178 protein-coding genes, 2 tRNA genes, 1 pseudogene and 1 riboswitch are annotated in these 205,406 nt (G+C 73.0%); of the genes and pseudogenes, 71 read left to right on the top strand and 110 right to left on the bottom strand.

Annotated features, from left to right (window positions below; all coding sequences use genetic code 11):
* The first annotated feature begins 649 nt into the window (after positions 1–649).
* Positions 650–1,657, top strand: a complete 1,008-nt coding sequence (trpS, locus tag ABT026_RS09385; protein WP_351113533.1) for a tryptophan--tRNA ligase — start codon at positions 650–652, stop codon at positions 1,655–1,657.
* 64 nt (positions 1,658–1,721) lie between these two features.
* On the opposite strand, the gene proC is transcribed toward trpS, so the two are convergent.
* From proC to ABT026_RS09410, 5 genes are all read right to left on the bottom strand, one after another.
* On the bottom strand, positions 1,722–2,534 hold the full coding sequence (gene proC, locus ABT026_RS09390; RefSeq protein ID WP_351113534.1) for a pyrroline-5-carboxylate reductase: 813 nt from the start codon (positions 2,532–2,534) through the stop codon (positions 1,722–1,724).
* A gap of 125 nt (positions 2,535–2,659) precedes the next feature.
* Positions 2,660–3,412, bottom strand: coding sequence for an ABC transporter permease (locus ABT026_RS09395; RefSeq protein WP_351113535.1), 753 nt, complete (start codon positions 3,410–3,412; stop codon positions 2,660–2,662).
* Between the two features lie 53 nt (positions 3,413–3,465).
* Positions 3,466–4,206: an ABC transporter ATP-binding protein gene (locus ABT026_RS09400; protein ID WP_351113537.1), complete on the bottom strand. Its 741-nt coding sequence runs from the start codon at positions 4,204–4,206 to the stop codon at positions 3,466–3,468.
* Between the two features lie 173 nt (positions 4,207–4,379).
* On the bottom strand, positions 4,380–5,207 hold the full coding sequence (locus tag ABT026_RS09405; RefSeq protein WP_351113538.1) for a class I SAM-dependent methyltransferase: 828 nt from the start codon (positions 5,205–5,207) through the stop codon (positions 4,380–4,382).
* A gap of 249 nt (positions 5,208–5,456) precedes the next feature.
* Complete coding sequence (locus ABT026_RS09410; RefSeq protein ID WP_351113540.1) at positions 5,457–7,871, bottom strand: hypothetical protein; 2,415 nt, start codon at positions 7,869–7,871, stop codon at positions 5,457–5,459.
* A gap of 160 nt (positions 7,872–8,031) precedes the next feature.
* Here ABT026_RS09410 and ABT026_RS09415 point away from each other — a divergent pair, with 160 nt between their 5' ends.
* Positions 8,032–8,496: a GNAT family N-acetyltransferase gene (locus tag ABT026_RS09415; RefSeq protein ID WP_351113541.1), complete on the top strand. Its 465-nt coding sequence runs from the start codon at positions 8,032–8,034 to the stop codon at positions 8,494–8,496.
* Positions 8,497–8,716: 220 nt separating this feature from the next.
* Here ABT026_RS09415 and ilvD read toward each other — a convergent pair whose 3' ends face one another.
* From ilvD to ABT026_RS09435, 4 genes are all read right to left on the bottom strand, one after another.
* A complete protein-coding gene (gene ilvD, locus ABT026_RS09420; RefSeq protein WP_351113542.1) occupies positions 8,717–10,570 on the bottom strand; it encodes a dihydroxy-acid dehydratase in 1,854 nt (617 codons plus the stop codon).
* A 141-nt stretch (positions 10,571–10,711) separates the two neighbouring features.
* A complete protein-coding gene (locus ABT026_RS09425) occupies positions 10,712–11,356 on the bottom strand; it encodes a TetR/AcrR family transcriptional regulator (protein ID WP_351113543.1) in 645 nt (214 codons plus the stop codon).
* Positions 11,353–12,177 carry a sugar phosphate isomerase/epimerase family protein gene (locus tag ABT026_RS09430; RefSeq protein WP_351113544.1) on the bottom strand — a complete coding sequence of 275 codons (825 nt, stop codon included), beginning with the start codon at positions 12,175–12,177 and terminating at the stop codon, positions 11,353–11,355. The genes ABT026_RS09425 and ABT026_RS09430 overlap by 4 nt, the downstream gene beginning before the upstream one ends.
* Positions 12,178–12,662: 485 nt before the next feature.
* On the bottom strand, positions 12,663–13,601 hold the full coding sequence (locus tag ABT026_RS09435; RefSeq protein WP_351113545.1) for a Ppx/GppA family phosphatase: 939 nt from the start codon (positions 13,599–13,601) through the stop codon (positions 12,663–12,665).
* A 129-nt stretch (positions 13,602–13,730) separates the two neighbouring features.
* On the opposite strand from ABT026_RS09435, the gene ABT026_RS09440 reads away from it, so the two are divergent.
* Positions 13,731–14,570: a DUF3109 family protein gene (locus tag ABT026_RS09440; protein ID WP_502967934.1), complete on the top strand. Its 840-nt coding sequence runs from the start codon at positions 13,731–13,733 to the stop codon at positions 14,568–14,570.
* Between the two features lie 54 nt (positions 14,571–14,624).
* Here the strand turns inward: ABT026_RS09440 and ABT026_RS09445 are convergent, their stop codons facing one another.
* Positions 14,625–16,484 carry an RNA polymerase sigma factor gene (locus tag ABT026_RS09445; RefSeq protein ID WP_351113546.1) on the bottom strand — a complete coding sequence of 620 codons (1,860 nt, stop codon included), beginning with the start codon at positions 16,482–16,484 and terminating at the stop codon, positions 14,625–14,627.
* Between the two features lie 196 nt (positions 16,485–16,680).
* Here ABT026_RS09445 and radA point away from each other — a divergent pair, with 196 nt between their 5' ends.
* From radA to ABT026_RS09465, 4 genes are all read left to right on the top strand, one after another.
* Positions 16,681–18,093: a DNA repair protein RadA gene (radA, locus tag ABT026_RS09450; RefSeq protein WP_351113547.1), complete on the top strand. Its 1,413-nt coding sequence runs from the start codon at positions 16,681–16,683 to the stop codon at positions 18,091–18,093.
* Positions 18,094–18,174: 81 nt separating this feature from the next.
* Positions 18,175–19,299 carry a DNA integrity scanning diadenylate cyclase DisA gene (disA, locus tag ABT026_RS09455; RefSeq protein WP_351113548.1) on the top strand — a complete coding sequence of 375 codons (1,125 nt, stop codon included), beginning with the start codon at positions 18,175–18,177 and terminating at the stop codon, positions 19,297–19,299.
* A gap of 411 nt (positions 19,300–19,710) precedes the next feature.
* On the top strand, positions 19,711–20,523 hold the full coding sequence (locus ABT026_RS09460; protein ID WP_351113549.1) for a MerR family transcriptional regulator: 813 nt from the start codon (positions 19,711–19,713) through the stop codon (positions 20,521–20,523).
* On the top strand, positions 20,520–21,734 hold the full coding sequence (locus ABT026_RS09465) for a glycosyltransferase (RefSeq protein WP_351113550.1): 1,215 nt from the start codon (positions 20,520–20,522) through the stop codon (positions 21,732–21,734). Before ABT026_RS09460 ends, ABT026_RS09465 begins: the two co-directional genes overlap by 4 nt.
* A gap of 85 nt (positions 21,735–21,819) precedes the next feature.
* Here ABT026_RS09465 and ABT026_RS09470 read toward each other — a convergent pair whose 3' ends face one another.
* Positions 21,820–22,695 carry a hypothetical protein gene (locus tag ABT026_RS09470; RefSeq protein WP_351113551.1) on the bottom strand — a complete coding sequence of 292 codons (876 nt, stop codon included), beginning with the start codon at positions 22,693–22,695 and terminating at the stop codon, positions 21,820–21,822.
* Positions 22,696–22,867: 172 nt separating this feature from the next.
* Between ABT026_RS09470 and ABT026_RS09475 the strand changes: the two genes are divergently transcribed.
* Entirely contained in the window at positions 22,868–23,815 is a 948-nt protein-coding gene (locus ABT026_RS09475) for an iron-sulfur binding domain-containing protein (RefSeq protein WP_351113552.1), read from the top strand.
* Positions 23,816–23,923: 108 nt separating this feature from the next.
* Here ABT026_RS09475 and ABT026_RS09480 read toward each other — a convergent pair whose 3' ends face one another.
* The 12 genes from ABT026_RS09480 to ABT026_RS09535 all read right to left on the bottom strand — a co-directional run bounded on the left by ABT026_RS09480 (position 23,924) and on the right by ABT026_RS09535 (position 36,575).
* Positions 23,924–24,526 carry a M23 family metallopeptidase gene (locus tag ABT026_RS09480; protein WP_351113553.1) on the bottom strand — a complete coding sequence of 201 codons (603 nt, stop codon included), beginning with the start codon at positions 24,524–24,526 and terminating at the stop codon, positions 23,924–23,926.
* A 424-nt stretch (positions 24,527–24,950) separates the two neighbouring features.
* Entirely contained in the window at positions 24,951–27,476 is a 2,526-nt protein-coding gene (locus ABT026_RS09485; protein ID WP_351113555.1) for an ATP-dependent Clp protease ATP-binding subunit, read from the bottom strand.
* A gap of 524 nt (positions 27,477–28,000) precedes the next feature.
* Positions 28,001–28,336: a histone-like nucleoid-structuring protein Lsr2 gene (locus tag ABT026_RS09490; RefSeq protein WP_351113556.1), complete on the bottom strand. Its 336-nt coding sequence runs from the start codon at positions 28,334–28,336 to the stop codon at positions 28,001–28,003.
* 345 nt (positions 28,337–28,681) lie between these two features.
* Positions 28,682–29,227, bottom strand: a complete 546-nt coding sequence (locus ABT026_RS09495; RefSeq protein ID WP_351113557.1) for an amino-acid N-acetyltransferase — start codon at positions 29,225–29,227, stop codon at positions 28,682–28,684.
* A gap of 9 nt (positions 29,228–29,236) precedes the next feature.
* A complete protein-coding gene (locus ABT026_RS09500; RefSeq protein WP_351113558.1) occupies positions 29,237–29,656 on the bottom strand; it encodes a BlaI/MecI/CopY family transcriptional regulator in 420 nt (139 codons plus the stop codon).
* Between the two features lie 37 nt (positions 29,657–29,693).
* Complete coding sequence (locus tag ABT026_RS09505; RefSeq protein ID WP_351113559.1) at positions 29,694–29,864, bottom strand: hypothetical protein; 171 nt, start codon at positions 29,862–29,864, stop codon at positions 29,694–29,696.
* Between the two features lie 26 nt (positions 29,865–29,890).
* On the bottom strand, positions 29,891–30,691 hold the full coding sequence (locus ABT026_RS09510; protein WP_351113560.1) for a serine/threonine-protein kinase: 801 nt from the start codon (positions 30,689–30,691) through the stop codon (positions 29,891–29,893).
* Between the two features lie 311 nt (positions 30,692–31,002).
* Entirely contained in the window at positions 31,003–31,800 is a 798-nt protein-coding gene (locus ABT026_RS09515) for a type III pantothenate kinase (RefSeq protein WP_351113561.1), read from the bottom strand.
* 11 nt (positions 31,801–31,811) lie between these two features.
* Positions 31,812–32,861, bottom strand: a complete 1,050-nt coding sequence (gene nadC, locus ABT026_RS09520; RefSeq protein ID WP_351113562.1) for a carboxylating nicotinate-nucleotide diphosphorylase — start codon at positions 32,859–32,861, stop codon at positions 31,812–31,814.
* Positions 32,858–34,561: an L-aspartate oxidase gene (locus tag ABT026_RS09525; RefSeq protein WP_351113563.1), complete on the bottom strand. Its 1,704-nt coding sequence runs from the start codon at positions 34,559–34,561 to the stop codon at positions 32,858–32,860. The genes nadC and ABT026_RS09525 overlap by 4 nt, the downstream gene beginning before the upstream one ends.
* Positions 34,558–35,604 carry a pantoate--beta-alanine ligase gene (panC, locus tag ABT026_RS09530; RefSeq protein WP_351113564.1) on the bottom strand — a complete coding sequence of 349 codons (1,047 nt, stop codon included), beginning with the start codon at positions 35,602–35,604 and terminating at the stop codon, positions 34,558–34,560. Before panC ends, ABT026_RS09525 begins: the two co-directional genes overlap by 4 nt.
* Positions 35,601–36,575, bottom strand: a complete 975-nt coding sequence (locus ABT026_RS09535) for a Rossmann-like and DUF2520 domain-containing protein (protein ID WP_351113565.1) — start codon at positions 36,573–36,575, stop codon at positions 35,601–35,603. The genes panC and ABT026_RS09535 overlap by 4 nt, the downstream gene beginning before the upstream one ends.
* A gap of 179 nt (positions 36,576–36,754) precedes the next feature.
* Here ABT026_RS09535 and ABT026_RS09540 point away from each other — a divergent pair, with 179 nt between their 5' ends.
* A complete protein-coding gene (locus ABT026_RS09540) occupies positions 36,755–37,918 on the top strand; it encodes a threonine aldolase family protein (RefSeq protein WP_351113566.1) in 1,164 nt (387 codons plus the stop codon).
* Positions 37,919–37,980: 62 nt separating this feature from the next.
* On the opposite strand, the gene ABT026_RS09545 is transcribed toward ABT026_RS09540, so the two are convergent.
* From ABT026_RS09545 to ABT026_RS09555, 3 genes are all read right to left on the bottom strand, one after another.
* Complete coding sequence (locus ABT026_RS09545) at positions 37,981–38,613, bottom strand: AAA family ATPase (RefSeq protein ID WP_351113567.1); 633 nt, start codon at positions 38,611–38,613, stop codon at positions 37,981–37,983.
* Positions 38,614–38,694: 81 nt separating this feature from the next.
* Positions 38,695–39,375: a response regulator gene (locus ABT026_RS09550; protein WP_351113568.1), complete on the bottom strand. Its 681-nt coding sequence runs from the start codon at positions 39,373–39,375 to the stop codon at positions 38,695–38,697.
* A gap of 39 nt (positions 39,376–39,414) precedes the next feature.
* Positions 39,415–40,614 (bottom strand): sensor histidine kinase, encoded by a 1,200-nt coding sequence (locus ABT026_RS09555; protein WP_351113570.1) that lies wholly within the window; start codon positions 40,612–40,614, stop codon positions 39,415–39,417.
* Between the two features lie 145 nt (positions 40,615–40,759).
* On the opposite strand from ABT026_RS09555, the gene ABT026_RS09560 reads away from it, so the two are divergent.
* Positions 40,760–41,770, top strand: a complete 1,011-nt coding sequence (locus ABT026_RS09560) for an SAM-dependent methyltransferase (protein WP_351113571.1) — start codon at positions 40,760–40,762, stop codon at positions 41,768–41,770.
* Position 41,771: 1 nt separating this feature from the next.
* On the opposite strand, the gene ABT026_RS09565 is transcribed toward ABT026_RS09560, so the two are convergent.
* Positions 41,772–42,923: an NADH-quinone oxidoreductase subunit D gene (locus tag ABT026_RS09565; RefSeq protein ID WP_351113572.1), complete on the bottom strand. Its 1,152-nt coding sequence runs from the start codon at positions 42,921–42,923 to the stop codon at positions 41,772–41,774.
* A gap of 82 nt (positions 42,924–43,005) precedes the next feature.
* Positions 43,006–44,622 carry a hypothetical protein gene (locus tag ABT026_RS09570; protein WP_351113574.1) on the bottom strand — a complete coding sequence of 539 codons (1,617 nt, stop codon included), beginning with the start codon at positions 44,620–44,622 and terminating at the stop codon, positions 43,006–43,008.
* A 264-nt stretch (positions 44,623–44,886) separates the two neighbouring features.
* Between ABT026_RS09570 and folP the strand changes: the two genes are divergently transcribed.
* The 5 genes from folP (at position 44,887) to ABT026_RS09595 (ending at position 47,916) form a co-directional block, all read left to right on the top strand.
* On the top strand, positions 44,887–45,747 hold the full coding sequence (gene folP / locus ABT026_RS09575) for a dihydropteroate synthase (RefSeq protein WP_351113575.1): 861 nt from the start codon (positions 44,887–44,889) through the stop codon (positions 45,745–45,747).
* Between the two features lie 4 nt (positions 45,748–45,751).
* Complete coding sequence (locus ABT026_RS09580) at positions 45,752–46,270, top strand: nuclear transport factor 2 family protein (protein WP_351113576.1); 519 nt, start codon at positions 45,752–45,754, stop codon at positions 46,268–46,270.
* A 175-nt stretch (positions 46,271–46,445) separates the two neighbouring features.
* On the top strand, positions 46,446–46,805 hold the full coding sequence (folB, locus tag ABT026_RS09585) for a dihydroneopterin aldolase (protein ID WP_351113577.1): 360 nt from the start codon (positions 46,446–46,448) through the stop codon (positions 46,803–46,805).
* A complete protein-coding gene (gene folK, locus ABT026_RS09590) occupies positions 46,802–47,413 on the top strand; it encodes a 2-amino-4-hydroxy-6-hydroxymethyldihydropteridine diphosphokinase (protein WP_351113578.1) in 612 nt (203 codons plus the stop codon). Before folB ends, folK begins: the two co-directional genes overlap by 4 nt.
* 14 nt (positions 47,414–47,427) lie before the next feature.
* The gene (locus ABT026_RS09595; RefSeq protein WP_351113579.1) at positions 47,428–47,916 is read left to right on the top strand and encodes a DUF3180 domain-containing protein; all 489 of its coding nucleotides are present in this window, start codon (positions 47,428–47,430) and stop codon (positions 47,914–47,916) included.
* Between the two features lie 22 nt (positions 47,917–47,938).
* On the opposite strand, the gene folE is transcribed toward ABT026_RS09595, so the two are convergent.
* From folE to dacB, 6 genes are all read right to left on the bottom strand, one after another.
* Positions 47,939–48,547: a GTP cyclohydrolase I FolE gene (gene folE, locus ABT026_RS09600; protein ID WP_351113580.1), complete on the bottom strand. Its 609-nt coding sequence runs from the start codon at positions 48,545–48,547 to the stop codon at positions 47,939–47,941.
* A gap of 102 nt (positions 48,548–48,649) precedes the next feature.
* Entirely contained in the window at positions 48,650–50,701 is a 2,052-nt protein-coding gene (gene ftsH, locus ABT026_RS09605) for an ATP-dependent zinc metalloprotease FtsH (RefSeq protein WP_351113581.1), read from the bottom strand.
* A gap of 227 nt (positions 50,702–50,928) precedes the next feature.
* Positions 50,929–51,489, bottom strand: coding sequence for a hypoxanthine phosphoribosyltransferase (hpt, locus tag ABT026_RS09610; protein WP_166022099.1), 561 nt, complete (start codon positions 51,487–51,489; stop codon positions 50,929–50,931).
* A gap of 110 nt (positions 51,490–51,599) precedes the next feature.
* Positions 51,600–52,694, bottom strand: coding sequence for a tRNA lysidine(34) synthetase TilS (gene tilS, locus ABT026_RS09615; protein WP_351113582.1), 1,095 nt, complete (start codon positions 52,692–52,694; stop codon positions 51,600–51,602).
* Positions 52,695–52,902: 208 nt separating this feature from the next.
* Complete coding sequence (locus tag ABT026_RS09620; protein ID WP_351113583.1) at positions 52,903–54,030, bottom strand: Rv3626c family coenzyme F420 biosynthesis-associated protein; 1,128 nt, start codon at positions 54,028–54,030, stop codon at positions 52,903–52,905.
* Positions 54,031–54,139: 109 nt separating this feature from the next.
* A complete protein-coding gene (dacB, locus tag ABT026_RS09625; protein WP_502967935.1) occupies positions 54,140–55,690 on the bottom strand; it encodes a D-alanyl-D-alanine carboxypeptidase/D-alanyl-D-alanine endopeptidase in 1,551 nt (516 codons plus the stop codon).
* Between the two features lie 111 nt (positions 55,691–55,801).
* On the opposite strand from dacB, the gene ABT026_RS09630 reads away from it, so the two are divergent.
* Both ABT026_RS09630 and ABT026_RS09635 read left to right on the top strand, forming a co-directional pair.
* Positions 55,802–56,293: an inorganic diphosphatase gene (locus tag ABT026_RS09630; RefSeq protein ID WP_351113718.1), complete on the top strand. Its 492-nt coding sequence runs from the start codon at positions 55,802–55,804 to the stop codon at positions 56,291–56,293.
* Between the two features lie 130 nt (positions 56,294–56,423).
* A complete protein-coding gene (locus ABT026_RS09635) occupies positions 56,424–58,088 on the top strand; it encodes a threonine/serine exporter family protein (protein WP_351113585.1) in 1,665 nt (554 codons plus the stop codon).
* Between the two features lie 43 nt (positions 58,089–58,131).
* Here ABT026_RS09635 and ABT026_RS09640 read toward each other — a convergent pair whose 3' ends face one another.
* Both ABT026_RS09640 and ABT026_RS09645 read right to left on the bottom strand, forming a co-directional pair.
* Positions 58,132–59,370: a DedA family protein gene (locus ABT026_RS09640; RefSeq protein WP_351113586.1), complete on the bottom strand. Its 1,239-nt coding sequence runs from the start codon at positions 59,368–59,370 to the stop codon at positions 58,132–58,134.
* A gap of 187 nt (positions 59,371–59,557) precedes the next feature.
* Positions 59,558–60,415, bottom strand: a complete 858-nt coding sequence (locus tag ABT026_RS09645) for a Sco1979 family transcriptional regulator (protein WP_351113587.1) — start codon at positions 60,413–60,415, stop codon at positions 59,558–59,560.
* Positions 60,416–60,755: 340 nt separating this feature from the next.
* Here ABT026_RS09645 and ABT026_RS09650 point away from each other — a divergent pair, with 340 nt between their 5' ends.
* Entirely contained in the window at positions 60,756–61,262 is a 507-nt protein-coding gene (locus ABT026_RS09650) for an ATP-binding protein (RefSeq protein WP_351113589.1), read from the top strand.
* A 95-nt stretch (positions 61,263–61,357) separates the two neighbouring features.
* On the opposite strand, the gene ABT026_RS09655 is transcribed toward ABT026_RS09650, so the two are convergent.
* Together ABT026_RS09655 and ABT026_RS09660 are read right to left on the bottom strand one after the other, a co-directional pair.
* Entirely contained in the window at positions 61,358–61,672 is a 315-nt protein-coding gene (locus tag ABT026_RS09655) for a DUF397 domain-containing protein (RefSeq protein WP_502967936.1), read from the bottom strand.
* A 282-nt stretch (positions 61,673–61,954) separates the two neighbouring features.
* Positions 61,955–63,166 carry a DUF2786 domain-containing protein gene (locus tag ABT026_RS09660; protein WP_351113591.1) on the bottom strand — a complete coding sequence of 404 codons (1,212 nt, stop codon included), beginning with the start codon at positions 63,164–63,166 and terminating at the stop codon, positions 61,955–61,957.
* 98 nt (positions 63,167–63,264) lie between these two features.
* On the opposite strand from ABT026_RS09660, the gene ABT026_RS09665 reads away from it, so the two are divergent.
* The gene (locus ABT026_RS09665; RefSeq protein ID WP_351113592.1) at positions 63,265–64,935 is read left to right on the top strand and encodes a bifunctional 3'-5' exonuclease/DNA polymerase; all 1,671 of its coding nucleotides are present in this window, start codon (positions 63,265–63,267) and stop codon (positions 64,933–64,935) included.
* Between the two features lie 88 nt (positions 64,936–65,023).
* Here ABT026_RS09665 and ABT026_RS09670 read toward each other — a convergent pair.
* The 10 genes from ABT026_RS09670 to bldG form a co-directional block, all read right to left on the bottom strand.
* Positions 65,024–65,097 (bottom strand) — tRNA-Thr (locus ABT026_RS09670).
* 98 nt (positions 65,098–65,195) lie between these two features.
* Complete coding sequence (locus ABT026_RS09675; protein WP_502967940.1) at positions 65,196–66,836, bottom strand: alpha/beta hydrolase; 1,641 nt, start codon at positions 66,834–66,836, stop codon at positions 65,196–65,198.
* A gap of 18 nt (positions 66,837–66,854) precedes the next feature.
* Positions 66,855–68,060 (bottom strand): DNA polymerase III subunit delta', encoded by a 1,206-nt coding sequence (locus tag ABT026_RS09680; RefSeq protein ID WP_351113720.1) that lies wholly within the window; start codon positions 68,058–68,060, stop codon positions 66,855–66,857.
* 277 nt (positions 68,061–68,337) lie between these two features.
* A complete protein-coding gene (tmk, locus tag ABT026_RS09685) occupies positions 68,338–71,448 on the bottom strand; it encodes a dTMP kinase (protein ID WP_351113593.1) in 3,111 nt (1,036 codons plus the stop codon).
* 190 nt (positions 71,449–71,638) lie between these two features.
* A complete protein-coding gene (gene topA, locus ABT026_RS09690; protein ID WP_351113594.1) occupies positions 71,639–74,521 on the bottom strand; it encodes a type I DNA topoisomerase in 2,883 nt (960 codons plus the stop codon).
* A 315-nt stretch (positions 74,522–74,836) separates the two neighbouring features.
* Positions 74,837–76,399 (bottom strand): DUF7059 domain-containing protein, encoded by a 1,563-nt coding sequence (locus tag ABT026_RS09695; protein ID WP_351113595.1) that lies wholly within the window; start codon positions 76,397–76,399, stop codon positions 74,837–74,839.
* Positions 76,400–76,610: 211 nt separating this feature from the next.
* Positions 76,611–77,180: a small secreted protein gene (locus ABT026_RS09700; protein WP_351113596.1), complete on the bottom strand. Its 570-nt coding sequence runs from the start codon at positions 77,178–77,180 to the stop codon at positions 76,611–76,613.
* A gap of 235 nt (positions 77,181–77,415) precedes the next feature.
* Positions 77,416–79,773, bottom strand: a complete 2,358-nt coding sequence (locus ABT026_RS09705; RefSeq protein WP_351113597.1) for a sodium-translocating pyrophosphatase — start codon at positions 79,771–79,773, stop codon at positions 77,416–77,418.
* Between the two features lie 191 nt (positions 79,774–79,964).
* Positions 79,965–80,390, bottom strand: coding sequence for an ATP-binding protein (locus ABT026_RS09710; protein WP_351113598.1), 426 nt, complete (start codon positions 80,388–80,390; stop codon positions 79,965–79,967).
* Positions 80,391–80,497: 107 nt separating this feature from the next.
* Positions 80,498–80,839, bottom strand: a complete 342-nt coding sequence (bldG, locus tag ABT026_RS09715) for an anti-sigma factor antagonist BldG (RefSeq protein ID WP_003975386.1) — start codon at positions 80,837–80,839, stop codon at positions 80,498–80,500.
* 79 nt (positions 80,840–80,918) lie between these two features.
* Between bldG and ABT026_RS09720 the strand changes: the two genes are divergently transcribed.
* Complete coding sequence (locus ABT026_RS09720; RefSeq protein ID WP_351113600.1) at positions 80,919–83,558, top strand: DEAD/DEAH box helicase; 2,640 nt, start codon at positions 80,919–80,921, stop codon at positions 83,556–83,558.
* 93 nt (positions 83,559–83,651) lie between these two features.
* On the opposite strand, the gene ABT026_RS09725 is transcribed toward ABT026_RS09720, so the two are convergent.
* The 7 genes from ABT026_RS09725 to ssd all read right to left on the bottom strand — a co-directional run bounded on the left by ABT026_RS09725 (position 83,652) and on the right by ssd (position 88,997).
* Complete coding sequence (locus ABT026_RS09725; protein ID WP_351113602.1) at positions 83,652–84,143, bottom strand: Rv3654c family TadE-like protein; 492 nt, start codon at positions 84,141–84,143, stop codon at positions 83,652–83,654.
* On the bottom strand, positions 84,140–84,520 hold the full coding sequence (locus ABT026_RS09730; protein ID WP_351113603.1) for a TadE family type IV pilus minor pilin: 381 nt from the start codon (positions 84,518–84,520) through the stop codon (positions 84,140–84,142). The genes ABT026_RS09725 and ABT026_RS09730 overlap by 4 nt, the downstream gene beginning before the upstream one ends.
* Complete coding sequence (locus ABT026_RS09735) at positions 84,507–84,734, bottom strand: DUF4244 domain-containing protein (RefSeq protein WP_351113604.1); 228 nt, start codon at positions 84,732–84,734, stop codon at positions 84,507–84,509. Before ABT026_RS09735 ends, ABT026_RS09730 begins: the two co-directional genes overlap by 14 nt.
* A 102-nt stretch (positions 84,735–84,836) precedes the next feature.
* Positions 84,837–85,619 carry a type II secretion system F family protein gene (locus tag ABT026_RS09740; RefSeq protein ID WP_351113605.1) on the bottom strand — a complete coding sequence of 261 codons (783 nt, stop codon included), beginning with the start codon at positions 85,617–85,619 and terminating at the stop codon, positions 84,837–84,839.
* Positions 85,616–86,197, bottom strand: a complete 582-nt coding sequence (locus ABT026_RS32145; protein WP_502967937.1) for a type II secretion system F family protein — start codon at positions 86,195–86,197, stop codon at positions 85,616–85,618. Before ABT026_RS32145 ends, ABT026_RS09740 begins: the two co-directional genes overlap by 4 nt.
* A gap of 401 nt (positions 86,198–86,598) precedes the next feature.
* Entirely contained in the window at positions 86,599–87,867 is a 1,269-nt protein-coding gene (locus ABT026_RS09750; RefSeq protein ID WP_351113606.1) for a TadA family conjugal transfer-associated ATPase, read from the bottom strand.
* Positions 87,868–87,884: 17 nt separating this feature from the next.
* The gene (ssd, locus tag ABT026_RS09755) at positions 87,885–88,997 is read right to left on the bottom strand and encodes a septum site-determining protein Ssd (protein WP_351113607.1); all 1,113 of its coding nucleotides are present in this window, start codon (positions 88,995–88,997) and stop codon (positions 87,885–87,887) included.
* Positions 88,998–89,559: 562 nt separating this feature from the next.
* On the opposite strand from ssd, the gene ABT026_RS09760 reads away from it, so the two are divergent.
* Positions 89,560–90,405 (top strand): HAD family hydrolase, encoded by an 846-nt coding sequence (locus ABT026_RS09760; RefSeq protein WP_351113608.1) that lies wholly within the window; start codon positions 89,560–89,562, stop codon positions 90,403–90,405.
* Positions 90,406–90,880: 475 nt separating this feature from the next.
* On the opposite strand, the gene ABT026_RS09765 is transcribed toward ABT026_RS09760, so the two are convergent.
* The gene (locus ABT026_RS09765) at positions 90,881–91,705 is read right to left on the bottom strand and encodes a Fic family protein (protein ID WP_351113609.1); all 825 of its coding nucleotides are present in this window, start codon (positions 91,703–91,705) and stop codon (positions 90,881–90,883) included.
* Between the two features lie 196 nt (positions 91,706–91,901).
* On the opposite strand from ABT026_RS09765, the gene ABT026_RS09770 reads away from it, so the two are divergent.
* Entirely contained in the window at positions 91,902–92,882 is a 981-nt protein-coding gene (locus ABT026_RS09770; protein ID WP_351113610.1) for an ATP-binding protein, read from the top strand.
* Between the two features lie 112 nt (positions 92,883–92,994).
* Here ABT026_RS09770 and ABT026_RS09775 read toward each other — a convergent pair whose 3' ends face one another.
* On the bottom strand, positions 92,995–94,302 hold the full coding sequence (locus ABT026_RS09775; RefSeq protein ID WP_351113611.1) for a polysaccharide deacetylase family protein: 1,308 nt from the start codon (positions 94,300–94,302) through the stop codon (positions 92,995–92,997).
* A gap of 344 nt (positions 94,303–94,646) precedes the next feature.
* Between ABT026_RS09775 and ABT026_RS09780 the strand changes: the two genes are divergently transcribed.
* From ABT026_RS09780 to ABT026_RS09805, 6 genes are all read left to right on the top strand, one after another.
* Positions 94,647–96,941 (top strand): SulP family inorganic anion transporter, encoded by a 2,295-nt coding sequence (locus ABT026_RS09780; RefSeq protein ID WP_351113612.1) that lies wholly within the window; start codon positions 94,647–94,649, stop codon positions 96,939–96,941.
* Between the two features lie 729 nt (positions 96,942–97,670).
* The gene (gene acs, locus ABT026_RS09785) at positions 97,671–99,671 is read left to right on the top strand and encodes an acetate--CoA ligase (RefSeq protein WP_351113613.1); all 2,001 of its coding nucleotides are present in this window, start codon (positions 97,671–97,673) and stop codon (positions 99,669–99,671) included.
* 250 nt (positions 99,672–99,921) lie between these two features.
* Positions 99,922–101,319, top strand: a complete 1,398-nt coding sequence (gene nhaA, locus ABT026_RS09790) for a Na+/H+ antiporter NhaA (RefSeq protein WP_351113614.1) — start codon at positions 99,922–99,924, stop codon at positions 101,317–101,319.
* Between the two features lie 184 nt (positions 101,320–101,503).
* Positions 101,504–102,004 carry a phage holin family protein gene (locus tag ABT026_RS09795; protein ID WP_351113615.1) on the top strand — a complete coding sequence of 167 codons (501 nt, stop codon included), beginning with the start codon at positions 101,504–101,506 and terminating at the stop codon, positions 102,002–102,004.
* The gene (locus ABT026_RS09800; RefSeq protein WP_351113617.1) at positions 102,001–102,954 is read left to right on the top strand and encodes an alpha/beta fold hydrolase; all 954 of its coding nucleotides are present in this window, start codon (positions 102,001–102,003) and stop codon (positions 102,952–102,954) included. The genes ABT026_RS09795 and ABT026_RS09800 overlap by 4 nt, the downstream gene beginning before the upstream one ends.
* Before the next feature lie 256 nt (positions 102,955–103,210).
* The gene (locus ABT026_RS09805) at positions 103,211–103,390 is read left to right on the top strand and encodes a hypothetical protein (protein WP_351113618.1); all 180 of its coding nucleotides are present in this window, start codon (positions 103,211–103,213) and stop codon (positions 103,388–103,390) included.
* 168 nt (positions 103,391–103,558) lie between these two features.
* Here ABT026_RS09805 and ABT026_RS09810 read toward each other — a convergent pair whose 3' ends face one another.
* From ABT026_RS09810 to nth, 3 genes are all read right to left on the bottom strand, one after another.
* Positions 103,559–104,758: a MarP family serine protease gene (locus ABT026_RS09810; protein WP_351113619.1), complete on the bottom strand. Its 1,200-nt coding sequence runs from the start codon at positions 104,756–104,758 to the stop codon at positions 103,559–103,561.
* Between the two features lie 85 nt (positions 104,759–104,843).
* The gene (locus ABT026_RS09815; RefSeq protein WP_351113620.1) at positions 104,844–105,557 is read right to left on the bottom strand and encodes an NUDIX hydrolase; all 714 of its coding nucleotides are present in this window, start codon (positions 105,555–105,557) and stop codon (positions 104,844–104,846) included.
* Positions 105,558–105,647: 90 nt separating this feature from the next.
* Entirely contained in the window at positions 105,648–106,637 is a 990-nt protein-coding gene (gene nth / locus ABT026_RS09820; RefSeq protein ID WP_502967941.1) for an endonuclease III, read from the bottom strand.
* 274 nt (positions 106,638–106,911) lie between these two features.
* Here nth and ABT026_RS09825 point away from each other — a divergent pair, with 274 nt between their 5' ends.
* Entirely contained in the window at positions 106,912–107,586 is a 675-nt protein-coding gene (locus ABT026_RS09825; RefSeq protein WP_108956964.1) for a Crp/Fnr family transcriptional regulator, read from the top strand.
* A gap of 74 nt (positions 107,587–107,660) precedes the next feature.
* On the opposite strand, the gene ABT026_RS09830 is transcribed toward ABT026_RS09825, so the two are convergent.
* The 4 genes from ABT026_RS09830 to sp36 form a co-directional block, all read right to left on the bottom strand.
* Entirely contained in the window at positions 107,661–108,491 is an 831-nt protein-coding gene (locus ABT026_RS09830) for an MBL fold metallo-hydrolase (RefSeq protein WP_351113623.1), read from the bottom strand.
* Positions 108,488–109,366, bottom strand: coding sequence for an NUDIX hydrolase (locus ABT026_RS09835; RefSeq protein ID WP_351113624.1), 879 nt, complete (start codon positions 109,364–109,366; stop codon positions 108,488–108,490). The genes ABT026_RS09830 and ABT026_RS09835 overlap by 4 nt, the downstream gene beginning before the upstream one ends.
* Positions 109,367–109,675: 309 nt before the next feature.
* Complete coding sequence (locus ABT026_RS09840; RefSeq protein WP_351113625.1) at positions 109,676–110,140, bottom strand: RidA family protein; 465 nt, start codon at positions 110,138–110,140, stop codon at positions 109,676–109,678.
* The gene (gene sp36, locus ABT026_RS09845) at positions 110,137–110,295 is read right to left on the bottom strand and encodes a Sp36 family protein (RefSeq protein WP_107473408.1); all 159 of its coding nucleotides are present in this window, start codon (positions 110,293–110,295) and stop codon (positions 110,137–110,139) included. Before sp36 ends, ABT026_RS09840 begins: the two co-directional genes overlap by 4 nt.
* Before the next feature lie 113 nt (positions 110,296–110,408).
* Between sp36 and bagA the strand changes: the two genes are divergently transcribed.
* Positions 110,409–111,386 carry an ATPase BagA gene (bagA, locus tag ABT026_RS09850; protein WP_351113626.1) on the top strand — a complete coding sequence of 326 codons (978 nt, stop codon included), beginning with the start codon at positions 110,409–110,411 and terminating at the stop codon, positions 111,384–111,386.
* Positions 111,383–112,942, top strand: coding sequence for an ATPase BagB (gene bagB, locus ABT026_RS09855; RefSeq protein ID WP_351113627.1), 1,560 nt, complete (start codon positions 111,383–111,385; stop codon positions 112,940–112,942). The genes bagA and bagB overlap by 4 nt, the downstream gene beginning before the upstream one ends.
* A 209-nt stretch (positions 112,943–113,151) precedes the next feature.
* On the opposite strand, the gene ABT026_RS09860 is transcribed toward bagB, so the two are convergent.
* The gene (locus tag ABT026_RS09860) at positions 113,152–113,493 is read right to left on the bottom strand and encodes a WhiB family transcriptional regulator (protein ID WP_351113722.1); all 342 of its coding nucleotides are present in this window, start codon (positions 113,491–113,493) and stop codon (positions 113,152–113,154) included.
* Between the two features lie 417 nt (positions 113,494–113,910).
* Here ABT026_RS09860 and ABT026_RS09865 point away from each other — a divergent pair, with 417 nt between their 5' ends.
* Positions 113,911–116,232, top strand: coding sequence for a transglycosylase domain-containing protein (locus tag ABT026_RS09865; RefSeq protein ID WP_351113628.1), 2,322 nt, complete (start codon positions 113,911–113,913; stop codon positions 116,230–116,232).
* Positions 116,233–116,487: 255 nt separating this feature from the next.
* Here ABT026_RS09865 and ABT026_RS09870 read toward each other — a convergent pair whose 3' ends face one another.
* On the bottom strand, positions 116,488–116,952 hold the full coding sequence (locus ABT026_RS09870) for a GatB/YqeY domain-containing protein (RefSeq protein WP_351113629.1): 465 nt from the start codon (positions 116,950–116,952) through the stop codon (positions 116,488–116,490).
* Between the two features lie 78 nt (positions 116,953–117,030).
* On the opposite strand from ABT026_RS09870, the gene ABT026_RS09875 reads away from it, so the two are divergent.
* The 15 genes from ABT026_RS09875 (at position 117,031) to ABT026_RS09945 (ending at position 128,978) form a co-directional block, all read left to right on the top strand.
* Positions 117,031–117,966: a metallophosphoesterase gene (locus ABT026_RS09875; protein ID WP_351113724.1), complete on the top strand. Its 936-nt coding sequence runs from the start codon at positions 117,031–117,033 to the stop codon at positions 117,964–117,966.
* A 217-nt stretch (positions 117,967–118,183) separates the two neighbouring features.
* Complete coding sequence (locus tag ABT026_RS09880) at positions 118,184–118,957, top strand: Pr6Pr family membrane protein (RefSeq protein ID WP_351113630.1); 774 nt, start codon at positions 118,184–118,186, stop codon at positions 118,955–118,957.
* A gap of 35 nt (positions 118,958–118,992) precedes the next feature.
* Positions 118,993–119,066 (top strand) — tRNA-Pro (locus ABT026_RS09885).
* A 210-nt stretch (positions 119,067–119,276) separates the two neighbouring features.
* Complete coding sequence (locus ABT026_RS09890) at positions 119,277–119,798, top strand: pyridoxamine 5'-phosphate oxidase family protein (RefSeq protein WP_351113632.1); 522 nt, start codon at positions 119,277–119,279, stop codon at positions 119,796–119,798.
* Between the two features lie 90 nt (positions 119,799–119,888).
* Positions 119,889–120,332 carry an SCO4402 family protein gene (locus ABT026_RS09895; protein ID WP_351113633.1) on the top strand — a complete coding sequence of 148 codons (444 nt, stop codon included), beginning with the start codon at positions 119,889–119,891 and terminating at the stop codon, positions 120,330–120,332.
* Positions 120,333–120,687: 355 nt separating this feature from the next.
* The gene (locus tag ABT026_RS09900) at positions 120,688–120,972 is read left to right on the top strand and encodes a hypothetical protein (protein ID WP_351113634.1); all 285 of its coding nucleotides are present in this window, start codon (positions 120,688–120,690) and stop codon (positions 120,970–120,972) included.
* A 334-nt stretch (positions 120,973–121,306) separates the two neighbouring features.
* Entirely contained in the window at positions 121,307–121,801 is a 495-nt protein-coding gene (locus ABT026_RS09905) for a hypothetical protein (RefSeq protein ID WP_351113635.1), read from the top strand.
* A gap of 96 nt (positions 121,802–121,897) precedes the next feature.
* Entirely contained in the window at positions 121,898–122,554 is a 657-nt protein-coding gene (locus tag ABT026_RS09910; protein WP_351113636.1) for a hypothetical protein, read from the top strand.
* Positions 122,555–122,867: 313 nt separating this feature from the next.
* Positions 122,868–124,313, top strand: a complete 1,446-nt coding sequence (locus ABT026_RS09915) for a TrkH family potassium uptake protein (RefSeq protein WP_351113638.1) — start codon at positions 122,868–122,870, stop codon at positions 124,311–124,313.
* A complete protein-coding gene (locus ABT026_RS09920; RefSeq protein ID WP_351113639.1) occupies positions 124,306–125,013 on the top strand; it encodes a potassium channel family protein in 708 nt (235 codons plus the stop codon). The genes ABT026_RS09915 and ABT026_RS09920 overlap by 8 nt, the downstream gene beginning before the upstream one ends.
* 186 nt (positions 125,014–125,199) lie before the next feature.
* Positions 125,200–125,748 (top strand): GNAT family N-acetyltransferase, encoded by a 549-nt coding sequence (locus tag ABT026_RS09925; RefSeq protein ID WP_351113640.1) that lies wholly within the window; start codon positions 125,200–125,202, stop codon positions 125,746–125,748.
* Between the two features lie 104 nt (positions 125,749–125,852).
* Positions 125,853–126,038: riboswitch (cobalamin riboswitch) on the top strand.
* Between the two features lie 30 nt (positions 126,039–126,068).
* Positions 126,069–126,785, top strand: coding sequence for an energy-coupling factor ABC transporter permease (locus ABT026_RS09930; RefSeq protein ID WP_351113641.1), 717 nt, complete (start codon positions 126,069–126,071; stop codon positions 126,783–126,785).
* Entirely contained in the window at positions 126,782–127,231 is a 450-nt protein-coding gene (locus ABT026_RS09935; RefSeq protein WP_351113642.1) for an energy-coupling factor ABC transporter substrate-binding protein, read from the top strand. Before ABT026_RS09930 ends, ABT026_RS09935 begins: the two co-directional genes overlap by 4 nt.
* Positions 127,232–127,236: 5 nt before the next feature.
* Positions 127,237–127,989 (top strand): cobalt ECF transporter T component CbiQ, encoded by a 753-nt coding sequence (cbiQ, locus tag ABT026_RS09940; protein ID WP_351113725.1) that lies wholly within the window; start codon positions 127,237–127,239, stop codon positions 127,987–127,989.
* A gap of 158 nt (positions 127,990–128,147) precedes the next feature.
* A complete protein-coding gene (locus ABT026_RS09945; RefSeq protein ID WP_351113726.1) occupies positions 128,148–128,978 on the top strand; it encodes an energy-coupling factor ABC transporter ATP-binding protein in 831 nt (276 codons plus the stop codon).
* 57 nt (positions 128,979–129,035) lie between these two features.
* Here ABT026_RS09945 and ABT026_RS09950 read toward each other — a convergent pair whose 3' ends face one another.
* Positions 129,036–129,434: an ATP-binding protein gene (locus tag ABT026_RS09950; protein WP_351113643.1), complete on the bottom strand. Its 399-nt coding sequence runs from the start codon at positions 129,432–129,434 to the stop codon at positions 129,036–129,038.
* A 240-nt stretch (positions 129,435–129,674) separates the two neighbouring features.
* Complete coding sequence (locus tag ABT026_RS09955) at positions 129,675–131,531, bottom strand: S9 family peptidase (protein WP_351113644.1); 1,857 nt, start codon at positions 131,529–131,531, stop codon at positions 129,675–129,677.
* A 307-nt stretch (positions 131,532–131,838) separates the two neighbouring features.
* Here ABT026_RS09955 and ABT026_RS09960 point away from each other — a divergent pair, with 307 nt between their 5' ends.
* Positions 131,839–132,717, top strand: a complete 879-nt coding sequence (locus ABT026_RS09960; protein WP_351113645.1) for an SURF1 family protein — start codon at positions 131,839–131,841, stop codon at positions 132,715–132,717.
* Positions 132,718–132,738: 21 nt separating this feature from the next.
* Here the strand turns inward: ABT026_RS09960 and ABT026_RS09965 are convergent, their stop codons facing one another.
* From ABT026_RS09965 to ABT026_RS09990, 6 genes are all read right to left on the bottom strand, one after another.
* Complete coding sequence (locus tag ABT026_RS09965) at positions 132,739–133,794, bottom strand: hypothetical protein (protein ID WP_351113646.1); 1,056 nt, start codon at positions 133,792–133,794, stop codon at positions 132,739–132,741.
* A gap of 185 nt (positions 133,795–133,979) precedes the next feature.
* Positions 133,980–134,678 carry a SigE family RNA polymerase sigma factor gene (locus ABT026_RS09970; protein WP_502967938.1) on the bottom strand — a complete coding sequence of 233 codons (699 nt, stop codon included), beginning with the start codon at positions 134,676–134,678 and terminating at the stop codon, positions 133,980–133,982.
* A 324-nt stretch (positions 134,679–135,002) separates the two neighbouring features.
* Entirely contained in the window at positions 135,003–136,280 is a 1,278-nt protein-coding gene (locus tag ABT026_RS09975; RefSeq protein ID WP_351113649.1) for an aspartate kinase, read from the bottom strand.
* 222 nt (positions 136,281–136,502) lie between these two features.
* On the bottom strand, positions 136,503–137,162 hold the full coding sequence (locus ABT026_RS09980; RefSeq protein WP_351113650.1) for a DUF5063 domain-containing protein: 660 nt from the start codon (positions 137,160–137,162) through the stop codon (positions 136,503–136,505).
* Entirely contained in the window at positions 137,155–137,754 is a 600-nt protein-coding gene (gene recR / locus ABT026_RS09985) for a recombination mediator RecR (protein ID WP_351113651.1), read from the bottom strand. The genes ABT026_RS09980 and recR overlap by 8 nt, the downstream gene beginning before the upstream one ends.
* Positions 137,755–137,824: 70 nt before the next feature.
* Complete coding sequence (locus ABT026_RS09990; protein WP_108956940.1) at positions 137,825–138,169, bottom strand: YbaB/EbfC family nucleoid-associated protein; 345 nt, start codon at positions 138,167–138,169, stop codon at positions 137,825–137,827.
* Positions 138,170–138,624: 455 nt separating this feature from the next.
* On the opposite strand from ABT026_RS09990, the gene ABT026_RS09995 reads away from it, so the two are divergent.
* The gene (locus ABT026_RS09995) at positions 138,625–139,530 is read left to right on the top strand and encodes an SLATT domain-containing protein (protein WP_351113652.1); all 906 of its coding nucleotides are present in this window, start codon (positions 138,625–138,627) and stop codon (positions 139,528–139,530) included.
* Between the two features lie 162 nt (positions 139,531–139,692).
* Here ABT026_RS09995 and ABT026_RS10000 read toward each other — a convergent pair whose 3' ends face one another.
* Entirely contained in the window at positions 139,693–140,343 is a 651-nt protein-coding gene (locus ABT026_RS10000) for a putative DNA-mimic protein (RefSeq protein ID WP_351113653.1), read from the bottom strand.
* 110 nt (positions 140,344–140,453) lie between these two features.
* Positions 140,454–141,203, bottom strand: coding sequence for a GntR family transcriptional regulator (locus ABT026_RS10005; RefSeq protein ID WP_351113654.1), 750 nt, complete (start codon positions 141,201–141,203; stop codon positions 140,454–140,456).
* 233 nt (positions 141,204–141,436) lie between these two features.
* Here ABT026_RS10005 and ABT026_RS10010 point away from each other — a divergent pair, with 233 nt between their 5' ends.
* Positions 141,437–143,296, top strand: a complete 1,860-nt coding sequence (locus tag ABT026_RS10010) for a serine/threonine-protein kinase (RefSeq protein WP_351113655.1) — start codon at positions 141,437–141,439, stop codon at positions 143,294–143,296.
* A 104-nt stretch (positions 143,297–143,400) separates the two neighbouring features.
* On the opposite strand, the gene kynU is transcribed toward ABT026_RS10010, so the two are convergent.
* On the bottom strand, positions 143,401–144,603 hold the full coding sequence (gene kynU, locus ABT026_RS10015; protein WP_351113657.1) for a kynureninase: 1,203 nt from the start codon (positions 144,601–144,603) through the stop codon (positions 143,401–143,403).
* Positions 144,596–145,435, bottom strand: coding sequence for a tryptophan 2,3-dioxygenase family protein (locus ABT026_RS10020; RefSeq protein WP_351113658.1), 840 nt, complete (start codon positions 145,433–145,435; stop codon positions 144,596–144,598). Before ABT026_RS10020 ends, kynU begins: the two co-directional genes overlap by 8 nt.
* 206 nt (positions 145,436–145,641) lie before the next feature.
* Here ABT026_RS10020 and ABT026_RS10025 point away from each other — a divergent pair, with 206 nt between their 5' ends.
* On the top strand, positions 145,642–146,517 hold the full coding sequence (locus tag ABT026_RS10025) for an alpha/beta hydrolase family protein (protein ID WP_351113659.1): 876 nt from the start codon (positions 145,642–145,644) through the stop codon (positions 146,515–146,517).
* A 4-nt stretch (positions 146,518–146,521) separates the two neighbouring features.
* The gene (locus ABT026_RS10030; RefSeq protein WP_351113661.1) at positions 146,522–147,745 is read left to right on the top strand and encodes a cytochrome P450; all 1,224 of its coding nucleotides are present in this window, start codon (positions 146,522–146,524) and stop codon (positions 147,743–147,745) included.
* Between the two features lie 37 nt (positions 147,746–147,782).
* Here ABT026_RS10030 and ABT026_RS10035 read toward each other — a convergent pair whose 3' ends face one another.
* From ABT026_RS10035 to ABT026_RS10050, 4 genes are all read right to left on the bottom strand, one after another.
* On the bottom strand, positions 147,783–148,166 hold the full coding sequence (locus ABT026_RS10035) for an STAS domain-containing protein (RefSeq protein WP_351113662.1): 384 nt from the start codon (positions 148,164–148,166) through the stop codon (positions 147,783–147,785).
* 5 nt (positions 148,167–148,171) lie between these two features.
* A complete protein-coding gene (locus ABT026_RS10040; RefSeq protein ID WP_351113664.1) occupies positions 148,172–149,614 on the bottom strand; it encodes a PP2C family protein-serine/threonine phosphatase in 1,443 nt (480 codons plus the stop codon).
* A 197-nt stretch (positions 149,615–149,811) separates the two neighbouring features.
* On the bottom strand, positions 149,812–151,473 hold the full coding sequence (locus ABT026_RS10045) for an ABC transporter permease (RefSeq protein WP_351113665.1): 1,662 nt from the start codon (positions 151,471–151,473) through the stop codon (positions 149,812–149,814).
* The gene (locus ABT026_RS10050) at positions 151,470–152,525 is read right to left on the bottom strand and encodes an ABC transporter ATP-binding protein (RefSeq protein ID WP_351113666.1); all 1,056 of its coding nucleotides are present in this window, start codon (positions 152,523–152,525) and stop codon (positions 151,470–151,472) included. Before ABT026_RS10050 ends, ABT026_RS10045 begins: the two co-directional genes overlap by 4 nt.
* A gap of 100 nt (positions 152,526–152,625) precedes the next feature.
* On the opposite strand from ABT026_RS10050, the gene ABT026_RS10055 reads away from it, so the two are divergent.
* Positions 152,626–153,129 carry a GbsR/MarR family transcriptional regulator gene (locus ABT026_RS10055; RefSeq protein ID WP_351113667.1) on the top strand — a complete coding sequence of 168 codons (504 nt, stop codon included), beginning with the start codon at positions 152,626–152,628 and terminating at the stop codon, positions 153,127–153,129.
* Positions 153,130–153,162: 33 nt separating this feature from the next.
* On the opposite strand, the gene ABT026_RS10060 is transcribed toward ABT026_RS10055, so the two are convergent.
* The 3 genes from ABT026_RS10060 to ABT026_RS10070 form a co-directional block, all read right to left on the bottom strand.
* Positions 153,163–154,980: a hypothetical protein gene (locus ABT026_RS10060; RefSeq protein ID WP_351113668.1), complete on the bottom strand. Its 1,818-nt coding sequence runs from the start codon at positions 154,978–154,980 to the stop codon at positions 153,163–153,165.
* A gap of 99 nt (positions 154,981–155,079) precedes the next feature.
* Positions 155,080–156,450, bottom strand: coding sequence for a hypothetical protein (locus ABT026_RS10065; RefSeq protein WP_351113669.1), 1,371 nt, complete (start codon positions 156,448–156,450; stop codon positions 155,080–155,082).
* A gap of 4 nt (positions 156,451–156,454) precedes the next feature.
* Positions 156,455–157,294 (bottom strand): diacylglycerol kinase family protein, encoded by an 840-nt coding sequence (locus ABT026_RS10070; protein ID WP_351113670.1) that lies wholly within the window; start codon positions 157,292–157,294, stop codon positions 156,455–156,457.
* A 202-nt stretch (positions 157,295–157,496) separates the two neighbouring features.
* On the opposite strand from ABT026_RS10070, the gene ABT026_RS10075 reads away from it, so the two are divergent.
* A complete protein-coding gene (locus ABT026_RS10075; RefSeq protein WP_351113671.1) occupies positions 157,497–158,783 on the top strand; it encodes an adenylosuccinate synthase in 1,287 nt (428 codons plus the stop codon).
* A 33-nt stretch (positions 158,784–158,816) separates the two neighbouring features.
* Here ABT026_RS10075 and ABT026_RS10080 read toward each other — a convergent pair whose 3' ends face one another.
* Both ABT026_RS10080 and ABT026_RS10085 read right to left on the bottom strand, forming a co-directional pair.
* Positions 158,817–160,376, bottom strand: coding sequence for a sensor histidine kinase (locus ABT026_RS10080; RefSeq protein ID WP_351113673.1), 1,560 nt, complete (start codon positions 160,374–160,376; stop codon positions 158,817–158,819).
* A 38-nt stretch (positions 160,377–160,414) separates the two neighbouring features.
* Complete coding sequence (locus tag ABT026_RS10085; protein WP_351113674.1) at positions 160,415–161,098, bottom strand: response regulator; 684 nt, start codon at positions 161,096–161,098, stop codon at positions 160,415–160,417.
* A gap of 122 nt (positions 161,099–161,220) precedes the next feature.
* On the opposite strand from ABT026_RS10085, the gene ABT026_RS10090 reads away from it, so the two are divergent.
* The 3 genes from ABT026_RS10090 to ABT026_RS10100 all read left to right on the top strand — a co-directional run bounded on the left by ABT026_RS10090 (position 161,221) and on the right by ABT026_RS10100 (position 163,026).
* Positions 161,221–161,895: a PepSY domain-containing protein gene (locus ABT026_RS10090; RefSeq protein WP_351113675.1), complete on the top strand. Its 675-nt coding sequence runs from the start codon at positions 161,221–161,223 to the stop codon at positions 161,893–161,895.
* Positions 161,896–162,287: 392 nt separating this feature from the next.
* Positions 162,288–162,602, top strand: coding sequence for a DUF6191 domain-containing protein (locus ABT026_RS10095; protein ID WP_351113676.1), 315 nt, complete (start codon positions 162,288–162,290; stop codon positions 162,600–162,602).
* Between the two features lie 4 nt (positions 162,603–162,606).
* Entirely contained in the window at positions 162,607–163,026 is a 420-nt protein-coding gene (locus tag ABT026_RS10100; RefSeq protein ID WP_351113678.1) for a DUF3151 domain-containing protein, read from the top strand.
* 72 nt (positions 163,027–163,098) lie between these two features.
* Here ABT026_RS10100 and ABT026_RS10105 read toward each other — a convergent pair whose 3' ends face one another.
* The 3 genes from ABT026_RS10105 to ABT026_RS10115 all read right to left on the bottom strand — a co-directional run bounded on the left by ABT026_RS10105 (position 163,099) and on the right by ABT026_RS10115 (position 165,076).
* The gene (locus tag ABT026_RS10105; protein ID WP_351113679.1) at positions 163,099–163,278 is read right to left on the bottom strand and encodes a hypothetical protein; all 180 of its coding nucleotides are present in this window, start codon (positions 163,276–163,278) and stop codon (positions 163,099–163,101) included.
* 71 nt (positions 163,279–163,349) lie between these two features.
* Entirely contained in the window at positions 163,350–164,453 is a 1,104-nt protein-coding gene (locus ABT026_RS10110; protein ID WP_351113680.1) for a cell wall protein, read from the bottom strand.
* Between the two features lie 68 nt (positions 164,454–164,521).
* Positions 164,522–165,076, bottom strand: coding sequence for an ATP-binding protein (locus ABT026_RS10115; RefSeq protein ID WP_351113682.1), 555 nt, complete (start codon positions 165,074–165,076; stop codon positions 164,522–164,524).
* 158 nt (positions 165,077–165,234) lie between these two features.
* Here ABT026_RS10115 and ABT026_RS10120 point away from each other — a divergent pair, with 158 nt between their 5' ends.
* Together ABT026_RS10120 and ABT026_RS10125 are read left to right on the top strand one after the other, a co-directional pair.
* Positions 165,235–165,975, top strand: a complete 741-nt coding sequence (locus ABT026_RS10120) for a GntR family transcriptional regulator (RefSeq protein WP_351113683.1) — start codon at positions 165,235–165,237, stop codon at positions 165,973–165,975.
* Positions 165,976–166,187: 212 nt separating this feature from the next.
* Complete coding sequence (locus ABT026_RS10125; protein WP_351113684.1) at positions 166,188–167,168, top strand: HNH endonuclease; 981 nt, start codon at positions 166,188–166,190, stop codon at positions 167,166–167,168.
* Positions 167,169–167,208: 40 nt separating this feature from the next.
* Here the strand turns inward: ABT026_RS10125 and ABT026_RS10130 are convergent, their stop codons facing one another.
* The 9 genes from ABT026_RS10130 to ABT026_RS10170 form a co-directional block, all read right to left on the bottom strand.
* A complete protein-coding gene (locus ABT026_RS10130) occupies positions 167,209–167,916 on the bottom strand; it encodes a DUF4241 domain-containing protein (protein ID WP_351113685.1) in 708 nt (235 codons plus the stop codon).
* Positions 167,917–168,037: 121 nt separating this feature from the next.
* Positions 168,038–168,301, bottom strand: coding sequence for a TM2 domain-containing protein (locus ABT026_RS10135; RefSeq protein WP_351113686.1), 264 nt, complete (start codon positions 168,299–168,301; stop codon positions 168,038–168,040).
* Between the two features lie 233 nt (positions 168,302–168,534).
* Positions 168,535–168,951, bottom strand: a complete 417-nt coding sequence (locus ABT026_RS10140) for a DUF2752 domain-containing protein (protein WP_351113687.1) — start codon at positions 168,949–168,951, stop codon at positions 168,535–168,537.
* Between the two features lie 34 nt (positions 168,952–168,985).
* Complete coding sequence (gene fbaA / locus ABT026_RS10145; protein WP_351113688.1) at positions 168,986–170,008, bottom strand: class II fructose-bisphosphate aldolase; 1,023 nt, start codon at positions 170,006–170,008, stop codon at positions 168,986–168,988.
* A 206-nt stretch (positions 170,009–170,214) separates the two neighbouring features.
* Positions 170,215–170,763, bottom strand: a complete 549-nt coding sequence (gene pyrE, locus ABT026_RS10150; protein WP_108956631.1) for an orotate phosphoribosyltransferase — start codon at positions 170,761–170,763, stop codon at positions 170,215–170,217.
* A 75-nt stretch (positions 170,764–170,838) separates the two neighbouring features.
* The gene (locus tag ABT026_RS10155; protein WP_351113689.1) at positions 170,839–171,648 is read right to left on the bottom strand and encodes an aldose epimerase family protein; all 810 of its coding nucleotides are present in this window, start codon (positions 171,646–171,648) and stop codon (positions 170,839–170,841) included.
* A 39-nt stretch (positions 171,649–171,687) separates the two neighbouring features.
* The gene (locus ABT026_RS10160; RefSeq protein ID WP_351113690.1) at positions 171,688–173,124 is read right to left on the bottom strand and encodes an SRPBCC domain-containing protein; all 1,437 of its coding nucleotides are present in this window, start codon (positions 173,122–173,124) and stop codon (positions 171,688–171,690) included.
* Between the two features lie 103 nt (positions 173,125–173,227).
* Positions 173,228–174,901 (bottom strand): polyamine aminopropyltransferase, encoded by a 1,674-nt coding sequence (locus tag ABT026_RS10165; protein WP_502967939.1) that lies wholly within the window; start codon positions 174,899–174,901, stop codon positions 173,228–173,230.
* A gap of 118 nt (positions 174,902–175,019) precedes the next feature.
* Positions 175,020–175,577: a DUF2617 family protein gene (locus ABT026_RS10170; protein ID WP_351113691.1), complete on the bottom strand. Its 558-nt coding sequence runs from the start codon at positions 175,575–175,577 to the stop codon at positions 175,020–175,022.
* A 253-nt stretch (positions 175,578–175,830) separates the two neighbouring features.
* On the opposite strand from ABT026_RS10170, the gene ABT026_RS10175 reads away from it, so the two are divergent.
* From ABT026_RS10175 to ABT026_RS10190, 4 genes are all read left to right on the top strand, one after another.
* Positions 175,831–176,382 (top strand): hypothetical protein, encoded by a 552-nt coding sequence (locus ABT026_RS10175; protein ID WP_351113692.1) that lies wholly within the window; start codon positions 175,831–175,833, stop codon positions 176,380–176,382.
* Positions 176,383–176,406: 24 nt separating this feature from the next.
* Complete coding sequence (locus ABT026_RS10180; protein WP_351113693.1) at positions 176,407–177,612, top strand: pyridoxal phosphate-dependent aminotransferase; 1,206 nt, start codon at positions 176,407–176,409, stop codon at positions 177,610–177,612.
* Between the two features lie 104 nt (positions 177,613–177,716).
* Positions 177,717–179,669, top strand: coding sequence for a serine/threonine-protein kinase (locus tag ABT026_RS10185; RefSeq protein WP_351113695.1), 1,953 nt, complete (start codon positions 177,717–177,719; stop codon positions 179,667–179,669).
* 89 nt (positions 179,670–179,758) lie between these two features.
* Positions 179,759–181,009 carry a hypothetical protein gene (locus ABT026_RS10190; RefSeq protein WP_351113728.1) on the top strand — a complete coding sequence of 417 codons (1,251 nt, stop codon included), beginning with the start codon at positions 179,759–179,761 and terminating at the stop codon, positions 181,007–181,009.
* Between the two features lie 64 nt (positions 181,010–181,073).
* Here ABT026_RS10190 and ABT026_RS10195 read toward each other — a convergent pair whose 3' ends face one another.
* Positions 181,074–181,604 (bottom strand): type III secretion system chaperone family protein, encoded by a 531-nt coding sequence (locus ABT026_RS10195; RefSeq protein WP_351113696.1) that lies wholly within the window; start codon positions 181,602–181,604, stop codon positions 181,074–181,076.
* Positions 181,605–181,745: 141 nt separating this feature from the next.
* Between ABT026_RS10195 and ABT026_RS10200 the strand changes: the two genes are divergently transcribed.
* Complete coding sequence (locus tag ABT026_RS10200; RefSeq protein WP_351113697.1) at positions 181,746–182,189, top strand: hypothetical protein; 444 nt, start codon at positions 181,746–181,748, stop codon at positions 182,187–182,189.
* 53 nt (positions 182,190–182,242) lie between these two features.
* Here the strand turns inward: ABT026_RS10200 and clpB are convergent, their stop codons facing one another.
* The 3 genes from clpB to ABT026_RS10215 all read right to left on the bottom strand — a co-directional run bounded on the left by clpB (position 182,243) and on the right by ABT026_RS10215 (position 185,575).
* Complete coding sequence (gene clpB / locus ABT026_RS10205) at positions 182,243–184,837, bottom strand: ATP-dependent chaperone ClpB (RefSeq protein ID WP_351113698.1); 2,595 nt, start codon at positions 184,835–184,837, stop codon at positions 182,243–182,245.
* Positions 184,838–185,063: 226 nt separating this feature from the next.
* Positions 185,064–185,396, bottom strand: coding sequence for a hypothetical protein (locus ABT026_RS10210; RefSeq protein WP_351113699.1), 333 nt, complete (start codon positions 185,394–185,396; stop codon positions 185,064–185,066).
* Complete coding sequence (locus ABT026_RS10215) at positions 185,393–185,575, bottom strand: hypothetical protein (protein ID WP_351113700.1); 183 nt, start codon at positions 185,573–185,575, stop codon at positions 185,393–185,395. Before ABT026_RS10215 ends, ABT026_RS10210 begins: the two co-directional genes overlap by 4 nt.
* Before the next feature lie 166 nt (positions 185,576–185,741).
* On the opposite strand from ABT026_RS10215, the gene ABT026_RS10220 reads away from it, so the two are divergent.
* The gene (locus ABT026_RS10220; protein ID WP_351113701.1) at positions 185,742–186,758 is read left to right on the top strand and encodes a helix-turn-helix transcriptional regulator; all 1,017 of its coding nucleotides are present in this window, start codon (positions 185,742–185,744) and stop codon (positions 186,756–186,758) included.
* On the opposite strand, the gene ABT026_RS10225 is transcribed toward ABT026_RS10220, so the two are convergent.
* Positions 186,755–187,792, bottom strand: coding sequence for a helix-turn-helix transcriptional regulator (locus ABT026_RS10225; RefSeq protein ID WP_351113703.1), 1,038 nt, complete (start codon positions 187,790–187,792; stop codon positions 186,755–186,757). The genes ABT026_RS10220 and ABT026_RS10225 overlap by 4 nt on opposite strands.
* Before the next feature lie 120 nt (positions 187,793–187,912).
* Positions 187,913–188,977 (bottom strand): sugar ABC transporter substrate-binding protein, encoded by a 1,065-nt coding sequence (locus ABT026_RS10230; protein WP_351113704.1) that lies wholly within the window; start codon positions 188,975–188,977, stop codon positions 187,913–187,915.
* Positions 188,978–189,331: 354 nt separating this feature from the next.
* On the opposite strand from ABT026_RS10230, the gene ABT026_RS10235 reads away from it, so the two are divergent.
* Positions 189,332–191,320, top strand: coding sequence for a fibronectin type III domain-containing protein (locus ABT026_RS10235; RefSeq protein ID WP_502967942.1), 1,989 nt, complete (start codon positions 189,332–189,334; stop codon positions 191,318–191,320).
* Positions 191,321–191,408: 88 nt separating this feature from the next.
* Here the strand turns inward: ABT026_RS10235 and ABT026_RS10240 are convergent, their stop codons facing one another.
* Genes ABT026_RS10240 through dnaK form a run of 4 tightly spaced genes read right to left on the bottom strand, consistent with a single transcriptional unit; the run spans position 191,409 to position 195,686 of the window.
* On the bottom strand, positions 191,409–191,855 hold the full coding sequence (locus ABT026_RS10240) for a heat shock protein transcriptional repressor HspR (protein WP_351113706.1): 447 nt from the start codon (positions 191,853–191,855) through the stop codon (positions 191,409–191,411).
* Positions 191,856–191,859: 4 nt separating this feature from the next.
* Positions 191,860–193,056 (bottom strand): molecular chaperone DnaJ, encoded by a 1,197-nt coding sequence (gene dnaJ / locus ABT026_RS10245; protein WP_351113707.1) that lies wholly within the window; start codon positions 193,054–193,056, stop codon positions 191,860–191,862.
* A gap of 60 nt (positions 193,057–193,116) precedes the next feature.
* A complete protein-coding gene (grpE, locus tag ABT026_RS10250; protein ID WP_351113708.1) occupies positions 193,117–193,827 on the bottom strand; it encodes a nucleotide exchange factor GrpE in 711 nt (236 codons plus the stop codon).
* Entirely contained in the window at positions 193,824–195,686 is a 1,863-nt protein-coding gene (dnaK, locus tag ABT026_RS10255) for a molecular chaperone DnaK (protein ID WP_351113710.1), read from the bottom strand. Before dnaK ends, grpE begins: the two co-directional genes overlap by 4 nt.
* 391 nt (positions 195,687–196,077) lie before the next feature.
* Between dnaK and ABT026_RS10260 the strand changes: the two genes are divergently transcribed.
* From ABT026_RS10260 to ABT026_RS10280, 5 genes are all read left to right on the top strand, one after another.
* Complete coding sequence (locus ABT026_RS10260; protein ID WP_351113711.1) at positions 196,078–198,360, top strand: (Fe-S)-binding protein; 2,283 nt, start codon at positions 196,078–196,080, stop codon at positions 198,358–198,360.
* 361 nt (positions 198,361–198,721) lie between these two features.
* Complete coding sequence (locus ABT026_RS10265; RefSeq protein ID WP_351113712.1) at positions 198,722–200,194, top strand: FG-GAP and VCBS repeat-containing protein; 1,473 nt, start codon at positions 198,722–198,724, stop codon at positions 200,192–200,194.
* A gap of 207 nt (positions 200,195–200,401) precedes the next feature.
* Positions 200,402–201,865, top strand: coding sequence for an FG-GAP and VCBS repeat-containing protein (locus ABT026_RS10270; RefSeq protein ID WP_351113713.1), 1,464 nt, complete (start codon positions 200,402–200,404; stop codon positions 201,863–201,865).
* Positions 201,866–202,139: 274 nt separating this feature from the next.
* Positions 202,140–203,615, top strand: coding sequence for a VCBS repeat-containing protein (locus tag ABT026_RS10275; RefSeq protein WP_351113714.1), 1,476 nt, complete (start codon positions 202,140–202,142; stop codon positions 203,613–203,615).
* A gap of 216 nt (positions 203,616–203,831) precedes the next feature.
* Complete coding sequence (locus tag ABT026_RS10280) at positions 203,832–205,301, top strand: FG-GAP-like repeat-containing protein (RefSeq protein ID WP_351113715.1); 1,470 nt, start codon at positions 203,832–203,834, stop codon at positions 205,299–205,301.
* Between the two features lie 23 nt (positions 205,302–205,324).
* On the opposite strand, the pseudogene ABT026_RS10285 reads toward ABT026_RS10280, so the two are convergent.
* Positions 205,325–205,406: pseudogene (locus ABT026_RS10285) on the bottom strand (TrmH family RNA methyltransferase); the annotation flags it as partial.

The raw sequence follows: 205,406 nt of genomic DNA on the forward strand, positions 1-205,406 counted from the left end.
CGGACGCTTCCTTTGTACTGACCCTCTCGGGCTTTCCTCCGGGCGCTTCCTTCGTTTCCGACTCTATCAGACCGTTTCCGTTCCGATTTCCTCGGCGCTTTCCAGGTCCTTCGCCTTTCGGCGTTTTCCCTTTCCGGCGGTTCCGACTCTATCAGAACCTTTCGGCGTCTGATTTCCAGTCAGAGGAGGTTGTCTTCCGGGCTGTTCGCCCTTCCGACCGGTGAGACATTAGCGGATTCGTGGCCCCCGAAGCCAATCGGGGGTCTCGCTCTCACGAGCGAGCGGTGAATCCTGCAATCCGCAATGCACGCGCCGGCACGCACGACAGTGAAAAGCCGTGTGTGGCTGGTTGGTGCTTGTGGAGTGGCTGTCCGGGGCCGACCGGGGTCGGTGCTCACGTCGGACAACTCGGAGAACCTTACGGATCACGTCCGGTGGTGTCAAACCGGCTGCGCAGAGGCCCCTGGGGGACCTAGCCTGTCCTCGTGACCACAGCGCATGCGTGCACCCAGAGCTGGTGGGCCGCCTGACGGCGGCCCGTCCTCACGCATGCGATCAGCAGCGGCCGCCGGATCCCGGCGGCCGTTTCTTGTTTCTCCTCCCGAGACGGTCACCGGGTCCGCGGCCCGGACGACCGGGAGGTCGAGCGATGAAGCGAGTGTTCAGCGGGGTCCAGCCGTCGGGGCATCTGACCCTGGGCAACTACCTCGGGGCGGTGCGCCGGTGGGCCGCTGTCGACCAGCACCGGGCGGACGCCCTGTTCTGCGTGGTCGATCTGCACGCCCTGACCGTGGAGCACGATCCGGCGCGGCTGCGTCGGCTGACCCGGCAGACGGCGACCCTGCTGCTGGCGTCCGGCCTCGACCCGGACGTCTGCACGCTCTTCGTGCAGAGCCACGTGGACGAGCACGCACGACTCTCGTACCTGCTGGAGTGCGTGGCCACGGACGGCGAGATGCGGCGGATGATCCAGTACAAGGAGAAGGCCCGGCGCCAGGAGGAGAGAGGGGCCGGCGTCCGGCTGTCCCTGCTCACCTATCCGGTGCTGATGGCGGCGGACATCCTGGCCTACGCCACCGACGAGGTGCCGGTGGGCGAGGACCAGAGACAGCACGTCGAGTTGGCGCGCACGCTCGCGGAGCGGTTCAACCAGCGGTACGGCCACACCTTCGTCGTCCCGAAGGTCACGCTCCCCCGGGTGGGGGCGCGGGTGATGAACCTCCAGGAGCCCGGTTCCAAGATGGGGAAGTCCGACCTGTCCGGGCAGGGTGTGGTGCGGCTGCTGGACGAGCCGGAGGTGGTGCGGCAGAAGGTGATGCGCGCGGTCACCGACAGCGGGCCCGGCGGGCGGCCGGTCGAGTACGACCGGGCGCAGCGGCCCGGGGTGGCCAATCTGCTGGACGTCCTCGCCGCCTGTACCGGGGAGGAGCCGGCCGCGCTGGCCGGGAAGTACACCGGATACGGGCAGTTGAAGAAGGACGTCGCCGACGCCGTGGTGGAGGCGCTGCGGCCGGTGCGGGAGCGGCACGCGGAGCTGTGCGCGGACCCGGCGTACGTGGACGGCGTCCTGCGGGCCGGGGCCGGGCGGGCCCGGGCGATGGCGCGGCCCGTGGTGGACACGGCGTACCGGGCGATCGGGCTGCTGCCGCCGGTCTGACGTGCGCGGACGTCCGGGGGTGGACAGGCCGTCCGCCCCCGGACACCCCTGCGGGGTGCGTGCGTCAGTTGCCGTTGCCGGAGGCGAGTTCGCGGCTGCGGTCCCGGGCGGCCTCCAGAGCGGCGATCAGGGCGGCGCGGACGCCGTGGTTCTCCAGTTCGCGGATGGCGCTGATGGTGGTGCCCGCGGGGGAGGTGACGTTCTCGCGGAGCTTGACCGGGTGTTCGCCGCTGTCCCGCAGCATGACGGCGGCGCCGATGGCCGACTGGACGATCAGGTCGTGCGCCTTGTCGCGGGGCAGGCCGAGCAGGATGCCGGCGTCGGTCATGGCCTCGACGAGGTAATAGAAGTACGCGGGGCCGGAGCCGGACAGGGCCGTGCAGGCGTCCTGCTGCGACTCGGGGACGCGGAGCGTCTTGCCCACGGAGCCGAAGATCTGCTCGGCGGTCTCGATGTGCGCCGCGGTGGCGTGGCTGCCGGCGGAGATCACGGACATGGCCTCGTCGACCAGCGCGGGCGTGTTGGGCATGACGCGGACCACCGGGACGCCGGCCGGGAGGCGCTCCTCCAGGAAGGCGGTGGTGATGCCGGCGGCGCCGCTGACGACCAGGCGGTCGGCGGGGACGTGCGGGGCGAGTTCCTCGACCAGGGTGCCCATGTCCTGCGGCTTGACCGTCAGGATGAGGGTGTCGACCGACTTGGCGGCCTCGGGGTTGCCGACCGGGGTGACGCCGTAGCGGGTGCGGAGCTCCTCCGCGCGCTCGGGGCGGCGGGCGGTGACCAGCAGGTCGGCAGGGTTCCAGCCGCCCCGGATCATTCCGCTGAGCAGGGCTTCGCCGATCTTGCCGGTGCCGAGGACTGCGACTTTCTGGCTCATGTGGGTGGTGCCCTCCGGGGAGTTGCGCGTCGTCCCTGGCCATCCTCGCACCGGGGCCGGGGGAACACCGCGCACGTCCGCCAGGCGGAACGGCCGGGCGGCCGCCCTCCCCGGAGGGGTGGGCGTCAGGCCGTGCGGCGTCGGAGGGTCGCGGCGCCGACGGCGAGGACCAGGAGCGCGCAGCCCACCATGACGAGGACGTCGCGGACGAAGTCCCCGGTGATCCCGGCGTGCTGCTGGACCTCGTTCATGCCGTCGACCGCGTAGGACATGGGCAGCACGTTGGAGACGGCCTCCAGGACGGGCTGCATCTGGTCGCGCGGGGTGAACAGGCCGCACAGCAGGAGCTGGGGGAAGATCACGGCCGGCATGAACTGGACGGCCTGGAACTCCGAGGCGGCGAAGGCGGAGACGAAGAGGCCGAGGGCGGTGCCCAGGATCGCGTCGAGCAGGGCCACCAGGAGCAGCAGCCAGGGCGAGCCGGTGACGTCGAGGCCCAGGCCCCAGACGGCGAGGCCGGTGGTGAGCAGCGACTGGACGACGGCCAGGGTGCCGAAGGCGAGGGCGTAGCCGGCGATGAAGTCGGCCTTGCCGAGCGGCATGGCGAGGAGCCGTTCCAGGGTGCCGGAGGTGCGTTCGCGCAGCGTGGCGATGCTGGTGACCAGGAACATCGTGATGAGCGGGAAGATGCCGAGCAGCGAGGCGCCGATGTCGTCGAAGGTCTGCGGGCTGCCGTCGAAGACGTAGCGGAGCAGGAGCAGCAGGAGGCAGGGCACCAGGAGCAGCAGGGCGATGGTGCGGGGGTCGTTGCGCAGCTGGCGCAGGACGCGGGCGGCGGTGGCGACGGTCCTGGCGGGGCTGAGGGGCGGGGTGCTCATCGGGACGTCTCCTGGCTGTGGGACCGGGTGGCCGCGGGGGCGGCGTCGGCGGCCTAGTCGATCAGGGTGAGGAAGGCCGCCTCGACGGTGTCGGCGCCGGTGCGGGCCCTCAGCGCGTCGGGGCTGTCCTGGGCGAGGATCTCGCCCTCGCGCATGAGCAGGAGCCCGTGGCAGCGCTCGGCCTCGTCCATGACGTGGGAGGAGACCAGCAGGCTTGCGCCGCGGTCGGCCGCGAGGGCGTGGAAGAGGTCCCAGAGGTCGCGGCGCAGCACCGGGTCGAGGCCGACGGTGGGTTCGTCGAGGACCAGGAGCTCGGGGGACCCGAGGAGGGCGACGGCGAGGGAGACGCGGCTGCGCTGGCCCCCGGAGAGGTTGGCGGCCAGGGCGTCGACGTGGCTGGTGAGGTCCACGTCGCCGATGGCGCGGGTGACGTTCTCCTCGCGGCGGGCGGCGGCGCGGCGGCCGGGGTCGAGGACGGCGGCGAAGTACTCCAGGTTCTGCCGGACGGACAGGTCGTCGAAGACGGCGGGGGCCTGGGTGACGTATCCGATGCGGGCCCGCAGGGAGGGGTGTCCGGCCGGCCGGCCGAGGACCTGGAGGTCTCCGGAGACCTTGGCCTGGGTGCCCATGACGGCGCGCATCAGGGTGGACTTCCCGCAGCCCGAGGGGCCGAGGAGGCCGGTGATGCGGCCGGCGGGCACGGTGAAGTCGAGGGCGCGCAGCACGGTGCGGGGGCCCCGGACGGCGGTGAGGCCGGTGGCCCGGATCGCCGGACCGGGCTCTTTATTCATCATGTGATGAATACTTCTCCCCCGGTCCGGACACGTCAAGGCCGCCGCGCGGATTCGCGCGGCGGCCTGGGGGTCGGGCGGTGCCGGGCAGGCCTTCGTGGGCCGGCCGGATTTCAAAGGGCTCCGGCCCCGTCCGGTGCTCGGGACGCTCGGGGTGCTCGGCGTGCTCGGGGCGCTCAGGACGCGGTGACGACCAGGAGCAGCACGTCGTAGATCTCCTCGACGACGCCGTCCGGGAAGACCTCGTGGAGGCAGATCCGCTCCTGGTCGAGGAAGGCCCGGGTGGATTCCTCGCCGTGCAGGATGAAGAGGGAGTGGCTGGCGATGTTGGTCAGGTGGGTGTCGACGGGCACCCGGCGGCTCCACCGCACGACGCGGCGGCCGATCCGGTCGGGAGCGGGCGGGAACGGGGCGCCGGCGAAATGCTGGTCCTTCTCGAGGGTGCGGGTGCCGCCGCCGGACTTGTTGGCGCGGGCGTCGCCGAAGTGCAGCCGGATGCGCTCGGCCTGCTCGGCGATCCACGGGACGTCCTGGGCGTCGGTGTTCCACCAGAGGGCGAGCGCGCCGCCGGGGCGCAGGACGCGCATGGCCTCCGGGAAGGAGTGCGCGGGGTCGGTCCAGTGCCAGGACTGGGCGTAGGTGATCAGGTCCGCGGAACCGGAGGCCAGCGGGAGGTGGTTGCCGTCCCCCCTGACCAGTGACGCGTCCGGGAGGGCGCGACGGAACTGGGCGGCCATGCCGTCTCCCGGCTCCACGGCCACGACATGGGCGCCGCGGGCGCGCAGGAGCGCGGTGGAGATGCCGGTGCCGGCCCCGACGTCGGCCACCCGGGCGCCCTCGACGGGGCGGCCCGTCAGTTCTTCGACGGCGTCCAGCAGGGCGGGCGGGTAGGACGGGCGCGCGGCGGCGTAGACGGCGGCCGCGCCGTTGAAGGAACGGGCCCGCTCGGCGTGGGCCTGGACCAGGGACTCGTACGGCACGGAGCGCGCGGTGGGCGAGGTCATGTGCCCATGGTGGGGACGCCGGGTGGGGGCCGTGGCGGTTTTTCAGGGGTTGGGATTCCTGGGGCGGAAGTCTCGCAATTCCTGCGCGGGAATTCCTCATTCCGGCGTACGCGCATGGTCCTGGAGCACTCCCGGCCCGGTCGGCAGGTCGCCGGCCGGGCCCGGAGGTGACCCCGGATCAGCAGCGGATCAGTGGCTGCCGGGGTGCGGCCGCGCCGCTGCTCGGCCGCGCCGCTGCTCGGCCGGGGCTCAGTCGCAGAGCCAGGACATCAGCTCCATGTCCTCGAAGAGGGGAAGCCTCCGGCAGACGTCGTCCTCGCCGCCCTGATGGCCCGGCCCGTGGTGCCCGGGGCCGCCGTGGCCGTCGTGGTGGCCGTGGCCGTGGCCGCCGTGGCCCGACTTCTGCTTGTTGGTGATGGTGCAGGTCACCGAGGCGCCCGCGGGCAGCGTCACCCGGTCTGCGCGGACGGGCAGTTCGTCTCCGTCGTCGGTGACGCAGTCCCACCCGAGCGGTCGGTAGCCGTCGGGGCCGTCGGACTCGCCGAGCGTGTAGGTGCCCGACGGCACCGTCACGTCGGTCACCTCCCGGCTCCCGCTGACGCCCGACAGGTCGGCGGGACCGTCCGCGGTCAGGGTCCAGTCCTGCGGCCGCGCGGTGCCCTTCTTGCCGATCACCCGCTTCACCAGGGTGAGCCGGGTCTCCTCGTCGTCGTCGCAGGTGACCGTGTTGCGCACCGTGTAGGTGTTGGCCTCCAGTGCCAGCACGTCCCGGTAGGGCAAGGCCGCGTCGATCGCGTCGCCGTTGGCCCTGACCACTCTGCTGCCGGTCAGCCGGCAGTCCTCGGGAACCTGCGTGGTCTCGGCGAGGGTCACCGAGTCGCCGACCGTGTAGCCCTCGCGGGTGACGCCCCAGTCCTGGGGCGTGGCTCCGGCGGAACCGGGGCCGGTGAGCGTGAGTGCGGCGTCGAAGCCGTCGGGGCGGTCCGCGTGCTCGTAGGCGATCCCGTCGATCGACCATTCCTTGTCGACGGTGACGTCCGCCTCGGCGTCCTCCTGGGGCCTGTTGTAGACCACGCAGCTGACGGCGGAGCTCCGGGGAAGGTCCACGGTGAAGCCGGGGCCGCCGGAGGAGCCGGTGTTGGTGACCCCGACCGGCGAGCCGTCATCGAGGTCGACGCACACCGCGTTGCGGCCGCCCTGGGTGACCACGGTCCAGCCGTCCTGCTGGGACTCGGCGACGTTCACCGCGGCGGAGTCCACGGTGGCCGGGTAGGTGGGCTGGAAGATCACCGTGCCGGTGCCGTCGTCGGTCGTCTCCTGGGTGTCGGGCAGTCCGCCGATGCCGGGAGTGGTGGTCGTGGCGGTGAACTCCCAGCCGCTGCCGGCGACGGTGGCGCCGGTGACGTCCTCCCCCGTGTTCTGCGCCGGCACCAGCTGCTTGACGACGGTGAGGGACCCGTCACACTGGTCGAGGGCCAGGTCGCGCAGCGCCTCGCCCGCGCCCGCGAAGTCCTGGGTCTGGAAGTAGTCGGCGGTGGTCGGGTTGGTGCCGTCGTAGGCCTCCGGGCCGGAGATGGCCCGCAGGTTGAGGCCGGAGATTCCTTCGACGCCCTTGCCGACGCCCAGGGCGATGACCCGGGTGCCTTCCGCCTTCACCGCGTTGGCGGCGAAGATGCCGCCCTCCACGTCGGCGAAGTGGGTGTGCGAGCCGTCGCCGGTGGCCGGGTTGTTCCAGTACGTGGGGTTGCCGTCGGTGAGCACCACGACGGCGTCGTAGTGCGGTGCGGCCTTGGCCGCCGCGTACAGGCCCTGGTCCCAGTTGGTGCCTCGGCCCAGCGTCCAGTCGGCGTAGAGGTCCTTGAACTCCTCCGCGCCGGCCTCGGTGGACACCGGTACGAGTTCGGGGTGGTTGGCCGTTCCGGTGCTCGGCGAGTTGCGGTCGAAGGAGAACAGCGCCAGCCGGGACGGGGTGCCGGTCAGAGCGTCGGTGAATCCGTCCGCGGCGGCCTTGAGGCTGGGCAGCGCGCTGCCCACCGAGGCCGACAGGTCGAGGATCAGCGCGATGTCCAGTCCGCAGCCCTCGGGCAGTTCCGGGTTCACCCGGGACTGCTGCCAGATCCCGCCGGACGCCACGTAGGGGGTGCTCGCGTAGTCCGTGCTGTACATGAAGTCGCGGGTGGACGAGTACGTCTCGCCGTCCTCCAGCGCCGGGGTCCGGAACTGGTACCGGGAGGCGACCGAGCCGGAGCCGCTGCCCGCGCCGGTCCGCAGCGTGGGGTTGGTGTACCAGCCGTCCGGCGCCCCGATCTGGCGGACCCAGAAGCGCGCGCCCTCGTTCGCGCCGCCGTCGCCGGTGCCGGGCACCACGAAGTTGCAGTCGCCGTCGGCGTCGGAGGTGCACACGGCCCAGGTGGTGTTCACCGGGGTGGTGGCGTCCTCGCTCGCGAACAGGGCGAGCCGGACGCCGGCCAGGGGGCCGACGACCGAGTCGGCGATCCGGTCGCCACCGGTCCTCACCGTCACCACGGAGGTGCCGGGCTCGGCCGGTGGTACCTCCGGAGGTGCGGCGCCCAGGAGGGTGACGAGGGCCGCGGCCCCCGCGACGACTCGGCCGAGACGTCCCAGGCGGCTCCGTACGGGGCGTGTGGGGTGTTGCGTAGGCATGCGGGCCTTCCGGCTCGAAGGGGGACGGCGATCGGAGCGTGATCGCCGCATGCCCATGCTGTTCGCGCGGCCCTCGCCGTACCGATCGGTGTTGCTCCGTACGGAAGAGGGGATCGGCCGTCCAGGTGCCGGAGGGGATGCCCGGTCCTAGCGTGGGGCCATGCCCGAGTCGCCCGACACCGCCCGGATCACCGTGGCGCCCATGACGGTCGAGCACGCCGCGGGGGTTCTGGCCCTCGGCCGCCGCGTGTACGACACCACCGTCAAGCCCTACACGTCCTGGTCGCTGTCGGCCGTCGCCCGGCACCTCGACGGCGACGGATCGACCTGCCGGATCGCGCTCGACGAGGGGCGCCTCGCCGGGTTCGTGCTCGGTTCCCTGGGGTTCGACCGGCGCACCGACTGGGGTCTGCTGGAGTGGATCGCGGTCGACCCCGGTCACCAGGGCCGGGGGATCGCCCGTCGGCTGGTGGAGGAGTGCTGCGCGGGTCTCTTCGCGGCGGGAGCGGCCGCCGTGGTGACGGAGGTGGAGTCTCAGAACACCGCCTCGGCCGCGCTGATGCGGCGGAGCGGGTTCGCCGAGGGGGCGGTGGTGACGCTCTTCGTCCGGGAGCCGGAGGAGTAGGCGGCCCGGCCACCGGTCCACCGCGGAGGGCACCGGAGCCGCACCTCACGCTGCCGGGCGCCGCACCGGGCCCCGTCAGGGGCGCGGGGAACTTCGCGGACACCCGCCGCGCGGGGCATGCAGGCTCACGGCGGCCGTAACGGACGCACGCAAGGCCGGGGAGACGAACGGGTCCGGCGGCGCGACCGCCCGCGAAGGGGGTCGCGCCGCCGGGACGGTGTCAGCCGAGGAGGGTGACGTCGCGGACCGCGCCCTTGTCGGCGCTGGTCGCCATCGCCGCGTAGGCACGGAGCGCCGCGGACACCTTGCGGTCGCGGGCACGCGGCGCGTACCGCCCGCCCAGCGCCTCCTCGCGGCGCGCCAGCTCCTCGTCGGAGACCAGCAGCTCGATGGAGCGGCCCGGGATGTCGATGCGGATCCGGTCACCGTTCTCGACCAGCGCGATCGTGCCGCCGGACGCCGCCTCCGGGGAGGCGTGCCCGATGGACAGTCCGGAGGTGCCGCCGGAGAAGCGCCCGTCGGTGATCAGCGCGCAGGTCTTGCCCAGGCCGCGGCCCTTGAGGAAGGACGTCGGGTAGAGCATCTCCTGCATGCCGGGACCGCCCTTGGGGCCCTCGTAGCGGATGACGACCACGTCGCCGTCGGTGATCTGCTTGTTCAGGATCTTCTCGACGGCCTCCTCCTGCGAGTCGCAGACCACCGCGGGACCCTCGAAGGTCCAGATGGACTCGTCGACGCCTGCCGTCTTGACCACGCAGCCGTCGACCGCGAGGTTGCCGCGCAGCACGGCGAGGCCGCCGTCCTTGGAGTAGGCGTGGGCCGCCGAGCGGATGCAGCCGCCCTCCGCGTCGACGTCCAGCGCCTCCCAGCGCTCGGACTGGGAGAACGCCTCGGCGGAGCGGACGCAGCCGGGGGCGGCGTGCCAGAGCTCGACGGCCTCGGCGGACGGGGAGCCGCCGCGCACGTCCCAGGTCTTCAGCCAGTCGTCCAGCGACGAGCTGTGCACGGAGTGGACGTCCTCGTTGAGCAGACCGGCCCGGTGCAGCTCGCCGAGCAGCGCGGGGATGCCGCCGGCGCGGTGCACGTCCTCCATGTAGTACGTGCGGTCCTTCGCCACGTTCGGCGCAACCTTGGCGAGGCAGGGGACGCGGCGCGAGACGGCGTCGATCTGCTCGAGCCCGAACGGGACGCCGGCCTCGTGGGCGGCGGCGAGCAGGTGGAGGATCGTGTTGGTGGACCCGCCCATGGCGATGTCGAGCGCCATCGCGTTCTCGAAGGCGGAGAAGGAGGCGATGGTGCGCGGCAGGGCCGTCTCGTCGTCCTGGCCGTAGTACCGCTCGACCAGGTCCATCACCGTGCTCGCGGCCCTCTCGTAGAGGGCGCGGCGGGCGGTGTGGGTGGCGAGGACGGAGCCGTTGCCCGGCAGGGAGAGGCCGATGGCCTCGGTGAGGCAGTTCATCGAGTTGGCCGTGAACATGCCGGAGCAGCTGCCGCAGGTGGGGCAGGCGGACTCCTCGATGCGCAGGATGTCCTCGTCGGAGACCTTGTCGTTGACCGCCTCGGAGATGGCGTCGACCAGGTCCAGGGTGCGGACGGTGCCGTCGACCAGGGTGGCCCGGCCGGACTCCATCGGGCCGCCGGAGACGAAGACGGTGGGGATGTTCAGCCGCAGGGCGGCCATCAGCATGCCCGGCGTGATCTTGTCGCAGTTGGAGACGCAGATCATCGCGTCGGCGCAGTGCGCCTCGACCATGTACTCCACGCTGTCCGCGATCAGGTCGCGGGAGGGCAGGGAGTACAGCATGCCGCCGTGGCCCATGGCGATGCCGTCGTCGACGGCGATCGTGTTGAACTCGCGCGGGATGCCGCCGGCCGCCTTGACGGCCTCGCTGATGATGCGGCCGACCGGCTGCAGGTGGGTGTGACCAGGCACGAACTCCGTGAAGGAGTTGGCAATGGCGATGATCGGCTTCCGGCCGATGTCCGCACCCGGTACACCGGAGGCCCGCATCAGGGCGCGGGCGCCCGCCATGTTGCGGCCGTGGGTGACTGTGCGGGACCTCAGCTCGGGCATCGTCGCTCGCTCCTTAAGGAAGTACTGGCCCTGTCGAGAGTACGCCGGGCATCCACCGGTCGGACGCGGTTGTCCGGAATGCGGGACGTGAGATGCGCCCCGTCGCGCCCGTCCGGGCGTCGGCCGGCCCCTCGCTCCGGCTCAGCCGGCGGCGGGGGCGCCGGGTGAACCGGTGAGGTGGTGCTGGAGGACGGGGGCGAGGCGGGCGATCAGTTCCTCCGGATCGGCGGAGGCGATCGGCTCGACCTTGATCACGTAGCGCAGCATCACCACACCCACCACCTGGGCGGCGGCCAGCTCGGCGCGCAGCTCCGCGTCGGGGGCATCGAGTTCCTTGGCGACCTTGCTGAGCACCAGCCCGGCGACCAGGCGACGGAAGATCGCGGCGGCGGCCTCGTTGCTGACCGCGGAACGGATGATGGCGAGCAGCGGGGCCCGGGTCGCCGGGTTCTCCCAGATGCCGAGGAACATGCGGACGAACTGCTCCCCGGCGCGGTCCGGACGCAGGTCGGTCAGGGGCTGGGTGCGCAGCACGGGGGCGAAGGCGCCCTCCACGGCCGACTCGAAGACCTGCTCCTTGGTGCCGAAGTAGTGGTGCACCAGCGCGGGGTCCACGTCGGCCGCCTTGGCGATGCCGCGCACGCTGGCCTTCTCGTAGCCGCGCTCGGCGAACACCTCGCGGGCGGCGGTCAGGATGCGGTCGCGGGCCGCCGGGGTCTCGGCGGAGGCGGCGGTGCGGGGCGGTCGGCCACGGCCACGGCGTGGCCCGGTCGGCTGTGCGGTCACTGGCCCTTGACCCGCAGCGGGGAGGCCAGGTGGAGGCGGGTGAAGGCCAGCGCCTCGGCGAGGTCGGCCTCGCGCTCCGCGTTGGACATGGCGCGGCGGGTGTTGACCTCGATGACGACGTGGCCGTCGAAGCCGGAGCCGGCGAGGCCTTCGAGGAGTTCGGCGCAGGGCTGGTCGCCGCGGCCGGGGACCAGGTGCTCGTCCTTGGCCGAGCCCTTCCCGTCGGCGAGGTGCACGTGGCCCAGGCGGTCACCCATCCGGCCGATCATCGCCATGGTGTCCGTGCGGGCCGTGGCGGTGTGGCTGAGATCGATCGTGAAGTGGCGGTAGTCCTCGTCGGTGGGGTCCCAGCCGGGGGCGTAGGCGAGCATCTCCCGGTCGCGGTAGCGCCAGGGGTACATGTTCTCCACGGCGAACCGGACGTCCGTCTCGTCGGCCATCCGCCAGATGCCGGACACGAAGTCACGCGCGTACTGGCGCTGCCAGCGGAACGGCGGGTGCACCACGACCGTGGAGGCGCCCAGCCGCTCGGCGGCGGAGCGGGCGCGCTGGAGACGGACCCAGGGGTCGCTGGACCAGACCCGCTGCGTGATCAGCAGGCAGGGGGCGTGCACGGCGAGGATCGGGATCCCGTGGTGGTCGCTGAGGCGGCGCAGGGCCTCTATGTCCTGGCTGATCGGGTCGTTCCACACCATGACCTCGACGCCGTCGTAACCCAGGCGCGCGGCGATCTCGAAGGCCGTCGCGGTGGACTCCGGATAGACGGAGGCGGTGGACAGCGCGACCTTCGCGTCGGGGATGCGGACGACTGGTTCTGCCACGGCAGCAAGAGTACGGGAGGCGCGCGGAAGCGGCGGGGGCTCGGGGTCGGTTCCCGGCCGCGACGGTGCCGCTTCCCGTGCCCGTCCACGGGCCTCGCCCCCGGTGGGGGCGGGTCCTGTTCGGCGGCGGGGTCCCGGGCCGGGGGCGGGTGCGCGCCGCTGCCGGGTGCCGCCCGTGCGGGGGAGCTTCGAACGCGAGGGCCAGGGTTCCGCTCGGCCGGGGGCGACCCCGGCGGGGGCTGTCCTGTCCCGAAGAGGGGCCCGGCCGTGTGGGCCGCCCTGGCCCGGGGTTCCGGCCGGGGGGGCGGGTCCGAAGCCTGGCCGGGGCAGAAGCGTGAGCAGGTCCGAAGCCTGGGCGGGTCCGGAACCTGGGCAGGTCCGAAGCCTGGCCGGGTCCGAAGCCTGGCCGGGTCCGAAGCCTGGGCGGGTCACGGAACCGGGAAGTGGTCGCGGAACCGGGAAGTGGTCGCGGAACCGGGGGCGGGTCAGCGGTCCAGGGGGTCGAGGTGGTCGAGGCGGCGGAGGATGACGCCCTCGCGCAGGGCCCAGGGGCAGATCTCGACCCGTTCGACACCGAAGAGGTCCATGGCCGCCTCGGCGACCAGCGCTCCGGCGACCAGCTGACCGGCCCGTCCCTCGGCGACGCCGGGCAACTCGGCACGTTCCTGCTCGGTCATGGCCGCCAGCTTCGGCACCCACGCCTCCAGCGCGTCCCGGGTCAGTTCCCGCTGTACGTACAGGCCCTCGGCGGAGCGCGCGGCGCCCGCGAGGCGGGCCAGCTGGCGGAAGGTCTTGGAGGTGGCGACCACGTGGTCGGGGCTGCCGAGACGGGTGAACTCGCCCACGGTGCGGGCTATCTCGGTGCGGACGTGACGCCGCAGCGCCCGTATCTCCTCGGGTCCCGGCGGGTCGCTCGGCAGCCAGGCGCCGGTGAGCCGGCCCGCGCCGAGGGGCAGCGAGACGGCGGCGTCGGGCTCCTCGTCGATGCCGTAGGCGATCTCCAGCGAGCCGCCGCCGATGTCCAGCATCAGCAGGCGCCCGGCCGACCAGCCGAACCAGCGGCGGGCGGCGAGGAAGGTGAGCTTCGCCTCGTCCTCCCCGGACAGCACCCGCAGGGCCACGCCGGTTTCCCGGTGCACGCGTTCCAGCACCTCGTCGGCGTTGCGGGCGTCGCGCACGGCGGAGGTGGCGAAGGGCAGCAGCGCCTCGACGCCCTTGTCCTCGGCCGCGCGGGCCGCGTCCCGCACCACCCGGATCAGCCGGTCGACGCCCGCGGGGCCTATCCCCCCGTCGCCGTCGAGGAGTTGGGCGAGCCGGAGCTCGTCCTTCACCGAGTGGGCGGGGAGCGGGCACGCGCCGGGATGGGCGTCCACCACCAGCAGGTGGACCGTGTTGGAGCCCACGTCGAGCACACCAAGTCGCATACCGGGAAACGTAACCGGCGCCCGCTCCGGCAATCGTCCGAACTGTGGAGGAGGCGACTGTGAGGAACCCGACGTTTCGCGCAGCGCGGAGCCCGTGCGGTCCTGACCACTCCACTTACCCTTGGACGCGTGCCCAAGACGAAGAAGGCGAAGGACCAGAAGGCGGCCACGGCCAAGGCCTCGAAGCGGACGGCCCTGCCGCTGATCGAGGTGCCCGTCGCCGAGGACGACGAGAAGGGGCTCGACTTCCCGCGCGCGTGGGTGGAGTTCCCCGACCCGGCGGACGAGGAACAGGTCTTCCGCTGCGACCTGACGTGGCTGACCTCGCGCTGGAACTGCGTCTTCGGCAGCGGCTGCCACGGCATCCAGGCCGGCCGTGCCGCGGACGGCTGCTGCTCGCTGGGCGCGCACTTCTCCGACGAGGAGGACGAGCAGCGGGTCGCCGGCTTCGTGGAGCGGCTCACCCCGGACATCTGGCAGCACCACGCGGAGGGCGTCCTCGGCGGCTGGGTGGCCGAGGACGACGAGGGCTCCCGGCAGACCCGGCCCTACCAGGGCTCCTGCATCTTCCAGAACCGCCCCGGCTTCGAGGGCGGCGCGGGCTGCTCGCTGCACATCCTGGCGCTGCGCGAGGGGCGCGAGCCGCTGGAGACCAAGCCCGACGTGTGCTGGCAGCTGCCGGTGCGGCGGACCTTCGAGTGGATCGACCGGCCCGACGACACGCGGGTGCTTCAGGTCTCCATCGGTGAGTACGACCGGCGGGGCTGGGGACCGGGCGGGCACGACCTGCACTGGTGGTGCACGTCGGCGACGTCGGCGCACGGAGCGGGGGAGCCGGTGTACGTCTCCTACCGGGCGGAGCTCACGGAGTTGATGGGCAAGGCGGGGTACGACCGCCTGGTCGAGCTCTGCGAGGCCCGTCTCGCCGCCCCCCTCTTCGCCCCCCACCCGGCGGACCCGGCGGTCTGACCCGGCGGCCCGGCCACCCGGCGCCGGTCGGCCGCGAGCCGGCCCGCACGCCGGTCAGCCGGTGGACGGCGGGGCCGTCGGGGCCTGGTCGGACGGGACCGGTGCCGACGGGGGCGGGGACGAGGTGTCTCCGGGGGACGGATCGCCCGGGGACGGGGACGGGGACGGGTCGGAGGAGGACGGCGGAGGGGTCGAGGGGTCGGGGGGAGACGGCGTCGGGTCCGGGTCGACCGGAGGCGGCGACGTCGGCCCCGGCGAGGACGGCGGCGGCTCCTCCGGCGGCCGCCCGGGCCCCGGCTCCCCCGGCCCGGGCCCAGGTCCCGGTCCCGGCGACATCGCCCCCGCTCCCCGGATCACGACCACCGCACCCCCCGGTTCCACCCCCACCGTGGCCCGCCACGCGCCGGCCGGCTCCCGCAGCGCGTCCACGTGGACCCGGACCGTCACCGACTCCCCCGGGCGCAGCACGCCCGAGGAGCGGCTCAGGTACAGCCAGGACACTCCCGTGGACATCCGCCACCGCACGGAGGCGGCCTCCCGTCCGCCGCGCTCCGGCGCCGTCAGCGTGACGTACGTGACGTCGCCGGCGCCGAAGGCGGAGACCCGCAGTCCGTCCGCCGCACCGCCCACCCCCGCGCCGCCGCCCGGTCCGCCCGGCGGCGGCGAGCCGATCACCTCGACCGAGACGTCCGGCCCCCTTTCCGGCGTGGCCGCCCCGCTCCCCGGCACCGCGTTGGCGGTGTTCGCGTAGCCGCCGTCGTCGGTCGCGCCGATGTCGTCGGGGCCGGTGTCCGCCGCCGTGGCCGCCCGGTCCTCGGGGCTGCCGAAACCTTCCTCCACCCCTGTCGGGGCGCCTCTGCCGGCCACCCACATCGCGAGAACGGGTGCCGCCACCACCGTGGCGACCACCGTCGTGGTCACCGCCCGGCCCCGCATCCGGTGCCGCCGCGCCTCGTGGTCGGGAGGCGCGAGCGGGAACCCGCGCCGGTCGAAGCGGGGACCCCCGGCCGCCCCTCGCCGCCCCCGCGCTGCCTGTGCCGCCGCCTCCACGGCACCCCGTGGCGCCCGGAGCACCGGCAGCCGCTCGGGGGTGACCGAGGTCCCCGGCCAGCGCCCCGGCACCGCTCGCTCGGCGGCCCGGCGGCACCGCGGACAGTCGTCGACGTGACGGACCAGCTCGGTACGCATCGCCTCGCTCAGCACCCACCCGTCGTCCTGCCCGGTCAGCCGGACCACGCCCGGGCACCGCCCGGACTCCGCGGCCCCCACCGCGGCGCGGGTGCGCTCCACCTCGCAGGCGGCCGAGGCCAGCAGGTCCTGCGCGGCCGCCGGGGCGAGGCCCAGCACGGTGGCGACCTCATCGGCGGCCAGTCCGTGCCGCACCGCCAGCTCCAGCGCCTCGCGCTGCTCCGCGGAGGCGCCGGCCGCCTCGGGCCAGGCCAGCCGGGCCAGTTCGGAGCGGCGGCGCTCGCGCTCCTCGGGCGACGGCTCGACCGCCGGCGTCTCGGCGACGGGTACCGCGCCCCGCCGCGACCCGCGGTGCCGGTGCTGGTGTCGCCGCCGTCGCTTCTCGGCCAGTTCGCGCAGACAGGCCCAGCGGGCCAGCGCGTAGAGCCATGCCCGCCTGTCCCCCTCGGGCGCCCGGCCGCCGCGCCGCTCGGCGACGGCGAGGACCGCGCCGACGGCACAGGCCGCGGCGTCCTGGTCGCAGAGCACCGAGAGGCTGTACGTGTACAGCCCGTCGAGATGCGGCTCGCACTCCTGCGGGACGGAGGCGTCCGCGCGGCGCGCGGGGATACGTGGAGCGCTCGCACGGGCGTCCGCCGCGGAGGGGACGGTCCGGTCGCACTCCTCACCGTGCGCCGGGTGCGCGCCGGTGGTGCGGGTGGGGGTCTCCGGCCTGCTGCTCATCACCCGTGCGACCGTAGGGGCCCGCGGACGACCGTTCCTGCGGCCTTGAGCACTTTTAATCCATTCGGGTGAAACGATCCCTCATAAGGGGACGTGCGTTTACGTTTCTTCGCACTCTGCCCGACCGTTCCTGCCCCTTCGTGAACGCGGGCGCACGCTGTTGTCGGCGTTGTCGGTGCCGCCGGTTACGGTGTGCGGCATGGCTGCGCGCACCAAGTCGACCAAGGACCGTCCGTCCTACCGCTGCACGGAATGCGGCTGGCAGACGGCCAAATGGCTGGGCCGTTGCCCCGAATGCCAGGCGTGGGGGACGGTCGAGGAGTACGGCAACGCGCCCGCGGTCCGCACCACCGCCCCCGGCCGGGTCACCACCTCCGCCGTTCCCATCGGCCAGGTGGACGGCCGGCAGGCCACGGCCCGCACCACCGGCGTCCCGGAGCTGGACCGGGTGCTCGGCGGCGGCCTGGTCCCCGGAGCCGTGGTGCTGGTGGCGGGCGAGCCGGGCGTCGGCAAGTCCACGCTGCTGCTGGACGTCGCGGCCAAGTCGGCGAGCTCCGAGCACCGCACCCTCTACGTGACGGGCGAGGAGTCCGCCAGCCAGGTCCGGCTGCGCGCCGACCGCATCCACGCCATCCACGACGACCTCTACCTGGCCGCCGAGACGGACCTGTCCACGGTGCTCGGCCACATTGAGGCGGTCCAGCCCTCCCTGCTGATCCTCGACTCGGTGCAGACGGTCGCCTCTCCGGAGATCGACGGCGCGCCCGGCGGCATGGCGCAGGTCCGCGAGGTCGCGGGCGCGCTGATCCGCGCGTCCAAGGAGCGCGGCATGTCCACGCTTCTGGTCGGCCACGTGACGAAGGACGGCAGCATCGCCGGTCCGCGCCTGCTGGAGCACCTGGTGGACGTGGTCCTCAACTTCGAGGGCGACCGGCACGCCCGGCTGCGGCTGGTGCGCGGAGTGAAGAACCGGTACGGGACCACCGACGAGGTGGGCTGCTTCGAGCTGCACGACGAGGGCATCACCGGCCTGGCCGATCCCTCCGGCCTCTTCCTCACCCGTCGGGACGAGCCTGTGCCGGGCACCTGTCTGACGGTCACTCTGGAGGGCCGTCGCCCCTTGGTCGCCGAGGTGCAGGCGCTGACCGTCGACACCCAGATCCCCACCCCGCGGCGCACCACGTCCGGCCTGGAGACCTCCCGGGTCTCGATGATGCTGGCCGTGCTGGAGCAGCGCGGCCGGATCAAGGCGCTGGGCAAGCAGGACATCTACTCGGCCACCGTGGGCGGGGTGCGGCTCTCCGAGCCCGCCGCGGACCTGGCGATCGCCCTCGCGCTGGCCTCCGCGGCGAGCGACACCCCGCTGCCGAAGAACCTGGTGGCGATCGGCGAGGTGGGCCTGGCCGGAGAGGTGAGGAGGGTCACCGGCGTGCAGCGGCGTCTGGCCGAAGCGCACCGCCTCGGATTCACACATGCGCTGGTCCCGGCCGATCCGGGGAAGGTTCCTCAGGGAATGAAGGTGCTCGAAGTGGCCGACATGTCGGACGCGCTCAGGGTTCTGCCGCGCTCGCGTCAGCGAGAGCCCCGGCAGGAGGGTGAGGACCGCCGGTAGACTTTGCCCCGGTCTCGCCCGTCCGTGCGAAGTGTGCGTGTCGCGGGAGCGCCTGAAGAAGTCTGCGACCGGAGGAGAGCAGTGGCAGCCAACGACCGGGCCTCAGCTCCCGGAAAGTCCGGTGGGAGCTCCGGCGCCGACGGGCTGATGCGCGCCTCGCTGAGCGCGGTCGCGCCCGGCACCGCGCTGCGCGACGGCCTCGAGCGCGTGCTGCGCGGCAACACCGGCGGTCTGATCGTCCTCGGCTGGGACAAGACCGTCGAGACGATGTGCACCGGCGGTTTCGTCCTGGACGTCGAGTTCAGCGCGACGCGGCTGCGCGAGCTGTGCAAGCTCGACGGCGGCATCGTGCTGTCGACGGATTTCTCGAAGATCCTGCGGGCGGGCGTGCAGCTGGTGCCCGACCCGACCATCCCCACGGAGGAGACCGGCACCCGGCACCGCACGGCGGACCGGGTCAGCAAGCAGGTCGGCTTCCCCGTGGTCTCGGTGTCCCAGTCGATGCGGCTGATCGCGCTGTACGTCGACGGGCAGCGGCGGGTCCTGGAGGACTCGGCCGCGATCCTCTCCCGCGCCAACCAGGCGCTGGCCACGCTGGAGCGGTACAAGCTCCGGCTGGACGAGGTCGCCGGGACGCTCTCCGCGCTGGAGATCGAGGACCTGGTGACGGTGCGGGACGTCTCCGCGGTCGCGCAGCGGCTGGAGATGGTGCGCCGGATCGCCACCGAGATCGCCGAGTACGTGGTGGAGCTGGGCACCGACGGGCGTCTGCTGGCCCTTCAGCTGGACGAGCTGATCGCCGGCGTCGAGCCGGAGCGGGAGCTGATCGTCCGGGACTACGTGCCCGAGCCGACGCCGAAGCGGTCCCGCACGGTGGACGAGGCGCTGTCCGAGCTGGACGCGCTCGGCCACACGGAGCTGCTGGACATCGCGACGGTGGCGCGGGCGCTGGGGTACACGGGGTCGCCGGAGGCGCTGGACTCGGCGGTCTCGCCGCGGGGCTTCCGGCTGCTGGCGAAGGTGCCGCGTCTGCCGGGGGCGATCATCGACCGGCTGGTCGAGCATTTCGGTGGGCTGCAGAAGCTCCTCGCGGCCAGTGTCGACGACCTGCAGACCGTCGACGGGGTCGGCGAGGCGCGGGCCCGCAGCGTCCGCGAGGGCCTCTCCCGCCTCGCGGAGTCCTCCATCCTCGAGCGATACGTCTGATCCTTTCCCGCCCTTCCCGGGGCGGGTCCTCCGCGCACCTGCGGGGGGTTCCGCCCCGGGGGCGGGCTCGCCTTGCCGAGCCGGAACGCCTCTCGGGGCCGGAGCGGATTGCCGTGGCCTGGTCGCCTGCCGTGACTGGAGCGCCGTCCCCTGTCCGGGACGCACGCCTCAGCCTGTCCCAGGTCGACTGCTCCCGTCCCTGCACCTGCCCCCGCTCCCCCTCGGAGCCCGCGGGCCCTCCGACCTGTGCCCGGTGGCCGGTGGCCGGTGGCCGGTGACCGGGTCGCCTCGTGGGGCGCCCTGTCACCCGCTGCCGCCGCGGCGGGAGCGGCGTGGGCACCCGCCGCGAGCGCGGGTTGACCCTCCCCCTACGTCAGGCCCGAGGCTGTGTCCCGACGAAAGGCGAGGTGGATGAGCTACTCCGTGGGGCAGGTCTCGGCGTTCGCCGGGGTGACGGTGCGCACGCTGCACCACTACGACAAGGCCGGCCTGCTCTCGCCCAGTGAGCGCAACCCCGCCGGATACCGCCTCTACGGCGAGGCCGACCTGGTCCGTCTCCAGCAGATCCTCTTCTACCGGGAGCTCGGCTTCCCCCTCGACGAGATCGCCACGATCCTCGAGGATCCGCAGGGCAGCGCCCTGGAGCGGCTCCGGGCCCGGCAGCGGCAGCTGAGCGAGGAGATCGCCAGGCTGCAGCGGCTGGCCGAGGTGGCGGAGCGGGCGATCGAGGTCCAGAGGACCGGGGTGTCGCTGACTCCCGAGGAACGCTTCGAGGTCTTCGGCGAGGTCGCCTTCGACCTGAGCTACGCCACCGAGGCGGAGCTGAAGTGGGCGCGTTCCGACGGACAGCGCGAGGCGATGGCCCGCGCGGCCGCCCACACCAAGGACGACTGGCGCCGGCTCATGCAGGAGTCCGCCAGCTGGCGCGCGGAGCTGCTCGCGGCGTTCGACGAGGGCTGTCCGAGCGACGGGGAACGGGCCATGGACCTCGCCGAGGAGCACCGCCTGCACGTCGCGCGCTGGTTCACCGCCTGCCCGCCCGACATGCACCGGCGCATCGCGGACGACTTCGTCGCCGACCCGCGCGCGTTCGCCCTGGTCGTACCGCCGTCGCAGCAGCGTCCGGGCCTGGCCGCCTACACGTGCGAGGCGGTCCACGCCAACGCGGTACGCCTCGCCGGTACCGGTACCGGTAGCGCCGTCGAGGAGGACCGGGACCGATGAGGATCCTGATCGCCGCGGCCGGATCGCGCGGCGACGTCGCGCCCTACACGGGACTGGGCGCCGCCCTGCGCCGGGCCGGGTACGACGTCGCCCTCGCCGCCCCGGAGACCTTCGCGCCCCTCGTGCACGACGCCGGGCTGGAATTCCGCCGCCTGCCCGCCGACACCCGGGCGGGTGGCGGCGGGACCGGCCGACGTGACCTGATGCGGACCGCTGCCGCGTTCGTCACCGACCTGGGGCGGGGCTTCGCCGACGCGGTGGGCGAGGACACGGACCTGCTCCTGCTGTCGGCCACGACGGCCCCGCTCGGCTGGCACCTCGCCGAGGCCACGCGCATCCCGAGCCTCGGCGTGTACCTCCAGCCCACCGCGCCGACCGGCGACTTCCCGCCCGTCGTCACCGGCTCCCGCTCGCTGGGACGCCTCGCCAACCGGGCGGCCGGGCGCTTCGCCCTGGGGATGACCGACCGCCTCTACGCACCGGCGGTCGCGGAGCTGCGCCGACGCCTCGGGCTGCCCCCGGCCTCCCCTTCCGGGACACGTCGTCGGCAGGAGCAGGCGAACTGGCCGATCCTGCACGGCTTCAGCACCGCCCTGGTGCCCCGTCCGGCCGACTGGCGCCCCGGTCTTCAGGTGGTGGGCAACTGGTGGCCGCATCACGAGCCGTCCGAGCGGCTGCCGGCCGAGCTCGAGGACTTCCTGTGCGCGGGACCCCCGCCCGTCCTGGTCGGCTTCGGGAGCATGGCGTCCGGCCACGGGGAGCGGCTGAGCGAGATCGCCGCACGAGCCCTGCGCCGCGCCGGGCTGCGGGGGATCCTCCAGGCCGGCAGCGCCGGGCTCGCCGCCGACGGGGACGACGTCCTCACCGTCAGGGACCTGCCGCACGCGCTGCTGTTCCCACGGCTGGCAGCGGTGGTCCACCACGGCGGGGCCGGCACCTCGGCCGCAGCGCTGCGCGCCGGAGTTCCCGCGGTCACCGTGCCGGTGACCGCGGACCAGCCGTTCTGGGCGGGCCGGCTCGCCGCCCTCGGCGCGGCCACCGGCCCCCTCCCCTTCACGTCCCTCACCGTCGAACGGCTTGCCGACGCACTCGACCGGGTGGTGAGGCAGCAGTCGTACGGCCGGGCCGCCGCGGGAGCGGCGGGCCGTCTGGCGGCGGAGGACGGGGCGGCTCAGACCGTGGAAGCCGTCCGGCGGCTGGTCGGCGGGTGACGCGGCTCCCGCGCCGGCACGCCGCCGCCGCCGGGGGAAGGCGCCGGGCCCGCCGGGTCGGTTCGGGCCCGTCAGGTGGGTCGGGTCAGTCGGACTTGAGGGTGAAGGTGGCCTGGAGCGGGCTGGAGGTGGCCCCGCTCTTCGCGACGACCAGGTACGTGCCCGCCCCCGCGCTCCCCTTCGGCGCCGTCTCGCACTTGTCGGCGTCGCTCGGTTTGCGGTCCCACTCCACCTCGTACGTGATCTCCCCGTCCTTCGGCACGCGGAACAGCAGCGCCCCGCTGTCCGGGCAGTCCGCCGAGGACCAGTAGGTCTCGTCGTCGTCCGCGTTGGCCTTGGTGATCTTCAGGACCGCGGCACGCGGTCCGAGGTCGATCCGGCAGTCGCTGCCCGAGGTGTTGGTGACCGTCAGCCGCAGCACCGGCTTCTCGTCGTCCTCGTAGGACTTCCGCACGCTCCGCAGCGACATGCGGACATCGTTCCGCCCGCACGCCGCGAGGGAGGTGTCGCCGGGCAGCCGGTTCACCGAGCTGGTCCAGCCCTTCCCGGAGCTGCCGGACCCGCTGCCGGAGGAACCCGGGCCGCCGTCCGCCGCCCCGCCGCCGTCGCCCGAGCCACCGCCCGCGCCGTCACCCTCGCCACCCGCACCGGACGTGCCGCCGGCGTCGGCGCCCGACGTCCCGCCGGAGGACGCGCCGTCGGAGGAACCGCCCGTGCCGGACCCGCCCTCACCCGGGGGGTCGTCGATCGCGGGACCGGACCCGGAGGGACCAGGGGTGATCGAGGGAGCCGGGTTCTTGCCGTCGGGGCCGCCCGACGAGCCGTCCGATCTGCCCCCGCCACCGGCGAACAGCCAGGCGGCGAGTCCCGCCAGCGCGAGCAGCACGACAAGAAAGGCACCCCTCCGTCGCCAGTAGATGGAGGAGGGAAGCGGCCCGACCGGATTGCGCAGTGATCCCACGGCGCAAACTGTACGAGAGATCGACGTCACTCAAGGCGGCACCCGCCGTGCGGACGACAACTTTTCCGGATCATCATCCTGGTATGCGGTTCCCACACCCTGAGGCACTTCCAACGGGTGATGGATTGCGCACATCGGGTGACCCCGGGGTCGTGGCAGGATCGATGACGTCATGACCGCACCCACACAGCACGAGCCGTCCGCCCCGCGGGACACCGCGACGCGGGCCGCCTCCAGCACCGACGCCCTCCCCCTCCACACCCCCGTGATCGCCTGGTTCGAGGCGAACGCCCGCGACCTGCCGTGGCGCCGCCCCGAGGCCGGCGCCTGGGGGGTGATGGTCAGCGAGTTCATGCTCCAGCAGACCCCGGTCACCCGGGTGCTGCCGGTGTACGAGCAGTGGCTGGCCCGCTGGCCCCGTCCCGCCGACCTGGCCGCCGAGGCGCCGGGCGAGGCGGTGCGGGCCTGGGGCCGGCTCGGCTATCCGCGCCGCGCGCTGCGCCTGCACGGCGCGGCCGTCGCCATCACCGAGCGGCACGGCGGAGAGGTCCCCTCCGACCACGCCGAACTGCTCGCGCTGCCCGGAGTCGGCGAGTACACCGCCGCCGCCGTCGCCTCCTTCGCCTTCGGCCGGCGTCACGCGGTGCTCGACACCAACGTCCGCCGGGTCCTGGCCCGCGCCGTGACCGGCGTCCAGTACCCGCCCAACGCCACCACGGCGGCCGAGCGCCGGCTGGCGGCATCCCTGCTGCCGGCCGAGGACGGCACGGCGGCACGGTGGGCGGCGGCCTCGATGGAACTGGGCGCGCTGATCTGCACCGCGCGCAACGAGAGCTGCCACCGCTGCCCGATCTCCGCCCGCTGCGCCTGGCTGGGGGCCGGTAAGCCCGAGCACGACGGACCGCCGCGCCGCGGCCAGACCTACGCGGGCACGGACCGCCAGGTGCGCGGCAAGCTCCTCGCGGTGCTGCGCGCGGCCGAGGGCCCGGTTCCGCAGGCGGCGCTGGACGCGGTGTGGGACGAGCCGGTGCAGCGGGCCCGGGCGCTGGACGGTCTGGTGGCGGACGGCCTGGTGGAACCGCTCGCGGACGGCATGTACCGCCTGCCCGGCGGGCCGTGAGGCGGAAGGCGGAAGGCGCGCAGGCATGCGGAAGGCCCCGGCAGCGATGCTGCCGGGGCCTTCCGCATGTTCGATACGTCGCGCCTCGCGTCACCCGCCCGCGGTCGGTCAGACCTTGACGCCCTTGGCGGCGAGGAACTGGACCGGGTTGACCGCGGTGCCGTAGTTGGCGCTGGTGCGGATCTCGAAGTGCAGGTGAGGACCGCTGGAGTTGCCGGTGTTGCCGGACAGGGCGATCTGCTCGCCGGTGTTCACCTTCTCGCCGACGCTCACCTGCACCTTGGAGAGGTGGGCGTACTGCGAGTAGGTGCCGTTGCCGTGCTTGATGACGACGGCGTTGCCGTAGGCGGGGCCGTCACCGGCGCCCCAGCCGCCGGCCTTGACGACGGTGCCCTCGTGGACCGCGAAGACCTTGGTGCCGGTCGGGACGGCGAAGTCCTGGCCGGAGTGCTTGTGCGCCCACATGCCGCCGTTCTGGGCGAAGCTGGCGGACAGCTTGTACTTCTGGACCGGGTCGACCCAGGCGTTGCCCTTGGGCGCCTTGGCGCTCACCTGCGTGGCGGCCGCAGGCGTGCCGGCGGTGGGGGCGCCGGCAGCAGTCGCGACTCCGGCACCGAGAACGACCGAGGCTCCGAGGCCGGCGGCGACGACCGCGGCGCGGGTGCGGAGGGCGGTCGTACCGGAGGTGCGGAGCGTGACGTGCTTGAACATGAAGAACCCTTTGTTCGGGGACGGGATCGCCGGCGGAGTGAGACCCGGAACCGGAGGAGGTCCGGTCTCGCCGTCGGCCATACCTTGGTAACCCGATCGGGTCAGTCCTGACAATCGTGTGATCTACGACGATGCGTAGTATCCGCCTCGGATCGACACATTCAGGCACAAAGAGTTCATTTGTTAATTATTCGGACTATGGCCAGGTGGGAGAGGCCGCGACGGCGCTCCGCATCCCCGCCGGGCAGCCGGGGCGCCTACTAGGCGGCTTCGTACGTGACCTGGGTCGCGTGCCCCACCTCACCGGCCGGCCCCGTCCGGGAGGCCGTGACTGTGGCCCCGTGCACAGCCTCGGGGAACGCCGAAGGGCCGGTGCGGAAGCTCCGCACCGGCCCTTCGGGTCACTCGGGTGACGCTACTGGCGTTACGCGTCCTTGCTCAGGTTCGTGCTGCCGCCCGCGGCCTGCTCGACCGGCGGGACGTCCGGCAGCGCGGCCTTCTCCTCGCCGCGGAAGGTGAAGGTCTGCTCGTCGCCCTCGCCCTCCGTGTCGACGACCACGATGTGGCCGGGACGCAGCTCGCCGAAGAGGATCTTCTCCGAGAGGGTGTCCTCGACCTCGCGCTGGATGGTCCGGCGCAGCGGCCGGGCGCCCAGCACCGGGTCGTAGCCCTTCTTCGACAGCAGCTCCTTGGCGGACTGGGAGAGCTCGAGGCCCATGTCCCGGTCCTTCAGGCGCTCGTCCACCTTGCCGATCATCAGGTCGACGATCCGCAGGATGTCCGCCTGCGTGAGCTGCGGGAAGACCACCACGTCGTCGACGCGGTTGAGGAACTCGGGACGGAAGTGCTGCTTGAGCTCGTCCGAGACCTTGTTCTTCATGCGCTCGTAGTTGGTCTTCGTGTCGCCCTGGGCGGCGAAGCCCAGGTTGAAGCCCTTGGAGATGTCCCGGGTGCCGAGGTTGGTCGTCATGATGATGACCGTGTTCTTGAAGTCCACGACCCGGCCCTGGGAGTCGGTCAGGCGACCGTCCTCCAGGATCTGCAGCAGCGAGTTGAAGATGTCCGGGTGCGCCTTCTCGACCTCGTCGAAGAGGACCACGGAGAACGGCTTGCGGCGGACCTTCTCGGTCAGCTGGCCGCCCTCCTCGTAGCCCACGTATCCGGGCGGGGAACCGAAGAGACGCGAGACCGTGTGCTTCTCGCTGAACTCCGACATGTCGAGGGAGATCAGCGCGTCCTCGTCACCGAAGAGGAACTCGGCGAGCGCCTTGGACAGCTCGGTCTTACCGACACCGGACGGACCGGCGAAGATGAACGAGCCACCGGGACGCTTCGGGTCCTTCAGGCCGGCACGGGTACGGCGGATCGCCTTGGAGAGCGCCTTGACGGCGTCGTTCTGGCCGATGACCCGCTTGTGGAGCTCGTCCTCCATGCGGAGCAGGCGGCTGGACTCCTCCTCGGTCAGCTTGAAGACCGGGATGCCCGTGGCGGTGGCGAGGACCTCGGCGATCAGGTCGCCGTCGACCTCGGCCACGACGTCCATGTCGCCGGCCTTCCACTCCTTCTCCCGCTTGGCCTTCGCGGCGAGGAGCTGCTTCTCCTTGTCGCGCAGGGAGGCGGCCTTCTCGAAGTCCTGCGAGTCGATCGCGGACTCCTTGTCGCGGCGGACGCCGGCGATCTTCTCGTCGAACTCGCGGAGGTCCGGCGGCGCGGTCATCCGGCGGATGCGCATCCGGGATCCGGCCTCGTCGATCAGGTCGATCGCCTTGTCCGGCAGGAAGCGGTCCGAGATGTACCGGTCGGCCAGGGTGGCGGCCTGGACCAGCGCCTCGTCGGTGATGGAGACACGGTGGTGCGCCTCGTACCGGTCGCGCAGGCCCTTGAGGATCTCGATGGTGTGCGGCAGCGACGGCTCCGCGACCTGGATGGGCTGGAAGCGGCGCTCGAGGGCGGCGTCCTTCTCCAGGTGCTTGCGGTACTCGTCGAGCGTGGTGGCGCCGATGGTCTGGAGCTCACCGCGGGCCAGCATCGGCTTGAGGATGCTGGCGGCGTCGATCGCGCCCTCGGCGGCGCCCGCACCCACGAGCGTGTGCAGCTCGTCGATGAACAGGATGATGTCGCCGCGGGTGCGGATCTCCTTGAGCACCTTCTTCAGGCGCTCCTCGAAGTCACCGCGGTAGCGGGAGCCGGCGACCAGGGCGCCGAGGTCCAGGGTGTAGAGGTGCTTGTCCTTGAGGGTCTCGGGCACCTCGCCCTTGACGATGGCCTGGGCGAGGCCCTCGACGACGGCGGTCTTGCCGACGCCGGGCTCACCGATCAGCACCGGGTTGTTCTTGGTGCGGCGGGACAGCACCTGCATGACCCGCTCGATCTCCTTCTCGCGCCCGATGACCGGGTCGAGCTTGGACTCACGAGCGGCCTGGGTGAGGTTCCGGCCGAACTGGTCGAGGACCAGGGAGGTCGAGGGGGTGCCCTCGGCGGGACCGCCGGCGGTGGCGGCCTCCTTGCTCCCCGAGTAGCCCGACAGCAGCTGGATGACCTGCTGGCGGACACGGTTGAGGTCTGCGCCCAGCTTGACGAGGACCTGGGCGGCGACGCCCTCGCCCTCGCGGATCAGGCCGAGCAGGATGTGCTCCGTGCCGATGTAGTTGTGGCCCAGCTGAAGGGCCTCGCGGAGCGACAGCTCCAGGACCTTCTTGGCACGGGGGGTGAAGGGGATGTGGCCGGACGGGGCCTGCTGGCCCTGACCGATGATCTCCTCCACCTGCTGGCGGACCGCCTCGAGCGAAATCCCGAGGCTCTCCAGGGCCTTAGCGGCGACACCCTCACCCTCGTGGATCAGGCCCAGGAGGATGTGCTCGGTGCCGATGTAGTTGTGGTTGAGCATCCGGGCTTCTTCCTGAGCCAGGACGACAACCCGCCGCGCGCGGTCGGTGAACCTCTCGAACATCGTTAATCGCTCCTCAGAGCGGTCAGGCAGTAAGGGGGCTGTCCCCTTCCTGTCCTTCCGCAGCTTAGTCCCGCAAGCGGGGACCGCTCATTCCAACTGCCGACACCGTCCTTGGCCTCCTGACCCGGAACGCCGACATCTGCTCCAACCCGATGGTGCGAGACGATGTTCCCGCAGGCCAGGCACTTACGTCCTCCACCAGTACGCCGATGGCGAACGGAAGACGGCCTGTCCTGCGTGTCGCCCCCTCCCACTAGGGATGTCTTACCCGCTTCGACCGACAGTCCATGCGGCGCACCCCGGTCCCCTCCGCTACGGGCGAACAACCTTGCGCCGCTCCGCCGACCTGAGCACCCCCGTTCCGGTTACACAGCGCGTTCGAAACGCGTTTCGTGCGAACGTTCCGTGAGGGCGCCGGAGGGCGGGCGACGCCGGAGAGGCGACCCGCGGGGCCCGGAACGGCAGAGAGCCGCGCGAGGGCGGCTCTCCGGCATGCGACGGGACCTGCAGCCATGGGTGGGCCGTCAGCCGTTGGCCTTCTCGTAGGCCTCACGGATCTTCGCCGGCACACGGCCGCGGTCGTTGACCTCGAGACCCTGCTCCTTGGCCCAAGCACGGATCTGGGCCGTCTCCTGGCTGCTGCCGGCCGCCGCGCGCGTCTTGGTGCGACCGCCGGAGGCACGGCCGCCGGTGCGGCGTCCGCTCTTCACGTAGGGCTCGAGCAGGCCGCGCAGCTTGTCGGCGTTGGCGGTCGTGAGGTCGATCTCGTAGGTCTTGCCGTCCAGCGCGAACGTCACCGTCTCGTCCGCCTCGCCGCCGTCGAGGTCGTCGACAAGAAGGACCTGAACCTTCTGTGCCACCGCATTTCCTTTCATCGATAACCCTGGGGCGGCTCCGGGCGGAGCCGTTTCGCCGTCCCTTGTTATATGCAGTACTGCAGTACGCCGGAAAGCAAACCGCTTTTGCCTGAAAAACACAAACCCCCGGGAGAGACCAGCGCCCGCGACCGCTCCCGAAAACCCTCCCCTTCCGGACATAGGGAACCGGCGAAGAGCGGGGAAGGGTCCGGGAAGAGCCGGAAGAGGACCGGGAAGGGCCGTGAAGGGCGGGGAAGAGGACCCGCAAGAGCCGGGAAGAGGGACCGCCCGGAATACCTCACACCGTGAAGACGGCGAGAAGACCGGGCGGCCGGAGCCCGGAGAAGATCACAGATGCAGAAGCATCCGGCTGTTGCCCAGGGTGTTCGGTTTCACTCGTTCGAGTCCGAGGAACTCCGCGACGCCCTCGTCATAGGAACGCAGCAGCTCGGCGTACACATCGGTGTCGACCGGAGTCTCACCGATCTCGACGAACCCGTGGCGGCCGAAGAACTCGACTTCGAAGGTGAGACAGAAAACGCGGCGCACACCGAGCCAACGGGCGGTCTGCAACAGCTTCTTCAGCAACTGGTGACCCACGCCGGCGCCCTTCAGCGCCGGGTTCACGGCGAGAGTGCGCACTTCGGCGAGGTCTTCCCACATCACGTGCAGCGCGCCGCAGCCGACCACCTCGGCGTTGTCGTCGCGTTCCGCCACCCAGAACTCCTGGATGTCCTCGTAAAGCGTGACGGTCGCTTTGTCGAGCAAGGTGCCGTCACGGGTGTATGCGTCGAGGAGTCGCCGGAGCGCAGGAACATCACCGGTCCTGGCCCGGCGCACGGTGAAAGCCTTGCTGCTGACTTCGCTGCTGACTTCGGAACGCTCCACTGACATGTCCGGACGTTATCTCCCGGAACCGTCCTCCGCCGACCCGGGGGTGTTCTCCTCGCCCGGGGCGGCCTCGGGGCCGTGCGCGACGCGGAGTGCGTCACGGACCATGCCGCGCTGGTCCTCGTTCATCATCCCGAAGAAGGCCACCAGAGCGGCGGTGGGATTGTCGCTGCGGGACCAGGCGTCGTTCATCAGCGCGGCGGCGTAGGCGGCGCGACTGGAGACCGCCTCATATCGATAGGCCCGGCCTTCCGCGTGGCGGCGGACCCAGCCCTTGCGCTGGAGATTGTCGAGAACGGTCATCACCGTGGTGTAGGCGAGGGACCGTTCCTTCTGGAGGTCTTCCAGGACTTCCCGAACGGTCACGGGCCGGTTCCACTTCCAGATCCGACTCATGACCGCGTCTTCGAGTTCTCCCAGGGGTTTCGGCATGGAAGAACGTTAGTCCCGAATCACCCCGCGAAGGGCGTCAGGACTCCTCGCGGCGGGGGGTGGCCTGAGCCTGGGCCAGGGCCGCGTCCACCGCCGCGTCCTCCTTGGCCTTGTTGGCCCCGCCCTGGGTCTTGATGATCACCCGGATGACGCCGAGGAAGAAGACGGCCATCACGGCGGGGGGCAGAAGCGCGGAGACGTAGTCCATGGCTCCAGGGTAGCCACCCCCGCCGGTCAGCCCGCCGCCAGCCGCCCCTGGGAGGGGTCCTGCGGCGGGGAGGAGGGGGGCGAGGACGGCTTGCGGCGCGGGAAGACCTCACCCGGCGTGGGGATCGGCCGCCCCGGCGCGGGCTGCCCGGGGCGCTGTGGGTCGGGAGAGGGGGACGGTTCGGGGCGGTCGTCCGCTCCGTCCCCGTCGCCCTCGCCGTCGCCCTCGGCGCTCAGGCCGCCCGGCAGGGCCAGCAGCCGGGTGCGCGCCGCGGGGACGGCGTGCTGCACGGCCGGACCGGGGAACGGGGCGGGCTCGGCCGCAGGGCGCCTGCCGGTGGGGACCGTGGCGGTGGCCGGGACCGGGACCAGTTCCGGCCGGACGGCGGTGGCCGGCTCGGTGCCCTGGGCGGGCAGCACCGGCAGGGACAGGGGGGTGGGGGCGGGGAGCGGGGCCGGGAGGGCGGGCGCGTCGCAGCGCCGCAGCAGCGCGGCGGCCAGGGGGTTGCCGCTCAGGGCGCGGAGCGCGGCCAGGTCCTCCCGTTCCGGGTGGTGGCCCGCGTCCAGCGCCTCGCGCAGGAGACGGAGGTAGCCGGTGACGGTGCCCGGGAGGGCGGCGCGGTAGCGGACCAGGTCGGCCAGGAGGAAGGCGCGCTGCCGGGCGGCCTCCCGCGTCACCTCGTCGACCGCGTCGGCGAGGCGCAGGCAGTCCTGGACCTCCTGGGGGGAGGCGGGGCGGGGGTGCAGGGCGAGGGCGAGGGCACGGCGGAGCACGCGCAGCTCTTGCGGGCCGAACGCCATGCCGCGGGATCCGTAGGGCGTGGGCATGGCGTGACCATACGCGCCAATCAGACAATCATGGACATATTTCCATCGGCGCGCCGCCCGACCGCGTCCGACCGGAGGCATGCCGCACGCGGGCCTCGCCCCGCCCCTTCGCGGCGGCCTCGCGCGGCGGCCCTTAGCGGCAGGAAGCGCAGGCTGCGGTCCGCCCCCGGAAAGGGCCGCGCCCCGGTCCCGGGAAGGGAGCGGGGCGCGGGGCGCGGGCGGGGCGCGGGCGCGGGCGGGGCCGGAGGTCGCACGGGCCGAGGCGGCCGGGCGCGGCGGGGCCAGGCGCTCAGGCCGGCCGGGGCCGGAGGTCAGGGGCGGTTGACGTTGCGCTCGTAGACGAGCCGGAGCCCTATCAGGGTGAGCCACGGCTCGTGCTCGTCGATCACCGTGGACTCGCCCAGCACCATCGGCGCCAGGCCGCCCGTCGCGATCACCGTCACGTCGTCGGGATCGTCCGCCAGCTCGCGGGCCATCCGCTCGACGACCCCGTCGACCTGCCCGGCGAAGCCGTACACGATGCCCGACTGCATGGCCTCGACCGTGTTGCGCCCGATCACGCTCCGCGGACGCGCGACCTCGATCTTCCGCAGCTGCGCGCCCTTGACGCCGAGCGCCTCCACGGAGATCTCGATGCCCGGCGCGATGACGCCGCCGATGTACTGCCCCTTGGCGCTGACCGCGTCGAAGGTGGTGGCGGTGCCGAAGTCGACCACGATGGCCGGCCCGCCGAAGAGCTCGGCGGCGGCGACCGCGTTGATGATGCGGTCCGCCCCGACCTCCTTGGGGTTGTCGGTGAGGATGGGCACGCCCGTCTTGACGCCCGGCTCGACGATCACCGCGGGCACGTCTCCGTAGTAACGCCGCGTCACCTCGCGCAGCTCGTGCAGCACGGACGGCACGGTGGCGCAGATGGCGATGCCGTCGATGCCCTCGCCGAGCTCGCCGCCGAGCAGCGGGTGCGCCCCCATCAGGCCCTGCATCAGCACGGCCAGCTCGTCGGCGGTGCGGCGCGGGTCGGTGGAGATGCGCCAGTGCTCGATGATCTCGGCGCCGTCGAACAGCCCCAGCACGGTGTGCGTGTTGCCCACGTCGATCGTCAGAAGCATGGCTGCTGCCCCTACTCCGAGTCGTTCTGCTCGGTGCCCTGGGCCTCACGGAGGTCCAGGCCGATGTCCAGGATCGGCGAGGAGTGCGTGAGCGCCCCCACCGCCAGGTGGTCGACACCGGTGTCGGCGTAGGCCTTGGCGTTCTCCAGGGTGAGACGGCCGGACGCCTCCAGCTTGGCCCGGCCGGCGGTGACGGCGACCGCCTCCGCGCACTCGGCGGGCGTGAAGTTGTCCAGCAGGACCAGGTCGGCGCCCGCGTCCAGCACCTCGCGGAGCTGGTGCAGGGTGTCCACCTCGACCTCGATCGGCAGCTCGGGGAAGCGCTCGCGCACCGCCCGGAACGCCTCGGCCACGCCGCCTGCGCCGACCACGTGGTTGTCCTTCACGAGGGCGGCGTCGGAGAGGGACATCCGGTGGTTGACGCCGCCGCCGCAGCGCACCGCGTACTTCTCCAGGGAGCGCAGGCCGGGCGTGGTCTTGCGGGTGTCCCGGACCGTCGCCTTGGTGCCTTCGAGGGCGTCGGCCCAGGCGCGGGTGGCGGTGGCGATGCCGGAGAGGCGGCACAGGATGTTGAGCGCGCTGCGCTCGGCCGTCAGCAGGTCACGCGTACGGGTGGTCACCGACAGCAGTTTCTGCCCGGCCTCCACACGGTCGCCGTCCTCGGCGTGCCGCTCCACCTCGAACTCGTCGGAGGCGACCACCGAGATCACCGCCTCGGCGATCCGCAGCCCGGCCGCCACCCCCGCCTCACGGGCGGTGAAGTCGGCGGTGGCGACGGCCTCCTCGGGGATGGTGGCCCAGGTGGTGACGTCCACGCCGCCGTCGAGGTCCTCGGCCACCGCCATGGTCGCGATGTCCTCGACCTCGGCCGGGTCGAGACCGGCCTCGGTCAGCAGCTCCGCGAGGGCGGGGTCGAGGCCGCACTCGTAGTCGTCGAACTCGTGGTCGTCGCCGGAGCCGCAGGCGCAGCCGTCGCCGCAGCCGCCGCCGTCGGCGAGGGGGAGGCCGGCGCCGGTCGGATCGGACGCGGCGGTCGGGTCGGAGGGTGCGGAGGCGCTCACTTCTTCACTGCTCCTGTGGGAGAGGTGACCGGTGCGAAGCCCGGTCCGTCGGTGGTGTGCACGGCGAGCGTACGGCCCTCGCCGAGTCGGACGACGATGTGGCGGCGCCACCCCTCGTCGTCCCGGTCGGGTCGGTCCTCGCGCCAGTGGCAGCCGCGGGTCTCCTCGCGGCGGCGGGCCGCCTCGACGAGAACCCGGGCGACCAGCAGGAGGTTGGCCGTCTCCCAGGTCTCGGTGCCCGGCACCGGCCGCTTGCCATTGCCGTCGGCGGCCGCGGTGTGCAGCGCGGCCAGGTCCTCCGCGGCCCGTCGCAGGGAGTCCGCGGAGCGGAGCACGCCGGCGCCGACGGTCATGATCCGCTGGACGGCGGACCGGTCCTCGGCGGAGGGCAGCGGCTGGGTGGCAGCCGCCTCCGGCACGACCGGACCGGGCGCGCCGGGGCTCGTACGCGCCCGGGACGTGATGTCCGCGGCGATGCGTTCGGCGTAGACCAGCCCTTCGAGCAGCGAGTTGGAGGCGAGCCGGTTGGCGCCGTGGACGCCGGTGCAGGCGACCTCGCCGCAGGCGTAGAGGCCGGGCACGGTGGTGCGGCCGTCGGCGTCGGTGCGGACGCCGCCGGAGGCGTAGTGGGCGGCCGGGGCGACCGGGATCGGCTCGGTGACCGGGTCGATGCCGTGCGTCCGGCAGGCGGCCAGGATGGTCGGGAAGCGGTGCTCCCACATCTCGGCGCCGAAGTGGCGGGCGTCGAGGTACATGTGCGCGGCGCCCGTCTCCTGCATCCGGCGCGTGATGCCCTTGGCCACGATGTCCCTCGGCGCCAGCTCGGCCAGCTCGTGCTGACCGAGCATGAAGCGCACGCCGTCGGCGTCGACGAGGTGGGCGCCCTCGCCGCGGACCGCCTCGGAGACCAGCGGCTGCTGGCCCTCGGCGTCCGCGCCGAGGAAGAGGACGGTCGGGTGGAACTGGACGAACTCCAGGTCGCTGACCTCGGCGCCGGCCCGCAGCGCCAGCGCCACGCCGTCGCCGGTGGACACCGACGGGTTGGTGGTCGCCGCGAACACCTGGCCCATGCCGCCGGTGGCGAGGACCACGGCGGGCGCGTGGACGGCGCCGACGCCGTCGTGGGCGCCCTCGCCCATCACGTGCAGGGTGACGCCGGCGGTGCGCCCCTCGGCGTCGGTGAGCAGGTCGAGCACCAGTGCGTGCTCGATGGTGCGCAGGCCACGGGCCTGGACCGCCTCGACCAGGGCGCGGGACACCTCCGCCCCGGTGGCGTCGCCGCCGGCGTGCGCGATGCGGTTGCGGTGGTGGCCGCCCTCACGGGTCAGCGCGATCTCGCCGACCGCGTCGGTGTCGAAGCGGGCGCCGGTGGAGATCAGGCGGCGCACCGCGGCCGGTCCCTCGGTGACCAGCAGGCGCACGGCCTCCTCGTCGCACAGCCCGGCCCCGGCGACCAGGGTGTCGTCGAGGTGCTGCTCGGGGGTGTCGCCCTCGCCGAGGGCGGCGGCTATGCCGCCCTGGGCCCAGCGGGTGGACCCGGCGTCGAGCCGGGCCTTGGTGACGACGACGGTGCGCAGCCCGGCGGCCTCGCAGCGCAGCGCGGCGGTCAGGCCGGCCACGCCGGAGCCCACGACCACCACGTCGGCGTCGATGGACCAGCCCGGGGCGGGGGCGGGCAGGCGTATCGCGGTGCGGGTCACGGGGCGTCTCCGTCTTCCGGGCCGGGCTCGCGACCCCCGTCGGGGGCGAAGGTGAGCGGCAGGTTGTCGATCAGCCGGGTCGAGCCGACCCTGGCGGCGACGGCGAGCACGGCCTCGCCGGTGTGGTCGTCGGCGACCTCGGTGAAGTCGGCGGGGTCGACCAGGGCCAGGTAGTCCAGCTCGAGCGGGGGCTCGGCCTTGGCGGCCTCGTCGAGCACCAGAAGGGCGGCGTCCCGGACCGCGGCGGGCCCGGAGGTCCTGCCGCCGGCGGCGGCCAGCGCGTGCGCGTCGGCGGCCTCCCGGGACTCCCCGAGCCGCTCCAGCGCGGCGGCGCGGGCCTCGGTGGACGGGACCTCCTGCGCGCGGGCGCGCAGCGCCTCCAGGGCGGCCAGCCGGTCCCGGCCCGCGAAAAGGGCGCGGGACAGGGCCAGGGCGGTGCGCCGCTCGCCGGCGGAGAGGTAGCGGTTGCGGCTGGAGAGGGCCAGCCCGTCGTCCTCGCGGACAGTGGGCACGGCGACGATCTCCACGCCGAAGTTCAGGTCGCGGACCATGCGCCGGATGAGCGCCAGCTGCTGGGCGTCCTTCTGGCCGTAGAGGGCGACGTCCGGGCGGGTGAGGTGGAGCAGCTTGCCGACGACGGTGAGCATCCCGTCGAAGTGGCCGGGCCGGGAGGCCCCCTCCAGGCGGGTGCCCATGGGGCCGGCGGTGATCCGCACCTGCGGTTCGCCGCCGGGGTAGACCTCGTCGACCGACGGCGCGAACACCACGTCGGCGCCGGCGGCTGCCGCGATCCGCACGTCGGAGTCCAGGGTGCGCGGGTAGCGGTCGAGGTCCTCGCCCGCCCCGAACTGCAACGGGTTGACGAAGACGGTGACGACGACCTCGCCCTGCGGTCCGGCGGCCCGGCGGGCCGTGCGGACCAGACCGGCGTGGCCTTCGTGCAGGGCGCCCATGGTCATCACGACGGCCCGGCGTCCGGTGCGCGGGCGGGCCGCCAGCTGGGCGGCGGTGTGCAGCAGCTCGGGCTTGCCGGCCTGGGTCATCGGTCGTCCTCCCCGTCGTCGCCGGTGGTCCCGCCGGTCCCCCGGGGGCCTTCGGTGCGGTCCGTGCCGTCCTCGCCGAGTACCCCGAGGAGCTCCTCGGCGAGTTCGGGCTTGAGCAGCCCGGCGGCCAGCGCCCGGTCGGCGGTGGCGCGGGCCAGGGCCAGGTAGCCCGGCAGGGTCTGCGGGGCGTTGCGGCGGAGCTGCTCCACGTGCGCGGCGACCGTGCCCGCGTCACCTCGGGAGACGGGGCCGGTGAGGGCGGCGTCGCCGGAGCGCAGGGCATTGTCCAGGGCGGCGCCCAGCAGCGGGCCGAGCATCCGGTCCGGGGCGCCCACCCCGGCGGCGGCGAGCAGTTCCATGGACTGGGCGACCAGGGTGATCAGGTGGTTGGAGCCGAGGGCCAGGGCCGCGTGGTAGAGCGGGCGGTTCTGCTCCTCGATCCACTCGGGCTCCCCGCCCATCTCGACCACCAGCGCCTCGGCCGCCAGCCGGAGCTGCTCGGGGGCGGTGACGCCGAAGGAGCAGCCGGCCAGGCGCTGCACGTCGACCGCGGTGCCGGTGAAGGTCATCGCGGGGTGCAGGGCGAGCGGCAGGCCCCCGGCGCGCAGCGCGGGCTCCAGGACGCCGACGCCGTACCGGCCCGAGGTGTGCACGAGGAGCTGGCCGGGGCGGACCGCGCCGGTCTCGGCGAGGCCCTGGACCAGGCCGGGCAGGACGTCGTCGGGGACGGTGAGCAGGACCAGCTCGGAGCGGGCCAGCACCTCGGCGGGCGTGACCAGCGGAACGTCCGGCAGCAGCTCGGCGGCGCGGCGGCGGGAGGCGTCGGAGACGCCCGAGACGGCCACCGGGCGGTGCCCGGCGAGCTGGAGGGAGGCCGCCAGCGCCGGGCCGACGCGGCCGGCGCCCACGACGCCGACGGCGAGCCGCGCGGGGCGGTCCCTGGGGTCAGGGGGGTGGAGGTGTGTGGTCACGCGAGGAGAGCCTTCCCGTTCCAGTCCGCTCGGGGTACCGGACGATTTCTCGTCATGTTAACGCGATCCCTCGCACCCGGTCCGGTTGTCCACAGGCTGCAGTCGGTCTCTTCCCGTCGTCCACAGGGAGTTGTCCACAGGCCCGGCAGGCGCTTGCGCAGAGGAGGATGATCGCTTTCATGAACGACATGAACGACAGTGCGAAGGAGCAGGCGGCGCGGCGATCCCGGCGTCTGGAGCTGTACCGCTCATCCGTGCGGACGCTCTCCTGGACGGCCCACTCGGCCACCCTGCGCGAGCAGCTGGAGGACCTGGTGAGGGAGGCGGGCGCCGTCCACGACCTGGACGAGCCCGCGGACGTCTACGGCAACGGGGTGGTCGAGGCCCTGGAGGGCCGGGTGGCGGGTCTGCTCGGCATGGAGGACGCGGCGTTCTTCCCGACGGGCACCATGGCACAACAGGTCGCGCTGCGCTGCTGGGCGGGGCGGACGGGCAACCGCGCGGTGGCCCTGCACCCCCTGGCCCACCCCGAGGTGCACGAGCGGAACGCGTTCGGTGAGGTCAGCGGCCTGCGCACGCTACGGCTGACGGACGAGCCGCGGCTTCCCACGCCGCAGGAGATCCACGACCTCGGCGAGCCGTTCGGCGCCCTGATGCTGGAGCTGCCGCTGCGGGACGCCGGCTTCGTGCTGCCCACCTGGGAGGAGCTGACGGCCACCGTGGCGGCCGCCCGGGAGCTGGACGCGGTCGTCCACTTCGACGGCGCCCGCCTGTGGGAGTCGACGGTGCACCTCGGTCACTCGCTGGAGGAGATCGCCGGCCTCGCGGACTCGGTGTACGTCTCGTTCTACAAGTCGCTGCAGGGCCTCTCAGGCGCGGTGCTGGCCGGTCCGGCCTCGCTGGTGGCGGAGGCCAAGGTGTGGCGGCACCGGTACGGCGGGCTGGCCTTCCAGCAGTTCCCGGCCGCGTTGTCGGCGCTGGTCGGACTGGAGCGGGAGCTGCCCCGGCTGCCGGAGTACGTGGCGCACGCGAAGGTGGTGGCCCAGGCGCTGGCGGAAGGGCTGGCCGAGGGCGGCGTGCCCTGGTCGCGGGTCCACCCCGAGCCGCCGCACACCCATCAGTTCCAGGTGTGGCTGCCCCACTCGCGCGAGGTGCTGGAGGACGCGGCCCTCGCTCAGGGTGAGGAGACCGGACGCATGCTCTTCATGAGTTCCTGGACGGCCCAGGGACCCGGGATCGCGTACCACGAGATGACGGTGAGCTCCCCCGGGCTGGACTGGGACGCGGAGGAGGTACGAGAGGCGGCCCGCGACTTCGCGCGGCGGCTTCCCGCACGGGGCTGACACCCGGCGGGCGTCCGCGGGTGCGCGGGGGTGCTCACCGCGGCCGGACGGGGCGGCGGCGGTCAGTCGAACCGGATGTGCCGCAGTCCGACCCGGGCCCGGCGCCAGCTGTTGACCAGTGGTCCGCCCCGGTTGGGGCGGAGCGTCAGACCCGCCAGCACGGCGATGCGGTCCGCCGTCCTCGGGACGGTGAAGTCGTCCGTCCACAGGTGCTCGGCGAACTCCGGCTCCCGCAGGCGCTCCAGCGTGTCGTCGAGCCGCCGCACCGCCCAGCTCTCGGTGCGCCGGAGCTTGCGCTCCCCCGCCAGGCGCCCCAGCAGTCGTCCGAGACCACGCTCACGCAACCGCCGCAGCACGGTCTCCCGTTGTGCGAGGAGGGTGAAGTGCTTGACGTCGTGTCCGAGTTCGGCGAGCCGTCCGACGGTCTGCGCGAAGTACTCCGGGTCGGTCACGGTCATCGGGGCGATCACCACGCCCTCGTGCCGGGTGAGGGCGAGGTCGAGCACCTCCACCACGCCCTGCCGCCAGGAGACCAGGTCCTGGAAGTCGCCGCGCAGGCCGGGAGGCGTCATCCGGTGCAGGCCGAATCCGAGGTGCTCGGGGTCGCAGACCACGCTGCCCGGCAGCCGTCGGTGGATCTCGTGTGCGGTCTGTGTCTTGCCGCCCCCGAAAGGGCCGTTGATCCACAGGAGCATGGGCGCAATCTAGTGGCCGCGCGCCCGGCGCGGGCCCGGTCGCGACAATCCGCGGCCCGCCGCCCGGTCCGCGGTTCCCCCTCAGTCGGCTCCGCCGGCCCGGACCAGGCCGGTCTCGTAGGCGAGGACCACGACCTGCACCCGGTCCCGCAGGCCGAGTTTGGTGAGGATGCGCCCCACGTGCGTCTTCACGGTGGCCTCGGACAGAACCAGGCGGGCGGCGATCTCCCCGTTGGACAGCCCCTGGGCGACCAGCACCATCACCTCGCGCTCGCGCGCGGTGAGCCGGGCGAGCTCCAGCTCGCGAGCCCGCGAGCGTTCGTCCGGGGCGCCCGGCAGCATGGGCGCGAACCGGTCGAGGAGCCGGCGCGTGGTGGACGGCGCGACGACGGCGTCCCCGCTGTGCACGGCCCTGATGGCGGCCAGCAGGTCCCCCGGCGGGACGTCCTTCAGCATGAAGCCGCCGGCGCCCGCCCGGAGCGCGGAGAACGCGTACTCGTCCAGGTCGAAGGTGGTCAGGATCAGCACCTTGGGAGCGCCGGGCTCCGCGCAGATCCGCCGGGTGGCCTCGACGCCGTCCATGCGCGGCATCCGCACGTCCATCAGCACCACGTCCGGCCGCGCCACGGTCAGCACCCGCAGCGCCTCCTCGCCGTCACCGGCCTCGGCGACCACCTCCATGTCGGGCTGGGCGTCCAGCACCATGCGGAAGCCGGTGCGCAGCAGCGCCTGGTCGTCGACGAGCATCACGCGGATCGGCATCGGGTCCTCGGGTTCCGTGAGGGGTCTGGCTGTAGCGGGTCAGAGTGCGGGGCGCAGCGGCAGCAGGGCGCTGATGCGGAAGCCTCCGCCGGGCAGCGGCCCGGCGTCCAGGGTGCCGCCGACCATGCCGACGCGCTCGCGCATGCCGATCAGTCCCTGTCCCTGGCCGTCCGCGCCGCCGGCGACGCACAGTTCGAGCGGCGCGCCCCGGCCGTCGTCCTCGACCAGCAGGCCCAGCCCGTCGTCGAAGTAGACCAGCCGCACGCCCGCGCCGGCCTCGGGCCCTGCGTGCTTGCGGACGTTGGTCAGCGCCTCCTGCACGATGCGGTAGGCGGTCAGCTCGACGCCGCTGGGCAGCGGACGGGGGCTGCCCTCGACCTTGAAGCTGACGGTCAGGCCCGCGCCCCGGCACTGCTCCACCAGGTCCTCTATCTGCGCCACGTCCGGCTGCGGCACGTACTCGCCGCTCTCCGGCTGCTCGCCGGTGCGCAGCACGCCCAGCAGGCGCCGCATCTCCGCCAGCGCCTGGCGGCCGGTGACCGAGATGGTCTCCAGGGCCTTCTTCGCCTGGTCCGGAGCGGTGTCCATCACATAGGCGGCGCCGTCGGCCTGGACCACCATCACCGACACGTTGTGCGCCACCACGTCGTGCAGTTCGCGGGCTATCCGGGCGCGCTCGGCGGCCACCGCGATCTTGGCCTGGCTCTCCCGTTCGCGCTCCAGCCGGGCGGCCCTCTCCTCCAGCTGAGCGAAGTAGGCGCTGCGGGTGCGGCGGGCGTCCCCGAGGAGCCACACGAAGAGGAGCGGCACGGTCTGGAAGACCACGATCACCACGTTGCCGAGCAGCGAGGAGCGCTCCTCGGGCCAGCGCAGCTGGACCAGGGGAGCGGCCAGCAGGGCCACCACCAGGGTGAGCCGCGAGGCCCGCACGCTCCCGGCCACCGCGACGGCGTAGATGGTCAGCAGCAGCGCGAAGTCGGCCGGGAAGACCGGTACGCCGAAGACGAGCTGGAGGGCGCCGGTGCCCGCGGCCAGCGCCATCATCCGCTCCGGCATGCGCCGCCGCAGAGCCATCGCGACACCGAACGCCAGGGTCAGCGGCACGACCACCACCCGGTCGACCCCCGCGGAGGCCGGGGCCGAGATCGCCGTGGTCAGAGACATGAGGACGAGCAGGACCGCCCAGAAGCCGTCCACCCATGGCTGGTGGGAGCGGAAGAAGTCGTAAAGGCGCTGCACCAGTACAGGGTAGGGACGTCCACGGCCTCCCGGAGTCAGCCGGGCGGCCGATCCCCGCAGGCCGGGCGTACACCCGCAGGGGGACCCGGGCCCGCCCGGGGCGCGGGGCCGCCTAGCCTGACCGCATGGCGAAGGCGGAACGGCGATGAGGCCGGCGACGAGCCCGCAGGGCGGCCCGCAGGACGGGGCGCGCGGCTGGCGGGAGGCGGCTCACGAGGCGCTGTACGGTCCCGGCGGCTTCTACCGGCGGCCCGAGGGACCGGCCGGCCACTTCCGGACCTCGGTGCACGCCTCCCCGCTGTTCGCGGCCGCCGTCGCCCGGTTGCTGTGCCGGGTGGACGAGGCGCTGGGCCGGCCCGCGGACCTGACCTTCGTGGACATGGCGGCCGGACGGGGCGAGCTGGTCGCGGGGGTGCGGGCCGCGCTGCCGCCGGAGGTGGCCTCCCGCACCCGGTTCTGTGCGGTGGAGGTGGCGGACCGCCCCGCCGGGCTGCCGGAGCCGGTCGAGTGGCTGGAGACACCTCCGCGCGGGGTGCGCGGACTGCTGTTCGCCAACGAGTGGCTCGACAACGTGCCGGTGGACGTGGTGGAGGTCGACGGCTCCGGCGTCCCGCGGCGGGTGCTGGTCCGCCCGGACGGATCCGAGCTCGCGGGTGATCCGGTCGACGGCGAGGACGCCCACTGGCTGGAGCGGTGGTGGCCGCTGCCCGCGGAGGAAGGGCTGCGCGCCGAGATCGGTCTCCCCCGGGACCGCGCCTGGGCCGGTGCCGTGGGCTGCCTGGAGCAGGGGCTCGCGGTCGCCGTGGACTACGCGCACACCGCCGACGCCCGCCCGCCGTTCGGCACCCTCACCGGGTTCCGCGAGGGGCGCGAGGTTCCGCCGGTGCCGGACGGCACCCGGGACCTGACCGCGCACGTCGCCCTGGACTCCTGCGTGCTGCCGGGCGGCCGTCTGCTCTCCCAGCGGGAGGCGTTGCACACCCTCGGCGTCACGGGGGCCAGGCCGCCGCTCACGCTGGCCTCGTCCGACCCCGCCGGATACGTGCGCGCGCTGGCCGCGGCCTCGGAGGCCTCCGAGCTCACCGCCCCCGGCGGACTCGGCGGCTTCTGCTGGCTGCTCCAGCCGGTCGGCGTCCCCGACCCGCTGGCGCGGTGAGCTACTTGTCGATGTCGCCGACCACGAAGAAGAGCGACCCGAGAATGGCGACCATGTCGGCCACCAGCGTCCCCGGCAGCAGTTCGGTGAGCGCCTGGATGTTGTTGAACGACGCCGACCGCAGCTTCAGCCGGTACGGCGTCTTCTCCCCGCGCGAGACCAGGTAGTAGCCGTTGAGGCCCAGCGGGTTCTCGGTCCAGGCGTAGGTGTGGCCCTCCGGGGCCTTCAGCACCTTCGGCAGTCGCTGGTTGACCGGCCCCGGGGGCAGTTCGGCGAGCCGGTCCAGGCAGGCGTCGGCGAGCGCCAGCGAGTTGTGGGTCTGCTCCAGCAGGCACTCGAAGCGGGCCAGGCAGTCGCCCTCCTGACGGGTGACCACCTTCAGCACGTCGCCGAGCTCGCCGTACGCCAGGTACGGCTCGTCGCGGCGCAGGTCGAGGTCCACCCCGGAGGCGCGGGCGATCGGCCCGCTCACCCCGTAGGCGTGCACCGCCCGCGGGCTGAGCACGCCCACGCCGCGGGTGCGTCCCCGGAAGATCTCGTTGCCGAGCACCAGGTCGTCGAAGACGTCCATCCGCGACCGCGCGGCGGCCACCACGGCGCGGACCCGGTCGGTCCAGCCGAGCGGCAGGTCCTCCTTGAGGCCGCCGACCCGGTTGAACATGTAGTGGATGCGCCCGCCGGAGACCTCCTCCATGACGTGCTGGAGGTCCTCGCGCTCGCGGAAGGCGTAGAACATCGGCGTGATGCCGCCGAGCTCCAGCGGATAGGAGCCGAGGAACATCAGGTGGTTCAGCACCCGGTTGAGCTCGGCGAGCAGCGTGCGGATCCAGACCGCCCGCTCCGGGACCTCCATGCCCAGCATCCGCTCGACGGCCATGACCACGCCCAGCTCGTTGGAGAAGGCCGAGAGCCAGTCGTGACGGTTCGCCAGCATGATGATCTGCCGGTAGTCCCTGGCCTCGAAGAGCTTCTCCGCGCCGCGGTGCATGTAGCCGATCACCGGCTCGGCGCTGGTGATCCGCTCGCCGTCCAGCACCAGGCGCAGCCGCAGCACGCCGTGCGTGGAGGGGTGCTGGGGGCCGATGTTGAGCACCATGTCGGTGGTCTCGGCGGCGGCGCCGATACCGACGGTGGTCTGCGTCGTGGACGTCATGGCTTCAGTCTGGCCTACGGCGGTGGCGGGACGGTGGGGCAGGGCGGAACGGGTGGCCCCTCGCGTGGGGCCACCCGTCGCGTCAGGACGCCGCGTGCAGGTCGTCGTCCTGGCCGTCGACGTCGATCACCCGGCCGACGTCGGCCCGGTGCGCGGTCTGCTGCGACCGGATCAGCGGCTGCGGCCGGGGCTGCGGCTCGGGGCCCGATGCGGCAGGGGACGCCTGCGGGGGCTGTACCGCCTGCGGCGACCGGGGCGACGGTGCCGACCCCGGGTGCTGCGGGGCCGGCGCGGGCTGCGGGGAGTGCGGGGCCTGCGGGGCAGGCGTCGGCTGCGGGGCGGGCGCGGGGCGCTGCCGGTCGTCGCCGGCCGTGCGGTCGGTGTCGCCCTCCGCACCGTGGTCCGTCCGCTGGGTGCCGAAGAAGTCGAAGCTGCCCTCCGCCGCCGGACGACGCGGTGCGGGAGCCTCCGGAGGGACGGCGACGGCGGTCGGCACCGTGAAGTGGCCGCCGGAGGGGCGGACCGGCTTGGCGGTCGTGCTGCCGGTGCCGGCGGGTTCGCCGGATGCGACGCCTTCGCCGGGTACGACGCCCTCCGCGCCGCGCGCCTCCGGTTCCTCGGCGCCGCCGGCCCCGGCGACCGCGGGCACCCCGGCGCCCGGAGCGGCCTCACCGTCCTGGTCGGCGTCGCGGTGCGGGTCGGTGGGGTCGGGCGTGACCTCCGCCTGCGCCGCGGACGCAGCGCCGTGCGGGTGCACGGAACGCTCCGGCGCGTGGGGGTCCCGCGCCCCGGCCGCGCCGCGCGCCGTCACCACGTCCTCGGAGCCGTCCGCGTCGGCTTCGCCGCCCTCGGCCGGCGAGGCCTCGGCCGTCTCGGCCGTCAGGTCGGTTCCGGTAACGCCCGAGGTCCCTCGCTCGGCCACGACGGAGTCCGAACCGTCGGCTCCGGCACCGGCGTCGTGTCCGCCCGGCGCCTCGCCGACGCGCTCCGTTCCCTCCACGTTCTCCTCGACGGCGGCGACACCGTCCACGGCCGATCCCGCACCCGCACCCGCACCCGCACCCGCGTCCGAGTCGACGCCCGCGTCCAGCTCCACCTCGACGAGCCCCTCGACCGCGACCTCGGCCTCGACGCCCGGCTCGAGGCCGGTCTCCTCGGCGCCCGCCGCGGCCTGCAGGGCTTCCAGCGAGTCCAGCGCCTCGACGGCCTGACGGAACAGTCCGCTGCCCGCCGGGGAGAACGGACGCACCGGCTCCGGCGCGGGGGCCGGGCCGAGCGCCCGGGTCTCGCGGGCCGGGGGCAGCTGCGGAACGGGGTCGGCGGCCTCGAGTTCGAGCAGTCGCCGCCCCTCCAGGGCACTGGCCCGCTCCGTCTCCGCTGTGGCGTAGCGCCTCAGCAGCGAGGCGTGCTCGTTGCGCAGCGCCGCCAGCTCGGCCCGCTTGGACCGCAGCCGGTGCTCCAGCTTCATGCGGAGCTCGCGGCCCTCCTCCAGGTCGGCCTCCAGCTCGGCGACCCGCTCCTCGTGCTGCCACTCGGCGCTCGCCCGTGCGCGCTTCAGCTCGGCGACGTTCAGTCCGGCCGACGCGTCCCAGCGGCGCAGCGTCACGGCGGCGGCGACGCCGACGGCCGCGGCGAGCGCGGTCGTCAGCCGCAGCAGCAGCGGTTCACCGACGAACCACGGAACCACCGCACAGGCCACGGAGACAGCAGCGAACGCCGACGGAGGCAGGAGCCTGTGCAGAGGGGGTGAATGGCGATGACGTCCTCGTGGCATGGCCAGAAACTTACCGCGCGTACGCGGCCGAAGAAGCGCGGGAAGGCAAATTCGGCGCTCGCTTTCCGTCCGGACATTCCCGTTTCTTGATCAGATCGCCGGAGACCCCGCTCCTCGTCCGCATATACCTCCCCGTGCCGCGACTCCCCGGGGTCGGCGGGCGCCTCTCCCGACGCCTAGGCTGGTCGCATGAGCAAGCAGTGCGTACGCGGCCACGTCGCGGGCCTTCCGGCGTGGGACCGCTGCGCGGTCATGGGCGTGGTGAACGTGACCCCGGACTCCTTCTCCGACGGCGGCCGGTGGTTCGACACCACCGCCGCGGTCAAGCGCGGCCTCGACCTCGCCGCCGAGGGCGCCGACCTGGTCGACGTCGGCGGGGAGTCCACCCGTCCCGGCGCCACGCGGGTCGACGAGGACGAGGAGCTGCGCCGGGTGATCCCGGTGGTGCGCGGCCTCACCGCCGAGGGCGTCGTGGTCTCGGTCGACACCATGCGCGCCTCGGTCGCCGAGAAGGCGCTCGCCGCCGGCGCGCTCCTGGTCAACGACGTCAGCGCCGGGCTCGCCGACCCCGCGATGATCCCCGTGGTCGCCGCGGCAGGGGCGCCGTTCGTGGTGATGCACTGGCGCGGCCTGCTGGAGGGCGCGAACATCCCGGGCCGGTACACCGACGTGGTCCGCGAGGTGGTGGACGAGATCACCGCCCGGGTGGACGCCGCGGTGGCCGGCGGCATCGCCCCCGAGCGGATCGTGGTCGACCCCGGCCTGGGCTTCTCCAAGGGCGCCGAGGACGACCTGGCGCTCCTCGCCCACCTGGACCGCCTCTTCGCGCTGGGCCGCCCGGTGCTGGTCGCCGCGTCGCGCAAGCGTTTCCTGGGGAAGGTGCTGGCCGGCCCCGAGGGCACCCCGCCGCCCGCCCGGGAGCGTGACGCCGCCACCGCCGCCGTCACGATGCTCGCCGCCCAGCAGGGCGCCTGGGCCGTGCGCGTCCACGAGGTGCGGGCCTCGGCCGACGCGGTGCGGATCGCCGCCGCCGTCGCAGGGGCGAGGTGATCGCGTGAGCACCGCGCACTCGGACGTCGAGCAGGTCGAGCTCGCCAACACCGCCTTCTACGAGACGATCGAGCGGGGCGACTTCGAGGAGCTGTCCGACCTCTGGCTCTCCCCCGCCGACCTGGGCGTCGACGAGACGTACCACGACCCGGCGGACACCGGGGTGATCTCCTGCGTGCACCCCGGCTGGCCCGCCCTCACCGGCCGCGGCGAGGTGCTGCGGTCGTACGCGCTGATCATGGCGAACACGGACTACATCCAGTTCTTCCTCACCGACGTGCACGTCTCGGTGACCGGCGACACCGCGGTGGTCACCTGCACGGAGAACATCCTCAGCGGCGGCCCGCCGCCCGAGGAGGGGGACGATCCCGGACCGCTGCTCGGGCAGCTGGTGGTGGCGACCAACGTGTTCCGGCGCACCCCGGCGGGCTGGAAGCTGTGGTCCCACCACGCCTCACCGGTCCTCACCGAGTCGGAGGACGACGAGGGCACGGCCCCTGAGGAACCCGACATTCCGGCGTGACTCCCCCACGCGCGATTGAGGTCGCGGGAGCCGGGGTACAGGCCGGTCCCGGCCGCTCGCGCTCCCCCGAAGCGGAGGAACGTCGGCGCCCACGGGTAGATTCTGGAGAGTGGGAGCCTTCGCGCACCCGGCGCGGAACCGGCCCTCCCACCGAAGACTGCAGGAGTGATTCGTAGTGGATCGTGTCGCGCTGCGCGGCCTCAAGGGCTACGGCCACCACGGCGTGTTCCCCGAGGAGCGCGAGACGGGCCAGACCTTCGTCGTGGACGTCGTCCTCGGGCTGGACACCCGGCCCGCCGCGGCTGGCGACGACCTGACGAAGACGGTCCACTACGGCATCCTCGCCGAGGAGGTCGTCGCCGTCGTGGAGGGCGAGCCGGTCGACCTGATCGAGACCCTCGCCGAGCGGATCGCCCAGACCTGCCTCAAGCACGAGGTCGTCGCGGAGGCCGAGGTCTGCGTCCACAAGCCGGGCGCGCCGATCACCGTTCCGTTCGACGACGTCACCGTCACCATCCACCGGAGCCGTGTATGAGCCCCTCGCGTTTCGCCGGGGCCCCCGACCCCACCGTCCAGCCGGTACCGGTCTCCGTCGTCGAGGCGGTGGACGCCGCGGACTCCACGCTGTCCAACCCGCGCAAGGCCGTCCTGTCCATCGGCTCCAACCTGGGCAACCGCGTGGAGAACCTGCAGGGCGCCGTGGACGCGATGGAGGACACCCCCGGCATCCGCGTGAAGGCCGTCTCGCCGGTGTACCGCACCGAGCCGTGGGGTGTGGAACCCGGCAGCCAGCCCGCCTACCTGAACGCGGTCGTGGTGCTGAAGACCACCCTGCCGCCGTCCGCCCTGCTGGAGCGGGCGCAGGCCGTCGAGGAGGCGTTCCACCGCACCCGGAGCGAACGCTGGGCCGCCCGGACGCTGGACGTCGACATCGTCGCCTACGAGGGCCGGGTCTCCGACGACCCGGTGCTCACGCTCCCGCACCCGCGCGCCCACGAGCGGGCCTTCGTGCTCGCGCCGTGGCTGGACGTCGACGAGGCCGCGGAGATCCCCGGCCGGGGGCCGGTCGCCGACCTCCTCGCCGCGACCACCCTCGAGGGTGTGGAGCGCCGCCATGACGTGGAACTCCGGCTGCCGGAATGACGTTGAGAGGCACCGTGAGAGAGCTGCGGATCAGGACCCTCGCCCTGGCGTTCGTCGCCGTCGGTCTGCTCGCCTGGGCCGGCGCCCGGCTGTGGCAGGCGTTCGGGTCGTTGCCGGCCGTGCCGGCCGCGGCCCCCTACGTGCTCGCGCTGATCGCCGTCGCGCTGCTGGCGGGCGCGCTGTCCCTGCGGGCACGGCTCAAGGCCCAGCGGGAGCGGCAGCCGGGGGCCAAGGGCGTCGACCCGCTGATGGCCACCCGTGCGGTGGTGCTCGCCCATGCCTCGGCCTTGGTCGCGGCGCCGGTCGCCGGTCTCTACGCGGGCGTGGGCGTGTTCCTCCTGGAGTACCTGGAGATTCCGGCCCGCCGCGACCAGGCGCTGACCGCGGGCTTCGCCGCGCTGGCCGGTGTCGCGGTGGTGGCCGCCGCCCTCTTCCTCCAGCACGTGTGCCGGCTCCCCGAGGACGACGACGAGGGCGTCAGGCCCGGCGGCGCGAGCTCCTGACCCGCGCCCGTCGGCGTTCGCGTCAGCGCGCCATGATGAGGCTCATGGCCTCCGCGCGCGTCGCGGAGTCCCGCAGCTGACCGCGGACCGCGGACGTTATGGTCTTCGCGCCCGGCTTGCGGATCCCTCGCATCGACATGCACATGTGCTCGCACTCGACGACCACGATCACGCCGCGCGGCTCCAGGATCTCCATCAGGGAGTCGGCGATCTGCGTGGTCATCCGCTCCTGCACCTGCGGACGGCGGGCGTAGACGTCGACCAGGCGGGCCAGCTTCGACAGACCGGTGATCTTGCCGGTGGTCGACGGGATGTACCCGACGTGCGCGACGCCGCGGAAAGGCACCAGGTGGTGCTCGCAGGTCGAGTAGACCTCGATGTCCTTGACCAGCACCATCTCGTCGTGGCCCAGGTCGAACGTGGTGGTGAGCACGTCCTGGGGCTCCTGCCGGAGCCCGGCGAAGATCTCCTTGTACGCCCGCGCCACCCGCGCCGGCGTCTCCCGCAGACCCTCGCGGTCGGGGTCCTCACCGACCGCCAGCAGCAGTTCCCGGACGGCGTTCTCGGCCCGCTTCTCGTCGAAGGGTCCGACGACGGTGCCCTCGCCGTCCAGCGTGACGGGGTCGGTCATGTGTGGTGCCTCGTTCCTCAGCCTGACTGTGCAAATGGGAGCGCCCCCCAGGCTAGAACCTGGGGGGCGCGACCATCATTCCGGGTCGTCCGGCTGCGTGACTCAGCTCTCAGGCCGGTCCTGACCGTTCTCCGGACGCGGCTCGGGAGCCGGCTCGGCGGACGCGGCGCCACCCGTGAGGGTCTTGCCGGTCGAGCCGTTCGCCCCGTTGCTGCCGTTGGTCAGGGCGAGCTCCCGCGGCGAGAGCACCGGAGGCCGGGTGGACGGCGTGCGACGGGACGAGCCCGTCCAGGCCGGCCGCGGCGGACGCTTGACGATCGGAGCGAAGACCTCGGCGATCTGCTCCTTGTTCAGCGTCTCCTTCTCCAGCAGCGCCAGCACGAGGTTGTCGAGGACGTCGCGGTTCTCGACCAGGATCTCCCAGGCCTCGTTGTGCGCGTTCTCGATGAGCTTCTTGACCTCTTCGTCGACGAGCGCGGCGATCTCCTCGGAGTAGTCGCGCTGGTGCGCCATCTCCCGGCCGAGGAACGGCTCGGTGTTGTCGCCGCCGAACTTGATCGCGCCGAGACGCTCGGTCATGCCGTACTGGGTGACCATCGCGCGGGCCAGACCGGTGGCCTTCTCGATGTCGTTGGCCGCGCCCGTGGTCGGGTCGTGGAAGACCAGTTCCTCGGCCGCCCGGCCGCCCAGCATGTAGGCGAGCTGGTCGAGCATCTCGTTGCGGGTGGTCGAGTACTTGTCCTCGTCCGGCAGGACCATGGTGTAACCCAGGGCCCGGCCGCGGCTCAGGATGGTGATCTTGTGGACCGGGTCGGAGTTGGGCGAGGCCGCCGCGACCAGGGCGTGTCCGCCCTCGTGGTACGCGGTGATCTTCTTCTCCTTGTCCGACATGATCCGGGTCCGCTTCTGCGGGCCCGCGACCACGCGGTCGATCGCCTCGTCCAGCATGAGGTTGTCGATCAGCTTCTTGTCGCTGCGGGCCGTCAGCAGGGCGGCCTCGTTCAGGACGTTGGCGAGATCGGCGCCGGTCATGCCGGGGGTGCGGCGGGCGACGGCGGTCAGGTCGACGTCGGGCGCGACCGGCTTGCCCTTCTGGTGGACCTTCAGGATCTCGAGGCGGCCCTGGAGGTCCGGGCGGTCCACGGCGATCTGGCGGTCGAAACGGCCCGGGCGCAGCAGCGCCGGGTCGAGGATGTCCGGCCGGTTGGTGGCGGCGATCAGGATGACGCCGCCCTTCACGTCGAAGCCGTCCATCTCGACGAGCAGCTGGTTCAGCGTCTGCTCGCGCTCGTCGTGACCGCCGCCGAGGCCGGCGCCGCGGTGACGGCCGACCGCGTCGATCTCGTCGACGAAGACGATGGCCGGGGCGTTCGCCTTGGCCTGCTCGAACAGGTCACGGACCCGGGAGGCGCCGACACCGACGAACATCTCGACGAAGTCGGAACCGGAGATCGAGTAGAACGGCACGCCCGCCTCGCCGGCCACGGCACGGGCCAGCAGCGTCTTGCCGGTTCCGGGCGGGCCGTACAGCAGCACGCCCTTGGGGATCTTCGCGCCCACCGCCTGGAACTTCGCGGGCTCCTGCAGGAACTCCTTGATCTCGTGGAGCTCCTCCACCGCCTCTTCCGAGCCGGCCACGTCCGCGAAGGTGGTCTTCGGGGTGTCCTTGGTGATCAGCTTGGCCTTGGACTTCCCGAAGTTCATGACCCGGGAGCCGCCGCCCTGCATCTGGTTCATCAGGAACAGGAAGAGCAGCACCAGCAGGAGGAACGGCAGCAGTGACAGCAGGAAGCCGACGAACGGGTTGGTCTTCGAGGGCGACACGGTGTAGCCCTCGGGGATCTTCTTGTCCTCGAACTTCTGCTGCAGCGTCTTGGCCAGGTCGACGCCCTGGTTGCCGATGTAGCTGGCCTGGATCTTGGAGGCCTTCTCGACCTCCTGACCCTTCTTGAGCTCGACCTTGATGGTCTGTTCGTCACCGGTGGTCAGCTGCGCCGACTGCACCCTGTCGTCGTTGATCGCCTGAACGACCTTGCCGGTGTCCACCGTCTCGTAGCCGCCGGACCGGCCGACGACCGTCATCAACACGATCACGGCAAGGACGGCCAGCCCGATCCACATAACCGGCCCACGGAAGTATCGCTTCACGTCCATCCATACGGAGCGATGCCGCCCCGTCCCTCCTGCCATCGTGAGATTTGATAAAGGCTGTTCTTCGGACGGTACCCCAGCTTCGCCCACCGAAGCCGCATGGGACGGCCGACGATCCGCCTACGGGTACTCCAACGGCCCGCGCGCGCCAAGGGTTCCCGGCCGCGGGCGGCCGTGCCCGGTGGTTGCTCCAGGTGGCCGCCGCGGCCGGGGTCGCCCCGGTCGGCGGGTCAGCCGCCGTAGACGTGCGGGGCGAGCGTCCCGACGAACGGCAGGTTGCGGTACTTCTCCGCGTAGTCCAGGCCGTAGCCGACGACGAACTCGTTGGGGATGTCGAAGCCGACCCACTCGACGTCGATGGCGACCTTGGCCGCCTCCGGCTTGCGCAGCAGCGTGCACACCTTGAGGGAGGCCGGCTCGCGGCCGCCGAGGTTGGAGATCAGCCAGGAGAGCGTGAGGCCCGAGTCGATGATGTCCTCGACGATCAGGACGTGACGGCCCTTGATGTCCGTGTCCAGGTCCTTGAGGATCCGCACGACGCCCGAGGACTTGGTGCCGGCGCCGTAGGACGACACCGCCATCCAGTCCATGGTGACGGGGGTGGACAGCGCCCTGGCGAGGTCCGCCATGACCATCACCGCGCCCTTGAGGACACCGACGATCAGCAGGTCCTTGCCCGCGTACTCCTCGTCGATCTTCGCGGCCAGCTCGGCCAGCTTCGCGTCGATCTCTTCCTTGGTGATGAGCACCTGCTGAAGATCGGCGCCCATGTCTTTCGCGTCCACCCGCATCACTTTCGGTCGTCCCGCTGGAATGGCCACGCGAACCGCGCACGGCTCGCGCACAGGCCTCACCGCCCCGGCCCGGTTCCCGGGAGGGGAAGCGGGCAGAGGTCCGGCGGTCAGCCTTGCCGGATCACCAGTCTGCCACCCTGCCGCCGGGCGACGACGCGACCGGGCAGGTTGATGGCCCCCTGGCCCCTCCATCCGGTGATCAGCCGGTCGATCTCCTCGATGTGCCGGGCGAAGAGGGAGCCCGCCGGGGCGCCCGCGTCGAGGGCCGCCCGGCGCAGCACGCGGCGGCGCACGGCGGGCGGCAGGGTGTGCAACTTGGCGCACTCCAGGAAGCCGGAGTCGTCCCGGACGGCGGACTCGGCCTGGCCGGCCCAGGCGTCCAGGGCGTCGGCGTCGTCACGGGAGAGCTGCGCGGTGCGGGCGAGCGCCTCGACGACGCCCTTGCCGAGCGCCTTCTCCAGCGCGGGCAGCCCTTCGTGGCGCAACCGGGAGCGGGTGTACGAGGGGTCGGTGTTGTGCGGGTCGTCCCAGACGGGGAGGGACTGCGCCATGCAGGCCGTGCGGGCCGTCTGCCGGTCCAGCTCGAGGAAGGGGCGCCGGTAGCGGCCGCCCGTGCCGGAGATGGCGGCCATGCCGGACAGCGAGCGGATGCCGGAGCCGCGGGCGAGCCCGAGCAGCACCGTCTCGGCCTGGTCGTCGCGGGTGTGGCCGAGGAGCACGGCGACGGCGCCGAACCGGTCGGCCGCCTCGTCCAGCGCGGCGTAGCGGGCGTCGCGGGCGGCGGCCTCGGGGCCGCCCTCCCGCCCGACGGTCACGGCGACCGACTCGCAGGGGTCGAGTCCGAGCTCGCCCAGGCGCTGCACCACCTCGGCGGCGCGCTCGTCGGAGCCGGACTGCAGGCCGTGGTCGACCGTCACGCCGGCCGCGCGGACGCCCAGCTTGGGCGCCTCGAAGGCGAGGGCGGAGGCGAGCGCCATGGAGTCGGCGCCGCCGGAGCACGCGACCAGCACCAAGGGCCCGGCGCCCGCCCCGGGGGCGGCGGACGGCGCGGGCACCGCCACCGGGGAGCGGGCGGCGTCGCGGGCGCCGACGCGGGTGGCGGCACGGGCGGGGACGAACGTCGAGCCGTGCTCGGCGAGGAGGTCGTGGAGGACGCGGCGGACCGCCAGGCGTATCGCCGCGACCGCAGGATGGGGACCCATTGTCCGGTTCCCTTCATGAAGTTGTTCGGGAAAGCCGACCCGGAGGACGGTCACACAGAGTGCGTTGATGGTGACAGAAACAGGTCGGTATCCGAGCATCGCACGCCCGCCTTGGGAACACGCTCCCTCGGAAGGGTGATTGCTCGGGCGTTGCCCTGCCGCCAACCGGACGCCCGTGTTCCATATTCGGTCACGGCCTGTGCTTCCGTCAGCCCCCGTCGCGCGAGGCGCCATGCACCCGGCTGACCCAGTCGGCCGGGGCGTGGATCTCCGACGGCGTGGGCAGCGTGTTGGGCGACGTCCAGACGCGGTTGAAGCCGTCCATGCCGACCTGCTCGACGACGGCCCTCACGAACCGCTCGCCGTCCCGGTACTGGCGCAGCTTGGCGTCCAGGCCCAGCACCTTGCGCAGCACCAGGTCCAGGCGCGAGGCGCCCTTGGCACGGCGCTGCTGGAACTTCTCCCGGATCTCCGCGACCGAGCCGACCACCTCGGGGCCGACGCCGTCCATCACGTAGTCGGCGTGCCCCTCCAGCAGCGACATCACGGCGGTGATCCGGCCGAGCACCTCGCGCTGGGCGGGCGTCTGGACCAGGTCGACCAGGGACCGCTCCTCGTCCTCCCGCTCCTCGCCGCGGCCGCCCACCAGGGCCTGGGCGGCGTCGCGGACCCGCTCGAGCAGCTGGGCGGGATCGACGTCGGCCTCGGCGAGGAAGGACTGGATCTCGCCCCGCAGGTGGTCGCGCAGCCAGGGCACGGCGGAGAACTGGGTGCGGTGGGTCTCCTCGTGCAGGCAGACCCAGAGCCGGAAGTCCGAGGGGTCCACCTCCAGTTCGCGCTCCACCTGGACGATGTTCGGCGCGACCAGCAGCAGCCTGCCGCCGCCGTTCTCCCCGCCGGGCAGGTCGCCGGTGGCCGGGGCGAAGGTCTCGTACTGGCCGAGCACCCGGGAGGACAGGACCGAGAGCAGCACGCCGAGTTCGACCCCGGTGACCTTGCCGCCGAGCGCGCCCATCACCACGCTGCCCGGCTTGCCCGCCCGTCGTTCCTGCATCTTGCCGAGCAGGGGGCGCAGGATCTCCCGGAAGCCGGCGACGTTCGCCTTGGCCCAGCCGGGCCGGTCGACGACCAGCACGGGGGTGTCGTGCACCTCGTCCCCGCCCATCCGGGTGAAGGCCCGGACGTGCTGCTCCGATGCCTTCGCGTGCCGGCGCAGTTCGGCCACCACGGCCCGCGCCTCGTCGCGTCCGACCTCCGGGCCCGGCCGCACCAGCCGGGCGGCGGTCGCCACCGCGAGATCCCAGTCGACCATTTCCGTACCACGGAAGCTCGTCATGTCGTCCACGGTACGGGAGCCCACGGAAACACGTACGGTCCCGGAGACCGCTTCCGCGTCCGCCCGGGTGGGCCTCCGGCTCCGTCCCCGGCGGCCCCCCGGCGGCCCGTCAGGTCCGGCAGCCGCAGGACGCGACGGTGGCGGCCAGGCGGTCGAGGGCCGACTCGGCCGGTTCCTTCGCCGGGGTGCCCTCGGCCAGGAAGGCGAAGGCGAGCAGGCGGCCCTCGGCGTCCACGGCGGTCCCGGCCAGGGTGTTCACACCGGTGAGGGTGCCGGTCTTGGCCCGCACCAGCCCGGCCGCGGCCCCGTCCCCCGCCCGGCCGCTGAGAGTTCCGCTGAACCCGGCGACCGGCATGCCGGTCAGGACCGGGCGCAGCTGAGGACGGCGGGGGTCCGCGGCCAGCGTCAGCAGCCGGGTGAGGGCGCGGGCGCTGAGCCGGTCCTCGCGGCCCAGTCCGCTGCCGTCGGCGAACCGGACGTCCTTCAGCGGCACGCCCAGCCGCTCCAGCTCTCCGCGGATCGCGGCGCCGCCGCCCGCGAAGCTGCCCTCGCCGCCGGTGGCCAGCGCTGTCTGCCGGGCCAGCGTCTCGGCGATGTCGTTGTCGCTGTTGGTCATCATCCGCTCGACCTGCGCGGCCAGCGGGGCGGACCGCACCCGGGCCACCGCCTCCGCCTTCCGCGCGGCCTTCGCCGGAGCGGGCGCCCCGGCGCGGATCCCCTTCTTCTCCAGCAGACCGGCGAAGACCTCCGCCGCGTGCGCCGCCGGGTCGGCGACCCGTGGGGCCGGGCCGTGGTCCGAGTCGTCGGCGCGGCCCTCGTCGACCGTGAGCGCAGTGACCGGAGAGATGTTCGGGTTGACCCCGATCGGGTGAACCTGGGGGCCCGTGAAGAGGGAGCCGTCGTACCGGAGGGCGACCTCCTCGACCCCTCGCTGCCGCAGCGCGGTCGCGGTCGCGGAGGCCAGTTCCCGCAGGCCCGCCCACTTGCCCGGCTTCTCACGGGCCGTCAGCGTCGGGTCCCCGCCGCCGACCAGGACCAGCTCCCGGACGCCCTCGTCCTTCTTCGCCTTCCCGGCGGCCGGGGGCTGCAGCACGGTCCGGGTGGTGAACCGGTGGTCGGGGCCCATGGCGGAGAGCGCGGCCACTGCGGTGGCGATCTTGGTGGTGGAGGCCGGGAGCAGCGCGGTGTCCCCGCCGCGCTCGAACAGCGTCCGGCCGGTGGCCACGTCCACCACCGCCGCGGAGCCGCGGGAGCCCAGCGCGGGGTCGTCCAGCAGGGGGCCGAGGACGCGCTCGAGACCCGCCCTGGTGGGCAGGGCTCCCGCCGCGGCGCCCGCGTGACCGGCCTTCTCACCGTCCGGCGTCTCACCCAGACCGGCGAGCACGGCCACCGCGTCGAGCCGTGCCGCGGATTCGTCCTCCGCGGCCGCGCCCCGGGTGGGGCCGGCGTCCACGGAAACGGATGCGGGGTGTTCACCCCCCAGTGCCACCGCGTGGACCCGCTCGGCCGTACGCTGACCGCTGGAGTCCCAGGGACCGGCGGCCGTCACCACCCCGGCGGCCAGCAGGGCCCCGGAGACGGCGGCGCAGACCGTGTACCGCCCGACCGGGTCGGACCAGCGCGCCACCGTTCGGGCGCCCCGCGCGAACAACGGTCGCACGCGCCGCTGTTCCCCCGGCTCCGGCACAACGACCACCCCTTTCGCCAGCACCCACCTGCGTAGGGGACACTTAACCACCAGAACTATGTGCTGATCATGGAGGAGCCACCGGTGGAGTTCGACGTCACGATCGAGATTCCGAAGGGTTCGCGCAACAAGTACGAGGTGGACCACGAGACCGGTCGTATTCGCCTGGACCGGCGACTCTTCACCTCGACGATGTACCCGGCCGACTACGGGTTCGTCGAGAACACCCTCGGCGAGGACGGCGACCCGCTGGACGCCCTCGTCATCCTCGAGGAGCCGACCTTCCCCGGCTGCCTCATCCGCTGCCGCGCGATCGGCATGTTCCGCATGACGGACGAGGCCGGTGGCGACGACAAGCTGCTGTGCGTCCCCGCGTCGGACCCGCGCGTGGAGCACCTGCGCGACATCCAGAACGTGTCGGAGTTCGACCGCCTGGAGATCCAGCACTTCTTCGAGGTCTACAAGGACCTCGAGCCCGGCAAGTCCGTCGAGGGCGCCGACTGGGTCGGCCGCGCCGAGGCCGAGGCCGAGATCGAGCGCTCCTTCGCGCGACTGAAGGAGCAGGGCGGTCACTGACCGCCGTCCCGCCTGATTACGGCGGGCGCCACGGGCCGCGTCATCCCGCACGGGTGGCGCGGCCCTGCCGTGTTCAGGGCCGCCTACCCTGGGTACGCGGCACACCGATCATGAACTGCCGGGAGCAAGGGTGACCGAGGCGGAGGACCGCAAGCCCCAGAGCGACGAGGCGAGGAGCGCTTTCGCCCCTCCGCCGGGAGTCGTCGCGGCCCCGCCCCCGGTGGACAACGAGTCGTCGACCACCTCGGAGTTCGCCGTCCCGCAGGGGCTGCTGCCGCCGGAACCCCCGCCGTCCGAGCGCACCGAGGGTTCCGCGTTCCGGCCGCCGTCCTCCACCACCGGCCAGCACCCGATGCCGCCCGCCTTCACTCCGGCGGCCGGCATCCCCGCCCTCCGGCTGACCCGGGACGTGCCCTGGCAGGACCGGATGCGCACCATGCTCCGGATGCCCGTCATGGACCGCCCGGCGCCCGACGTGGTGCACCGGGGGGAGGACGAGACCCGCCCCGCGGTACCCCGCGTCATGGACCTCGCCCTGCGTATCGGCGAGCTGCTGCTGGCGGGCGGCGAGGGCTCGGAGGACGTCGAGGGCGCCATGTTCGCGGTCTGCCGGGCCTACGGCCTGGACCGCGTGGAGCCCAACGTCACCTTCACCCTCGTCTCCGTCTCCTACCAGCCCTCACTGGTCGAGCCGCCGGTCAGCGCCTCGCGCACGGTGCGCCGCCGCGGCACCGACTACACCCGGCTGGCCGCGGTCTTCGCCCTGGTGGACGACCTGAGCGACGCGGACGAGGACAGCCCGGTCACCCTGGAGGAGGCCTACCACCGGCTCGGCGAGATCCGGCGCAACCGGCACCCGTACCCGACCTGGGTGCTCACCGTCTCCGCGGGACTGCTGGCCGGCGCGGCCTCCGTGCTGGTGGGCGGCGGGGTGCTGGTGTTCCTGGCGGCGGCGGTCGGCGCCATGCTCGGCGACCGGCTGGCCTGGCTCTGCGCGGACCGCGGGCTGCCGGAGTTCTACCAGTTCGTGGTCGCGGCGATGCCCCCGGCCGCGATGGGCGTGGCCCTCACGCTCGCCCACGCCGACGTACGGGCCTCCGCGGTGATCACCGGTGGGCTGTTCGCGCTGCTGCCGGGGCGGGCCCTGGTGGCGGGCGTCCAGGACGGACTGACCGGCTTCTACATCACGGCCTCCGCCCGCCTGCTGGAGGTCATGTACTTCTTCGTCGGCATCGTCACCGGAGTGCTGATCATCCTGTACTTCGGGGTGCAGCTCGGCGCGCAGCTCAACCCGGACGCGTCGCTGGCGATCGTCGAACGCCCGGTCGTGCAGATCTTCGCCTCCATGCTGCTGTCGCTGACCTTCGCGGTGCTGTTGCAGCAGGAGCGGTCGACGGTGCTGCTGGTGACGCTGAACGGCGGTGTCGCCTGGGTGGTGTACGGCGCGATGCACTACGCGGGCGACCTCTCCCCCGTCGCCTCCACAGCCGTGGCGGCGGGCCTGGTGGGCCTCTTCGGCCAGCTGCTCTCCCGTTACCGCTTCGCCTCGGCGCTGCCGTACACCACGGCGGCGATCGGTCCGCTGCTGCCGGGTTCGTCGACCTACTTCGGTCTGCTGGGGTTCGCGCAGAACAACATCGACCGCGGGGCGGCCTCGCTGAGCCAGGCCGCGGCGCTGGCCATCGCCATCGCCATCGGGGTGAACCTCGGGTCGGAGGTCTCCCGGCTGTTCCTCCGCCTCCCGGGCGAGGCCGCGGAACGCAGGAAGGCGGCGAAGCGGACCAGGGGCTTCTGACCCCTGGCCCGCCTCGCCGCCGGTGCCGTCGTGCCGCCGCGGGTCAGCGCCGGGGGCGCTGAGGGTGGCCGTTGCCGCCCTGCGGGGGGTACGGCTGCTGGGGCGGCTGCTCGCCGCCGTACGGCTGCTGGGGCGGCTGCTGGGGCTGCTGCCCGTGGCCGCCCTGCCCGTAGCCGCCCTGCCCGTACGGCTGCTGCGGGGGCGCACCGTCGTAGGGCTGCTGCGGCTGGGATCCGTACTGCTGCTGCCCGCCGTACCCGTCGTACCCCTGCTGCTGCGGCTGCTGCGGCTGCTGCGGCTGCTGGGCGCCGTGCTGCTGGGGCCGACCGTACTGGCCGCCCTGCCCGTAGCCCTGCTGCTGCCCGTATCCCTGCTGGTCGTAGCCCTGCTGCTGCCCGTAGCCCGGCTGCTGCCCGTAGCCCGGCTGCTGCTCGTAGCCCGGCTGCTCGTAACCGGCCTGCCCGTAGCCCTGCGGGGCGTGCTGCTGCGGGTGCTGGTGGGACTGCTGCTGGGGGTGCTGGTGGTGCTGCGGCTGCTGCTGCCCGCCCTGCTCGGGGCGGAGGAGGAGCGGGCGGGTCGCGTCGTCCATCATCGGGTAGCGGCCGTCCTGCGACGCACCGTCCGTTCCGGGGCCCTCGCCGTCGCCGTTCTGCCCGTCCTTGCCCTTCTTCCCGCGTGCCCTGAGCAGCTCGAAGGCGATCGGCAGCACGGAGATCAGGACGATCAGGATCAGGATCGCCTCGATGTTCTTCTCCACGAAGTCGATCCGGCCCAGCCAGGAGCCGAGCAGCGTCACGCCCGCGCCCCACAGGATGCCGCCGATGACGTTGAACGTCAGGAAGGACCGGTACCGCATGCCGCTGACGCCGGCGATGATCGGCGTGAAGGTGCGCACGATGGGCACGAAGCGGGCCAGGACCAGCGACTTCGGACCGTACTTCTCGAAGAAGTCATGCGCCTTGACGACGTTCTCCTGCTTGAAGAAGCGGGAGTCCGGCCGGCTGAAGAGCGAAGGACCGACCTTCTTGCCGAACATGTAGCCCACCTGGTCGCCCAGGATCGCGGCGAGGCAGATCAGCGCGATGGCACCCCAGAGGGGGAAGTCGAGCGTGCCGGAGGTGATCAGCATGCCGGTCGTGAAGAGCAGTGAGTCGCCCGGCAGGAAGAATCCGAAGAAGAGCCCGGACTCGGCGAAGACGATGAGCAGCAGACCCGCGATGCCGAAAGTGTTCAGCAGGTAGTCGGGATCCAGCCAGCTCGGTCCCAGGGCAAGAGTCGTCACGGTTCCGGGCTCCTGAGGGGTGAGGGGAGGGAAGACGGCGCGGTTTTCGGACTACCGCACAAAGCTACCAACGCCCTACCGGTACCCCGGGTTCCACCAGGGCGCACAAGGCCGGGCTCATCCGCCCGGCCCTGCACCCTCACCCTGCCCCCTCGACGCTCCGGCCGCCACGCCTCCTCGCGCGCCCTCAGGACAGCTGGAGGAGCCCTCGCAGGATGTCCCGGCTCTCCTCCGGACCAGGGCTGTCCCCGAGGAGCTCCCGCATGGCCCGCTCGTACTGGACGACGTCCTCGCGCTTGTCCAGGTAGAGGGCGCTGGTCAGCTGCTCCAGGTAGACCACGTCGGAGAGGTCGGACTCGGGGAAGCTCAGGATGGTGAAGGCGCCGCTCTCGCCGGCGTGCCCGCCGAATCCGAAGGGCATGACCTGGAGCCGCACGTTGGGCCACTCGGACACCTCGATGAGGTGCTGCAACTGGCCACGCATCACGTCCCGGCCACCGTAGGGCCTCCGCAGCGCCGCCTCGTCCAGGACTATGTGGAACTGCGGGGCGTGCTCGGAGACCAGGTACTTCTGCCGCTCCAGCCGCAGCGCCACCCGGCGGTCCACCTCGGCCGGCGAATGGGCCAGGCCCCGCGAGACGACGGCGTGGGCGTAGTCCTCGGTCTGCAGCAGGCCGTGGACGAACTGCACCTCGTAACCACGGATCACCGAAGCGGCGCCCTCCAGCCCCACGTAGGTGGGGAACCAGTGCGGCAGGACGTCGGTGTAGCTGTGCCACCACCCGGCGGTGTTGGCCTCCTTGACCAGCGAGAGCAGCGCCCCCCGTTCTGCCTCGTCGTCGACCCCGTAGAGCGTCAACAGGTCTTCCACGTCACGGGCCTTGAAGCTCACCCGCCCCAACTCCATACGGCTGATCTTCGATTCGGACGCCCGGATCGAGTAGCCGGCCGCCTCCCGCGTGATCCCGCGAGCCTCCCGAAGCCGCCTCAGATGCGCTCCGAGCAGCATCCTCCGCACCACCGATCCCGACTCTCCCGCGCTCATGTCAGCCACCCTCCCCGGCCGTGCCCCTGGCAAAGTCTGCCACCAAATCACTCCGAGCTGTACTCATCCGGTTACGGAAAGACGAACTCGGTGGCCGACGTGGACCCCCTCCAGGCGGGATCCTGCCCGTCCGGCGGCCGAAACTGAACCCTCCGGCGCGCTCCACGCGACCGGAAACCAACGGGCGGATGGCGGAAAAAATGACCAAGAAACGGTACGGCGCAGCGTATTTCAGACGCGTGCACGTGCATCTGCCCTTGCATCTGCTGGTCTCATCCGAAACCATGGGCCTCGCACCACCGCCATATCGCCGCGACCGCGAATCCCGGGAGTGCCTCGCATGGGGACGAATGGATCGACCATGCTCGAGCCGCTACGGCAGGGCCTGCCGCCGATGGACCCCGCGACCGTCTCCAACGCCGCGACCTGCGCCCTGCCCGCCCGCTACGACGCGGTACGCGAAGCCCGCCGGTTCACCCGCGGCACTCTCGGCCAGTGGGACATAGGGGATCGCTTCGACGACGTCTGTCTGGTCGTGTCCGAACTCGTCACCAACGCCCTCCGCCACGCCCTGCCCGCCGACACCGCGCGCGCCCCCGAGCAGGACCCTCCGGTACGGCTGCACCTGATGCGCTGGTCCGAGCGGCTGGTGTGCGCGGTCCGCGACCCCAGCCTCGAATCCCCCGACCCCCGCGACCCGGACGTCGACGACGACTGCGACGCGGAATCCGGGCGCGGACTCTTCCTCGTCGAGTCCTTCAGCGACGGGTGGGGGTGGCACCCGGTCACCGGCGCCCTGGACGGCAAGGTCGTCTGGGCGCTCTTCCGACTGCCCTCGGCCGGCTGAGAAGGCCGTCGACGGAAAAGGCGTCGGCGGAGAAGGCCGTCGGCGGAGAAGCCGACGACAGCGGAGCCGACGACGGCAGAGCTGCGTCGGTGGACTCAGCCGACTATCAGGTGGTCGAACTCGCCGTCCTTGATCCCGAGGAGCATCGCCTCGATCTCGGCGCGCGTGTAGACGAGCGCGGGCCCGTCCGGAAAACGGGAGTTGCGGACGGCCACCTCACCGCCGGGCAGGCGCGCGAACTCCACGCACGAGCCCTGCGAGTTGCTGTGCCGGCTCTTCTGCCACGCGACACCCTCGAGACGGGTGGCCGCCATGCCGTTGTGCACCCGCGTCGGGCCCGGCATGACCGGACGCGACGGACATCCTGACGCCTCGTCAAGGTCGTACCCGTCGTACACGTCGTGATCCACAGGTAGCTCCCCGGTGATGCACCGGCCGTGGGGCCGCGGTGCGTGGTCAACTGCTTTGGATCATAGCCACGTTCATGTGCATACGCAGGTGCGGATGCACTGGCGAATGCATGGTGCAGATGCACGTGCACGCGGGGTGTTCCCGCGGTTACAGCGGGCGGGCGGCGGAGCCGAGCGCCCCTCCCGTCTCTCCCCGTTTTCTGCTCGTCTGCCCGGTAACCCTCCCCGCATTCAGAGGACTTCCTCCGACGGTGCGGCGGTTCCGCGCGCACGGTACGGGACTCATCCGCGGTCGCCGCGGGCGGGGAGCCCGGGACGACGGCCCATCCGGGCCCGGTCGGCCGCGTCCCGGCCCTGTATCCACCCCTCCTCGTCGCTGACCCCGCGCAACCGGGTGGTCCTCGTGTGCGGGAAGAGCCGGTCGGTCTCGTCCCGTACCGCCGCCTCACGGGAGGCGAGCACCGGCAGCAACGCCTGCCCGGCCTCCGCCTTCGCCTCCGCGATCTCGTGCTCCGCGGCCTCGGCCAGCCGGGCCCCCATCCGATGGGCGTACGCGGCCAGGAAGGACTGCCGGAAGGTCTTGGTCCGTCGTCGGCCGCCGCCCTTGCCGCCCCCCTTGCGCAGCGCGGCCTCCGCCTTGGTCATCGCGCCGGTCGCCTGGACGAGGAGAGAGGTGTACAGCAGCTCGACCACCTCCAGGTCCGCCTCGTGGCCGACCACCGTGCTGAAGCAGAACGCCTCGTTCCACACCGCCTGACAGTTGTTGGCCCGGGCCACCGCGTCCAGCAGTACCGCCTTGGCCTGTTCGTACGGCGGCTCCACCCCGATCCGGCACGCCCCGGGCCCGCCCGGGGGCGGCCCGTCGGCGCCCGGGGAGCCGTCCGGGGCGAGCAGCGCCTCGTCGATGCTGTGCCGGGCCATGAGCTCCTGCGCCTTGGCGGTCAGCGCCTCGGCCTCCTCCGGGTAGCCGGTCGCCTCGGCCTTGGCCAGCAGCGCCCGGATCCGGCCCAGCATCCGGGCGGCCGGCTCGGCCTGCCCCGCCTCACCGGCGGCCGGTCGCGGCCTGGGCTCCACGACGGGCTCCAGGGCGGGCAGCCCCAGCAGAAGTCGATAGAGCTCGAGTACAACCGTTGCCCGGGTGAAACGGTCTTCCCGGCAGGGCGGTGCGGGCGTCAGCTCGGCGAGCTGGGCCGCCCAGCGACGGCCCTTGGCCTGCGCCCCGGCCCGGGAGCCGGCCTCGGCGAGAATCAGGCCGGAGACCAGCTGGACGTGGGCCTCCTCCAGATCGCGCCGGACCATCCGGACCACGTCCGCGGGCTGCCAGCCCCGCCTCCAGAGGGCGGCCGTCAGCTCCCGCCCCCGGCGGGACAGCTCGGCGTCCGCCTGCGGATCGGCGGCCAGCAGGGACGCGCCCGCGTCGAGGGCCGTGTCGGTGTCGGCGTAGAGGGCGGCGGCGAAGGCACGCTCGACGGTGCCGGGCTCGGTGGTGCTCACCCGGTGATCCTGACATGGGGACCGGGGGTGCGGGAAAGTTGTCCACAGGCTGTGGACAACGCGCGGCGTTGTCGCACCCTCCTGGCAGACTCGACCGCATGACCGGCAGGTGGGCTCTCGCACCCGTCGAGGGCGGCGGCGTCGATGTCGTCCCCCTCGGCCCCGACGACCTGCCTCGCGGGCCGGTGCGCCGCGAGCCCGACCTCGCCGAGGCCGTGCGCGCGCGGCCGGAGGTCGCCCGCTGGGTGTGGCGCTCGACCGCCGAGATCTACCCGCGCCTGCTGTCCGCCGGAGTGCGGGTCGAGCGCTGCCACGACGTGGAGGACGCCGAGACCCTCCTCCTCGGTCACGAGGGCAGGAGCGGCGAGCCGCGGAACGCCGCGGCCGCGCTGGGCCGGCTGCGCGGCGGCCCCGTGCCGCCCGACCCGCCGGCGCGGAGCGCGGACCCCTCGGCGCAGGACCCGTTGTTCGAGGCCTCCGCCCCCATGGACGTGCCCCTCGCCGACCTGCTCGCCGTCTACGCCGAACAGCGGCGCCGGCTGGCGGCCACCGCCCACCCGGACCGGATGGCCCTGCTGCTGGCCGCGGAGTCCGCCGGGACCCTGGTGGCCGCCGAGATGAACCGCACCGGCCTGCCCTGGCGGGCCGACGTGCACCGGGAGGTGCTCCGGGACCTGCTCGGCGAGCGCTATCCGGGCGCAGGCGAGCCGCGGCGACTGGCCGAACTGGCCGACGAGGTCTCCGCGGCGTTCGGCCGCCGGGTGCGGCCCGACCTGCCGGCCGACGTGGTGAAGGCGTTCGCCCAGGCCGGCGTCCGGGTTCGCTCCACCCGCCGCTGGGAGCTCGCGAAACTCGACCACCCCGCCGTACCGCCGCTGCTGGAGTACAAGCGGTTGTACCGGATCTGGGTGGCCCACGGCTGGTCCTGGCTCCAGGACTGGGTGCACGACGGCAGGTTCCGCCCGGAGTTCCTGCCCGCGGGCACGGTCACCGGCCGCTGGGTCACCCACGGTGGTGGCGCGCTGCAGATCCCCAAGGTGATCCGGCGGGCCGTGATCGCCGATCCCGGCTGGCGGCTGGTGGTCGCCGACGCCGACCAGATGGAGCCGCGGGTCCTGGCCGCGATCTCCCGCGACCCGGCCTTCATGAAGGTCGCGGGCCGCGAGAGCGACCTCTACCAGGCGGTCTCCGAGCGGGCCTTCGCCGGCGACCGGGACCGCGCCAAGATCGCCGTCCTGGGCGCCATCTACGGTCAGACGTCCGGCGACGGCCTGAAGAACCTGGCCGACCTGCGCCGCCGGTTCCCCCGCGCGGTCGCCCACGTCGACGAGGCCGCCCGCGCCGGCGAGGAAGGGCGTCTGGTGCGCACCTGGCTCGGCCGGACCTGTCCGCCCGTGGGCGGGCAGGAGGAGGCGGAGGAGGCCGGCATCCCGCTCGCGGCGGAGGACGACGACGAGCCCGGCCGCTCCACGGCCACGACCCGCGCCCGCGGCCGGTTCGCCCGCAACTTCGTCGTCCAGGGCAGCGCCGCCGACTGGACGTTCCTTCTCCTGGCCGCCCTGCGCCGCCGCCTGGACGGACTGGCCGCCGAGCTGGTGTTCTTCCAGCACGACGAGGTGATCGTGCACTGCCCCGCCGAGGAGGCGGAGCAGGTCACGGCGGCCATCCGCGAGAGCTCCGACGAGGCCGCCCGCCTCACCTTCGGCGACACCCCGGTCCGTTTCCCGTTCACCACGGCGGTGGTGGAGTGTTACGCGGACGCCAAGTGAACGAGCCCGTCGTGGAACGGGCCCGAGAACGAGCCCCCGGAAACGAGAAAACCCCAGCGCGGACCGGGTCCGAGCTGGGGTTTCACCGAGCCGCTTTCGGGATTCGAACCCGAGACCTACGCATTACGAGTGCGTTGCTCTGGCCATCTGAGCTAAAGCGGCACGTGCTGACCGCACCATGGTGCGACCGGCGACGACGGTAAGTCTACACAGTTTCCCGGGGTGCTCCGAACCGGCGATCGACGCGGCGTTCCAGGAGGTCAGAGGCAGCGCTTCCCCTCCGGGGGGACGGTGCCGCGGAGCAGATAGGCGTCGACCGCCGCGTCGACGCAGTCGCTGCCGCGGCCGTAGGCGGTGTGGCCGTCGCCGTCGTGGGTCAGGAGCCGGCCGGAGGAGAGCTGACCGGCCAGGGCCTCGGCCCAGACGTACGGGGTGGCGGGATCACGGGTGGTGCCGACCACCAGGATCGGAGCGGCGCCCTGGGCCTCGATGCGCCGGGCCTCGCCGGTGGGGGCGACGGGCCAGTAGGCGCAGTTCAGCGCCGACCAGGCCATGGTCTCGCCGAAGACCGGCGAGGCCTTCTCGAAGTCCCGCAGCGACGCGCGCACCTCCTCCGGCGAGGAGAACGCCGCGGGCAGGTCCAGGCAGTTCACCGCGCTGTTGGCGAACATCAGGTTGGAGTACCGGCCCTCGGTGTCCCGCTCGTAGTAGCTGTCGGAGAGTGCCAGCAGCTGGGTGCCGTCCTTGTGCCGGCGCGCGGAGTCGAGCGCCTCGCGGAGCTGGGGCCAGGCGCCCTCGTCGTACATGGCGGCGATCACGCCGATGGTGGCCAGCGACTCCGTCAGCTCGCGCCCGTCCGGGTCCTCGGCCTTCAACGGCTCGGCGTCCAGCTTCTCGAAGAACGCCTTCAGCCCGCGCCCCACCCCGGCGGGGGTGGCCTTCCGGCCGCCGATGGGACAGTCCGACTGCCGCACGCAGTCGCGGGCGAACGCCTGGAAGGCCGTCTCGAAGCCGGCCGTCTGGTCCAGGTTCAGCCGGCGGGCCGGCAGTGACGGGTCCATCGCGCCGTCCAGCACCAGGCGGCCCACCCGCGACGGGAACAGGCCGGCGTACGTGGCGCCCAGGAAGGTGCCGTACGAGGCCCCGACGTAGTGCAGCTCCTTGTCGCCGAGCACCGCCCGCACCACGTCCATGTCACGGGCCGTCTCCACCGTGGAGACGTGGCGCAGCACCTTCGCGGAACGGCCGCCGCAGCCCTCGGCGAAGGTCTTGAACGCCTCCACCAGCGAGTCCGCCTCGGCGCCCTCGTCCGGGGTGAAGTCGGTTCCGGTGTAGGTGTCCATGTGCGGCCCGTCGAGGCACTCGACCGGCTCGCTGCGGGCGACCCCGCGCGGGTCGACGGCGACCATGTCGTACCGGGCCCGGACCTCGGCGGGGTAACCCAGCGCGGCGTAGCCCTGAAGGTAGTCGACGGCGGAGCCGCCCGGGCCCCCGGGATTGACGAACAGCGAGCCCAGCCTGCGGCCCGGCCCCGTGGCCTTGGTCCGCGACACCGCGAGCCGCACCTCGCCGGCCTCCGGCCGCGCGTAGTCGAGCGGTGCGCGCACCGTCGCGCACTGGAACCCGGGCGCGCCGCACGAACGCCAGGAGATCTTCTGCTCGTAGAAGCGGGCCAGCTGCGGCGCCACCTCGGCGGGGAGGGCGGCGAGCGCGGGGCGGGTGCCCGGGTCCCCCGGCTGCCCCTGCCTCGCGGCGCACGCCGTCAGCAGGAGCGCGGAGGCGGTGACGACCGCTCCGGCCAGGCGCGCGGCCCGCCACGGACGGGACACGGAACGAGGGCTGCGGCTGATCTCCACCCCGCCACGGTAACTCTCCGCAGCCACGCTCACGCCCTGTGCCATGGATGTCGCCCGCACGGGCTAACCGTCACGCAGCGCCATGGTCATCGCCTCGACGGCCAGCAGCGGTGGCACGTTGCGGTCCAGTGCCTCACCGCAGGCGCCGATCGCCTCTATCCGGCGCAGCGTCGACTCGGGGGTCCCGGAGCGGGCCAGCCGCTGCAGCGCCTCCTCGGCCTCCGCGTTGGCGAGCGCCACCCGCGTGCCGAGCTGAAGGGCGAGCACGTCGCGGTAGAAGTTGGTCAGGTCGGTCAGCGCCAGGTCCAGGCTGTCGCGCTGGGTGCGGGTGCGGCGGCGCTTCTGCTTGTCCTCGAGGTCCTTCATCACGCCGGCCGTGCCCCGGGGGAGCCTGCCGCCCTGGGCCGCGCCGAGCGCCGCCTTGAGCTCCTCGGTCTCCTTGACGTCCAGCTCCTCCGCCAGCACCTTGGCGTCGGCGGCCGCCGCGTCCACCAGCTCCTGCGCGGCGCGCAGCGCCCCGCCCACGTCGCCCACCCGCAGCGGCAGCTTGAGCACGGCGGCCCGGCGCTCGCGGGCCGCCGGGTCCACGGCCAGCCTGCGGGCGCGGTCGACGTGGCCCTGGGTGGCGCGGGCCACCGCGTGGGCGGTGCCCGGCTCGATGCCGTCGCGGCGGATCAGCAGGTCGGCGACGGCCTCGACCGGCGGGGTGCGCAGGGTCAGCAGCCGGCAGCGGGAGCGGATGGTGGGCAGCACGTCGTCCACGGACGGCGCGCAGAGCATCCAGACGGTGCGCGAGGCCGGCTCCTCGACCGCCTTGAGGACGGCGTTGGCCGACTTCTCGTTGAGCCGCTCGGCGTCCTCGACGAGGATCACCTGCCAGCGGCCGCCCGCCGGGGCGGTGTACGACTTGCGCACGGTGTCGCGCATGTCGTCGACCAAGATCTGCGCGCCGGTCGCGACGACGGTGGAGACGTCGGCGTGGGTGCCGATCAGGGCCGTGTGGCAGCCGTCGCAGAAGCCGCAGCCGGGGGCGCCGCCGAGGGCGCGGTCCGGGCTGACGCACTGGAGCGCGGCGGCGAAGGCGCGGGCCGCTGCTTCCCGTCCCGCGCCGGGCGGGCCGGTGAACAGCCAGGCGTGCGTCATCTTGGACGCGGCCGGGGCGGGAGCGCCCTCGTTCGCGGCCGTGACCAGCGCGTCGGCGTCGCGCGCCGCGGCGTCCAGCTCGGCGATGACCCGCTCCTGGCCCACCAGGTCGTCCCATACGGCCACGGGCACCGCCCTTTCGTTCATAGTCGTACCGCCGCCTCCATTGTGCGGGTCGGCTAGGACAGCCGGCGCCCGCGCGGTGGCGGCGGCCCTCCCGTCTCCGCCGGCCTCACCCACGGAGGCGGTGGGGCCGGCTCTCCTGTCTCCGTCGGCCGCACCGACTGCCGCGGCGCCCTCTCCGCCCGCGCCCGCCGCCCGCCTGCGGCACCCTCCACACGCGTACGCCGCCCCGGCCGGGTGTCGGGCACCTGGCGAGGCGGCGTACCTGAGCGGGCGGAGGTCAGCGACGGCGGCCGCGGCGGCCCTTGCCGTCGCCGCCGTCACGCTCGTCGTACGGGCCGAGCAGTTCGTCCGCGAGGCTGGGCAGGTCGTCCATCGGCGTCTCCTCCGCCCAGTCGGGGCGACGGCGGCCGTCCCTGAGACCGCCCTCGGCACCGACCTGCGGGAGCTCGCGGGTGACGTCCGCGTCGCGCGGGATCTCCCGGGTGGCGTCCGGGTCCGGCTGCTCGATCCGGGGCAGCACCGCCGTCTCGTCGGCCGGCCGGCCCACCTGGGGGATCTCCATCGTCGCGTCGTTCTCGGCGACCCGCGGGATCACCGTGGTCTCCTCCTGCGGGGAGACCACTGGCGTCGGCACGGTCAGCGCCTCGTCGTCCGGCGCCTTCGACATGCTCACGCGGTCCTGCGGGCCCCGGTCGTCCTCGCGGGCCTCGTCACGGGACGGGGCCGGCGCGGGCTCGGGCGCCTTGGACATCCGCACCGCCTGCGAGGTCTTGGCGGCCTCGGCGGCCGTCGCCGCGGCCTCCGCCAGGCGGCGGGCCTCCTCGGCGCGCAGCAGGGCCTCCTCGGCCTGCCGCTGCTTCTCCATCCGCCGGGCCTCGGCCTCGGCGCGCAGCCGGGCCTGCTCCGCCTCGCGGTTGCGGCGCTCGACCTCCTCCTCGCGGCGGCGGGCCTCCTCGGCGGCCCGGGCCTCCTCCTCGGCGAGCAGCCTGGCGCGCTCCTCCTCGGCCTTGCGGCGGGCCTCGGCCTCCCGGCGACGGGCCTCCTCGGCCTGCCGCTCGGCCTCACGGCGGCGCGCCTCCTCCAGCTCGCGGCGCTGGCGCTCCTCCTCCTCGGCGCGCAGGCGGGCGAGCTCCTCCTGGCGCTCACGCTCCAGGCGCTCCTCCTCGGCCTTGCGGGCGGCCTCCTCCTCGGCCTTGCGCCGCGCCTCCTCCTCGGCCTTGCGGCGGGCCTCCTCGCGGGCCTTCTTCTCGGCCTCGGAGAGCGGCAGCATCTGGTCGAGGCGGTGCCGGACGACCGTGGTGACCGCCTCCGGCTCCTGGCCCGCGTCGACGACGAGGTAGCGCCCCGGGTCGCTCGCGGCCAGCGTGAGGAAACCGGACCGCACCCGGGCGTGGAACTCGGCGGGCTCCGACTCCAGCCGGTCGGGCGCCTCGGTGAAGCGCTCGCGGGCGGTCTCGGGGGACACGTCGAGCAGCACCGTCAGGTGCGGGACCAGCCCGTTGGTCGCCCAGCGGGAGATGCGGGCGACCTCGGCGGGCGACAGGTCGCGGCCGGCGCCCTGGTAGGCGACGGACGAGTCGATGTAGCGGTCGGAGATCACCACGGCGCCGCGCTCCAGCGCGGGACGGACCACGGTGTCGACGTGCTCGGCGCGGTCGGCGGCGTACAGCAGCGCCTCGGCGCGGTGCGAGAGCCCGGCGCTGGAGACGTCCAGCAGGATCGAGCGCAGCCGCTTGCCGACCGGGGTGGCACCCGGCTCACGGGTGAGCACCACCTCGTGGCCCTTGGCGCGGATCCACTCGGCGAGCGCCTCGGCCTGGGTGGACTTGCCGGCTCCGTCGCCGCCCTCCAGGGCGATGAAGAAACCGTTCACCGCCGGCGCGGCGGTGGGCTCGTCACCGCGGACGGCGTCGCGGAGGTCGTGGCGGAGCGGGATGCCGGACCGGTCGTCGGTCTTGGCCAGCACCAGCGCGGCGACCGGCAGCAGCAGCGCGCCGACCAGCATGAGGACGAAGGAGGCGCAGCCGTGCGCGAAGACGAACTTGCCGCTCTCCATCCGGTGCGGGCCGATCGCCGCGGCCAGCAGCGGGGCGGCGACGGCGGCCAGGCCGATGGTGGCGCGGACCACGGCGTGCAGGTGGTCGGTGAGCCGCGGGCGGCGGTACTCCTCGGCCTCCTGGTCGAGCAGGGTGTGCCCGGTGTTGGCGGAGATGCCCGCGCCGACGCCCGCGAGGGCGGCGGTCAGCAGCATGGTCGCCATGTCGGGGACGAGGCCGGTGGCCAGCAGCGCGATACCGGTGAAGGTCAGGGCGAGGGCCAGCAGACGGCGACGGGAGAGTGCGGGCAGCACCTTGGGGGCGAGGCGCACACCGGCCACGGTGCCCCCGGTGAGGGCGAGCACCAGCAGGCCGTAGGCGACCGGACCGCCTCCCAGGTCTATGGCGTGCAGCACGGCGACGGCCACCGAGGCGGCGATCGCGGCGGCGACCGAGGCGCAGGCGACGACCAGCAGCGGGATGGCGCCGGTGCGGCCCTTGTCGGGGCCGGAGCCGCTCCGCGGGCGGCGCAGGCCCTCGAGCGGCGAGCGGGCACGCGGGGTGCGGGTGGTGGGCAGCTCCAGCTGGACCAGGACCGAGACCGACGCGGCGAACAGCCCGGCCGCGACGAACGAGGCGAGCGCGGCCTGGTGCTGGGCGAACCAGTCGAGGCCCGCGCCGAGCAGGTTGCTGATCAGCGTGGCGAGCACCAGCGCCGCGGCGGCCAGCGGCAGGGCGCCGACGGTGGTGCGCAGCGAGAGACGGCGCAGGGCGTCCTGGTGATCCGGCAGCGGCCGGATGCTGGCGCCCTCCGGGGGCGGCGGCGGCAGCAGCGCGGGAGCGGCGGAGGCGCGGCAGATCGTCCACAGCCGCTCGGCCACGCCGGTCAGGAAGACCGTCACCAGCAGCGCGGCCACCGCGCCGCCGGGGGTCCAGTCGATCCACAGCGGGGCCAGGATCAGCAGCACCAGGCGGAAGCCGTCGGCGCCGACCATGGTCCAGCGCCGGTCCAGCGGCCCCTCGGCCGCGGTCAGAGCGGTGAGCGGCCCCAGCAGTACGGCGCCGAAGAGCAGGGTCGACAGCACGCGTGCGCCCAGCACGCAGGCGACCGTGAGGGCGACGCCGCGGGATCCGCCGCCGAAGGTGCTCTCGGAGACCGCCGCCTGGAGTGCCAGCAGCACCAGGACCAGCAGGGCCAGGAGGTCACCGGTTCCGGAGACGAGGTGGGCGCTCCACAGTCGCTTCAGCTGCGGCCTGCCCAGCAGGGACCGCACGGCCCGTTCGCGTGAATCTGCGACCAGGGCGTCGTCGGGGTCCGGGGAGTGGGCCGTTGTCTGCTCGGCTCGCGTCATGCGTTCAGCCTATCGGGACGCGCCGACGCCACGGGCCCGGCCTCCGAACGCGTGCGGCGTCGCGCGCACGTGCGGAAACCGGGCCCCGGGCCGGCATGGTCGGTCGGGTCCGGGGGTTCGATCGTGGGTTCCGGGCGTCGACGGCTCCGCGCCGTCCGCCCAGTTCCCTCGATTCCCGGTCCCGGGCGGGTCAGTCCTCGAGGGGCGGCTCTGCCGCCGTCTTCTTCGAGGCGGTGGACGCCGTGGTCTTCTTCGCCGCCGTCTTCCTGGCCGCGGAGGTGGTGGTCTTCTTGGCCGCCGTCTTCTTCGCGGCGGTCTTGGTGGCCGTCTTGGTGGCCGCCTTCTTCGCCGTGGTCTTCTTGGCGGTCTTCTTCGCCGTCTTCTTGGCGGGGGCCTTGGCCCGCTTCTCGGCGAGCAGCTCGAAGCCGCGCTCCGGCGTGATCGTCTCGACACTGTCGCCGGAGCGGAGGGTCGCGTTGGTCTCGCCGTCGGTGACGTAGGGACCGAAGCGGCCGTCCTTGATCACGGCCGGCTTGCCGCTGACCGGGTCGTCGCCGAGCTCCTTCAGCGGGGGCTTGGCCGCGGCCCGTCCACGCTGCTTGGGCTGGGCGTAGATCGCCAGCGCCTCCTCCAGCGTGATGGTGAAGAGCTGGTCCTCCGACTGGAGGCTCCGCGAGTCCGTCCCCTTCTTCAGGTACGGACCGTAGCGGCCGTTCTGCGCGGTGATCTCCACGCCCTCGGCGTCGGCGCCGACCACACGGGGCAGCGACATCAGCTTGAGCGCGTCGTCCAGGGTGACCGTGTCCAGGGTCATCGTCTTGAAGAGCGACGCCGTGCGCGGCTTGACCGCGTTCTTGCCGGTCTTCGGGGTGTCCTCGGGGAGCACCTCGGTGACGTAGGGGCCGTACCGGCCGGCCTTGGCGACGATGGGGCGGCCCGTCTGCGGGTCCTGACCCAGGTCGCGGTCCCCGCTGGGCTGGGCGAGCAGTTCCTCGGCCAGCTCGACGGTGAGCTCGTCCGGCGCGAGGTCCTCGGGGACGTCCGCGCGCTGGTGGCCCTCGGCGTCCTTCTCGCCGCGCTCGACGTACGGGCCGTAGCGGCCCACCCGCAGCACGATGCCGTCGCCGACGGGGAACGAGGAGACCTCGCGGGCGTCGATGGCGCCGAGGTCGGTGACGAGCTCCTTGAGACCGCCGAGGTGGTCGCCGTCTCCGTTGCCCGCGTCCGCCGCCCCGCTGCCGCCGGCCGTCCCGCCGGTCCCGCCGGTCTCGCCGAAGTAGAAGCGCCGCAGCCACGGCACGGACTCCGCCTCGCCCCGCGCGATGCGGTCGAGGTCGTCCTCCATGCGGGCGGTGAAGTCGTAGTCGACGAGGCGGCCGAAGTGCTTCTCCAGCAGGTTGACCACGGCGAAGGACAGGAAGGACGGCACCAGGGCCGTGCCCTTCTTGAAGACGTAGCCGCGGTCGAGGATGGTGCCGATGATCGACGCGTAGGTCGACGGACGGCCGATCTCGCGCTCCTCCAGCTCCTTGACCAGCGACGCCTCGGTGTAACGGGCGGGCGGCTTGGTCGAGTGGCCGTCGGCGGTGATCTGCTCGGCGCTCAGCGGGTCGCCCTCGGAGACCTGCGGCAGCCGGCGCTCACGGTCGTCGAGCTCGGCGTTGGGGTCGTCGGCGCCCTCCACGTAGGCCTTCATGAAGCCGTGGAACGTGATGGTCTTGCCGGAGGCGCTGAACTCGGCGTCGCGGCCGTCGGAGGCGGCGCCGCCGATCCGGACGGTGACGGAGTTGCCGGTCGCGTCCTTCATCTGGGAGGCGACGGTGCGCTTCCAGATCAGCTCGTAGAGCCGGAACTGGTCACCGGTGAGACCGGTCTCGGCAGGGGTGCGGAAGCGGTCGCCGGAGGGGCGGATCGCCTCGTGCGCCTCCTGCGCGTTCTTCACCTTGCCGGCGTAGGTGCGCGGCTTGTCCGGCAGGTACTGGGCGCCGTACAGCTGGGTGACCTGCGCGCGGGCGGCGGAGACCGCGGTCTCCGACAGCGTGGTGGAGTCCGTACGCATGTAGGTGATGAAGCCGTTCTCGTACAGCTTCTGGGCGATCTGCATGGTCGCCTTGGCGCCGAAGCCGAGCTTGCGGCTGGCCTCCTGCTGCAGCGTCGTCGTCCGGAACGGGGCGTACGGCGAGCGGCGGTAGGGCTTGGACTCGACCGAGCGGACCTCGAAGCGCGTGTTCTCCAGCGCCGCCGCCAGGGCACGGGCGTTCGCCTCGTCGAGGTGGAGGACGTTCGCCGTCCTGGCCTGACCCCGGGAGTCGAAGTCGCGGCCCTGGGCGACCCGCACGCCGTCCACCGCGGCGAGGCGGGCGACCAGCGAGGAGGGGTCGGACGAGTCCGAGGCCCCGGCCGCGCCGGAAGCCTGGGCGAAGGTGCCGGTGAGGTCCCAGTACTCGGCGGAGCGGAAGGCGATGCGCTCGCGCTCACGCTCGACGACCAGGCGGGTCGCCACCGACTGCACGCGGCCGGCCGACAGGCGCGGCATGACCTTCTTCCACAGCACGGGGGAGACCTCGTAGCCGTAGAGACGGTCCAGGATGCGGCGGGTCTCCTGGGCGTCGACCAGCTTCTTGTTCAGCTCGCGCGGGTTGCGCACGGCCTGCTGGATGGCGTCCTTGGTGATCTCGTGGAAGACCATCCGCTTGACCGGGACCTTGGGCTTGAGCACTTCCTGGAGATGCCAGGCGATGGCCTCGCCCTCGCGGTCCTCATCGGTGGCGAGGAAGAGTTCGTCGGACTCCCGCAGGAGGTCCTTGAGCTTTTTGACCTGGGCCTTCTTGTCGGCGTTGACGACGTAGACGGGCTGGAAGTCGTGATCGACGTCCACCCCGAGGCGCCGGACCTCGCCGGTGTACTTCTCGGGCACCTCCGCGGCGCCGTTGGGAAGGTCGCGGATGTGCCCGACGCTCGCCTCGACGATGTAGCCAGGGCCCAGATAGCCCTTGATCGTCTTCGCCTTGGCAGGCGACTCGACGATGACGAGTCGGCGGCCGCCCTGTGCGGTCTCGCTGGTCGGGGACAACTTCTGCTCTTCTCTCCGGTCGACGCGGGGTCTTCCCCGAGGTGCTCCGGCACCCCGGGTTCGGGTCTGGTGACGCTGCGGAGTGTGACGGTACATGCCGCCCCCGTGTCAAACGGGAAAAGCCCGCAACGGCCACTCGAACGGTAACCCGACTACCGTCATTCCTGCCGCCCGGACTCCCGAGCCGGCCGGTAACCGGCCGGGCGGCGCGCGCCGCCCGTCCTCCTGGCCTGCGGCGGCGCACGGATCCGGCGTCCCCCGCGGGCCGCGCCTCAAACACCCCGCCGCCCGGGAACCGGCGTCACGCCGCGCCGGTCAGGAGGCCGGCTCGAGGAATCCCTGCTCGATCAGCAGCCGGATCTGCGCGGGCGTGCGGTCCCGCAGCAGCACCGGATCCTCCCCCATGAGCTGGGCGATGGCGTCCAGGATCCGGCCCGCACTGAGCGATCCGTCACAGACGCCGGCGAATCCGGCGCCCACGGTGTCCACCTGGGCGGCTCGGCGCATGCCGCGGTTCTGGCGGAGCACCACGTGCTCGGGGTCCTCGGCCCCGGGCAGCCCGACCTGCTCCTGCAGCACCTCGCCGACAAGCCGGAAGTGCGCCTCCAGCAGTGCCGCGTCGTCGTTGCTCCGCAGGTAGTCCACCCGGTCGAAGTGGGCCCGCACCGTCTCACCGAGCGGCTGCTCGATCGGGTGCGGCCACTCCTCGACGGTGACCGACGGGTCGGCCTCGGCCGCCGCGCTCCGTCGCAGGGTGATCCAGCCGAAGCCTACCGACCGCACGTCACGGGCCTCGAACTCGTCGAGCCAGGCGTCGTACCGGGCCTGGTACTCGGCGGGATCGCCCTGGTGGTCCCCGGCGTCGCGCAGCCACAGCTCGGCGTACTGCGTGACGTCCTGCACCTCTCGCTGGACGATCCAGGCGTCGCATCCCCACGGCACCCAGGAGGCCAGCCGACTCTGCCAGTCCTCCCCGTCGACGTGCTCCCAGTTGGCCAGGAACTGCGCGAACCCGCCCTCGTTCAGCCGGGCGCCGGACTGCTGGACCAGGGTGCGGCACAGGTCGTCGCCGCTCATCCCGCCGTCCCGGTAGGTGAGGCGGGCTCCGGGGGAGATCACGAACGGCGGATTGGAGACGATCAGGTCGTACCTGTCCTGCTCCGGCAGCGGCTCGAAGAGCGAGCCCTCGTACAGCTCGGCGGCCGGCGCCCCCGAGAGCGCGAGAGTCAGCGCGGTCACGTGCAGGGCGCGGGGGTTGAGGTCGGTGGCCGTCACCCGGGTGGCGTGCCCGGTCGCGTGGAGCGCCTGGATCCCGGAGCCGGTGCCGAGGTCGAGGGCGGAGGCGACCGGGGTGCGCACGGTGAGGCCGGCCAGGGTCGTGGAGGCGCCGCCCACGCCGAGGACCACGCCCTCCTCCTTGCTGCCGATGCCACCGGCCCCGCCCACGGCGCAGCCGAGGTCGGACACGATGAACCAGTCCTCGCCGCCCGGCCCGCCGTAGGGCCGCACGTCCACGGTGGCGGCGACCTCGTCGCCACCGGCCGGCCGCAGCCATCCGGCGTCCAGACAGTCCTCCAGCGGCAGCACCTCGGCCGCCCGCCCGCCCGCGACGGGCTGCTGGAGGAGGAACAGGCGGACCAGTATCCGCAGCGCCGAGTCGCCGCGCGTGGCGCGCAGCGCGGGGACGGTCTCGGCCCGCGCCAGCGCCGCGTAGGCCGGGGCGCCGAGCAGCTCGAGCAGCCCGTCGGCGGTGAAGTCCGCCGCGAGGAGGGCTTCCCGGAGACGCGCCGTGGTGTCGGGACGGTCGGCGGCCGGCAGGGCGGACAGGGCCGAGGGCCTCGTGTCCGAGGGCTGGGGTGACTGGCTGGCGTTGCTCACCGTCCCATTGTCACCGCTCGGGCCCAGCCGGCACGTCCGCCTGTGGACGACGGAGGGGCGGAAGAGGAGGCCGCCGGCGTCATCTGTGGACAGGGCGGCGTCCGCCCGACACTGCGTCACCCTCCCGAGTGACCCCACGGGGTGGGTCGGGCTCACGGATCCACAGGGACCCGGAGCACCGGCGACCGGTCACCCTGGGTGCGGCCGCGGGTCAGGCGTCGGACTTCGACCCGGTGCCGCCTCCGGCCTCGCAGGTGGGCTGCTCGCGCATGGCCTGGCCGACCTCGCCCTCCTCGAGCCGCTTGAGGGCGTCACTGCCGCTGCCGCTGAGCTTCTGCAGCTCGGCGCCGACCTCCTTGAGCCCGTCGGCGAACTCGGCCTGGTCGTCGGTCTTGAGCTTGTCGACCTGCTTCTTCAGGTCGGCGTAGGAATCGGCGATGGAGTTGAGCTCCTTCACCGCGTCCTTCTGCTTCTTCTCACCGTTCTCCACCGCCGGCGGACCGGCACGGTCGATCACGGAGCCGATCTTCCGGTAGGCGTCGGAGATGTCCTGGAAGGCCTGGGAATCGGTCTCCTTGACGTCCTTGGGCGGCGCCTTGTCGGAACTGTCCTCCTGGATCGAGGCGTTGGCCGCCTGGATCTTCTTGGCCTGAGGCTGCACACCGTCACAGACCTTCTTGGCCCAGGCGTTGAGTTCTTCGCTGTTGTCGTCGCCGCAACCGGACAGCGCCAGCATCAGTGCCGCACCGCCGGCCAGGGCGGTCGCGAGCTTCTTCTTCACCGGGTCGGTCCCTTCCGTCGCTCTCGGCCCCGGAACATACACGCCAGGGGAGGGCCGCACGGAGTCCGAGCATCCGATTTATGGCTGATTGAATCCTTTTGCATCAGCGAGAGAAGATTCACGGCCGCCGTTGTGCAAGTTCGCACACAAGAAGGGCACAAGTGCTCGTTGAGACGCGGGGTGGCGACGCAGGGGCCCCGGGGCCCACGTCCAGCCGGTACACCTGGACGATCCGTCAGCGCCCGGCCGGCGCCCGCGCCTCGTCCGGGTCGCCCATGGCGATCCCCCTGCGCCGGGAGACCCACACGGCGGCCACGACGACGACCAGCGCGAGCACCGCGACCAGCGCCCGCAGGCCCGGGCTGGCACCCGAGCCGTAGCCGAGCTGGATCACCGCGGGCGCGATCAGCAGCGCCACCAGGTTCATCACCTTCAGCAGCGGGTTGATGGCCGGACCCGCGGTGTCCTTGAACGGGTCGCCCACGGTGTCGCCGATGACGGTGGCCTCGTGGGCCTCGCTGCCCTTGCCGCCGAAGTGACCGTCCTCCACCAGCTTCTTCGCGTTGTCCCAGGCTCCGCCGGAATTGGCGAGGAACACCGCCATCAGGGTGCCGGCGCCGATGGCGCCGGCCAGGAAGGAGGCGAGCGCGCCGACCCCGAGCGTGAAGCCGACGGCGATGGGCGCGGTCACGGCCAGCAGACCGGGTGTGGTCAGCTCGCGCAGGGCGTCCCGGGTGCAGATGTCGACGACCCGCCCGTACTCCGGCTTCTCGGTGCGGTCCATGATCCCGGGGTGCTCCCGGAACTGGCGGCGGACCTCGTGGACGACCGCGCCCGCCGACCGCGACACCGCGTTGACGGCCAGCCCGGCGAAGAGGAAGACCACCGCGGCGCCCATGATCAGCCCGACCAGGTTGTTGGGCTGGGTGATGTCCGTGATCAGCGTCAGCGGCGCGCCGGGGCCGGAGACCCTCTCCCCCACCTCGCGCGCACCGGTGAGCACGGCGTCCCGGTAGGAACCGAAGAGCGCCGCCGCCGCGAGCACCGCGGTGGCGATGGCGATGCCCTTGGTGATCGCCTTGGTGGTGTTGCCCACCGCGTCGAGGTCGGTCAGCACCTGGGCACCCGGGCCCTCCACGTCACCGGACATCTCGGCGATGCCCTGCGCGTTGTCGGAGACCGGGCCGAAGGTGTCCATGGCGACGATCACGCCGACGGTGGTCAGCAGGCCGGTGCCCGCGAGGGCCACCGCGAACAGCGCGAGCATCACCGAGGCGCCGCCCAGCAGGAAGGCCCCGTAGACCCCGAGGGCGATCAGCAGGGCGGTGTAGACGGCCGATTCCAGCCCCATCGCGACACCGGCCAGGATCACGGTGGCCGGTCCGGTGAGCGAGGTCCGGCCGATGTCCCGCACGGGGCGGCGGCCGGTCTCGGTGAAATAGCCGGTCAGCTGCTGGATCAGTGCGGCGAGCACGATGCCGATGGCCACCGCGACCAGCGCCAGCACCCGCGGGTCCCCCGAACGGCCGGCGACCGCCGGGTCGGTCACCCCGTCCAGCTCCGCGTAGGTGGAGGGCAGGTAGACGAACGCGGCGACGGCCACCAGGGCCAGGGAGACGGCCGCGGAGACGAAGAAGCCCCGGTTGATCGCGCTCATGCCGCTGCGGTCGGCTCGACGGGGGGCCACCGCGTAGATGCCGATCACCGCCGTGACCACGCCGATCGCCGGAACCATCAGCGGAAACGCGAGCCCCGCGTCACCGAACGCCGCCGTGCCCAGGATCAGCGCGGCGACCAGCGTCACCGCGTAGGACTCGAAGAGGTCGGCCGCCATGCCCGCGCAGTCCCCCACGTTGTCCCCGACGTTGTCGGCGATGGTGGCGGCGTTGCGCGGGTCGTCCTCCGGGATGCCCTTCTCGATCTTCCCGACCAGGTCGGCGCCGACGTCGGCGGCCTTGGTGAAGATCCCACCGCCGACGCGCATGAACATGGCGATCAGCGCGGCGCCCAGGCCGAAGCCTTCGAGGACCTTCGGCGCGTCCGCGGCGTACACCAGCACCACGCAGGAGGCCCCGAGCAGGCCGAGGCCCACGGTGAACATGCCGACCACGCCGCCGGTCCGGAACGCGATGCGCATCGCCGTCCGCGTGGCGCCCGCCGTGGACGTCTCGTCGGCGGCGTCCCGCGCGGCTGCCGCGACCCGGACGTTCGTGCGGACGGCCAGCCACATGCCGGTGTAACCGGTGGCGGCCGAGAAGACCGCCCCGATCAGGAAGAAGACGGACCGACCGATGCGCTGGCCCCAGTCGTCGGCGGGCAGCAGGAGCAGCAGGAGGAAGACCACGACGGCGAAGACGGCGAGGGTGCGCAGCTGGCGGGCCAGGTAGGCCCGGGCGCCTTCCTGCACCGCCGCGGCGATCTGCCGCATGTTCTCGGTTCCCTCGCCGGCCGCGAGCACCTGGCGGACCAGTACGCCGGCCACCGCGAGCGCGGCCAGCGCCACCACGGCGATCACGGCCACCACGATCCGGTTCCCGTCGGTGAGCACCACGGCGAGGTGCGCCTGGCCGGATACGGGGGAAAGCCCCGCCATTCGTCCTCCTCGACGCCTGGACCGAGCGCGAAGCGGAGGCCGGAGGGCCGCCACGCTCTTCGGAGCAGCGTCACACGAACGAGGCGAAGGCGCACATCAGGGAGAAAGCAGGCGGGAAGGACACGCCAGGGAGAACACGGGCAGGAAGGGCCGGGAACGCCCGTGTGGAGGAGTCGAGGGGCTGACGGGTGTCAGGCGCGGGCGGTGGGCCAGGTCATGCGGATCAGGCCGCCTCCGGCCCCCGCACTGACCTCGAGGTCGTCCACCAGGCCGGAGATCACCGCGAGGCCCATCTGGTCCTCCTCGGTCTCGGCCGTGTCGAGCGCGGCGGGGGAATCCCCGGGCACCGCGTCGGCGGACGTCGATCGGGGCGCGTCGTCGGCCACCTCGATGGAGAAGAGTTTTTCCTCGTCGGTGAGCGCGATGCGCACCGGCGAGCCGAGGCCGCTGCCCCGGTGGAGACCGACCGCACGGGAACACGCCTCGCCGACGGCGAGACGCACCTCGTCGAGGACCGCCTCGTCCACTCCGGCCCGGCGCGCCACCGCGGCCGCCACCAGCCTGGCCGTCCGGACGTGCGCCGGAAGCGGGCTGATGAGGAGTTCAACGGTGGCCATGCACATCCCCCTCGGAACTACGGTCCTGCTGTCCGGAGGGCATGCCGAGGTGACGGCTCACCCTCCCGATGACGTCCGCCCCGGGCCGAGGCCCGGGGCGGCACTTGTCAGTCGGTGGCCGCGACCGCTTCCTCGACCGACGTGTGGATCGGGAAGACCTTGGTCAGGCCGGTGATCCGGAAAATCTTCAGAATGCGCTCCTGGTTGCACACCAGACGGAGCGAGCCCTCATGGGCGCGCACCCGCTTCAGGCCGCCGACCAGCACGCCGAGCCCGGTGGAGTCGAGGAAGTCCACGCCCTCCATGTCGACGACGAGGTGGAAGCTCCCGTCGTTCACCAGCTCGACCAGCTGCTCGCGCAGCTTGGGCGCGGTATATACGTCGATTTCGCCACCGACCTCGACGACCGTGCGATCGCCGACGGTACGGGTCGACAGGGACAGGTCCACGGATCCTCCAGCACCTTGCTATCGAGCGGTCGCCCCTCGGGACACCTGGCGGAATCCCCGGGACTGTTCGCCAGCCGCGATGGCATTCAATCACTTACCGGCAGGCGCGCACGACGCCTTGGGTCCATTGTCCTTCCAGCCGGTGACACACTCGGTGCCGATGGCTGAGAATCACCGATCCGGTCGAACCCGGACGGACACTGCTTCCCGCCCCTCGCCGGGCACGATTCTGGACCGGCTCGCCGGGGGCCAGGATCGTGCTGCGCGCATCACTCATACGGAGCACCTGCCCCCTCGGGAGGGTCGGCATGCCGTCTGGCCGCACGAGATCCGTGAAGAAGTTCTGGCGGCGGTCCGGGAGCGCGGCATCGAGCACCCCTGGGCCCACCAGGCGCGAGTGGCCGAGCACGCCCTGGACGGCGAGTCCGTCGTGGTCGCCACCGGAACGGCGTCGGGCAAGTCGCTGGCCTATCTGGTGCCCGTCCTCTCCGCCCTCCTGGACGGCGCGGAGGCACCCAACGGACGTGGCGCCACCGCCCTGTACCTGGCTCCCACCAAGGCCCTCGCCGCCGACCAGCACCGTGCCGTGAAGGAGCTCGCCGGCCCGCTGGGTACGAAGGTCCGGCCGGCCGTGTACGACGGCGACACACCGGTCGAGGAACGTGAGTGGGTCCGGCAGTACGCCAATTATGTGCTGACGAATCCGGACATGCTGCACCGCGGCGTCCTCCCCTCCCACCCTCGCTGGTCCTCCTTCCTGCGGGCGCTGCGGTACGTGGTGATCGACGAATGCCACACCTACCGCGGGGTCTTCGGTTCGCACGTGGCCCAGGTGCTGCGCCGGCTGCGCAGGCTCTGCGCCCGGTACGGGTCCTCCCCGGTGTTCCTGCTGGCCAGCGCCACCGCGGCGGAGCCGGCCGAGGCGGCCCGGCGGCTCACCGGCCTGCCGGTGATCGAGGTCGCCGACGACGCCTCGCCCCGCGGTGAACTGGTGTTCGCGCTGTGGGAGCCGCCGCTGACCGACCTCCAGGGTGAGAAGGGCGCGCCCGTCCGCCGCACCGCGACCGCCGAGACGGCCGACCTGCTCACCTCCCTCACCCTCCAGGGTGTGCGCACCGTTGCCTTCGTCCGGTCGAGGCGCGGCGCGGAGCTGATCTCCGTGATCACGCAGGAGCGACTGGCCGAAAAAGATCGTTCTCTGGCCGGGCGTGTCGCGGCCTACCGGGGTGGCTATCTGCCCGAGGAACGGCGCGCGCTGGAGCGCGCGCTCCACTCCGGAGAGCTTCTGGGGCTCGCCGCGACCACCGCGCTGGAACTCGGCGTGGACGTCTCCGGCCTCGACGCCGTGCTCATCTGCGGCTACCCCGGCACCAGGGCCTCCCTCTGGCAGCAGGCCGGCCGGGCGGGCCGGACCGGCCAGGGCGCGCTGGCCGTCCTGGTGGCCCGGGACGATCCGCTGGACACCTTCCTGGTGCACCATCCGGAGGCGCTGTTCGACCGTCCGGTGGAGTCCACCGTCCTCGACCCGGACAACCCGTACGTGCTCGCCCCGCACCTGTGTGCCGCGGCGGCCGAGCTTCCGCTGACCGACGAGGACCTCGCCCTCTTCGGCCCGGCGACCGGCGACCTGATGCCTCAGCTGGAGGCGGCGCAGCTGTTGCGCCGTCGCGCCCGGGCGTGGCACTGGACCCGGCGGGAGCGGGCGGCGGACCTCGCGGACATCCGGGGCGCGGGCGGACGGCCGGTGCAGGTGGTGGAGGCGGACACCGGCCGTCTCCTGGGCACCGTCGACGCGGGAGCCGCCCACACGGCGGTCCACGAGGGCGCGGTCCACCTCCACCGGGGGCTCACCTACCTGGTCCGCGAACTCGACCTGGAGACGTCCGTCGCCCTGGTCGAGAGGGCCGACCCGCCGTACACGACGGTCGCCCGGGACACCACGGCCATCTCCGTCCTCTCCACCGACACCGAGATCCCCTGGGGCGACGGCCGCCTGTGCTTCGGGTCGGTGGAGGTCACCAACCAGGTGGTCTCCTACCTGCGGCGCCGCTTGATCACCGGGGAGGTGCTGGGCGAGACCAAGCTGGACCTGCCGCCCCGCACGCTGCGGACCCGCGCCGTCTGGTGGACCGTCACGGAGGACCAGCTGGACGCGGCGCGCATCACGCCCGAGATCCTCGGCGGGTCCCTGCACGCCGCCGAGCACGCCTCGATCGGCATGCTGCCGCTGTTCGCCACCTGCGACCGCTGGGACATCGGCGGCGTCTCCGTCCCGCTGCACCCCGACACGCTGCTGCCCACCGTGTTCGTCTACGACGGCCATCCCGGCGGCGCCGGGTTCGCCGAGCGGGCCTTCCACACCGCGCGGGAGTGGCTGCGGGCGACCCGCGAGGCGATCGGGTCCTGCGAGTGCGAGGCGGGGTGCCCGTCCTGCATCCAGTCCCCCAAGTGCGGCAACGGGAACGAACCGCTGCACAAGCGGGGCGCCGTACGGCTGCTGGGCGAACTGCTCCGCGGTGCGCCGACCGAGGGCGACGCGGCCGGCGCGGGCGACGGCGACGGCGCAGGCGCGGGCGACCGATCGGCGGCGACCACAGCCGGGGACGCGGGCGCGGAGGCGGAGGCGGACGCGGAGGGCGGTGCGGGCGACCGATCGGCCACGACCACAGCCGGGGAGGACGGCGCGGAGACGGACCCGCGCACCGGACCGGAATCCTGACGACGCTCCGGACGCGCCGCCAACCGACGGAGGGCCGGCCGCGCCACCGAGCCCTCGCGGCCGCGACGGTGCCTACGACGGCCGCGACAGCGCCTACGACGGCAGCGTGAGCGGCGACGGAGCCGACGGCGGGCCGGGCACCTCCCCCACGGGTGAGGTCGGGGAGGCGGGCGGTCCGGGTGCGTCGCCTATGGGCGGCGGGTCCGGAGCCGGCGGTCCGGCTCTGGCCCGGGACTCCGCCGTGAAGGGACCGTGGCCGGCCTCCGCGACGACGTCGGCCACCTCTCCCACGAGCTCGCACCTGACGAGCTGAACCCGCTGGGCCCGGACCACCCGATCGGCCTGCGCGCAGGCGGCCGCCGTGCCGTCGGGCCAGTGCCGCGCCGCCGCCAGCGCCGCCAGGTCGGCTGCCGCCGAGGCGCGGTGCCGCACCACCACCGCCTCGCTCATCGCGAGCACCGCCGCGAAGACCACGCCGAGGGCGCTCATGAATGCGCCCGTCCAGATCGTGGCCGACCCACGGTCGCCCCGGCCTCTCCCGCCCCGGCTCCTCACGGCCTGGCTCCCCCCGCCCCGGCTCCTCACGGTCCGGCTCCAACGGTCTCCTCGGCCGGCGTGACGGCCTCGTGCCGCACCTCGAACGGCAGGGCGCCGGCACCCGGAAGGCGGGCCACCACCCGTACCCGGACGAGGCCGTCGCTCCGGCCCACGGTCACACTCGCTCCTTCCGGGGCGGCTCGCCGGGCGACAGCCAGAACCGTGTCCTCGGGGTCCTGGCGGGCAGCGGCCCGGGCGCCGGCCCGGGCCGCGTCCACGCACTGGATCTGCGCGGCGGTGGCCATCAGGGCCCACACCAGCGCCACCCCGAAGAGGACCAGCACCGGCAGGGTGACGGCGGTCTCGGCGGTCACCATCCCGCTCTGCCGGTCCCGTGCCGGCCGCACGGCCTCATGGCCCTCCATCGAGCGCCTTCTTCACCAGTCCCTGCAACTCGGCGTCGACCTGACCGCTGGTCACCACCTTGTAGAGCACCGCCGCGAAGGCGACGGCTGCCACGATGCCCATCGCGTACTCGGACGTGACCATGCCCGCGTCCCGATGGGCCCTGTCGACCCTGCGGACCAGGTACAGCAGCCTGCCCCGCAGCCGACGTGCTCGTCGCGTGATGTTCCGCATTCCGACCTCCAGGTCGTTCGTTCCGTTGATTTCCTCGATGTCCGCCGCATGCGCGCGGCGGAGTTCTTCGGGGCGCGCGCGCTCACGGGTGGTGGTGCGCGCTCACGGGCCGCCGCCGAGCGCGCCGTCCGCCAGGCCGATGACCACAGGGAGCACCCCGATGGCGATGAAGGCGGGGAGGAAACAGAGGCCCACCGGTCCGGTGATCAGCACGCCCGCCCTGCGGGCCCGTGCGGTGGCGGCCCGGTCTCCCGCCGCGCGGGCCTCGGCGGCCAGACGGGCGGCGGGGGCGGCCGCCGGCAGACCCGACTCACCCGCCCGCTCGATGAGCCGGGCGAGGGGGCCCGCGCCCGGAACGGCGGCCAGACGCTGCCAGGCGCCGGCCGCGTCTCCCCCGAGACGGACCTCGGCCGCACCCTGAGCCAGCCGCTCTCCCAGCGGCCCGCCGAGCGCCTCGCCGACGGCCCGGGCCGCGACCACGGGTTCGGCCCCGGCCTCGACGCACGCGGCCAGCAGGTCGGCCGCGAGTGGCAGCTGCCGGGCCGCCTGAGCCGCACCGCGGTCCGCACCGGCTTCCCGGGCGGCCTGTCGTCCGAGTCGTCGCTCCATGACGAGCCCGGAGACCACGCCCACCGCCAGCCCGGGCAGCCCTCCGACGAGCAGCCAGCCCAGGACGACCGCACCCAGGGCAGCCGCCCTCCGCCTCGCCGTCACACCGGGGGGCCACCGCCACCGCGCGGTGGGCGGCGACCCGGCGGGTCGTCCCAGCAGCGAGGCCGCCCGCCGACGGCCACGTCCCGCACCCCGGCGCCCGGCAACCTCACCCGCCGCCCAGACCAGCCCGGTCGTCACCCCCAGCGCCGTCACGACACCCGGCCAGGTCATGCCTCCGCCTCCGCTCCGCGGACGATGCGCGACGCCCACCACAGGCCCGCGGCCTCCAGACCTCCGCCGACGGCCAGGCACCCCAGCCCCGGCCCGGTGTGCAGGAGGATCCGCAGTGGTTCGGCTCCCATCGCCGTGCCCAGGAGCAGACCGAGGGCGGGCAGCCCGGCGAGCATCACGGTGGTGGCTCTGGCGCCCGCCAACTGGGACCGGAGGTCGGCGCGCCGGTCCCGCTCCGACCGCAGAGCCGCGTCGAGCCGCTCCAGGCCGTCGGCGAGTCCCGCACCACGGTCCACCGCCACCCGCCAGCACGCCGCCAATCCGCGCAGTCCTTCCGCTCCAGGGGCACGCGCCGCACCCGTCAGAGCTGTGGCGACGTCACCGCCGAAGCGCGCGGCCGCCACCGCCGGAGCGAGGGTCCTGCCGAGCACGCCGCCGCCCTCCCCGCGCAGCACCAGGGTCAGGGCCTCTCCCGGCTGTCGGCCCGCGCGCACCTCGCCCGCCAGCGCACCGCACAGGGCGATCACCGCCTCTGCCCGCCGGTCGTGTTCCGCCCGCAGGCCGGATGCGCGCCGCACCCTTCGCAGCATGGGCACGGCCGCCATGCCCACCGCCAAGGGGAGGGGCGAGGACCCCAGCAACGCCACCACTCCCCCGGCCACCGGGGCCCACCACTCGGCTCCGGGCCGACGCCCACGGGCCCGGAGAACCGGATCAAGAAGCCGCCGGGCCGGCCCGCCCCGCAGACCGCGCTCCCGGCCTCCGCCCGGCCCGCGCTCCCGGCCCCCGTCCGGCCCGCCCCACGGGCCCGGCTCCGCGTCCACGGCGCCGGATCGCGTCGGGGTCGCCCGCGCCATGGCTCGTGCCCGAGGAGCGTGCGACCTCGCTCCCGGCCACCACCAGAGGCCCACCGCCGCGCACACCGCCGCCATCGCGACCGCCCCGCTCCCCACCCCGACCGCACTCGCGGCCCCGAGCATCACCACGCCTCCCCCGCACCGGCCCGCTCCAGCGCCCGATCCTCCGGGCGACGCTCCGCCCACTGCTCCGCACCGTCCGGAGTCCCGGCGTCCAGCAGTCGCACCAAGCGCTCCCACCCGGTCTGCGGCACGAAGGCCCGCTCGCTCCACCGCAGGGCGGGCACCGTCCGCACCAGCCCCGCCGCGTCGCGCTCCAGCACCCGCACCTCGGCGATCCGACGGCGTCCGCCGCGATCACGCACGAGGTGGATCACCACCGACAGCGCCGCGGCGAGCTGGCTGTGCAGCGCGGCCCGGTCGAGCCCCGCGGCCGTCCCCAGGGCCTCCAGCCGGGCCGGGACGTCCGCGGCCGCGTTGGCGTGCACCGTCCCGCACCCGCTGTGTCCGGTGTTGAGCGCGGCCAGCAGATGGACCACCTCGGCCCCGCGCACCTCGCCCACGACCAGTCGGTCGGGCCGCATCCTGAGCGCCTGCCGCACCAGGTCCTCGAGCGTCACCAGCCCGGCGCCCTCCTGGTTCGCCGGTCGGCTCTCCAGCCGGACGACGTGGGGGTGCTCCGGCCGCAGCTCCGCCGAGTCCTCGGCCAGCACGATGCGCTCGGCCGGGCCGGCCAGGCCCAGCAGCGCGCTGAGCAGCGTGGTCTTGCCGGTACCCGTGCCTCCGCTGATCAGGAAGGACAGCCGGGCGTCCACCAAGGCCCGCAGCACCCCCTCCCCGCTGGGCGGCAACATTCCGGCGGCCGTCAGCTCGCCGAGGGTGAAGGCGCGCGGACGGACCACCCGCAGCGAGAGGCAGGCGCAGCCCACCGCGACCGGTGGGAGCACGGCGTGCAACCGTGTCCCGTCGGGCAGCCGCGCGTCCACCCAAGGGCGGGCGTCGTCGAGGCGGCGTCCGGCGACGGAGGCCAGCCGCTGGGCCAGCCGGCGCACCGCCACGGCGTCCGGGAAGGCGATGCCGGTCAGTTCCAGCCCCGTGCCCCGGTCCACCCACACCCGGTCCGGCGCGGACACCAGGACGTCCGTCACCGCGGGGTCGGCGAGCAGCGGTTCCAGCGGTCCGCTTCCCACCAGTTCGGAGCGCAGCCGCACCGCCGCGCCCAGCACCTCCTCGTCCCCGAGCACGCGGCCGCCCCGCTCGCGCAGCGCCTGGGCCACCCGGGCCGGTGTGGGGTCGGCTCCGCTCTCGGCCAGCCAGCGGCGCACTCCGTCGATCAGGTCTCCCGTCGACCCGGCGTCCTGAGGGGCTCCGCTCCCCGAACGGGCGTTCACGCTCCTCGTGCGGGCGTTCATCGTCCACCGGCCGAAGCCGTCGCGCGGTCCCAGAACTGGCGGCAGAACCGGGTCAACGGGGCCCGGGGCGCCGCCCCGGGAGGCAGCGAGGCCGTCGCGGGTGGACGCAGGTCCGGGTCGGCCGGGACCTCTCCGAGCAGGGGGAGGCCCAGCAGCCGGGCGACCTCCGCGCCGTCGAGGCCCGGTGCGTGGGGTCCGCGGACGGCGACCCGGAGGTCCCGCAGCACCATCCCGGCCATCGAGGCCACCCGGCCCGCCGCGGCCACCGCCCTGATCTCCGCGGGCACCACCAGCACCGCCAGGTCCAGCTGCGCCAGGATCTCCGCGACGCCCTCGTCGACCCGCCGGGGCAGGTCCACGACCACCGCACCACCGCCTCGCCGGGCCGCCGCCAGCACGGCACGCACGGCGTCGGGGGGAACGCTCACACAGTCACCGCGGTCCCAGCTCAGCACCCGTAGCGAGTGGAGGCTGGGCAGGGACTCCTCGAGCGCCCCGCCGCCCAGCCGGCCCCGCGAGGAGGCGAAGGCGGGCCAGCGCAGCCCTTCGGCGGCCTCGCCGCCCAGCAGCACGTCCAGCCCTCCCCCGAGGGGGTCGGCGTCCACCAGGAGCGTGCGCACCCCGCCACGGGCGGAGGTGACGGCCAGCGCGCAGGCCAGCGTGGAGGCTCCGGCCCCGCCCCGGCCGCCGATGACCCCGACCGTGAGGGCGGGGCGGCCCACGCCCTCCACGACGTCCGCGATCCGGTCCGTGAGCCATTGCTCGCCGTCCGGCAGCACCAGCACGTGGTCGGCGCCGATCTCGACGGCGTGACGCCACACCCCGGGATCGTCCGGGTCCCGCCCGACCAGGACGACGCCCGGTCTGCGCGGCGCGCTCCGTACCCGGCGGGCGGCGTCGTCCCCGATCAGGACGAGCGGCGCGCCCTCCCAGGCGGAGCGTCTGCCGGGTGGCCCGGGATGCACCTCGGGGGTCGCCCCGGCCGCGGCGCACAGCCGCAGCAGATCGTCGAGGAGCAGCGGGTCCTCGGTCACGATGAGCGGTACGCCCGCTCCCCGGCCGGGACCGCCGGCGGGTGTTCCGGGGGTGTCGGGGGTACGTCCGGTCATGGCTGCTGCCTCCTGCCCGCGCGGGGAGGACATGTCTCCCCGGCCGTCGGTGTCGGAACTGGTGTCGGAACTCAGCGGCGCGCGGGCGGAAAAACGGGGCGGGCGAAGGCACGAACCGTCAACCGGGCGCGTCGGAAACACCGTGCGGCACAACGGAAAAAGAAGTGGATCTTGGTGGAAAACGGGGGACAACCCGGCGAATGTGAATAACGGGTTCACCCCCACGAGCGACGCGCGAGGGCATGACCCACCGGCGCGCGGAGCCGTCGCGGAGAGGCAACCCGGACGCATCCCCTCGATTACCGACAGTCACCATCCGTGAGCACGCAAAAGGCGGCCGGATCCTCTGCGAGAGAGGCTCCGGCCGCCTGGTCCGGGGGGCGAAAACCCGTCCGGACATGCGACGACCCCCGCCGGGGGGGAGAGCGGGGGTCGTCATCCACGATCCGACTCGGGGGGGGGAGGAGCCGGACCGGGTTAGCACGGTCGCGAACGATCCGTGACTTCCATGGTGTACCCGAGAGGCTTCTCAGGCAAACCCACGCGCCACACCTTACGCCGAATGGCTGCCCCCTATGCTCGCCTTGTGGAAAACCACTCCTTGCCCCGCACCGCGGCCTTCTTCGACCTGGACAAGACGGTCATCGCGAAGTCGAGCACGCTCACCTTCGGCAGGTCCTTCTACCAAGGCGGACTGATCAATCGCCGCGCCGCCCTGCGCACGGCGTACATCCAGTTCGTCTTTCTGGCGGGCGGCGCCGACCACGACCAGATGGAACGCATGCGGAAGCACATGTCCGCCATGTGCCGCGGCTGGGACGTCCAGCAGGTCAGGGACATCATCGCCGAGACCTTGCACGACCTCATCGACCCGATCATCTACGACGAGGCCGCCTCGCTGATCGAGGAGCACCACCTGGCCGGCCGTGACGTGGTGATCGTCTCGACCTCCGGGTCGGTGATGGTCGAGCCGATCGGCGAGATGCTGGGCGCCGACCGGGTGGTGGCCACCCGGATGGTGGTCGGCGACGACGGCCGCTTCACCGGCGAGGTCGAGTACTACGCCTACGGCCCCACCAAGGCCGAGGCCATCCGCGAGCTGGCCGAGTCCGAGGGATACGACCTGACCCGTTGCTACGCCTACAGCGACTCGGCGACGGACCTGCCCATGCTGGAGACGGTGGGCCACCCGCACGCCGTCAACCCCGACCGCACGCTGCGCCGTGAGGCGCTGACGCGCGGCTGGCCGATCCTCGACTTCAGCCGGCCGGTCCGCCTGAAGCAGCGGGTGCCGAACTTCACGGCCCCCTCCCGCCCGGTGCTGGTCGCCGCGGCCACGGTCGGCGCCGCGGCAGCGGCCGCCCTCGTCTGGTACGCCACCAGCCGCAGGCGGGCGGCCTCCGTCTGACAGCCCGACACACGCCGCTCGGCCGTCGCACGGCGCCCCCTGACCATCGGTCAGGGGGCGCCGGCGCACAGGTCGCGGGAACGCCCCCTGCGGCCGGCGCGGAGTGTTCGAGCGAAGTACTTGAACGGCAAATCAAACGAATTCCGACAGGGGTTCACACAGGCCGCACAACAGGAGTACAAAGGACTTAACGGCCCGCGAGACCGGGGACATCCGACGGGATGACCTTCGCAACGCAATGGCCCCACGGACCGGAGCATGAACAACCGGGCACCCACGCGACGTCGACCCGTCGATTACGGGCCAGCCGCACCAGGCCACGGGAGAAAGTTCCCGGCCTGATGGGCGACTTACGAGGACGCTTGGTAACCCGGCGGCGTCATGCGAGCGGCGGCACGAGAACTCGTGCCGCCGCAACCCTGTGCGGGCCCGTGCGGGGCGGTTGGGCCCCCGCCCCCGCCCTGCCGGCCGCGTCTCAGGCGGCGCCGCGCTGAAGCGCCTCGCAGACCGCCGTCGACTCCCGGGCGCCCAGCTCGACCGCCTTGCCGCAGTGCGTGATCCAGGCGCTCATCCCCTCCGGAGTCCCGGAGACGTAGCCGTCCAGGGCCGCCCTATAGGCGGCCCGCCCCAGTTCCGCGTGCCCCACCTCGGCCGGGCAGATCGACTTGGGGTCCAGCCCGCTGCCCACCAGGACGATCCGCTCGGCGGCCCTGGCCACCAGACCGTTGTGCGAGCGGAACGGCCGCAGCGCGAGGAGCTCGCCGTGCACCACCGCGGCCTTGACCAGGGCGGGCGCCGAGCCGCCGTCGATGATCAGCCGGGCGAGCCCGTCCAGTCGTCCGGCGACCTCGTCCGCGTCGGGCAGCGGCAGCTCGATCAGCGGCTCGTCGACCGTCTCGCCGGCCAGCCGGGGGCGCCCGATGTCGTCGCCGCCGCCCGCGGCCGCCACCAGGTGCAGGCGGGCCAGCACCCGCAGCGGTGACTGCCGCCAGATGGAGAGCAGTTGCCCCGCCTCCGCGGTGAGCCGCAGCGCGGCGCCCACCACCCGGGCCTCGTCGTCACCGCTGAAGTCGGCCCTGCGGCGGACCTCCTCCAGCGCCCAGTCCGCGCCGGCCAGCGCGGCGGACCCACGGGCTCCGCGCAGAGCGGCCTCGGACGTGATCTCGTTGCTGCGGCGACGCATGATGCGGTGGCCGTAGACCCGGTCGACGTACTTGCGGACGGACTCCACGGAGTCGGCCACACCGGGAAGGGAACCCAGGGCCGCGAGCGGGTCGGCGGACGCGCCAGTCGTACTCATGAGTACGACATTACGCGCCCTCACCCGGCCCCACATCGCCCGGCCCGGCACCCCGCCCGGGGAGCACCGGAGCAAGTGACGGCGAGGGACGAGCCTTGACCGCGGTTCCGGCGGAGGCCCCACGATGGAGTGGTCGTCAGGACGATTACCGGCGGATCGGCCACACAGAGCGATGGACCTACTACGCTAGGTGAACATGAAAATTGCTTTCGTCGGCAAGGGCGGCAGCGGCAAGACGACCTTGTCCTCGCTGTTCGTACGCCATCTCGCAGCCTCCGGGGCGCCGGTCATCGCCGTGGACGCGGACATCAACCAGCACCTGGGAGCCGCGCTCGGCCTCGACGAGGCGGAGGCCGCCACCCTGCCCGCGATGGGCCGGCACCTCACCCTCATCAAGGACTACCTGCGCGGCACCAATCCGCGGATCGCCTCCGCCGAGGCGATGATCAAGACCACGCCGCCCGGCGAGGGCTCCCGCCTCCTGCGCGTACGCGAGCAGAACCCGGTGTACGAGGCATGCGCACGCCCGGTCGAACTGGACGGGGGCGCGGTCCGCCTGATGGTCACCGGCCCCTTCACCGAGTCGGACCTGGGGGTGGCCTGCTACCACTCCAAGACCGGCGCCGTGGAGATGTGCCTGAACCACCTGGTCGACGGGCGCGACGAGTACGTCGTGGTCGACATGACGGCCGGCTCCGACTCGTTCGCCTCGGGCATGTTCACCCGTTTCGACATGACCTTCCTGGTCGCCGAGCCCACCCGCAAGGGCGTCTCGGTCTACCGCCAGTACAAGGAGTACGCCCGGGACTTCGGGGTCGCCCTCAAGGTCGTGGGCAACAAGGTGCAGGGCCCCGAGGACATCGAGTTCCTGCGCGCCGAGGTCGGCGACGACCTGCTGGTGACGGTCGGCCACTCGGACTGGGTCCGGGCGATGGAGAAGGGCCGGCCCCCGTGCTTCGACCAACTGGACGCCGCCGACCGGGCCGCACTGGAGGCGTTGCGCACCGCGGCCGACGCGCGCTACGAGGCGCGGGACTGGGAGCGGTACACCCGCCAGATGGTGCACTTCCATCTCAGGAACGCCGAGTCCTGGGGGAACGCGAGGACGGGGGCCGACCTGGCGCAGCAGGTGGACCCCGGCTTCGTCCTCGACGAGCGGGTGAGCGAGCCGGCCTGAACCCTCGGCGCCCGGCCTCCTCGGGCGATGACGGCACGGAGTGCGGCCGGGGTTTCCGGCCGCACTCCCTGGCGAGCGGTGCCGCACGATGTCCTACGAGGGCGAGGTGCCGTCAGCGGCCGGGAGCCTGCGCGGCAGGAGCCGCGGGATCCGCCGGGGCGGCGGGATCCGCAGGATTCGCGGGCTTCGCGGGAGCTGCCGGGGACGTCATGAAGCGCTGCCATCCCTCCTGGGGCGCCTGTCCGATGCCGAGCGTCCGCAGCTTGGTGATCGTCTGCGGATCCTGCGCGTCCAGCCAGTCCGCGAGCTGCCGGAACGAGACGCAGCGCACCTCGGGCTGGGTGCACACTCCCTTGACGACCTCCTCGACCGCCCGCATGTAGACGCCGCCGTTCCACGACTCGAAGTGGTTGCCGATGATCACCGGCGCCCGGTTCCCGTCGTACGAGCGGCGGAAGGCGGCCATCAGGCCGTCCCGCATCTGGTCGCCCCACTGCTGGTGCATGGCCGGGTTGCCACGGGTACTGCCCCCGGACTGGTTGACCATGAAGTTGTAGTCCATGGAGATGGTCTCGAAGGCGCGGCCGGGCACCGGGACCATGTGCATGGACAGGTCCCACAGCCCGTCCTTCCGCTCGGGCCAGACCTGCTCGCGGACGCCGCTGGTGTCGTAGCGAAGGCCCAGTTCGCGGGCGGCCGCGCGGAAGTTCTGCTGCCCCTCCAGGCAGGGCGTCCGGCCGCCGACCAGTTCCTTCTCGTAGTCGAACGGCAGCGGCTGGGCGTCCTTGAGACCGGTGTTGGTCTTCCAGGTCTGCACGAAGCTCTTGGCCTGCGCGATCTCGCTCTTCCACTGCTCGACCGACCAGCTGCCGACGCCGTTGCCCCCGCAGAAGTGGCCGTTGAAGTGGGTGCCGATCTCGTTGCCCTCGAGCCACGCCTGGCGCAGCTGCTCGACGGTGGCGGCCACCCCCTGGACGTCGTTGAAGCCGATGTCGGAACTTCCCGCGGAGTGCCCGGGAGGCTGATAGAGGGAACGTTTCTCCTCCGGCAGCATGTACACGCCGCTGAGGAAGTAGGTCATGGTGGCCTTGTTCTCGGCGGCCACCTTCCGGAAGTGGGAGAAGAGCTTCTGCCCGTCCTCGCCGGCGCCGTCCCAGGAGAAGACGACGAACTGCGGAGGGCGCTGCCCGGGCTTGAGCCGTGAGGCCTTGGGCAGATGGGGCTGCGCCCCGGTATAGGCGGTGGACCCGTCCCCGATGAGACGGACCACCTGCGGCGCCTTCTTCTGCGCACCCTTCTTGGGGCCCGCCGCACCCTGGGCGCCTGCCGCGCCGTCGGCCCCTGTTCCACAGCCGGCCAGTGACACGGCGCAGGCCGCCGCCGCCACGAGCACGGCGACAGTTCTCCGGTTGGCGGTCATCTCCCGCCCCACCTTCTTCCTTCGCTCAGACCGAGCGCCCACTGAGGCGCTCCCCGGTGGACCGCCGGAGGCCCGGCGGAGCCGTCACGGTCGCACGAGGGAGCAAAGGTATTTGTATGACAAGCCGATGAAAATAACCCTTCACCCTTCTGGATGACTTATCAGGCCATTTGCACGTTTTCTCTGTACGAGCTCTTTACTCAGAATTACTGTTCGTTTACTGAGAGTTGGCACGCGTCGCATCCGCACGGTCTGCGGTCGGCCCATTGCCACAGTCCAGTGCCGTCGTCCGCGGTCGGCGAGCCTTCGCGCGACCGCGCTGTCCCGGAGGAGATACGCGCATCATGTCCGCCAGCGTTCCCGACCGCGCCGAGGCCCACGAGGCCGGGCGCATCCACCGTCCCCACAGTCCGCCGCCCCGGTGGCGCCGCCTCAGGATCGCGCCCGCCGACCTGTCCGCCTCGGTCACGGTGTTCCTGATCTCCCTGCCGCTCTCGCTGGGCATCGCGCTGGCCACCGGCGCTCCCCTCCAGGCCGGCCTGGTGGCCGCCGCCGTGGGCAGCCTGGTCGCCGGCCGTCTGGGCGGCGCCCCGCTCACCGTCAGCGGGCCCACGGCCGGCCTCACCGTGGTCACCGCGGACCTGATCCAGCAGTACGGATGGCGCACCACCTGCGCCGTCACCGTCCTCGCCGGCGTGACCCAGGTGGCCCTCGGCTGGCTCCGGGTGGCCCGCACCGCACTCGCCGTCAGCCCGGCCATCGTGCACGGCATGCTGGCCGGCATCGGCGTCACCATCGCCGTGGCCCAGCTGCACATCGTCCTCGGCGGCACCCCGCAGAGCTCGGTCCCGGAGAACCTCCGCGCGCTGCCCGCCCAGCTGGCCGACCTGCACCCGGGCGCCGTCGCCGTCAGCGCCCTGACCCTGACGGTGCTGCTCGGATGGTCGCGGATCCCCGGCGCGGCCGGGCGGATCATGCGCCTCGTCCCCGCCGCGCTCGCCGCCATGCTGACGGCCACCGCCGTCGCCCTCGCCCTGGGGCTCAGCCTCCCCCGCGTCGACCTCCCCTCCTGGTCCAACCACGCGCTGGCCGGTTTCCCCGAGGGCCCCGCGCTGCCGCTGGCCGCGGCGGTGCTCACCATCACCCTGGTCGGCGGCGTGGAGACGCTACTCTCCGCGGTGGCCGTGGACAAGATCGCCGCGACCCGTGGCGGCCCGCCGGTGCCGCGTGCCGACCTCGACCGGGAACTGCGCGGCCAGGGCTTCGCCAACATGGCCTCCGGCGCCCTGGGCGGCCTGCCGGTCACGGGCGTGGCGGTGCGCAGTTCGGCCAACGCCCGCTGCGGCGCGGTCAGCCGCAACTCGGCGATGCTGCACAGCCTGTGGATCGCCGCCGCGGCACTGCTCCTGGTGCCCGCGCTGGAGCTGATCCCGCTCGCGGCGCTCGCCGCCCTGGTGATGGCGATCGGCGTCCAGATGGTCTCCCTCCACCACATCCGCACGGTCAACCGCCACCGCGAGGCCCTGGTGTACGCGGTCACCGCCGTGGCCGTCACCTTTCTGGGGGTCCTCCAGGGCGTGGGCGTCGGCGTGCTCGCCGCGGTCGCGGTGGCCCTCCACCGCCTGACCCACACCCGGATCACCCACGAGGTGCGCGAGGGCGTCCACCGCGTCCATGTCCGCGGACAGCTGACCTTCCTCGCCGTTCCCCGGCTCAGCAGGGTGCTGCACCTCATCCCGGAGGGCGCCGACGCGATGGTGGAGCTGCACGGCTCCTTCGTGGACCACGCCGCGTACGAGTCGCTCCAGGACTGGCGCACCTCTCACCGGGCGCACGGCGGCTCCGTCCGCCTCACCGGTCTGCGCACGGGCCTGACGGCCGTCGGCACGCCGACCGCGGCCGAGCCCTGCCCACCCGGTCCACCGGACGCCTCCGGAGCGCCCGGCGGACCGCCGCCCAGCGAGCACGAGCTGGTGCGCGGCATCAGCGCCTTCCAGCGGGACACCGCACCCCTGGTGCGCAGCGAGCTGGCCAGGCTGGCGCGGGAGGGGCAACGGCCCGCGCAGCTCTTCCTCACCTGCGCCGACTCGCGGCTGGTGACGTCGATGATCACCACGAGCGGGCCGGGTGACCTCTTCGTCGTCCGCAACGTCGGGAACCTGGTGCCGCCGCCGGGTGAGGAGTCGGGCGACGACTCGGTGGCAGCCGCCATCGAGTACGCGGTGGACGTCCTGCGGGTCCGTTCCATCACGGTCTGCGGCCACTCCGGATGCGGCGCGATGCAGGCCCTGCTCGACTCGGAGCCGGGCGGTGACGGGACCCCGCTGGAGCGGTGGCTGCGGCACGGGCTGCCCAGCCTGCGCCGCGTGGCCTCCGGCGCGCATCCTCCGGCGCGGCTGGCCGCCAGGGATCCGGCGGATGCGGTCGAGCTCCTGTGTCTCACCAACGTGGCGCAGCAGCTGGAGCACCTGAAGGCCCACGAGTCGGTCGCCCGGGCCGTCGCGGAGGGGCGCCTGGAGCTCAACGGCATGTACTTCCACGTCGGCGAGGCTCAGGCCTACCTGCTGACCGAGTCGCGCGGCACGCCGGTCTTCGACGACGTCCGGGAGTCGGAGGCCGATCTGACCGGCGCGAGCTGACCGCCTGCCATGCAGAGGCGCGCGGGCGGCGGGGCCGATCAGGCCTCGCCGCCCGGGCGCCACCGACCTGGGCCGCCGATTCGCGGGGCCCTTCGGCCGACCGGCACGCGGGTGGTCGGCACACCGACCGGCACGCGGGTGGTCCCCCGCCGACCGGCACGTGAGCCCGGTGGCGCGTCACCGCGGGAGGGGGCACCGGGCACGGATCGCCGCGACAGAACCCGCACCGCACCGCGGCCCGCCGGGCACCGCGACGGTGCCGCATCCGGCCCGCCGCCACAGTCCCGGTCCCGCACCGTGCCCCGAGTCCAGCCGCCACGGTCCCACCGTGCCCCGAGTACACCCGGCCGCCCGGCCGCCCGGCCGCCGCGGCCGCACCCCATCACCTGTCCGGCCGCCGGCCGCCGCTCCCCGTCGGCCCCACCCATGGGTAGACGTCACCACCTGCGGGTAGTCCGTCCATCACGACGCGGACCGGCCCGCGCCCCGCGGGCGGCCCGGCAACGGCTCGGCGGCGCCGGGCGTGCGTCGCGTCGTGGTGTCGCGTGTGACGTCGCGCCCCGGGGCGGGTCCCCCGCTGAACTCCGCCGCGCGGCCGTACGTGACAACGGATGACCGATCCGCGCAAGCCACCGCGAAGACCGAGGTCGCAGCCCCGGAGGAAACCCGCACAGGTCTACACCAATTTCCGGTCGACCCTTGTCAGTACTCCCTCCGGTCTGATGAGCTGTGGCTTGGGACACAGCGGACACCCTTGGAATGGGAGATGTCGTGAGCAACGAAAGCCTGGCCAACCTGCTCAAAGAGGAGCGCAGGTTCGCACCCCCCGCCGACCTGGCCGCCGCGGCCAACGTCACCGCGGAGGCGTATGAGCAGGCCAAGGCTGACAGGCTCGGCTTCTGGGCCGAGCAGGCCCGCCGGCTGACCTGGGCCACCGAGCCGAACGAGACGCTCGACTGGTCGAACCCGCCGTTCGCCAAGTGGTTCCAGGACGGCACCCTCAACGTGGCCTACAACTGCGTGGACCGTCACGTGGAGGCCGGCAACGGCGACCGGGTGGCCATCCACTTCGAGGGCGAGCCCGGCGACACGCGCGCCATCACCTACGCCGAGCTCAAGGACGAGGTCTCCCGCGCCGCCAACGCGCTGCTCGAACTGGGCGTCCGCCAGGGCGACCGGGTGGCCGTCTACATGCCGATGATCCCGGAGACGGCCGTCGCGATGCTGGCCTGCGCCCGTATCGGCGCCGCCCACTCGGTGGTCTTCGGCGGCTTCTCCGCCGACGCGCTGGCCACCCGCATCAAGGACGCCGACGCCAAGGTGGTCATCACCGCCGACGGCGGCTGGCGCCGCGGGAAGCCGTCCGCGCTCAAGCCCGCCGTGGACGAGGCGCTCACCAAGGTCGACGGCGTGGAGCACGTGCTGGTGGTCCGCCGCACGTCCCAGGAGGTCGACTGGACCGAGGGCCGCGACGTCTGGTGGCACGAGATCACCGAGCGGCAGTCGGCCGAGCACACCCCCGAGGCGTTCGAGGCCGAGCAGCCGCTGTTCATCCTCTACACCTCGGGCACCACGGGGAAGCCGAAGGGCATCCTGCACACCTCCGGCGGCTACCTGACCCAGGTCGCGTACACCCATCACGCGGTGTTCGACCTGAAGCCGGAGACCGACGTCTACTGGTGCACCGCCGACGTCGGCTGGGTCACCGGCCACTCGTACATCGTCTACGGCCCGCTGGCCAACGGCGCCACCCAGGTCATGTACGAGGGCACCCCGGACACCCCGCACCAGGGCCGTTTCTGGGAGATCGTCCAGAAGTACGGCGTGACCATCCTCTACACGGCCCCCACCGTGATCCGCATGTTCATGAAGTGGGGCGACGACATCCCCGCCAAGTTCGACCTGAGCTCGCTGCGCGTGCTCGGTTCGGTGGGCGAGCCGATCAACCCCGAGGCGTGGGTCTGGTACCGCGACCGCATCGGCGCGGGTTCCAAGCCGGTCGTGGACACCTGGTGGCAGACCGAGACCGGCGCGATCATGATCTCTCCGCTGCCCGGCGTCACGGAGACCAAGCCCGGCTCCGCCCAGGTCGCGCTGCCCGGCATCGCGGCCACCGTGGTGGACGACGAGGCCAACGAGGTGCCCGACGGGGGCGGCGGCTACCTGGTGCTGACCGAGCCGTGGCCCTCGATGCTGCGCACCATCTGGGGCGACGACCAGCGGTTCATCGACACCTACTGGTCCCGTTTCCCCGGCAGGTACTTCGCGGGCGACGGCGCCAAGAAGGACGACGACGGCGACATCTGGCTGCTCGGCCGGGTGGACGACGTGATGCTGGTGTCCGGCCACAACATCTCCACCACCGAGGTCGAGTCCGCGCTGGTCTCGCACCCGAAGGTCGCCGAGGCGGCCGTGGTGGGCGCGGCCGACGAGACGACCGGCCAGGCGATCGTCGCCTTCGTCATCCTGCGCGGAAACGCCTCCGAGGACGACGGTCTGGTCGACGAGCTGCGCAACCACGTGGGCGCGACGCTCGGCCCGATCGCCAAGCCCAAGCGCGTCCTGCCGGTCGCGGAGCTGCCCAAGACCCGCTCCGGCAAGATCATGCGCCGTCTGCTGCGGGACGTGGCGGAGAACAGGGCCCTGGGTGACGTGACCACGCTGACCGACGCCGGGGTCATGCAGCTCATCCAGGACAAGCTGCCGTCGGCGCAGAGCGACTCCGACTGAGGCGGCAGGACCTCGACACAGCCGGGAGCGGGCCGCCGTGGCGGCTGTGGCGGCTGTGGCGGCCCGGGTTCCGCGCGAGAGCGCGACGGAGCCCGGGCCGCCCTGCCACTTCCCTGCCCCATTGGGTAGGCTGATGATCGCGTCTTATGTCTCCGTGCTCTCAGCGTGGTGACGCAAAGACCTCAGGTGCGCCGGGAAGTCTGGTCGGCATGACTACAGCCATGCCCCGACCACCCAGGAGAGCGCCCTGATGGCGAAGCCCGAGCACACCACCGATCCCGCGCCCAACGAGGCCTTCCGCAGGGTCTCGTTGCGCGAACGCGGCTTCCTGGCGGACGCCCTGCGTACCGAGACGGTCGGTGGCGTCCTGCTCCTCATCGCCGCGGTCGCCGCGCTGGTGTGGGCGAACGCACCGGGCATCAGCGGCAGCTACGAGTCCTTCAGCAACATCCACATCGGGCCGTCCGTCCTCGGTCTCGACCTGTCGATCGAGCACTGGGCCTCGGAGGGCCTGCTGGCGATCTTCTTCTTCGTGGCCGGCATCGAGCTCAAGCGCGAGCTGGTGGCCGGCGACCTCAAGGATCCCAAGGCGGCCGCCCTCCCGGTGATCGCCGCCGTCTGCGGCATGGTCGCGCCCGCCCTGGTGTACCTCTCGGTCACCGGCGCCATGGGCGGGTCGGCGTCCGGCTGGGCGGTCCCGACCGCCACGGACATCGCCTTCGCGCTGGCCGTCCTCGCGGTGATAGGCACCTCGCTGCCCTCGGCGCTGCGCGCCTTCCTGCTGACCCTCGCGGTGGTCGACGACCTGCTCGCCATCGTGGTCATCGCGATCTTCTTCAGCCACCACCTGAACTTCGCCGCCCTGGGCGGGGCGGCGGCCGGGCTGGCGGTCTTCTGGTTCCTGCTCCGCAAGGGCGTCCGCGGCTGGTGGATCTACGTGCCGCTCGGCCTGGTGATCTGGGGCCTGATGTACAACAGCGGCGTCCACGCGACGATCGCCGGCGTGGCCATGGGCCTGATGCTGCGCTGCTCGCGCCGCGAGGGCGAGGACGTCTCGCCCGGCGAGCGGATCGAGCACCTGGTCCGGCCGCTCTCCGCGGGCCTGGCCGTGCCGCTGTTCGCGCTGTTCGCGGCGGGGGTGCCGGTGGCGGGGGGCGACCTCGCCGCGGTGTTCACCCAGCCGGAGACGTTGGGCGTGACGCTGGGCCTCGTCGTCGGCAAGACGGTCGGCATCTTCGGCGGCACCTGGCTGGCCGCCCGCTTCACCCGCGCCGCCCTCAGCGACGACCTGGCCTGGGCCGACGTGTTCGCCCTGGCCACCCTCGCGGGCATCGGGTTCACTGTGTCGCTGCTGATCGGTGAGCTGGCCTTCGAAGGCGACGCCGAGCTCACCGAGCACGTGAAGGCCGCCGTCCTGGTCGGCTCGCTCCTGGCCGCCCTGCTCGCCGGCGTGCTGCTGCGGCTGCGCAACGCCACGTACCGGCGGCTGACCGAGGAGGAGGAGCGGGACGAGGACAGCGACGGGATCCCGGACGTATACACCCAGGACGACCCGGAGTACCACCTGCGGATGGCGCGGATCCTGGAGCGCAAGGCCGCCGAGCACCGTCGCCTGGCCGAGACGATGGCGGCCGAGCGACGCGAGTGAGGGCGCACCGGCCTGCCCGGCTCCGCGACTTCTGCCGTGACTCTTCTTCAGGTCTTCGCCCGGGGCGACGTACAGCGGGGGTGATCGGGGGTACCTCTACTACCGGCCGGTGCGCGCAAGGTTCGTGCGGGTCCGGCATGATCTGACTGGACGGTACAGAACTCGGCAGGAAAGGGAGTCCGCGATGAGCGCACCCGACGGCAACCCGGTCGGCACCGAACGCAGCATGGGTCAGCTGTTCGCCACGGCGTCGACCGAGATGTCCGCTCTGGTCCAGGACCAGATCGCCTACGCGCGGGCGTTGCTCAAGCAGGACGTCAAACGAGGCGCCACCGGCTCGGCCCTCTTCACCGTGGCGCTGGCCCTGCTGGTGTTCTCCCTGCCGATGCTCAGCTTCGCCCTGGCCTACGGCATCCACACCTGGTCGGAGTGGAACCTGGCGATCTGCTTCCTGCTCTCCTTCGCCGCCTCCCTCGTCGTCGCCCTCGTGCTGGTGCTGATCGGCATGGTCTTCGTCAAGAAGGCCAAGAAGAGCCGCGGCCCGCAGCAGGTGAGCGAGGAGATGAAGCGGACCGCCGAGGTGCTGCAGAACGCCAAGCCGCACCCCCGCCCCGCCGTGGCGCCCGCCGCCCCCGCCGACCTGTACGCCAAGCAGCTCGACTCTGTGGCACGCTCGTCGTCATGACCGAACCGGCCACTCCCTCGGCGCAGCCCGCCTCGGCGGTGCGGGTCGACCTGCCCGACGGCAGGAAGGTGATCCACCGCGACGTCGCCGCCAACGGCGCCCGCTTCCACATCGCCGAGCTGGGCGACGGCCCGCTGGTCCTGCTGCTGCACGGCTTCCCCCAGTTCTGGTGGGCCTGGCGCCACCAGATGAGCGCCCTCGCCGACGCGGGCTTCCGCGCCGTGGCGATGGACCTGCGGGGCGTCGGCGGCAGCGACCGCACCCCCCGCGGCTACGACCCCGCCAACCTGGCGCTCGACATCACCGGCGTGGTCCGGTCGCTGGGCGAGCCCGACGCCGCCCTGGTCGGCCACGACCTGGGCGGCTACCTGGCGTGGACGGCGGCGGCGATGCGGCCCAAGCTGGTGCGCCGACTGGTGGTCTCCTCGATGGCCCACCCCCGCCGGTGGCGCTCGTCGATGCTGTCCGACCCCCGGCAGTCCTCGGCCGGCTCCCACATCTGGGGGTTCCAGCGGCCCTGGGTCCCCGAGCGGCAGCTGACCGCCGACGGCGGGGAGCTGGTCGGCCGTCTGATCCGCGAGTGGTCGGGGCCGGGCGGCGGGCCCGACGAGCAGGTTCTCGAGGTCTACCGGCGGGCGATGTGCATCCCGTCCACGGCGCACTGCTCGGTCGAGCCGTACCGGTGGATGGTGCGGTCCCTGCTGCGCCCCGACGGCCTTCAGTTCAACCGGCGCATGAAGCGTCCGGTGCGGGTGCCGACACTGCACCTGCACGGTTCGCTGGACCCGGTGATGCGCACCCGCACGGCCGCGGGCTCCGGGGAGTACGTCGAGGCGCCCTACCGGTGGCGGCTCTTCGACGGCCTCGGTCACTTCCCCCACGAGGAGGACCCGGTGGCGTTCTCCACCGAGCTCGTGAACTGGCTGAAGGACCCCGAGCCGGACCGCTGAGCGGACGGCTGAGCGCGCAGCTCGGCGGACAGCGGAACGGACCGCCGGGCGGACGACCGGACGGGGCAGGCGCACGGGCGCACACCGGCGCGCCCGCGGCGCACGCGCGCCCCCTGCCACGGAGCCGTCCGAGCAGGTGACCGACCGATATCCGGACCCGGCTTCCTGTCCTACGAACAGCCCATGCCTGCCGCATAGGCCAATTGGGGTCGTCCGGCGAGGTTATCGACCTTGGGCCAGGGGCACACGTCGGGGTATGGGCTGGACGTACGACTTCAGTGACGCAGCACGTGACCGCCGCTCCGCCGATGGGCCGGGCAGCCGCCGCCGTGGGGCACCGCGGGCACCGGCAACCGACCTCGGCGTGGGCATCGGCGGCATACTGCGCCGGCGCGCCCGGTGGGTCTCCGTGCGCCTGCGCCAGCAGCGCGCCTGACCTGCCTCGGCACCGTCTTTCCCCGGACCGACTTCTTCGGCCGCTTCGCACCGTCGACCGGCGCCGCCCGGCGCGCGGTCTTCCGGCGGGGAGCCTCCCGGCAACGGGGCCTCCCGGCGCGGGAGGCCCCGCGCGCCGGACGGGCTCACCGGGGTGACGAGGACCTCGTCACAGGGCGCACTGGTCGCTGTCCACCTGCTGGTCGGCGCGACGGCCCTGCTCGATGTCGTCCTTGATCTCGTCGACGGTGAGCGCGTAGCCGGTGTCCGGGTCGTCCAGCGACTTGGCGAACACCACTCCGGCGACCTCGCCGCGCGGGGTCAGCAGCGGCCCGCCGGAGTTGCCCTGCCGCACCGTCGCGTACAGCGAGTAGACCTGGCGCTGCACGGTGGAGCGGCGGTAGATGTCCGGCCCGTTGGCCGGGATCTGCCCGCGCACGCGGGCCGCGCGGACGTCGTAGCCGCCGTTCTCCGGGAAGCCGGCGACGATGGCGTCGTCGCCGCTCCGTGCCGGCTGGGAGGCGAACCGCAGCGGTTTGGCCGTCAGGGCCGGGACGTCGAGGACGGCGATGTCGCGCCGCCAGTCGTAGAGCACCACCGTGGCGTCGTAGCGGCGGCCCTCGCCGCCGATCTGCACGGTCGGCTCGTCGACCCCGCCGACGACGTGCGCGTTGGTCATCACCCTCTGTCCGGCGAAGACGAAGCCGGTGCCCTCCAGGACCTTGCTGCAGCCGGACGCGGTGCCCATGACCTTGACGATGGAGCGCTTGGCCCGCACCGCCACCTCGCTCTCGACGAGCGCCGCGTCCGGCGGGGCGACCTCGCGGATCGGCTCGTTGGCGAAGGGGCTGAAGACCTGCGGGAAGCCGTTCTGGGCGAGCACGGAGGAGAAGTCCGCGAACCAGGTGTCGGCCTGGTCCGGCAGCGTCTGCGAGACGCCCTGGAGCACCTGGGAGGTGCGGACCTGCTTTCCGACGGTCGGCAGCGTCGTCCCGGCCAGCGCCGAGCCGATCAGCCAGGCCACCAGCAGCATGGCCACCACGTTGACCAGCGCACCGCCGGTCGCGTCGAGCGCGCGGGCCGGCGACCAGGTGATGCGGCGCCGCAGCTTGCCGCCCCAGTGCGTGGTCAGCGCCTGCCCGACGGAGGCGCAGACGATCACGACGATCACCGCGACCACCGCCGCGACCGTGCTGACCTGCGAGTTGTCGGTGAGCGCGTCCCAGACCACCGGGAGCAGGTAGACCGCGATCAGACCGCCGCCCAGGAAGCCGATCACCGACAGGATGCCGACCACGAAGCCCTGGCGGTATCCGACGACCGCGAACCAGCCGGCGGCGATCAGCAACAGAATGTCCAGCACGTTCAACGCTTCACGCCTCGCCTCGTCCTCTCCCGGCCACCGCACCTCGTCCGCCGGGGCCCACCGTCGTCCCTTCCCGTCGGGGTCCCGGTCACGACCTGCGGTCGAGGGACACCTCGCGGTCGCGGTCCCAGGGAAGTTCCCAGCCCGCGAAATGCAGCAGACGGTCGATGATCCCGGCGGTGAACCCCCACACGAGGGCGGACCGCACCAGGAAGGCGGGACCACGGTAACCGCTCGGGTGCACCGCCATCGCCCGGTTGGCGGCGTCGGCGAGTTCGTCGATCGGGGCGGTGAAGACGCGGGCCGTCTCCGCCGGGTCGACCACCCGCACCGGGCTGGGCTCCCGCCACCAGCCCAGCACGGGTGTGACGACGAAGCCGCTGACCGGGATGTAGAGCTTGGGGAGCGCGCCGAAGAGCTGCACGCCGGCCGGGTCGAGACCGGTCTCCTCCTCGGCCTCGCGCAGGGCGGCGCGCAGCGGACCGTCGGTGTGCGGATCGCCGTCCTCGGGGTCGAGGGAGCCGCCGGGGAACGAGGGCTGACCGGCGTGCGAACGCAGCGAGCCGGCCCGCTCGGTCAGCAGGATCTCGGGGCCGTCCTTGCCCTCGCCGAACAGGACGAGCACGGCGGACTGCCGCCCCCGCCCGTCCTCGGGCGGCAGGAAGCGGCTCAGCTGGCGCGGTTCGACCCTCTCCACGGCCTCGGCCACCGGGCCGAGCCAGGAGGGCAGCCCTCGGGCGGACAGGCCGATGCCGCCGGACACGGTCGTCGCACCGCGGTCCGCGTCGCTCGCACGTGTCATCGCCACCCCGGTTCCGTGTCGCACGCCCCGCCGTTCAACGTCTCGTGATCCGTCCATCGTTCCCACGCCGGGCGTCGCCCGACGGTTCCCTCATTCCTTGCCCAGCGGCGGGGCGGGGATGCCGCCGTGGTCCAGGTACGACTGCGGGGGCTTGAGCCGCTGGCCGGGGAAGCCGCCCTTCTCGTACTTCAGCAGCTTCTTCGCCTTCTCCGGGTCCGTCTCACCCTCCCCGTACGAGGGGCAGAGCTCGGCGATCGGGCAGGCGCCGCAGGCGGGCTTGCGGGCGTGGCAGATGCGGCGGCCGTGGAAGATCACGTAGTGGGACAGCATCGTCCAGTCCCGCTTGGGGAAGAGCGTGCTCATCTCGGCCTCGATCTTCTCCGGCTCGGAGGCCTCGGTCCACCTCCAGCGGCGCACCAGACGCATGAAGTGCGTGTCGACGGTGATGCCGGGGCGGCCGAAGGCGTTGCCCAGCACCACGAAGGCGGTCTTGCGGCCCACGCCGGGCAGCTTGACCAGCTCCTCGAGCTTCCCGGGCACCTCACCGCCGAACTGCTCCACCAGGGCCTTGGACAGGCCCATCACCGAGCGGGTCTTGGCGCGGAAGAAGCCCGTGGGGCGGAGGATCTCCTCCACCTCCTCCGGGTTCGCCGCCGCGAGGTCCTCGGGGGTGGGGTACCTGGCGAACAGCGCGGGGGTGGTCTGGTTGACCCGCAGGTCGGTGGTCTGGGCGGAGAGCACGGTGGCCACGAGCAGCTGGTAGGGGTTCTCGAAGTCCAGCTCGGGGTGGGCGTACGGGTACACCTCCGCCAGCTCGCGGTAGATCCGGCGGGCCCGGCGCACCAGGGCGACGCGGGACTCCGGCTTGGCGGCCCGTCGCGCCGCGGGCTTCCCGCCCGCGCCCTTCGCGGCCGGTTCGGCGGCCTTTGTGCCGGCCTTCTCGGCCGGTTCGGCGTCCGCCTTCGCGGCCCTCGCGTCCGCCCGCGCGGTGGCGCCGGCCGGCTCGCGGGTCTCGTCGTCCGCCACGTTCGTCGCTCCATTCGTGGTCTGTTCGCCGACGGCGGAATCACCCTGTCCGATCACCCGGTCGGACCGCCTGGGCCGTGTAGTCGTCGGCGTTTCGGACACCCGGCCAGCCTAAGGCTCCGCATGGACATCCGCCGCGTACCCCGGGGATCACGGCTCAATTGGGCCCCTGGCGCAATGTCTGGCACACCAGTGCGGCATCCTTGTGACAGATCACACTGTTTGGACCCTCCGGCAAAATGGGGAACCAAGGCCCCTGGACGACCGGTGGTACGGACGGTAACCGGGGGGACAGGATTCCCTGAGCAGGTCGAATAGGAGAGATCTCGTGGACGACGTTCTGCGGCGCGCCCCGCTCTTCGCGGCGCTCGATGACGAGCAGGCCGCGGAGCTCCGCGCGTCGATGAGTGAGGTGACCCTCGCACGCGGCGACGCGCTGTTCCACGAGGGCGACCCGGGTGACCGCCTGTACGTGGTCACCGAGGGCAAGGTGAAGCTCCACCGGACGTCTCCGGACGGCCGCGAGAACATGCTGGCGGTGCTCGGCCCCGGTGAGCTGATCGGTGAGCTGTCGCTCTTCGACCCGGGCCCGCGCACGGCGACCGCCACCGCGCTGACCGAGGTGAAGCTGCTGGGCCTCGGCCACAGCGACCTCCAGCCCTGGCTGAACGCCCGCCCGGAGGTGGCCGCCGCCCTGCTGCGCGCCGTCGCCCGGCGCCTGCGCAAGACCAACGACCAGATGTCCGACCTGGTGTTCTCGGACGTGCCCGGCCGCGTCGCGCGCGCCCTGCTCGACCTGTCGCGCCGCTTCGGCGTGCAGTCCGAGGAAGGCATCCACGTCGTCCACGACCTCACGCAGGAGGAGCTGGCCCAGCTGGTGGGCGCCTCCCGCGAGACGGTGAACAAGGCGCTGGCCGACTTCGCCGGGCGCGGCTGGCTGCGCCTGGAGGCCCGTGCGGTGATCCTGCTGGACGTCGAGCGGCTGGCGAAGCGCAGCCGCTGAGCCGCGCCTGCGCCGCGCGGACGTCGTGCGGACGGCCGCGCGGACGGAGCAACCCCTGAGGGAGTACGGGCCGGTCAGACCAGCCCGTGCTCCCTCAGGTATTCCAGCTGGGCGCGGACCGACAGCTCGGCCGCGGGCCACAGCCCGCGGTCCACGTCCGCGTAGACGAGCGCCACGACCTCCTCGGCACTGCGGCAGCCGCTCTCCACGGCCGTCTCCACCTGGGCCAGCCGGTGGGCCCGGTGCGCCAGGTAGTACTCGACCGCGCCCTGGGCGTCGTCCAGGACCGGGCCGTGGCCGGGGAGCACGGTGTGCACGCCGTCGTCGACGGTGAGGGAGCGCAGTCGCCGGAGCGAGTCCAGGTAGTCGCCCAGCCGCCCGTCGGGGTGGGCCACCATCGTGGTGCCGCGGCCCAGGACGGTGTCGCCGGTGAGGACCGCGCGGTCGGCGGGCAGGTGGAACGAGAGCGAGTCCGAGGTGTGGCCGGGGGTGGGCACCACGCGCAGCTCCAGCCCTTCCAGCTCCACCACGTCGCCCGCCGCCAGGCCCTCGTCGCCGAGGCGCAGCGACGGGTCCAGGGCGCGGACCTTGGTGCCGGTCAGCTCGGAGAAACGTTTAGCCCCCTCGGCGTGGTCCGCGTGGCCGTGCGTGAGCAGGGTCAGCGCGACCCGGCGACCGGAGCGCTCCACGGTGTCGATCACCTCGGCCAGGTGGCTCTCGTCCAGCGGACCCGGGTCGACGACCACGGCGAGCCGGGAGTCCGGCTCGGCGAGCACCCAGGTGTTGGTGCCGTCGAGGGTCATCGGGGACGGGTTGGGCGCGAGCACGTTGACGGCACGGGCGGTGGCACGCCCGGAGGCGACGACGCCGCGTGGGTGTCCGGGCAGGGCGGCGGCGTCCGTCATGCGGCCGGACCCTCCGCGGCGCCGGCGGTCACCCGCTTGGTGAACTCCTCGTGCCCGGGCCAGACCAGCTCGACCGCGCCGTCCACCAGCCGTGCCTCGGCCAGCACCGGGGTCATGTCCCGCCCGGAGGCGGCGGCCAGCGCGTCGGCGGCCGTGGGGTGGGCCTCCAGGGTGCGGAGGGTGGAGATGGTGGGCGGCATCATCAGCAGCTCGCCCTTGTCGTAACCGGCGGCGGCGTCCGCGGGACGGGTCCACACGGTGCGGTCGGCCTCGGTGGAGACGTTGCGGGCGCGCTGGCCCTCGGGGAGCACCGCGACGAAGAAGAAGGTGTCGTAGCGGCGGGTCTCGAACTCCGGGGTGATCCAGCGGGCCCAGGCCCCCAGGAGGTCCGAGCGCAGCACGAGGCCGCGGCGGTCCAGGAACTCGGCGAAGGAGAGCTCGTGACCGGCCAGGGCGGCACGGTCCGTCTCCCAGTCCTCGCCGGTGGTGTCGCCGACCACGGTGTCCTCCGTGGGGCCCGCCAGCAGGACGCCGGCCTCCTCGAAGGTCTCCCGCACGGCGGCGCAGACGATGGCCTGGGCGGCGGGTTCGTCGACGCCGAGGCGGTCGGCCCACGCGGCGAGGGAAGGGCCCGCCCAGCGGACCTGGCGGTCGTCGTCACGGGGGTCCACGCCACCGCCGGGGTAGGCGTACGCGCCGCCGGCGAAGGCCATGGAGGCGCGGCGGCGGAGCATGTGCACCGCGGGGCCCTGGTCGGTGTCGCGCAGCAGCATCACCGTGGCGGCGCGGCGGGGGGTCACGGGGGTGAGGGTGCCGGCCGCGAGGGCGCGTATGCGCTCGGGCCACTCCGGGGGGTACCACTGACCATTCGCCATGCGGGGAGGCTATCCGCCGCGGGACGAATCTTCGAGGGGGAACCTCGGCCGGGGCCAGGTCAGGGGGACGGTCCCCTGCGGACGGAGAGAGCCCCCGTGCGGTCACGCGATGTCCGCCGGTCCCGCGGGCGGAGGCGGGCCGGGCGGACGCGGGCCTGGCCGAGGCGGGCGGACGCGGGCCGGGCCGAGGCAGGCCGGGCGGACGCGGGTCCCGCGGGCGGGAAGCACGGACAACGTGCCGTCCCACCCGGCGGGCGTGCCCCGTCGGCAGGCGCCCCGTCGGCGGAAGCGGTGACGGAGGCGGTGGCGTCAGTCGGTGAGCTCGACCTGGATCTCGACCTCGACGGGGGCGTCGAGGGGCAGGACGGCCACGCCCACGGCGCTGCGGGCGTGGACGCCCTTGTCGCCGAAGACCTCACCGAGCAGCTCGCTCGCGCCGTTGACCACGGCGGGCTGCCCCGTGAAGTCGGGGGCGGAGGCGACGAACCCGACGACCTTGACGACCCGCGCGACGCGGTCCAGGTCCCCGGCCACGGACCTGACCGCCGCCAGCGCGTTCAGCGCGCAGACGCGGGCCAGCTCCTTGGCCTCCTCCGGCGTGACCTCGGCGCCCACCTTGCCGGTGACCTGGAGCTTGCCCTCGACCATCGGGAGCTGCCCGCTGGTGTACACGTACGCACCCGAACGGACCGCGGGCTGGTAGGAGGCGAGTGGCGCCGCCACCTCCGGCAGCGTCACCCCGAGCTCGGCGAGACGCGCCTCGACGCTGCTCACGCCTGCTTCTCCCGCTTCAGGTAGGCCACCAGCTGCTCGGGGTTGGGCCCGGGCACCACCTGGACGAGCTCCCAGCCGTCCTCACCCCAGGTGTCGAGGATCTGCTTCGTGGCGTGCACGAGGAGCGGAACGGTCGCGTATTCCCATTTCTTCATGGGGCGACTTTACCGTCGGCACCACCCGACCCCGGAGTTGTCCACAGGCCCCCGGTCCTGAGTTGTCCACAGGCCCCGGCGTGAGGCGGCCGCCAATGGTTAGGCTCGACGACGTGAGCAGGCTCCAGGTTGTCAGCGGCAAGGGCGGGACCGGGAAGACCACGGTCGCCGCCGCTCTCGCGCTCGCCCTCGCCACCGGTGGAAAACGCACCCTGCTGGTGGAGGTGGAGGGCCGTCAGGGCATAGCGCAGCTCTTCGGCACGGAGCCGCTGCCCTACGAGGAACGGAAGATCGCCGTCGCCCCGGGCGGCGGCGAGGTCCACGCCCTCGCCATCGACCCCGAATTGGCGCTGCTGGACTACCTCCAGATGTTCTACAAGCTGGGCAGCGCGGGCCGGGCCCTGAAGAAGCTCGGCGCCATCGACTTCGCCACGACCGTCGCCCCCGGTCTGCGGGACGTCCTGCTGACCGGCAAGGCCTGCGAGGCGGTGCGCCGCAAGGACAAGGCGGGCCGCTTCGTCTACGACCACGTGGTGATGGACGCCCCGCCGACCGGCCGGGTCACCCGCTTCCTCAACGTCAACGACGAGGTGGCCGGGCTGGCCCGGGTGGGGCCGATACATCACCAGGCGCAGGCGGTGATGGGCGTCCTGAAGTCCCCGCAGACACAGGTCCACCTGGTGACGCTGCTGGAGGAGATGCCGGTCCAGGAGACGGCGGACGGCATCGCCGAACTCCGCGCGGCCGACCTGCCGGTGGGCCGGGTGGTCGTCAACATGGTCCGTCCCGTCCTCCTCGACGGCGACGACCTGGAGCTCGCCGGATCGGTGTCCCGCACCGCGGTGGCCCGGTCGCTCGCCGCGGCGGGTCTGGGCGGGGCCCGGCGGGGCGGGGCCGCGGAAGCTCTGGTGGAGCCGCTGCTGCGGGAGGCCGAGGAGTACGCGGAGCGGTACAGCCTGGAGCGCCGCCAGCGGGAGGTCCTGGAGGGCGTCGGGCTGCCGCTCGCGGAGCTGCCCCTGCTGACCGACGGAGTCGACCTGGCCGGCCTGTACGGACTGGCCGCCCTGCTGCGGAACCAAGGGGTGTCATGAGCCTGGAAACCGTGCCCGAGCCGGTCCCCGCGTCCGAGCACGAGCCCGTCCCCGCGCCCGAGCGCGAACTCGTGCCCGAGCGCGAACTCGTCCTCGACCCGCTACTCGACGATCCGGGGACCCGCATCGTCGTCTGCTGCGGCTCCGGCGGCGTCGGTAAGACCACCACCGCCGCGGCCCTGGGGCTGCGGGCGGCGGAGCGCGGCCGCAAGGTGGTCGTCCTGACCATCGACCCCGCCCGCCGTCTCGCCCAGTCGATGGGCATCGACCAGCTCGACAACACGCCCCGCCGGGTGCCCGGCATCGACGACTCGGCGGGCGGCGAGCTGCACGCGATGATGCTCGACATGAAGCGCACCTTCGACGAGATCGTCGAGGCGCACGCGGACCCCGAGCGGGCCGTCGCCATCCTGGCCAACCCCTTCTACCAGTCGCTCTCCGCGGGCTTCGCCGGCACGCAGGAGTACATGGCGATGGAGAAGCTGGGCCAGCTGCGGGCCCGGGACGAGTGGGACCTGATCGTGGTGGACACCCCGCCGTCCCGCTCCGCCCTGGACTTCCTGGACGCCCCCGAGCGCCTCGGCTCGTTCCTCGACGGCCGGCTGATCCGGCTGCTCACCGCCCCGGCCAAGCTGGGCGGCCGGGCGGGCATGAAGTTCCTCAACGTCGGCATGTCCGTGATGACCGGCACCCTGGGCAAGCTGCTCGGCGGCTCGCTGCTGAAGGACGTGCAGACCTTCGTGGCCGCCATGGACACCACCCTGGGCGGCTTCCGGGGCCGCGCGGAGGCCACCTACAAGCTGCTGCAGGCCCCCGGCACCGCCTTCCTGGTGGTGGCCGCCCCCGAGCGGGACGCACTGCGCGAGGCGGCGTACTTCGTGGAGCGGCTGGCCGCAGAACGCATGCCGCTGGCCGGCCTGGTCCTCAACCGGGTCCACGGCAGCGACGCCGCCCACCTCTCGGCCGAACGGGCGACGGCGGCGGCGGAAACCCTGCTCGCGGAAAATTTGTCGTCCGGCCGGATTGTTGATCACACGAGCGGGAAGGCTGCGGGTAACTCGCCCGATACACAAAGCAGTTCAACACTTCCTGCTCCCGACGGACCACCGGATCCAGGCTCCCCCGCCTCACCCCGGTCCGCGGCGCAGGCCCCCGAGGCACAGGTGGCCGAGGCGCCGACTCCCGAGGCGCAGGCCCTGACCGAGGTCGACCGGCTCGCCGCCGGTCTGCTGCGCCTGCACGCCGAGCGCATGCGGCTGACAGCCCGCGAGCGGCGCACCCGGGAGGACTTCACGACGCTCCATCCCGAGGTGCCGGTGACCGAGGTGCCCGCGCTGGCCGGTGACGTGCACGACCTCACGGGGTTGCGGGACATCGGCGCACGACTGGCCGCGCCCCGTGCGGACTCCGCCGGCACGTCCACGACCGCACACGGCGACGCGGCACCCGAGCATGCGGACGTCCCCGGGCCGGGCGATGCTCCCGAGCCGGAGCAGGCGAGGGCGACGACGCCCGAGGACCGCTCCGCGCAGCAGGACGCGCCCGCACAGACCTGAGCGTCCGGACCCCCGCGGTGCCGCGCGGTCCTAACAGCCACCCGGGCACCACAGCGCACCGGGACGGCGGAAACGGCGAAGCGGCGGCCCGGGGTCACTGTCCGACCCCGGTTCCCGCCCTCCACTGCCCACTGCCGCCTGCAGCGGTCGCTCACCGCGACGCGGTCGTCAGCTCACCGCACCACGGCGCTTCGACCGCACCGCGGCGGTCACCCCACCGCCGCGTAGCTCTCGTAGGCCTCTTCCGCCTCGTCGAGCGGCAGGATTCCCGCCTCCCGCTCGTACTCCATGCGCGCCGTCTCCAGCAAGCGACGCCAGGAGGTCACGGTCGGCCGGCGGCGCAGCAGCGCTCGGCGCTCCCGCTCCGTCATGCCTCCCCACACGCCGAATTCGACGCGGTTGTCCAGCGCGTCGGCCAGGCACTCCGTCCGCACCGGGCATCCGGTGCACACCGCCTTGGCCCTGTTCTGCGCTGCTCCTTGAACGAACAGTTCATCCGGATCGGTAGTGCGGCAGGCCGCCTGCGCACTCCAGTCGGTAACCCAGCCCATACCGGCGCCGTCCTCTCCCGAATCGAGGCTCCCCCACGGCGGCAGCGGCATATTCACCGCCGCCAGTTGAGGACGTTACGGAAGGCGGACAGAGTGCAACACCCCCGACGGGCCCAATCTTGAATGGCCCGAACGGACTATGGGTAAGCGGCAGATCACCCGGAGGAGTGGCCTGGCGACAAAAGCCGCTATCGCGGCACATGCGGACAGGTCACTCGTCACGCAAGGGGCATTGATCGACACCGGAGGATGATTCGGGCATCCCCGGGAAGGAGTTCACGCGGTTCCGGAACGATCCGGGGCCGTAGGACGTCCCGACATACGGATCTACAGCTCGCACCGCTGTCGTGACAGCCGGGAGCAGCTTAGGCCAAGGCATTTACCTCTGTCCGGCAAACGAGAACGTAGGCTGCCCTCATGCCAAACAAGCGCTCGGGTGGAGGCCTCTCGCCAGTCCAGCAGGCCGCGAAGTTCCTCGGGATCAGCGTCCTCGCCGGCGGCGTGCTGGCCGGCATCGCCCTGCCCGCCTTCGGGACACTGGGCCTGGCGGCGAAGGGATCGGTCGAGAGCTTCGCCGAGATCCCGGCGAATCTGAAGACGCCTCCGCTCAGCCAGCGCACCACCATCCTCGACTCCGAGGGCGGCAAGATCGCCACGGTGTACTTCCGCGACCGCACCGTGGTGCCGCTGAAGAAGATGTCGCCGCAGCTGCGGAAGGCGATCGTCGCCATCGAGGACGCCCGCTTCTACGACCACGGCGCGGTCGACCTGAAGGGCGTGCTGCGCGCGCTCAACAGCAACGCGCGCAGCGGCGAGGTCACCCAGGGCGCGTCCACGCTGACCCAGCAGTACGTGAAGAACGTCTTCGTGGAGATGGCGGGCGACGACCCGGACAAGGTCGCGCAGGCCACCCAGCAGACCCTGGGCCGCAAGATCCAGGAGCTGAAGTACGCGATCCAGGTGGAGGAGGAGCTCGGGAAGAAGAAGATCCTCGAGAACTACCTCAACATCACGTACTTCGGTCAGTCCGCCTACGGCGTCGAGGCCGCCTCGCAGCGCTACTTCTCGAAGTCCGCGGAGGATCTGGAGCTCCAGGAGGCCGCCCTGCTGGCCGGCCTGGTCCAGTCCCCCACGCACTACGACCCGATCGACAACCCGAAGACGGCCGAGAGGCGGCGCAACGTCGTCATCGACCGGATGGCGCAGGTCGGGGACATCTCGAAGGCGCAGGCCACGGCGGCGAAGAAGAAGCCGCTGGGGCTGAAGATCCGCGAGCCGCGCAACGGCTGCATCACCTCCGCCAAGGGCGCCGGCTTCTTCTGCGACTACGTGCGCCGCGTCTTCCTCGACGACCCCGCCTTCGGCAAGGACCGCGAGACCCGCGCCAAGCTGTGGGCGCAGGGCGGCATGACGATCCGCACCACGCTGGACCCGCAGGCGCAGGAGTCCGTGCAGGCGTCGCTGAAGAGCCACGTCTACAAGGACGACAAGGTGGCCGCCGCGGCCACGATGGTCGAGCCCGGCACGGGGAAGATCCTGGCCATGGGCCAGTCCCAGCCCTACGGCTCGGACGCCAAGAAGCACCAGACGGTGATCAACTACTCGGTCGACCAGGCCATGGGCGACAGCGGCGGCTTCCCGACCGGATCCACCTTCAAGCCGTTCCTCGCCGCCGCCGCGATAGAGGGCGGCCTGCCGCTGAACAAGGTCTACCCCTCGCCCAACAAGATGCCGTACCCCAAGGTCCAGGGCTGCAAGAGCACCTACAACCAGGGGGAGATGACGCAGAACGAGATCGAGTCGGAAGTCGGCCCGTACTCGCTGCAGGAGGCGATGAAGCTCTCCATCAACACCTACTTCGTGCAGATGGTCGGCGACCTCGGCCTCTGCCCGACGCTGGAGATGGTGGAGAAGATGGGCGTGCGCACCGGCGCGGGCAAGAAGCTGCCCGACGCGCAGCCCTCCGTCATCCTGGGCACGCAGTCGATCTCCCCGCTGACCATGGCCTCCGCCTACGCCACCTTCGCCTCGCGTGGCATGTACTGCACGCCGATCGCCATCGAGTCGGTCACGCAGAAGATCGGCGAGAAGAAGAAGACCATCGGCGTGCCGAAGTCGACCTGCGAACGGGCCATGGAGGAGCGGACCGCGGACGCGGTCAACACCCTGCTCTCCGGGGTCACCGACTCCGGCACCGGCGCCCGCGCGGGCCTCTCCGACCGCGACAACGCGGGCAAGACCGGCACCACGGACGCCCGCAAGAACGCCTGGTTCGTGGGGTACACCCCGAACCTGTCCTCGGCGGTGTGGCTGGGCGACCCGATGCAGCAGCAGTCGATGGTCCGCATCACCATCGGCGGCACCTACTTCGACAAGGTCTCCGGTGGCGCGGGCCCCGGCCCGATCTGGCGGCAGGCCATGACCGGCGCGCTGCAGGGCAAGGACGCGCCGCCCTTCCACAAGGTCCACATCCCGGCCGACAAGCCGAAGGACAAGGACAAGGGCCGCGACGGCAAGCCCGGTGGCGGCCTCTTCGGCGGCATGTTCGGCGGCGGCAACGGCGGAGACGGTGGGACCGACGGCGGCCTGACGACGAACGGCGGGACCACGACGGACGGCGGGCTCACCCTCGGCGGCCTGACCGGCGGCGACCTCACCGGAGGTGCCACGGGCGCCGACCCGACCACCACCGGCGGCTTCGTCCAGGGCAACGACAACGGCGGCGGCAACGGCCCCTGAGGCCTGCGCCCCGCCACTCCCCCGGCGGCCTCAGGGCCCCCGGCGCGGACGGCGTGACAGCACTCGGCCCCTCACCGCACGACGCGGTGAGGGGCCGAGTGTCGTTGTGGAGCGTGGGGCGCCTCGGACTGAGCGAGCGCCCCACTGAGCGAGCGCCCCGGACCGGGCGGGGCGCTTCGGACGCGCGGGCCGCAGACCTCGTGCGGGTGGACGCGGGCACCGCGCAGGTGGACGCGGGCCGGCGCGGCGCGGGCGTCAGCCCAGGAGACGCGCCTTCACCGCGGCGGCCACCCGGCCGCCCTCAGCACGCCCGGCCACCTTCGGGTTCACGATCTTCATGACCTGGCCCATGGCCCTGGGGCCCTCGGCGCCGGCCGCCCTGGCCTCCTCGACCGCCTGGTCCACCAGACCGTTCAGCTCGTCGTCGCTCAGCTGCTGGGGCAGGTACTCGGCGAGGAACTCGCCCTCGGCCTTCTCCCGCTCGGCGCTCTCGGGACGGCCGCCCTGCGCGAACGCCTCCGCGGCCTCGCGCCGCTTCTTCGCCTCACGGGTGATCACCTTGAGGACCTCGTCGTCGGAGAGCTCGCGCTTCTCCGTACCCGACACCTCCTCCTTGGTGATCGCGGTCAGGGTGAGGCGGAGCGTCGAGGAGCGCAGCTCGTCGCGCCCCTTGATCGCCGCGTTGAGGTCTTCCTGCAGCTTCGACTTGAGCGTGGTCATGGCTTGATTGTCGCAGGTGTGTCGCAGCGAACGCCCCTTGATTTACGGTCCTGCGGGCACCCTGAGACGATGGACGGCATGCGCGCGCTCTACAAGGTCCCCCTCGGCATCACCGCGGCGGCTGCCGCCGGTCTCGTCTACTCCGCCGGGTTCGAGGCCCGTGCGTTCCGGCTGCGGCGGGTGACCGTTCCGGTCCTGCCCGCCGGGATGCGCCCGCTGCGCGTCCTGCAGATCTCCGACATCCACATGGTCAGCGGGCAGCGTAAGAAGCAGCGCTGGCTGCGGTCGCTGGCCGGGCTGCGGCCCGACTTCGTCATCAACACCGGCGACAACCTCTCCGACACCGAGGGCGTGCCGGAGGTGCTGGACGCGCTGGAGCCGCTGATGGAGTTCCCGGGGGCGTACGTCTTCGGCTCCAACGACTACTACGGTCCCAAGCTGCGCAACCCGGCCAAGTACCTGATCGAGAAGGTCCAGGGCAAGCACGGCCTCAACGGCAACGAGCCCGCCACCGGTGCGATCCACAACCCCTGGGAGGGGCTGCGGGACGCGTTCGACGAGGCGGGCTGGCTGAACCTCACCAACACCCGTGGCACGTTGAAGGTCGAGGGTGTCTCGGTCGAGCTGACCGGGCTGGACGACCCGCACATCAAGCGGGACCGGTACGACGAGGTCGCGGGCGGCCCGTCCGGCGCCGGTGACTTCGCCATGGGCGTCGTGCACGCGCCCTATCTGCGCTCGCTGGATGCGTTCACCGAGGACGGCTACCCGCTGGTCCTCGCGGGCCACACGCACGGCGGGCAGCTGTGCATCCCGTTCTACGGCGCCCTGGTCACCAACTGCGACCTCGACACCGACCGGGTGAAGGGGCTGTCCACCCACACCGCCGGCGGCAACACGTCCTTCCTGCACGTCTCGGCGGGCTGCGGGGCCAACCGGTACACGCCGTTCCGGTTCGCCTGCCTGCCGGAGGCGACGCTGCTGACGCTGGTCGCGGAGGACTGGGCGCGCTGACCCGAGGCCGAGGTCCGTCCGCCCGACAGCGCCCCCTCGGCCCGATCCCCACAGCTCCGCACCTCCGCACCTCCGCACCTCCACGTCCGTGAGCCGCCTCGACCGCGGCCGTCGCAGTACCGCACGACCGGGACGCCGCACCACTTCCGTGGTGCGGCGTCCCTCGTTCGGCCGCACGGAATCGCCCGATATGCCCAGTAACGCCTAGCGTGAGGGCATGACCGCTCCCATACCGAGGGACATCCCGGACCTCCCCGCCGTGCCGGGCTGGGCCACGATCATGCCGTCGTACGTCCCGCCCACAGCCGTCATACCTCCGGCCCGCCGACCCCTGACCGCCCTGTTCCGCCTGGGCGCCGCGCTGGCCGCGGCGGGCGGCGTGACCGTCTGCATGGTGCTGGGCCGCCCGCTCCAGGCGCTCACCCACTTCACCGTGCAGGCCAACATCCTGCTGGCCCTGGTCCTCGCCGTCTCCGCCCAGCGCGCCTGGAGCGCCGGCCGCCCGGTGCGCCCCGCCCTCACCGGTGCCGCGCTGCTCTACGTCCTGCTGGCCGCCCTGGTGCACGCCTTCGCCGTCCCGGGCCGCCCCGCCTTCTCCGACCCCGGCCCCGGCGGCCGCTGGGGCCTCGCGGCAGCCCTGCTGCTCACCGTGGTCACGCCGCTCGCCGCCCTGCTGGACTGGCTGCTGCTGACCGCCCCCCGCACGCTGCGGCTCCGCCACGCCACCGCCTGGGTGCTCTACCCCCTCGCCTACCTGGGTGCCGCTCTCGTCCGGAGCACCCTGCTCCCGGCCGACGCGCCCGGGCGCGCCCCCTACCCCTTCCTCGACGCCGCCCACAACGGGACCCTCGGCCTGGTCGGCAACGCCCTGCTGTTCGGCCTCACCTGCTACGGCCTGGGCGTCCTGCTGGTCGCGGTCGACCACCTGTGCCCCGGCTTCGTCCGCTGCCGCCCGAAAACCGGATTTCGCCTCAGGCCGCCGGTGGGCTAAAGTAAACGTCGTCGACGCGGGAACGCGAAGACGATCGGGGTGTAGCGCAGCTTGGCAGCGCGCTTCGTTCGGGACGAAGAGGTCGTGGGTTCAAATCCCGCCACCCCGACAGCCATAACAGCAGGTGGGCCGACTAGGAACGCTCCTATTCGGCCCACCTGTTTGGCGTGTGTCAGACGGTTGGGCCTTTGCACCCATGGCGCACACGGGGCAGGCAGGCGCCGTGAGCAGATGGCCGGTGAGGTGTGGCCGGCACTTCCGGTGATCACGGTTGGGCAAACCACTCCGACCCCCGTGGCAGGGCATGGGACGGTCGATCATGCCTGTGACCAACCCGTGGCTGGCCGGCCCGTCACCGAAGAAGCGACTCGATCGCGAGCGTCTGGAAGAGCGCGTACTCAACCTGCTGTCGTCGCAGAACATGTGCGTGCTCGCGACGGCAGGGCCGGAGGGGCCGCTCGCGACGCCGGTGCGGTACTTCCACCTCGATTTCGCGGTGATGTTCACCGCGGCAGCCGGTTCGCCGAAGATGAGAAATGTCGCCGCGGACCCGCGGGTGTCGGTGGGGATCTTCGCTCCGTTGGTCGGGCAGGCCAGCAGTCGAGGTGCTCAGCTCTTCGGCGAGGCTCGCGTGCTGTCCGGGCCGGAGGCGGATTTCGAGCGCTACTGGTCGGCTTTCCGTTGGCAGTCCGATCACGTCGAGAGGTCACTCTCCCTCGACGAGCCGCCGTCGGGCCCACTCGTGGTGATCGAGGCCAAGCGGATCGTCTATACCGAGCACTGGCTGCGGCGTGACGGGTTCGCGCCGCGTCAGTTCTGGACCCGGGCGAAAGACGCCTGACGCGGGGGCGCCACGGGGACTGCGGGGCGCTGCCGGAGCCCACGCGTAAAGCGTTGCCCTCCTGATCACTGCGGTGTCTACGCTCGGCCCATGAACGAGGATTCACAACGCTTGGCCAACTTCCGCGTCAACCTGGTGCCTGCGGTCCTCGCCCTGGCCAACCCGCCCTGGCAGCGTGATGTGTGGCTGGACCCGTCGACGTTCGAGAACCTGGATCACATCTTTCACACCCTCTTCGACGACTTCTGTGACGCGGACGAGCCCGAGCGGTACCTCGGAGTCAGCCTCAGGACCGAGGAGGAGGTGGCTCTTGTGCGCGAGCTGGGCGGTGCCCTCAACGCGGCGGCAGCGGAGGCGCCCAACGACACCGACGAGGAGCACCTTCGGTCCGCCCATTGGCCGGAGGTCGTGGCCATCGCAGGACGGCTCGCCACTGTCATGGTCTCCAACGACCTGGGCGAACTCGTCGCACAGCACGAGGCGCAGAGTTGGCGACAGCCGACCGATCAGGTCAGCAGCGAAGACGCACCTTGAGCGTTCGGCTGCCGTGACACCCGTGCCGTGCGACCGCGTGCGACCGCTGACGCAGACGGTCCATCCGGCTCGGCATGGGGCTGTGAGGTTGTCGGTGCCGACCCGATCTGTGTTCGGTCATCCTCCCGGAACGGTCCTTGATGGGTTGTTCAGGCTCCTTCAGGTCCAGCCAAGGTACGCGGCGGTTCCAGGAAGCGAGCCGACCAGGCGCGCACCGAGTCGGGCGGTGACGAGACAGACCATCGGGGACTGCGCGACGGTCAAGGGCGCTCAGTCCGGGAGAAGCCCGCCGACCGGCGACGGTGGAGCGGTTTCGCCCGTCACCCACCGGGCTCGCGGGTGCGATCCTTTGTGGATGGCAGACGCGCGGCTACCCGAGGGCTGGACCCTTCGACGGATCCGGGAGGTGTCGGGGGATCGGGAGGCTGTCGCCCTGGATCCCGGCCGGACGGTGCGGTGGGTGGCGGGCGTCGGAGATCCAGAAACGCTGCGCCCGGAGATCGTTCTCGGGTTCCACGGCCTGTGTCTGGTGAAGCCCGTCGGCGACGACGACTGGTACATGGGCAGCCTGTACGACGACGGCAGCGTCGACTGCTGGACCGCCTACGACGACCTGTACGAGGCACTGCGGGGCCTCTGAGGGCTCCGGGCAGGGCCACGGGGCCGAGGGGACGGTGCGCGGTCGGCTCTGGCAGGTGGTGTCGCTGGCCATCGACGAAGCCCGGTCGTCGGTTGGGTCCCGGACGCGTTCTCCGGGCCGCCCCCGTACAGGCCGGGGATGCAACCATTCTCTTCAGAGCTGGAACCCCCGGTAAGCCGACCGCGCGGTCGCGAGGTTAGCGGGAGGCACTGACAACGGGGCTGTGCGGCAGGCGTGTTCGGGAAAGGTCATGGCCCTGTCACCGCAGCGCCCGCTGGGGTCCGGCTGCCGCACTCTGGTCCTCCACGCACTCGCGTCCACCTCGGGGGAAACCATGCGCATCCGTATCGCCACTGCGGCCGTCGCCGCCGTACTCGCCGTTACCGCCGTGGGCTGCGACAGCGGTGGTGACGGCAAGGACGACATCGGCGCTCCGGCGCCGGCGGCGTCGAGCGCGGCGGGCAGCAGCGCCCCGGCAGAGGACGGGGCTGGGGACGAGGCCGAGGACGGGGCCGGCGGGGACACCGCCGGTGGCGCCTCCGACAGCCCCGCGCCCGAGGCGTCGGACGCCGCCCTGCCGCCCGAGCCGCAGGGGACCGCCCGGGCCGACGTCATGCGGGTCGTCTTCGACGTCGACGTCAGCCTCTTCAAGGACGAGGAGAAGGCGATCTACGCGGCCCGCAAGCAGTGCGCGGCTCTCGACAGCGGGGTGGCGGACCCGGACCACAGCGCCGCCGAACTGTTCTCCTACAACGGCATCACGCCCACCGACGAGGACGGAAGCCACCTCAACTACGGCCTGCGCAGGACGCTCTGCCCCGCTTCCTGATCCGGCTTCCGCCGATCCGAGACCGTACGGAGCTCGACTCCCGGCGGGGGCGGGGCGAGCCTGGGAGCGAGGCGTTCACGGCGGAGGGGGACCGCGATGAGACGTACGGGTGCGGCGGTGTGTCTGGTGCTGGGGCTCGGCATGGTGAGCGGGTGCACTCCCGCCCACCTGACGCTGGTCGCGGTGACGAACGGGGAGGACGGGCGGCCGGTGGCCGTGCTGCAGCCGTGCGACGACGGGAGCGAGCCCATTACGGCCATGCGGCTGGAGAGTTGGCCGACCGGGTCGACCGGTGCCGGGACGGACGACGCCGGAACGGAGGGTGCCGGCGAGGGCAGGGCCGGGACGGAAAGCGCCGGTGAGGACGGCGCCGGGACGGAAGGTGCTGGCGAGGGCAGGGCCGGGACGGAAAGCGCCGGTGAGGACGGCGCCGGGACGGAAGGTGCTGGCGAGGACCGCGCGTCCGTGGAGGACGGCGGTTGGGAGGTGCCGCGGGGGATGACGCATCGCGGGCGGGCCGTCATCTCCGTGCTCTCCCCGCCGGACTCCTGGCTCGTAGAGGGAGGCGGCGCGCGGGAGCTCCTGCCCGGGCGGACGTACTCGCTCTCCTTCTACTCGTACGACGGGGAGTACTACGGTGACGGCGCCTTCACCGCCGACGACCTGGCGTCCCTTCGCCCCGGGCAGGTCTGGGCCGCGGGCCGGGCGATGAGCGTCGACGAGTTCGCCGACCAGGTCGGCGAGGTCTGCTGACGGCCTCGCCCCGGGGCCGGGCCGCCGGTGTGGTGGGGGCAGCCCCCCGTGCGGTCGGGAGTGCGGGCGTGACGTCCGAGTGAGCAGCAGGCGGGCCGCTGACATCCGTCCCCGCTCCGCCCGCGAGGACCGCGAGGACCGCGAGGACCGCGAGGACCGCGAGCGGGCCCGCCCTGCCGCTCGGTGACGTGACCCTGCCGGGACCGGGCGGAACCCTGCCAGGACGGCCGGGAACCCCCGGTCGGGGGAACCGGCGCGGCAGACGGCAGGATCCGGCGCGAGGGGGACGGGGAGGTGTGCCTACCGTCGGCGGGTGAGAAGAGTCGCGGCGCCCGTCCCGACGGCCGGGCCGGGCGGGCAGGACGCACCGGGAGGCCCGGCGGGGTCACGGTGGCGGCCCCGGCGGGGGCCCGGTCCGCGGCGCGGGCTGCGGCCGCGGCTGCGGCACCCCGCGCAGGTGGTGGTCGCCGGCTTCGCCGCCGCCGTCGCGGCCGGCACGGGGCTGCTGATGCTGCCTGCCGCCAAGGCGGGACCGGGCGGCGCCGGGCTGCTGGAGGCACTGTTCACCGCGACGTCCACGGTGTGCGTGACCGGCCTGGTCGTGGTGGACACCGCCTCGTACTGGAGCGGCTTCGGGCACGTGGTGATCCTCGGGCTCGTGCAGGTCGGCGGCTTCGGGATCATGACGTCGGCGTCCGTACTGGTCCTGCTGGTCTCGCACCGGATGGGGCTGCGGGCGCGGATGACCGCGGCGACGGAGACCAAGACGCTGGGGCTCGGGGACATCCGCGCGGTGGTCACCGGCGTGGTGAAGGCCTCCCTGGTCGTCGAGGCGGCGACCGCGCTGGTACTGACGCTGCGGTTCGCCACCGGCTACGACGAGCCGTGGCCGCGGGCGGTGTGGCTGGGGGTGTTCCACGGCGTCTCCGCGTTCAACAACGCCGGCTTCGCGCTCTACTCCGACAGCCTGATGTCCTTCGTCACCGACCCGTGGATCTGCGTGCCCGTCGCGCTGGCGATCATCACCGGCGGGCTCGGCTTCCCCGTGCTGTTCGAGCTGCGACGCCGGTTCCACCGCCCCCGCGCCTGGTCGGCCCACACCAAGATCGCGCTCTGCGGCACCGGCGCCTTCCTGGTCGGCGGCTGCGCCTTCGTCACCGCGGCGGAGTGGTCCAACCCGGCGACGCTGGGGCCGCTGGACGTTCCCGGGAAGCTGCTGGCCGGGTTCTTCCAGGGCGTCATCCCCCGCACCGCGGGGTTCAACAGCGTGGACCTGGCCGCGCTGCGCCCGGTGAGCTGGCTCGGCATGGACGTGCTGATGTTCGTCGGCGGGTCCAGCGCGGGCACGGCCGGCGGCATCAAGGTCACCACCTTCGCGGTGCTGTTCTTCGTGCTGTACGCGGAGATCCGCGGGGAGAGCTTGGTGAACGTCTTCGACCGCCGCCTGTCCGCGTCGCTGCTGCGCCAGGCGCTGACCGTGGCGCTGCTGTCGGTCGCCGCGGTCGTCGTCTCCACCATGGCCTTCATGGTCTTCGCCGAGCACGGCCTCGACCGGTCGCTGTTCGAGGTCGTCTCGGCCTTCTCCACCACGGGGATGTCCACCGGCATCACCACGCGTCTGCCCGTCGGCCTCCAACTGCTGCTGGTGGTGCTGATGTTCGTCGGGCGGCTCGGGCCGATCACCGTCGCGTCCGCGCTCGCCCTGCGCCATCGCGTCCGCCTGTACGACCTTCCCGAGGAGCGTCCCGTCATTGGCTAGGAAGTTCATCCCCAGCAGGCAACGCAGGCAGCGCAGGCAGCGGGCCGGCCACCGGGACGCCGTGGTGGTCGTCGGTCTCGGCCGGTTCGGCCGTGCCGTCGCCAAGGCGCTGGTCGAGGCGGACACCGAGGTGCTGGGCATCGACGCCGGTCAGGACGTCGTGCAGGCGCTGTCCGGGGTCCTCACCCACGCCGTCCGGGCGGACTCCACCAAGGAGGACGCGCTGCGGCAGCTGGGCGTTCAGGACTTCGACCGGGCCGTCGTCGCCATCGGCTCCAACCTGGAGGCCAGCATCCTCACGGCCTCGCTGCTGGTCTCCTTCGGCATCAAGCACGTCTGGGCCAAGGCGACCAGCGAGGAGCACGGCCGGATCCTCTCCCAGCTCGGCGTCCACCACGTCGTCCTGCCCGAGCACGACATGGGGCAGCGGGTCGCCCACCTGGTGCTCGGCCGCATGCTCGACTACATCGAGTGGGAGGAGGGCTTCGCCATGGTCAAGACGAATCCGCCGGCCGGAATCGTCGGCATCCCCCTGGGCGCGAGCGACATCCGCTCCCGCTTCGGGCTGACCGTCGTCGCCGTCAAGCGCCCCGGCGAGGACTTCACCTACGCGACGCCGGCGACGGTCGTGGGGCCCGACGACACGATCATCGTCGCCGGTGACAGCCGGGAGACGGAGCGCTTCAGCGAGCTCCGGTGAGCGGCCGTGAGAGGGCGGAGGGGCGTCACGGGGTCGCCCGGCGAAAATCGGACTGACATCCGGTCGGCGGGAGGATGGAATGCACCACAGAGGATGTGCACCATGCACCGCGCACCGTCCGCGGCACTCGCGCACCCGGCGCCGGTGCCACCCGTGTTTTCCGGCCAGGCCAGGAGGTCACCCCGCATGAGTCATGACGCGTCGCCCTTTCCCGAGCGGATGGAACTGACCGGGGAGGGTCTGGTCCTGCGGGACTGGACGGAGGACGACCTGGCGGCGATGCCGGCGTTGTTCGACCACCCGGACATCGCCTACTGGACGCCCATCGTCTCCCCCTTCGACGAGTCGGCCTCGCGCGCCCGGCTGGTGCGCACCCGCGAGCTGCGGGCCGAGGGGACGACCATCCTGCTCGCCATCACGCTGGACGGCGGGGCCCCGCTCGGCGAGGTGATGCTGCGCCGGGCTCCGGAGGGCGTGGAGATCGGCTACGCGGTGGGCCCGGCGCACCGCGGGCAGGGGCTGGCGGCCCGGGCGGTGCGGGTGATGGCCGCGTACGCCTTCGAGGAGCTGGGGGCGGAGCAGGTGATCCTCGAGCTGGAGGCGGAGAACGCGGCGAGCGTCGGCGTCGCCACCAGGGCCGGATTCCGTCTGCTGGACGTGCCCCTGATCGAGGGTGAGGAGAAGGGACGGCCCTACGTCCTGCAGACCTGGGGGCTCGACCGCGGGAAGGACTGAGCCCGCCCCTCGGCCCTTGCGGCGCCCGCGGTGCGGGGCGTGTCGGGCGGTCGCGGACGCCGGTGGCCGGATCGGGCTCGCTTGTCAGTGGGCGGGATGCCGGATTACTGTCACAAGGTCTTGGTGAACGGGAAATCCGGTGTGATGCCGGTGCGGCCCTCGCCACTGTGATCGGGAAGTCCGGCTCCGGCCCTCACGGGCAGCCACTGGGTCCTCACGGACCCGGGAAGGCGGAGCACGGGCGTGTGGTACCCGTCAGCCAGGAGACCGGCCAAGGCGCGTCGTCCATCCACGAGGTGCTGGAGAGGGTCTGCTGAGCCATGCACATAGCCGAGGGGTTTCTTCCTCCGGCGCACGCGATCGCCTGGGTTGCCGCGTCTGCGCCGTTTGTCGTCCACGGAGTTCGTCAACTCACCCGTGAGGTGAGGGAACATCCCGAGAGCACGCTGCTCCTGGGAGCTTCGGGCGCGTTCATGTTCGTCCTGTCGGCGCTCAAGTTGCCGTCGGTGACCGGTAGTTGCTCGCACCCTACGGGGAGCGGGCTGGGGGCGGTGCTGTTCCGGCCCCCTGTGATGGCGGTGCTCGGCACCGTCACGTTGTTGTTCCAGGCGCTGTTGCTCGCCCACGGCGGGCTCACCACACTCGGCGCCAACGTCTTCTCGATGGCCGTGGTCGGCCCCTGGGCCGGGTACGGCGTGTACCGGCTGGCCCTGCGGTGCGGGGCGCGGCTCGCGGTGGCGGTGTTCTGCGCGGCGTTCGTCGCCGACCTCAGCACCTACTGCGTGACCAGCGTGCAGCTCGCGCTGGCCTTCCCCGACCCGGTGGGCGGATTCGCGGGCGCGCTGGGCAAGTTCGGGTCCATCTTCGCGGTCACGCAGATCCCGCTGGCGGTGAGCGAGGGGCTGCTCACCGTGCTGGTGGTGCGGCTGCTGGCGCAGTCGAGCGCGGGTGAGCTGGCCCGGCTGGGCCTGCGGACCGCCGGGCCGGGCAAGGCCCGGACCGGCGCGGGCGCGAGCACCGGGGCGGTGTCGCGATGAGCCGGAACCTGCGGATCAACCTGCTGCTGGTGCTGACCGTGGCCGCCATGGCGGTGCTGCCGGTGGTCCTCGGCATGGGCGACCACAAGCCCGAGCCGTTCACCGGGGCCGACGCCGAGGCGGAGGTGGCGATCCAGGAGATCGACCCGGACTACCGCCCCTGGTTCTCGCCGGTGTACGAACCTCCGTCCGGCGAGATCGAGTCGGGGCTGTTCGCGCTTCAGGCGGCGGTGGGGGCGGGAGTCGTCTCCTACTGCCTGGGCCTGTGGCGCGGGCGTCGGCAGGGCGAGGCCCGGGCGGGCACGGCTGCCGCCGGTGAGGTGGCCGCTCCGGCCGCCCCTGTGGACGCGGACGCCATCGCCGCCCCCGTGGACGCGGACGCCAACACCGGTGCGGGTGCCGCCACCCACGACGGCCGGAACGACGCCGCAGCCAGGCGGGTTTGACGCCTGTGCTGTCGATCGACGCGGCGGCGCACAGCAGTTGCTGGCGCCGCCGTCATCCTGTGGACAAGGCGGTGCTCGGGTTCGGGCTCACGCTGCTCGCCGTCGCGCTGCCGCCGTGGCCGGGCGCCCTGCTGGTGCTGGTGACCGCCCTGGTGGTGCTGCTGGGATTCGCGCGGGTGCCGGCCGGGCGGCTGTGGCGGGCCTACCGCGCGCCGCTCGGGTTCTGCGTCACCGGCGCGGCGACGCTGTTGGTGCGGGTCGGCGGGCCGGACGGCGCGGTGCTGGGCCCGGCGCCCGACGGGGCGCTGCGGGCCGGTGAGCTCCTGTTGCGGAGTTCGGCGGCCTCGCTGGGCGTGCTGGTGTTCGCGTTCACCACGCCGATGTCGGACCTCCTGCCCCGCCTGGTGCGGGCGGGGGTGCCGGCGGCGGTGGTGGACGTGGCGGTGGTGACGTACCGGATGGCGTTCCTGCTGCTCGACTCGGTGCGGCAGGTCCGGCAGGCGCAGGCGGCTCGGCTCGGGCAGCGGACCAAGGCCGCGGCCTGGCGTTCGCTGGGCGGGCTGGGGGCCACCGCGTTCGTGCGGGCCTTCGACCGGGCGGGCCGGCTGCACACCGGCCTCGCCGGACGGGGGTACGACGGGACGCTGCGGGTCCTGGTCCCGCCCACCCGGGTGTCCGGGGGCTTCGTCGGCGCGAGTGTCGCGCTGCTGACCGCGATCGTCGTGCTCGACGCCGTGCTGGAAGGACGTCTGTCGTGAACCGGACGAGCGGAACCCCCGAGGGCGGCGCGAGCGGGGAGCAGACAGGCCCGGCGACCGGAGACACGGCGGCGGGCAGCCCGGCGGTCGGAGCAACGGCGGCCGGAGGCAGGGCGCCGGTCGGAGGCGGGGCGCCGGACGCGAGCGCGGCGCCGCCGCTGGTCGCCCTGCGGGACGTGTCCTTCGGGTACGAGGACGGCCCCCGCGTGCTCGACGGCCTCGGCTTCGAGGTCCGCGAGGGCCGCGCCCTGGCCCTCCTCGGGCGCAACGGCAGCGGGAAGACGACGCTGATGCGGCTGCTGAGCGGAGGGCTGCGGCCGCGCTCCGGCCGGGTGGAACTGGAGGGCGGGCCGGTGTCGTACGACCGCGCCGGGCTGACCCGGCTGCGGTCCACCGTGCAGCTCGTCGTGCAGGACCCGGACGACCAACTGTTCGCGGCGTCGGTCGCGCAGGACGTGTCGTTCGGGCCGCTGAACCTGGGGCTGCCGGAGGCGGAGGTCCGGGCGCGGGTCGACGAGGCGCTCGCGGCGCTGGACATCACCGGGCTGGGCGACCGCCCCACGCACCTGCTGTCCTACGGGCAGCGGAAACGGGCGGCCGTCGCGGGGGCGGTGGCCATGCGGCCGCGGGTCCTCGTGCTCGACGAGCCGACGGCGGGGCTGGACCCCGACGGGCAGGAGCGGCTCCTCGCCACGCTGGAGTCGCTGCGGCGCGGGGGGACCACGGTGATGATGGCCACCCACGACGTGGACCTGGCGCTGCGGTGGGCGGACGACGTCGCGCTGCTGACCCCGGCGGGCGTGCGGGTGGGGCCCGCCGGGGAGTTGCTGGCGCGGGCGGAGGCGCTGCGGGAGGCGGGCCTGCGGATGCCGTGGGGAGTCGCGGTCGGGGCGGCACTGCGCGGACGCGGCGGCGGGGCGGGCGCGGGCTTCGTCCCGCGCACCGCGGAGGAGCTGGCCCGCTGGACGGCGGAGGGAGACCGGGCCTGACCCAGCCCTCCGTCTTCGAGGGGAGCCTCAAGACCCCGCCGCCCGCACCGGATCGGCTCAGCCGGTCTTGAGCTCCGCCCAGACGATCTTGCCGATCGGCTGCCGCGGCTGCGAGCCCCAGCGGACGGCCAGCGCGTCGACCAGGAGGAGCCCTCGCCCCGACTCGTCCTCCGGCGCGGCCTGCGCGGCGACGGAGGGCGGCGGGGTCTCGGACGCGTCGATCACCTCGACGCGGGCGAGGCCGCCGAGTTCGTCGACGGCGAGCCGGAGCGCGAAGTCCCGCCCCGGCACCCGCCCGTGGCGCACCGCGTTGGCGGCCAGCTCACCGACCAGCAGGGCGACCGCGCAGGACAGGTCGGAGGTCGGTGGGAACCCCCACTCGGCGAGCCGGCGCACGGCGCAGTGCCGGGCCTGCCGGGCCCCGCGGGGCGAGGACCTGAACTGGGAGGCGAACACGAGGGGTTCGGCACACCCGGGACCCCCGGCCGCCGGCGCGTGCCGCTCGGACACGCGCCGCCGGGGGTTCTGGTGGGAGCTGGTCGAATCTGTGAGCACGGCCTATCCGTATCCCGCACGCGAGGCGTTGACGCATCGGAGAGTGAACGAATCGTGACTTTACGTATACCGAGGCGTCATCGGCCACTACGGACAGTTCACGGACGGGCGGTCGAACGGGCGGGCGCGGACCGGGCGGTGTCAGCCCGCCGTCGGCGTCGCGTCCGCCCCGGCGTCCGCGCCCGGCAGGTGCCGCGCCGCGAAGTCCAGTTCGAGCCGGACCTGCTTGATGCGCTCGTCGACCACCAAGGAGCCGTGCCCCGCGTCGTAGCGGTAGACCTCGTGGACCGCACCGCGGCCCTCCAGGCGCTTGACGTAGTTCTCGACCTGCCGGATCGGGCAGCGCGGGTCGTTCACCCCGGCCGAGATGTAGACGGGCACCCGGACCCGGTCGACGTAGGTGATCGGGGACGACGCCTCGAAGCGCTCCGGGACCTCCTCCGGGGTGCCGCCCAGGAGGGTGCGGTCCATGGCCTTCAGCGCCTCCATCTCGTCGTGGTACGCCGTCACGTAGTCGGCGACCGGGACGGCGGCGATGCCGACCGCCCACGCCTCCGGCTGGGTGCCCAGGCCGAGCAGGGTGAGGTAACCGCCCCAGGAGCCGCCGGTCAGGACCAGGCGGGCGGGGTCGGCGAGGCCCGAGGAGACGGCCCACTCGCGGACCGCGGCGATGTCCTCCAGCTCGATCAGGCCCACCCGGTGCTTGAGGGCGTCCGTCCACTCCCGGCCGTAGCCGGTGGAGCCGCGGTAGTTGACCCGGACCACCGCGTACCCGTGGTCGACCCAGGCCGCGGGGCCTGCCGCGAAGGCGTCGCTGTCGTGCCAGGTGGGGCCGCCGTGGATCTCGAAGACGGTGGGCAGCGGGCCCGTCGTGCCGGCCGGCTTCTGCACCAGGGCGTGGATGCGGCCGCCGGGGCCCTCCACCCAGACGTCCTCCACCGGCACCGACTCGGGGGCCTTCATGCCGGGCGGGTCGAGCACCACGCGGCCGGAGGTGGAGCGCACCACCGGAGGCCGGGCGGCGGAGGACCACAGGTACTCCACGCTGCCGTCGGGGCGGGCGGTGGCGCCGGAGACCGTGCCGGGCGGCGTGTCGATCTCCTCCAGGGCGCGGCTCGTCAGGTCGTAGCGGAACAGCTCGCTGCGGGCCTCGAAGCTGTGCGCGATCAGCAGCGCGGAGCCGTCCGGGTACCACTCCGCGCTCACGTCGCCGGGCAGTTCCAGGGCCAGGTCGGTCTCCTCGCCGGTGGCGACGTCCCAGACCATGGGCTCCCACCGGCCCCGGCGCTGGTGGCCGACGAGCAGCCGGGCGTCGCCGTCGACCGGGGCGAAGCCGAGGACCTCCAGGCCCAGCTCGACGGTGCCGGCCTTGGTGTCGTCGAGCTCGGCGACGGTGCTGCCGTCGGGGCGCAGCACGCGCAGCGCGGAGTGCATGGCGTCGCCGTGCTCGGTGTGCTCGACGGCGATCAGCGAGCCGTCGTGGGACAGGTCGCCGACACCGGCGGACTCCGCGTGCCGGTAGATCTCGACCGGGTCCTCGCCGTCGCGGGCCAGGTGGATGGTGGTGCCCTCGTCGTCGGCGGAGCGGCCGACCACGGCGGTGCGGCCGTCCCTGCCCAGGGCGAGACCGGCCGGGTAGGAGGGCTCCAGGCCGGGGACGGCCTCCTCGTCGGGGCCGCCGTGGAACGGCTGGCGGCGCCAGACGCCGAACTCGTCGCCGTCGGTGTCGTCGAACCACCAGATCCAGGCGCCGTCGGGGGTCAGCGTGCCGTCCGTGGTGCCGTTGGGGCGGTCGGTGACCTGGCGCTGGGCGCCGGTGGCGCGGTCCCAGGCGTAGAGCTCGTAGGTGCCCGTCGCGTTGGAGACGAACAGGGAGCGGTCGGGGGCGTCCTCCGCCCAGTCGGGCAGGGACACGCGCGGGGCCCTGAACCTCTTCTCCCAGTCGGGCATGGTCGTGGGCGTCTCCGGGGCCTCGGGGTGGCCGGTGGTGTCAGTCATGGCCCCATAGTGCCTGCTCGGCGGGCCCGGGCGCGGAGTGGTGCGGACAGCGGTTCGGGCAGCGGCCGGAGCGGCATCGGGGCAGCACTCCGACCGCTGCCGGAGCGGTGTCCGGGGCAGCACTCCGACCGCTGCCGGAGCGGTGTCCGGGGTAGCGCTCCGGCCGCTGCCGGAGCGCATCCGGGGCAGCGCCCGGGCGGCGCTAGGCGCACCGGTTGCGGCGGCCTCGCGGCGGCGGCTCCCGACGGCCGGGCGGGCGGGCAGCCCGGCCCCGGGGACCGGGCGGGGCCCCGGTACCGTGGGTGGGGTGTACCGGTTCCTTCTGACGCCCCGCTGGTGGGGGATCAACGTCTTCGTGCTGCTCGCCGTGCCGTTCTGCGTGTTCATGGGGACATGGCAGCTGGACCGGTTCGAGACCCGGGTGGACGGCCACCGCGACGCGACGGCCCAGGCCGCCGAGGACCGCAAGGCCGACCCGAGCACCGCGCGGCCGCTGGCCGAGCTGCTCCCCGTCGACAAGCAGACGGTCGGCGACCAGGCCACCGTCACCGGCCGGTACGGCGAGCAGCTGCTGGTGCCGGACCGCGAGGTGGACGAGCGGCGCGGCTCGTACGTGCTGACCATGCTCCGCACCGGCGACGGCAGGGCGCTGCCCGTGGTGCGCGGCTGGCTGCCCGGTACGCCCGACGCGGCCGACGTGCCCGCCCCGCCCGCGGGCGAGGTCACGGTGACGGGCGCGCTGCAGGTGTCCGAGGTGCCCGGCCAGAACGGCGTGCCCGCGGCCGGCGGCCTGCCCGCGGGGCAGACCGGCGCGATCAGCGCCGCCTCGCTGGTGAACCTGGTGCCGTACGACGTGTACGACGCCTGGGTCGTGCTCAACAAGGGCGACGCGGGCATGAAGGCGGTGCCGCCCGCGGCCGCGCCCGGCAGCGGGCTGGACCTGAAGGCCTTCCAGAACCTGGGCTACACCGGCGAGTGGTTCGTCTTCGCCGGCTTCGTGGTCTTCATGTGGTACCGGCTGCTGCGGCGCGAGGCGGAGTTCGTCCGGGACGCCGAGCTGGGCATCCTCCCCGAGGACGCGGACGACACCGCGAACGCCGCGAACGCCGACGCCGGAGCCCCCGCCACCACCGGGCAGGACCCGGAAACGCAGGAGCGGCGGGAGTCCGCTCCCGCCGCTTCCTGATCGCTGCCCGGGCCCAGGGCCTCAGCTGCCCGCGAGGATCCCCGTCCGGTACACGGTGCCCGCGCACGCGCCCGGGACCGTCACCGAGGCCGCCGTGCCCGCGGCGTCCGCGCCCTGCGGGCGGTAGCTGACCACGACGCTGCCGTCCGCGTTCGCCTGGCTCTTGCCCAGCTGCGTCGACACGCCGTCCTCGGTGCCCTCGTTGCCCGTCGAGCCGACCCGGCCGTCGGTGCTGCCGCCCACGGTGGGAGGCGCGCTGGTGCCGCCGTCCTGGCCGCCCGCCGCGTCGCCGCCGCCACCGCCGTCCGTCCCGCCGGACGTCGTCGGGGACTCCACCGGGTCGTCGGTCGGGCAGGAGCCGGAGGCGACCCAGGAGACGCGTATGACGTAGGAGTTGCCGGGGGCGAGCAGCAGCTGCTCGTACTCCTGCTGGTCGCCGGCCTGCCGGACGACGGCGATCCGGGCCGGGTCGGCCGCGCCCAGGGCGCTGACCGAGACGGTGCCCGGGTCGCTCACCGAGCAGCCCGCGATCGAGGAGTTGTACACGCGGAAGACGCCCGAGACGCTGCCGTCGGCGCCGACCGGGCCGAGCTCCCCCACGGGGGCCGACAGCTGGGCCGCCGTGCAGGTGGGGGCGGACGCCGGGGCGCTCGCGTCGGCGCCCGCGTCCTTGCCGCCCTTGCTGTCGCCGCCCCGGGACCCGACGTCGTCGGTGACGCCCGGCAGGCCGGGGAGCGCGGTGCCGGCGGTGACCCCGGTGTGCAGGTCGTCGCCCTGGCCGCCCTGGACCTCGGTGCCGCCCGACGCGCTGCCGGCGCGCACGTCCTCGGCGGAGCCCGCCGTGGAGACGTGCACCGCCGCGGGGACGGCCGTGCCGGCGAAGAGGGCGGCCGCCGCCATGCCCACCAGGGCCTGGCGCTTGCGGGCCCGCCGGGCGGGCACCGCGTGCCGGAGGTAGTCCAGGGTGTCGTCGCTGGGCTCGAGCACGTCGACGGCCTGGTGGAGCAGCCGTCGCAGCTCCGCCTCGTCCGGACCGAGCCCGGACCCGAGGCTCTGTTCGTCGGGGCGTTCGTTCACAGGTTCGTTCCCACCGTGCGGTTCGTGCGGGCTGGGTTGCGGGCTGGAGGCGCTCGGGCTCTGTGCCGTCGGACCGCGGTCCGACGGGAGCCAAGGATGCCAGGAGTGGCGGGTGCGGCGTACCCGTGACGGCCGGGAACGGCCGAAAGCGGTGCGCCGCGCCAGGTCGTCGTCGTCGGGACCGCTCATGCCGTCGCTCCCATCGCGACGCGCAGGGCGGCGATGCCGCGTGAGCCGTAGGCCTTCACCGAGCCCACGGATATGCCCAGCGTCTCGGCGACCTGTGCCTCGGTCATGTCGGAGAAGTAGCGCAGCACCAGCACCTCGCGCTGGCGGCGCTGCAACCCCTTCATGGCCTTGATCAGCGAGTCGCGCTCCAGCTGGTCGTAGGCGCCCTCCTCGGCGCTCGCCATGTCGGGCATCGGCTTCGACAGCAGCTTCAGGCCGAGGATGCGGCGGCGCAGTGCCGAGCGGGACAGGTTGACGACGGTCTGGCGCAGGTAGGCGAGCGTCTTCTCCGGGTCGCGGACCCGGCGGCGGGCCGAGTGGACCCGGATGAACGCCTCCTGCACCACGTCCTCGCAGGACGCGGTGTCGTCGAGCAGCAGCGCCGCGAGGCGCAGCAGCGACCGGTAGTGCTCCCGGTAGGTCGCGGTGAGGTGGTCGACCGTGGTTCCGGCCTGGGCCACCGCCTCGGTGGAGCCGGTGGCCTGGGACGGCATGAGGCCGTCACCCTGCCGGGGAGCGGGTACACGTGCGCGGCGCGCCGACGGCATGGGCGCGATCACCGGCATGCCGCCCGGCGTACCGCCGGGTCTGGGGGACCGGCGAGGGCGCAGGCCGGCGCTGCGTGCCGCCACGGGGAACTCGAGAACCTCTGCCACGCCCGTTGGACGTCCCGACCCCCCTGAGGGTTGTACGCCCTCGTCGAACCCGTCCCGAAATCTTTCATGCCCCGCTCTTCCCCAATACGTCGACCGTCCCCCGGAACGTCCCCCCGACCGCCCTGACAGCGAAAGGGAAATCTTCGGACGGGACAGCGGCCGAGGCAAGAGGCGCCGGCCGGACCGCACACACGTCCGCCCCGATCATATAAAGCTCATGGCTGCCGGCCAGGGGTTTCATCGCCCGAAGAATGCGGACGAGGCCCCCCTTTCCTCATCCAAGGACGAGGAAAGAAGGGCCCCGGTTCCGGCGGAGGCGCCGCGTCAGCGGCCGGTGCCGCCGTAGACGACGGCCTCGTCGCTGTCCGAGTCGAGACCGAAGGCGGTGTGCACGGCGCGCACGGCCTCCTCGACCACGTCGGCGCGGGTGACCACCGAGATGCGGATCTCCGAGGTGGAGATCAGCTCGATGTTGACGCCGGCCCGGCTGAGCGCGTCGAAGAAGTCGGCGGTGACGCCCGGGTTGGTCTTCATGCCGGCGCCGACGAGGGAGATCTTCGCGATCTGGTCGTCGTAGCGCAGGGAGTCGAACGCGATGGCGGTGCGGGCCTTCTCCAGCGCCTCGATGGCCTTGGGGCCGTCGGACTTCGGCAGCGTGAAGGAGATGTCCGTCAGGCCCGTGGAGGCCGCCGAGACGTTCTGCACGATCATGTCGATGTTGATCTCCGCGTCGGAGATCGCGCGGAAGATCGCCGCGGCCTCGCCCGGCTTGTCGGGCACGCCGACGACCGTGACCTTGGCCTCGGAGGTGTCATGGGCGACACCGGAGATGAGCGCCTGCTCCACCTGCTGCTCCCCTTGCTCAATGGGCTCGTTGCTGACCCAGGTGCCGGGCAGCCCGCTGAAGGACGACCGCACGTGGATCGGGATGTTGTAACGGCGGGCGTACTCCACACAGCGGTGGAGCAGCACCTTGGACCCGGACGAGGCCAGCTCCAGCATGTCGCCGAAGGAGATCCGGTCGATCTTCCGGGCCTTCTTCACCACGCGCGGGTCGGCGGTGAACACGCCGTCGACGTCGGTGTAGATCTCGCAGACGTCCGCTTCCAGCGCGGCGGCGAGGGCGACGGCGGTGGTGTCGGATCCGCCGCGGCCGAGGGTGGTGATGTCCTTGGTGTCCAGGCTGACGCCCTGGAAACCGGCGACGATCGCGACGTTGCCCTCGTCCACGGAGGCCTGGATGCGGCCCGGCGTGACATCGATGATGCGCGCCTTGTTGTGGACCGAGTCGGTGATGACACCTGCCTGGCTGCCGGTGAAGCTCTGCGCCTCCTGGCCCAGGCTCTTGATCGCCATGGCCAGCAGCGCCATGGAGATCCGCTCACCGGAGGTCAGCAGCATGTCGAGTTCGCGACCGGCAGGGATCGGCGACACCTGCTCGGCGAGATCGATCAGCTCGTCCGTCGTGTCGCCCATCGCGGAGACCACGACAACCACCTGGTTGCCGCTCTTCTTGGTCTCCACGATCCGCTTGGCGACGCGCTTGATGCCCTCGGCATCGGCTACGGAGGAACCTCCGTACTTCTGCACGACAAGGCCCACGTGCGCTCCTCGCTCGCTTCCGTCTCCAGCCGCGCGCACAGGTGTGCGGCGGTCGATTCAGTCTAACGAGCGGCTGAAAATCCCATCCGGTCAACCGGATGATGAGATGTCCCGTTCGTGTGCCGCCGCCCGCAGGTGACCGGGGCGGCTCCCGCACCGCCCCGGCCGAGGGCGCGCCTCCCCCGTCCGGGTGACGGCAAACCCCTGAGCAGGCTGTATGGCCTACTTCACGCGGCGCAGGCCGAGCGGACCGGCGATCTCCTGGAACATGACCTCGCCCGCGGCCTCCGCCAGCGCCTCCTCCTCGAGGTGCTCGTCGGTGTCCAGGCCGTCCAGCGCCTCCAGGGGCTGGTTGAGCCGGACGTGCGCCACCACGGACTGCAGGGCCCGCAGCGCGCCCGAGGCCATCGCGCCCCAGTTGGAGAGGTAGGAGAACTGCCACCACCACAGCGCCTCGGTCACCCGGCCGGCGCGGTAGTGCGCCATGCCGTGGCGGAGGTCGGTGATGACGCCGGCGAGGTCGTCGGAGATGCGGGCCGGGACCGGCGCGCGGCGCGGCTGGTACGGGTCGAACACCTCGGAGTAGACGTCGACCGGGTCGAGCATCGCGGCCAGCCGCTCGCGCAGCTCGTCGACGTCCAGCTCCGGGCCCAGGTCGGGCTCGTAGCGCTCGTCCGGCACGATGTCCTCGTGCGCGCCGAGGCGGCCGCCGGCCAGCAGCAGCTGGGAGACCTCCAGCAGGAGGAACGGGACCGCCGAGTCGGGATCGTCGCCCCGGGCGACCTCGGTGACGGCGACCAGGAAGCTCTCGACCTGGTCGGCGATCTGGACCGCGAAGTCACCGGGGTCCATCGCGGTGGAGTGCAGCGTTGCGTCAGACATCTAGGAGTCGTCTCCCCTCGAAGGCACGGCCGAGAGTGACCTCGTCCGCGTACTCCAGGTCGCCGCCCACCGGGAGGCCGCTGGCCAGGCGGGTGACCCTGAGGCCCATGGGCTTGATCATGCGGGCGAGGTACGTCGCCGTGGCCTCGCCCTCCAGGTTGGGGTCGGTGGCGAGGATCAGCTCCGTGACGGCGCCGTCGGCGAGCCGCGCGAGCAGCTCCCGGATCCGCAGGTCGTCGGGGCCGACCCCCTCGATGGGGCTGATGGCTCCGCCCAGCACGTGGTAGCGGCCGCGGAACTCACGGGTCCGCTCGATCGCCACGACGTCCTTGGGCTCCTCCACCACACAGATGACGGCGAGGTCGCGCCGGGGGTCGCGGCAGACCGCGCACTGCTCTTCCTGCGCGACGTTCCCGCAGGTGACGCAGAAGCGGACCTTGGCCTTGACCTCCATGAGGGCCTGCGCCAGCCGGCGGACGTCCGTCGGCTCGGCCTGGAGGATGTGGAAGGCGATGCGCTGCGCGCTCTTGGGACCGACGCCGGGGAGTCTTCCCAGCTCGTCGATCAGGTCCTGGACCACGCCCTCGTACAACGCCCTGCCTGCCTTCCTCGGGGCTCCTGGCGGAGCCGCCCTCTGCGTACGGTAGTCGCCGCCTCCCGGGTCAGAAAGGCAGACCCGGGATACCGCTGCCGCCGCCCAGTCCCTCGGCCAGCGGGCCGAGCTTGCGGGACTGCAGCTCCTGTGCGTTGTCGTTGGCGGCCTTCACCGCGGCGACCACCAGGTCCGCGAGGGTCTCGGTGTCCTCGGGGTCCACCGCCTTGGGGTCGATCACCAGGGCGCGCAGCTCACCGGAACCGGTGACGGTGGCCCGCACCAGGCCGCCGCCGGCCTGACCCTCGACCTCCGTGTTCGCCAGCTCCTCCTGGGCGCGGGCCAGGTCCTGCTGCATCTTCTGGGCCTGCTGCAGCAACTGCTGCATGTTGGGCTGGCCACCACCGGGAAACACGATTCAGCTCCTGAGCTCGCTGGGCCGGCGCGTTCGCGCCGGGCACGACGGTTCCGGCGGGCCGGAACACGACACGTCACGGACACGTCTTTCCTGAGAGGGCGGAAAGATTCACCCCTCTTGAACGAGCCTACGCGGTCGACGCGATGGCCGCTCCGTCACACTTTCGGGTGAGCGTGTCGAGGCTCCTGCGCCTGTTGAAAGGCCACTTACGGGCGGATCCGTGGTTCAAACCGCTGCCTGTGCCACTCGTTGGGGGGTAGGAAAGGTGCCGACACGCGGAGCACGCCACGTGATCACCGCGTCACGCACAGTGCCGACGGGGTGCCGGGTCCGGTCGCAGGAGCCGGAGGGTCGCCGTGGCCCGGACCGCGGGGGCGGCGACGGCGGGCGCGGGCAGGCGGCCGCCGGGCGGGTCGGCAGTGATCGTTTACAGGTGTGTGGGGAGTAGCCGGGTGAGTCAGCCGGAGATGCCGGAGAGCGGGTCCGAGGAGCCGCCGTCGTCGCCGTCGCGTGAGGGCGGGCGGTCCGAGGCGCCGTCGGGGGCGGGCGACAGGCCCCCCGGGGCTCGCATCGCCGGCGACCGGACCGGCGGGGCGCGCTCCGGCGGCCGGACCGGCGGCCGGACCGGTGGCGGGCGCGCCGGCCTCGGCAGGACCGGAGGCGGGCCGGGGGCGCCGGGGCTGCCCGGGGACCTGCTGGGCCGGCCCTTCCCGCAGGGCGACTGGGACGTGCCGGCCCGGCGGCTGGACGAGCTCTACCGGTGGGTCGAGCGGTGCGCGCTGGAGACCGCCGCCTGGTACCTCGCGGACCGGGTCTGGAAGCGGCGCGTGGCCAGGGCGCTGCGCGGCGGCGCGGCCACCGGGGCGGTGCTCGCGGCGGGGCTCCCGCTGCTGGACCTCGCCGAGGTGATGGACGGGGCGGCGCCCTGGGGGTACCTGTCGCTGCTGCTCGCCCTCGCCTGCGGGGGCGCGGACCGCTTCTTCGGGGTGACCTCCGGCTGGATGCGGGACATGGCCACGGCGCAGGCGGTGCAGCGGCGGTTGCAGGCCCTTCAGTTCGACTGGGCCTCGGAGAACGTGCGTGAGGTGCTGGGCCCCACCGAGGGCACGGCCGGCGAGGCGGCGGAGCGGTGCCTGGGGGTGCTGCGGAGGTTCTCGGAGGACGTCACCGAACTGGTGCGGGCCGAGACGGCGGACTGGATGGGCGAGTTCCGGCGGGGCGACGTCCCCGCGGCGGCCCGGGGGGCCGCCGACGGGGGACGCAGCGAGGTGGCCGTCCCGGTGGGCGGCGCCGGCCGCTTCTCCCTGGCGGCCCCCCGGCCCAACATGCCGCGCCAGCGCCCCCCGGAGCCGCGGTGACCCCACGACGACGGGGGGCGGGTGCGCCCCACGACGGCAGGGGACACGGGCGCCCGCACGGACGACGCCGACGGTGGCGGCGGCGACGGTGGCGGCGGCGACGGTGACCGCGGCGGACCGGGGCGACGGTGACCGCGGCGGTGACCGCGGCGGACCGGGGCGTCAGCTGAAGACGATCATCGAGCCCTGGCCCAGGCTGCGGACCGCCGCCGCGTGCAGTCCCAGCCACACGTGGCGCTCCCGGGCGAACGGGCTGGGGTCGTACGGCGCGGGGTCGGCCGGCTCCTCCAGCTCGGTGGGGGCGGAGGGCGGCGCCGGGGCGGCCGGCGGGGCGGCGGGGTTGATCCCCAGGGCCGGCGCGACGAACTCCAGGTCGCGCAGCAGCCCGTGCGAGGACCCGAGCGGCCCCCCGCCCTCCAGCAGCTCGTCGTTGACCAGCGGGTGCGGGAAGTCCACCGGCAGGTACGCCCCGGCGTGGTCGTAGTGCCAGACCAGGTGGGACTGCTGCGCCGTGGTCTCGAACATCTCCAGCAACTGCTCGTAGTCGCCGCCGAGTTCGTCCACCGGCGTCACCGGCAGCCCGCAGGCCTGGAGCAGGTAGACCCGGCGCAGGAAGTGCAGCGCCTCGTAGTCGAAGCCGGCGACCGGGGCGACGTCGCCCGTGACCCCCGGCGTGTACTGGTGGATCGGCACCGGCTGCGCACCGGTGGCCATCAACGCCCGGTCGTAGACGGCGAGTTCCTCGGCGAAGGGGTTGTCCGGGGTGTGGCACAACACGTCGACGAGCGGGACCAGCCACAGGTCACAGGCCAAAGGACGACTCCTCGGGTCAAAGGTGGAAGGGGAAGCGTAGTGGGTACCGGGCCGGACCGGCCCGTGCAGGAGTGGTCCCCCGTGTACGGGGCCTCAACCCGCCTCCCCCGCTATCCGCCCTGCCCGCGGCCCGGCTGCCCGGAGCCGTCGGCGGCGTCCGAGGCGGTGAGACGCTCCACCAGGTCCAGCGAGAAGGTGTTGCTCTCCGCGACGAGCTGCTGCGACGCCTCGGCGTCGCCGCGCCCCAGCGCGTCCACCAGGGCGGTGTGGCCGGCCCACATGTGGCCCCGCAGGTCGGCGAGCCGCCGCAGGTGCTGCACCGTGCACACCCAGGCCTGCACGCGCAGCCGGTGCAGGAAGTCCGTCAGGTACGGGTTGCCGAAGAGGCTGCTCAACTCCCGCCAGTACCGCAGGTCGTAGCCGATCAGCACGGACAACTCACCGGAGTGGGCGGCCCGCTGGCACTCCTCGCCGCGCCGCCGCACCGCCGCCAGCGAGGCGGTCTCCGCCGCGTCGGGGAAGCCCCGGGCGTCGGAGCGGGCCCGCGCCGCCAGCCGCAGGAACATGCCGTCGGAGATCAGCGCGCGGGCCTGCACGATGTGCCGGAAGTCCTCGACGCTGAAGGCCCGCACCCGGAACCCGCGGTGCTGCACCGCCTCCAGCAGCTCCTGCGCGGACAGGTCGACCAGTGCCTCGCGGACCGGCGTGGCGGAGACGCCGTACTGCTCGGCGATCTCCTTCACCGTGAACTCCTGGCCCGGATGCAGCCGCCCGGCCAGCACCTCGTCGCGCAGCGCCTCGGCGATCTGCTGGCGCAGGGTGCTGCGGGTCACCGGGCCGGGGACGCCGGTCGTTCCCATCGGCGCTCTCCCTCCCTGGTACACGCCTCATGTCCATTACCTGCGGTCACCTTAACCAGCGTGGCGGAGAACAGCCTCGCGGCGGTCGGCGGGCCCTCGCCGGCGGACACGGCTTCGTTGCCCGGGTGTGGCTCCCTCGTGGCACGCGCCGGCCGGATCCGCCGATACGCTTCTGAGGCTGAGCTGTGGGGACCGCGGGGGGCGCGGTGACCGGTCCAGGGGAGGACGGCGCGATGGAGATGCTGGGTGCGGGGGACCCCGAGCGGATCGGGGCGTACCGGCTGCTGGCCCGGCTGGGCGCGGGCGGCATGGGGCAGGTGTTCCTGGCCAGGTCCGACCGCGGCCGCACGGTGGCCGTGAAGCTGGTGCGCGCCGAGCTCGCCGCGCGGGAGGAGTTCCGGGCCAGGTTCCGTCACGAGGTGCGGGCGGCGCGCCGGGTGGGCGGGGACTGGACGGCGCCGGTGCTCGACGCCGACACCGAGGCCGACGTGCCGTGGGTGGCCACCGGGTACGTGGCCGGGCCGTCGCTGGAGCGGGTGGTCGGCCGCGACCACGGTGCGCTCCCGGAGCGCACCGTGCGCATCCTGGCGGCCGGACTCGCGCGGGCCCTCGGCGACATCCACACGGCGGGACTCGTCCACCGGGACCTCAAGCCGTCCAACGTGCTGATCACCATCGACGGGCCCCGGGTGATCGACTTCGGGATCGCCCGGGCGCTGGAGACGGCCGACGACAGCGGGCTGACCCATGCCGGCGCGGTCGTCGGCTCGCCCGGTTTCATGGCCCCGGAGCAGGTGCGGGGCGAGCGGATCACGGCAGCGGTCGACATCTTCAGCCTGGGCTCGGTGCTGGCCTACGCGGCGACCGGGCGGGTCCCGTTCGGCGACGCGGAGAGCGGTCCGCACGCCCTGATGTACCGCATCGCCCAGGACGAGCCCGACCTCACCGGCGTCCCGGAGGGGCTCACCGGGCTGATCGGCGCGTGCCTGCGCAAGGACCCGGCGGAGCGCCCCTCCCTGGAGGACGTGCTCGAGCAGGTGAGCGGCGAGCAGGTCACCCTCGCGGCGGGCCGCACCCGCGACCCGTGGCTGCCGGCCGGGCTGGTGGCCCAGCTGGGGCGCCACGCGGCGGAACTCCTGGACGTCGAGGACCCCGGGCCGCGGCCGGAGGAGGCGCTCACGGTGGTGACGGGCCCCGGCACGTCCCCGCCGCCCGCCGCTCCCGCGGCCCACTCCGCGCCCGCCGCCCCGGTTCCCCCGGCCGCCCCGGCGTTCCCGCCCGCCTTCGGCGCACCCCACCCGTACCCCGCGGGCCCCGTCCCGGGCAGCCACGCCCAGGTCCCCGGCCACGGTCCCGCGCAGGTCCCCGGACACGGCGGCGGTGGCCACGGCGGCGGGGGTTACGGCTGGCCGCCGGTCCCCGGGCAGCACACCGCCGGGCCGTTCGGGCAGCCGCTCCCGGGCGCGACGGCGGTGGCGCCCGCCGGGCCCCCGGACGACGGGGGCCGCGCCCGCACCGCGGTGCTGGTCGCGGCGGCGACGCTGGTCGTCGCGCTGATCGCCGGCGGGGTGGTGTACGGCGTGATGCGCCACAAGGACCCGAACGAGCGGGCCGACAAGGACACCCGCACCGGCGCCTCCGCGACCACGGAGACCACCGGGAAGCCCGGACCGCCCCCGACCACCTCGGCCGACGACGACAAGGGCGACAACGACAAGGGCGACGACGACCCGGGCGCGGGCGCGGTGCCCGAGCGGTTCCTCGGGGAGTGGAGCGCCGTCATCGAGAACACCGCGGGGTCCAACCCCCGTCACATCACGCTGAGCCAGGGCGAGGTCGGCGACCCGGTGCTGACCCTGGTGGCCGAGGGGCCGCTGGAGGGCACGTCCTCCTCCTACCGGTGCGTCTTCGAGGCCGTCCTGACCGACGCGCCCGGCGGCGACGGCGTGCTCGGGCTGGGCCCCTCCCGGGTGGTCGACGGCGAGCCGCTCAGCTCCTGCTCGGCCGGCGACCCCTCCACCCTCACCGTCGAGGGCGGCTCCCTCGTCCGCACCATGGCCGACGGCGACAGCCTCACCTACACCCAGGACTGACCCCGCGGCAGGCCGCCGCCCCCGGAACGGGGACCGGCCCGCCGCCGTCGCGCCCCGTGGGGCGGACGGCGGCGGGCCGGTGGGCGGTCCGGGCGCCGGGGGCGTCAGCCGCGGAGGATCTCCCCGAGGATCCGGGCCGCGCGCTCGGCGTCGGAGAAGGTGACGTAGAGCGGGGTGAAGCCGAAGCGGAGGATGTCGGGCCGGCGGTGGTCACCGACCACGCCGCGCGCGATCAGCTCGCGCATGACCTCTCCGGCCCCCTCGCACCGCAGCGAGACCTGGCTCCCCCGCTCCTCGTGGAGCAGGGGCGTCACGCACTCCACGGACCCCTCGGGCACGTACGCGGCGACGCACTCGAGGAAGAAGTCCGTGAGCTCCAGCGACTTGCGCCGCACCGCGGCGACGTCCACGCCCTCCCAGACGTCCAGCGCCGCGTCGAGCGCGAGCAGCGACAGGATCTCCGGCGTGCCGACCCGGCCGCGCGCCGCGCCCTCCCCCGGGGCGTAGTCGGGGCGCATGCCGAACGGGTCGGCGTGCGAGTTCCAGCCCGGCAGGGGCGTGTCGAACCGCTCCTGGAGGTCGCGGCGGACGTACAGGAAGGCCGGCGCGCCGGGGCCGCCGTTGAGGTACTTGTACGTGCACCCGACCGCCAGGTCGACGCCGTGCTCGTCCAGGTCCACCGGCAGCGCGCCCGCGCTGTGGCAGAGGTCCCAGACGGCGACCGCGCCCGCCGCGTGGGCGGCCGCGGTCAGGCCGGGCAGGTCGTGCAGCCGCCCGGCCCGGTAGTCGACGTGGTTGAGCAGCACCGCGGCGGTCCGCGGGCCGAGCGCCGCCGGGACGTCCTCGGGGCGCACCGGCCGCAGCGCGCAGTCCGTCATCCGCGCCGCGGACCCGGCCACGTACCCGTCGGTGGGGAAGGTGGTGGCGTCGACCAGGATCTCGTCCCGCTCGACCGGCCCGTCGCCCTCACGGGCGATGCGGACCGCCGCGACCAGCGCCTTGAAGACGTTGACCGAGGTGGAGTCGCCCACCACGACCTGCCCGGGCGCCGCGCCGACCAGGGGCGCGATCCGGTCGCCGATCCGCTCGGGCGCGTCCCACCAGCCGCTCTCGTCCCAGGAGCGGATGCGCAGCTCGCCCCACTGCCGCCGCACGACGTCCTGCATCCGCTCGGCGACGCCCACCGGGAGCGCGCCGAGCGAGTTGCCGTCCAGGTAGGTCACGTCGTCCAGCGCGAAGCGCGACCGCAGCGCGGCCAGCGGGTCGGCGGCGTCCAGTTCCGTTGCTCGTGACAGGGGTTCAGACATGGCTGCGCGCCGTCCAGAGCTCGGGGAACACGGTGTTGCGGGCCCGCTTCTCCAGCCAGGCCACCCCGGCGGAGCCGCCGGTGCCGGTCTTGGCGCCCATCGCGCGGCGGGTGGCGACCAGGTGGTCGTTGCGCCAGCGCCAGACCAGCTCGGCCACGTCGGTCAGCGCCTCGCCGAGGCGGACCAGCGGGTCGTTCTGGTCGCGGGCGTAGAGGTCCGCCCACATCTGCTCGACCTCGGGCGACGGTTCGTACTTCTCGCTGACGTCGCGCCGCAGCACCGCCTCGGGCACGGCGTGGCCGCCGCGGGCCAGGAAGCGCAGCACCTCGTCGTAGAGCGAGGGCTCGTGGAGCGCCTTCTCCAGTTCCGCGTGGGCGCGCGGGGTGCCGCGGTGCGGGACCAGCATCGAGCGGGACTTGTCGCCGAGGAGGAACTCCAGGCGGCGGTACATGGCCGACTGGAAGCCGGAGCCCTCGCCGAGGGCCCCGCGGTAGGAGTTGAACTGCGCCGGGGTGAGCTGGCCGAGCGGGATCCAGGAGGCGTTGAGCGCCTCCAGCTCCCGCACGGACCGCTTGAGCGCGTCGGTCGCGGCCGGGACGTCGTCGCGGCGCAGGGCCTGGGAGGCCGTCTCCCACTCGTGGACGATCACCGTGAACCACAGCTCCATGACCTGGGTGGTCACCAGGAACACCATCTCGCCCGGGTCGTCCGAGCGCAGTTGCTGGAGGTGGGTCAGCACATCCGCCCGGACGTAGTCCTCGTAGGGCGTCGAGCCGTCGAACTCGAGATGCGGGGTCTCCGGCTCGTGGGTCTGCTGAGCCTGTCGGGACATCGCTGTCTCCTGCTGTACTCCGGGTAGCGGTCCGCCCCTGCCGATACCGGCACGGGGGCCCCGGTCCCCGTGGGCATCCTCCGCAATGTTCCCGCACTCGGGCAATACCCGCCCGACGAGACGCGTCCGACATCATCGTCCTCACACCCTGTGGACGGTCGCGGGGCGAGGGGCCGCGGGGCCCGCGGAGAGGTGGGAGCGAGCGCATGACCGACGAGGAGAGAACGGCCGCGGAGCGGGCGGTTGCCGAGGAGAGGTCGGCCCTCTCGCACGAGCCCGTCGCACCGGACGCGACCCGCGCCTACGGCGACCACCCGGACCAGGTGGTCGACTTCTACGCCCCGCCCGCCGGGAGCGCCGGGGAGCGGCCCGCGCCGCTGGTCGTGGTGGTGCACGGCGGGGCCTGGCGGGCGCCCTACGACCGCCTGCACGTCACCCCCTTCGCCGCCTTCCTGGCCGGCCGCGGGTTCGCCGTGGCCGTGCCCGAGTACCGCAGGGGCGGGGCGGCGGAGGGCGAGGCGGGGCGCTGGCCCGAGACCCTGGACGACGTGGCCGCGGCCTTCGACGCGTTGCCCCGCCTGGCGGCGGACGCCCTCGGCGAGCGGGCCGACCTCTCCCGCACGGTCTGGACCGGGCACTCCGCCGGCGGGCACCTGGTGCTGTGGGCGGCCGCCCGGCACGTGCTCCCCGAGGGGAGTCCCTGGCGCACGGCGCGGCCGGCCCCGGTCCGCGGGGTGGTGGCGCTGGCGCCCATCGCCGACTTCGTGGTCGCGGGCGGGCTGGAGGTCTGCGGCGACGCCGCGCTGCAGTTCCTCGGCGGCCCCGGCCGCTTCGAGGAGCGCCGCCCGCACGCCGACCCGGTGCTGCTGCTGCCCAGCGGCATCGCCACCACCGTGGTGCAGGGACGCGAGGACGTCGACGTCCCGCCGGCCGTCGCCGAGTCGTACGCCGACGCGGCCGCCCGGGCGGGCGAGGCGGTGGGCCTGACCCTGCTGGACGGCGTCGGCCACTTCCCGCTGATCGACCCGGCCGCCGACGCCGCCGCCGTGGTGGCCGAGGAGATCGCCCAGCTGGCATGGTGATCCGATGACCGCACCCGCAGCCCTGCCCTTCTCCCCCGCCGACCCCGCCTTCGTCGCCGACCCGTACCCCGGGTACGCCGAACTGCGCGGGCGCGGCCGGGTGCTGTGGTGCGAGGAGACCGGCCAGTGGCTGGTCCCGCACCACGCCGACGTGTCGGCGCTGCTGCGCGACCGGCGGCTCGGCCGCACCTACCGGCACCGGTTCACCCACGAGGAGTTCGGCCGCACCCCGCCGCCGCCGGAGCACGAGCCGTTCCACACCCTCAACGACCACGGGATGCTCGACCTGGAGCCGCCGGACCACACCCGGATCCGGCGGCTGGTCTCCCAGGCGTTCACCCCGCGCACCGTGGAGCGGCTGCGCCCCTACGTGACGGCGCTCGCCGGGGAGCTGGCCGGGCGGCTGGTGGACGCGGGCGGCGGCGACCTGCTGGCGGAGGTCGCCGAGCCGCTGCCGGTGGCGGTGATCGCCGAGATGCTGGGCGTCCCGGAGGCCGACCGGGCGCCGCTGCGGCCCTGGTCGGCGGCGATCTGCGGGATGTACGAGCTGAACCCGTCCGAGGAGACGGCGGCGGAGGCGGTCCGGGCCTCGGTGGAGTTCAGCGACTACCTGCGGGAGCTGATCGCCGAGCGGCGCCGGCGGCCCGGCGGGGACGACCTGATCTCCGCGCTGATCGCGGCGCACGACGAGGGCGACCGGCTCACCGAGCAGGAGATGATCTCGACCTGCGTGCTGCTGCTCAACGCGGGCCACGAGGCCACCGTCAACGGCACCGGCAACGCGTGGGCGGCGCTCTTCGAGCACCCCGAGCAGCTGGCGGCGCTGCGCGCGGACCACGCGCTGGTGCCGTCCGCCGTGGAGGAGCTACTGCGGTTCGACACGCCGCTTCAGCTGTTCGAGCGGTGGGTGCTGGAGGACGTCGAGATCGACGGGACGGTGATCCCGCGGGGCGCGGAGCTGGCCCTGCTGTTCGGGTCGGCCAACCGCGACCCGGCCGCCTTCGACCGCCCCGACCGGCTGGAGCTGGACCGGCGGGTCAACCCGCACATCTCGTTCAGCGCGGGTGTCCACTACTGCATCGGGGCGCCGCTGGCCCGGATGGAGCTGGCCGCCTCGATGACCGCGCTGCTGGAGCGGGCGCCGGGGCTGCGGCTCGCGGCGGAGCCGGCTCGGCGCCCCCACCTGGTGATGCGGGGCCTCACGGAGCTGCGCGTCGAGACCTGCTGAGCCGTACGGGTGCCCGGGCGGGCCGACGGTCGGCGGGTCAGCCGACGATCTGTTCCCCGCCCGGGCGGGGGCCGACCGCGGCGATCGCGGCGTCGGCGGTCGGGTGGATGGCCAGGACCGTGTCCAGGCCGGTCAGCTTGAGCATCCGGTCCAGCCGGGCCGGGACGGAGGCGAGCGCCATGGCGCCCCCGGCGCCCTGGGCGGCGTGCCAGATGTTGATCAGCGCGTTGAGACCGGCCGAGTCGCAGAATCCGACCCCGGACAGGTCCAGGACGAGGCGGGTGCGGCCCTGCTCGATCAGGTCGAGCACCCGGGAGCGGAGTATCGGCGCGGTGTGGAAGTCGATCTCACCGCCGACCGTGGCCACGGCCAGCGGACCGTGGGTCTCCTCCACGGTCAGGAGCAGCTCTTGCTCGGACACGTCGTTCAGTGCTCCTCGTCCGTAGCGTCCGTGGGCAAAGTCGTGGTGTGCGCGGTGGACGTCACGCCCGGCGTCTGCCGCTCGGCCTCCTCGGCGGTGGGCACCGAGAGCGCCAGGAGCGCAACGTCATCCTCCGCCCCTTCGGGCAGGGAGTCCAGCAGGTCCACGATGTCCTCCACGAGACCGGCGGCGCCACCGAGGCCCCGGCGGCGGGCCAGGAAGGCCGCCAGTCCCTCGTCACCGATCATCTGTCTGTCCTCGCCGGCCCGGGCCTCGATCAGCCCGTCGGTGTACAGGAGCAGCACCTCCCCCGGGGCCAGCACGACCGTACGGGATCGGAAGCGGGCCTCGGGGAGCGCCCCTATCAGCATGCCCCCTTCGAGCCCCACCGCGCTCACCCGGGGAACGCCGTCGGGGGAGGAACCCACGTGGTAGGCCGGCGGATGACCGCCGGTGGCGATCTCCACCTCGAAGCCGCCCTTCTCACGCGGAGTGAGGACGCCGAAGATCGCGGTGCAGAACTTGCTGGTCAGGGCGTCGCCGAGGAGCGCCTGGTTGAGCGTGTCCAGCACGGCCACCGGGTCGGGCGCGTGGTGGGCGGCGGCGCGCAGCGTGTGCCGGGCCAGGGCGGTGACGGTGGCCGCGTCGGGGCCCTTGCCGCACACGTCGCCGAGCAGGAACGCCCAGCGGTCGCCGTCCAGCGGGAAGACGTCGTAGAAGTCGCCGCCCAGGTCGTGGACGGAGGCCGCGTGGTAGTGGCAGGCCAGTTCCAGGCCGGGCACGGCGGGCAGCGCGGGCGGGAGCAGGGTGCGCTGAAGGGTGCTGGTCAGGGACTCCAGCACCCGGCGGTCCCGCTCGGCGCGCAGCCGGGCGGCCCGCTCGTCCTCCACCTGGCGGACGACCGCCTGGCGGCGTTCCTGCTCGCGGCGCAGGGCGCGCAGCGCGGTCAGGCGCAGCTCCATCTCGTCGAGGACGATCGCCGCCAGGTCCTCCAGCGCGGTGACGTCCTCGGAGCAGAGGGTGCGGGGGCGGGTGTCGAGGATGTTGACGGTGCCCAGCTTGTGGCCGTCGGCGGTCACGATCGGCGCGGCGGCGTAGAACCGGATTCCGAGCCCGCCGGTCACCATGGGGTTGCCCATGGCCAGCGGGTCCTGACGGGTGTCGGGGATGACCAGCGGGCCGTCGCGCAGCAGGGCCAGGCCGCACAGGCCGTCGGCGCGGCTGATCTCGGTGACGTCGCCCAGTCCGTGGCGGGCCTTGAACCAGATCCGGTCGTCGTCGACGAAGGTCACCGCCGCGATGGGCACCTGGAACAGCCGGGCGGCGAGGCGGGCGACGCGGTCGAAGAAGCCGTCGGGCGGCGTGTCGAGGATCTCGTAGCGGCGGACCGCCGCGAGTCGCGCGTACTCCGTGTCCGCATCCGGTCCCACGGCATTCTCTCGCAGCATGGGCCTGCTCGGTTCCTCGTTCTGGTCGTCGTTCGTCCGGTCGCCGTCGCCCGGTGGTCGTCGCCGGGCCGCCGACACGACGGCGGCACCGGAACCCCCAGGCTAGACGAGCCGGGAGGTTCCGGTGCCGTGAAGATCGTCCCGGCATCGTCGCCAGGTCCGCTCCGGACCTCTACCTGGTCTCCAGATCCCTACGGCTACTTGGTCTCCAGATCCCTACGGCGGAAACCCGCGATCCCGGTCACACACAGCGCGGCGGCCACCAGGGTGAGCACCAGCACCGGCGTCCACTCCATCGGGGCGGCGGGAAGCTGCGGCACGTGTCCGAGCGGCGAGAGGTCGCCGGCCCATTCGGGGAACTGGAGGATCTCCCCGAGGTAGCCGACCGCGAAGGCGTACAACGGGACCACCCAGGCCAGCGCCGTCGCCCGGGGCAGCCAGCCCAGCAGCACCAGGGCGACGCCCGCCGCGGTCCACAGGGCCGGCACGTGGACCAGGGCGGCGGCGATCAGGTCGCCGGTCATCGCGTGGTCGCCGCTGGCCGCGGCGGCGGCGAGCCCGAAGCCGAGCCCCGCCATCAGCTGGGTCAGCACGGCCCCCAGCAGGGCGACGGCCAGGTGGCCGCCCAGCCAGGCGGTACGGGAGAGCCCGGTGGTCAGCAGGGCCTCGGCCCGGCCGCCGGTCTCCTCGGCGCGGGCGCGCAGGGTGGCCATCACCACGAAGACCATGGACACCACGGAGATCACGACCATCACCATCGACGCGAAGGACTCCGCGAGGGTGGCTCCGCCGATCTCGGCCAGCGCCTGCTGGATCTGCTCGACACTGCCGAGCATGTCCTCGATGTCGCCGATGATCGACCCGTACATCGCCCCCATCACGAAGAGCCCGGCGCAGAAGCCCGCCAGCAGTCCGCGCTGAAGGCGCAGCGCCAGGCCGAAGGGGCTGGTCAGCGCCCGGGAGGCGGTGGCGCGGCCCAGACGGGTGGGCCGCAGCCCGGCGCCGACGTCACGCCGGGAGGAGAGCGCGAACCCGGTCGCCGCGCAGGCGGCGGCGACGGCCAGGCAGAGCAGCAGCGGCCACCAGCGGTCGTCGACGAACGGGTACGAACGCTGGGCCCAGCCGATCGGGGAGGCCCAGGAGAGCGCGTCGGTGCTCCCGCTGTCACCGGCCGCCCGCAGGATGTACGCCGCGCCGATCACCGCCAGCGCGAGGCCCGAGGCTCCTCGGGTGGAGGAGCTGATCTGGGCGGTGATCGCGGCGACGCCGGCGAAGACCAGGCCGATCGCGGCGTGGGCGGCCCCGTAGACCAGCGCGCCGCCCATACCGACGGACTCGAGGCCCAGCCCGGTCAGGCTCACGGCGAGCAGCAGGGCGAGCGCCAGGTTGGTGAGGAGCGCGAGGGTGAGCGCGGCGGCGAGCTGGGCGTGGCGGCCGATGACGGTGGAGCGGACCAGTTCGGCGCGGCCGGTCTCCTCCTCGTCGCGGGTGTGCCGGGTGACGATCAGGACGCTCATCAGGCCGACCAGCACGCCCATGAAGCCGATCATCTCGTGGCTGAGCATCGCGCCGTGGGTGTAGTGGTCCAGGAAGTGCCGGGGGCCGGTCATGGCGAGCGCGGCGGGCGTCGCCATGGTCTTCGCGGTGCTCGCGCGGGCCTCGGGCGAGTCGTACAGCGTGGCGTAGCTGTTGGCGGTGGAGACGGTGGTGACCACCAGGGCCGCCAGCCAGACCGGCAGCCGCAGGCGGTCCCGGCGCAGCGCGAAGCGGAGCAGGGCGCCGGTGCCGGTGAACGGGGCGCGCGGGGCGGCGGCGGGGGCCGCGGTCGCCCCGGCGGACGGGGCGGCGGTGGCCGTCATCGCGCCTCGCCGCCCTTCGGGTCCGCGGCGGGGGCGGGGGCGGCCGTTGCGGGGCCGGCCGTGTCGTCGCCGGCGGCGTCGGTGTCGGTGTTGCCGGTGTCCACGGCGTCGCTGACCTCGGTGTCGGCGTCGGTCCCGTTCCGGTGCCCGTTGGCGGCGAGTTCGTCGCCGTAGTGGCGGAGCATCAGCTCCTCCAGGGTGGGCGGGTGGCTGACCAGGGCGCGGATGCCGGACGCGCCGAGGACGCGCACCGCGGCGTCGATCCGCCCGCCGTCCACCGCGAACCGCACCCGCGTGCCGTCGGTGTGCAGGTGGTGCACGCCCTCCAGCGCGTCGAGGCCGGTGACCGGCCGCTCCGTCTCCGCCTCGACGGTGGTGCGGGTGAGATGGCGCATCTCGGCGAGGGTGCCTGACTGCACCGTTCGGCCGCGCCGGATGATCGACACCCGGTCGGCCAGCTTCTCCACCTGGGCCAGGATGTGGCTGGACAGCAGCACCGTCCGTCCGGCCTCCTTGACCTCCCGGACCACGTCCTGGAAGACGACCTCCATCAGCGGGTCCAGGCCGGAGGTGGGCTCGTCGAGCAGCAGCAGCTCGGCGTCGGAGGCCAGCGCGGCGACGATGGCGACCTTCTGCCGGTTGCCCTTGGAGTAGGCCCGGCCCTTCTTGCGCGGGTCCAGGTCGAACCGCTCGATCAGCTCGTCCCGGCGGCGCCGGTCGATGCCGCCGCGCAGCCGCGAGAGCAGGTCGATGGCTTCGCCACCGCTCAGGTTGGGCCACAGCTCCACGTCGCCCGGCACGTAGGCCAGCCGCCGGTGCGCCGCGACGGCCCGGTCCCACGGGTCCAGGCCGAGCACACGCACGGCGCCGGCGTCGGCCCGCAGCAGACCGAGCAGGACCCGCAGGGTGGTGGACTTGCCGGCCCCGTTGGGGCCGAGGAAGCCGTGGACCTCTCCGGTGCGGACGGACAGGTCGAGTCCGTCGAGGGCGCGGGTGGCGCCGAACGACTTCTGGAGTCCGGAGACCTCGATGGCGAGGGAATCCTGTGTCATGCTCCCGAAATTACGCTTCCTTCAGAAACTTGTGAAGTTAAGGAAGCGTATAAACTCGGGCCTCGGGAATCGGGACCACACGGAGAGAGCGGGGTCGCGCATGACGGAGGCCGGGGCGTCCCCGAAGGACCGAGACCCCCAGGCGGTGTCCCGGTTCGTGGAACTCTTCGCGGGCCAGCTCACCGACGCCGGGATGGCCCGGATGCCCGCCCGGGTGTTCGCCGCGTTGCTCGCCTCCGACGACGGCGTCCTCACCTCGGCCGAGCTGGGCGAGCAGCTGATGATCAGCCCCGCCGCGGTCTCCGGCGCGGTGCGGTACCTCTCCCAGACCCGTCTGATCTCCCGCGAGCGGGAGCCCGGCTCCCGGCGCGAGCGCTACCGGGTCCACAACAACCAGTGGTACGAGGCCATCGCCAACCGCGAGGGGATGCTGCGCCTGTGGCAGTCCGCCCTGCGCGAGGGCCTCACCGCCGTCAGCCCCGGCTCCCCCGCCGAGGAGCGGCTGCGGGAGACCCTGGAGTTCTTCGAGTTCATCGAGGTCGAGCTGACCGCCATGATGGAGCGGTGGCGGGAGAAGCGGGGGTCCGCCGGCGGCGTCCGCTGACACCGCCGGCCCCGCTCACACCGCCGGCCCCGCTCACGGCTCCGCGGTGACCGCGAGCAGCCCCCGGCCGTCCAGGCCGTCCGGGCCCACCTCCTCGAAGACGCCGACGGGCCAGAGCACGAGGTCGCCGACCACCGGCACGACCGGCGCCGCCTCCCCGTCCGGACCGTGCAGCTCCACGGTCCCGGTGGGCGCGGGCAGCCCCGCCCAGGGGTGACGCTTCGTCCCGGGCGCCTGCACCTCCAGCAGCCCTTCCGCGCGGGCCTCGTCCCCTCCGTCCTCGGGGAAGACGACGAGCAGCAACCGCTGCGTCTCCGTCCTCGGCCGCGGCACCGTGGGCAGCAGGACGTACCGGCGGCGCCGGGGATCGGGCGTGCCCGCGGCGTCCCGCAGGGCCCGCACGGCGGGGAGACGGCGGTACAGGGTCCAGCCGCCCCAGGCCGCGGAGAGCGCGAGAAGGCCGAGGAGGACCGGGGACCGGGACCACCCGGGCGCCGTGGGCACGAGGACCAGCAGGCAGAGCAAGAACAACAGCGCGCCCAGTTGCACGGACAGCCAGCCGAACAGCTCGCCCTCGCCCGCGCTCAGCCGCAGCCCGCGCACCCGCCACCAGGGCGAGGTCCGCCAGTCCCGCTCCGGTATCGCCGGCTCCGCATGCGGCATGAGACGTTCGGCCCGTGCCACGGCGCCCGCATGGTCGAGGGAGAGCCGCTGTGCGGTGGAGAGCGAGTGCCCCGCCGACGCCCGGCCGTCGGCCTTCCCCGCGGCGGCCTTCTCGGCAGGCGCCGCCCCTGGCGCGGTCGCCCTCACCGTGTCCGGCTTCACCAGGTCCGGCTTCACCGTGTCCATCTCGGGAGCGGACGGCCGATGCCCGGTGGCCTCGACGGCCCGCCGCCAGCGACGCAGATGGACCACACGTCCGGCCACCGCGCCGACGAGCGCCAGCGGCACCAGACCGAGGCTCGCACAGCCGAGACCGTCGGCGACGTGGCTCAGCGGGGGCGGCCCCGGCCGTTCCTGGTAGTGCTCGTTGTAGAGGACCGCGGGGCCCGGCCACCGGTGGACGACCTGGCCGGTCTCGAAGTTGCGCAGGGCGGCATCGCCGCCCTCGTCGCAGTGGTACGACTCCTCGCGCTCCTCACCCGTGAACGGGTCGTCGAAGCGGACGACGCAGTGTCCGCCCGGCCCTCGGTCGAGAACCGTCAGCCCCACCTCGGCGTCCTCGGTCCTGCTTCCGAGAACCGCGAGGAGGAAGCACCCCACTCCCAGCAGCAGCACCCACCGGAACACCCGGCGGCGCCGCACCGCCGGCCGCACGTCCGCCAGCAGCCGACCGGGCAGCGCCCGCACCTCGGGCACCGCGGCCACCCGCCGCAGACGCCTCCCCCGCGCGGGGAGCGCCAGGCGGAACTGGTTGCCCCCTGGCGGCGACACCACCACACCGAAGCGGGGATCGCCGGCCGCCCACAGCACCTCGTGACCGCGCACATCGACCTGCTGCCCCCACGGCAGGCCCACGACGAGCGGCCACAGCTCGCCGCGTTCCTCGACGTCGAGCACCACGGTCGGCCGGAGCCGTGCTCCCTCGACCCGCACGACGCGCCGCTCGTGCCAGGGGTGGTGCGCCAGCAACACCCGCATGCGGGCGGCCCGGTGGAGGTACATTCCACCCACCAGGAGCAGGCCGAGCCCCATCGCGACGGGCGTCCAGGTGACGTCCAGCAGCCCCAGGACCACGCCCACCAGGCAGGCGCCCACCCCGCCCACCATCTGCCGCTGTGCCCGCCCGCGGTACTCCTCGCACGCGGCTCCGGTCGCCGCCGACTCCCACGCCGCAGCCCCGTGTTCCATCCCCCACCGCACCTTCGTCCCACCCCGTAAGCGACGCGCGGACGTTACCGTCCGCCTCACCCGCTCGGGAAGACTCGGGCCACGCCGCCGTCGGGCGGCTCAGGACGCGGCCACGCCGTCCAGCAACCCCCCGCGGTCCCAACCGTCCGGGCCCGCCTCCTGGTACCGGCCCACCGGCCACAGCACCGTGCCGCCGATGCTCGGGACCACCACCGCGCCCTCGTCCGAGGCGGCCGGCCACCCGCGCAGCTCCACCGTGCCGGTGGGCGCGGGCAGCCCGGCCAGGGGGCGGCTCCCCAATCCTGGCGCGTACACCTCCAGCACCCCCTCGGGCAGATCGTCCTCCCCGCCGGACGCCGGGTACACCACGAGCGTCACCGTCCACGCCCGCCTCTCCCGCCCCGGGCAGTCCGCCAGCAGGACGTACCGGCGCTCCACGGCGGCCGCCGCCGCGGCGGTGAGGACACGTCTGAGGTGCGGGGCCCTGCCCCGCACGTGCCGGACGGCGAGGGCGACGCCCACGACCCACAGCAGCAGGGTGAAGCACCCCCTGACCACCTCGGTCCCGTCGAGCAGGCCCACCACGCCGGACAGCGAGGGCGTCATGGCGCCGAACCCCAGGCACACGTCACTCACCCCGGACAACCGCCGCAGCCCTCGCACGCGCCACCAGGGCGCCTGCCGCAAGTCCGCTTCCCGCACGACCACCCCGGCCGGACCCCCGGCACGGCGTTCGGCGACGGCCGCGAGGCGCGCGTAGGTGAGCGCCGCCGCGTCCTCGCGGGCCGCCCCGCCGGGCGCGACGGCGGGGGGCCTGGGCCCGGCCGGCGATCGATCCGTCACCAGCCGCCCCGGCAGCGCCCGTACCTCGGCCGCCGCCGCCGTTCGTCGCAGACGACGCCCGCGTGCGAGCACGGCCCGGTGGTGCACCTCGCCGCCGCGTGGGGAGAGGATCACCGCTCCGGCACGGGGATCCCCCGCCGCCCACACCACCGCGGCACCGGACAGCGCACCCGCGGACGAACAGGTCAGCGGCCACAGTTCGCCGTACTCCGGGGCCTCGAGCAGCAGGACCGACGCAGCCGCGCCCTTCACCCGGACGATGCGGCGCGGACGCCACGGGTACCGCTCCAGCACCGTCCGGACCCGGCCTACGCCCCGGAGGAAGACGGCGGCCGCCACCAGGAGGCTGACCCCCAAGGTCACCGCGTAGGTCTCCACCTCCGCGGCGGCGGCCCCGACCCATGCCCGCAGCGCGGTCGCGGCCAGGCAGGTCACCACTCCGGCGGTCAGGAACCACCGGCCCGTGGTCCGGTACCCCGCCAGCCTCTTCCTGGTCGCCGGCAGCAGTGCCGCCCGCTCGTGCGCCGTGCCCGGCTCTCCCGCCCCCGCGGCCCCGTACCCGTCCTCCACGCCGTCCCGCCCCCGCATACCGATCCCGTGTTCGACGCGGGGACGGTACCGGGCCACGGAGTCACCGAGGAAGGATCAGCCCCCACGCCCCCGCCCTGACCGTCCAGGTGCGGGTACGCACGGGACCCGCGACGGTGGCGTCGGCGCGGTAGCGGAAGTCCGCGCCGGAGACGGTGACCGTGCGGGCGGCGGCCTGGAGCGGCGCGGCCTCCGCGCCCACCGAGAGGGGGCGGACCTCGACGTCCGCGCGGCCGGTGCGGCCCGGGGTGACGGTGACCGCGCGGACCGGCTGGTCCAGGTCGACCAGGGTCGCGCCGTCGGTCTCCACCCGCAGACGGGACGGCCCCGGCCCTGCCGCCCCGGCCGCCTCCGCCGCGGCCCGCGACTGCCGGGCCAGCGCGCTCACCAGGGACCGGTACCGGCGCCGGGCCGGCCGCTCGCCCCAGTGCGGGGCCGCGTCCGCCGCCGGGATCCGCAGCTCCCCCAGCACCAGCCCGCCCGCGTCGTCCGCCAGCAGGTCGAGGCGCCGCACCGATCCGTCCAGCACCGCCCGGGCCGCCGCCACCGTGCCGAGCGGCACGCCGAGCGACCGGGCGACCGCGAGGGCACCCGGACGGCCCCCCACCGGCACCACCGCCAGCGCGCACCCGTCCAGCTCGCCGTGGCGCTCCAGCACGGTCACCGCCCGCAGCAGCGCGTGGTCGTCGCCGACCACCACCGGCCGCCGCGAACCCCGGCGTTCCAAGGCCCGCGCGAACTCCTCCCGCCCCTCCGGCAGGCACCACTTCACCCGCGCGCCGGCACACAGGACGTCCTTGGCGATCCGCACGGACTCGCCGTCCGTACGACGGGCGGACGGGTCGACGACCACCAGAAGCTGCTCCGAAGCCACCTCGGTCATGCCTCGCTTCCTCGGGTCCTCGGGTAGCATCTTTGTGCAAGAGCCCCTTGCGCCGCGTTCCTCGTGCCAGGGGCTTCGTCTATTCCGGGGCAACCGGTCCGACGGGAACCGCGGCCGACGAGGGCCGCCGGGCGCACGAGGCACATGGTCGTGCCGCGCGCCCCGACCCAGGACATGCCCCACCCGGAAGGGGTGTACGCCTGTGCCCGCACTTGTGCTGCTCGGTGCTCAGTGGGGTGACGAGGGCAAGGGAAAGGCCACCGACCTGCTCGGCGGCTCCGTGGACTACGTGGTGCGTTACCAGGGCGGCAACAACGCCGGCCACACGGTCGTCGTGGGCGACCAGAAGTACGCGCTGCACCTGCTGCCGTCCGGCATTCTCTCCCCCAACTGCGTTCCGGTCATCGGCAACGGCGTCGTCGTCGACCCCTCGGTGCTGCTCTCCGAGCTGAGCGGTCTCAACGAGCGGGGCGTCGACACGTCGAAGCTGCTGATCAGCGGTAACGCACACATCATCACCTCGTACAACGTCACGTCGGACAAGGTGAGCGAGCGGTTCCTGGGCAAGCGCAAGATCGGCACCACCGGTCGCGGCATCGGCCCCACCTACGCCGACAAGATCAACCGCACCGGCATCCGCGTCCAGGACCTGTACGACGAGTCGATCCTCCAGCAGAAGGTGGAGGCCGCGCTCGAGGTCAAGAACCAGATGCTGACCAAGCTCTACAACCGCCGTGCCATCGCCACCGACCAGGTGGTCGAGGAGCTGCTGGGCTACGCGGAGCAGCTGCGTCCGTACGTCGCCGACACGGTGCTGGTGCTCAACAAGGCGCTGGACGAGGACAAGGTCGTCCTCTTCGAGGGCGGTCAGGGCACGCTGCTGGACATCGACCACGGCACCTACCCGTTCGTCACCTCCAGCAACCCGACGGCCGGCGGCGCCTGCACCGGCGCGGGCGTGGGCCCGACGCGGATAAACCGTGTCATCGGCATCCTGAAGGCCTACACCACGCGGGTCGGCTCGGGTCCGTTCCCGACGGAGCTGTTCGACGAGGACGGCGAGGCGCTGCGGCGCATCGGCGGCGAGCGCGGCGTCACCACCGGCCGTGACCGGCGCTGCGGCTGGTTCGACGCGGTCATCGCCCGGTACGCCACGCGGGTGAACGGCCTGACGGACTTCTTCCTCACCAAGCTGGACGTCCTCACCGGCTGGGAGCAGATCCCGGTCTGCGTCGCCTACGAGATCGACGGCAAGCGGGTCGAGGAACTCCCGTACTCGCAGAGCGACTTCCACCACGCGAAGCCGATCTACGAGTACCTGCCCGGCTGGAGCGAGGACATCAGCAAGGCGAAGTCCTTCTCCGACCTGCCGAAGAACGCGCAGGCGTACGTGAAGGCGCTGGAGGAGATGTCCGGCGCCCCGATCTCCGCGATCGGCGTCGGCCCCGGCCGCGACGAGACGATCGAGATCAACTCCTTCCTCCAGTAGGCGGCGCGCTCACGCCCCGGTCGGCCCTCGTGGTCACCGGGGCGTTCGCGTACCCGCGCCGCCGTGCCCCGTCCCCTCCCCGGCGGGTCCGGCCAGCGGCAGACGGACCGTGAGGAGCGCCCCGCCGCCCCCGGCCCCGCCGACGCCCTCGGCCTCGCCGAGCGAGACGGTCCCGCCGTGCAGGGTCACGATCTCCCGGACGATCGCCAGCCCCAGACCGGCGCCCCCGTCGTCCCGGGCCCGGGCGTCGTCCAGCCGCACGAACCGCTCGAAGACCCTCTCCCGCTCGTCCTCCGGGACGCCCGGCCCGTCGTCCTCGACCGACAGCACCGCCCAGCCCCAGCCCCGGGCCTCGTCCGCGGCCCGGCTCCCGTCCGCGGCCCTGTCGGTCTCCGCGGCCCGTGAGGCATCCGTCGCCCCCGCCGGCTCGGTGCGCACCCGCGCGACGACGTGCTGCCGGGCGTGACGCTCGGCGTTGTCCAGCAGGTTGGCCAGCACCCGCCCCAGCTGCCCGGGGCTCCCGGCCACGACCGCCTCCTCCAGCTCCGCGGCACGCACCCGCTCGGGGCGACGCGCCGTCTCCTCCCGCACCAGCCCGGCGAGGTCCACCCGCGCGGCGCGCGGCGCCTCCCCCGCGTCGAGGCGGGCGAGCAGCAGCAGGTCGACGGCCAGGTGCTGGAGCCGCACCACGTCCTCCAGCAGTTCGCCGGCCTCGAGCAGCTCCGGGTGCGCCTGGGCGACCTCCACCTGGGTGCGCAGCGAGGCGATCGGGCTGCGCAGCTCGTGCGAGGCGTCCGCGACGAAGCGGCGCTGCCGCTCGACCGACTCCTGGAGGGCCTCCAGGGTGCCGTTGGTGGTGACCGCGAGCCGGGCCACCTCGTCGCGCGAGGAGGGCACCGGCACCCTGCGGGACAGGTCACGGCTGCCGGTGATCTCCGCCAGTTCGGCCCGGATGCCCTCCACGGGGCGCAGCGCGTGGCGGGTGACCAGCCAGGTCACCGCCCCGACCACGAGCAGCAGCGCGGGCAGGCCGACCAGCATGGCCCGCACGGTGCCGGTCACCGCCAGCTCCTGGACCGCCAGCGACGACCCGGCGTAGACGGTCACCGGCGTCCCGTCGGCCGTCTCGGCGCGCAGGGCGGCGACGGTGAAGTGGGCGCGGCCGTCAGCGTCCTCCGGGTCGGAGGTCGCCTCCCCCTCGTCGTCGACCGGCAGGGAGACGCGGGTGACGACGGGATCGTCGTCACGGTCGTCGTCATCGGCATCGCCACCGTCGCCGGGGTCGTCGCCGTTGCGGGGGTCGGGGCGGGCGGCGGCGCTCATCGGCGGGGCGCCGGCGAGGGCGTCGCTGGAGGCGAGAACCGTGCCGTCGTCGGCGACGACCTGCACGGGGTCGTCGGTGTCCAGCCCGGCCGCGTCCTTGGGCGAGCGGTCCACCGCGACCTGGACGGCGACCTCGCGGGCCCGGGACTCCGCGACCAGCCGCGTGTTGTCGGTCAGACCGCCGCGGAGGGCGTCGACCACCGCCAGGCCCGCGAGGACCAGGGCGAGCGCGACGACGCCGGTGGCGCCCAGCGCGGTACGGGCGCGCACCGACGAGAACCACCCCCGTCTCCGTGCTGTCACCGCTGTCACGGCGTCCCTCCGTCCCGCTCCAGCCGGTATCCGGCGCCGCGCACCGTGGTGATCGAACGGACCCCGAAGGGAGCGTCGATCTTGCGGCGCAGCGTGCTGACGTAGACCTCCACGATGTTGGGGTCGCCGTCGTAGGCGAAGTCCCACACGTGCTCGAGGATCTCGCTCTTGGAGACCACCTCCCCGGCCCGTAGCGCCAACTGTTCCAGGACGGCGAACTCCCGAGCGGTGAGGGCGATCTCCTGCTCCCCGCGCCTCACCCGCTGCGCTCCCGGGTCGACGTCGAGGTCGCCGATCCGCAGGACGGGCACGCCGCCGCGGGTGCGGCGGCGCAGCAGGGCGCGGATCCGGGCGAGGAGGACCACGTAGGAGAACGGCTTGGTGAGGTAGTCGTCGGCCCCGGTGTCCAGCCCTTCGGCCTCGTCGTACTCGCCGTCCTTGGCCGTGAGCATCAGGATCGGCCGCTCGTCGCCGGACGCCCGCAGGGCCGAGCAGACCCGGTAGCCGTTCATGCCGGGCAGCATGATGTCCAGGACGATCAGGTCGTAGGGGTGTTCCTGGGCCAGGTGAAGGCCCTCGACGCCGTCGTGCGCGACGTCCACCGCGAACCCCTCGGCCGCCAGTCCCCTCCGCAGGGCGGTGGCCAGGCGTCGTTCGTCCTCCACGATCAGCAGGCGCATGCCGACAAGGGTCGCAGAGCCTCCCTGAAGGGCTCTTCAGCTTCCTTCAGCACCCGTTCAGCATCGCCGGTCCACCGTGGTGTCCGTCGAGAACACCGGACCGACTCCTCAGGAGGAACCCCATGAGCTCCGCCGACCGCACCCCGTCCCGCCGCCGCGCCGCCCTCGCCGCCCTGGTGGCCGCCGCGCTCGTCGGCACGGGCACCGTCGTCGCCGTCGCCGCCTCCGGTGACGACCGCGCCCCGGCCGCCACCGCCTCCTCCGCCCGCCCGGACGGCGGAGCCCGTGACGACGACCGTGACGAGGGCCGCGACGACGCCGGGACGGCCGGCGCGGCGGCCGCCAAGACCGACGTGCGCGCCGCCGTCGCCGCGGCCCTGGCGAAGACGAAGGGCGTCGTGGCCTCGGCCGAGTTCGACGACGACGGTGACCGGTCCGTCTGGGAGGTCGAGGTCGTCGGCAGGAACGGCGCCGCCACGGAGGTGCTGGTCGACCCCGACGACGGCACCGTGCTCGACAGCGCCCGCGACAAGGACGACGACACCGACGACCGCGACGAGGACCGCAAGGAGGCCGCCGCCCTGCGCAAGGCCGGCACCGACGCCGGGGCGGCCGCCGCGGCCGCCGTGAAGAAGGTCCCCGGCACCGTCGTCTCGGTGGACTTCGAGCACGACGGCGACGACGACCGCACCGGCGCACCGGTCTGGGAGGTCGAGGTGACCGGCAAGGACGGCAAGGAGCACGAGGTCCTCGTCGACGCGGGCACCGGAAAGACGACCGTCGGCACGGACGACTGACGCGAGCGCCGACGCGAGGACCAACACGAGCGCCGCACGGTGACCGCCGCGACCGTGGCCGCCGCCGCACGGGCCGGGCGCGGTGGTCGGCCCATCGGACCGCCACAGGGCCGGCGCGCGGGACCGCCGCAACGGGCCGGGGCGACACGCCCGCCCACCAGCGCGGCCACCGGGGCCGACGCACGGGGACCGCACGCGGGGTCGGCCCGTGGCAGCCGGGGCGCGGCGCCCGGGACGGCACTCCCCCGGCCGGCCCGCGCGACCACACCGGGACGTCCCCGGCCGACCCACGCGACCACACCGCACCCGGGGGCATCCCCGTACCCGCGCCCGGGGCGTCCCCGTATCCGCAGACCTTCCGGCCCGGGTGCCGCCGGGGTGACACTGACGGCATGGGGTTCGCCGTATTCATGACGCTGCCGGGGCTGGTCATCGCGCTGACCGTCGTCGCCTTCCTCGACCAGGCGCTGCTCCGCGCCGGCCGCGCGGGGCTGCTGCCCTGGCGCAACCCGGCCCGCACCGGGCAGATATCGGCGACCGGTTTCGAACAGCTGCACGCCACCCTCTCGCCGGGCAAGTCGCACGAGCTGAAGGAGCGGCAGACCTCCCTGCTCCTGCGGGACGACGAGGACGACTCCGCTCCCCCGCACCGCACCACCGTCGACCTGACCTCCGGCACCGCCGTCGTCCGCCTTCCGGCAGACTGAGGGCATGACGGAACACAAGAACCTGCTCGGCGGCCCCGAGCCGACGTACCTCCCGGAGAACGAGGACGCGTACCGGATGCTCGCCGATTCCGCGAGCCCCGCGGAGGTCGCCGCCGCGCACCCCACGTTCTCGCTCGCCTGGGCGATGCTCGCGGACGACGCCTTCGAGGCGGGCCGCGCCGTGGAGTCCTACGCCTACGCCCGCACCGGTTACCACCGCGGCCTGGACCACCTGCGCCGCGCCGGCTGGAAGGGCCACGGCCCGGTGCCGTGGAGCCACCGCGCCAACCGCGGGTTCCTGCGCTGCCTGGCCGCCCTGGCCCGCGCCGCGGAGGCCATCAAGGAGACCGACGAGGCCGAGCGCTGCCGCAAGTTCCTCCAGGACAGCGACCCGCAGGCCTACGACGAGCTGAAGTCGGCGTAACGCCTCCGGCTCAGCTGGGTGAAGTGAGGGGAGTCCGCGCGCCGAACGGCTCGCGGACTCCCCTCGCTTCGTTCACCACTCGATGCCCTCGTGCCCTTCCAGCTCGGCCGCCGTGGCACGCTGAGCGGCCTTGCGCGCCTCCCACACCAGGCGCGTCGGCTCGAACTCGCCGCGTCCCGCCCGCTCGGCAAGACGCTCCGCCGCAGCCCTGCGCCTGTTGCGTCGAACCGCCTCCTGCACGTCGTCCGACACCGCAAGCCCACCTTCACTCGTCAGCCAGGCCACCACGAAAAAACAGCGTCTGCTCCCGGCAACCCATGTGCTCAGGTCAGGGCGAGGCGCGGAGACTCTGCAAGCCGGATCGCCCGAAGTGTTCTCCGCACACCGTAGAGGTCGACGGTGTCGTCCAGGCCCTGTTCCCGCAGGTGGGCGATGACGCGGGCAGGGTAGAGGTTCGCGTAGGCGCGAGCCAGCCGGCGGTCCTCGTCGGTGCGGGGCCTGGGTTCCGGCGCGCAGGCGGCCCGCAGGGCGGTGGCGGCCGCTCGCCACTCGGGGTTCTCCCAGGGGTCGGCCGACTCGGCCCGGGCACGTTCGTCCTCGGCCAGCTGGGCCTCGTGACGCTCCCAGGCACGCATCCGTGCGGCGATGAACGCGGCGGGGCGCTCCGGCCGCCAGCTCTCCCAGCGGTTCATGGCGGTCAGTTCGGCGGCGATCGCCATGGCGTCCAGGCCCTTGTCGATGAGCGGTCGGAGGGCATGGGCGAGGCGGCGCAGACACTCGCGCTGGGTCCAGCCGACGAGGGGGCGGACCTGGCGGGCGATGCGGATGTCCCGCTCCACCTGGGCGGGAGTCCGCCGCCCCGCGCCGCGCGCGGCCTTCCGAGCACGGCGAGCTCCGGTGTCTTTTGGTTGCGCGCCCGGATCAGGTATCGGCTGAATGGGCGTGCCCGTCAGAGAATGGGGCTCACGAAAACCACTGGTCAACGCCCTGTTGACAACATGCTCACGCCCGTCCGGAGTCACCCCGGTCACCCGTGCGTGGTACCCCGACCCTTCGACGCGGTGGCCAAGCGCCCGGTCGTACACCGGCGGCACGGTCGCCGCGTACACGGTGGCCGTGGCGGTGTAACGGCGGCCGGGCAGGCACAGGTTGGCCGGCGACCCGTGCCGCGCCCAGGCCAGCGCGCCGAGCTCCCGCAGGTACCGGACATGCCGCTTGAGCGTGGCCGCGCTGATCCCGAGCCGCTCGGCGGTGTCCTTCAGGCGGTACAGGACGGTGCCCTCGGTGTAGTCCATCCGCCGCGCCAGCTCCCGGGCGACGTCCAGCGTCCGCCGGTCCGCCTTCGTATGCAGCCCGGCGCCCACCAGCCACTCCACCGCCCGCAGCCAGGCCGTCGGCTGCGCGTGGCGGGCGGGCGTGGTGGCCACCTCCTGCTGCCCACAGGGGAGCGGCCCCCACGTGGTGCGCCCGCTGTCCGCCCCGCTCATGCACGGGGTCACTGCAATGCACCGGACCGGACGTCGGGGAGTGCAAGGCGCTGTGGCGCGGCCGTGAGCGCATGGGCATCCGGACACGGGCGGGCCGCACGACAGTCACCGCACAGAGAGGAGTGCACGCCGAGCACGTCGCCGACAGGCCGATCCTCCAGGCCGACGAGGAGCGCCGCCCAGACCGCCTTACCGAACGGCCTGTCCCACGTTCCCCACAGACGAGGACACAGGGCTTCCAGAATCTGCAGCCCACGGCCCCTCTCCCTCTCCGCGCACTCACGCCTGGGCCGCGGGCGTCGACGCACCGGGTCATGACACTCCACCACAGTGCGTCCGGGCGCGATGTCGAGGACGAGGCGCACGCTGTCACCCGGCTCGGTGCCGTAGCGGATGGCGTTGGTGACCAGCTCGCTGACGACCAGGACCACCGAGTCGACGTGATCGGCGGATACGGCGGGTGAGCGTTCACGCAGCGACCGCTCGGTGAACCGCCGCGCTCTGCCGACAGATGCCGGTGCGTCCGGTAGCAGCAGTGCTGCTTGAGGCGCGGTGGATGTCACGGCGTCGTCATCTCCTCGGTGCGCAGAGCGGCCTGGGCCTGCGCGCTCCAACGGCAGCCAAGCCAGAGAATCCTGGATGACTCGAACTTACCTAGGGGAGTTGAGGAGCAGAGCGTAATCTGTCAGACACTCACACGGACGAGTGTTGGGAGACGCGAGTGTCAAAGCCGCCGCCGTACCTCCGCATCGCGGAGGACCTGCGAGGCCGGATCATGGCGTTGCCCCCCGGCGACAAGCTGCCGTCCACCACCGAGCTGGGAAAACAGCACAGCGTGGCTCCTTCCGTGGCGGGCCGCGCATACCAGGTACTCGTGCAGGAAGGTCTCGTGATCTCCCGCCACGGCTCCGGTCATTACGTGCGCGGCATGGAGACGCCTGAGGTCCTGGTGCGTCGCCACCAGAGAGGGAGCCCCGACAGTCCGTTCGCGGTGGGTGTGACCCAGCAGGGCGCGGTCGGCAGCTGGCGGCACGAGTCCGCCACCGCGACCGCCGACGGCTCCGTGGCCGAGCGGCTGGGCATCGCGGAGGGCGCGGCCGTCATGCGCACCGATTACGTCTACCTCGCGGAAGATCAGCCGGTGCAGCTGGCCACCAGCTGGGAACCCCTGGCGGTCACTGGCCAGTCGGCTGTGGTGCTTCCGGAGGCGGGACCGCATGCCGGAATCGGTGTCGCCGCACGGATGCAGTTGCTCGGGATGGACGTCGGCGACCCGGTGGAGGCCGTCCGAGCGCGGTCGGCCAGCCGGGCAGAAGCGCACTCCCTCGGGGTGTCCCCGCAGTCCCCGGTCCTCTCCATCGAACGGACCTACTACGACCAGGCATCGGGCCGTGCCGTCGAGACGGCGGACATCGTCCTGCGCGGAGACCGATGGGTGTCTGTGTACGGGCGGCGGCCGTAAGCGGAGGTGTGGTGCGGCACGGTGGGGGTGGCCGCGCTGATCCCGAGCCGCCCGGCGGTGTCGCTCAACTGGTCAGGACGGTGCCCCAGCGCAGTCTGTCCCCCGTGCCGGCTCGTTCGGGTCAAGGGCCAGGATCACGTCAGGGAGCGAGCTCCGCGCAACCGCGTCCCAGACAAAGCAGATTGTCATTTCAGCCCACTACTCTCTGACACATGGTCAGTTCAGTGAGCATCGCGGGCCACGGGCATCCCCGTGCGTGGTCCTTCCTCGTGGCCGGCCAGCGGGACCACCAGGGCAACGAGGGCTACAACGATGTCGTCGAGGACTCCTACAGCTTCGACTCGACCGTCTCCAACCACCGCCAGGTTCGCATCGGAGACCTGGTCGTGGTGCGCAGCAGCCACGAGGCGCTCGGGATCTCCCGCATCGAGACTCTGGACGAGCTTCCCGGTGCGCGGAAGGCAAGAAGGCGTTGTCCTACGCCCGGTTGCGGCCGGACCAGCTTCAAGGAACGGGCCACCAAGCGGCCCCGGTTCCACTGCAGCGACTGTGGGACGGCTTTCGACAGCCCGGTCACCGAACAGATCACCGTCACGGCGTACGTGGCGCATTACGGCGGCTGCTGGCAGGCGCTCGAGGGATGTCTCGCAGGGGAGCATCTCGAGGCGCTCTGCAAGAAGAACTCCAAGCAGCAGTCGATCCGGGAGCTGTGGCAGGACCGCACTCTTGAGGCGGTGGAGCGCCTCGGCGTCCGCCTTCCACCGCAGCTCCCTCCGACCGTCCGACGCCGACACCCCGAGGAGCTTCCCGGAGGGCGTCGCCGCAGGGAGGCAGCCGCCAGGAACGGCCAGGACACCTTCCGCAAGGCCCTCGTCAGGGAGTACGGAATGATCTGCGCGGTCACCGGGCCGGCACCGTCCGAAGTGCTGCAAGCGGCGCACCTCCGCCCGTTCGCCGTGCACGAACGGCACCGCGTCGACGAGGGCCTGCTGCTGCGCTCCGACATCCACAGCCTCTTCGACAGGCACCTGCTCGCCATATCGCCGGAGCTCGAGGTACACGTGTCGCCCGGCCTCGTCGGTTACGAGCGTTACGCGAGCCTGCACGGTTCGCCCCTGCGGATACCGGAGAACGCGCCCTTGAGCCGGACCGTCCTCGAGGACCTCTACGAAGAGGTCACCGCATCCTGGTAGGACGGAGGACAGCCTGCTGAGCTCGTCCGACGCGACCCGGTCACGCCAGCCAGGACAGGTACGGGGCGACGGCCACGGTTGCCACCTGACCGGCTGCGTCGCGGCCAATCCATACGGTCGTCACACCTTCCTCGGCGGGGATGGTGAGCAGATCCGCCCGCCCGGCAGGGTCGGTGACCTTTTCGAACTCGCCGGAGCGCACCTTTTCGGTCTCGCGGGCGATGGCGACCCCGGGTGGTTGAGCGCCTCTCTCCCAGAACCGTCGGAAGGGCTCGGTGAGTGCCTGCCACGCGGAGGCGTCGCCGAAGGCTCCCATGGAGGTGTCTGTTCCGAAGCCGGTCTCATCGCCGGAGCGCCACTCGGTGTCGTTGTCCGCAGCGCGGGCCACCTGCCACACGGAGACCGGTCCGTCCCGTACGAGCAGGCGCGCTGCCGCGCACTCCCGGCCGTCGAAGCTCTCTCCCATGAAGGTGTACGGAGCCTCGACCCAGGAGGCTTCCACGTCGTACGTCCTGGGGGGCAACCGCTCTGCCAGTTCGCGACTCGGCCGGTCCTCCGGCCAGGGCGAGTCCACCACGAGCCGGCCGCTGGGCAGGCGGATCGAGGCGACGACACTCACCTCCACGACATGAACCGGTCGGAGTGCGTCGTTGCGGTGCACGCCCAGGCGCGCCCCTGTGGTGAAGACAGCTTCCAGAAGCGCGGACTCCTCCGGACCGACGTCAGCCATGTGGTTCGCGTGCTGCACAGATCCCCCTCACTCGGCAATGTGGTCCCCGTGGGCCGCCGCCCCGGGCACCACAACGCCCCGCCGCTGGCGCGACGGGGCGAAGGGCACGACGGGGCAGGACGCCGGGCGTCCCGGAAGATCAGCCGCGCAGCGGGCGGCCCTGCTTGTCGGTGCGGTCGTTGCTGGTGAAGAAGAGGATGGCGTCGACGAGCGCCCAGATGCCGAGGCCGCCGCAGGTCAGCAGCTGGGCCACGCCCACGCCGACCGAGCCGACGTAGAAGCGGCCGATGCCGAAGCCGCCCAGGAACAGCTGGAGGATGCCGGCGACGATCTTCGACTTGTCGGAGTACGGGCGGCCGAGGTGGTCGACGCCGTAAGGGGCCTCGGGCGTGGGGTGGGTCATGGGTCACTCCTGAGCGGTGGCGAACGAGTGCCGGTGCACAGGGCGCCGGCGGATGAGCAGGAGGAACCCCCAGCGCGGCACGGACGGATGTCCGGGCATGCGCGATGATCTTCCCCCCCGGGAGCACGAAGCCTAGATCCCGGTCGGCCCGGTGGGTACACGTTGTGGTGAACGTGTCAAATTCGTGACCGTAACGATATCCTGACGGAGTTTCAGCCTCCGCTCCGCGGGAATCAGAACAGGTTGCGGACGACCGTCCAGGCGAGCGCGGTCAGCAGGATCGCCGCCTGGGTCCGCGTACTCAGCGCCGGCCGCCAGCGCCGCCCGCGCAGTCCTTCGACGGCCCAGCGGCCCAGCATCACCAGCGCGAGGGGCGCGGCCAACAGCAGCACCCGGTTGTCCAGCCAGGCCTGCGCGAAGTGACCGTGCATCAGGTCGTAGACCATGCGGCTCGCCCCGCAGGCCGGGCAGAGCAGCCCGGTGGCCCAGTTGACGGGGCAGCGCGGCAGGAACTGGCCCGCCTGGTGCGGGTCGGTGACGTACAGGTACGCGGCCCCGACGGCGCCGGCGGCGAACACCGCGAGGGGTGCCGCCGCCGGACGCCGGAACAGGCGGGTGACGCGGTCCGCGGGAGACGACAGCCTGCTCACGACTCCCCGGACCTTCGCACGTCGCCCCGATCCCTTACTTGATCTTCGTGCCCGCCGAACGCAGGGCCTGGCAGGCCTCGACGATGCGGCCGGCCATGCCCGCCTCGGCCAGCTTGCCCCAGGTGCGCGGGTCGTAGGTCTTCTTGTTGCCGACCTCGCCGTCCACCTTCAGCACGCCGTCGTAGTTGCGGAACATGTGGTCCGCGACCGGACGCGTGAACGCGTACTGGGTGTCGGTGTCGAGGTTCATCTTGACGACGCCGTTGTCCAGCGCGGTGGCGATCTCCTCGGCGGTGGAGCCGGAGCCGCCGTGGAAGACGAAGTCGAACGGGTCGGCCTTGCCGAAGCGGGCGGCGACGCCCTCCGCGAGGTCCTTCAGCAGGTCGGGGCGGAGCACCACGTTGCCCGGCTTGTAGACGCCGTGCACGTTGCCGAAGGAGGCGGCCAGCAGGTAGCGGCCCCGCTCGCCCAGGCCCAGCGCCTCCGCGGTGCGGATCGCGTCGTCGACCGTGGTGTAGAGGGAGTCGTTGATCTCGTGCGTGACTCCGTCCTCCTCGCCACCGGTCGGGGTGATCTCGACCTCGAGGATGATCTTCGCGGCGCGGGCGCGCTCCAGCAGCTCCTCGGCGATGGCCAGGTTGTCGGCGAGGGTCTCCGCCGAGCCGTCCCACATGTGCGACTGGAAGAGCGGGTTGCGGCCGCCCTTCACGCGCTCCTCGGAGACCGCGAGCAGCGGACGCACGTAGCCGTCCAGCTTGTCCTTGGGGCAGTGGTCCGTGTGCAGGGCGACGGTGACGTCGTACTTCTCCGCCACGATGTGCGCGAACTCGGCCAGGGCGACGGCGCCGGTGACCATGTCCTTGCTGTACTGGCCGCCCGCGAACTCGGCGCCGCCGGTGGAGATCTGGACGATGCCGTCGCTCTCCGCCTCGGCGAAGCCGCGCAGGGCCGCGTGCAGGGTCTGGGAGGAGGTCACGTTGATGGCCGGGTAGGCGAACTTGCCTGCCTTCGCCCGGTCGAGCATCTCGTTGTAGACCTCGGGGGTTGCGATGGGCATCCTGTCCGCTCCTTGGTGGTTCTGCGGGTTTTGTCCTTGCCAGCCCTGACCTTGGTGACGTCGTCGTCGGGGCCCATCCTTCCAGACGCGGACGCCGGTCCGGACGCGCGTCTCGGACAGTGGCGCCCGCGCCGGGCGTACCGGGCGTTTCCGGGCGGAGCGGCCGGGCCGGGAGGGCCGGGAAGGCCAGGGAGGCCGGACAGGTCCTAGTCCAGGCCGAGGTCGTCCTTGGAGTAGGCGAAGCGGTAGGGGACGCCGGCCTTGTCCTGGATGATCTCCGCGGCGCCGGTGGCGCGGTCGACGATCGTCACGACGGCGACGACCTCCGCGCCGGCCTCCCGGACCGCCTCGACGGCGGTCAGCGGCGAACCGCCGGTGGTGGAGGTGTCCTCGACGACCAGCACGCGGCGACCGGCGATGTCCGGACCCTCGACCCGCTTCTGCAGCCCGTGCGCCTTGGCCGCCTTGCGGACCACGAACGCGTCCACGGTCCGGCCGCGCGCGGCGGCCGCGTGCAGCATGGCGGCGGCCACCGGGTCGGCGCCCATGGTCAGACCGCCCACCGCGTCGAACTCCAGGTCCTCGGTGAGGTCCAGCAGCACCTGGCCGACCAGCGGGGCCGCCGTGCCGTCCAGGGTGATGCGGCGGAGGTCGATGTAGTAGTCGGCCTCCAGCCCGGAGGAGAGGGTCACCTTGCCGTGCACCACGGCCTTGTCCTTGATCTGCTGCAGCAGCTCGCCGCGAACGTCGCTCATGGCCGCAAGCCTAGTTCGCCCGGCCGAGGGGGCCTCACAGCCGTCGTCCGCCCGGACGCGGGGACCCCGGGGGCTTCACAGCCGCCGCCAGCTCCAGGTGGTGGTGGCCTCCAGCGGCTCCAGCGGCGTGACCAGGCGGGGAGCGGTGTTGAGCCCGTTGGGCGGGCCGGTCTGCGGCTCGACGCACAGGGCGGCGTCCTGCTCGTCGTAGAGCACGACCCACTTCTCCGGGCTGGTCACCCGCAGCTCCAGCCGCTCGGGCCACACGACGGCGACGTCCACGCCCTCGGGCATGCCGAAGCAGTCGTCCCACGGACCGGGCAGCGGCTTCTCCAGGCGGCGGCCGGTGGGGAGGTGGTCCTCGCCGCGCTCCTCCTGCCAGGCGGCGGAGAACTCCAGCCGCGCGCCCTCGCCGCCTCCGAGCGGGCCCTTGAGGGTCCGGTTGAACCAGGGGTGCCAGCCGAGCTGCGCCGGGAAGGAGGACGCGTACGTCTCGATCGCGAGGGTGAGGGTCAGCGACTCCTCGGTGAGGGCGACCACCTGGGTGAGGCGGGCCGGGTAGGGCCACGGGTCGGTGAGGTCGAGGGTGATCACCGCCTCGTCGGTCTCCTTGCGCGCGGTGCGCCAGGCGTGGTCGCGGGCGGTGCCGTGGATGGCGTGCGGCGGGGCGTTCAGCGGCATCTGCTGGGTGGTGCCGCCGTCGAGGAACCGCCCGTCGCGGATCCGGCCGCACCAGGGGGCCATCGGGAAGCAGCCGTACCGCTCCCCCTGGCGCAGGAGTTCGACGCCGCCGACGCGCAGGCTGGTGATCCGTCCGCCGTTGCGCGGGCTGACGGTCGCCTCCGCGTCGCCGGCGGTCAGGGTGAAGTCGTCATGGGTGCTCACGGCCTACGACCCTACTGGGGCCGACGCCCGGCCGCGCGATCACCGCTGACGGCGCAGGGCCCGGGTGACGGCGATCGCCCCGGCGGCCACGGCGAGCGCGGCGGCGGCGGGGGCCGCCCAGCGCAGGGTCCGGTCCGCCACGCAGGACTGCGGGGCGGGCACGGGGGCGTACCGTCCGCGCGGCGGGGCGTGGTCGACCTCCTCGGCGCTGCGGCCGATCATCGTCCGCCGGGCCTGGGCGGGGTCGGCCATGGCGTCGCCGTCGGGGTCCTCCGGGAACAGCGCGGCGTCGCCGCCGAGGCCGTCACCGTCCGGGTCGGCCTCGTCATCCTCGTCGGCCTCGTCGTCGTCCTCGTCGAAGTCGGCCTCCGGGTCCAGCGACGGGGGCGGCACCGGCACGTCGAACACCGACGCCCGACCCGGCGCACCCGGCCCGTCGCCACCGCCCTCGGCGTGGGTCTCGGGCTCCTCGCCGTCCGCGTCACCGCCGTCCGCGTCCGCCTCCTGGGCCTCGGCGGCTCCCGCGTCGGCGTCCGCGTCCGCGCCGGACTCCCCGTCGGCATCGGCGTCCGTCTCTGCGGCGGCCCGGGGCTCGGTCTCCGCCTCGCCGCCGTCGGGGGCCACGCCGCCCGCCTGGTCGCCGCCCGCCTGGTCGCTGGCGGCCGCATCGGGCTCGCCCGCGGTGGTGCCCGTCCCGGTCCCGCCGCCGTCGCCGTCACTCTCGGCGGGAGTCCCGTCGGCCCCGTCGGCGTCACTGTCACCGTCGGCGTCGGCGTCGGCGTCGGCGGAGTCGACCGCTGCGTCGCCGTCACGCTCGCCGGAGGTCCCGGCCTCGTCACCGTCACGCGCGGCAGGGGCCTCGTCGGCCGGGCCGGTGGCCGGTTGGGCGGGGGACGCGTCGTCGGCGTCGGGGCGGGCGTCGAAATCGCCGTCCGCGCCGGGGGCGAACTCGGGGACCAGGGGCTCGCCCGCGCCGGGGATGACCTCCTCGTGGCCGTCGCTCGTCACCGTCGCACTCCCCTCCGCCGGCTCCGCCGGGCCGTCCGCGTCCTCTCCCCCCTGCCCCGGGAGGTCCTCGGCGAACCGTTCCAGCAGGCGGACCAGGGCCCCGTGCACGGCGTCGGGCTCGAAGCCGGTGATGCGCCCGGTCGCGGTGCCGGAGGCCTCGAAGTGGAGCACCGTCCCGTCGGACCGCGGGCGCAGGGCCAGGCGGACGGTCGCGCGGACCGTGCCGTCGCCGCGGGCCTCGCCGCCCTCCGCCTCGGCCGTGAAGGCGTCGTCGGCCCGGCGGGCGACGTCCAGCGAACCGCGGTACGTCACGCTGCTGCCGGCGACCCGCAGCTTGAGCCGGCCGGCGACGCCCTCGGCCGCGGCGTCCCGCTGGAAGCCGTGGAGGGCCCGGGCGACCCGTTCGGGGTCGGCGAGCGCGGCGGCCAGGTGGTCGGCGGGGACCGGAACGAACACCTCATGCTCCATGGGCCCCGACACTACCGAGGGGAGCGCGAACCGCACCCCGGCCGAAAGCCGATTGGCACACCTTTTCCACGCCCAGGGCGGGCACGGAGGGCCGCCCGCGCCCTCAGTAGCGCGGGTGCGCCAGCGTGGAGGCCGGGAGCCCGGTGACCCGGGTGCGCCGTGCGGCCCGCTCCGCCGCCGTGAGGGAACCTTCCTTCAGGGTGTGCGGCCGCGGCCCCCCGGGCACCGGCGCGAGCCGTGGCGCGGCCGGCCCTCCTGAGGCGAGGAACAGCCCCCACTCCCGGCCGGCCACCCCGGTGACCCGGTACGCCGTCGCCCGCAGCCCCGCCGCCCGCAGCGTCGCCCCGACCGTCCAGTACGCCCGGGGGCTGCCCGCCGCGGACCCGGCGTGGACCGCCAGCCGCCCGTCCGGCGCCGTCACCCGCCGCGCCAGCCCGTAGAACTCACGCGAGTACAGCTTGGCGCTCGCGGTGTTCGCGGGATCGGGGAGGTCGGCGATCACGACGTCGTAGGGCCCGCCCCGCGCGACCCTCAGCCACTGGAAGGCGTCCGCGGCGGTGACCCGCACCCGAGGGTCGTCGTAGGCGTGCTCGTTGAGCGCGGCGAGCCCCGGATCGGTGCGGGCCAGCCGGACCAGCCGCGGGTCGGCGTCGACCACCTGGACCTCCCGCACGTCCCGGTACCGCAGCACCTCCCGCAGGGCGAGGCCGTCGCCGCCGCCCAGCACCAGCACCCGCGCCCGCGCGCCGTTCATCGCCGGGTGCACCAGCGCCTCGTGGTAGCGCCGTTCGTCCCGCCCGTCGACGCGCAGCGTGCCGTCCAGGTAGAGGCCGAGCGGGCGGCCCGGCCCGCCCCCGGTGAGCGCGACCTCCTGCGCGCCGGTGCGCAGCGACACCCGCAGATCGTCGCCGTACAGCGCCCGCCCCGCCGCGCGCTCGAAGTCGTCGGCGAGCACGGCGGCCGTGCCGAGCAGGGCCAGCACCAGCACGTTGGCGACCAGCAGCACCCGCCGCGCCCGGCGGCCGAGGTCCCGGCCGAAGAGGCCCAGCACCAGCGCCGCCCCCACCACCGCGTTCACCCCGCCGGTGAGCAGCGCTCCGGTGAGCTGCCCGAACTTCGGCAGCAGCAGGAACGGGAAGGCGAGGCCGCCGACCAGGGCGCCCACGTAGTCGGCGGCGAACAGGTCGGCGACCGCCCCGCCCGGGTCCTGCCGCCGGATCCGCTGGATCAGCTCCATCAGCAGCGGCACCTCGACGCCGATCAGCAGCCCTATCGCCAGGGAGACCGCGACCAGCACCACGCTGGGGCCGTCCCGCCACAGCCCGCCCCAGGCGCCGGTCCAGGCGAAGACCGCGTACAGCGCCATCGCACTGCACCCGCCGACCAGCGCGAGGGCGGCCTCCACCGCGCCGAAGGCGGCCGCGGCACGGCGGCGCAGCCGCTTGGCGGCCAGCGAGCCCAGGCCCATGGCGAAGACCATCACCGACAGCACCACGGACGCCTGGGTGACCGAGTCCCCCATCAGGTACGAGGCCATGGCGACCAGTTCGAGCTCGTACACCAGCCCGCAGGCGGCGCAGACGAACACCCCCGCGAGCACCAGGAACCGCGCCGTCCCGGGCCGCAGCGGCAGCCGCACCGCGCATCCCTGACCGGCGCCGGTCCCGGCCGCCCGGTCCATGCCGCCGCGCGGGCCGACACCCTCACCGGTCCGCCCCGCAGCCCCCTTCCCAGGTCGGTGGGCCGGTGGTGCGGGTGGGGCGTGCGGTTCGATCACCTGACGACCGTACGTCATCGATCGAACACCCATCGTCACCCACCCGGGTGGTACTGGCGCACTCACGGCGCGTTGGCACCGCGTGTGCGCCCACCGCGTGCGCGCCGGGCGGACCCGGTCAGCGCAGGGCGCCCACCGGCAGCCGGCCCATCCCGGTGACCGTCTCGGCGCCGACCCCGAGGCCGACCGTGGTCCGGGTCGCCACCAGCTGACCGTCCTGCGGATAGGCGTGCCAGGTGCGCCAGACGGTCTCCCCCTGGGTGCGCTGCGCGAGCAGCGCGGTGAAGGCGTGCGGGCTGCCGGGGAAGACGCCCACCAGCCCGTTCGGGTGGTCGGACACCAGGGCGATCAGCTCCTGGGCCCGCCCCGCGAACGCCCCCGGCGAGAGCACCTCCACCCGGGCCGCGAACTGGTACTCCCAGCCGCTCACCCGCTTGGCCACACCCAGCGGCAGCGGCGTGCTGGAGCCGGGGATGCAGGCGACCGTCTCCGAGCAGGTGCCGTCCTCCCGCTCAAGGATGACCTGATGGGAGGCGCCGAGCAGTCTCAACTGGAGCTGGACGTCGGTGAATCGGAGGTCGAGTGCGGCCAGGGCGGGCAGCGGTTCACGCCCGAGCGCCCAGGCCAGGTCGGACGCACGCGTATCGCTGTACGGGGTGTTCAGGGTCGTGAGCATGGGGTCGGCTCCGCTAGCGCGCAGAAGAGGATGTCGGACCGGCGCCCCGGGGTCGGCACCAGGGGAGGTCGGTTCTGCCCCGGCCGGGAAGGCGGCCGCTCAGGAGTGGCGGCCGTCCGCGGGGCTGCGTCGGCGAGTAGAGAAAAGCACGAACGTCGGTGACGCCACAGCGTTTTTACCCAACTTCGTCGGCTTTCCATCCTTCGGTGGGTTCTTCGGCTCAACTGTTCAACGACGCACCCCCATCACCCAGTTGTCCGAACGCGCGGCGACGTCCGCCGCGGGTTCGACCCTCGGCGGACGTCCGCGGCCGGCGGAGGCTCAGCTTCCGCCGCCGCACCCTCCTCCGCCCCCGCAGGAGGAGCTGCTCCCGCACGACGACGAACTGCTCCCGCAGGACGAGGAGCTGCTCCCGCAGGACGACGAACCGCTTCCGCAGGACGACCTGGAGGAGTCGCCGGACGACGACCCGCTGTCGGCGGCCCACCAGCCGCCGGCGCCGGCGTCCGCCCCCGAGTGCGACGAACTGGAGCTCGACGACCTCGACGACCGGGACGACGAGCCCGACGGGCGGCCTCGGCGGACGTTCCCCAGACTGTGGTGGGCCATGCGGGAGACCCGCCTGTTCATGGCGACCACGAACCACACGAGAAGAACCACCGGCAGAATCACCACGACCACGATGACGGCAGTCAGCACGGCTCCGCCCTCCTTCCACGCTCCCCCGAAGCGCCCCCCGTGGGCCCCTCTCTCCGCAGCGTGCTCCGGTGATGCCCGATGCCGCAACGCCCCAACACAGAGTTGAGGAAGGCCAGAGCTTGGGCGCAGGATGGCCGCCATGAGCATCCCCGACCGGGCGGTCCGCCCCCTCCTCAACCGCCGTCTCGCCGAGTTCGGGACGACCGTCTTCGCCGAGATGTCCGCCCTGGCGGCGTCCACCGGCTCCATCAACCTCGGGCAGGGCTTCCCCGACACCGACGGCCCGGAGGAGGTCCGCGAGGCGGCGGTGCGGGCCCTGCGGGACGGCCGGGGCAACCAGTACCCGCCCGGCCCCGGCGTCCCCGAACTGCGCCGGGCGATCGCCGGCCACCAGCAGCGGCGCTACGGCCTCGACCTCGACCCGGACACCGAGGTGCTGGTCACCGCCGGGGCCACCGAGGCGATCGCCGCGGCCATGCTCGCCCTGGTGGAGCCGGGCGACGAGGTGGTCGCCCTGGAGCCGTACTACGACTCCTACGCCGCCTGCGTGGCGATGGCAGGGGGCCGCAGGGTCCCGGTGACGCTGCGGCCCCACGAGGGGACCTTCCGCCTCGACCTCGACGAGCTGCGCGACGCCGTCACCGACCGGACCCGCCTGCTGCTGATCAACTCCCCGCACAACCCGACCGGCACGGTGCTCACCCGTGAGGAACTCGCGGCCGTCGCCCGGCTCGCCGTCGAACGCGACCTGCTGGTGGTCACCGACGAGGTGTACGAGCACCTGGTCTTCGACGACGCCGAGCACGTGCCGCTCGCCTCGTTCCCCGGCATGCGGGAGCGCACGGTCACCATCTCCTCCGCCGGCAAGACGTTCTCCTTCACCGGCTGGAAGGTCGGCTGGATCACCGGCTCGCCGGAGCTGGTCACGGCGGTCCGCTCGGCCAAGCAGTTCCTCACCTACGTCTCGGCCGGCCCGTTCCAGTACGCGGTGGCCGAGGCGCTGGCGCTGCCGGACTCCTACTTCGACGGGCTGCGCGCCGACCTCACCGCCAAGCGGGAGCTGCTGACGGCCGGCCTGGAGGCGGCGGGCTTCGGCGTCTTCCGCCCGGCCGGCACCTACTTCGTCACCACCGACATCCGCCCGCTCGGCGAGCGCGACGGCGTCGCCTTCTGCCGCGAACTGCCCAAGCGGGCGGGCGTGGTGGCCATCCCCACCGCCGTCTTCTACGACGACCGGGAGGCGGGCGCGCCGTTCGTCCGGTTCGCCTTCTGCAAGAAGGACGAGGTCCTTCGGGAGGCGGCGACCCGCCTCGCCTCCCTCGCCGACCGACGCTGAGGGCCGGCACGTCATCGGTGAAGCTTCTCGGAAGATCCCTCCCGCCCCACGCAACACGTGCACACTGAACGCGTTTCGAGCCGGCAGCGACGGACGGGGGACCCTTGACCGGTACCGAGCACGACGGTCTGCGCGGCAGCGGCGCGACACCGCTGCGGGAGGAGGATCCGCACCGGGTCGGCCCGGTGCGCCTCCTCGGCCGGCTCGGTGCGGGCGGCATGGGCCGGGTGTACCTCGGCGTGCACGAGGGGCGGTACGTCGCCGTCAAACAGGTGCTGCCCTCGCTCAGCCACGAGGGTGAGCTGTTCCTGCGGCGGTTCGGGCACGAGCTGGACAACCTGGCCCGCCTGCCCGCCGACTCCACCGCCCCGCTGCTGGTCAGCGACCGGGCGGCGAGCCCTCCGTGGTTCGCCACGGCCTACGTCCCCGGCATCACCCTCGGCGACGCGCGCCTGCTCTGCGGCGGCTCGCTGCCGCCGCCGGCGCTGTGGCCGCTGCTGCGCGAGGCCGCGCAGGGCCTCGTCGCCGTGCACGCGCTGGACATGGTGCACCGCGACCTCAAGCCGTCCAACGTGATGCTGACTGCCGACGGCGCCACCCTCATCGACTTCGGCGTGGCCCGCGCGGCCGACCAGACCCAGCTCACCCGTACCGACATGGTGATCGGCACGCCCGCCTACATGGCCCCCGAGCAGGCGTCCGGCAAGCGCGGCCCCGCCCTGACCGGCGCGGTCGACGTCTTCGCCCTCGGGTCCGTGCTGGCCTGCGCGGCGACCGGGGACCCGCCGTTCGGCGACGAGTCCGGTCCGGCCGTGCTGTACCGCATCGTCCACGAGGACCCGGACCTCGGCGGCCTGGCCGACGTGGACCCGGAGCTCGCCGACGTGGTGCGCTCCTGCCTGAGCAAGCGGCCGCAGGACCGCCCGACGGCCGGCGAACTGCTGCGGCTGGCCGAGGCGAAAGGGCCGTTCGCGCCGCCGCTCTGGCCCGGGCCGGTCGCCGACGTGGTCGCCGAGCGCGCGGAGTTCACTCGTCGGCCCGTCCCCGCCACCCCGCCGGTGCCGGCCACCGCCCCCGGCCCCGTGCCCGCCCCGCAGGCCGGCGCGGCCCCGCAGGACGGCGAGGACGCGCAGGACAGCAAGGACCCGAACGACGGGAGCGAGGACGAGAGGAAAAGCGGCGACGACGCGAGGGGCGAGCCCACGGGAGTGGACGCCGGGCGCGAACCGGCCGCCGCGGCGGGGAAGGCGGAGCGGGAGCCGCGACGCCGCACCCGCTTCCTGCCGGTGATCATCCCGGTGGTGCTCGGCGTGGGGACCACCCTGCTGGTCCAACTGCTCCCCTACGTCACCGACGCCGACGACCGGGCGGGCGGCCCCGGGGCCTCGGTGACCGCCCCGGCGACGGCGGGCGCGGCCGTGTCCGGTGCGCCGACGGAGCGCGCGGGCGCGTCGAAGTCGCCCGGCGGGTCGCCACGGCCCTCGGACGAGGACGGCGAGGACGGCAAGGGCGGCGACGACGGCAAGGGCGAGAAGGACGGCGGGGCCGCCGGAGCCGCGGACGGCGACGACGCGGACACCGGCTCGGGCGGGACGGACGCGGGCGGCCCGGACAGCGGCTCGGGATCCGGCGGCTCGGGCGGAGGGACGTCCGGCGGATCGTCGGGCGGGTCCACCGGGGGCTCCTCCACCACCTCGGGGGGATCGACCGGCGGCGGGGTCACCACCGGGCCCACCATCCAGAACGTCTCGACGTCCGCCTGCCTGACCGCGGGCCCCGGCAACGCCTCCGCGGGGTCCTGCTCGGGAGCGGCCTCCTCCTGGACGTTCCGTTCGGTCTCCGGCGGTGTCCAGATCGTGTCGCAGAGCAGCGGGCAGTGCCTCACCTCCTACGGCAGCGTCCACCTCGGCCCCTGCGGCACGGGCGGCACCCAGGTGTGGACCCGCGGGGCCGACGGCACGCTCAGGGTCAGGAGCACCGGTGAGTGCCTGGGGGTCAACGGGTTCCTCCTCCTGCACCAGAGCTGCGACGGCTCGGCCACCCAGCGCTGGCGCTGAGGGACGCACGGGCGGGAACCCCGGCGGCACCCGGCGTGCCGTGACCGTTTTCGCCTGTTTCGCCCTGCATCGTGCGTGGTGTGAACCCGATGCTCGCCGCCCTCGTACCGTCGCCCGCCCGCCGGAGGACCAGCCCTGCCGAGCCGTCCGAGCCGACCGGGCCGCCCGGGCCGCCCGGGCCTCCGGCGGCCGGCGGGCGGGCGCGCCGCGCCGTTCCCACCGTGGTCACCGCGGTGGGGCTGTTCGCCGCCGCCCGGCTCACCGGCGTCCTGGTCCTCACCCTGCTGGCGCACGCCCACGGCAAGGACGCCACCACGCTGCTCGGCCGCACCTGGGACTCGCTCTGGTACATCGGCATCGCCGCCGACGGCTACGGCGAGATCCGCCCGTACACCCGGCTGGTCCTGAACGACCTGGCGTTCTTCCCGCTCTACCCCTGGCTGATCCGGGCAGTGACCGCCGTGCTGCCGATCGGCGGCGGAGCGGCGGGGATCCTGCTCTCCTGGGGCGCGGCGGCCGCGGCGGCCGCCGGTATCTACCTGATCGGCCGCCGGGTGCACGGCCGGGGCGCCGGCGTCCTGCTGGTGCTGCTGTGGGGGCTGACGCCGCACTCGGTGGTGCTGAGCCTGGCCTACACCGAGCCGCTGCTGACCGCGCTGGCCGCCTGGGCGCTCTACGCCACGATGACCGAGCGCTGGCTGTGGGCCGGCGCGCTGGCCTGCCTGGCCGGGCTGTCCCGGCCCAACGGCCTGGCCGTCGCGGCGGCGGTCGCGGTGACCGCCGCCTGGCACGTGGCCGTACTGGCGCGGAAGCGCGAACTCTCCGTCCACACCCTGTGGAAACCGGCGGCGGGAACGGTGCTCGCGCCCCTCGGCTGGGTGGGCTTCTTCCTCTGGGTGGGCCGGCGGCAGGGCGACTGGCTGGGCGGCTACTTCGAGGTCCAGCGCAAGTGGGGGTCGGCCTTCGACCTCGGCCGGGGGAACCTGGAGTTCGTCGGCCACCTGCTGCGTCACCCGGACAAGCTGGTCTTCACGGTGGCGCTGGTGATCGTGCTGCTGGCGGTGCTGCTGCTCGGGCTGCTGATCGCGGACCGGGCGCCCCTGCCGCTGATCGTCTTCAGCGCCGTGCTGCTGCTGATCGCGCTCGGCGGTTCGGGCTACTTCGCGTCCAAGCCGCGGCTGCTGCTGCCCGCCTTCCCGCTGCTGCTGCCGCTCGCCGCGGCGCTGACGCGGACGGCGAGAGCCCGGCCGCGGCACGCGACGCTGGTGGTCGCGGCCCTGGCCGGGCTCTCGTTCGCCTACGGGGCGTACCTCGTCGTCATGGCGACGTCACCCCTGTGAGGCCCCCGCAAGACCCCCGCAAGGCCTCTGCGGGGCCTGTGCGAGGCCTCCGCGGGCCGGACGCTCAGGCCTCGTCGTCCGGCTTCTCGGACTCGTTGACCTCCTGCTCCAGGCCCAACTGCTCCACCAGCCACTTGTCGAACTCGATGGCGGCGCGGACCCAGCTGACCGTGGAGGACACGAAGTGCTCCAGGCTGACGCCCATGCCGATCAGCATCTGCGCCTCGCCGATGAGGCGGACGGTGCCGTCGTCGTGGGTGTGGGTGTAGACCTTGGGCCACAGGGTGCGGCGGTTCCAGTCGTCGATGGACTCCAGGAGCTGCGGCTTGGCCTCGATCTCGTGCGGGCGGTCGTAGAACGTCCGCACCGAGAAGATCGCCTGTTCGTTCTCGCCACGGAACATGAAGTACGTGCGGAAGCTCTCCCACGGGGCGGCGAGGTCACCCTCGTCGTCCACCACGTACTTCAGCTCCATCTGCTCGAGAAGCTGCTTCACCAGGTCCTGATCCGGGACAACGGGGCCCGCCGGTCCCTGGGGCTGCGGCTCGGGCTGCTGGCCCCCGAAGTTCGGAATCGAGGACGGGTCGATGCTCACCGTAATTTTCCCTTCGTATGGATCTCCCGCCAGTGTCCCCCACGGGGGGAGGGGCACTGCAACCCCTGCGCCCCACGGGACGTCGTGTATGGCGTGATCCGACCCGGTTGGCGGGCGGCGCGGCACGGGAGGGGGCCCGGGATGGCGGGCGGGCGCGGACGGAAGACATGGCGGGTGGTCCTGATCGTCCTCGCCGCGGTGGTCGTGGCGGGCGTCTGGTGGTTGTGGGCCGCGGCCGAAGCCCTGGAGGACTCGACCTCCAGTCACCAGGCGCCCTGCCCCGAGGCGCTCGCCTTCGCCGGCGGCACGCTCCCCTCCGGCGCCACGGACGCGAGATGCACGGTCCAGTCGTGGATGGACACCTACTACCGGGCCGATTTCCGCATGCCGCGCGCGGACGTGGCGGACTGGATGTCCCACAACTGGCCGGCGATGGAGACGCGCACCGAGTTCTGCCATCCGAAGTCCGCCGCGCTGTGCGCCTCGACGGACAGCACCGGCGGCCAGGCCCACTCCCTGACCGTCACGGTCACCCACGAGGACGCCGACACCGCCCGGGTACACGTCGAGGCGTTCACCACCTGACCGGGGGCCGTGTCACCGCGGGCGGCGGTGACACGGCCCAGGTCGCGTGCGGGTCAGCCCGCCGTGACGGTGAGGCCCGCGCCCGGTTCGGGGGCGCGGTCGACGCGGACGGTGTCGCCGTCCTTGATCTGGCCGGAGATGATCTCCTTCGCCAGGCTGTCGCCGATGGCCGTCTGGATCAGGCGGCGCAGCGGGCGCGCGCCGTACGCCGGGTCGAGGCCCTTCTCGGCGAGCCAGGCCAGCGCGGCCGGGGTGATGTCCAGCGTGAGGCGGCGCTCGGCGAGCCGCTTGGCCAGGCGGCCGATCTGGAGCTCGGCGATCCGCTCCAGCTCCGGCTTGGTGAGCGCGGAGAACACCACCAGGTCGTCGAGCCGGTTGAGGAACTCCGGCTTGAAGGACGCCCGAACGACCTCCAGCACCTGCTCCCGCTTGGTCTCCTCGCTGCTCAGCGGGTCCACCAGGTACTGGCTGCCGAGGTTGGAGGTGAGGATCAGGATGGTGTTGCGGAAGTCGACCGTGCGGCCCTGGCCGTCGGTGAGGCGGCCGTCGTCGAGGACCTGGAGCAGGATGTCGAAGACCTCCGGGTGCGCCTTCTCCACCTCGTCCAGCAGCACGACGCTGTACGGCCGCCGCCGCACCGCCTCGGTGAGCTGGCCGCCCTCCTCGTAGCCGACGTAGCCGGGAGGCGCGCCGACCAGCCGGGCCACGCTGTGCTTCTCGCTGTACTCCGACATGTCGATGCGGACCATCGCCCGCTCGTCGTCGAAGAGGAAGTCGGCGAGCGCCTTGGCGAGCTCGGTCTTGCCGACGCCCGTCGGGCCGAGGAAGAGGAACGAGCCGGTCGGCCGGTCCGGGTCGGCGATGCCCGCCCGGGTGCGGCGCACCGCGTCGGAGACGGCGGCGACGGCCTGCTTCTGGCCGATGAGCCGGCGCCCCAGCTCGTCCTCCATCCGCAGCAGCTTGTGCGTCTCGCCCTCGAGGAGCCGCCCGGCGGGGATGCCCGTCCAGGAGCCGACCACGTCCGCGATGTCGTCCGGGCCGACCTCCTCCTTGACCATGGTGTCGTCGCGGGAGGCCTCCGCCTCCGCCTCGGAGGCGGCCTCCAGCTCCCGCTCGAGGGCCGGGATCTCGCCGTAGAGCAGCTTGGAGGCGGTGTCGAAGTCGCCGTCGCGCTGGGCGCGTTCGGCCTGGCCGCGCAGCTCGTCCAGCTTCTCCTTCAGCTCGCCGACCCGGTTGAGGGACTGCTTCTCCTTCTCCCAGCGGGCGTTGAGGCCGCGCAGCTCCTCCTCCTTGTCGGCGAGGTCGCGCCGCAGCCGCTCCAGGCGCTCCTTGGAGGCCTGGTCGGTCTCCTTGGAGAGGGCGAGCTCCTCCATCCGCAGCCGGTCGACGGAGCGCTGGAGCTCGTCGATCTCCACCGGGGAGGAGTCGATCTCCATGCGCAGCCGGGAGGCGGCCTCGTCGACCAGGTCGATGGCCTTGTCCGGCAGGAACCGGGAGGTGATGTAGCGGTCGGAGAGGGTGGCCGCGGCGACCAGGGCGCTGTCGTTGATCTGCACCTTGTGGTGGGCCTCGTAGCGGCCCTTGAGGCCGCGCAGGATGGCGATGGTGTCCTCCACCGACGGCTCGGCGACCAGCACCTGCTGGAAGCGCCGCTCCAGGGCGGGGTCCTTCTCGATCCGCTCGCGGTACTCGTCGAGCGTGGTCGCACCGACCATGCGCAGCTCGCCGCGGGCCAGCATCGGCTTGAGCATGTTGCCCGCGTCCATCGCCGAGTCGCCGCCGGCGCCCGCGCCGACCACGGTGTGCAGCTCGTCGATGAAGGTGATGATCTGGCCGTCCGAGTCCTTGATCTCGGCGAGGACGGTCTTGAGCCGTTCCTCGAACTCGCCGCGGTACTTCGCCCCCGCGACCATCGCGCCGAGGTCCAGCGACACCAGCCGCTTGTTCTTCAGCGACTCGGGCACGTCCCCCTTCACGATCCGCTGGGCGAGGCCCTCGACCACGGCGGTCTTGCCCACACCGGGCTCGCCGATGAGGACCGGGTTGTTCTTGGTGCGGCGCGACAGCACCTGCACCACACGGCGGATCTCGTGGTCCCGGCCGATGACCGGGTCGAGCTTCCCCTCGCGCGCAGCGGCGGTGAAGTCGGTGCCGAACTTCTCGAGTGCCTTGTACTGACCCTCCGGGTCCGGGGTCGTCACCCGGCGTCCTCCCCTGATCTTCTGGAACGCGTCCAGCAGCTTGTCCGCGTCGGCTCCCTGCCGGGACAGCACGTCCCCGGCCGCACCGCCCTTGGCGGCGACGCCGATCAGCAGATGTTCGGTCGATACGTACTCATCGCCCAGCTCCTTCGCCCGCTGCCCGGCGTCCGCGACCACCATCAGCAGGTCGCGGTTGGGCTGGGGCGGCGCGACCGTCGAGCCGGTCACGCTGGGCAGGCCCGCGAGCACCTTCTCGGTGCCCTGCCGCACGGCCGCGAGGTCGGCCTCCACGGCGGCCAGCAGGTCCAGGACGTTCTCGTTGTCGGCGCCCTCCAGCAGCGCCAGCAGGAGGTGTGCGGGCGTCAGGTCCGGATGTCCCTCGGTCACCGCGCGGCTGCTCGCCGCGTTGAGTGCCTCCCGGCTCCTGTTGGTCAGCTCGGCGTCCACGTCCGGTACTCCTCCCTTGCCTGCCTCACGTCAGCGTGCGGGTACACGCGTCGGATACCCGCTCTGACGCGGCCAACGTCCACAAACTTGAGTCTATTCCACTCAATGCGGTGGGAGGCGGAGGAGTTCCCGGGCACACGACAGCGGCGCCACCGTGTTCAGGTCACGGTGGCGCCGCTGCCGGGGGGAAGCACCTGAGGCGATCTTTGACGTTGGGGGTATCGCGTCAGGCGCTGCGGGGGGTGGCTGAGGAGACGTCGGGGAGTTCGTGGGGGGCGAACTCCCGGTGGTCCCTTTGGTCCAGGTTCACGAAGATCATTCCATAGCGGATCGCGCAGCGGACCGGCTGCGGCGCTCCGCGGGGGCGGCGCAGGCACCGGAACGCCCGCACGTCCTCCTCCTCGTCGCGTGTCACCACGACCGGCTCCCCGAAGACGGTGACCATCAGGGAGTCGCCGGCGTGGGGGAGCGCGGTGACGAGGTCGACGAAGTGCCAGCCGGACCGGTAGGCCACGGCCATCTCACGGCGGAACGAGCGGTCGTCCGGCGGGGTGCTCATGCGCGGACGCCTGCTTCTGCCTCGTACGCGGGGTGGGCCTCGACGCTGTCCATCCAGACCCAGTCGGCCTGGACGCTCGTGCTGCCGTCGACGCCCTGCCCGCCCCCGTCGGCATTACCGAGGAGCGCGCCCGCCGAGAAGGCAACAGCAAGCGCCGAGAGAAGCATTCTCTTGCACATGATGGGCTTCGTCCTCACTTCCCAATACGATCCCCGCCGCATCAGACGATGGCGCATACCGGCACACGATGGCCAGTTCGAAGATGCATCATGTTCCTGCACGTTCATAACCCTGGGGGGCGGAGATTTGCGGAATACCGGCACAACAGGGACACATCTCCACGGGATGGAGGATCTGTGCGAGAGCGGCAGGCGTCTTTACGCGGACGCGCTGCACCTGGGACGCATCCGGCGCTCGGCGGCGGAGAAGGCGCCCTGCCTGCTGGAGCTCGCCCTGCTCCAGCCGGATCCCGACGACTCGGCCTGGCTCCGGCCGGTGCCGCCGATGACCGCGCTGTCCCAGCGGCTGCACCCGCTCGAGCGGGAGATCCGGGAGCGTCGCGAGCACGCGGTCCAGCTCGCCCAGGCCTTCGAGCCGTTCCTCTCCATCGCCACCCACAGCCGGCCCACGACCCACGCCATCACCGTGCTCGAGGGCGCGGAGCGGATCAACGAGGCGATCCGGCTGGCCCAGGCCAACTGCCGCTCGGAGATCCTCTCCGTGCAGCCGGGCGGGGGCCGCAGCGAGCCGGCGCTCACCACGGCGGTCAACTTCGCCCAGGAGGCACCGCACGGTATCGCGGCCCGCGTGCTCTACCAGCACACCGCCCGCCACAGTCACGGAACCCTCACCTACGCCCGGCTGATGAACGCGTCGCAGATGGAGTTCCGCACCGCGCGGACCCTGGTCGACCGTCTGATCATCTTCGACCGCTCGGTGGCCTTCATACCCGCCCAGGACGACCGCAAGGTCGCCCTGGAGCTCCGCCACCCCGGCGTGGTCGACTACCTGGTCAAGGTCTTCGAGCACCAGTGGCACAGCGCCGAGCCCCTCTTCCAGGAGCAGCCGAGGGAAGCCGCCGTCGACGGCGTCCCCGAGATCCAGCGGACCATCGCCCGGCTGCTGATCGAGGGACAGGTGGACGAGGCCATCGCCCGGCGTCTCGGCATGAACGTCCGCACCTGCCGCGCCCACATCGCCAAACTGGCCGCCGCGCTGGGCAGCGGCAGCCGGGCCCAGCTCGGCTACCTGATAGCCCGCTCGGGCCTTCTGGAGGACGGCAACGACACGCAGGGCCCGGAGGGCGCCGACGGGGCGGAGGAGGCCGACGAGGCCCCTGTCAGGGGCCAGGACCTGTCCTAGGGCAGGAAGCCGTCCGCCCCCGGCGGGCGGTCAAGCCCCGCCTGGGCGATCCGCACGCCCAGCTGGGTCCGGCTGGCGGCCCCCAGCCGCTCGCTCAGGCGGGCGATGTGCGCCCGGCAGGTACGCACGCTGATGCCGAGCCGTTCGGCGATGGCGGCGTCCTGGTGGCCCTCGGCGAGGAGCGCGGCGATCGACCGCTCCCGGTGGGACACTCCCACCCCGCCGTCCTCCGGCGCCGGAACGGGCGAACCGACCGGCACCGCCAGCCGCCACAGCCGCTCGAAGACGGTGGCCAGGTAGTCCACCAGGGCGGGGTGCCGCAGTTCCAGGGCCACCGAGCGGCGGCTGTTGGCCGGCACGAAGGCGACCGTGCGATCGAAAAGAATCAGCCGTTCCGGCACCTCGTCCAGGGTGCGGGCCTCCACGGCGTCGCCCATCAGTTCCAGGTAGCCCAGCAGCCCCTGCCCGTGCCGGGCCACATGCGTGTACAGGTCGCGCATCCGCACGCCGCGGTGCCGCAGCTCCATGGCGCGCGGCAGACCCTCGGTCAGCTCGTGCTCGGGACGGATGCCGCCCGGCTGCACCGTCAGCACCTCGGTGACGCAGGCCGCGGAGGCCTCGTCGATGGCCGTCTGGATCCTCGGCAGCCCGTCCAGGACCCGCAGCGACGCCTCGCTCCCCAGCGGCCCCGTGCCGCCCGCCGGGCGCAGCCGGCCGCCGAGGCCGGCGTAGCGGTCGGCGGCCGAGAGCGCCGAGTCCATCCGCCGGTGGGCGTCGCCCATCTCCGCGCACAGCTCGCGTAGCAGCCGGGTCATGACCTCCTGGGGCGCCGTCGGCACCAGCCAGTCCATGTCGTCCGGGTCGGGGTGCAGCAGGCCGAGGTCCAGCAGGCAGGGCACCGCCTCGGAATCGCGGCGCGGCACCCGCCCCCGGCGGACGGCACGGGCGTACACCCGGTCGCCCTCCTCGCACAGGCGCTCGGGACCGTGCGGATGCTCCTGGGCCGCACGGACCGCGGCAGCCTCACCGGACATTCAGTTCTCCACCCCCGGTAGCGCCGCCTGTTCGCAGCGCCACTATGCGCGGCCGCGGACCCGCGCCGCAATACGCCACCGGCCCCGAGGGGGCTCGGGGCCGGCCGGTGCGTCAGGACGTCAGAGCAGCTTGGCGGCCTTGCAGGCCTCACGGATTTCGGCCACGCAGATCTCGTCGACCTTGTGGACGCCGTCGGCGACGACGGTGTCCTTGATGTTGTCCCGGGTGAGCTCGATCACGGGGACGAGCGCCGCCGGAATGTCCTTGTTGGTGGGGCTGTCCACCGAGTCGCGGGTCAGCGCGTCGAACTGGATGTCGTGGCTGCGGACCTTGGCGACGGCCATCTCCGCGGCGGCCTCGGCCTCGTTCGGGTACGGCTTGTAGACCGTCATGTACTGCTCACCGGTGACGATGCGCCGGACGGCCTCGATGTCCGCGTCCTGGCCGGTGATGGGCGGCATGTCGGTGACGCCCGCCTCCTTGAGCGCCTCGACCACGCCGCCGGCCATGCCGTCGTTGGCGGAGAGCACGCCCTTGATCTTGGAGACGCCGAGCTGCTTGATCGCCTCCGCCATGTTCTTCTTGGCCTTCTGCGGGTCCCAGCCGTCGGTGTCGTACTCCTTGGCGACGGTCAGGCCGGTCAGCTCGCCCTTCGCGCCTTCCTTGAACATCGCGGCGTTGGGGTCGGCGGGCGAGCCGTTGATCATCACGATGGACTCGCCGGGGACGGCCTCGGCCAGGGACCGGCCCTGGACCTCGCCGACCACCGTGTTGTTGAACGAGACGTACGCGTCGACCGGGCCCTCGGCCAGACGGTCGTAGGCGATGACCGGGATGCCCTGTTCCTTGGCGTACTTCACCTCGGACGCCACCGCGGCCGCGTCCACCGCGTCCACGACGATCACGTCGACCTTGGCGTCGACCATCGAGCGCATCTGCCGGTTCTGCGCGGTCTGGTCGCCGTTGGCGTTGGCGTAGCGGACCACGCCCTGGCCGTCGGTGAGCTCGTCGACCTTGTCCTTGAAGATCGGGAAGTCGAAGGCCTCGTACCGGGAGATCTTCTTCTCCGGCATCAGCAGACCGACCGTGATGTCGTTCAGGTCGGACGGAGCGGCGTCGTCGCCGTCCTTCCCCTGAGCACCCCCGCACGCGGCGAGCGAGAAGGACAGCGTGACGGCGGCCATGGATATGGCATAACGACGCATTCGAAAGCCCACTTCTGCGTTCGGTTAAGGGCGGGGCGTCCCACCACGATCCGGGCCGACGAGGGCGTCACGGGCGGAACGGCACGAAGGGGGATCGGCTGTTGCCGTGACCGGGACGATGTTCTGCGGCTCGTGTGAAGACAGAGCGGAATCATAGCCAGTGTCCCTTCACACGTCTCCCTGGGTGTCCCGCCCATCCGCGGGGTGATCACCCACAGTGGGCGCGGGCCGGCGTACAACCTCGTCCGTCCCTCGTGAGTCACGGTTCACGGCCGTCCCCCCGCGAACGGCCCTCTTCACGGACCCTTCAGGAGTTCCCCGATCGTGAACCGCATCTCCACGGCACGCGCCGCCACCGCCACCGCGGTGGTCCTCGCCACCACCGGTGGCCTGATCGGCGTCGCCGCCTCCACCTCCTCCGCGGCGGTGACCTGCGCCTCTCCGGTGTTCAAGCGGCAGTTCTTCGCGAACACCAGCTTCTCCGGCACGCCGAAGAAGACCGACTGCGACAGCACCATCGACCAGAACTGGGGGACGGGCGCGCCGGCTTCCGGCCTGCCGAGCAACTACTTCGGCGTCCGCTGGTCCGTCACCCGCGACTTCGGCTCCGGCGGCCCCTTCACCTTCACCGCCTCCTCGCGCGACGGCATCCGGGTCTACCTCGACGGCGTCCGCAAGGTCGACCTCTGGAAGAACGTCTCCAGCACGGTCTCCAAGACGGTCAACCTCACCGTCCCCCAGGGCAAGCACTCCCTGCGGATCGACTTCGTGAACTGGACCGGCTCCGCCAACGTCAAGTTCGCGTACACGCCGCGCACCACCGCGACGGTCGACAAGGTCAAGCCGCTCACGCCCGGCGGCGCCGCCCTGACCTACAGCACCAGCACGTACAAGGCGAAGCTGTCCTGGACCAGGAGTCCCGAGATGGACCTCGCCGGCTACCGGGTCTACCGCCGCGTCTCCGGCGGGTCCTACCCGACGAAGCCGCTCGCCGTCACCACGGCGTCGGCGACCTCGTACACCGACACCCCGCCGATGGACGGCAAGCTCTACTACTACGAGGTCCGCGCCTACGACAAGGCCGGCAACACCTCCACCGGAACCGCCGACAAGGGCGTCACGACGACCAAGGTCGCCACCCCGGCCGGCGTCACCGCCACCGCCACGGACACCGCCGTCGGCGTGCGGTGGAACGCGGTGCCCGGCGCCACCGCCTACAAGCTGTACCGCAACGGCACGGCGCTGGCGACGGTCACGGGCGCCACGGCGTACAGCGACACCGCCGTGGCCCGTTCGGTGTCCGCCTCGTACCAGGTGGCCGCCGTCGACACGACCGGGACCGTCACCTCGCCCCTCTCCACCGCCTCGGCGGCCGTACGCCGCCCGGTGGCCGCGCCGCGGTCGCTCACCGCGACGCCCGGTCTCATGAAGGCTTCCCTGAAGTGGTCGGTCCCCGCCGACGGGGGTACCTACGCCGGGTTCCACGTCTACCGCTCCACCTCGGCGACCGTGGACACCACCGGTGACCCGCTGGACTGCGCGGTCAAGGGCCCGGTGACCGAGGGCGACCAGCGGTACTGGACCTGCGTGGACACCACCGCCGAGGGCGGCGTCACCCACCACTACGTGGTGAAGGGGTACGACAGCGCGGGCACCGAGTCCGCCGCATCCGGCACCGTCAAGGTCACGCCCGAGAGCCGCGACCTCACCGCGCCCGCGGCCCCGACCGGGCTGACCGTCACCCCCACCGAGTATGGCTTCGACCTCGACTGGGACGACAACACCGAGGCGGACCTGCACCGGTACGGCATCTACAAGGGGTCGCTGTACGACGACGGCGACGGCGGCCAGGTCTGCCTCGCCAACCTCGTCGATTACACCTTCGCCGACACCTCGGAGCTCCGGTACCGGTCGGCGGCCGACGGCGAGGAGGTCTGCTTCCTCGTCAGCGCGATCGACACCGCCTGGAACGACAGCTTCAAGGCCACCCGTGAGGGCAAGGTCGTCCAGGTGCGGGAACTCGACCTGCGGCCCTCGGAGGAGACTCCCGAGTTCGGTTCGCCGGTCGACGTCACCGTGGCCGACGACGGCGACGGGATCTCCCTGAACTGGTACAGCGACGAGGACGCCACCGGCTACCGGGTCTACCGCTGGGACGGCACGTCCTACGTGCTGGTCCACACGGTGGACGGCGAAGGCCTGGTGTCGTGGACCGACCCCTCGGCGCCGCGGGGCACCACGTCGTTCTACCGGGTCACCGCCCTCCTCGCCGACGGCACGGAGAGCGCCCCGGCCGGCGCGGCGGTCGCGCTGCTGCCCTGACCCGAGGACGGCGCCGCGACCGGCAGGAACGGCGAAGGGCCGGGAGACCGTGAGGTCTCCCGGCCCTTCGGCCGTTCGCGTCCCGCTGTCACTGGCCCCGCGTCGGCGGGCGCCACACCACCAGGGCGCTGGTGCGGGTCGCCTCCTGGTACGGGACCAGGTCCCGGCGGTAGGAGGCGTGCACCGCCGCCTCCCGGGCCCGGATCGTCGCCGCCGCGCCCTCGACCGCGGACTGCAGCTCCGCGACGCGGGACTGGAGGGCGGCGACCTGGTTCTCCAGCTCGATGATCCGCTTGATCCCGGCCAGGTTGATCCCCTCGTCCTGCGACAGCTGCTGCACCTGGCGCAGCAGCTGGATGTCGCGGGCCGAGTAGCGCCGGCCGCGCCCGGCCGTGCGGTCCGGGGAGACCAGGCCGAGGCGGTCGTACTGACGCAGGGTCTGCGGGTGCAGGCCGGAGAGCTGGGCCGCCACCGAGATGACGTAGACCGGGGTGTCCTCGGTCAGTTCGTACGGGTTGCGCCGGCGGCCGTCCATCTCGTCATGCTCCCTTCGCGGCTTCGAACAACTCCGCTCGCGGGTCCTCCCCCGCGGTCGCCTCGCGGTACGCCTCGAGGGCGTCCCGGGCCTTGCCCGACAGGTCCTTGGGAACGCTCACCTCGACGGTGACCAGGAGGTCGCCGCGGGTGCCGTCCTTGCGGACCGCGCCCTTGCCCCGGGCGCGCATGGTGCGCCCGTTGGGCGTGCCGGGAGGCAGTTTCAGGGTGACCGGCGGGCCGCCCAGCGTGGGCACCCGGATCTCGCCGCCGAGGGCGGCCTCCGTGTACGTCACCGGCACGGTCACCGTCAGGTTGTCGCCCTTGCGGCCGAAGACCGGGTGGTCGTCCACGTGGACGACCACGTACAGGTCGCCGGCCGGTCCGCCCCGCTCGCCGGGCGCGCCCTTGCCGCGCAGCCGGATCCGCTGGCCGTCGCTCACACCGGCCGGGATGCGGACCTGCATGGTGCGCGAGGACTTGGCCCGGCCGGAGCCCTTGCAGACGTCGCAGGGGTTCTCGGCGATGAGGCCGCGGCCCTTGCAGTCGGGGCACGGGTCGGTCAGCGAGAAGCCGCCGCCCGAACCGCGGGCCACCTGCCCGGTGCCGACGCAGGTCGGGCACACGCGCGGCGTGCCGTTCTTGTCGCCGGTGCCCGAACAGGCCTTGCACGCCTGCTGGCTGGACATCCGCAGCGGCACCGTGGCGCCGTCCACCGCCTCGGTGAAGCTGAGCGTCACCTCGGACTCGATGTCCTGCCCGCGCCGCGGCTGCGTGCGGGCGCCGCCCGGGGCGCCGCCGCGGTTGCCGAACAGGCCGCCGAAGACGTCGCCGAGACCGCCGCCGCCACCACCGCCGAAGCCGCCACCGCCGGCGCCGCCGCCCTGGGTCCCCCCGAAGAGGTCGCCCAGGTCGAAGTTGAACGTTCCTCCGGCACCCGGGCCCGGACGGAAGCCGCCACCGTTGCCGAAGAGCGCGCGGGCGTCGTCGTACTCCTTGCGCCGCTTGGGGTCGCCGAGCACGTCGTTGGCCTCGGAGATCTCCTTGAAGCGCTCCTCGGCGGCCGCGTTGCCCTTGTTGGCGTCCGGGTGGAACTCGCGGGCGAGCTTCCGGTACGCCTTCTTGATCTCGGCCTCGGTGGCGTCCTTCGGGACGCCGAGAACCTTGTAGTAGTCCTTCTCGATGAAGTCCTTGGTGCTCATCCCCGACGTCCCTCCTTCCGTCCGTCACCGGCGCGCCGGTGACCGGCGCGCCGCCTCACGTCAGCCCTCGTCCGGGCCACCGTTCTCCTTGTGCTCGGCGTGCTCGGCGCTCTCGGCGTTCTCGGCGCCGTCGGCACCGTCGGACGCCTTCTCGCCCTCGGCCCCGGACTCCTCGGCGTCGGCCTGCGCACCCGGCTGCGGCTCGGCCACGGCCACCCGCGCGGGGCGGATGATCCGGTCGCCGATCTTGTACCCGGGCTGCAGAATGCCCACGCAGGTGGTCTCGGTGACGTCCGGCGCGTAGCTGTGCATCAGCGCCTCGTGGATCGTCGGGTCGAAGGGCTCGCCCTCCTTGGCGTACTGCTGCAGGCCCATCTTCGCCGCGACCGTCTCCAGCGACTCGGCCACCGACTTGAAGCCGCCGACCAGTTCGCCGTGCTCACGGGCGCGCCCGATGTCGTCGAGCACCGGCAGGAGTTCGGTCAGGAGGTTCGCCACGGCGATCTCCCGGACCGCGATCCGGTCGCGCTCGACCCGGCGGCGGTAGTTCTGGAACTCCGCCTGGAGCCGCTGGAGGTCCGCGGTGCGCTCGGAGAGCGCGGTGCGGGCCTGGTCGAGCTGCGCCGTCAGGCCTGCGGCCTGTGCCGCGTCCCCGGCCGGGGCCGCCGGCTCCTCCTGGGAGGAGTCGGCGGCCTGCGGCTCGGCGTCTTCGGAACCGCTGCCGGAAGGGACGTCGGGCTTCTCGTCAAAACCCGGGGTCTCCTCCGTCACGCGGCACCGTCCTTGCGCTCGTCGTCGACGATCTCGGCGTCCACCACGTCGTCCTCGGGAGCACCGGCCTGGGCGTCACCGGCCGTGGCGCCGCCGGCGGCCTGGGCGCCCTGGGCGTCGGCGTACATGGCCTGGCCGAGCTTCTGCGAGACGGCCGCGAGCTTCTCCGTGGCGGTGCGGATCTCCGCGGAGTTGTCGCCCTCGGCGGCGTCGCCCTTGAGCTTCTCCTTCAGCTCGGCGACGGCGCCCTCGACCTCGGTCCTGACCTCGCCCGGGACCTTGTCCTCGTTGTCCTTGAGGAACTTCTCGGTCTGGTAGACGAGCTGCTCGCCCTGGTTGCGCACCTCGGCGGCCTCGCGACGCTTGTGGTCCTCCTCCGCGTAGCGCTCGGCCTCCTCACGCATGCGGTCGACCTCGTCCTTCGGCAGCGAGGAGCCGCCGGTGACGGTCATCTTCTGCTCCTTGCCCGTGCCCAGGTCCTTCGCGGTCACGTGCATGATGCCGTTGGCGTCGATGTCGAAGGAGACCTCGATCTGCGGGACGCCGCGCGGGGCCGGCGGGAGGCCGGTCAGCTCGAACATGCCGAGCTTCTTGTTGTACGCCGCGATCTCGCGCTCGCCCTGGTAGACCTGGATCTGCACGGACGGCTGGTTGTCCTCGGCCGTCGTGAAGATCTCCGAGCGCTTGGTCGGGATCGTGGTGTTGCGCTCGATCAGCTTGGTCATGATGCCGCCCTTGGTCTCGATGCCGAGGGACAGCGGGGTGACGTCGAGGAGCAGGACGTCCTTGACCTCGCCCTTGAGGACACCGGCCTGGAGCGAGGCGCCGATGGCGACGACCTCGTCCGGGTTGACGCCCTTGTTGGCCTCCTTGCCGCCGGTCAGCTCCTTGACGAGCTCGGCGACGGCGGGCATGCGGGTCGAGCCGCCGACGAGGACGACGTGGTCGATCTCGCCGAGCTGGATGCCGGCGTCCTTGATGACGTTGTGGAACGGCACCTTGCAGCGCTCGAGCAGGTCGGAGGTGAGCTGCTGGAACTGGGCGCGGGTGAGCTTCTCGTCCAGGTGCAGCGGGCCCTCGGCGGAAGCCGTGATGTAGGGCAGGTTGATCGAGGTCTCGGTGGACGAGGACAGCTCGATCTTGGCCTTCTCGGCGGCCTCGCGCAGACGCTGCAGGGCCATCTTGTCCTTGCCCAGGTCCACGCCGTGGGCGTTCTGGAACTGCTTGACCAGGTAGTCGACGACGCGCTGGTCCCAGTCGTCACCACCGAGGTGGTTGTCGCCGTTCGTCGCCTTCACCTCGACGACGCCGTCGCCGATCTCCAGCAGCGAGACGTCGAAGGTGCCGCCGCCGAGGTCGAAGACCAGGATGGTCTGGTCGTCCTTGTCGAGGCCGTAGGCCAAGGCGGCCGCGGTGGGCTCGTTGACGATGCGCAGGACGTTCAGGCCCGCGATCTCGCCGGCCTCCTTCGTCGCCTGGCGCTCGGAGTCGTTGAAGTACGCCGGGACGGTGATGACCGCGTCGGTCACCTTCTCGCCCAGGTAGGACTCCGCGTCCCGCTTCAGCTTCTGCAGGATGAACGCGGACATCTGCTGCGGGTTGAAGTCCTTGCCGTCCAGGTTGATCTTCCAGTCGGTGCCCATGTGGCGCTTGACCGACCGGATGGTCCTGTCGACGTTGGTGACGGCCTGGCGCTTGGCTACCTCGCCGACGAGCACCTCGCCGTTCTTGGCGAAGGCGACGACGGACGGCGTGGTCCTGGCGCCCTCGGCGTTGGTGATGACGGTGGGCTCACCGCCCTCCAGAACGCTGACGACCGAGTTGGTCGTACCCAGGTCGATGCCGACCGCACGTGCCATGGTGATCTTCCTCCAGCTGACTTGAGTGGAACAGACTCAAGTGTGCACGACCTCGCGGCGAGAGGCAACAGACCTGAGCCGGACGGACTCAACTTTACGGAGGCGGGGTCCGCAGGGCGGCCGGAGAGGGCCGCACGGCCGCTGCGGCGGCTTCCCGGGACGGGCCCGACGGGGCAACCGAGGGACGCGGCGGGCGGCGCGGGGAAGGGCGGACGCACCACGCCCCTGCCCCGGGAGATACTGAGGCAACCCTCAGCGACGCAGATCACCGCTCCGACGGCTGCGGGCGGCGCTGGATATGGATAGTCTCGAACGGACTGGATAAGTTACCGCTTAGTAATCTGCTCCGTTCCTTGTTCTCCACACCCCTCGCAGGCCCGAGGAGCCTCCCATGCAACTCGCCGCGATCATCGTGTCGCTGGTCCTGACCGTGGTGGGCGTCGCCTTGCTCGCACGCGCCGTCGGTCAGTTCGTCCGGTACTTCAAGCTGGGGCAGCCGGTGCCCGCGGGTACCCGGACCGACAACCCCTACCAGCGCAGCGTGACGCTGGTGACGGAATTCCTCGGCCACACGCGGATGAACCGCTGGGGGATCGTCGGCTTCGCCCACTGGTTCGTCGCCGTCGGCTTCTTCTCCCTGGTGCCCACCCTGATCACCGCGTTCGGCCAGCTCTTCCAGGCCGACTGGGCGATCCCCTTCATCGGGCACTGGACGCCGTTCGAGATGTTCGTCGAGTTCATCGGCACGATGACGACGCTCGGCATCCTCACGCTGATCGTGATCCGCCAGCTCTCCAAGGCGACCCGCCCCGGCCGCAAGTCCCGCTTCGCCGGGTCCAACGCCGGCCAGGCGTACTTCGTCGAGACGGTCATCCTGACCATCGGCCTCGCGATCATGATGCTGCGCGGCCTCGAGGGCGCCCTGCTGGACATCCCGCACTACGAGCCCGCGTACTTCGCCTCGTACCCGCTGGTGCTGGCCTTCAAGGGCCTGGGCGTCACCACGCTGCAGAACCTGATCTACCTGTTCGCGATGATCAAGATCGGGACGTCCTTCATCTGGATGATCGTGGTCTCGCTCCGGACGGACATGGGTGTCGCCTGGCACCGCTTCCTGGCCTTCCCCAACATCTGGTTCAAGCGCAACGCGGACGGCTCCACCGCGCTCGGCGCCCTTCAGCCGATGACCTCCGGCGGCAAGGAGATCGACTTCGCCGACCCCGGTGAGGACGACGTCTTCGGCGTCTCCCAGGTCGAGCAGTTCTCCTGGAAGGGCCTGCTGGACTTCTCCACCTGCACCGAGTGCGGCCGCTGCCAGTCGCAGTGCCCCGCCTGGAACACCGGCAAGCCGCTCTCCCCGAAGCTGCTGATCATGTCGCTGCGCGACAACATGCACGCCAAGGCCCCGTACCTGCTGGCCGGCGGCGGCAAGACCATGGAGGGCGAGGAGAAGGCCTCCGAGGAGCAGCTGGCCGGTGTGCCCGCGTCGGCCCTCGCAGAGGCCGAGCGCCCGCTGATCGGGACGCTGGAGGAGAACGGCGTCATCGACCCGGACGTCCTGTGGTCCTGCACCACCTGCGGCGCCTGCGTCGAGCAGTGCCCGGTGGACATCGAGCACGTCGACCACATCGTCGACATGCGCCGCTACCAGGTCATGATCGAGTCGGCCTTCCCGTCCGAGGCGGGCACGATGCTCAAGAACCTGGAGAAGAAGGGCAACCCCTGGGGCCTGGCGAAGAAGCAGCGCCTGGAATGGCTCAAGGAGGTCGAGTTCGAGGTCCCGGTCGTCGGCAAGGACATCGAGGACCTCACCGAGGTCGAGTACCTCTACTGGGTCGGCTGCGCCGGCGCCCTGGAGGACCGCGCCAAGAAGACCACCAAGGCCTTCGCCGAGCTGCTGCACATCGCGGGCGTCAAGTTCGCGATCATGGGCGGCGACGAGAAGTGCACCGGTGACTCCGCCCGCCGCCTCGGCAACGAGCCCCTGTTCCAGGAGCTCGGCATGGAGAACGTCATGGCGCTGAACATGGCGTTCGGCGAGGAGATGGACGACGACGGCAAGGTCACGCCGGAGTCGGCGAAGCCGAAGTCGGCGAAGAAGATCGTCGCCACCTGCCCGCACTGCCTCAACACCATCGGCAACGAGTACCCGCAGCTCGGCGGCGACTACGAGGTCATCCACCACACCCAGCTGCTCCAGCACCTGATCGACGAGGGCAAGCTGATCCCGGTCACCCCGGTCGAGGGTCTGATCACGTATCACGACCCCTGCTACCTGGGCCGCCACAACAAGATCTACACGCCTCCGCGCGAGATCATCGCCAACGTCCCGGGCCTGCGGAACGAGGAGATGCACCGCCACAAGGAGCGCGGCTTCTGCTGCGGCGCCGGCGGCGCGCGGATGTGGATGGAGGAGCGGATCGGCAAGCGCATCAACAACGAGCGCGTCGACGAGGCCCTGTCCCTCAACCCGGACATCGTCTCCACCGCCTGCCCGTTCTGCCTGGTCATGCTGACCGACTCGGTCAACGGCAAGAAGAACGACGGCAAGGCGAAGGAGTCGATCCAGGTCGTGGACGTCGCCCAGTTGCTCCTGGAGTCGGTCAAGACCCCCGCCGACCCGGCGGGCGAGGCGGAGACCGAGGACACGCCGGAGCCGCAGCCGGCGCAGTGACCGGCGGCGCCGAACGAGGGCCGGGGCCCGGCCGAGCTTCCTGAGCTCGGCCGGGCCCCGGCTTTTCCGTGCCGCGTGCCCGACGCCGGACACACCGGGCCGGTGGTGGTCTCCGGGGACGCGGCACCCCGCCTCACCGGGCGGCGCCTCGACCTCCCTTCGGCCGGGACGCCGAGCTCGACGACGGAGTGTGTCCACCACCGGCGCGGACCGGGGCCCTGCCTTCCGTGTGGTGTACCTCGACGGTCCCTACAACCATCAGGAGTTGTCACCGGTCTCGTAGACCGCCCGGCCTCGGCGGCCGGGGCGTCACCGTGAGGCCGGCCCTGACCCGGGCCGCCCCGCCGGACCAGGGAGCCGCATGAACCGCAGAACCCGCACCGCCCTCGCGACCCTCGCCGCCGCCGCGGTGACCGGAGGGCTGCTCACCTTCGCGGCCACCGCGCCCGCGCTCGCCGTCGACGGCACCGTCGCCTCGCAGGCCGACTTCAACGGCGACGGCGTCGGCGACGTCATCGGCTCGGCCCACGGGGCCTACGTCGGCGGCGAGGCGGAGGCCGGCCAGATGATCGTCGCCTACGGCGTCAAGGGCACCGGACCGACGGCCTCCCGGCGGACCGTCGTCAGCCAGAGCACCTCCGGCGTACCGGGCTCCGCCGAGGCCGGCGACCACTTCGGTCACAGCACCGCCTACGCCGACTTCGACGGCGACGGCTACGACGACGTGGCGGTGAGCGCCCCGGACGAGGACCTGAGCGGCGACAAGGACGGCGGCACGGTCACCGTCCTGTGGGGCTCCGCCTCCGGCATCACCGGCAAGGACGCCTTCCAGATCGAGGACCCGGCCCCGACCTCGCACGACATGTGGGGACGCCTGCTGACGGCCGGCGACTTCGACGGCGACGGCAAGCAGGACCTGGCCGTCGGCACGAACAGGACCAAGGTGTACCTCTTCAAGGGCGGCATCACGCGGTCCGGCTCCTACGGCAGCCGCCAGACCGTCCAGACCCCTGTCTGGACCGAGGCGACGTACTACCACCTCGCCGCCGGCGACGTGAACGGCGACCACCGCACCGACCTCGTCGTCAACGGCTACACCCCGGAGCCGCAGGACGGCGTCCACCCGGACCGCAACTACCTGCTGCTGGGCAGCGCCTCCGGTCTGGACGCCGCCGGCGCGCAGGAGCTGCGTCCGGGCATCGTCACCGGCGTCGGCGACATCAACCACGACGGCTACGGCGACATCGTCAGCGGCTGGGACCAGGAGGGGTCGGCGGGCGGCGTCACGGACCCCTACGCCGCCAGGGGCGGCCAGGTCTGGATCACCTACGGCAGCGAGCAGGGGGTCGGCGCCGTCCAGGGCATCACCCAGGACACCTCCGGCGTCCCCGGCACCGGCGAGGCCCACGACGGCTTCGGCCACGAGCTGGACCTCGGCGACATCGACGGCGACGGCTTCCTCGACCTCGCGGTCGGGGTGACCGGCGAGAACGTCGACGGCGTCACCGACAGCGGCTCGGTCGTCGTGCTGCGCGGCTCGGCCTCCGGCATCACCGGGGCCGGTGCGCAGTTCGTCGACCAGAACACCGCGGGCGTCCCCGGCTCCAACGAGAAGCACGACTTCTTCGGCACGGACGTGAAGCTGGACGACGTCGACGGTGACGGCCGGGCCGACCTGGTCGCCTCCAGCGGCGAGAACGGCGGCAACGGCGCCCTCACCTACGTGCCCTCCACCGGCGGAAGGATCGCCGGCACCGGCCGTGCGCTCTCCCCGACGGCGCTCGGCGTCTCCACGGCGGGCCAGCCGCACATCGGTTACCGCCTCGCCGACTGACCCACCCGCCTGCCCGCGCCCCGGGCCCGGACGCCGCCACGGCCGCCGGGCCCGCGGCGTCCCACCGGCCGAACATTCTCACTTCTCCCGTACAACCGATCCCGTCCGTCGTGGGTCTGATCACCGCCGACCTCCCCTGCTCGGCCCAGCTCTTCCCCGGGGATCCCGGCGCACCGCCGCTCCCCGCACAGCACCTGAGGGAACCGCATGCACAGAAAGACCCGCACCACTCTCGCGACCGTCGCCGCCGCCGCGGTGACCGGCGGCCTGCTCACCTTCGCCGCCTCGACCACCGCGGTCGCCGTCGACGGCACCGTCGCCTCGCAGGCCGACTTCGACAACGACGGCATCGCGGACGTGGCGTCCTCGGCGACGGCCACCGTCGCCGGCAAGGCGGAGGCGGGCCAGGTCGTGGTCGCCTACGGCGTCCGGGGCACCGGCCTGACCACCGCCAGGAAGGCCCTGGTCAGCCAGGACACCTCCGGCGTCCCCGGCAGCGCCGAGACCGGCGACCGGTTCGGCGACGAGTCCGCCTACGCCGACTTCGACGGCGACGGCTACGACGACCTGGCCGTCGGAGCGCCCGGGGAGGACCTCGGCACCGACAAGGACGCCGGCATGGTCACCATCCTCTGGGGCTCCGCGAACGGCATCACCGGCGCCGGCGCCGTCCAGATCGACGACCCCGCCTCCAGCTCGCACGACCAGTGGGGCCGCCTGCTCGCCGCCGGCGACTTCGACGGCGACGGCAAGCAGGACCTCGCCGTCGGCACCAGCAAGAGCAAGGTCTACGTCTTCAAGGGCGGCATCAGCCGCAAGGGCGCCTCCGGCAGCCGTCAGACCGTCCAGACGCCGATCATGACGGGCGCCACTCCGTTCAGCCTCACCGCCGGCAACGTCAACGGCGACCCGGCCACCGACCTGGTCGTCGGCGGCTACGAGCCCACCGAGGGCTGGACCCGCAACTTCCTGCTGCTCGGCACCGGCTCGGGCCTGGACGCCTCCGGCTACCAGGAGATGCGCCCGGGCATCATCAGCGGCGTCGGCGACATCAACCACGACGGCTACGGCGACATCGTCAGCGGCGCCATGTGGAACGCGGCCAACGAGGACGGCACGACCACTCCCTACTCCGCCAAGGGCGGCAAGGTCTGGATCACGTACGGCAGCCAGTACGGCGTCGGCACCGTCCAGGGCATCACCCAGGACACCTCCGGCATCCCCGGCACCAGCGAGTCCAACGACATGTTCGGCCACGAGCTGGACCTCGGCGACGTCAACGGCGACGGCTTCCTCGACCTCGCCATCGGCGTCGTCGGCGAGAACGTCGACGGCGTGACCGACACCGGCTCGGTCCTGGTCCTGTACGGCAAGGCCTCCGGCATCAGCGGCACGGGCACCCAGTACATCGACCAGAACACCGCGGGCGTCCCCGGCTCCAACGAGAAGGGCGACATGTTCGGCATCGACGTGAAGCTCGACGACGTCAACGGCGACGCCAAGGCCGACCTGGTCGTCGGCAGCGGCGAGAACGACTACAACGGCGCCATCACCTACCTGCCGTCCACCGGCAGCAAGATCACCGGCACCGGGTCCCGCGCGCTCTCCCCGTCCGCGCTCGGCGTCTCGACGGCGGGCAAGCCGGGCGTCGGCGTGAACTTCGCCGACTGACCCACCCGCTCCTCACCGCTCCACACCCGGAAGCCGGGACGCCGTGACCGCGTCCCGGCTTCCGGCGTCCCCTCCCCCGGCACCCGGCACCCCGCACCCGGCACCCGGCACCCGGCACCCCGCACTCCGCCGCATCGACCCGATCGGTCTTTCGTTCGGGTTCCGTACAACCAACCCCACCTGTCACAGGTCTGACCACTGCCACCACCCCACGTTCGACCTTCTTCTCCCCGGGGCGCAGCACCCGCCCCCACGTGGTTCTAAGGGGATCCGCATGCACAGGAAGACCCGCACCGCCCTCGCGACCGTCGCCGCCGTCGCGGTGACCGGCGGGCTGCTCACCTTCGCGGCCACCGCGCCCGCGCTCGCCGTCGACGGCACGGTCGCCTCGCAGGCCGACTTCAACGGCGACGGCGTCGGCGACGTGGCGACCTCCGCCGACGGCGCGTACGTCTCCGGCAAGGCGTACGCGGGCCAGGTCGTCGTCGCGTACGGCGCCAAGGGCACCGGCATCACCGCCGCCAGGCGCACCGTGATCAGCCAGGACAGCTCCGGCGTCCCCGGCGGCGCCGAGACCGACGACGGCTTCAGCAGCGACACCGCCTACGCGGACTTCGACGGCGACGGTTACGACGACCTCGCCGTCAGCGCGCCCTGGGAGGACCTGGGCGACGACAAGGACGCCGGCATGGTCACCATCCTCTGGGGCTCCGCGAACGGCATCACCGGCGCCGGCGCCGTGCAGCTCGCCGACCCGGCCTCCACCTCGCACGACGAGTGGGGCCGCCTGCTCGCGGCCGGCGACTTCGACGGCGACGGCAAGCAGGACCTCACCGTCGGCACCAGCAAGACGAAGCTGTACCTGTTCAAGGGAGGCATCTCCCGCAACGGCACGTCCGGCAGCCGCCAGACGGTGCAGGCGCCGATCTCGACCACGCGGCCGCTGTACAACCTCACCGCGGGCGACGTGAACGGCGACCACCGCACCGACCTGGTGGCCAACGGCTACACCCCGGAGGCCTCGGGCGGCTACTACTGGGACCGCAACTTCCTGCTGTTCGGCAGCGCCTCCGGTCTGGACGCCGCGAGTGCGCAGGAACTGCGTCCGGGCATCATCAGCGGTGTCGGCGACATCAACCACGACGGCTTCGGCGACATCGTCAGCGGCTGGCACCAGAACAAGGTGCAGGATGGCGTCACGGACGACTACGCGGCCGACGGCGGCAAGGTCTGGATCACCTACGGCAGCCAGTACGGCGTCGGCACCGTCCAGGGCATCACCCAGGACACCTCCGGCGTCCCCGGCTCCGCCGAGCTGAACGACATGTTCGGCTTCGAGCTGGACCTCGGCGACGTCAACGGGGACGGCTTCCTCGACCTGGCGGTCGGCGTGGCCGGCGAGAACGTCGACGGCGTCACCGACACCGGCTCGGTCGTCGTCCTGTACGGCAACGCCTCCGGCATCACCGGCACCGGCTCCCAGTACATCGACCAGAACACCGCGGGCGTCCCCGGCTCCAACGAGAAGGACGACTCCTTCGGCCTGGACGTGAAGCTGGACGACGTCAGCGGCGACGGCAGGGCCGACCTGGTCGTCGGCAGCGGTGAGAACGACGGCAACGGCAGCATCACGTACCTGCCGTCCGCCGGCGGGAAGATCACCGGCACCGGCTCCCGCTCGCTCTCGCCGACGGCGCTCGGCGTCTCCACCACGGGCCGCCCGTACGTCGGCTACAACTTCGCCGACTGACCCGCCCGTCGACCGCTCCCCGGGCCGCGTGCCGCGTGCCGCGTGCCGCCACCATGGCCACGACCCCGGCCCGGGGGGCAAAAATCTTCACAACTCCCGTACAACCAATCACACCTGTCACAGGTCTGATCACTGCCGGCCACCCAAGGCCCGGCCTTGTTCCTCCCGGGGACCCGCGCTCGGCGCCGCTCCCCGCACGGCATTTGAGGGAACCGCATGCACAGGAAGACCCGCACCGCCCTCGCGACCGTCGCCGCCACCGCGGTGACCGGCGGGCTGCTCACCTTCGCCGCCGCGACCACCGCCTCGGCCGTCGACGGCACCGTCGCATCGCAGGCCGACTTCAACAACGACGGCATCGGCGACGTCGCCACCGTCGCGTACTCCACCGTCTCGGGCAAGAGCTACGCCGGCCAGGTCGTCGTCACCTACGGCGCCTCGGGCACCGGCATCACCGCCACCAAGCGCACGCTGCTCAGCCAGGACACCTCCGGCGTCCCCGGCAGCGCGGAGACCTCCGACAACTTCGGCGACGACACCGCCTACGCCGACTTCAACGGCGACGGCTACGACGACCTCGCCGTCGGAGCGCCCGGGGAGGACCTGGGCGACGACAAGGACGCCGGCATGGTCACCCTCCTCTGGGGTTCCGCCTCCGGCATCACCGGCGCCGGCGCCGTCCAGATCAACGACCCGGCCCCCACCTCGCACGACCAGTGGGGCCGCCTGCTCGCCGCCGGCGACTTCGACGGCGACGGCAAGCAGGACCTCGCCGTCGGCACCACCAAGAGCAAGGTGTACGTCTTCAAGGGCGGCATCTCCAAGACCGGCTCCTACGGCAGCCGCCAGACGGTGCAGACGCCCATCATCACCTCCGAGGCGCCCGCCAACCTCACCGCCGGCAACGTCGACGGCAACGCGACCACCGACCTGGTGGTCAGCGGGTACGAGACCGACAGCGCCGAGGGCTGGAACAGCAACTTCCTGCTCCTGGGCACCGCCTCGGGCCTGGACACCTCCGGTTACCAGAAGCTGCGCCCCGGCGTCATCAGCGGTGTCGGCGACATCAACCACGACGGCTACGGCGACATCGTCAGCGGTGTCAGCTGGAACGCGGTCACGGACGACGGCACGCCCATCCCCTACTCCGCCAAGGGCGGCAAGGTCTGGATCACGTACGGCAGCCAGTACGGCGTCGGCACCATCCAGGGCATCACCCAGGACACCTCCGGCGTCCCCGGCTCCAGCGAGACCAACGACCAGTTCGGCCACGAGCTGGACCTGGGCGACGTCAACGGCGACGGCTTCCTCGACCTCGCCATCGGCGTGGCCGGCGAGAACATCGACGCCGCCACCGACACCGGCACCGTGCTCGTGCTCTACGGGAACGCCTCCGGCATCACCGGCACCGGCTCCCAGTCCTTCCACCAGGACACCGCGGGCGTCCCCGGCTCCAACGAGAAGTACGACATGTTCGGCATGGACGTGAAGCTGGACGACGTCACCGGCGACGGCAAGGCCGACCTGGTCGTCGGCACCGGCGAGAACGACGGCAACGGCAACCTGGTCTACCTGCCCTCCAGCGGCAGCAAGATCACCGCGACCGGCTCCCGCGCGCTCTCCCCGAGCTCGCTCGGCGTCTCGACCGCGGGCTACCCGGTGGTCGGCGCCAACTTCGCCGACTGACCCACCCGTTCCTCACCCCGGGGGTCGGCCCTGCCGTGCAGCTCGGGCGTGAGCCCGCTGCGCTCGGACCCGAAGGCCAGCACCGCGTCGTCGGGCAGCCGGACC

This window comes from Streptomyces sp. NPDC002734 (assembly GCF_040295685.1).
In the GTDB taxonomy this organism is placed as follows: domain Bacteria; phylum Actinomycetota; class Actinomycetes; order Streptomycetales; family Streptomycetaceae; genus Streptomyces.

Excerpts from the sequence above, each read along its gene's own strand:
- trpS (WP_351113533.1), top strand. The coding sequence starts at position 650 with ATGAAGCGAGTGTTCAGCGGGGTCCAGCCGTCGGGGCATCTGACCCTG.
- proC (WP_351113534.1), bottom strand. The coding sequence starts at position 2,534 with ATGAGCCAGAAAGTCGCAGTCCTCGGCACCGGCAAGATCGGCGAAGCC.
- ABT026_RS09395 (WP_351113535.1), bottom strand. The coding sequence starts at position 3,412 with ATGAGCACCCCGCCCCTCAGCCCCGCCAGGACCGTCGCCACCGCCGCC.
- ABT026_RS09400 (WP_351113537.1), bottom strand. The coding sequence starts at position 4,206 with ATGATGAATAAAGAGCCCGGTCCGGCGATCCGGGCCACCGGCCTCACC.
- ABT026_RS09405 (WP_351113538.1), bottom strand. The coding sequence starts at position 5,207 with ATGACCTCGCCCACCGCGCGCTCCGTGCCGTACGAGTCCCTGGTCCAG.
- ABT026_RS09410 (WP_351113540.1), bottom strand. The coding sequence starts at position 7,871 with ATGCCTACGCAACACCCCACACGCCCCGTACGGAGCCGCCTGGGACGT.
- ABT026_RS09415 (WP_351113541.1), top strand. The coding sequence starts at position 8,032 with ATGCCCGAGTCGCCCGACACCGCCCGGATCACCGTGGCGCCCATGACG.
- ilvD (WP_351113542.1), bottom strand. The coding sequence starts at position 10,570 with ATGCCCGAGCTGAGGTCCCGCACAGTCACCCACGGCCGCAACATGGCG.
- ABT026_RS09435 (WP_351113545.1), bottom strand. The coding sequence starts at position 13,601 with ATGCGACTTGGTGTGCTCGACGTGGGCTCCAACACGGTCCACCTGCTG.
- radA (WP_351113547.1), top strand. The coding sequence starts at position 16,681 with ATGGCTGCGCGCACCAAGTCGACCAAGGACCGTCCGTCCTACCGCTGC.
- ABT026_RS09460 (WP_351113549.1), top strand. The coding sequence starts at position 19,711 with ATGAGCTACTCCGTGGGGCAGGTCTCGGCGTTCGCCGGGGTGACGGTG.
- ABT026_RS09465 (WP_351113550.1), top strand. The coding sequence starts at position 20,520 with ATGAGGATCCTGATCGCCGCGGCCGGATCGCGCGGCGACGTCGCGCCC.
- ABT026_RS09475 (WP_351113552.1), top strand. The coding sequence starts at position 22,868 with ATGACCGCACCCACACAGCACGAGCCGTCCGCCCCGCGGGACACCGCG.
- ABT026_RS09480 (WP_351113553.1), bottom strand. The coding sequence starts at position 24,526 with ATGTTCAAGCACGTCACGCTCCGCACCTCCGGTACGACCGCCCTCCGC.
- ABT026_RS09485 (WP_351113555.1), bottom strand. The coding sequence starts at position 27,476 with ATGTTCGAGAGGTTCACCGACCGCGCGCGGCGGGTTGTCGTCCTGGCT.
- ABT026_RS09495 (WP_351113557.1), bottom strand. The coding sequence starts at position 29,227 with ATGTCAGTGGAGCGTTCCGAAGTCAGCAGCGAAGTCAGCAGCAAGGCT.
- ABT026_RS09500 (WP_351113558.1), bottom strand. The coding sequence starts at position 29,656 with ATGCCGAAACCCCTGGGAGAACTCGAAGACGCGGTCATGAGTCGGATC.
- ABT026_RS09505 (WP_351113559.1), bottom strand. The coding sequence starts at position 29,864 with ATGGACTACGTCTCCGCGCTTCTGCCCCCCGCCGTGATGGCCGTCTTC.
- ABT026_RS09510 (WP_351113560.1), bottom strand. The coding sequence starts at position 30,691 with ATGCCCACGCCCTACGGATCCCGCGGCATGGCGTTCGGCCCGCAAGAG.
- ABT026_RS09515 (WP_351113561.1), bottom strand. The coding sequence starts at position 31,800 with ATGCTTCTGACGATCGACGTGGGCAACACGCACACCGTGCTGGGGCTG.
- panC (WP_351113564.1), bottom strand. The coding sequence starts at position 35,604 with ATGACCCAGGCCGGCAAGCCCGAGCTGCTGCACACCGCCGCCCAGCTG.
- ABT026_RS09540 (WP_351113566.1), top strand. The coding sequence starts at position 36,755 with ATGAACGACATGAACGACAGTGCGAAGGAGCAGGCGGCGCGGCGATCC.
- ABT026_RS09545 (WP_351113567.1), bottom strand. The coding sequence starts at position 38,613 with ATGCTCCTGTGGATCAACGGCCCTTTCGGGGGCGGCAAGACACAGACC.
- ABT026_RS09550 (WP_351113568.1), bottom strand. The coding sequence starts at position 39,375 with ATGCCGATCCGCGTGATGCTCGTCGACGACCAGGCGCTGCTGCGCACC.
- ABT026_RS09560 (WP_351113571.1), top strand. The coding sequence starts at position 40,760 with ATGAGGCCGGCGACGAGCCCGCAGGGCGGCCCGCAGGACGGGGCGCGC.
- ABT026_RS09565 (WP_351113572.1), bottom strand. The coding sequence starts at position 42,923 with ATGACGTCCACGACGCAGACCACCGTCGGTATCGGCGCCGCCGCCGAG.
- folP (WP_351113575.1), top strand. The coding sequence starts at position 44,887 with ATGAGCAAGCAGTGCGTACGCGGCCACGTCGCGGGCCTTCCGGCGTGG.
- folK (WP_351113578.1), top strand. The coding sequence starts at position 46,802 with ATGAGCCCCTCGCGTTTCGCCGGGGCCCCCGACCCCACCGTCCAGCCG.
- folE (WP_351113580.1), bottom strand. The coding sequence starts at position 48,547 with ATGACCGACCCCGTCACGCTGGACGGCGAGGGCACCGTCGTCGGACCC.
- ftsH (WP_351113581.1), bottom strand. The coding sequence starts at position 50,701 with ATGGACGTGAAGCGATACTTCCGTGGGCCGGTTATGTGGATCGGGCTG.
- hpt (WP_166022099.1), bottom strand. The coding sequence starts at position 51,489 with ATGCGGGTGGACGCGAAAGACATGGGCGCCGATCTTCAGCAGGTGCTC.
- tilS (WP_351113582.1), bottom strand. The coding sequence starts at position 52,694 with ATGGGTCCCCATCCTGCGGTCGCGGCGATACGCCTGGCGGTCCGCCGC.
- ABT026_RS09620 (WP_351113583.1), bottom strand. The coding sequence starts at position 54,030 with ATGACGAGCTTCCGTGGTACGGAAATGGTCGACTGGGATCTCGCGGTG.
- ABT026_RS09645 (WP_351113587.1), bottom strand. The coding sequence starts at position 60,415 with ATGAGCGCGGGAGAGTCGGGATCGGTGGTGCGGAGGATGCTGCTCGGA.
- ABT026_RS09650 (WP_351113589.1), top strand. The coding sequence starts at position 60,756 with ATGGGGACGAATGGATCGACCATGCTCGAGCCGCTACGGCAGGGCCTG.
- ABT026_RS09665 (WP_351113592.1), top strand. The coding sequence starts at position 63,265 with ATGACCGGCAGGTGGGCTCTCGCACCCGTCGAGGGCGGCGGCGTCGAT.
- ABT026_RS09675 (WP_502967940.1), bottom strand. The coding sequence starts at position 66,836 with ATGGCACAGGGCGTGAGCGTGGCTGCGGAGAGTTACCGTGGCGGGGTG.
- tmk (WP_351113593.1), bottom strand. The coding sequence starts at position 71,448 with ATGACGCGAGCCGAGCAGACAACGGCCCACTCCCCGGACCCCGACGAC.
- ABT026_RS09705 (WP_351113597.1), bottom strand. The coding sequence starts at position 79,773 with ATGGCGGGGCTTTCCCCCGTATCCGGCCAGGCGCACCTCGCCGTGGTG.
- ABT026_RS09710 (WP_351113598.1), bottom strand. The coding sequence starts at position 80,390 with ATGGCCACCGTTGAACTCCTCATCAGCCCGCTTCCGGCGCACGTCCGG.
- ABT026_RS09720 (WP_351113600.1), top strand. The coding sequence starts at position 80,919 with ATGGCATTCAATCACTTACCGGCAGGCGCGCACGACGCCTTGGGTCCA.
- ABT026_RS09730 (WP_351113603.1), bottom strand. The coding sequence starts at position 84,520 with ATGGAGGGCCATGAGGCCGTGCGGCCGGCACGGGACCGGCAGAGCGGG.
- ABT026_RS09735 (WP_351113604.1), bottom strand. The coding sequence starts at position 84,734 with ATGCGGAACATCACGCGACGAGCACGTCGGCTGCGGGGCAGGCTGCTG.
- ABT026_RS09740 (WP_351113605.1), bottom strand. The coding sequence starts at position 85,619 with ATGACCTGGCCGGGTGTCGTGACGGCGCTGGGGGTGACGACCGGGCTG.
- ssd (WP_351113607.1), bottom strand. The coding sequence starts at position 88,997 with ATGACCGGACGTACCCCCGACACCCCCGGAACACCCGCCGGCGGTCCC.
- ABT026_RS09760 (WP_351113608.1), top strand. The coding sequence starts at position 89,560 with ATGGCTGCCCCCTATGCTCGCCTTGTGGAAAACCACTCCTTGCCCCGC.
- ABT026_RS09765 (WP_351113609.1), bottom strand. The coding sequence starts at position 91,705 with ATGAGTACGACTGGCGCGTCCGCCGACCCGCTCGCGGCCCTGGGTTCC.
- ABT026_RS09770 (WP_351113610.1), top strand. The coding sequence starts at position 91,902 with ATGAAAATTGCTTTCGTCGGCAAGGGCGGCAGCGGCAAGACGACCTTG.
- ABT026_RS09775 (WP_351113611.1), bottom strand. The coding sequence starts at position 94,302 with ATGACCGCCAACCGGAGAACTGTCGCCGTGCTCGTGGCGGCGGCGGCC.
- ABT026_RS09780 (WP_351113612.1), top strand. The coding sequence starts at position 94,647 with ATGTCCGCCAGCGTTCCCGACCGCGCCGAGGCCCACGAGGCCGGGCGC.
- nhaA (WP_351113614.1), top strand. The coding sequence starts at position 99,922 with ATGGCGAAGCCCGAGCACACCACCGATCCCGCGCCCAACGAGGCCTTC.
- ABT026_RS09795 (WP_351113615.1), top strand. The coding sequence starts at position 101,504 with ATGAGCGCACCCGACGGCAACCCGGTCGGCACCGAACGCAGCATGGGT.
- ABT026_RS09800 (WP_351113617.1), top strand. The coding sequence starts at position 102,001 with ATGACCGAACCGGCCACTCCCTCGGCGCAGCCCGCCTCGGCGGTGCGG.
- ABT026_RS09805 (WP_351113618.1), top strand. The coding sequence starts at position 103,211 with ATGGGCTGGACGTACGACTTCAGTGACGCAGCACGTGACCGCCGCTCC.
- ABT026_RS09815 (WP_351113620.1), bottom strand. The coding sequence starts at position 105,557 with ATGACACGTGCGAGCGACGCGGACCGCGGTGCGACGACCGTGTCCGGC.
- ABT026_RS09830 (WP_351113623.1), bottom strand. The coding sequence starts at position 108,491 with ATGACGGACGCCGCCGCCCTGCCCGGACACCCACGCGGCGTCGTCGCC.
- ABT026_RS09835 (WP_351113624.1), bottom strand. The coding sequence starts at position 109,366 with ATGGCGAATGGTCAGTGGTACCCCCCGGAGTGGCCCGAGCGCATACGC.
- sp36 (WP_107473408.1), bottom strand. The coding sequence starts at position 110,295 with ATGAAGAAATGGGAATACGCGACCGTTCCGCTCCTCGTGCACGCCACG.
- bagB (WP_351113627.1), top strand. The coding sequence starts at position 111,383 with ATGAGCCTGGAAACCGTGCCCGAGCCGGTCCCCGCGTCCGAGCACGAG.
- ABT026_RS09860 (WP_351113722.1), bottom strand. The coding sequence starts at position 113,493 with ATGGGCTGGGTTACCGACTGGAGTGCGCAGGCGGCCTGCCGCACTACC.
- ABT026_RS09865 (WP_351113628.1), top strand. The coding sequence starts at position 113,911 with ATGCCAAACAAGCGCTCGGGTGGAGGCCTCTCGCCAGTCCAGCAGGCC.
- ABT026_RS09870 (WP_351113629.1), bottom strand. The coding sequence starts at position 116,952 with ATGACCACGCTCAAGTCGAAGCTGCAGGAAGACCTCAACGCGGCGATC.
- ABT026_RS09875 (WP_351113724.1), top strand. The coding sequence starts at position 117,031 with ATGCGCGCGCTCTACAAGGTCCCCCTCGGCATCACCGCGGCGGCTGCC.
- ABT026_RS09880 (WP_351113630.1), top strand. The coding sequence starts at position 118,184 with ATGACCGCTCCCATACCGAGGGACATCCCGGACCTCCCCGCCGTGCCG.
- ABT026_RS09890 (WP_351113632.1), top strand. The coding sequence starts at position 119,277 with ATGCCTGTGACCAACCCGTGGCTGGCCGGCCCGTCACCGAAGAAGCGA.
- ABT026_RS09895 (WP_351113633.1), top strand. The coding sequence starts at position 119,889 with ATGAACGAGGATTCACAACGCTTGGCCAACTTCCGCGTCAACCTGGTG.
- ABT026_RS09900 (WP_351113634.1), top strand. The coding sequence starts at position 120,688 with ATGGCAGACGCGCGGCTACCCGAGGGCTGGACCCTTCGACGGATCCGG.
- ABT026_RS09905 (WP_351113635.1), top strand. The coding sequence starts at position 121,307 with ATGCGCATCCGTATCGCCACTGCGGCCGTCGCCGCCGTACTCGCCGTT.
- ABT026_RS09910 (WP_351113636.1), top strand. The coding sequence starts at position 121,898 with ATGAGACGTACGGGTGCGGCGGTGTGTCTGGTGCTGGGGCTCGGCATG.
- ABT026_RS09925 (WP_351113640.1), top strand. The coding sequence starts at position 125,200 with ATGAGTCATGACGCGTCGCCCTTTCCCGAGCGGATGGAACTGACCGGG.
- ABT026_RS09930 (WP_351113641.1), top strand. The coding sequence starts at position 126,069 with ATGCACATAGCCGAGGGGTTTCTTCCTCCGGCGCACGCGATCGCCTGG.
- ABT026_RS09935 (WP_351113642.1), top strand. The coding sequence starts at position 126,782 with ATGAGCCGGAACCTGCGGATCAACCTGCTGCTGGTGCTGACCGTGGCC.
- ABT026_RS09955 (WP_351113644.1), bottom strand. The coding sequence starts at position 131,531 with ATGACTGACACCACCGGCCACCCCGAGGCCCCGGAGACGCCCACGACC.
- ABT026_RS09980 (WP_351113650.1), bottom strand. The coding sequence starts at position 137,162 with ATGTCTGACGCAACGCTGCACTCCACCGCGATGGACCCCGGTGACTTC.
- ABT026_RS10005 (WP_351113654.1), bottom strand. The coding sequence starts at position 141,203 with ATGGGAACGACCGGCGTCCCCGGCCCGGTGACCCGCAGCACCCTGCGC.
- ABT026_RS10010 (WP_351113655.1), top strand. The coding sequence starts at position 141,437 with ATGGAGATGCTGGGTGCGGGGGACCCCGAGCGGATCGGGGCGTACCGG.
- kynU (WP_351113657.1), bottom strand. The coding sequence starts at position 144,603 with ATGTCTGAACCCCTGTCACGAGCAACGGAACTGGACGCCGCCGACCCG.
- ABT026_RS10020 (WP_351113658.1), bottom strand. The coding sequence starts at position 145,435 with ATGTCCCGACAGGCTCAGCAGACCCACGAGCCGGAGACCCCGCATCTC.
- ABT026_RS10025 (WP_351113659.1), top strand. The coding sequence starts at position 145,642 with ATGACCGACGAGGAGAGAACGGCCGCGGAGCGGGCGGTTGCCGAGGAG.
- ABT026_RS10030 (WP_351113661.1), top strand. The coding sequence starts at position 146,522 with ATGACCGCACCCGCAGCCCTGCCCTTCTCCCCCGCCGACCCCGCCTTC.
- ABT026_RS10040 (WP_351113664.1), bottom strand. The coding sequence starts at position 149,614 with ATGCTGCGAGAGAATGCCGTGGGACCGGATGCGGACACGGAGTACGCG.
- ABT026_RS10045 (WP_351113665.1), bottom strand. The coding sequence starts at position 151,473 with ATGACGGCCACCGCCGCCCCGTCCGCCGGGGCGACCGCGGCCCCCGCC.
- ABT026_RS10050 (WP_351113666.1), bottom strand. The coding sequence starts at position 152,525 with ATGACACAGGATTCCCTCGCCATCGAGGTCTCCGGACTCCAGAAGTCG.
- ABT026_RS10055 (WP_351113667.1), top strand. The coding sequence starts at position 152,626 with ATGACGGAGGCCGGGGCGTCCCCGAAGGACCGAGACCCCCAGGCGGTG.
- ABT026_RS10060 (WP_351113668.1), bottom strand. The coding sequence starts at position 154,980 with ATGGAACACGGGGCTGCGGCGTGGGAGTCGGCGGCGACCGGAGCCGCG.
- ABT026_RS10070 (WP_351113670.1), bottom strand. The coding sequence starts at position 157,294 with ATGACCGAGGTGGCTTCGGAGCAGCTTCTGGTGGTCGTCGACCCGTCC.
- ABT026_RS10085 (WP_351113674.1), bottom strand. The coding sequence starts at position 161,098 with ATGCGCCTGCTGATCGTGGAGGACGAACGACGCCTGGCCACCGCCCTG.
- ABT026_RS10090 (WP_351113675.1), top strand. The coding sequence starts at position 161,221 with ATGAGCTCCGCCGACCGCACCCCGTCCCGCCGCCGCGCCGCCCTCGCC.
- ABT026_RS10095 (WP_351113676.1), top strand. The coding sequence starts at position 162,288 with ATGGGGTTCGCCGTATTCATGACGCTGCCGGGGCTGGTCATCGCGCTG.
- ABT026_RS10100 (WP_351113678.1), top strand. The coding sequence starts at position 162,607 with ATGACGGAACACAAGAACCTGCTCGGCGGCCCCGAGCCGACGTACCTC.
- ABT026_RS10125 (WP_351113684.1), top strand. The coding sequence starts at position 166,188 with ATGGTCAGTTCAGTGAGCATCGCGGGCCACGGGCATCCCCGTGCGTGG.
- ABT026_RS10135 (WP_351113686.1), bottom strand. The coding sequence starts at position 168,301 with ATGACCCACCCCACGCCCGAGGCCCCTTACGGCGTCGACCACCTCGGC.
- fbaA (WP_351113688.1), bottom strand. The coding sequence starts at position 170,008 with ATGCCCATCGCAACCCCCGAGGTCTACAACGAGATGCTCGACCGGGCG.
- pyrE (WP_108956631.1), bottom strand. The coding sequence starts at position 170,763 with ATGAGCGACGTTCGCGGCGAGCTGCTGCAGCAGATCAAGGACAAGGCC.
- ABT026_RS10160 (WP_351113690.1), bottom strand. The coding sequence starts at position 173,124 with ATGGAGCATGAGGTGTTCGTTCCGGTCCCCGCCGACCACCTGGCCGCC.
- ABT026_RS10170 (WP_351113691.1), bottom strand. The coding sequence starts at position 175,577 with ATGCTCACGACCCTGAACACCCCGTACAGCGATACGCGTGCGTCCGAC.
- ABT026_RS10180 (WP_351113693.1), top strand. The coding sequence starts at position 176,407 with ATGGCCGCCATGAGCATCCCCGACCGGGCGGTCCGCCCCCTCCTCAAC.
- ABT026_RS10190 (WP_351113728.1), top strand. The coding sequence starts at position 179,759 with ATGCTCGCCGCCCTCGTACCGTCGCCCGCCCGCCGGAGGACCAGCCCT.
- ABT026_RS10200 (WP_351113697.1), top strand. The coding sequence starts at position 181,746 with ATGGCGGGCGGGCGCGGACGGAAGACATGGCGGGTGGTCCTGATCGTC.
- ABT026_RS10210 (WP_351113699.1), bottom strand. The coding sequence starts at position 185,396 with ATGAGCACCCCGCCGGACGACCGCTCGTTCCGCCGTGAGATGGCCGTG.
- ABT026_RS10215 (WP_351113700.1), bottom strand. The coding sequence starts at position 185,575 with ATGTGCAAGAGAATGCTTCTCTCGGCGCTTGCTGTTGCCTTCTCGGCG.
- ABT026_RS10220 (WP_351113701.1), top strand. The coding sequence starts at position 185,742 with ATGGAGGATCTGTGCGAGAGCGGCAGGCGTCTTTACGCGGACGCGCTG.
- ABT026_RS10225 (WP_351113703.1), bottom strand. The coding sequence starts at position 187,792 with ATGTCCGGTGAGGCTGCCGCGGTCCGTGCGGCCCAGGAGCATCCGCAC.
- ABT026_RS10230 (WP_351113704.1), bottom strand. The coding sequence starts at position 188,977 with ATGGCCGCCGTCACGCTGTCCTTCTCGCTCGCCGCGTGCGGGGGTGCT.
- ABT026_RS10240 (WP_351113706.1), bottom strand. The coding sequence starts at position 191,855 with ATGGACGGCCGCCGGCGCAACCCGTACGAACTGACCGAGGACACCCCG.
- dnaJ (WP_351113707.1), bottom strand. The coding sequence starts at position 193,056 with ATGAGCACCAAGGACTTCATCGAGAAGGACTACTACAAGGTTCTCGGC.
- dnaK (WP_351113710.1), bottom strand. The coding sequence starts at position 195,686 with ATGGCACGTGCGGTCGGCATCGACCTGGGTACGACCAACTCGGTCGTC.
- ABT026_RS10260 (WP_351113711.1), top strand. The coding sequence starts at position 196,078 with ATGCAACTCGCCGCGATCATCGTGTCGCTGGTCCTGACCGTGGTGGGC.
- ABT026_RS10265 (WP_351113712.1), top strand. The coding sequence starts at position 198,722 with ATGAACCGCAGAACCCGCACCGCCCTCGCGACCCTCGCCGCCGCCGCG.
- ABT026_RS10270 (WP_351113713.1), top strand. The coding sequence starts at position 200,402 with ATGCACAGAAAGACCCGCACCACTCTCGCGACCGTCGCCGCCGCCGCG.
- ABT026_RS10275 (WP_351113714.1), top strand. The coding sequence starts at position 202,140 with ATGCACAGGAAGACCCGCACCGCCCTCGCGACCGTCGCCGCCGTCGCG.
- ABT026_RS10280 (WP_351113715.1), top strand. The coding sequence starts at position 203,832 with ATGCACAGGAAGACCCGCACCGCCCTCGCGACCGTCGCCGCCACCGCG.